131 protein-coding genes and 2 pseudogenes are annotated in these 164,851 nt (G+C 62.1%); 71 read left to right on the forward strand and 62 right to left on the reverse strand.

The annotated features are described in order from the left end of the window. The first annotated feature begins 538 nt into the window (after positions 1-538). The 13 genes from M5C01_RS25450 to M5C01_RS25510 all read left to right on the forward strand — a co-directional run bounded on the left by M5C01_RS25450 (position 539) and on the right by M5C01_RS25510 (position 19,676). Positions 539-2,533 carry a methyl-accepting chemotaxis protein gene (locus M5C01_RS25450; protein ID WP_152741358.1) on the forward strand — a complete coding sequence of 665 codons (1,995 nt, stop codon included), beginning with the start codon at positions 539-541 and terminating at the stop codon, positions 2,531-2,533. Between the two features lie 138 nt (positions 2,534-2,671). Next, positions 2,672-3,136, forward strand: a complete 465-nt coding sequence (locus M5C01_RS25455) for an SRPBCC family protein (protein ID WP_152741359.1) — start codon at positions 2,672-2,674, stop codon at positions 3,134-3,136. A gap of 199 nt (positions 3,137-3,335) precedes the next feature. Beyond that, positions 3,336-4,355, forward strand: coding sequence for an alpha/beta hydrolase (locus M5C01_RS25460; protein ID WP_152741360.1), 1,020 nt, complete (start codon positions 3,336-3,338; stop codon positions 4,353-4,355). A gap of 14 nt (positions 4,356-4,369) precedes the next feature. Then, positions 4,370-5,323, forward strand: coding sequence for a D-2-hydroxyacid dehydrogenase family protein (locus M5C01_RS25465; RefSeq protein WP_152741361.1), 954 nt, complete (start codon positions 4,370-4,372; stop codon positions 5,321-5,323). 114 nt (positions 5,324-5,437) lie between these two features. Next, positions 5,438-6,253: a hypothetical protein gene (locus M5C01_RS25470; protein ID WP_218227414.1), complete on the forward strand. Its 816-nt coding sequence runs from the start codon at positions 5,438-5,440 to the stop codon at positions 6,251-6,253. A 326-nt stretch (positions 6,254-6,579) separates the two neighbouring features. Further along, positions 6,580-8,145 carry a glycogen synthase GlgA gene (glgA, locus tag M5C01_RS25475; protein ID WP_152741362.1) on the forward strand — a complete coding sequence of 522 codons (1,566 nt, stop codon included), beginning with the start codon at positions 6,580-6,582 and terminating at the stop codon, positions 8,143-8,145. 14 nt (positions 8,146-8,159) lie between these two features. Continuing rightward, positions 8,160-9,968: a malto-oligosyltrehalose trehalohydrolase gene (gene treZ, locus M5C01_RS25480; protein WP_152741363.1), complete on the forward strand. Its 1,809-nt coding sequence runs from the start codon at positions 8,160-8,162 to the stop codon at positions 9,966-9,968. Continuing rightward, positions 9,965-12,046 (forward strand): 4-alpha-glucanotransferase, encoded by a 2,082-nt coding sequence (gene malQ, locus M5C01_RS25485; RefSeq protein WP_152741364.1) that lies wholly within the window; start codon positions 9,965-9,967, stop codon positions 12,044-12,046. Before treZ ends, malQ begins: the two co-directional genes overlap by 4 nt. Then, on the forward strand, positions 12,043-14,784 hold the full coding sequence (locus tag M5C01_RS25490; protein ID WP_152741365.1) for a malto-oligosyltrehalose synthase: 2,742 nt from the start codon (positions 12,043-12,045) through the stop codon (positions 14,782-14,784). The genes malQ and M5C01_RS25490 overlap by 4 nt, the downstream gene beginning before the upstream one ends. A gap of 16 nt (positions 14,785-14,800) precedes the next feature. Further along, positions 14,801-15,082, forward strand: a complete 282-nt coding sequence (locus M5C01_RS25495) for a DUF2934 domain-containing protein (protein WP_152741366.1) — start codon at positions 14,801-14,803, stop codon at positions 15,080-15,082. A gap of 190 nt (positions 15,083-15,272) precedes the next feature. Next, complete coding sequence (gene glgX, locus M5C01_RS25500) at positions 15,273-17,432, forward strand: glycogen debranching protein GlgX (protein ID WP_152741367.1); 2,160 nt, start codon at positions 15,273-15,275, stop codon at positions 17,430-17,432. A gap of 140 nt (positions 17,433-17,572) precedes the next feature. Then, a complete protein-coding gene (locus tag M5C01_RS25505) occupies positions 17,573-18,325 on the forward strand; it encodes a PIG-L family deacetylase (protein ID WP_103495078.1) in 753 nt (250 codons plus the stop codon). A gap of 307 nt (positions 18,326-18,632) precedes the next feature. Then, a complete protein-coding gene (locus M5C01_RS25510; protein WP_152741368.1) occupies positions 18,633-19,676 on the forward strand; it encodes an autotransporter outer membrane beta-barrel domain-containing protein in 1,044 nt (347 codons plus the stop codon). A 3-nt stretch (positions 19,677-19,679) separates the two neighbouring features. Here M5C01_RS25510 and glgB read toward each other — a convergent pair whose 3' ends face one another. From glgB to M5C01_RS25525, 3 genes are all read right to left on the reverse strand, one after another. Continuing rightward, positions 19,680-21,908, reverse strand: coding sequence for a 1,4-alpha-glucan branching protein GlgB (glgB, locus tag M5C01_RS25515; RefSeq protein ID WP_152741369.1), 2,229 nt, complete (start codon positions 21,906-21,908; stop codon positions 19,680-19,682). Beyond that, the gene (gene treS / locus M5C01_RS25520; protein WP_152741370.1) at positions 21,908-25,243 is read right to left on the reverse strand and encodes a maltose alpha-D-glucosyltransferase; all 3,336 of its coding nucleotides are present in this window, start codon (positions 25,241-25,243) and stop codon (positions 21,908-21,910) included. Before treS ends, glgB begins: the two co-directional genes overlap by 1 nt. Before the next feature lie 206 nt (positions 25,244-25,449). After that, positions 25,450-27,447 (reverse strand): alpha-1,4-glucan--maltose-1-phosphate maltosyltransferase, encoded by a 1,998-nt coding sequence (locus tag M5C01_RS25525; protein WP_152741371.1) that lies wholly within the window; start codon positions 27,445-27,447, stop codon positions 25,450-25,452. Between the two features lie 251 nt (positions 27,448-27,698). Between M5C01_RS25525 and M5C01_RS25530 the strand changes: the two genes are divergently transcribed. The 4 genes from M5C01_RS25530 (at position 27,699) to mapR (ending at position 31,258) form a co-directional block, all read left to right on the forward strand. Further along, entirely contained in the window at positions 27,699-27,857 is a 159-nt protein-coding gene (locus M5C01_RS25530; protein ID WP_177101859.1) for a hypothetical protein, read from the forward strand. 71 nt (positions 27,858-27,928) lie between these two features. Further along, on the forward strand, positions 27,929-28,168 hold the full coding sequence (locus M5C01_RS25535) for a DUF3203 family protein (RefSeq protein WP_103495083.1): 240 nt from the start codon (positions 27,929-27,931) through the stop codon (positions 28,166-28,168). A gap of 206 nt (positions 28,169-28,374) precedes the next feature. Continuing rightward, the gene (gene ccoG / locus M5C01_RS25540; protein ID WP_152741372.1) at positions 28,375-29,787 is read left to right on the forward strand and encodes a cytochrome c oxidase accessory protein CcoG; all 1,413 of its coding nucleotides are present in this window, start codon (positions 28,375-28,377) and stop codon (positions 29,785-29,787) included. Positions 29,788-29,839: 52 nt separating this feature from the next. Further along, a complete protein-coding gene (gene mapR / locus M5C01_RS25545) occupies positions 29,840-31,258 on the forward strand; it encodes a GntR family transcriptional regulator MpaR (protein ID WP_152741373.1) in 1,419 nt (472 codons plus the stop codon). Positions 31,259-31,264: 6 nt separating this feature from the next. Here mapR and M5C01_RS25550 read toward each other — a convergent pair whose 3' ends face one another. The 7 genes from M5C01_RS25550 to M5C01_RS25580 form a co-directional block, all read right to left on the reverse strand. Next, positions 31,265-31,840 carry a GNAT family N-acetyltransferase gene (locus tag M5C01_RS25550; RefSeq protein WP_152741374.1) on the reverse strand — a complete coding sequence of 192 codons (576 nt, stop codon included), beginning with the start codon at positions 31,838-31,840 and terminating at the stop codon, positions 31,265-31,267. A 111-nt stretch (positions 31,841-31,951) separates the two neighbouring features. Beyond that, positions 31,952-32,698: an SDR family oxidoreductase gene (locus M5C01_RS25555; RefSeq protein WP_103495087.1), complete on the reverse strand. Its 747-nt coding sequence runs from the start codon at positions 32,696-32,698 to the stop codon at positions 31,952-31,954. Between the two features lie 93 nt (positions 32,699-32,791). Next, the gene (locus M5C01_RS25560) at positions 32,792-33,142 is read right to left on the reverse strand and encodes a gamma-glutamylcyclotransferase family protein (RefSeq protein ID WP_152741375.1); all 351 of its coding nucleotides are present in this window, start codon (positions 33,140-33,142) and stop codon (positions 32,792-32,794) included. Positions 33,143-33,348: 206 nt separating this feature from the next. Further along, a complete protein-coding gene (locus M5C01_RS25565) occupies positions 33,349-36,258 on the reverse strand; it encodes a bpX6 domain-containing protein (RefSeq protein WP_152741376.1) in 2,910 nt (969 codons plus the stop codon). Next, complete coding sequence (locus M5C01_RS25570; protein WP_152741377.1) at positions 36,251-38,071, reverse strand: hypothetical protein; 1,821 nt, start codon at positions 38,069-38,071, stop codon at positions 36,251-36,253. Before M5C01_RS25570 ends, M5C01_RS25565 begins: the two co-directional genes overlap by 8 nt. A gap of 62 nt (positions 38,072-38,133) precedes the next feature. Next, the gene (locus M5C01_RS25575) at positions 38,134-38,565 is read right to left on the reverse strand and encodes a hypothetical protein (protein ID WP_152741378.1); all 432 of its coding nucleotides are present in this window, start codon (positions 38,563-38,565) and stop codon (positions 38,134-38,136) included. Continuing rightward, positions 38,562-39,692 carry an AAA family ATPase gene (locus M5C01_RS25580; protein ID WP_152741379.1) on the reverse strand — a complete coding sequence of 377 codons (1,131 nt, stop codon included), beginning with the start codon at positions 39,690-39,692 and terminating at the stop codon, positions 38,562-38,564. Before M5C01_RS25580 ends, M5C01_RS25575 begins: the two co-directional genes overlap by 4 nt. Before the next feature lie 215 nt (positions 39,693-39,907). On the opposite strand from M5C01_RS25580, the gene M5C01_RS25585 reads away from it, so the two are divergent. Continuing rightward, positions 39,908-40,873 carry an aliphatic sulfonate ABC transporter substrate-binding protein gene (locus tag M5C01_RS25585; protein ID WP_152741380.1) on the forward strand — a complete coding sequence of 322 codons (966 nt, stop codon included), beginning with the start codon at positions 39,908-39,910 and terminating at the stop codon, positions 40,871-40,873. Between the two features lie 49 nt (positions 40,874-40,922). Here M5C01_RS25585 and M5C01_RS25590 read toward each other — a convergent pair whose 3' ends face one another. Next, positions 40,923-41,306 carry a nuclear transport factor 2 family protein gene (locus M5C01_RS25590; RefSeq protein ID WP_152741381.1) on the reverse strand — a complete coding sequence of 128 codons (384 nt, stop codon included), beginning with the start codon at positions 41,304-41,306 and terminating at the stop codon, positions 40,923-40,925. A 107-nt stretch (positions 41,307-41,413) separates the two neighbouring features. Continuing rightward, a complete protein-coding gene (locus M5C01_RS25595; RefSeq protein WP_152741382.1) occupies positions 41,414-42,538 on the reverse strand; it encodes an MFS transporter in 1,125 nt (374 codons plus the stop codon). Between the two features lie 375 nt (positions 42,539-42,913). On the opposite strand from M5C01_RS25595, the gene M5C01_RS25600 reads away from it, so the two are divergent. The 5 genes from M5C01_RS25600 to mrdA all read left to right on the forward strand — a co-directional run bounded on the left by M5C01_RS25600 (position 42,914) and on the right by mrdA (position 48,442). Then, positions 42,914-43,906, forward strand: a complete 993-nt coding sequence (locus tag M5C01_RS25600; protein ID WP_152741383.1) for an aliphatic sulfonate ABC transporter substrate-binding protein — start codon at positions 42,914-42,916, stop codon at positions 43,904-43,906. A 34-nt stretch (positions 43,907-43,940) separates the two neighbouring features. Further along, the gene (locus M5C01_RS25605; RefSeq protein WP_152741384.1) at positions 43,941-44,786 is read left to right on the forward strand and encodes an ABC transporter permease; all 846 of its coding nucleotides are present in this window, start codon (positions 43,941-43,943) and stop codon (positions 44,784-44,786) included. Then, positions 44,783-45,496 (forward strand): ABC transporter ATP-binding protein, encoded by a 714-nt coding sequence (locus tag M5C01_RS25610; RefSeq protein ID WP_152741385.1) that lies wholly within the window; start codon positions 44,783-44,785, stop codon positions 45,494-45,496. Before M5C01_RS25605 ends, M5C01_RS25610 begins: the two co-directional genes overlap by 4 nt. A 210-nt stretch (positions 45,497-45,706) precedes the next feature. Further along, positions 45,707-46,186: a hypothetical protein gene (locus M5C01_RS25615; protein WP_152741386.1), complete on the forward strand. Its 480-nt coding sequence runs from the start codon at positions 45,707-45,709 to the stop codon at positions 46,184-46,186. A 363-nt stretch (positions 46,187-46,549) separates the two neighbouring features. Next, positions 46,550-48,442 carry a penicillin-binding protein 2 gene (gene mrdA, locus M5C01_RS25620; protein ID WP_152741387.1) on the forward strand — a complete coding sequence of 631 codons (1,893 nt, stop codon included), beginning with the start codon at positions 46,550-46,552 and terminating at the stop codon, positions 48,440-48,442. 149 nt (positions 48,443-48,591) lie between these two features. On the opposite strand, the gene M5C01_RS25625 is transcribed toward mrdA, so the two are convergent. Beyond that, a complete protein-coding gene (locus M5C01_RS25625; protein ID WP_103495097.1) occupies positions 48,592-49,221 on the reverse strand; it encodes a LysE family translocator in 630 nt (209 codons plus the stop codon). Positions 49,222-49,398: 177 nt separating this feature from the next. On the opposite strand from M5C01_RS25625, the gene M5C01_RS25630 reads away from it, so the two are divergent. From M5C01_RS25630 to M5C01_RS25640, 3 genes are all read left to right on the forward strand, one after another. Beyond that, positions 49,399-51,024, forward strand: a complete 1,626-nt coding sequence (locus M5C01_RS25630; protein WP_152741388.1) for an NADP-dependent glyceraldehyde-3-phosphate dehydrogenase — start codon at positions 49,399-49,401, stop codon at positions 51,022-51,024. Positions 51,025-51,198: 174 nt separating this feature from the next. Then, complete coding sequence (locus tag M5C01_RS25635; protein ID WP_152741389.1) at positions 51,199-52,779, forward strand: sensor domain-containing diguanylate cyclase; 1,581 nt, start codon at positions 51,199-51,201, stop codon at positions 52,777-52,779. 92 nt (positions 52,780-52,871) lie between these two features. Then, on the forward strand, positions 52,872-54,020 hold the full coding sequence (locus M5C01_RS25640) for a PatB family C-S lyase (protein ID WP_152741390.1): 1,149 nt from the start codon (positions 52,872-52,874) through the stop codon (positions 54,018-54,020). A gap of 172 nt (positions 54,021-54,192) precedes the next feature. Here M5C01_RS25640 and M5C01_RS25645 read toward each other — a convergent pair whose 3' ends face one another. The 5 genes from M5C01_RS25645 to M5C01_RS25665 all read right to left on the reverse strand — a co-directional run bounded on the left by M5C01_RS25645 (position 54,193) and on the right by M5C01_RS25665 (position 61,282). After that, entirely contained in the window at positions 54,193-54,402 is a 210-nt protein-coding gene (locus tag M5C01_RS25645) for a hypothetical protein (RefSeq protein ID WP_103495101.1), read from the reverse strand. 170 nt (positions 54,403-54,572) lie between these two features. Further along, entirely contained in the window at positions 54,573-57,692 is a 3,120-nt protein-coding gene (locus M5C01_RS25650) for an efflux RND transporter permease subunit (protein WP_152741391.1), read from the reverse strand. After that, positions 57,689-58,894, reverse strand: a complete 1,206-nt coding sequence (locus tag M5C01_RS25655) for an efflux RND transporter periplasmic adaptor subunit (protein ID WP_103495103.1) — start codon at positions 58,892-58,894, stop codon at positions 57,689-57,691. The genes M5C01_RS25650 and M5C01_RS25655 overlap by 4 nt, the downstream gene beginning before the upstream one ends. Next, complete coding sequence (locus M5C01_RS25660; RefSeq protein ID WP_152741392.1) at positions 58,891-60,333, reverse strand: efflux transporter outer membrane subunit; 1,443 nt, start codon at positions 60,331-60,333, stop codon at positions 58,891-58,893. Before M5C01_RS25660 ends, M5C01_RS25655 begins: the two co-directional genes overlap by 4 nt. 226 nt (positions 60,334-60,559) lie before the next feature. Beyond that, a complete protein-coding gene (locus M5C01_RS25665) occupies positions 60,560-61,282 on the reverse strand; it encodes a response regulator transcription factor (protein WP_152741393.1) in 723 nt (240 codons plus the stop codon). Between the two features lie 172 nt (positions 61,283-61,454). Here M5C01_RS25665 and M5C01_RS25670 point away from each other — a divergent pair, with 172 nt between their 5' ends. Both M5C01_RS25670 and M5C01_RS25675 read left to right on the forward strand, forming a co-directional pair. Continuing rightward, entirely contained in the window at positions 61,455-62,144 is a 690-nt protein-coding gene (locus M5C01_RS25670; RefSeq protein WP_103495106.1) for a response regulator transcription factor, read from the forward strand. Further along, complete coding sequence (locus tag M5C01_RS25675; RefSeq protein ID WP_248764409.1) at positions 62,122-63,480, forward strand: HAMP domain-containing sensor histidine kinase; 1,359 nt, start codon at positions 62,122-62,124, stop codon at positions 63,478-63,480. The genes M5C01_RS25670 and M5C01_RS25675 overlap by 23 nt, the downstream gene beginning before the upstream one ends. A gap of 115 nt (positions 63,481-63,595) precedes the next feature. Here the strand turns inward: M5C01_RS25675 and M5C01_RS25680 are convergent, their stop codons facing one another. The 5 genes from M5C01_RS25680 to M5C01_RS25700 are packed head-to-tail and all read right to left on the reverse strand — an operon-like array spanning position 63,596 to position 69,560. Beyond that, positions 63,596-64,438 (reverse strand): alpha/beta hydrolase, encoded by an 843-nt coding sequence (locus tag M5C01_RS25680; RefSeq protein ID WP_152741394.1) that lies wholly within the window; start codon positions 64,436-64,438, stop codon positions 63,596-63,598. 37 nt (positions 64,439-64,475) lie between these two features. Beyond that, entirely contained in the window at positions 64,476-66,119 is a 1,644-nt protein-coding gene (locus M5C01_RS25685) for an ABC transporter ATP-binding protein (RefSeq protein WP_152741395.1), read from the reverse strand. Next, a complete protein-coding gene (locus tag M5C01_RS25690) occupies positions 66,116-66,964 on the reverse strand; it encodes an ABC transporter permease (protein WP_152741396.1) in 849 nt (282 codons plus the stop codon). The genes M5C01_RS25685 and M5C01_RS25690 overlap by 4 nt, the downstream gene beginning before the upstream one ends. Beyond that, on the reverse strand, positions 66,964-67,953 hold the full coding sequence (locus M5C01_RS25695) for an ABC transporter permease (protein ID WP_152741397.1): 990 nt from the start codon (positions 67,951-67,953) through the stop codon (positions 66,964-66,966). Before M5C01_RS25695 ends, M5C01_RS25690 begins: the two co-directional genes overlap by 1 nt. Beyond that, a complete protein-coding gene (locus M5C01_RS25700; protein ID WP_152741398.1) occupies positions 67,950-69,560 on the reverse strand; it encodes an ABC transporter substrate-binding protein in 1,611 nt (536 codons plus the stop codon). Before M5C01_RS25700 ends, M5C01_RS25695 begins: the two co-directional genes overlap by 4 nt. Positions 69,561-69,887: 327 nt before the next feature. Between M5C01_RS25700 and M5C01_RS25705 the strand changes: the two genes are divergently transcribed. Next, positions 69,888-71,267 (forward strand): tetratricopeptide repeat protein, encoded by a 1,380-nt coding sequence (locus tag M5C01_RS25705; RefSeq protein ID WP_152741399.1) that lies wholly within the window; start codon positions 69,888-69,890, stop codon positions 71,265-71,267. 68 nt (positions 71,268-71,335) lie between these two features. Here M5C01_RS25705 and M5C01_RS25710 read toward each other — a convergent pair whose 3' ends face one another. After that, positions 71,336-72,346 carry a P1 family peptidase gene (locus M5C01_RS25710; protein WP_152741400.1) on the reverse strand — a complete coding sequence of 337 codons (1,011 nt, stop codon included), beginning with the start codon at positions 72,344-72,346 and terminating at the stop codon, positions 71,336-71,338. Between the two features lie 473 nt (positions 72,347-72,819). On the opposite strand from M5C01_RS25710, the gene M5C01_RS25715 reads away from it, so the two are divergent. The 4 genes and pseudogenes from M5C01_RS25715 to M5C01_RS25730 all read left to right on the forward strand — a co-directional run bounded on the left by M5C01_RS25715 (position 72,820) and on the right by M5C01_RS25730 (position 78,177). Next, entirely contained in the window at positions 72,820-75,255 is a 2,436-nt protein-coding gene (locus M5C01_RS25715) for a TonB-dependent receptor (RefSeq protein WP_152741401.1), read from the forward strand. A gap of 64 nt (positions 75,256-75,319) precedes the next feature. Continuing rightward, positions 75,320-76,030: pseudogene (locus M5C01_RS25720) on the forward strand (LLM class flavin-dependent oxidoreductase); the annotation flags it as partial. 1 nt (position 76,031) lies between these two features. After that, positions 76,032-77,048, forward strand: a complete 1,017-nt coding sequence (locus M5C01_RS25725) for an LLM class flavin-dependent oxidoreductase (RefSeq protein WP_152741402.1) — start codon at positions 76,032-76,034, stop codon at positions 77,046-77,048. After that, positions 77,038-78,177, forward strand: a complete 1,140-nt coding sequence (locus tag M5C01_RS25730) for an LLM class flavin-dependent oxidoreductase (protein ID WP_152741403.1) — start codon at positions 77,038-77,040, stop codon at positions 78,175-78,177. Before M5C01_RS25725 ends, M5C01_RS25730 begins: the two co-directional genes overlap by 11 nt. Positions 78,178-78,329: 152 nt before the next feature. Here the strand turns inward: M5C01_RS25730 and M5C01_RS25735 are convergent, their stop codons facing one another. Further along, complete coding sequence (locus M5C01_RS25735; RefSeq protein ID WP_152741404.1) at positions 78,330-79,409, reverse strand: sigma-54 dependent transcriptional regulator; 1,080 nt, start codon at positions 79,407-79,409, stop codon at positions 78,330-78,332. 17 nt (positions 79,410-79,426) lie between these two features. Beyond that, on the reverse strand, positions 79,427-79,642 hold the full coding sequence (locus tag M5C01_RS25740; RefSeq protein WP_100941607.1) for a TOBE domain-containing protein: 216 nt from the start codon (positions 79,640-79,642) through the stop codon (positions 79,427-79,429). Between the two features lie 229 nt (positions 79,643-79,871). Between M5C01_RS25740 and M5C01_RS25745 the strand changes: the two genes are divergently transcribed. After that, positions 79,872-80,681, forward strand: coding sequence for a DUF1460 domain-containing protein (locus M5C01_RS25745; protein WP_103495107.1), 810 nt, complete (start codon positions 79,872-79,874; stop codon positions 80,679-80,681). A 5-nt stretch (positions 80,682-80,686) separates the two neighbouring features. On the opposite strand, the gene M5C01_RS25750 is transcribed toward M5C01_RS25745, so the two are convergent. Next, positions 80,687-81,580 carry a LysR family transcriptional regulator gene (locus M5C01_RS25750; protein ID WP_103495108.1) on the reverse strand — a complete coding sequence of 298 codons (894 nt, stop codon included), beginning with the start codon at positions 81,578-81,580 and terminating at the stop codon, positions 80,687-80,689. A 125-nt stretch (positions 81,581-81,705) separates the two neighbouring features. Here M5C01_RS25750 and M5C01_RS25755 point away from each other — a divergent pair. Next, positions 81,706-82,896 (forward strand): annotated as a pseudogene (locus tag M5C01_RS25755) (serine hydrolase domain-containing protein). 61 nt (positions 82,897-82,957) lie between these two features. Continuing rightward, entirely contained in the window at positions 82,958-84,145 is a 1,188-nt protein-coding gene (locus M5C01_RS25760) for an MFS transporter (RefSeq protein ID WP_152741405.1), read from the forward strand. 127 nt (positions 84,146-84,272) lie between these two features. Here the strand turns inward: M5C01_RS25760 and M5C01_RS25765 are convergent, their stop codons facing one another. Next, positions 84,273-85,895: a methyl-accepting chemotaxis protein gene (locus M5C01_RS25765; protein ID WP_152741406.1), complete on the reverse strand. Its 1,623-nt coding sequence runs from the start codon at positions 85,893-85,895 to the stop codon at positions 84,273-84,275. Positions 85,896-86,120: 225 nt separating this feature from the next. Here M5C01_RS25765 and M5C01_RS25770 point away from each other — a divergent pair, with 225 nt between their 5' ends. Next, the gene (locus M5C01_RS25770; protein WP_152741407.1) at positions 86,121-87,143 is read left to right on the forward strand and encodes a glycosyltransferase family 9 protein; all 1,023 of its coding nucleotides are present in this window, start codon (positions 86,121-86,123) and stop codon (positions 87,141-87,143) included. A gap of 57 nt (positions 87,144-87,200) precedes the next feature. On the opposite strand, the gene M5C01_RS25775 is transcribed toward M5C01_RS25770, so the two are convergent. From M5C01_RS25775 to iolC, 11 genes are all read right to left on the reverse strand, one after another. Then, positions 87,201-88,223, reverse strand: coding sequence for an ABC transporter permease (locus M5C01_RS25775; protein WP_100941611.1), 1,023 nt, complete (start codon positions 88,221-88,223; stop codon positions 87,201-87,203). Positions 88,224-88,289: 66 nt separating this feature from the next. Then, entirely contained in the window at positions 88,290-89,858 is a 1,569-nt protein-coding gene (locus M5C01_RS25780; RefSeq protein WP_103498325.1) for a sugar ABC transporter ATP-binding protein, read from the reverse strand. A 70-nt stretch (positions 89,859-89,928) separates the two neighbouring features. Then, complete coding sequence (locus M5C01_RS25785; RefSeq protein ID WP_152741408.1) at positions 89,929-90,855, reverse strand: sugar ABC transporter substrate-binding protein; 927 nt, start codon at positions 90,853-90,855, stop codon at positions 89,929-89,931. Between the two features lie 169 nt (positions 90,856-91,024). Then, the gene (locus M5C01_RS25790) at positions 91,025-91,885 is read right to left on the reverse strand and encodes a sugar phosphate isomerase/epimerase (RefSeq protein ID WP_178129967.1); all 861 of its coding nucleotides are present in this window, start codon (positions 91,883-91,885) and stop codon (positions 91,025-91,027) included. 55 nt (positions 91,886-91,940) lie between these two features. Beyond that, positions 91,941-92,951, reverse strand: a complete 1,011-nt coding sequence (locus M5C01_RS25795) for a Gfo/Idh/MocA family oxidoreductase (RefSeq protein ID WP_152741409.1) — start codon at positions 92,949-92,951, stop codon at positions 91,941-91,943. A 42-nt stretch (positions 92,952-92,993) separates the two neighbouring features. Then, on the reverse strand, positions 92,994-94,925 hold the full coding sequence (gene iolD, locus M5C01_RS25800) for a 3D-(3,5/4)-trihydroxycyclohexane-1,2-dione acylhydrolase (decyclizing) (protein ID WP_152741410.1): 1,932 nt from the start codon (positions 94,923-94,925) through the stop codon (positions 92,994-92,996). Beyond that, complete coding sequence (locus tag M5C01_RS25805; RefSeq protein ID WP_152741411.1) at positions 94,922-95,752, reverse strand: TIM barrel protein; 831 nt, start codon at positions 95,750-95,752, stop codon at positions 94,922-94,924. Before M5C01_RS25805 ends, iolD begins: the two co-directional genes overlap by 4 nt. A 35-nt stretch (positions 95,753-95,787) precedes the next feature. Further along, complete coding sequence (locus M5C01_RS25810; RefSeq protein ID WP_152741412.1) at positions 95,788-97,290, reverse strand: CoA-acylating methylmalonate-semialdehyde dehydrogenase; 1,503 nt, start codon at positions 97,288-97,290, stop codon at positions 95,788-95,790. Between the two features lie 40 nt (positions 97,291-97,330). Then, complete coding sequence (gene iolB / locus M5C01_RS25815) at positions 97,331-98,140, reverse strand: 5-deoxy-glucuronate isomerase (protein ID WP_152741413.1); 810 nt, start codon at positions 98,138-98,140, stop codon at positions 97,331-97,333. Beyond that, complete coding sequence (gene iolE / locus M5C01_RS25820; protein ID WP_152741414.1) at positions 98,137-99,030, reverse strand: myo-inosose-2 dehydratase; 894 nt, start codon at positions 99,028-99,030, stop codon at positions 98,137-98,139. Before iolE ends, iolB begins: the two co-directional genes overlap by 4 nt. A gap of 67 nt (positions 99,031-99,097) precedes the next feature. Next, positions 99,098-101,041, reverse strand: a complete 1,944-nt coding sequence (gene iolC / locus M5C01_RS25825) for a 5-dehydro-2-deoxygluconokinase (RefSeq protein ID WP_152741415.1) — start codon at positions 101,039-101,041, stop codon at positions 99,098-99,100. Positions 101,042-101,321: 280 nt separating this feature from the next. On the opposite strand from iolC, the gene M5C01_RS25830 reads away from it, so the two are divergent. Further along, positions 101,322-102,242, forward strand: a complete 921-nt coding sequence (locus M5C01_RS25830; RefSeq protein ID WP_100941621.1) for a MurR/RpiR family transcriptional regulator — start codon at positions 101,322-101,324, stop codon at positions 102,240-102,242. 20 nt (positions 102,243-102,262) lie between these two features. Here the strand turns inward: M5C01_RS25830 and M5C01_RS25835 are convergent, their stop codons facing one another. Next, positions 102,263-102,463, reverse strand: coding sequence for a hypothetical protein (locus M5C01_RS25835; RefSeq protein ID WP_152741416.1), 201 nt, complete (start codon positions 102,461-102,463; stop codon positions 102,263-102,265). 154 nt (positions 102,464-102,617) lie between these two features. Between M5C01_RS25835 and M5C01_RS25840 the strand changes: the two genes are divergently transcribed. Continuing rightward, positions 102,618-103,583, forward strand: a complete 966-nt coding sequence (locus tag M5C01_RS25840; protein ID WP_152741417.1) for a Dyp-type peroxidase — start codon at positions 102,618-102,620, stop codon at positions 103,581-103,583. A 132-nt stretch (positions 103,584-103,715) separates the two neighbouring features. Beyond that, positions 103,716-104,111 carry a hypothetical protein gene (locus M5C01_RS25845; RefSeq protein WP_152741418.1) on the forward strand — a complete coding sequence of 132 codons (396 nt, stop codon included), beginning with the start codon at positions 103,716-103,718 and terminating at the stop codon, positions 104,109-104,111. Between the two features lie 153 nt (positions 104,112-104,264). On the opposite strand, the gene M5C01_RS25850 is transcribed toward M5C01_RS25845, so the two are convergent. From M5C01_RS25850 to M5C01_RS25860, 3 genes are all read right to left on the reverse strand, one after another. Next, a complete protein-coding gene (locus M5C01_RS25850; protein WP_152741419.1) occupies positions 104,265-104,681 on the reverse strand; it encodes a VOC family protein in 417 nt (138 codons plus the stop codon). Positions 104,682-104,745: 64 nt separating this feature from the next. Next, positions 104,746-105,291 carry an ester cyclase gene (locus M5C01_RS25855; protein ID WP_152741420.1) on the reverse strand — a complete coding sequence of 182 codons (546 nt, stop codon included), beginning with the start codon at positions 105,289-105,291 and terminating at the stop codon, positions 104,746-104,748. A gap of 94 nt (positions 105,292-105,385) precedes the next feature. Continuing rightward, complete coding sequence (locus M5C01_RS25860; protein ID WP_152741421.1) at positions 105,386-106,507, reverse strand: alkene reductase; 1,122 nt, start codon at positions 106,505-106,507, stop codon at positions 105,386-105,388. Between the two features lie 127 nt (positions 106,508-106,634). Between M5C01_RS25860 and M5C01_RS25865 the strand changes: the two genes are divergently transcribed. Further along, a complete protein-coding gene (locus M5C01_RS25865; protein ID WP_152741422.1) occupies positions 106,635-107,522 on the forward strand; it encodes a LysR family transcriptional regulator in 888 nt (295 codons plus the stop codon). 60 nt (positions 107,523-107,582) lie between these two features. Here M5C01_RS25865 and M5C01_RS25870 read toward each other — a convergent pair whose 3' ends face one another. The 8 genes from M5C01_RS25870 to M5C01_RS25905 all read right to left on the reverse strand — a co-directional run bounded on the left by M5C01_RS25870 (position 107,583) and on the right by M5C01_RS25905 (position 116,853). Next, positions 107,583-108,026 (reverse strand): PaaI family thioesterase, encoded by a 444-nt coding sequence (locus tag M5C01_RS25870; RefSeq protein WP_103498310.1) that lies wholly within the window; start codon positions 108,024-108,026, stop codon positions 107,583-107,585. Positions 108,027-108,589: 563 nt separating this feature from the next. Next, positions 108,590-109,345, reverse strand: coding sequence for a hypothetical protein (locus M5C01_RS25875; protein ID WP_152741423.1), 756 nt, complete (start codon positions 109,343-109,345; stop codon positions 108,590-108,592). Between the two features lie 316 nt (positions 109,346-109,661). Beyond that, positions 109,662-110,312, reverse strand: a complete 651-nt coding sequence (locus tag M5C01_RS25880) for a hypothetical protein (RefSeq protein WP_152741424.1) — start codon at positions 110,310-110,312, stop codon at positions 109,662-109,664. Positions 110,313-110,402: 90 nt separating this feature from the next. Next, complete coding sequence (locus M5C01_RS25885) at positions 110,403-110,624, reverse strand: hypothetical protein (protein WP_152741425.1); 222 nt, start codon at positions 110,622-110,624, stop codon at positions 110,403-110,405. Between the two features lie 874 nt (positions 110,625-111,498). Continuing rightward, positions 111,499-111,930 (reverse strand): lysozyme inhibitor LprI family protein, encoded by a 432-nt coding sequence (locus M5C01_RS25890; protein WP_152741426.1) that lies wholly within the window; start codon positions 111,928-111,930, stop codon positions 111,499-111,501. A 127-nt stretch (positions 111,931-112,057) separates the two neighbouring features. Then, positions 112,058-113,194 carry a hypothetical protein gene (locus M5C01_RS25895; RefSeq protein ID WP_152741427.1) on the reverse strand — a complete coding sequence of 379 codons (1,137 nt, stop codon included), beginning with the start codon at positions 113,192-113,194 and terminating at the stop codon, positions 112,058-112,060. A gap of 73 nt (positions 113,195-113,267) precedes the next feature. Then, positions 113,268-114,689, reverse strand: coding sequence for an HlyD family type I secretion periplasmic adaptor subunit (locus M5C01_RS25900; protein WP_178129968.1), 1,422 nt, complete (start codon positions 114,687-114,689; stop codon positions 113,268-113,270). Then, positions 114,676-116,853, reverse strand: a complete 2,178-nt coding sequence (locus M5C01_RS25905; protein WP_152741429.1) for a type I secretion system permease/ATPase — start codon at positions 116,851-116,853, stop codon at positions 114,676-114,678. Before M5C01_RS25905 ends, M5C01_RS25900 begins: the two co-directional genes overlap by 14 nt. Before the next feature lie 645 nt (positions 116,854-117,498). Between M5C01_RS25905 and M5C01_RS25910 the strand changes: the two genes are divergently transcribed. Further along, entirely contained in the window at positions 117,499-118,308 is an 810-nt protein-coding gene (locus tag M5C01_RS25910) for an isocitrate lyase/phosphoenolpyruvate mutase family protein (RefSeq protein WP_152741430.1), read from the forward strand. 39 nt (positions 118,309-118,347) lie between these two features. Here the strand turns inward: M5C01_RS25910 and M5C01_RS25915 are convergent, their stop codons facing one another. Beyond that, a complete protein-coding gene (locus tag M5C01_RS25915; protein ID WP_152741431.1) occupies positions 118,348-119,370 on the reverse strand; it encodes an AraC family transcriptional regulator in 1,023 nt (340 codons plus the stop codon). A gap of 141 nt (positions 119,371-119,511) precedes the next feature. On the opposite strand from M5C01_RS25915, the gene M5C01_RS25920 reads away from it, so the two are divergent. The 5 genes from M5C01_RS25920 to M5C01_RS25940 all read left to right on the forward strand — a co-directional run bounded on the left by M5C01_RS25920 (position 119,512) and on the right by M5C01_RS25940 (position 125,132). Then, complete coding sequence (locus M5C01_RS25920; protein WP_152741432.1) at positions 119,512-120,252, forward strand: SDR family NAD(P)-dependent oxidoreductase; 741 nt, start codon at positions 119,512-119,514, stop codon at positions 120,250-120,252. A 10-nt stretch (positions 120,253-120,262) separates the two neighbouring features. After that, positions 120,263-121,672, forward strand: coding sequence for a VOC family protein (locus M5C01_RS25925; RefSeq protein ID WP_152741433.1), 1,410 nt, complete (start codon positions 120,263-120,265; stop codon positions 121,670-121,672). After that, positions 121,653-122,507 carry an SDR family NAD(P)-dependent oxidoreductase gene (locus M5C01_RS25930; protein WP_152741434.1) on the forward strand — a complete coding sequence of 285 codons (855 nt, stop codon included), beginning with the start codon at positions 121,653-121,655 and terminating at the stop codon, positions 122,505-122,507. Before M5C01_RS25925 ends, M5C01_RS25930 begins: the two co-directional genes overlap by 20 nt. A 148-nt stretch (positions 122,508-122,655) precedes the next feature. Then, positions 122,656-123,588, forward strand: coding sequence for a DMT family transporter (locus tag M5C01_RS25935; protein ID WP_152741435.1), 933 nt, complete (start codon positions 122,656-122,658; stop codon positions 123,586-123,588). 47 nt (positions 123,589-123,635) lie between these two features. After that, a complete protein-coding gene (locus M5C01_RS25940) occupies positions 123,636-125,132 on the forward strand; it encodes an aldehyde dehydrogenase family protein (RefSeq protein WP_152741436.1) in 1,497 nt (498 codons plus the stop codon). 66 nt (positions 125,133-125,198) lie between these two features. Here M5C01_RS25940 and M5C01_RS25945 read toward each other — a convergent pair whose 3' ends face one another. From M5C01_RS25945 to M5C01_RS25955, 3 genes are all read right to left on the reverse strand, one after another. Next, positions 125,199-127,370: a molybdopterin cofactor-binding domain-containing protein gene (locus M5C01_RS25945; RefSeq protein WP_152741437.1), complete on the reverse strand. Its 2,172-nt coding sequence runs from the start codon at positions 127,368-127,370 to the stop codon at positions 125,199-125,201. After that, complete coding sequence (locus tag M5C01_RS25950) at positions 127,367-127,843, reverse strand: (2Fe-2S)-binding protein (protein ID WP_152741438.1); 477 nt, start codon at positions 127,841-127,843, stop codon at positions 127,367-127,369. Before M5C01_RS25950 ends, M5C01_RS25945 begins: the two co-directional genes overlap by 4 nt. Before the next feature lie 153 nt (positions 127,844-127,996). Further along, the gene (locus tag M5C01_RS25955) at positions 127,997-128,944 is read right to left on the reverse strand and encodes a LysR family transcriptional regulator (RefSeq protein WP_152741439.1); all 948 of its coding nucleotides are present in this window, start codon (positions 128,942-128,944) and stop codon (positions 127,997-127,999) included. A 135-nt stretch (positions 128,945-129,079) separates the two neighbouring features. On the opposite strand from M5C01_RS25955, the gene M5C01_RS25960 reads away from it, so the two are divergent. Then, positions 129,080-129,937: an oxidoreductase gene (locus M5C01_RS25960; RefSeq protein WP_152741440.1), complete on the forward strand. Its 858-nt coding sequence runs from the start codon at positions 129,080-129,082 to the stop codon at positions 129,935-129,937. Between the two features lies 1 nt (position 129,938). Here M5C01_RS25960 and M5C01_RS25965 read toward each other — a convergent pair whose 3' ends face one another. Then, the gene (locus M5C01_RS25965; protein ID WP_152741441.1) at positions 129,939-130,823 is read right to left on the reverse strand and encodes a LysR family transcriptional regulator; all 885 of its coding nucleotides are present in this window, start codon (positions 130,821-130,823) and stop codon (positions 129,939-129,941) included. Between the two features lie 118 nt (positions 130,824-130,941). Between M5C01_RS25965 and M5C01_RS25970 the strand changes: the two genes are divergently transcribed. From M5C01_RS25970 to M5C01_RS26025, 12 genes are all read left to right on the forward strand, one after another. Then, the gene (locus M5C01_RS25970; RefSeq protein ID WP_152741442.1) at positions 130,942-132,141 is read left to right on the forward strand and encodes an MFS transporter; all 1,200 of its coding nucleotides are present in this window, start codon (positions 130,942-130,944) and stop codon (positions 132,139-132,141) included. A 165-nt stretch (positions 132,142-132,306) separates the two neighbouring features. Beyond that, the gene (locus M5C01_RS25975) at positions 132,307-133,662 is read left to right on the forward strand and encodes an MFS transporter (protein ID WP_152741443.1); all 1,356 of its coding nucleotides are present in this window, start codon (positions 132,307-132,309) and stop codon (positions 133,660-133,662) included. Positions 133,663-133,681: 19 nt separating this feature from the next. Further along, a complete protein-coding gene (locus tag M5C01_RS25980) occupies positions 133,682-134,533 on the forward strand; it encodes a fumarylacetoacetate hydrolase family protein (RefSeq protein WP_152741444.1) in 852 nt (283 codons plus the stop codon). Positions 134,534-134,536: 3 nt separating this feature from the next. Next, entirely contained in the window at positions 134,537-135,376 is an 840-nt protein-coding gene (locus M5C01_RS25985) for an IclR family transcriptional regulator (RefSeq protein ID WP_152741445.1), read from the forward strand. A gap of 18 nt (positions 135,377-135,394) precedes the next feature. After that, a complete protein-coding gene (locus M5C01_RS25990; RefSeq protein WP_152741446.1) occupies positions 135,395-137,056 on the forward strand; it encodes a bifunctional 3-(3-hydroxy-phenyl)propionate/3-hydroxycinnamic acid hydroxylase in 1,662 nt (553 codons plus the stop codon). Between the two features lie 10 nt (positions 137,057-137,066). Further along, positions 137,067-137,915 (forward strand): VOC family protein, encoded by an 849-nt coding sequence (locus M5C01_RS25995; RefSeq protein WP_152741447.1) that lies wholly within the window; start codon positions 137,067-137,069, stop codon positions 137,913-137,915. A 48-nt stretch (positions 137,916-137,963) separates the two neighbouring features. After that, positions 137,964-138,893, forward strand: a complete 930-nt coding sequence (locus M5C01_RS26000; protein WP_152741448.1) for an MBL fold metallo-hydrolase — start codon at positions 137,964-137,966, stop codon at positions 138,891-138,893. 14 nt (positions 138,894-138,907) lie between these two features. Next, positions 138,908-139,903 (forward strand): amidohydrolase family protein, encoded by a 996-nt coding sequence (locus tag M5C01_RS26005; RefSeq protein WP_152741449.1) that lies wholly within the window; start codon positions 138,908-138,910, stop codon positions 139,901-139,903. 47 nt (positions 139,904-139,950) lie between these two features. After that, positions 139,951-141,420: an aldehyde dehydrogenase family protein gene (locus M5C01_RS26010; RefSeq protein ID WP_152741450.1), complete on the forward strand. Its 1,470-nt coding sequence runs from the start codon at positions 139,951-139,953 to the stop codon at positions 141,418-141,420. 18 nt (positions 141,421-141,438) lie between these two features. Beyond that, positions 141,439-142,566, forward strand: a complete 1,128-nt coding sequence (locus M5C01_RS26015) for an NAD(P)-dependent alcohol dehydrogenase (RefSeq protein WP_152741451.1) — start codon at positions 141,439-141,441, stop codon at positions 142,564-142,566. Between the two features lie 96 nt (positions 142,567-142,662). Then, on the forward strand, positions 142,663-144,024 hold the full coding sequence (locus M5C01_RS26020; protein ID WP_152741452.1) for an outer membrane beta-barrel protein: 1,362 nt from the start codon (positions 142,663-142,665) through the stop codon (positions 144,022-144,024). Between the two features lie 82 nt (positions 144,025-144,106). Then, on the forward strand, positions 144,107-145,390 hold the full coding sequence (locus M5C01_RS26025) for an MFS transporter (protein ID WP_152741453.1): 1,284 nt from the start codon (positions 144,107-144,109) through the stop codon (positions 145,388-145,390). 17 nt (positions 145,391-145,407) lie between these two features. Here M5C01_RS26025 and M5C01_RS26030 read toward each other — a convergent pair whose 3' ends face one another. Beyond that, the gene (locus M5C01_RS26030) at positions 145,408-146,322 is read right to left on the reverse strand and encodes a LysR family transcriptional regulator (RefSeq protein WP_152741454.1); all 915 of its coding nucleotides are present in this window, start codon (positions 146,320-146,322) and stop codon (positions 145,408-145,410) included. A gap of 281 nt (positions 146,323-146,603) precedes the next feature. On the opposite strand from M5C01_RS26030, the gene M5C01_RS26035 reads away from it, so the two are divergent. From M5C01_RS26035 to M5C01_RS26045, 3 genes are all read left to right on the forward strand, one after another. Beyond that, positions 146,604-147,716 carry a serine hydrolase domain-containing protein gene (locus tag M5C01_RS26035; RefSeq protein ID WP_248764410.1) on the forward strand — a complete coding sequence of 371 codons (1,113 nt, stop codon included), beginning with the start codon at positions 146,604-146,606 and terminating at the stop codon, positions 147,714-147,716. Between the two features lie 73 nt (positions 147,717-147,789). Continuing rightward, a complete protein-coding gene (locus M5C01_RS26040) occupies positions 147,790-148,806 on the forward strand; it encodes an NAD(P)-dependent alcohol dehydrogenase (RefSeq protein WP_152741456.1) in 1,017 nt (338 codons plus the stop codon). 117 nt (positions 148,807-148,923) lie between these two features. After that, entirely contained in the window at positions 148,924-150,372 is a 1,449-nt protein-coding gene (locus M5C01_RS26045; RefSeq protein WP_152741457.1) for an aldehyde dehydrogenase family protein, read from the forward strand. A 73-nt stretch (positions 150,373-150,445) separates the two neighbouring features. On the opposite strand, the gene M5C01_RS26050 is transcribed toward M5C01_RS26045, so the two are convergent. Together M5C01_RS26050 and M5C01_RS26055 are read right to left on the reverse strand one after the other, a co-directional pair. Continuing rightward, positions 150,446-152,074 carry an NAD(P)/FAD-dependent oxidoreductase gene (locus tag M5C01_RS26050; RefSeq protein WP_248764411.1) on the reverse strand — a complete coding sequence of 543 codons (1,629 nt, stop codon included), beginning with the start codon at positions 152,072-152,074 and terminating at the stop codon, positions 150,446-150,448. A 188-nt stretch (positions 152,075-152,262) separates the two neighbouring features. Further along, positions 152,263-154,155: a sigma 54-interacting transcriptional regulator gene (locus M5C01_RS26055; RefSeq protein ID WP_152741459.1), complete on the reverse strand. Its 1,893-nt coding sequence runs from the start codon at positions 154,153-154,155 to the stop codon at positions 152,263-152,265. Between the two features lie 405 nt (positions 154,156-154,560). Here M5C01_RS26055 and M5C01_RS26060 point away from each other — a divergent pair, with 405 nt between their 5' ends. From M5C01_RS26060 to M5C01_RS26095, 8 genes are all read left to right on the forward strand, one after another. After that, positions 154,561-155,010, forward strand: coding sequence for a hypothetical protein (locus tag M5C01_RS26060; protein ID WP_152741460.1), 450 nt, complete (start codon positions 154,561-154,563; stop codon positions 155,008-155,010). Between the two features lie 259 nt (positions 155,011-155,269). Beyond that, positions 155,270-155,752 carry an MSMEG_0572/Sll0783 family nitrogen starvation response protein gene (locus M5C01_RS26065; protein ID WP_152741461.1) on the forward strand — a complete coding sequence of 161 codons (483 nt, stop codon included), beginning with the start codon at positions 155,270-155,272 and terminating at the stop codon, positions 155,750-155,752. 112 nt (positions 155,753-155,864) lie between these two features. Further along, positions 155,865-156,821, forward strand: a complete 957-nt coding sequence (locus M5C01_RS26070) for a Nit6803 family nitrilase (RefSeq protein ID WP_152741462.1) — start codon at positions 155,865-155,867, stop codon at positions 156,819-156,821. Then, positions 156,814-157,914 carry an MSMEG_0568 family radical SAM protein gene (locus tag M5C01_RS26075; RefSeq protein WP_152741463.1) on the forward strand — a complete coding sequence of 367 codons (1,101 nt, stop codon included), beginning with the start codon at positions 156,814-156,816 and terminating at the stop codon, positions 157,912-157,914. The genes M5C01_RS26070 and M5C01_RS26075 overlap by 8 nt, the downstream gene beginning before the upstream one ends. 14 nt (positions 157,915-157,928) lie before the next feature. Continuing rightward, positions 157,929-158,489: an MSMEG_0567/Sll0786 family nitrogen starvation N-acetyltransferase gene (locus M5C01_RS26080; RefSeq protein ID WP_152741464.1), complete on the forward strand. Its 561-nt coding sequence runs from the start codon at positions 157,929-157,931 to the stop codon at positions 158,487-158,489. After that, positions 158,482-159,510, forward strand: a complete 1,029-nt coding sequence (locus M5C01_RS26085; RefSeq protein ID WP_152741465.1) for a sll0787 family AIR synthase-like protein — start codon at positions 158,482-158,484, stop codon at positions 159,508-159,510. The genes M5C01_RS26080 and M5C01_RS26085 overlap by 8 nt, the downstream gene beginning before the upstream one ends. A 1-nt stretch (position 159,511) precedes the next feature. After that, entirely contained in the window at positions 159,512-159,838 is a 327-nt protein-coding gene (locus M5C01_RS26090) for an MSMEG_0570 family nitrogen starvation response protein (RefSeq protein ID WP_152741466.1), read from the forward strand. A gap of 32 nt (positions 159,839-159,870) precedes the next feature. Then, positions 159,871-161,097, forward strand: coding sequence for an MSMEG_0569 family flavin-dependent oxidoreductase (locus M5C01_RS26095; RefSeq protein ID WP_152741467.1), 1,227 nt, complete (start codon positions 159,871-159,873; stop codon positions 161,095-161,097). A 21-nt stretch (positions 161,098-161,118) separates the two neighbouring features. On the opposite strand, the gene M5C01_RS26100 is transcribed toward M5C01_RS26095, so the two are convergent. From M5C01_RS26100 to M5C01_RS26110, 3 genes are all read right to left on the reverse strand, one after another. Continuing rightward, positions 161,119-162,747, reverse strand: coding sequence for a methyl-accepting chemotaxis protein (locus M5C01_RS26100; protein ID WP_152741468.1), 1,629 nt, complete (start codon positions 162,745-162,747; stop codon positions 161,119-161,121). 92 nt (positions 162,748-162,839) lie between these two features. Beyond that, the gene (gene pgi, locus M5C01_RS26105; protein WP_152741469.1) at positions 162,840-164,552 is read right to left on the reverse strand and encodes a glucose-6-phosphate isomerase; all 1,713 of its coding nucleotides are present in this window, start codon (positions 164,550-164,552) and stop codon (positions 162,840-162,842) included. After that, positions 164,549-164,851: transketolase C-terminal domain-containing protein (locus M5C01_RS26110; protein ID WP_283094130.1), on the reverse strand; the 303-nt coding region annotated here is incomplete at its 5' end. The genes M5C01_RS26110 and pgi, both read right to left, overlap by 4 nt.

Below are 164,851 nucleotides of genomic sequence, written 5' to 3' on the forward strand. Positions count from 1 at the left end.
AGTTCGCGCCTTTCAGCGCGCCTTTGTACACGACCAAACCAAGCTTGAATCGTGCCCCCTTATTTACCGCTGGCCTCAGTCCGTACCGTACTTCGGCGAATTGAGTTAAAAAAGTTCGGCACCTCACGCCCGAGCGCACCGCTCATTAAGCAGCACCAGGTCAGGGCATGGATCGATACGGGGCTTGAGCAGGCGCTCGCAAATGCGAGTCAGCACCTTGCAGGTCGATGGTCTTGATGGAGAAACGGCGCCGTGCCTGCCTCCATATCGCAAATCCTTTTGGATAGCCTTATGCCATCAACGGGGCGAAATCATAGAGTGGCCATTTAATGGCGTCAATGAAATGTACCAATTTATTTCAATGTAGATACATAGCTTCTGAAGGGGGAATGTCCCCCTCCATCCGTTACACCGGAATTTTTAGCGCCTTCTTGTACGATCGTACCTAAAGCTCGCTCAACCCAAGCCGATAACCGAACGAAGCCCTGACTCGATCAGGTGACCGAATAATAAAAGCCGCTTTGCAAGGACAGGTCCTATGCCTATGTTCCGCACGATCCAAGCCCGCTACACGCTGTTTCTGATCCTGTTCGTCCTGCTGCTGTTCGTCCTGACCGTGGTCGGGATCAGCCAGTTGGTCGCGCCCACGTTGCGCAAGACCGAGGAACAGGTCGTACTCAACCGCGTGGCCGAAGTGGCCGAGCAGATCAAGAACGAGTTGAACAAGGTCCAGGCCCAGCAGCGCAGCATCACCCAGACCATTCCCCTGCTCGACAGCGACACCATCGACAAGGTCCTGCCTGGCCTGGTGGATCAGTACGGCGAGCTGAAGGTCTTCGGCGGCGGCATCTGGCCCCTGCCCGGCCAGCGCACACCGGGGCGGAACAAGCACAGCACCTTCTGGCACCGCGATGCCAACGGCCAGTTGAAGGTCAATACCTTCTGGAACAGCGCCGAAGCGCCCAACTATTACGAGCAGCCCTGGTACAAGGGCGGCATGGCCACCCCGCGCGGCCAATGCGCCTGGGCGGCCGCCTACAAGGATGACGCCAGCCAGGAGCCACGCACCAACTGCGCCATGGCCATCCAGCGCGACGGCGTGCCCTACGGCGTCTCGACCATCGACGTGACCCTGGGCTTTTTCAACGACCTGGTGGCGCGCAAGGAAAAAGACATCGGCGGTGAAATGCTGATCGTCGAAGCCGACGGCAAGATCATCAGCAACAGCACCCATATCAACAGCCCGGTGGTGCTCAAGAACATCAGCGACCTGGCCGGCAGCTCGGCCTTCGCCGCGCAGGTCAAGACTGCCCTGCAGAACCGTGACGCCGCGTCCCTGCGCGTGGAATTCAACAACGACGGCGTGGCCAGCACCTTCTTCATGCGCCCCATCGAAGGCACCCCCTGGTTCCTCGCCACCGCCCTGCCGACCCAGTTGATCACCGCCCAGCGCGATGACGTGCTCAATACCCTGGCCCTGCTGCAGATCCCGATGATCGTGCTGCTGGTACTGTTGCAGGTGTATGCCATCCGCCAGTTGATCAACCGGATGCGCGCGCTCAAGACCAATATCGACGCATTGTCCGCCGGCGATGCCGACCTGACCCGACGCATCACCATCCGCGCCGAGGATGAGCTGGGGGCCATCGGTCACTCGGTGAACCGCTTTATCGTCTACCTGCAGAACATGATCGGCGAAGTCACCCAGGCCACCGGCGACATGGCCTCCAGCCTGGACAAGCTGCAACAGACCTCGGCCCATACCAACCAGATCCTCACCCGTCACGCCTCGGAAACCGAGCAGACGGTCACCGCCATCACCGAGATGAGCGCCACCGCCGACACCGTGGCCGAGAATGCCGCCGAAACCGCGGCCTTCACCCAGCGCGCCAACGAACACGCCGACCGTTCGCGGGTGGTGGTAGGCGAGGCTTCCAGCAGCGTGGTCGCGCTGATCGACGAAGTGTCCAGCGCCACCCACAAGGTCGAGAGCATGCAGCAGGACGCCCAGCGCATCACCGAGATTCTCGGGGTGATCGGCGCCATTGCCGGGCAGACCAACCTGCTGGCCCTGAACGCCGCCATCGAAGCCGCCCGCGCCGGCGAGCAGGGTCGCGGTTTCGCGGTGGTGGCCGACGAGGTTCGCGCCCTTGCCGCCCGGACCCAGGCCAGCACCTCGGAAATCAACGAGATGCTGACCCGCCTGACCCAGGGCGTCAGTTCGTCGGTAGCGGCCATGGAAAATACCCAGGCCAGCTGTCAGTCCGCGGCCGACGCCACGGCGCGGGTCAACGCCGGGCTCGATGAGATGGCCGGCTCCGTCAGCCATATCAACAGCCTCAGCACCCAGATCGCCACGGCCGCCGAACAGCAGAGTTCGGTGACCGAAGAGATCAACCGCAGCATGGTGCAGATCCGTCATATGGTCGAAGAACTGGTCCAGAGCGGCCATGCCACCGATGACAACACCCGCAGCCTGCTGGACGCCAACAACCGTGTCAGCGCGTTGATGGGCCGTTTCAAGGTCAAGTAAACCCCTGCCGGTCGTGCCTGCCTCTGGCGGGCACGACCGCCGGTCTTGTACTGATTTCGTACATTACGAAATATTTTGTATCACCTATGCTCATCATTGTTTCCGCCCTTTAACAAGGAACGCAGTCGGAGCAGAGCCATGGGACAACCTTCTTTCCAGCCTTATGCCAAGACGCTCAGCAACGAAATCCATATAGAAGCCGATATCGAGACGGTCTACGCCTACGTGACCCAGCCCGATCACTGGCATGAATGGCACCCCACCTCCGTCAGCGCCGATAACAGCATTCATGGCCCCTTGCCCAAGGATCATCGCTTCACCGAAATCATCGACCTGCTGGGTCTGCGCATCGAGATGAACTATCGGGTGGTCATCGCCGATGCTCCGGTTGAGTTCAAGATGGCTTTCACCTCCCCGGTGGTCGATGGCTGCATTTATTACAGCCTGCACCGTGACGGTTATGGCACGCAGTTCACCCGTACCCTGCAATACATCACCGAACTGAACCTGAGCGGTTTGCATGCGCGCATGGTCGAGCTCTCGACCCGGGCGATGGGCAACCTCAAACACTTGCTGGAAACCCCGCGGCGTTCCACCGCCTGACACCTCACAACCCTGTGCACAGCGATTTTGTGGGAGCTGGCTTGCCAGCGATGAGGCCCCCAAGTCTTGCACTGCATCCACCGATGCCATCGCCGGCAAGCCGGGCCCCTACAGATTCTGCGGTGGTTTTCGGTAAATACGTTAATCCAGGGTTAATCGCCGATCACCAGCATCGGTCCGATTCTTATGGAGATCCTGTATGTCCAATGCCCGCGCGCTCATGCTCGGCGGCCTGTTCCTGGCCGCGTCCCTGCCTGTCCTGTCCCATGCCGCCGAAGGCCCGGCCTATGGCCCGGAACTGCAAGGTTTCGAATACCCTTACCCGGTTCAGCATTTCGCCTTCCAATCCCAAGGCAAGTCCCTGCAGATGGGCTACATGGATGTCCCGCCCAGCGGCAAAGCCAATGGCCAGAACATCGTTCTGATGCACGGCAAGAACTTCTGCGGGGCCACCTGGGACTCGTCGATCAAGGCCCTGAGTGCCGCCGGCTACCGGGTGATCGCCCCGGACCAGATCGGTTTCTGCACCTCCAGCAAACCTGACAGCTACCAGTACAGCTTCCAGCAGCTGGCCAATAACACCCATGCCCTGCTGGAAAAACTCGGTATCGAGAAAACCCTGATCCTGGGTCACTCCACCGGCGGCATGCTCGCTACTCGCTATGCCCTGCTCTACCCGCAGCAGGTCGAACGCCTGGCGCTGGTCAACCCCATCGGCCTGGAAGACTGGAAAGCCCTCGGCGTACCCTATCGCAGCGTCGACCAATGGAACGAACGCGAGCTGAAGCTCAACGCCGAGGGCATCCGCAATTACGAACGCAACACCTACTACACCGGGCACTGGAAACCCGAGTTCGACCGCTGGGTCGATATGCTCGCCGGCCTGAACAAAGGCCCCGGTCACGTCGCGGTCGCCTGGAACTCGGCGCTGATCTACGACATGATCTTCACCCAGCCGGTCTACTACGAGTTCAAGGACCTGAAGATGCCCACCCTGTTGCTGATCGGCACCGCCGACACCACGGCCATCGGCAGCGATATCGCACCACCCGAGGTCAAGGCCCGGATCGGGCACTACGACGTACTCGGCAAACAGGTGGCGAAACTGATCCCGCGCTCGACCCTGGTGGAATTCCCGGGCCTGGGTCACGCCCCGCAGATGGAAGAACCGGCGCGTTTCCACAAGGCCCTGCTCGAGTGGCTGGCCAGCCAACAATAATGAGGAAAGAGTGAATGACCCTACAGATCGCGGTAATCGATGACTGGCAAGGCGTGGCCGCCGAGGCGGTGGACTGGAGTGCCTTGAGCGCCGTGGGCCAGGTCAGCTTTCTCCACGACTACCCGGCCGATACCGCGACCATGGCCGAGCGCCTGGGCGGTTTCGAGGTGATCTGCGTGATGCGCGAACGCAGCCCGTTCAACGAGGCCCTGCTGCGCCAACTGCCGCGCCTGAAGCTGCTGGTGACCGGCGGCATGCGCAACGCCGCCCTCGATATCAAGGCCGCCAACGCCCTGGGCATCCAGGTCTGCGGCACCGACAGCTACAAGCAGGCCGCTCCGGAGCTGACCTGGGCCCTGATCATGGCCGCCAACCGCAACCTGCTCAAGGAGGCCAACTCCTTGCGCGCCGGGCACTGGCAGCAAGGCCTGGGCGGCGACCTGTATGGCAAGACCCTGGGCATTCTCGGCCTGGGCAGCATCGGCCAGCGGATTGCCGGTTACGGCAAGGCCTTCGGCATGCGGGTCATCGCCTGGAGCGAGAATCTCACCGCCGAACGCGCCGCCGAATCCGGCGTGGAGTACGTCAGCAAGGCCGAGCTGTTCAAGCAGGCCGACCTGCTCTCCGTGCACCTGGTGCTGAGCGAGCGTTCCCGTGGCCTGGTGGACGCCGAGGCCCTGGGCTGGATGAAACCGTCGGCCTACCTGATCAACACCGCGCGCGGGCCGATCGTCGACGAACAGGCACTGATCGCGGCCCTTGAGCACGGCCGGCTGGCCGGTGCCGCCCTGGACGTCTTCGAACAGGAACCTTTGCCCGCCGACCATCCGTTCCGCACCCTGGACAATGTCCTGGCTACGCCCCATGTCGGCTATGTCAGCCAGAACAACTACCGACTGTTCTACAGCCAGATGATCGAGGACATCCAGGCCTGGGCCGCCGGACAGCCAATCCGCCTGCTAAGTTAATCACGCACTGGCCTAGGTGGCGCAATAGATAAGTACCTCCACGCCGGCCACGCGACTTCGTTTACTCACTCCTGAAGTGCCGTCACCTTCGACGGCACGGCCAGGAGAACATCCATGACCCGACCCACTTTCATAATCGGCGGCTGGAGCCAGACCCTCAGCCGCGACCCCATGCCCTATTTCACCCGGATGATGTACGGCATGGTCACCAACCTCGACGGCCTGACCACCGGCACCAGCAGTGCACCCGGCTGGAGCCCCACGACGTCAAAAGCTCCGCGCCCGACCGACTACAGCGGCCAGGTGCTCTGGACCTACGGTGGCGACCTGTGCTCGCCGAAGGCCAAACCGGCCCAGGACGAGATCGACACCATCGTCAAGGCAACCCTCGACAATGGCTGGGACGGCGTCGACTTCAAAGATGACTGCCAGATGAACATTCCCAACGTCATCGAAACCATGAGAGTCCTCAAGAAACACGGCAAGCAGACCCACTTCGGGTTTATCCCGGGCGATAGCTACAACACGCCCAGCAGTTGCGTCGGCAAGGAACTCAACGACAAGCTGCGGCAGATGATTCAATCACGGTACTGCGACCAACTCGTGCACCATTGCTATGCCAGTCGGATGTGGACCGACACCGAGATCGAACGTTATGTGGGGCGTTCCCTGGAACGCACCCTCGCCCATGGCGCGAGCGCCGACCAAGTGATCCTGGCCCTGAGCACCCGAGGACTGACCGATCACAATCTGAACGCATTCCTCGATCAAGTGACCCGTCTGAAGATCGGCGGGCTCTACATCTGGGCTTGTCATAAACTCTTGGCGAGCCATCAGCGCACCATAGCGGAACGCCTGGAGTTAAAACCTGCACTGCCCCGGTGCGAACTCTCATGGGAGACTTTCCCGGGAAGAACCATCATCGTTTAGCCCCCGGCTGTTTTTGATCCCGCTGATCTCAACAAGACCCAGCCAACTGGCGACATCTCTCCTACACTGATTTTTGGGCCTGCTGACCGCTCAGTCATTTCGTCGCAAAAAAGTCGAAACTTCTGATGCTGCGGTCGGTCAGGTTAAAGGTAGGGCCTCTATTCCGGGTGTATTACGGACAGAGGCTTCCCCACTCTTTCTTGCCTCCGTGCGACGAGCATTCTTTGCCCAGTCGCCCGGAACCGGTGTGTCCGACCAAAGGAAGCGGTTTGGGCACGCTGTATGAAAGAAAGGAAGAACCAGATCAAATAAGACGGGAGAGACACATGATCAGCGCTGCGTTGGAAACTCAGGGAGAGCATTTGAATCAGGCCAGCGAAGCGGTCCCCGTGTCAGCCCCCTTGGCGGGAGGAAAGCCTGTGTTGACGGCCCCCGCTGTCAATCCCAACAAGAAAAAGGTGCTGTTCGTCACCTCCGAGTTCGCCGACCTGGTCAAGACCGGCGGCCTGGGCGACGTGTCCGCCGCCCTGCCGCGGGCCATGCATCACCTGCACGATGTGCGGGTACTGATCCCCGGTTATCCGCAGGTGATGAACAGCGATAACCCGATTCATATCATCGGCGAACTGGGGGGCCACGCCGCGCTGCCGCCGTGCAAGATCGGCCGCATGGACCTGCCCGACGGCCTGGTGATCTACGTGCTGATCTGCCCCGAGCTGTTTGAGCGGGAAGGCACGCCCTATGGCGCCAATAACGGGCGCGACTGGCCGGACAACCATATCCGCTTCGCCCGCCTAGGCCTGGCCGCCGCCGATATCGCCGCCAACCTGGCACAGATCCACTGGACCCCGGACCTGGTCCATGCCCACGACTGGCCCGCCGGCCTGGCCCCGGCCTATATGCACTGGCGCGGCCAGCGTACCCCGACCCTGTTCACCATTCACAACCTCGCCTATCAGGGCGTGGTCAGCCTCGCCTGCTGCCCGGAACTGGGGATCCCGCCCCATGCCCTGCAACAGGAAGGCATGGAGTTCTACGGCAAGCTGTCGTTCCTCAAGGCCGGCATGGCCTACTCCAGCCATATCACCACGGTGAGCGCCACCTACGCCCAGGAAATCACCACGCCGCAATTCGGCTGTGGCCTGGACGGTTTCCTGGCCAGCAAGACCCACCAGGGCCTGCTCAGCGGCATTCCCAACGGCATCGACGAAAGCTGGGATGCCGCCACCGACAGCCATCTGGTCCACCCCTTCAGTCCGGGCGACTGGGAAGGCAAGGCGGTCAACGCCGCCCATGTGCGCAACCTGTTCGGCCTTGACCCGTCGACCGGGCCACTGTTTGCCGTGGTCTCGCGGCTGGTCTACCAGAAAGGCCTGGACCTGACCGAAGCGGTCAGCGAAATGATCGTCGCCGAAGGCGGCCAGATCGCAATCATCGGCCGTGGCGAACCGGAAGAAGAACAGGCCATGCGCCAACTGGCCCTGCGTTTTCCAGGCCGGATCGGGGTACGCATCGGCTTCAACGAAACCGATGCCCGACGCATGTTCGCCGGCAGCGATTTCCTGCTGATGCCCTCGCGTTATGAACCCTGTGGCCTGAGCCAGATGTACGCCCAGCGCTTCGGCTCGCTGCCGGTGGCGCGTAACACCGGCGGGCTGGCCGACACCATCGAGAACGGTGTCACCGGCTTCCTGTTCGACGAGTCCACCGTGGAAAGCTATGCCCAGGCGCTGCGCCGGGCGTTCAAGGTGTTCTCCTATCCGCCATTGCTCAACGCCATGCGCTGCCGGGCCATGGCCGCGCCGTTCAACTGGTGCAAGGCGGTGGAACCCTACGCCGAGCTGTACCAGAACCTGGTGAGCAAGTCCCGGAGCAGGTCGGGCCAGCACTGAGGAGGTCTTCATAGATGCCGTTACGGACTCTGGAAACCTGGCCTCATGGTGCGACCCTGTTGGACGCCGAGCACACCCGCTTCGCGCTGTGGGCACCGGACGCTTACTACGTCAGCGTCGAACTGGACGATGGCCGCTCACTGGCCATGCTGCCGCAGCACGACGGCTGGTTTGTCCTCGAGGCCCGCTGCCCGGCCGGCAGCCAATACCACTTCCATATCGACGGTGAGCGGCGGGTGCCCGACCCGGCCTCGCGGCGCCAGGTCGGCGATGTGCACGGGCCGAGCCAGGTGGTCGATTCCCTGGCCTACCACTGGCAGCACAAGGACTGGCAGGGGCGGCCCTGGCACGAGGCGGTGATCTACGAGCTGCACGTCGGCGTCCTCGGCGGCTATCGCCAGGTCGAAAACCAACTGGCACGCCTGGCCGAACTGGGGGTGACCGCCATTGAACTGATGCCCCTGGGTCAGTTCCCCGGCGAGCGCAACTGGGGCTACGACGGCGTGCTGCCCTATGCGCCGCATGCCGCCTATGGTTCGCCCGAAGACCTCAAGCACCTGATCGACACGGCCCACGGGCACGGCCTGATGGTGCTGCTGGACGTGGTCTACAACCACTTCGGGCCGGACGGCAATTACCTCGGCCAATACGCCAAGGACTTCTTTCGCGACGACCAGCAGACCCCCTGGGGCGCGGCGATCGATTTTCGCCGCCGCGAAGTCCGCGATTTTTTTATCGACAACGCCTTGATGTGGCTGCTGGAGTACCGTTTCGACGGCTTGCGCCTGGATGCCGTACACGCCATCAACGACAGCACCCTGCTCCACGAACTGGCACAGGCGGTTCGCCGCCAGGTGGACCCGACACGACACGTGTGGCTGACCCTGGAAAACGAACGCAACCAGGCCAGCCTGCTGGAGGAATCCTTTGACGCCCAGTGGAACGATGATGGCCATAACGCCCTGCACGTCCTGCTGACCGGCGAGACCGACGCCTATTACGCCGACTACGCCCGGGAAACCACCACCAAGCTGGCCCGCTGCCTGAGCCAGGGCTTCGTCTTCCAGGGCCATCCCGACCGCCACGGCCATAGTCGTGGCGAACCCAGCGCGCACCTGCCACCCAGTGCCTTCGTGCTGTTCCTGCAGAACCACGACCAGATCGGCAACCGGGCCCTGGGCGAGCGGCTCAACCAGCTCTGCCCGGCCCCGGCCCTGCGGGCGGCCACGGTGCTGCTGCTGTTGTCGCCGATGATCCCGTTGCTGTTCATGGGTGAGGAAACCGCTGCCCGTGAACCCTTCCTGTTTTTTACCGATCACCACGGTGAACTGGCCGACGCGGTGCGCGAAGGCCGTCGCGCGGAGTTCGCCGATTTCCCGGCCTTTGCCGACCCCGCGCGCCGGGCGCATATTCCCGACCCGAACGCCGCCGTCAGCTTCAACGACTCGCGCCCCGACCTGAACGACGCCAGCGACGACTTCAACCGCCAGGCCACCGTACACCTCTACCGCCAGCTACTGGAGCTGCGCCACCGCGAAATCATCCCCCGGCTCCCCGGTGCCCATGCCCTGGGCAGCGATGTCCTGGCCGACGGCGCCCTCAGCGCGCGCTGGCGGATGGGTGACGGCAGCCTGCTGCGCATCGACCTCAACCTCAGTGCCGAGTCCGTCGGCCATCACCCACCCAGCCAAGCCCGTTTAGTGTTCGAAAGCACCGCCGGCGCCAGTCGCCAATTGGATGAAGGTCATCTGGCCCCCTACTGCGCGCTGGTTACCCTGACCCCCGGGGACGTCCTGCAGTCACCCACCGGAGAGCACCCATGAACGACGCGCAACTGGAAATACTCGCCAGCCGGGCCGGCCTGGCCGTCGATTGGATCGACGCCAATGGCCGACCACAGAAAGTCCGGCCCGAGGTCTTGCGCAAGGTCCTGGCTGGGCTTGGCCATCCCGCCGACACGGAACAGGCCATCGAGAACAGCCTGCTGGAACTGCAACTCGTCCAGCAACACAAATACCTGCCGCCGCTGCTGACCGTGGACGTCGGCAAGAGCCTGGACCTGGCCCACTATTTCGCCGCCGACACCGCTTGCGAAGTACATCTGGAAAACGGCACGGTCCTGCACTTGCACCTGGACCAGGACGCGGTGCTGCCGGGCAAGATCCCGGTGGGCTACCAGACGGTGCATATCGCCGGCCAGCACTTCACCCTCGCCGTGGCCCCGGCCCAATGCCACAGCGTGGCGGCGGCCACCGATAGCGCGACACCCCGCGCCTGGGGCCTGACGGTCCAGCTGTATGCCCTGCAACGCGTCGGCGACGGCGGTTTCGGCGACACCCTGGCCCTGGAGAGCCTGGTCCGCGCCGCCGGCGAACGCGGCGCCGACGCCCTGGCAATCAGCCCGATGCACGCCATGTTCAGCTGCGACCCGCAACGCTACAGCCCCTATTCGCCGTCCAGCCGGCTGTTTCTCAACAGCCTTTATGCGGCGCCGGAAGCGATTCTTGGCGAACAGGCCCTGCGCCAGGCCATCGACACCACGGGACTGGCCGATGAACTGCGGCAACTGGAAGCGCTGCCGCTGATCGACTGGCCCCGTGCTGCCCGCGCCAAGCAACGCCTGTTACGCGCGCTATACGACGACTTTCGCCTCGGCCCCCACCCGCTCGCCACGGACTTCGCGCACTTTCGCCAGGCCGGCGGCGAGGCCCTGGAAAATCACTGTCGCTTCGAAGCCCTGCAAGCGGCCTGCACCGCCCGCGGCGAAAGCACCGACTGGCGACACTGGCCCACGGCCTGGCACCATCCCGACAACCCGGCCCTCGCCACCTTCGCCGAGGAGCAGGCCGAGGAGATCGGCTTCTACGCCTTCAGCCAATGGCTGATCGCTCGCAACCTTGAGCGCGCGCAAAACGCCGCCCGGGACAGCGGCATGGGCATCGGCCTGATCGCCGACCTTGCCGTCGGTGCCGACGGCGGTGGCAGCCAGGCCTGGAGCCGGCAGGACGAACTACTCGCCGAACTCACCGTCGGCGCACCGCCGGATATCCTCAACCGCGCCGGGCAAAGCTGGGGCATCTCGGCTTTCGCCCCGGAGGGCTTGAAGCGCCATGGTTTCCGTGCCTTTATCGAAATGCTGCGGGCCAACTTCGCCCATGCCGGCGGCCTGCGCATCGACCATGTGATGGGCCTGCAACGGCTCTGGGTGATCCCCCTCGGTTCACCACCGAGCGACGGTGCCTACCTGTATTACCCGGTGGACGACCTGCTGCGCCTGCTGACCCTGGAGTCCGCGCGCCACCAGGCGGTGGTGCTTGGCGAAGACCTCGGCACGGTGCCCGAGGGCCTGCGGGAAAAACTCGGTGCCCGGGCAATCCTCGGCATGCGCGTGCTGCTGTTCGAGCAGGACTACGACCATCGTTTCCGCCCCATACTCGACTGGCCGGACGACGCCCTGGCCATCACCAGCACCCACGACCTGCCGACCCTCAACGGCTGGTGGCATGCCCGGGATATCGACTGGAATATCCAGCTCGGGCTGATCGATGATGCCACCGCCGATCACTGGCGCGAAACCCGCGCACGCGAACGCGAGGGGTTGCGTCGCGCCTTGAGCAACGACCCACAGAATTTCCGCGACGAATCCCACGAGACCGACCAGGTCCTCGACGCCAGCGTGCGTTTCCTCGGTCATACCCGCGCGCCCCTGGTGCTGCTGCCGCTGGAGGACGCCCTGGGTGTCGAGGAACAGGCCAACCTGCCCGGCACCCTCGACAGCCACCCCAACTGGCGTCGGCGCCTGCCGGGCGACAGCGGCCAGTTGCTCGATGATGTGGATGCTGCCCGACGTCTCGAACTGCTGGCCTGCGCCCGTCTCCAGGCCGCCGAGCGTGATCGATGAAGCCAGCCTTGCGTGCAACGGTACGTCTGCAGTTTCACAAAGGCTTCAGCCTGGATGCCGCCGTAGCGCTGGTGCCCTACTTCGCCCGACTGGGCATCAGCCATGTCTATGCCTCGCCGCTGCTCACCGCGCGCGACGACTCCCTGCACGGCTACGACGTGGTCGACCCGACCCGGGTCAACCCACAGTTGGGTGGCGAAGCAGCGTTGCGGCGCCTGGTACACGCCCTGCGCCAGCACGATATGGGCCTGATCCTCGATATTGTCTCCAACCATATGGCCGTCGGTGGCGCGGACAATCCCTGGTGGCTGGACCTGCTGGAATGGGGCCGGCTGAGCCCCTACAGCGAGTTCTTCGATATCCAGTGGCACTCGCCCGATCCGTTGCTCGAAGGGCAATTGCTCATGCCGTTCCTCGGCAGCGACTACGGCGTGGCCTTGCAGGAAGGCAGCATCCCCCTGTGCTTCGATGCCGAGCATGGCGGTTTTCATATCGAGCATTACCAGCATCGTTTTCCCATCTGTCCCCGGGACTACGCGCAGATACTGGCCAACCTGCCCGAACTGGAAACCCTGGCCGGGCACTTCAAGGCCCTGAACAACCTGCCCGACGCCTATGCCCAGGCGCAGCTCCTGCGCGCCGAACTGGCGCAACGCCGCGACCTGCATGACGCCATCGAGCAGAACCTCGCCCGCTATGATTCACGCCAACCCGAAGGTTTCCAGCGCCTGCACCGGCTGCTGGAGCGCCAGCACTATCGCCTCGCCAGTTGGCGCACCGCCGCCGACGATATCAATTGGCGGCGCTTCTTCGATGTCAACGAACTGGGCGGCCTGCGGGTCGAGCGCCCGGCGGTGTTCGAGGCCACCCACCAGAAAATCTTCCAGCTGATCGAGGACGGCCTGGTGGACGGCCTGCGCATCGACCATATCGACGGGCTCGCCGACCCACGTGGCTATTGCCGCAAACTGCGCCGACGGGTCGACCGTCTGGTCCCCGGGGAACACCTGCCAATCTATGTGGAGAAAATCCTCGGCCAGGGCGAAAGCCTGCACCGCGACTGGCAGGTGGACGGCACCACCGGTTACGAATTCATGGACCAGTTGTCGCTGCTGCAACACGATAGCCGTGGCGAACAACGCTTGCCCGAACTCTGGAGTCGCCTCAGCGAACGCCCCGGCGAGTTTGCCGAGGAGGCCAAGCTGGCCCGTCAGCAGATCCTCGCAGGCTCTCTGGCCGGGGATTTCGAAAGCGTGGCCCAGGCCCTGCTGCAAGTGGCCCGGGACGACCTGATGAGCCGCGACCTGACCCTCGGCGCGATTCGCCGGGCCTTGCAGGCACTGATCGTGCACTACCCGGTGTACCGCACCTATATCAATGCCCAGGGTCGCCCGGCCGAGGACGAGGTGTTTTTCCAGCAAGCCCTGGCCGGAGCCCGCACCACCCTCGGCGAGGCCGACTGGCCGGTGCTCGACTACCTGCAACAGTGGCTCGGCGGACAACCCTGGCGCCAGCGCCCACCGGGCCGTCAGCGCAAATTGCTCAAGCATGCCTGCGTACGCTTCCAGCAACTGACCTCGCCGACGGCGGCCAAGGCCGTGGAAGACACCGCGTTCTATCGCTCGGCGGTGTTGCTCTCGCGCAACGACGTGGGTTTCTCCACCGAACGCTTCAGCGCGCCCGTGGAAGACTTTCACACGGCCAACCGAACGCGCCTGAAACACTTCCCGGACAACCTGTTGACCAGCGCCACCCATGACCACAAGCGCGGTGAAGACAGCCGCGCGCGCCTGGCGGTGCTCAGTGAAGTCGGCCCGTGGTACGTTGAACAGGTGCAAGGCTATCGCGAGTTGGCCCAAGTGCTGCGTAGCGATCCCCAGGCCCCGTCGGCGGCGGACGAGCTGATCCTCTATCAGGCATTGCTGGGCAGTTGGCCGCTGACCTTGTCGAGCGACGATTCGGCCGGCCTGCACGATTACGCCGAACGTCTCTGGCAATGGCAGAACAAGGCGCTGCGCGAAGCCAAGCTGCACAGCAGCTGGAGCGCACCGAACGAAGCCTACGAGCAGGCCTGCCGCGACTTTCTCGAAGCGCTGCTGACCCGCCCCGTCGGCCTGCCGCTGCGCCGGGCCCTGGTCGCCACGCTGGAAAAAATCGCGCCGGCCGGCGCGCTCAACAGTCTGGCCCAGTGTTTGCTGCGCATGACCGTACCGGGTGTGCCGGACCTGTACCAGGGCAACGAGTTCTGGGACTTCAGCCTGGTGGACCCGGACAATCGCCGGCCGGTGGATTTCACCGCCCGGCAACAGGCGCTGCAACACTCGACATCGCCCAAGGCGCTGTTGACGGACTGGCGCAGCGGTCGGCTCAAACAGGCCTTGATCGCCCGTACGCTGGCGGTTCGGGCCGAACACGGGAGGGTCTTCAGTCGCGGCGATTACCAGCCGTTGGACGTGATCGGCGAGCAGGCCGAATACCTAGTGGCCTTTATGCGCAGTACACCGACGCAGCGGGCCATTGTGATCGTACCCAGGCTGGCGGCCGGACTGCTGGCCAGCGATCAACTGCCGTGGGTACCGGCACCGGTTTGGGGCGATACGCGGGTCAAACTGCCGTTCGCCGCACCGGGCTGCAAATTAAAGGGACTTTTTTCGATGTGCGCAGTCACACCCCATAACGAGCTGATGGTCGGTGAGGCACTCGGAGATTTCCCGGTCAATCTCTTTACCCAAACTTGAGTTCAGGAGCATGGCGATGAGTACCGACGAAAAACGCATCCGTGAGTTTGCTTATCAGATCTGGGAATCGGAGGGCCGCCCCGAGGGTCAGGAGGCCCGGCATTGGGAGATGGCGCGCAAGCTGGCGGAAGCCGAGGCACTGGCGCCGAAAAAACCGACAGCGGCCAAACCCACCGCCAAGCCCAAAGTCGCCAGCAAGCCGGCGGCGGCCCCGAAAGCAGCGCCCAAGCCCGCGACCGACGCCAAACCCGCCGCCGAAAAGAAACCGCGAGCACCGCGCAAGCCCTCAGCCAGTTGAGCCGTGTACGGTATTGAAGACACCAAAAACCTGTAGGAACAGGGCTTGCCCGCGAAGCTTTTAGCGATCTCAAGGGCCTCTTCGCGGGCAAGCCCTGCTCCTACAGGTACGTGGTGTTTGCTGGATCGTATTGCCAGCATGCCCCTTCGATCCGTACACCGCCCCACCGAACACACCCGCAGGAGCGCCCATGACCAAGCCGAAAAAGCCCGACCCCACGCCCGAAGCCCAACCCTCGCGAATCCGCGAGGGCCTGCCCTTCCCGCTGGGCGCCACCTGGGATGGCCTGGGGGTCAACTTCGCACTGTTTTCCGCCAACGCCACCAAGGTCGAACTGTGTCTGTTCGACGACAGTGGTGAAGTCGAACTGGAACGCATCGAACTGCCCGAGTACACCGACGAAATCTTCCACGGCTACCTGCCCGACGCCCATCCCGGACTGATCTACGGCTACCGGGTATACGGCCCCTACGACCCGCAGAACGGCCACCGCTTCAACCCCAACAAACTGCTGATCGACCCTTATGCCAAGCAGTTGGTCGGCCAGTTGAAATGGTCCGAGGCACTGTTCGGCTATACCATCGGCCACCCCGACGCCGACCTCAGCTTCGACGAACGCGACAGCGCGCCCTTCGTGCCCAAGAGCAAGGTCATCGACCCGGCCCACACCTGGGGCCACGACCAGCGGGTCAATGTGCCCTGGGAACGCACCCTGCTCTATGAAACCCATGTGCGCGGCATCAGCATGCGCCACCCGGCGGTGCCGGAGGCGGTGCGCGGCACCTTCGCCGGGCTGATGGTCGACGAGGTGCTGGAGCATATCCGAAAGCTCGGGGTGTCCTCGGTGGAGCTGCTGCCGATCCACGCCTTCGTCAACGACCAGCACCTGCTGCAAAAAGGCATGACCAACTACTGGGGCTACAACAGCATCGCCTTCTTCGCCCCCGACCCGCGCTACCTGGCCAGCGGCAAGATCGCCGAATTCAAGGAAATGGTCGCGCACCTGCACGAAGCCGGCCTGGAAGTGATCCTCGACGTGGTCTACAACCACACCGCCGAAGGCAACGAGCAAGGTCCGACCCTGTCCATGCGCGGCATCGACAACGCCTCCTACTACCGCCTGATGCCGGACGACAAGCGCTTCTACATCAACGACTCGGGTACCGGCAACACCCTGGACCTGAGCCATCCCTGCGTGTTGCAGATGGTCACCGACTCGCTGCGCTACTGGGCCACGGAAATGCACGTGGACGGTTTCCGCTTCGACCTGGCAACCATCCTCGGGCGCTATCACGATGGTTTCAACGAACGCCACAGTTTCCTCGTCGCCTGTCGCCAGGACCCGGTGCTGAGCCAGCTCAAGCTTATTGCCGAACCCTGGGACTGCGGCCCCGGCGGCTATCAGGTCGGCGGCTTCCCGCCGGGCTGGGCCGAGTGGAACGACCGTTTCCGCGACACCGTGCGCGCATTCTGGAAAGGCGACGACGGCCAGCTCGCCGACTTCGCCAAACGCATGACTGCCTCCGGCGACCTGTTCGACCAGCGCGGTCGACGCCCCTACACCTCGATCAACTTCGTCACCGCCCATGACGGCTTCACCTTGCACGACCTGGTGTCGTACAACGACAAGCACAACGAAGCCAACGACGAAAACAACCAGGACGGCACCAGCAACAACCTGTCCTGGAACCACGGCGTCGAAGGGCCCACCGATGATCCGGCGATCAATGCCTTGCGCCTGCGGCAGATGCGCAACTTCTTCGCCACCCTGCTGCTGGCCCAGGGCACGCCGATGATCGTCGCCGGCGACGAGTTCGCCCGCACCCAGCACGGCAACAACAACGCCTATTGCCAGGACAGCGAAATCGGCTGGGTCAACTGGACCCTGGACGACGACGGCAAATCGCTGCTCAAGTTCGTCAAGCGCCTGGTCAAGCTGCGCCTGGCCTATCCCATCCTGCGCCGCGGACGCTTCCTGGTCGGCGACTACAACGAACAACTGGGGATCAAGGACGTCACCTGGCTGACTCCGGACGGCCAGGAAATGACCACCGAGCACTGGCACGACGGCAACGGCCGCAGCCTGGGCATATTGCTCGACGGCCGCGCCCAGGTTTCCGGCGTTTCCCGTACCGGCGCCGATGCGACCTTGCTGATTGCCGTCAATGCCCACCACGACGGCGTCAATTTCCGCCTGCCGGAAGTGCCGCAAGGTCTGGACTGGACGTGCGTAATCGACACCAACGACCCGCAGGTCAAGGGTCAGGAGCGTTTCGCCTTCAACAGCGAATACACCCTCACCGGGCGTTCGCTGGTGATGTTCGAGTTACAACGTGACGAAGAAAACTGACGTTTTTTCAGCAATAAAAGTCGCATTCCGGTCTGTATCGGCGATACTCACCCACGCATTACCGGGTCGCCAGGCGACACCGAACGCATCAGGGCTGATGGAGGATGCGTGCAAGTCCACACAAGGAAGTGATAAATATCATGAGAATCCAAGCTGCACGCAACGAAGTTGCACCGCTGATCTGGAATTCGCGGCAGTTGGCCCGTGTCCCGACCATTGGCCTGCACCGCCTGATCCGACCCGGCGCCCGGGTGGTCGTGATCGCCCCTCATCCCGGTGACGAAGTGCATTGTTGCGGCGGCCTGCTGCAACTGCTCGCCACCCTCGAACATCCGCTGCTGTTGATCTCGATTACCGACGGCAGCGCCCTCTACCCTGGCTCCACCCTGTGGCCTTCGAGCCGCCTGAGCGTGGTCTGTCCCCAGGAAAGTGCCGAAGCCCTGCGCCGCCTGGGCCTGGAACTGCACCGGCTGAAATGGATTCGCGGCGGCTTTCGCCATGGCGCACTGGAGCAACAGGAACAGCCGCTGAGTCAATTCCTGCGGCGCTACCTGCGCTCGGGCGATGTGGTGCTGACCACCTGGCGTGAAGACGGTATTGCCGATCATGACAGCGTTGGCCGGGCCGCCGCCCAGGCCTGCGCCGCCAGCGGCGCCACACTGTTGGAGATACCCGTGCATGCCTGGTTCCGGCCCTTGCGCGACGAAGGCCTGCTCCCCTGGCATCGGGCGCGCAAGATTCGCCTCGACACCTGGGGCATCGCCCGCAAGCTGCATGCCGCGCACGCCTACCACAGCCACCTGCAAGGCGATCCGGAACTGGGGCTGCCACCGGTCCTGGTACCGGCCCTGCTCGAACGGGCACGGCAACCGTTCGAGATAGTGTTTATCTGAAAAACACGGGAAAAGCGCCTCTTCCGGGGCTTGCTCAGATCCAGCCTGAATAGACTAAATAGCCGATTGATCAATGACTTGAAAAACCTGATCAAACCAATCTATTTATTCGCTACTTTCTTGACGTCGACCTGCACCTCTCCTTAGCTACAAGTGACTACCCCCGGTTTTAAAACCCAAGGGGCAAGCCTTCGGCCCCCCGCCAAAGCGGGTCGCCGAGGGTTTGCCTCGATGATTTCGGCCGTCCCTCGTTCGGGGGCAGGAGAGACGCTAATGCAGGTATTTATGCGACAGCAAGGAACACCCGATGAAAACGTTCATGGCCCACCCCAACCCGAGGATGACGGTTTATACGGTTTCGACCGCCCTTTTGCTGTGCTCCGCCCTGGAGCTGCAAGCGGCGCCTTTCGAAGAGGACTTCCAACCTTCATACCAGGGCGACACCCCCTCGCCCTTGCCACTGGGCCAATTACCCATACTGAGCAACAGCGGCCCATTACCGGGTTGGCGGTTCGCCGGCATCGTCCCGAACATCGGTGATCCCGATCCGACGGTTCACTTCCTCGACCGTACCCTGGGCCAGGGTGAGATAGGTAACCTCGATCCACTGTTTTCCGGCGCTTTTGGCGACCTGCTGATTGTTCCCGGCCTCTACAGCAATCACAGCGACGGCCAGACACTGACGGCCGGGGTCTTTACCGGGAACAGCGGCCCACTGGATCGGGTTGACGCTTTTGTCACGGCACCTCGTGATCCGCGCATGGATGGCTTGAGCCCCCAAGGGAACAATCTCGGGGCCTTCTGGAGCCTGACCGGACAACAGGGCTGGCACGTCAACCTGACGGCCATGAACAATCAGACCACGGTTTATACCCGCTCCGACCAGGGCACCTTGCAAGGCCAGGCATCGCGGCAAATGACGTTTTCGCTGGAGGGAGGGTTCCCGATCGGACTGGGCCAGCACTGGATCATCGAACCCCAGGCCCAGGTGGTCAACCAGCAAGGTAGCGTGGACATGCTCGGACAGGCGACTACCTCCGACCCTTCGCTCTGGAGCGGTCGGATCGGCGCCCGTCTCAATGGCAGCTATGAAGTGAACGGCCTGCCGCTGGAACCCTACCTGCGCACCAACTTCTGGCATACGTTCGGCAGCGGCAGCCCGGTGAGCCTGGAGCCGGTCGACAAGATCGCCATGAGTCGCAACAGCTCCACCGTGGAACTGGGACTGGGCCTGGTGGCCAAGGTGTCGCCGACGGTCAGCCTGTATGTCAGCGCGGACTACAGCGGCACCTCCGATGACACCGGTTTGAACGGCATCATCGGCAACGTCGGGGTGCGAATGCGCTGGTAGGCGCTAGCCCTCCGGCCGCAACATCAGCACCGCCAGTGGCGGCAGGTTCAGCACCAGCGACACGGCCTGGCCATGGCTGGCGTGGTCTTCGGTGAAGGCCCCGCCGCCATTGCCATAGTTGGAGCCGGCATACATCGCCGCATCGCTGTTGATCACTTCCTTCCACTGCCCGGCAAAGGGCACGCCGACCCGATAGGCCTCGCGCGGCACCGGGGTGAAGTTGGCGACCACCAGCAACGGCCGCCCTTCCCGACTCCAGCGCAGCCAGGCATAGACGCTGTTGGTCGCATCGTCGCCAATCAACCACTGGAAGCCCTGGGGCACATCGTCCTGGTCATACAGCGCCGGCTCCTCGCGGTACAGGCGGTTCAGGTCGCTCACCAGCTTCTGCACCCCGAGGTGCTCGGAATACTGCAGCAGATACCAGTCCAGCTGCTGATCGTGATTCCACTCGCGCCACTGACCGAACTCGCAGCCCATGAACAGCAGCTTCTTGCCCGGATGCCCCCACATGAAACTCAGGTAGGCCCGCAGGTTGGCGAACTTCTGCCAGCGATCGCCGGGCATCTTGTCGATCAGCGAATGCTTGCCGTGCACCACCTCGTCATGGGAAATCGGCAGGATAAAACGCTCGGACCAGGCATACACCAGGCCGAAGCTCAGTTCGTTGTGATGGTGGGCGCGGTACACCGGGTCCTGCTGGATGTAGTGCAGCGAATCGTGCATCCAGCCCATGTTCCATTTGTAAGCGAACCCGAGCCCGCCCTGCTGGGTGCCCTGGCTCACCCCCGGCCAGGCCGTGGACTCCTCGGCGATCACCAGGGCGCCGGGGGCTTCCAGGGCCACCACATCATTGAGATGACGCACGAACTCGATGGCCTCGAGGTTTTCCCGGCCACCGTGACGGTTCGGTACCCACTCGCCGGCCTTGCGCGAATAGTCGCGGTAGAGCATCGACGCCACCGCATCCACCCGCAGGCCGTCGACATGGAAATGCTTGAGCCAGTGCAGCGCCGAAGCCAGCATAAAGCCGTGGACCTCGGTGCGCCCGAGGTTGTAGATCAGGGTGTCCCAGTCCTGGTGAAAACCTTCCAGCGGGTTGCCGTACTCATACAAGGCGGTGCCGTCGAACTGCGCCAGGCCGTGGGTATCGGTAGGAAAATGCGCCGGTACCCAGTCGAGGATCACGCCGATTTCAGCCCGGTGGCAGGCATCGACAAAGGCGGCGAAATCGTCCGGGCTGCCATAACGCGCACTCGGCGCGAACTGCGATAGCGGCTGATAACCCCAGGAGCCGCCGAACGGATGCTCCATGATCGGCATCAGTTCGATATGGGTGAAGCCCAGTTGCAGGACATAGGGAATCAGCCGCTCGGCCAGCTCGCCCCAGCTGTACTGGCGGGACACTTCGCCGACTTCGTCGATCTCGCACTGCCAGGAGCCGGCATGCAGCTCATAGATCGACAGCGGTGCGTCATGTCGATGCCGGGCGCCGCGCGATTCCATCCAGGCCTGGTCCTGCCAGTCGATGCGCAAGGGCGAAGCGACGCGCGAAGCGGTGTCCGGCGGTAGCTGGGTGGCCAGGGCCACGGGGTCGGCCTTGAGCGGCAGGATCGCGTCCTTGCCAAGAATCTCGTACTTGTAGGCCTCGCCCGGATGCAGGCGCGGCACAAAGATTTCCCAGACGCCGCTGGGGTGGCGCAGGCGCATCGGATGCCGACGCCCATCCCAGATATTGAAGTCGCCGACCACCGAAACCCGCCGGGCATTCGGCGCCCAGACCGCGAAACGCACGCCATCGACGCCGTCGACCCGGGTCACCTGGGCGCCGAGACAGCTGCTCAGGTCACGGTGGTTGCCTTCGGCGAACAGGTAGAGGTCCATCTCCCCGAGCAACGGTCCGAAGCTGTAGGGGTCCTCGCAGATCTGCTCCCCCGCTGCCCACTGGATGCGCAACAGATAGGGCTGGCGCTGGGCGAAGTGACCGACAAACAAGCCCGGCACCTCGGTGCTGTCGAGACTGCCCAGGACCTCTTCGCTGTCGCGGGCCAAGGCCTGGACGCCCAGGGCACCGGGCAGGAAGGCGCGGATATACTGCCCTCCGACATCGTCGTCATGGGGGCCGAGGATGGCAAACGGGTCCTGGTGTTCGGCCCGTACCAGGGCCTCGATATCCTTCTTCGCGGGCAATGCACGGTTCACCGGTTTACCTTGTTCCTTGCTCAAACTCATCACTGCTCTCCACCGGACAAGGTTTTCACTTCACTCAACAACCCGCTCAAACCATGCAACGGCACGCTGAGCCAGGCAGGGCGGTTTTCCGCCTCATAGACAATTTCATACGCGGCCTTCTCCAGGCTGAACAGGGTCAGGGCCGCTTCTTCGCCGGCCGGATCCTGCCATGCCTGAACAAGATTAGCCGTCGCCCGCCGATATGCCTGGATAAAGGCCTTGCGGGCGTCTATCAGATAACGCTGGGTGACGCGTCGACTGGCCGGCCCGACAGCCCCCGACGATTCAAGGACCGTGGCGCTGTTGTAGGCCATGGCCGCAGCGTAGTCGAACGAACGCAACACACCACTGACATCTTTGTAAGGGCTGTGTTTGCCGCGACGCTCCTGCAACGAACGGGCCGGCTCCCCTTCGAAGTCGATCAGGTAGGCATCGCCCTGTACCACCAGCACCTGGCCCAGATGCAGGTCGCCATGGACCCGCAGGCGCAGACCGCCCACCACCTGGCCGGCCAATTTCTGAATATAGTCAAGAACGGCTTTTTTCTGCTCCAGCAGACGGCCCACCAGCGCCCGCTCATTCTCCGGCAACCCGTGCTGGTGCTGCTTGAGCAAACGCAAGGCATGCTCCATCTGACTGCAGATCGTCTTGCTCCAATGCTGCGCATCCTTGGCCGTACTCGCCTGGGCACTGAAGGCCGGGTCGACGGTGGGCGCCGCGAGCACCAGGTGCATCTCGCCCAGGCGCTGGCCGAGCAAGCCGGCGAAATCCGCCAGTTCACCGAGGGCGTTGAAATGTTGCTCATGGTCCGAAACGGCGTCGGCCAATTCATCGCGGATCGCCCGCTCCAGATTATTCTGGGTCCAGCTCCAGGCATCGCCCTGGTTGTTGAGCATCCCTTGGGCAATCATCAGCAGGCTGTCTTCGCCCTTGGCATCACGACGCACCACCGACCCCAGCAACGGCGAAATATGCTGGAAACCGGCAGCGGTAAGGTAGGCGCTCATTTCCAGTTCCGGGTGCACACCGGCACTGACCTTGCGGATCAGCTTGAGCATGATCCGCTCGGCCACCACCACCGAACTGTTGGACTGCTCGGACGACAGGTAACGCACCGCCATGTCGGCGGACAGCTCCAGGGCCTTGAGTTCGGGTTCGGCCTGGAAGTGCAGCTCGCCATCGCTGCCGACCAATACCGTGTCGCCGCGCATGCCTTCGATGACCGCGCGGATAAAAGGCTCAAGATTGAATGCATCAGTGATCAGGCCCACTTGCCGCCCCCGGCGGACCCGGGCCATGGCCAACTGTTGCGGTAATGCGGCACTGGTCTGGTCCTCGGCCAGAAACCCGAACGGCAACTGGTAACGACTGCTCTGGCCATCCGCCGTGACTTCGACTTCAGCGAGCAGCACGGGGTGCTGCGGGTCACCGAAACGCACGCCATAGACCAGGCGCACCTGTTCGAGCGCCGTATCCTTGCCGGCGAACCAGCGCCGCTTGGGCAGCCATTCCGGCAGGATCGTCTGCTCCAGGGCCTTGCGCGAAGGGCTTTCCAGCAGTTCTTCCATGCGGTGTTTCAGCACCAGGGTGGTGAAGTCCGGCAGGCTCTGCACCGGCTCCACGTGCCAGCTGGGCATTTGCGTTTCCGTGGCGAGCAGGAACCAGTAGAAACCATAGGGTGGCAGGGTCAGCAGGAAATTGAGCTGGCCGATGGGCGGGAACGCATTGCCGCCGAGCATCTCCACCGGCACCCGGCCGGCGAACGCGGACAGCTCCAGCTCTGCCGCCTGGGCGGTGCGGGACACGTTGGCGACACAGAGAATGATCTCGGTCTTGCCGTCAGGCCCGGTGTATTCGCGGGTATAGGCGAGGATGCGACGGTTGTTCGGCGAGAGCATTTTCAGGCTGCCGCGGCCGAAGGCTTTCTGTTGCTTGCGCACCGCCAGCAAGCGACGGGTCCAGTTCAACAACGAATGAGGGTCGCCTGCCTGGGTCTCGACGTTCACCGTCTGATAGCCGTAGAGCGGGTCCATGATCGGCGGCAGCACCAGGCTGGCCGGGTCGGCGCGGGAGAAACCGCCGTTGCGGTCGATGGACCATTGCATCGGCGTGCGCACGCCATCGCGGTCGCCCAGGTAGATATTGTCGCCCATGCCGATTTCATCGCCGTAGTACAGGGTCGGCGTGCCCGGCATCGACAGCAGCAGGCTGTTGAGCAGTTCGATGCGGCGGCGGTCGCGCTCCATCAGCGGTGCCAGGCGTCGGCGGATACCGAGGTTGATCCGCGCCCGGCGGTCGGCGGCGTAGTAGTTCCAGAGATAGTCGCGCTCACGGTCGGTGACCATTTCCAGGGTCAGCTCATCGTGGTTGCGCAAGAAGATCGCCCACTGGCAATTGGCGGGGATTTCCGGGGTCTGGCGCAAGATATCGGTGATCGGGAAGCGATCCTCCTGGGCCAACGCCATGTACATGCGTGGCATCAGCGGAAAATGGAAGGCCATATGGCATTCGTCGCCGTCGTCGCCTCTTTTGTCACCGAAGTACAGCTGGGTGTCTTCCGGCCACTGGTTGGCTTCGGCCAGCAGCATGCGATCGGGATAATGCGCATCGATTTCGGCACGGATCTTCTTGAGCACCTGGTGGGTCTCGGGCAGGTTCTCGTTGTGGGTGCCGTCACGCTCGATCAGGTAGGGAATGGCGTCCAGGCGCAGACCGTCGATGCCCAGGTCGAGCCAGTAGCGCATCACTGCCAGCACCGCTTGCAGCACCGGCGGATGGTCGAAGTTCAGGTCCGGCTGGTGGGAATAGAAGCGGTGCCAGAAGTACTGGCCGGCCACCGGATCCCAGGTCCAGTTGGACTTCTCGGTGTCGAGGAAGATGATCCGGGTGTCGGTGTATTTGTCGTCGGTGTCGGACCAGACGTAGAAGTTGCGGGCGCTGGAACCGGGCTTGGCCAGGCGCGCGCGCTGGAACCAGGCGTGCTGGTCGGAGGTGTGGTTGATCACCAGTTCGGCGATGACCCGCAGGCCGCGCTTGTGGGCTTCGGCGATAAAGCGCTTGGCATCGGCCATCGTCCCGTAGTCGCTGTGCACACCACGGTATTCGGCGATGTCGTAGCCGTCGTCGCGGCGTGGCGAGGGGTAGAACGGCAGCAGCCAGATGGTGTTCACGCCGAGGTCGGCGATGTAGTCGAGCTTGGCGATCAGGCCGGGAAAGTCGCCGATGCCATCGTTGTTCGAGTCGAAGAAAGATTTGACGTGTACCTGGTAGATCACCGCGTCCTTGTACCAGAGCGGGTCGTCGATAAAGCTGGCTGGGCGGGTTTTCTTCGCCATGGGTAACTCCTGTCGAATCAGTCGGACCGCAGGCAACAGCAGTCTGTTTTTTATGCAGGGATTGGCTGACAGCAGCGTCACTGTGGTGGCGGAGCTTGTGTGGGAGCGGAGCTTGCCCGCGAAGAGGCCCTCAAGACCGCTAAAAGCTTCGCGGGCAAGCTCCGCTCCCACAAGTCAAGCCTTCCCACAGAACCGAGCCCTGCCTGTCAAAGGGGCTGAATCCGCCAGATCCCGAACGGCTGGTGCCAGGGCTCGATACGCATCCACTGGGTCTTGCCGTACCAGGTCCAGGTGTGGCCGTTCATCAGGTCTTCGCCACGGGTGGCGGCATCATCCGCCAGGCCGAATTCCCACAAGGGCAATTCGAAGTGCGCTTCCTGGGCGTTGTGCGGATCGAGACTGACCGCCACCAGGATGAAACTCTCCAGGTCCGCCGTGCGCTTGCCGAAATACAGGATGTTGTCGTTCCAGGCGTTGTAGACCTGCAACCCCAGGTGCGTCTGCAGGGCCGGGTGCTGGCGACGGATACGATTGAGCTGGGCGATCTCGGCGATGATGTTGCCTGGCGCGCTGAAGTCCCGTGGGCGGATCTCGTATTTCTCCGAATCCAGGTACTCCTCCCTGCCCGGCAAGGCCGCCGACTCGCACAGCTCGAACCCCGAGTACATGCCCCAGAGCCCCGAGCCCATGGTGGCCAGCGCCGCGCGGATAAGGAATCCCGCGCGCCCGGAATGGTGGAGAAAGGCCGGGTTGATATCCGGCGTGTTGACGAAGAAATTCGGCCGGAAGCAATCACGCCAGGGCGACTGGTTCAGCTCGGTGAAATAGGTGGTCAGTTCAGCCTTGGTGTTGCGCCAGGTGAAATAGGTGTAGCTCTGGGAATAGCCGACCTTGCCCAGGCGCGCCATCATTGCCGGCGTGGTGAACGCCTCGGCGAGAAACATCACCTCGGGATGAGCTCCGCGCACATCGGCGATCAGCCATTGCCAGAACGGCAGCGGCTTGGTGTGGGGGTTGTCGACACGAAAGATCTTCACCCCCTCCGCGACCCAGCCCAGGACGATATCCCGCAGCTCGACCCAGAGGCTGGGAATCGCCTCGGCGGCATAAAAATCGACGTTGACGATATCCTGGTATTTTTTCGGTGGGTTCTCCGCATACTTGATGCTGCCGTCCGGCCGCCAGTTGAACCAGCCCGGATGCTCCTGCAACCAGGGATGGTCCTGGGAGCATTGGATGGCGAAATCCAGGGCGATTTCCAGGCCGTGCTCGGCCGCGGCGCTGACCAGCCGGCGAAAATCCTCGCGACTGCCCAGTTGTGAATGAATCGCCTCGTGCCCACCCTCCTCGCTGCCAATGGCATAAGGGCTGCCCGGATCGTCGGGGCCGGCAACCAGGGCATTGTTCGGGCCCTTGCGGTAGCTGCGACCGATGGGATGGATCGGCGGGAAATACAGTACGTCGAAGCCCATGTCACGAATCATCGGCAGGCGACTGTGCACATCATTGAAGGTGCCGTGACGGGACGCCCGGTCGGTGACCGAACGGGGAAACAGTTCGTACCAGCTGGCGAACTGAGCCAGGCTGCGCTCCACCTCCAGCGGATAGTCGTAGCTGCGGCTGAGGTAGGCATGGTGATCGGCCTTGCGCATCAACCGCGCCGTGGTGGCCTTGAGAAAGCGCTCGACCTGGCCATCGTTCGACAGATACAGCAATTCCTCATGCAAGGCCGTCAGGCCCATGGCCACCTCTTCATGACTGCGTTCGATGGCGTGCAGCACTTGCGCCCGCCCTTCCTGCAATTCGAGATCGATGGGCACACCGGCGACGAATTTCTTCTCCAGTTCGTAGCAGAAGCTGGCGAACTGATCGATCCAGGCCTCGATCCGATAGACATAGCGCCCCTGGTCGCCGACCCGCAAGCGGCCCTGCCAGGCATTGTTGCCTTTATCGGTCATCGCGGTGCGTTGCCAGTCGGCGTCGCCCAGGTTTTTCCAGGCCAACAGCACGGCCAGCTTGTCGTGGCCGTCGGCAAATACCTTGGCGCTCACCACCAGTTCCTGCCCCGCCACCGCCTTGACCGCGAACTGCCCGCCATCGACGGTAGGCACCACGTCTTCGATGGCGATGCGCGGCAGCAGCAAGGCCTGGGACAAGGGCAGGACTTCGGTGCCCTCCTCGTCCAACGGTTTATCAGCTGACATCGAGCATCACTCCTTACGCCCCATGGACGCTCTACTCTGCGTAATCTGCATGGCAACCGGCTTCATCCTGAAACAAGGTCACTTCAGTTCGGAGCCTACTGCCGGAATAAAAGTTCAGACCGATTTATCGGGAAACTCCACTCGTCATAAAGCGGGAGTCAAAAGCACTCGGGCAGGGTCCACCGTTATACGGAGTGCCCTGATACATAACAGGGCGCCTATCTGAAGCACGCATAAAGGAGGCCAGCTTCATGAATATTCCGATTCCGGCAGAAACGCCCGATCCCAATATCGACAAACCGACCCTGCCACCAACGGAGCCACAGCCGATCCCCGAGCAGGAACCGCCGGGCAGCACGCCGCCGCCCAGGATCGATCCACCGACGACCATGCCCCCGGTGATCGCCTGACGCGGCGCGCCTGAAGCATAGACGGGAATGTCGCCCCAGCCGCGCCTTCCCCTGAACACAAGGAGAGCACCATGCCCGTGCATATCGAACCCTCGAACCAGACCTGTGCCCTGGAGCAAGGCGATGTCCGCCTCCACGGGCCGGCCAGCGCCGTGCGCATCAGTACCGACGACGATAAAAGCATGTCCCGCGCCGAACTGGACGGTCGGTTCATCTGGATTACCGAAGCGCAAGCCGACGCCCTGACCGTCGCCGGTGCCTTCGACGGCCGCCATCATGTGAAGGCCAGTGACGGTGATTCGGTGATTTGATTGACCTGTGTCAGCACCGGCGCCCGGCATTTACGCCCGGCGCCACAGGGCACGATGGCAGGGAGCGGCACGGGGTAGGACAAGCTGTCGCAGGCCCTCACCCACGCCTATCTGATCCGCTTTTTATTCAAATACCTGAGTCTGTTATGCAAACAGTTCGCTCGGCATAGTGCCCAGGCCTGATGGAGGCTGACGAGCGAAAGACCATGAGCGAGAGAATCCCCGTCCAGAGTGTTGAAACCTTTGAGCCTTTGCGTCCAAAGATGAAGGCCAAATCTACCGACCAACTGATCCATACCCGCAGCTTCAGCGGACTGTTTCGTAACCTGCGCCTGGGTGGCGCGGGTTTTCTGTTCCTGCTGTTTTTCGGCACCGTGTGGCTGAACTGGGGCGGCCGCCAGGCGGTGCTCTGGGACCTCGCCGAAAGCCGCTTCCATATCTTCGGCGCGACCTTCTGGCCCCAGGACTTTATCCTGCTCTCGGCCCTGCTGATCATCTGCGCCTTCGGCCTGTTCGCCATCACCGTGTTCGCCGGGCGGGTCTGGTGCGGTTATACCTGCCCGCAAAGCTCCTGGACCTGGCTGTTCATGTGGTGCGAGAAAGTCACCGAAGGCGAGCGCAACCAGCGCATCAAACTGCAAGCCGCGCCCTGGGGTCCGAACAAACTGGCCCGGCGCGCGGCCAAACACACCCTGTGGCTGGGTATCAGCCTGCTGACCGGGCTGACCTTTGTCGGTTACTTCACGCCGATCCGGCCACTGGCCCAGGAACTGATGACCCTGCAGATCGGTGGCGTCAGCCTGTTCTGGGTGGTGTTCTTCACCGCGGCCACCTACATCAATGCCGGCTGGCTGCGGGAAGCGGTGTGCATGCATATGTGCCCCTATGCGCGGTTCCAGAGCGTGATGTTCGACAAGGACACCCTGACCATCTCCTACGACCCCGCCCGAGGTGAAAACCGGGGGCCGCGCAAACGTGATGTGGCGCCGGCCAGTGTCGGCCTGGGGGACTGCATCGACTGCCAGATGTGCGTGCAGGTCTGCCCCACCGGCATCGATATCCGCGACGGCTTGCAGATGGAATGCATCGGCTGTGCGGCGTGCATCGACGCCTGTGATTCGATCATGGACAAGATGGGCTACGCCCGTGGCCTGGTGAGCTACACCTCCGAGCATCAGTTGCAGGGTGGCAAGACCCATCTGCTGCGCCCACGGCTGATCGGCTACAGCGCCGTGCTGCTGATCATGATCGGTGCGCTGGCCCTGGCCCTGGTGGAACGGCCCATGGTCTCGCTGGACGTAAGCAAGGACCGTGGGCTGTTCCGGGAAAACAGCCAGGGGCAGATCGAGAATATCTACAGCCTCAAGGTCATCAACAAGACCCAGCAGCCCCAGCGCTATCGCCTGGAGCTACTGGACAGCGAGGGCTTCCAGTTGCAGGGCAAGACCGAACTGAACCTGGCGGCGGGCGAAATCGCCGACCTGCCGGTGTCGGTGGCGATGCTCGGCGACAGGCCGAAAAGCAGCTCGCAGGAGCTGAGTTTCAAGGTGGTCGACAGCGACGAGCCCGAGGTCTACAGCGTGGCGAAGAGCCGCTTTGTCGCCCCGCTGAACCGTTGATGCCTTAGAATCCCGAACGCCGATGCCGATCAACCCGAACGCCAGAGTTGCCATGAAACGCTACGAAAAATTCGCCGATGACATCGCTGAACTGATCCGCACCGGCGTCCTCGGCCCCGGCCAGCGCGTGCCGTCGGTGCGTTATGCCAGCCAGACCTACGGGGTCAGCCCGTCCACCGTGTTCCAGGCCTACTACCTGCTGGAACGCCGCGGCCTGATCCGTGCCCGACCGCGCTCCGGCTACTTCGTCAACGCCCACACGCCGAGCCCGTTCTCGGAGCCGGCGATCAGCAGCCAGGTCAGCGAGTCCACCGAGGTCGATGTCAGCGAACTGGTGTTCTCGGTGCTGGACTCCATCAAGGACCCCGCCACCGTGCCCTTCGGCTCGGCCTTCCCGAGCCCGACGCTGTTTCCCCTGCAACGCCTGTCCCGTTCCCTGGCCAGCTCCAGCCGCGAGATGGACCCGCGCATGGTGGTCACCGACCTGTCGCCGGGCAACCCGCAACTGCGTCGGCAGATCGCCCTGCGTTATATGGTCGGCGGGCTGATGCTGCCCATGGAAGAACTGCTGATCACCAACGGTGCCCTGGAAGCGCTGAACCTGTGCCTGCAAGCCGTCACCGAGCCCGGCGACCTGGTGGCCATCGAGGCTCCGGCCTTCTATGCCTGTCTGCAGGTGCTGGAACGACTCAAGCTCAAGGCGGTGGAGATCCCGGTGCATCCGCGCGACGGCATCGACCTCGGAGTGCTGGCCCAGACCCTGGAACGCCATCCGATCAAGGCCTGCTGGTGCATGACCAGCTTCCAGAACCCCCTGGGCGCGACCTTGCCCGAGACGAAGAAGCAGGAGTTGGTGGAACTGCTGCGTCTGCATCAGGTGCCGCTGATCGAGGACGATGTCTACGCCGAGCTCTATTACGGCCAGCAGGCGCCGAAACCGGCCAAGGCCTTCGACACCGAAGGCCTGGTGATGCACTGCGGCTCCTTTTCCAAGAGCCTGGCGCCGGGTTATCGCATTGGCTGGGTGGCGGCGGGACGTTATGCGCAGAAGGTCGAACGGCTCAAGCTGATGACCTCGCTGTGCGCCTCGATGCCGGCCCAGGCGGCCCTGGCCGACTATCTGCAAAACGGCGGCTACGACCGGCACCTGCGCAAACTGCGTTATGCCCTGGAAGAACAGCAGAGCGCCATGCTGGCGGCGATTGCCCGCTATTTTCCGGCGCAGACCCGGGTCAGCCAGCCGAGCGGCGGTTACTTCCTGTGGCTGGAACTGCCGGAACAGATGGATTCGCTGAAACTGTTCCAGATCGCCCTGGCCCAGGGCATCAGCATCGCCCCGGGGCCGATCTTTTCGCCGACCCGGCGCTTTCGCAACTGCATCCGTTTGAATTACGGCAGCCCGTGGAACGAGGTGTCGGAGCAGGCGATGGAGACCCTGGGACGGATTGTGCGGTCGTTGCTGGAGCAGTGAGCCGTATTATTGCGCCAAGGGCCAGTGCATCAGATACGCCGCGCCGGTCACCCGAATCATTGGATGCGGCACGATCTGACATTCGCCAACGATCGTAAAACCATGACGCTGATAGAAACGGCAGGCACCTGTATTCATTGCATAGTCGATCAGGCTCAGGCCCTTGAGCTCAAGCGCCCGGCAGCGCTGGCGGGCATATTCAAGAAAGCGCGCGCCCAGGCCCTGGTTACGCCAGCCCTCGTGCAGGGCCAGGCTGGAAATATACAAGGTGTCAGGAATTTCCAGATCGGCATACGGCGCCAGCACCGGATCGGTACTCGGCGTTGCCTGCGGATCTTCAAACATCGGATAGCTGTGCAACATGCCGATAACCTGGCCATTCGCCTCGGCCATCCAGCAGTTCTCATAGGAAAAATCCACGCCTTCGCGGGCATAACGCCGCTCGCCGACGTCCAGCAGGGACTCATCGCCCTCAGTCAACTGGCTCCAGATATAGTCGCAGGCCCCTTCCGAGGAAATCTGGAACAGGCGGGCAATCTCGCGGGCGTCCGCGCGCAGCGCCGGACGAAAGATAACGGTCATTCGGGGGTCCCTGTAACGGGCCAGGTAAAGCCCTGGCAGCAGCGTTACAGTGTGCGGTGTCTACTCGACAGGGCGTTGTGCCCGAGCGACATGCCTGGCGCAAAAACCGACTTAGCGTCCACCTGCCAGATCGATAAAGGTCCCGGTGGCATAGGAGGCCTTGTCCGAGAGCAACCAGATAATCGCCTCGGCCACCTCTTCGGCGCGACCGCCACGACCCATGGGAATCGCCGACTCCAGCTTGCTGACCCGGTCGGCATCGCCGCTCAGGGCGTGGAACTCGGTATAGATATAACCAGGACGCACGCCATTGACGCGAATGCCCTCGCCCGCCAGCTCCTTGGACAAACCCAGGGTGAAGGTGTCTACCGCGCCCTTGGAGGCGGCGTAATCCACGTATTCGTTGGGCGAGCCGAGACGCGCCGCCGCCGAGGATACATTGACGATATTGCCGCCCTGGCCACCATGGCGTGGCGACATGCGCCGCACCGCATGCTTGGCGCAGAGGATCGGCCCGAGGGTGTTGACCTTCAGGGTCTGCAGGATACGGAATTCGGACATTTCATCGACCCGGGACTTGTGCCCGACGGTCCCGGCATTGTTGACCAGGGCGGTGACCGGCCCCAGCTCGGCGTCCACCCGGTTGAACAGGCGGATCACCTCGTCCTCGGTACTGACATCGGCGCGCACGGCAATGGCCACAGCACCCAGCCCGCGCACCTGCTCCAGCACCCGCAGGGCCGACTCCTCGTCCGCCAGGTAGTTGATGCAGATACGATAACCCTGTTGCGCGGCGAGCAGCGCAGTGGCGGCGCCGATACCACGACTGCCGCCGGTGATGACGATGACTTTGTCCATGAACCCGTTCCCTCGATCAACCTGTAACTTGCCGCAAAAGCATACCTGTCGGCGGCCTTATTTGTGTAGTCGCCAAAGGTCGCAAGCGCGGTACTAAACGCTTACATAGACCCAGGCATCCAGACCGGAGGCCAGACGGACCAAGACGCGTTTGTAGTCGGAGACTTCATAGGCATCCGCCGCCGCCAGCTCTTCGGTGCTGATCTGGAAAACCATGCCGCTCACGCTGTCCTCGGGGCTGCCGGGACAGACGATGGGATGGTGGGTCTTGCCGCTGGTGGCGAGGACCTGGGGGTCGGTGATCTCGACCCAGGATTGAGCATAGCCGAGCATGCGGTCGGCGCTGCCCGCCAGTTCGCGCCCGAAATTGGACAGTTGCACAGCCTTGTCCTGCAAGGTGCCGTAGGAAAACAGCAGTACCGGTGTTGCCGTAAAATCGGTCATGAAGGCCTCGTCTGTCAAAGAGGTGAGACAGTCTAAACGCTCCGCGCCCGGATGCCGAGTCGATCAACCCAACGCCCGCAAATACGCCCAGGGATAGATGCCCTGCTGGTGCCCGTCATGACGCTATGGGGCAGATAGGTGATTTCAGCGAGACCGGCTCATAATTGATCAACCGCACGTGTTTGATTTCAGACACCAGGCTGCCCTCAATGAATGCTCAGGCTTCGGACCCGACTGGTGGTCACATTTACATGGAAAAGCCGGCCGTGGGGATCAGTGAAGATCCAGTCCGGCCCGTGGCGGCGTAGGACCACGTCCTGGTCCTGGCCCCAGTCGAGAATGGCACACAACTGTGACGAGAGACGGCTCATGAAATGCCAGCGCATTCGCTGAGACGAAACGCGAAACCCGACCAGCAGCCATTGTCCGTCAGACAATATCTGAGGCTGGAGATCCTCCGTGATCTCGGGAAAACGAAAACGCCGCAAACGTTTCTCATCGTTGACCAGCAGCTCCTGCTGATCTTCCGCCGGTGTTTCGAACCAGCATTCGAGGTATTCACCAAAGCTGTAGAACTGCCATGAAATATCCCCGCGGATCGGCTTGGGCGCAGCACCGCGACTCAGCAGGCGACGCTCGGGCAGGCAGTAGCTCCAACGCTCGAAAGTGCCATCCGCCAGTTGGATCAACCACTGTTCCTTAATATCCGTGGAATCGAAATGTACCAGAGGGCCGGGCAAGTCACTGACGTGCCAGAGCGTAGCAAGCTCCTTGCTGATATCCACCACCCGCACCTGCTTGCGGGTGGCGATGGTCCAGGCCACGCCGTCGAAGGTATCGGCGAAGAAGTCCATGGCCAGAACCCCCAGGTCCGTGGCGCTGCCGGTCACCAGGTCCAGCTTGCTGACACGCCACAACTCATCGCGCCGAACCAGGGCCAGGGCAACCCGGCGATTCTTGCTGATCACCAGGCGTTGCGCGGGTACGGCGAAGCGCTGGCACAGGCGACCGAGGCGGTCGACCATAGCCGCACCCGACTCACCCAGTGCCACCAGATATCCCTCATCGTTCAGTGTTACGGCGTCATACAGCGCGTAGCTGCCCGCCGGCGGTGCCGACCAGTGGGGGACGGGAGTAACCCTATTCAGGTTCGACAATCCCTGCTGGGTAATCAGGCCACTGGGCATGTCGAGCCTCAACAGCTCATCGCCACTCAATTTCACCAAGTTCGCGAGCTCCTTGTGAATGAGCCCCGGATGGCCACCGGAGTGGTCCGCCAACACCCCATGGACAATCGCAGCAGCCATCGACTGCACCTTACCCGTTGCGGGAGAAACCTTGAGCAGTGCCAGGGCCAGGTCCGCCCGCTCGCTGCCGCGCTGCGGATCGTCACGCAACGCACGCAGGTAAGGTTCATGGACCTCCAGGGTGTCGGGCAGCAGTACCGCTCGCTTGACCAGGGCCGCAGCCGCCAGCCCGCCACCGGCCGCCTCTGCACTGAGCAGCCATTGCCGTGCTCGCTCGCGGGACTTTGGCAACGGCCAGATCACTTCCACCGCCTCCAACCAATCCCCCTGGCCGACCAGCATCTCTGCCCACTCGATGCGCAATCGCTCGCTGGCTTGCGGCCAGCGTTCCTGCAAGCTCAGCACCGCATCAGCAAACGCCCGGTCACGACGGGCAACCTGCACGGCGCGCTGCCAGTCGTCTGCCAGACACAGCAGCCGGACAATGATTGCCGGCATCAAGCCCCAGGTCAGCGCCAGCTCCGCCGCCTGTTGATAGCGTTGATGTTTTTCCAGATAGTCCAGCGCTTCCCGGTGCACATGCAGCAACTCCGCCAGCACGTAAACCGCTTCTTCGATTCGCCCCTGGCGATCCAGGCGTTCGAATGTCCGGCGGTAGGTCTGGCGCAGATGTTCCCTGAGCCCGTCCGCCAGCTTCAGGCTGGCCGCAGGGCCTCGTGCCTGGCCCACGGTCAGCTGGTCACGGCGCTTTGGCGTGCCTAAGGCCCGCCCATTCCAGGTCTGGTCACTGCCCAGTGGAATCGCGTGGCGCAGCGCCTCGGCAATATCGCCGCTCTCGAACATTTCAAGCATGCGCTTCATATAGGCAGCCTGGCGCCGCTCCAGTAAACGGTTGAACTGCGAGGCCACGGCCATACGCTCCAACCACTGACGCCAAAGTGACGGCCTGACCTGGCCTTGTCGCTTGCGCTCAGGTACCGGGGCAACGGCTGCGGCACCACCTTGTCGGGTCTGTGCACGCGTGCGCTGGCGTCGCCACCGGGTGGGCAAATGCACCAACCACATAACCAGGGCGATAAACAGCAAACAGCCCAGGAACAAGGCAGGGTTGAAGCCGGCCCCCGCCGAAGGCTCGCTCAGAAGCGGCGATCGGCGGGTAGCAGTCGATGCCGGGCCAGCCGCATCCTGCCAATAGAAAATCAACATCACCAGCATGACCAGTCCCGACAACAACCAGGTCTGAACCGAGACTGTCAGCCTCTCGTGCGCTCGTACTACCTTCGGAGCCAGCACCGTCACGACGGATGCCTGACGGCTGGTGGTACCGGCAGTTTTAAACGCTTTGGCGACAGCCTCCCGCTCGGCGCTGGGCGCTGGAATCACCGCCCCCAGTACTTGGCGAATGTCTTGCAATTCCCAGGCATCCAGTACAGGTTCGGGCAGGGCTTCCCGGCAGTCGTAGGTTTCCAGCAGAGCATAACGCTCTATATCGAACCACTGTCCCGGTTGTAGCTCGATGCCATCGGCCAGGTTCAACGCCTGCACCCGGGCACCACGAATCAACCAGAGATCCGCCAGCGGCAGCGCACTGATTTCATCCGCCTCAAGCAACGCCGAACTCCAGGTCTGCCCCTGACGAATCAACGGCCAGGGTTTGAGGCGGTCGCAGGACATTGATTCGGCAACCTTGAAACACAAGGCATCACCATCGGCAAAACGATAGGCGCGAGCGCCTGGGCGCCAATACCGGACAATCTCTACCTCGCCGGTCGCCTCGTCGAACCGGTCGCGGGGAAACCACAGCGCTCCGACCGACTGCCAGCCAACCAAACCGGGACGCTTGACGGACAACTCAAGGATGTCACTCATCGACCTGCTCCTTGCGATTGCACTGCACCTGCAGTCGTACCTGCCGCTCGCTGACAACGTAAACCACCAACTCACTGGCCTCGGTGATCAACACCAATACAGTGGAATCAGGGCAGAAGCTGACCTGCAGAATTTTCGTCGTCGCGGTGAAGATCTCCTGGGTCTGCCCACTCTTGACCAGAAGCACACGTCTCCGGTCAATGCCAAGCACCACCAGCGCAAGCTGCTCGCCCTCCATTTCATGCAACAAGCCGATAGCCTTGCAGCCCGGTGCCAGTACGAGGCGGGATAGCGGCTGGGGATGACTCTCGTGGTTGAACAGCGTCCAGCTTTCCCCCGGGCCATGACCATATTGCACGGCACAAGAGCCGAAACGCCGGCGCCAGAATCGCAGGCTGGAAAACAGTACCTGTGTCGCCTCGCTACCATCGCCCAGGGAGTAAGAGTCATACCGTGTCGCATTGAGGGTCGCGTGGCGAACAAACAAGCGACCGGCACCGCGATTGGCATAGACCAGAACCTCATCATTGATCCGCGCCATGCTGAGCACATCTCGATCCTGATAGTAAGTGCGACCGGGAGCAGTCGCGCTCAAGCGTTCACCACTGGTATTCATCCAGTACGCCAGGGTTCGATCACTCGTCAGCATGAACAGCCGGCCATGACTGGAGGTTCTCAGGTAGATGGCCGGGAGCAGCGTTGCCGTATCGACCGGCGCCAGCAGCTCTTCCTGGGGGGGGCGGGTGGCCGTGCCTATGTGCGGCAACTGCCAGAAGCGCAACTGTTCGTCAGCACTCAGGACGGCACCGGCCTGACGATTCTGCAGGACCATAGCCAGGGGCGTCGACTCGCGAGGCCAGAGCTGGCGCTTGAACTTGGCGCTCTTCTTCTGCCCCGGCCGGGGAATTGAGAAAACCAGCAAGCCAGGCTCATCGAGCAGGCGAACCGCAACATGGGTAGCGGCACTGCCAATCAGCGGCGACGAGGTCAGCGAGATTCGCGCCGCCGTGGTCATATGCGCATCGACCGGCACTTCATTGACGAACTGGCCCTTGAGCAAGCGTTGCGCCGCCTCTTTGTCCGGGAGTGGCAGGACCATTGGCGCGGCGTCCGCAGGCTGTGCCTGCAATTCCAATGCATCCCCGAACAGCCCCCGCTGGATCTGTAAAACGCGTATGCCCTGACCCGTGGGGCCTTTGACCGAAGGCAGGCGCTGACCAACCAACCAGCACTCGCTCGCAGCCTCCGGGCATTCGGCCAATGTGGCTTGCCATCGCTGCCAGTGAGCTTCGGTGACCACCCTATAGGTCCGCGCATCGAGCAGTCCGCGCAACTGCAAAGATGAATGAAACTCGAACAACTCAGGCTCCTGCTGCAAGACGCCCCAGCGAAACTGCGCACCGTGCTCGGCTGCTCGTCGGGCCAGCAGGATCATCAGCGCCAGATGAACCAGTCGGGCACCACCCAGCTGCAGCGGGCCGGCATCGAATAACACCACGATCATTCGTGAGGCCTGACGCGCACGAAGCTCGGGCGCAAGAAACAGATGCTCGCCACTGGAAGCACGCCGCAGGAACTCGTCGGCAAACTCATCGACCAGCAACCATTCGCTGCTCAGCAGCCGCTCGTAGCTGCCGCGCCGACGCAAGTCACCCAGGCCATCCGGCTCCGGGACACCGCCTTGCTGTGCGCCCCTGAAAGGCCCCAGCAACGGGCTGATGCAGCCCAGCAGCGCCCCAAGGGTTGGCACCAGCTCAGGGGCAAACCACTCCAGCCATTGACGCCAGGGTTGCAAGGATTCGGGTAACTGCATGACAGACCTATGAAGCCGAACGCCAAAACGTCCATGGAAGAATAAAAAGGGTAGGCATTCCGCTAGTTCCAATACCCATCGATACGCGCCAGCCATTCGGCGCTGACCGGCAGCAATCGATCCAGTGGCACACAGATTGCCGGACGATGCCAGAGCAACAGTGGCTCACGCTTGAATTTCGCCATAAGCGCCTGAGCCAGCAGATCAATCGCACAGTCCGGCTGCCAGAGACTCGGTCGCCACAACTGCGGGGCGTGCTCACAGACGCAGGCATATTCGACGCCCGCGACCCAGGGCAGGCGTGAGGCTTCGCCGCTGACAATCAGCACATCGCGGCTGGCAGTCGCTTGCAGGCCCCAACGTTGCGGGGCACTCATCACCGACAGGCGAGCGTGCAGATCCCTGGCGACAGCGCCCCAGGCCACCGCCGCCACAGGCCGCCCAGGCTCGGGTTGTGGCACCCAGCCCCAGCTCAATGGCAGAGCCCCACTCATGTCGCGGGCGTCAGTTGCCTGACCAGCAGCCCCCTCAAGCCCAGCAATTCGGGCGGCATACTGTCTGCCGAGAAGTTCGCATCGATCTCGCGCAACACCGCCTCGGACTCGGCGGGGTCCAGCGCCTGTCCGGAAGACGCCCGCAGCAGGCATTGTTGCGCGGCCTCCATCAGACGACTGACACGGGACAAGGGTTGCAGGGTCGCCTCCTCCACCGCGCTGAACAGGTTGCTGTTGCTCGACAACAGCAGCACTTCGCGCAACACTTCGCGACCATGCTGTTGCGCTTCCTTGGTCGCCAGTGCGTACAACAGTGGCCATAGGTCCGCCTCGGTGGCCTGCAGGCGACCGCCGAGCAAGGCGGCCGCGGCAATCAGCCGCTGGGACTTGACGATGCGCCGATCGGACAACTGGATACCCGCCGCCCGAAGTCGCCGAATGGCGTTTGCCAGGGCAGGCCGGACCGACTGCACATCGACGTCTTTCATCGCCTGGCTCAAGGTGTCCAGTTCACTCAGATTCATCAACTGCTGAACGGGCAACTGATCGGACTGCCAGCCACCGCTGAGCATCGCTTCAAGCTGGTTGTCCGGCACCGCGTCGACAAACAAGTGCAGCAGGAAGCGATCACCGAACGCCGCCAGCGCCTCATCGTCCGGCAAACCGTTGGCAGCCCCCACACAGATCCGCAACGGGCATTTGATCCGGGTATGCCCGCGCCGGAACTGACGTTCGTTGAGTACCCCGAGCAGGGTGTTGAGAATCGCGGTCGACCCCAGGAAGACCTCATCAAGGAACACAATATCCGCCTCGGGCAGCATGCCGCTGACATCGGTCTCAACCGTGCCTTCCCGGAGTTTCTTCAGATCCACCGGGCCGAACAGCTCAGATGGCTCGGTGAAGCGCCCCAGCAGATACTCGAAATAGCGCCCGCCCATGGCCTGGGCCACGCGCCGTACCACAGCGCTCTTGGCCGTCCCCGGCGGACCGACCACCAGCAAATGCTCCTGGGCCACGGCGGCCAGTACGATCATCTCCGCCAGCTGTTCGCGCCCGACCAGTCCTTCGGTTGCCGCCCTGACGCCCTGGCGGATATGTTGTGCGGCTAGCTGTATGGCGGACGACATACGACGGATCCTTCCTGAAACAAAAGTGCGGATCTTGCCTCAAACACGCCTGATCGCAAAGGGCCAGCTTGTTTCTCCTTTCTTTCGCAGTCATTCGTCCAGTCGCCTCTATGGTTATGCAAAGAGGTTATTTAACCAAACCGCTCGCCTCTCATAAGCTCCACCCACCGGACCACCGGCCCCGCCCTTCTCACTGCTGTCTCTGCGAGGTGTCCATGGTCGCCCTGGTTCCCGGCACTACCCGTTCCCGTTTATTGCTTTCAGCACTGGCCGTCGCCTTGTCCCTGGCCGCCTCCACCGTCGACGCCAACGAAACCCTGCGCATCGGCTACCAGAAATCCTCGACCCTGATCACCTTGCTCAAGAGCCAGGGCACCCTGGAGAAAGCCCTGGCCAAGGAGCATATTGACGTCAGCTGGCACGAGTTCCCCAGCGGCCTGCCCCTGCTCGAATCGTTGAACGTGGGCAATGTCGATATCAGTGCCGACGTCGCCGATACGGTGCCGGTGTTTGCCCAGGCGGCCAAGGCCCGACTGACCTACTTCGCCCAGGAGGCCGCGTCCCCCGAAGCCCAGGCGATCGTGGTCAAGAGCGACTCGCCGATCAAGACCCTGACCGATCTCAAGGGCAAGAAAATCGCGGTGACCAAGGCCGCCGGCAGCCACTACCTGCTGATCGCGGCACTGACCAAGGCCGGGTTGAAGTTCAGCGATATCACGCCCGCCTACCTGACCCCCGCCGACGGGCGCGCCGCGTTCGAGAACGCCAAGGTCGACGCCTGGGTCGCCTGGGAACCCTTCCTCAGCGGCGTCCAACGGCAACTGCCGACCCGCACCCTGGCCGACGGCCAGGGCCTGGCGAACTACAAACGTTATTACCTGGCGAGCACGCCTTACGCCCAGTCCCATCCGCAAGTCCTGAAGCAGGTGTTTGCCGAACTGCAAAAGTCCGGGGCCTGGATCAAGACCCATCCCAAAGACGCCGCCGAGATCCTCGGCCCGCTGTGGGGCAACCTGGATGCGCCGACGGTCGAGGCCGCCAACCGCCATCGCAGCTATGACGTGCAGGCGGTCACGGCCGACCAATTGAGCGAACAGCAGCAGATCGCCGATGCGTTCTTCGCGGCCGGTCTGCTACCGCAGAAGATCAACACCCGGGACGTCGGTATCTGGCAACCCTGATCAGGCGAACACACGACCTCGCACCAGGACAGCAGACTGATTACGACACTCAATCGAGTGATCGGGGGACAGGAGTGCGTTGCTGCGGATCATAGAAAAACTGCTCCTCGGCAATACGCTCACCCTCCCAACGCTGGTGGGCGATTTCCTCCATGCGGGTCACGCTGCCGTCGGCCCACTCGAAGCGGAAAATCCAGCGAATGGCTACATGATCGCCATTGAGAAAGGCCGGGCGTACGCAAGTCGAGCTCATGGAGCGCACCCTGGACATCATCGCCCGCTCCTTGGCGACATGAAAGTCACGCCCGACTCGCGGCGGCTCCTGGTTCTCTTGCAGGGAAGCATCGGCGGTGTAGAAGGCTTCGACCGCTTCGGCGTGGGCATTGGCCTCGACCTGGGCGATAAAGCGTTCGAGGGTTTCAAGGCTCGGCATGGTCAGCTCCTGGCTGGGGTGATCGGCATTCATCACCCCAGCGAGGCTAAGGTCGGCGACCGGCGATGGAAAGGTCCATTCCGACCGATCTGTGCGGTACCAATCAGCTAACGCCGCCAGACCACACAGCCCAGTGCACTCAGGGCTATCGCCAGGCCGGCCAGGGAATACACCCAACTGGCCGAGGCCACCGGCAACAGCACCCCTGCCAGCAACGGTCCGACACCGGCACCGATATCGCGCCACACCGCATTCGACGCCAGGGCCTGGACCCGTCCGCCCCCCGGATTGCGCTCGGCCACCAGGGTCACCACCAGCGGCAGTTGCAACGCCCGCAGAATCAGCACGGCGCCGGCACCAAGGATCAGCCAGTGGCTGCCGAAAGCGGCCAGGGCCAGGCCGCTGAGGATCGAGAACAGCAGCAACATGCGCACCACGCCATAACTGTCGGCCAGGCGACCGCCCACAGGACTGAGGAACATTTCCGAGGCATAACGCAAGGCCATCAATAGCCCGGCAATGATCACCGCATTGCCACCCAATACCGCGGAGGCCTGCAAAGACAAACCGAAGATAAACAGCCCATCCAGCGCCACGCCCTCGACAAAGGACCATATCGCCACGCTGTCCGGCCGCTTGAAGCGCCGCCCGGAAGGTGCTGCCAGTTCATGCCCCACCGTCGGCAGCCCACGCGCCACCAACAGCCCGATCAGCGATGCGCCGGATAGCAGCAGGAAAATCAGCCGCGGCCCGAAGTGCAGGCTCAACCAGCCACCCACGGCCAGCGCGAGCATCGGGCCGATGGCGATCACTCCCCGTGAACGCCCCGCCCGGCGCGCGGCACCACTGGGTTCCAGGGTCGCCAGCACCTGGGTGGACAGGTTCATCGCGGCAAAGGCCAGGCCCCAGACCAGGCGCAGCAGCAATAACCAGCCGAAGCCGGAAATCAGCGAGTTGCCCACGGCACAGAACGCACTGCCCCCGGCTGCCAGCATCAGGGTCGAGCGGTCGCCGTGGCGGGCGTAATAACGCAGCACATAGCTGTAGCCGAAGATCCGCACCAGTCGGTTGGCCGCCAGCAACACCCCGGCCTGGGCCAGGGTCACGCCAAAGGCCTGGGTGTTCATCGGCAGCAACAGGTAAAGCAGTACGTCGCTGGGCAGGCACAGGGCCAGGACGGTGGCGGAACGGCGGGAGGCGGAATCGGTCGGGTGAGCAGCCACGGCAGGCATCTGGGACGGGTCTCCGCAGGGGGAAGAAGCCCAGCAGCATGCCGGGTTGAAACAATCGCTGACAATATTTTTGTGCAATCTGTTTGCGGTGTTGCTGGAGCAACAGCGCTTCAACAGAGTGTTCACAAGACAACACCCATCCGTACTGCCCCTCCCAACGGTCTGAACGCTCGACTGCAGGAGCTGGCTTGCTGGCGATAGCGACCGATCAGACGCCGCAAGCCTCGCTAGCCCCATCGCCGGCAAGCCAGCGCCTGCAAGTCCGCATTCCAGGCAACTGGCACAGAGCCTGCATTATTCCTTTTAAGCAGTTCATCGGAGTCATGACTGCTTATTCCGAAATAAGCACCGCAGTCCCTCTCCCTGGAGCACCCGATGAAATCCCTCAATCCGATCACCCAGGTCGCCCGCCTGCTGGCCGCCGCCGCGGCGCTGGCGCTGGGCCTGCAACCCCTGGCCCAGGCCGCCGAAACCGTCCCGGCCGAAGTCCACCTGGACTATGCCTACTACTCCCCCGTCAGCCTGGTGCTCAAGCATTTCGGCTGGCTGGAAAAAGCCCTGCCCCAGACCAAGGTCACCTGGGTCTTCAGCCAGGGCAGCAACCGTTCCCTGGAATACCTGAACAGCGGCGGCGTCGACTTTGCCTCCTCGGCCAGTCTGGCGGCGGTGCTCAGCCGCGCCAACGGCAGTCCGATCAAATCGGTCTATGTCTACAGCCGCGCCGAATGGACCGCGCTGCTGGTGCGCAAGGACTCGCCCTACAAGACCCTCGCCGACCTCAAGGGCAAGAAGATCGCCGCCACCAAGGGCACCGACCCGTATCTCTTCACCTTGCGCAGCCTGCAACAGGCCGGCCTGAGCAAGGACGACGTGGAACTGGTCCACCTGCAACACCCGGACGGTCGCACCGCCCTGGAAAAAGGTGATGTCGACGCCTGGGCCGGGCTCGACCCGCACATGGCCGCCAGCCAGATCCAGGCCGGCTCCCGCCTGCTCTATCGCAATCCCGCCTTCAACAGCTACGGCGTGATCAGCGTCACCGAGACCTACGCCAAGGAACATCCGAAAGCCATTGAAACGGTGTTAGCCGCCTATGAAAAAGCCCGTGACTGGGCACTGCACAATCCCCAGGAACTGGCCCAATTGCTGGCGACCGAATCCGGCCTGCCGCTGGACGTCGCCCAATTGCAACTGTCACGTACCGACCTGAGCAATGCCCGCCTCGGCCCGCCAGACCTGGTGTCGTCAAAAGCGGCGGCGCCGATCCTGGTCTCCGAGGAACTGGTGCGCCGTGGCGTCAACGTCGATCAAGTGATCGACCAGTTGATCGACACCCGCTTCAACAACGCCGCTGTCGCCCAGCAGTGAATCGCCTCGCCCAGGGTCCGCGTCAGGAGTGCCCATGACCAGCAAGAGCAAATCCCTCCCCGCGCTCCTCCCGATATCCGCGCGCGGCCCCCTGCGCGCGCGCCGCTGGAAACGCAATCTCAAGGGCCTGGCCGTGCCGGTGGCGATTATTGTCGTGCTGGAAGTGGTGGTACGGGTCGGCTGGATACCGTCCTACCAGATGCCGGCGCCTAGCGAAATCGTCCTGACCCTGCGGGACCTGGCCGAAGGCGCCTTGTGGAAACATATCAGCGCCAGCCTGCTGCGGGTATTGCTCGGCTTTGCCATCGGCACCAGCCTGGCCCTGGTGTTTGCCGCCTGGGTCGGCTTGAGCCGGGAAGCCGAAGCCTACCTGGAGCCCACCTTCGCCGGCTTGCGCTCGATCCCGAGCCTGGCCTGGGTGCCGCTGCTGTTGTTGTGGCTGGGCATCGACGAAACCTCGAAAATCGTGCTGATTGCCATCGGTGCGTTTTTCCCGGTGTACCTCAATGGCGTGGCGGCCATTCGCGACATCGACCGCAAGCTGGTGGAAGTCGGGCAAATGCTCGGATTCAGTCGTTATCGCCTGGTCCGTCGCATCCTCCTGCCCGCCGCCCTGCCCGGCCTGTTCACCGGTCTGCGCAGCGGCATGAGCCTGGCCTGGATGTTTCTGGTGGCGGCCGAGCTGATCGCCGCGACCAAGGGCCTGGGCTATCTGCTCAGTGATGGTCGGGAAACCTCACGGCCGGATATCGTGCTGGCGGCCATCATCGTCCTGGCGGTGCTGGGCAAATTGAGCGACGGCGTACTGGCGGGCCTGGAAAGACGCTTCCTGGCCTGGCGCGATACCTTCACAGGCGAAGACGCGGAGCGACGGACATGAGCGAGACCTTGTTGCACATTCATGTGGAACGCAAGACGTTCGCCCGGCACAGGGTGCTGGAACACCTGAGCCTTGAGCTGGCGGCCGGGGAAACCGTGAGCCTGCTGGGCCCCAGCGGCTGCGGCAAAAGCACCTTGTTGCGGATCGTCGCCGGGCTGGAGAAGGACTTTCAAGGCACGCTGCAACAACACACCGCGGAGATCGCCTTCGTGTTCCAGGAACCCCGGCTGATGCCCTGGCTGACGGTGGAACAGAACATCGGTTTCAGCGAAGACGACCACTACGACCGGGCCTGGGTCGCGCAACTGATCGAGGAAGTCGGACTCGGCGGTTTCGCCCAGGCGCTGCCCAAGGCCCTCTCCGGCGGCATGGCCCAGCGCGTGGCGATTGCCCGGGGATTGTATTCCAAACCACGGATCCTGCTGCTCGACGAACCCTTCAGCGCGGTGGATGCCTTCACCCGGATGAAACTGCAGGATCTGTTGTTGCAACTGGCCGACCGCCACGCCATCGCCCTGTTGCTGGTGACCCACGATATCGACGAGGCGCTGTACCTGAGTGACCGGGTATTGGTCATGGGCAACCGTCCCGGCTCGATTCGTCAGGAACTGTCGGTGAAGCTGGCCCACCCCCGTGATCGACGGACGCCATTGCTGGCAGAGCTCAAGGCCCGTGCCCTGACCGAGCTGCAGCAGGCCCATGTGATCTAGCCCAATGGGCTATCAATGATAGGGCCTCGGGTGCCAGAGAACAGCAAGTTACTGCCCTTACTGTCCGGCCTTAATATCCAACGGATATAAACTTCGCTCTTTTTAAACCTGTCACTTTTGACAGTAGACGGCCAACCTCTATCGGCACTAACTTGCTCAGGGTCGGATAACCGACCCTACTTCTTATTATGCCTATAAAAGGACATTGCCATGGAACCCTCCATTCTCTATCTTCCCAAAAAAGGACATTCCCCCCAGCACGCTGGCAGATTCGTCTGGCGCATTGATAACGGGCCAGAGACTTACGCAGAAAGAACGAGTTTCGGCTTGGGCGAGTTCCCCCCTGGTTCGGGTCAGAGGTACTGGGCGCTTTCCGGCTCGACGGGAACACCCGAACAAGAAAACTACTTCTACTTCCAAATCATCATCGACTACCAACGAGGCCCTTTCGAGAATATAACGCTCAAGTTGGGTGATCATAAGTTGCTATCGATGGGCCATACCTATTCGATTCCTGCGCCGGAAGGTTTTTATGGCGTCCAGACGGTTGCAGCCGACGCCGGAGAAACGACACTGTCTCTCGATCTGGAAACAGGGACGATCGACGGTCGATTTGAAAGTGTCTATCGAGCGTTGCGCCTGGCTCCAAAAGGGCACTTCAGGATGACAAGAGATAATCTGCAAGTATGAACGAGCACATCAGCAAGCACCGTTGATCAAGAGCTCCCCGGCCAAAAAAAGCGGGCTCGACTTACTCCCGGAACGGAGTGCCCGCCCTTTCGTTTCGCTCATTTGTATCGACCTACTTACAATCACCCTACCCCCCACGGGCTAAACAAGCACCTCCTCTGGCACTTTCCGACAAATCGACGGAAGATCGACTTCACCGATCCAGTCCCGTCGTCCAAACCTTTTGGCGGATCAACCGTCAATAAAGCCCCGAAAGCGGGCGCTTCTTGGTATCGTGTGCGCCGATTTAAATAGCCACCTATACATTTTCTCTCTTAGCAGCTCCGTTCATATTCAATTTTCTTTGCACAACACAGGTTCCTCATGACCGATCCCATTCATATCAAGGATCACGAGAACGAAAAGCGCCTGGTCAACAAGCGCTTGCTGGCCTGCGGCATCCTGGTCCTGGGGCTGGCCGGCAGCCTGGTCGCCCGCCTGTATTTCCTCCAGGTGACCGAGTTTTCCTATAACTCCACCGTCTCGGAAAACAACCGCGTCCACGTCCTGCCGATCCCGCCGGAACGCGGGTTCATCCTCGATCGCAACGGCCAGGTGCTTGCCGACAACCAGCCCAGCTTCAACATGACCCTGACCCGCGAACGCGCCGGTGATGTCGGCCAAGTGCTGGACACGGTGATGAACGTGCTCAACCTGCCGGAAGAAGACCGGTCGATGTTCACCAAGGTCCTCAAGCAGTCGCGCCACCCGTTCGAGCCGGTGACCCTGCTCTATGAACTGACCGAACAGCAGATCGCCCTGCTGGCGGTAAACGAGTTCAAGCTGCCGGGCATCGAGGTCGAGCCGCAGTTTGTCCGTCATTACCCGTTGGGCGATCACTTCGCCCATTCGGTGGGTTACGTCGGGCGGATCAACGAAAAGGAAAGCAAGCAACTGGACCCGGTGGAATACCGGGGCACCCAGTCCATCGGCAAGACCGGCATCGAGCGGTTCTACGAAAACGAACTTCACGGCCATGTCGGCTACGAGGAAGTCGAGACCAACGCCCAGGGCCGGGTGATGCGGGTGCTCAAGCACACCGATCCGATTCCCGGCAAGAACATCGTCCTGAGCCTCGATATCAATCTGCAGGAAGCCGCCGAGAAGGCCCTCGGAGACCGTCGTGGCGCAGTGGTCGCCATCGATCCGAAGACCGGCGAAGTGCTGGCGATGGTCAGCAAACCGAGCTTCGATCCGAACCTGTTCGTCACCGGAATCCGCGCCAAGGACTATTCGGCCCTGCGCGATTCCCTCGACCGTCCGCTGTTCAACCGCGCCCTGCGCGGGCTCTACGCGCCGGGCTCGACCATCAAGCCGGAAGTGGCCATCGCCGGCCTGGACAGCGGGGTTATCTCCCCCAGCACCCGGGTGTTCGACCCCGGTTACTTCCAGTTGCCCAATGTCGAGCACAAATACCGCAACTGGAACCACAGCGGCGACGGTTGGGTCGACCTGAACGCGGCGATCATGCGTTCCAACGACACCTACTTCTATGACCTGGCGAGCAAGCTGGGCATCGACCGCCTGCACGATTACCTGAACAAGTTCGGCGTCGGCCAGAAGGTCTCCCTGGACATGTTCGAGGAATCGCCAGGGCTGATGCCGTCACGCGAGTGGAAACGCACGACCCGGCGCCAGGCCTGGTTCCCCGGCGAGACGGTGATCCTCGGCATCGGCCAGGGCTATATGCAGGTCACGCCGCTGCAACTGGCCCAGGCCACGACCCTGATCGCCAACAAGGGCGTGTGGAATCGTCCGCACCTGGCCCGGAGCATCGGCCAGGTGCCGCCGGTGGACCAGAATCCGATTCCCAATATCGTGCTGCATGACCCCCGGCAGTGGGAACAGGTCAACTACGCCATGCAGTTGGTGATGCACGATCCGCGCGGTATCGCCCGGGCGGCGGCGGTGGGTGCGCAGTATCGCATTGCCGGCAAGAGCGGCACGGCGCAGGTGGTGGCGATCAAGCAGGGGGAGCGTTATGACCGCTTGAAGACCTCGGAGCGTAATCGCGACAACGCCTTGTTCGTCGGTTTTGCCCCGGCGGAAGATCCGCAGATCGTGATTTCGGTGATGATCGAGAACGGCGAGGCCGGTGGCCGGGTCGCCGGGCCCGTGGTACGGGAGATTCTTGATGCCTGGCTGCTGGACAAGGATGGCAAGCTCAAGCCGGAGTATGCGCGGCCGCTCAAGCCCCATGAGGATCCCAAGGTTTAGTTGAGACTACTGGCCTCTTCGCGGGCAAGCTCCGCTCCCACACTGTTCGAGTCGAACTCAAATAATGCGTACGACACAGAACCTGTGGGAGCGGAGCTTGTCGGGACGCCGCACCGCCGCGAAGAGGCCCTTGAGAACACCTCTACTCATCAGGCCGCAGCCCCCCGCCGATAAAACGCCAACACCCCACCCAAGGTCATCAACAACCCACCCGTCACCCGGTTGAATGCCCGCAGATGCCCGCCCTGCAAGCGACTCAACAAGCGCGCCCCGCACAACGCGTAAAACAACATGATGCTGACATTGAGCAAGGTCAGCACCATGGCCAGCAGCGCATATTGCGGCAACTGCGGCTGTGTACTGTCGATAAATTGCGGCAGGAACGCCGACATGAACAGCAGCGCCTTGGGATTGGTCAGCGCCACCACGAAACAGCGCATGAACAAGCCGACGGAGCGCTTCGAACCCTGCTCAACCGGCAGTTCGGCCAGGGTCCCGGTCGAACGAAACATCTTCCAGCCCAGCCAGACCAGATATGCCGCCCCCAGCCACTTCACTGCCTGGAACAACGTCTCGCTGGCCTGCAGCAAAATCCCCAGGCCACAGGCCACCGCCGTCACCAGCAGCGCATCGGCCAACACCGCCCCGCCCATGCCCCAGGCCGCCGCCCGCACACCGTGGTTGGAACCGTTGTGCAAAGCCAGCAGCACCGTCGGGCCGGGCATGGCGATGATCGCCGCCGAGCTGATCAGGAACAGGAGCAACGTTGCCAGCGTCATGAAGGTCGCCTTGAAAATGAAAAATAAGCGTCATTCTGCGGCCAGCCCCGCCGCGCTTCAACCGCCGATACGCCAGCCCGTCGTTTGCGCTGGACGCGACTAAGCTGTTTCGTGATAAAACAGGCTCAAGCACTGAAGCGTTTCAGCGTCCTTTCCATCAGACAGGGTGATCGCCCCATGACCGACCAGAAGCTGCTCGACTCACTGTTTCCCGCCGCCGCGGACATCCCGGAAAAGTACCGATTCGAAGGCCAGCTGGAGCAACGCGAATACCTGGTCGACGGCACCTTGCGCACGTGGGACGGCCCGCTGGCCCAGGTGCGTAGCCCGGTGTACCTCGCCACCGCCCACGGTGATGAGCAGGTGATCCTCGGCAGCACGCCGCTGCTGGATGCCGAGACCGCCCTCACCGCCCTCGACGCCGCGGTTCACGCCTATGACCGCGGCCAGGGCGAATGGCCGACAATGCGCGTGGCCGAGCGCATCCAGCATGTCGAAACCTTTCTGCGGCGCATGCGCGTACAGCGCGAAGCAGTGGTCAAGCTGCTGATGTGGGAGATCGGCAAGAACCTCAAGGATTCCGAGAAGGAATTCGACCGCACCTGCGACTACATCGTCGACACCATCAATGCGCTGAAAGAACTCGACCGCCGTTCCAGCCGCTTCGAGCTGGAGCAGGACACCCTCGGTCAGATCCGCCGCGTGCCCATGGGCGTGGCCCTGTGCATGGGCCCCTACAACTACCCACTGAACGAAACCTTCACCACCCTGATCCCGGCACTGATCATGGGCAACACCGTGGTGTTCAAGCCGGCCAAGCTCGGCGTGCTGCTGATTCGCCCGCTGCTGGAGGCCTTCCGCGACAGCTTCCCGGCCGGGGTGATCAACGTGATCTATGGCAGCGGCCGGGAAACCGTCAGTGCGCTGATGGCCAGCGGCAAGATCGATATCTTCGCCTTTATCGGCACCAACAAGGCCGCCAGCGACCTGAAGAAACTCCATCCCAAGCCCCACCGCCTGCGTGCGGCCCTGGGCCTGGATGCGAAAAACCCGGCCATCGTGCTGCCCGAGGTCGACCTGGACAACGCGGTCAACGAATGCGTCACCGGCTCATTGTCGTTCAACGGCCAACGCTGCACCGCGCTGAAGATCCTGTTCGTGCACGAGGACGTGGTCGAAGGTTTTATCGAGAAATTCAACCGCAAGGTGCAAAGCCTGGTGCCGGGCATGCCCTGGGACAATGGCGTGGCGCTGACGCCCCTGCCGGAAGCCGGCAAGATCGAGTACCTCAAGGCCCTGGTCGCCGACGCCCAGGACAAGGGCGCCAGGGTGATCAATCCCAATGGCGGCCAGACCCGCGCCTCGTTCTTCTATCCGGCGGTGCTCTACCCGGTGAACGCGGGAATGCGCGTGTATCAGGAAGAACAGTTCGGCCCGGTGGTGCCCATCGTGCCCTACCGGGACCTGGAAACCGTGATCGACTATGTGCTGGAGTCGGATTTCGGCCAGCAGTTGAGCATTTTCGGCACCGATCCCGCCCAGGTCGGTCGGCTGGTGGACACCTTCGCCAACCAGGTCGGACGGATCAATATCAATGCCCAGTGCCAACGCGGCCCGGACACCTACCCGTTCAACGGACGCAAGAACTCGGCCGAAGGAACGCTCTCGGTGCACGATGCCTTGCGGGTGTTTTCGATCCGCACCCTGGTGGCCACCAAATTCCAGGACAGCAACAAGGCGCTGATCAGCGATATCATCCATAACCGCGAGTCGACCTTCCTGACCACCGATTACATCTTCTGACGCCACCCGGGCGGCGCGGCCTGGAAACCGGTCCCCCCGTAGGAACCGGCTTGCTGGCTCCTACAGGGGCGCAATGGCACGGGATTTTCATGCCTGGGCTAGGGCTGCCGAGCGCTCTGATCTATCATTGCTCCTCAGGCTGCCCGGGCCCGCCATTATTTTCATAAGAAATCCATGCCACGCATCGACCTCCGCCGATTGATCCTGTTGCTGTCGCTTTCCGCCGTCACCCTGACGGCCGGCAATCTTTTCTTCGCCAGCTACCAGACCCAGCGCAACTTCCTGATGGAACAGACCCTGGAAGCCAATCGGATCTATGCCCTGAAGCTGGCCAACACCACCAACAACTTCCTCAAGTCGACCCAGCAGCAACTGGCCTTCAGCAGCGAACTGCTCCCCGCGATCTGGGACCAGCCGGACCAACTGTGGCAGGAAGCGCACCGACTGCGCCGCCAGACCGGCAGCTTCAACTCGGTGATCGTCATCCGCGCGGACGGCAAGATCATCGCCTCCTCGCCCACCTCGATGAACCTGACCGGCACCTTTTCCGCAAGCGAAGGCTTTCGCCAGGCCAGCCTGGCGCGCCAACCCTATATTTCCAGCCCCTATGTCGGGGCCAACAATCACCTGATGATCCAGATCTCGCATCCGATCTTCGACGCTGATGGCAACTACCTCGGCTACCTGGGCGCCGGTATCTACCTCAACGAACCGAACATCCTCCACTCACTGCTGGGCGAACAATACTACCGTGACGGCTCCTACCTCTATGTGGTCGACCCCCAGGGCCAGTTGATCTATCACCAGGACCCGGCGCGGGTCGGCGACGTGATCAAGGGCAACCCGGCCATCGACGCGGTGATCGCCGGCGAAACCGGCAGCCTGAGATTGAAAAACTCCAAGGGCGTCGACATGCTCACCGGCTATGCCCCGGTGCCGCGGATCGGCTGGGGCGTGATCAGCCAGCGGCCTACCGCCATCACTCTGGAAGGCCTGCAGCGGTTGATGCTGGAAGTCGCCGGTTACGCCGTGCCGCTGTTGCTCCTGTCGTTGCTGGGTATCTGGTGGATTTCGACACTGATCAGCAAACCGCTCTGGCAACTGGCCAATACCACGCAGTATTGGGGTTCATCTACCGCCGCCCAGTCGGTGAGCAAGGTGCGGGCCTGGTACTACGAAGCCGCCCAGCTGAAGAACACCATGCAGAAAGCGTTGATGTCACTGCACCAGCAGTTGGGCAAGCTCAACCAGGAAAGCGTCACCGACCCTCTGACCAGCCTGACCAACCGCCGTGGCCTGCAATTGATCCTCGACGACTGGGAAAGCCGCCGCCAGCCGTTCTCTCTGATCGCCCTGGATATCGACCACTTCAAGCAGGTCAACGACAGCTATGGGCACAGCGCCGGCGACCTGGTGCTGCAACACCTGGCCCAGCAGATCCGCCGCCACTCCCGGGAAAGCGACGTGCTCTGCCGCCAGGGTGGCGAGGAGTTCCTTATGCTGCTGCCCTCCACGCCACTGGCCCAGGCGGCCCTGGTGGCCGAGCGTTTGCGGGCGACGATGGCCTATACCGAAAGCCCGAACGGCATCCCGGTGACCATCTCCCTGGGCGTGGCCGGCTGGCCCCAGGGCGGGCAGACCGTGAGCCAGGTGCTCCAGGCGGCGGACCAGGCCCTCTATCGGGCCAAGGATAGCGGGCGCAACCGAGTGGTGCGCAGCGATGACGAGATCCCACCGGATATGCCGAACAGTTAGACTGACGCCCCCTGGCGACACGCATCGGACCGCCGTCCCAGGCCACGAACACCCGACGCTTTCGGGGATTTCTTTCGAGTTTGACCACCAGCATGACCTTCAACTTCGACACGCTGATCGACCGCCGCGACACTGGCAGCACCAAGTGGAGCCGCTACCCGGCCGACGTCCTGCCCATGTGGGTGGCCGATATGGACCTGCCAGTGGCGGACGCGATCACCGCAGCCCTGCACAAACGCCTGGAACACCCGCAACTGGGTTACAGCGTGGCCCAGGACGCCCTGCGCCTGGCCATCGTCGCCGACCTCCGGGCCAAGTACGCCTGGTACGTGGAGCCCCAGGAGCTGATTTTCCTCCCAGGGGTCGAACCGGGTTTCAACATGGCGCTGCGCGCGTTTGTGCAACCGGGCCAGAACGTCGTGGTGCAGACGCCCAACTACCGCCCGCTGCGCCTGGCGCCGGGTCACTGGAACCTGCCGAAAGTCGAGCTGGCGTTCGAGCGCGATGTCCAGGGTGACTATGTCACGCCCTTCGGTGCCCTGCGTACCGCCTTGCAAGGCGGCGGCGCGCTGCTGCTGAGCAACCCGCACAACCCGCTGGGCAAGGTCTTCCCCCGGGAAGAACTGCAACAGGTGGCGGATATCTGCCTGGAACAGGGCGCGCTGATTATCAGCGACGAGATCCATGCCGACCTCTGCTTCGATGGCCGTCGTCATGTACCGATCGCCTCCCTGAGCCCGGAGATCGCCAGGCGCACCATCACCCTGATGTCGGCGAGCAAGGCCTATAACATCGCCGGGCTGAAGACGGCTTACGCCATTGTCCAGGATCCGGCGGTACGCGAGCGCTTCAACGCGGCACGCGGGGGGATGGTCGACAGCGTCAATGCCCTGGGGCTGGAAGCCACCTGCACGGCCTACACCGAGTGCGGGCCGTGGCTCGCTGGCCTGGTGCAATACCTGCAGGCCAACCGCGACTACCTGCAACACGCGGTGGAAACCCGGTTGCCGGGTGTGGTCCTGCACCCGGCTCAAGGGACTTACCTGGCCTGGCTCGATTGCAGCGCGTTGGGGCTTGCGGACCCATACCGGTTTTTCCTCGAAGAGGCCAAGGTGGGGTTGAGCGCGGGGATCGAGTTTGGCGACAACGCGCAGCAGTTCGTGCGCTTGAACTTCGGTTGCCCGAGGGCCTTGCTGGAGGAAGGCATCAGCCGGATGGAGCAGAGTTTGCGTCGGCGCTGAAAGCGCGATGCCGGCCAACTACGGAAATGGGCTCTTGAAGACACCACACAACCTGTAGGAGCCGGCTTGCTGGCGATGCGATCCGATGGTCGACATCGCCGTCGCCTGGAATACCGCCATCGCCAGCAAGCCGGCTCCTACAGGGACCGTGTTCAGACCTGGCTGAACGGGGTCAGGCGTGTTTTTTCAGGCGCGGTTTGGCCGCCTTGGGAAAATACGGTGGCTTGACCAGCAGCGTCGGCGCGGGCCTCACGGACTTGACCTCAGCCGCCTCGACCGGCACCTCCCCACCAAACTCCGCCACATAGGCCGTCTGGCCGCAACGCAGCCGATTGTTGATCGGAAACTCATCCCCGTTGTCGTAAATGTACGCATCCTTCATAGCCATCTCCTCATCAACATAATTGATCCCCACCGGCAAATCCCCGGCGGCTTCAAAAATATTGAGCGTAGTCGACCGGCAGCGACACGCAGCCCCTGGGGCAAGGTTCCGACGAATGACCACCCGGTCACGAAACTTTCATTTTCCTGGCCGGGCCTTTCACGCCGATTTCACTTCTGCCCCTCTAGGATGGATTCACTCCTCGTTTCAACTTGATTCAGCTCGCCTTCGTTGCGGGCTTTTTTTTGCCCGCGCAACCGGTCGAACCACAGGTAGACCACCGGCGTGGTGTAGAGCGTCAGCAGTTGCGACACCGCCAACCCGCCGACAATGGCGATCCCCAGGGGCTGACGCAATTCCGAACCCGCGCCGTGCCCGAAGGCCAGGGGCACGGCACCGAGCAGCGCCGCCAGCGAAGTCATCAGGATCGGCCGCAGGCGCAGCAGGCAGGCCTCATGCACCGCCTCTCGCGGCGCCATGCCACCACGCTCGGCCTCCAGGGTGAAGTCGACGATCATGATCGCGTTCTTCTTGACGATGCCGATCAGCAGGATGATCCCGATCATGCCCAGCACCGACAGGTCCTGCCCGCAGATGATCAACGCCAACAAGGCGCCGAAGCCGGCCGAGGGCAAGGTGGAAATGATCGTCAGCGGATGGATGGCGTTTTCATAGAGCACCCCGAGAACGATATAGACCGTCAGGATCGCCGCCAGGATCAGCCAGGGTTGCGACTTGAGCGAGTCCTTGAAGGCCTGGGCGGTGCCCTGGAAACTCCCCGACACCGTGTCCGGCAGGCCCACCGCCAGCGAAGCCTTCTCGATGGCGTTGACCGCATCGCTCAAGGCCTGCCCCGGGGCCAGGTCGAACGACAGGGTAATGGCCGGGAACACACCCTGGTGGTTGATGATGATCGGCGCCAGCTCGTTGCGGATACTCGCCAGCATATCCAGCGGCACCATGCCCCCGGTGGTCGAACGCACATACAGGTGCTTGAGGGTGTCGATGGACATCTGCCAGCGCGGATCGAGTTCGAGAATGACGTGGTTCTGGTCCAGCTGGGTGAACATGGTCGCGATCTGCCGTTGGCCGAAGGCGTCATAGAGCACGTCGTCGATCGCCTGCACATTGACCCCCAACCGCGCCGCCGAGGGCCGGTCGATCACCAGGGTCGCCTGGGGGGCGGCGCGCTGTTGGTCGGAGGTGACATTGCGTAGTTGCGGCAACTGTTTGAGACGGTCCAGCAGCAACCCGCTCCAATGGTCCAGCTCCTGGCTGTCCGGGTCCTGCAAGGTGTACTGGTACTGGGTCTTGCTGGCCCGGCCGCCGATCTGGATATCCTGGTTGGCTTGCAGGAACAGTTTGATGCCCTGGACCTTGTCGAGGGCCGGCTGCAAGCGCGCGATCACCTGCTGGGCGCTGGCCGTGCGCTGGTCGAACGGCTTGAGGTTGACCATCACCCGGCCCTGGCTGACCGTCGGGTTGGGGCCGATCCAGTAATAGGCCTTGGCCACCGCCGGGTCGGCGCTGACGATATCGGCCAGCAGCGCAACGCGCTGGCGCATGGCCTCCGGCGAGATATCCGAGGCGGCTTCGGCGACGCCCTGGATCAGGCCGGTGTCCTGCTGCGGGAAAAAGCCCTTGGGGATATACAGGTAGAGCATGGCCGTGGCGACGAAGGTGGCGACCGCCACGGCCAGGGTCAGGCGCTGGTGATCGAGCACCCACTCCAGGCTGCGTCGGTAGCCCTCGTGAATCCGGTTGTAGACCGCCTCGCAGGCATCGCCGAAACGGCTCGGGCGCGACTCGTGTTCCGGCTTGAGCAACCAGGCGCAGAGCATCGGTGTCACGGTCAGGGAGACCACGCCGGACATCAGGATCGCCACGCTGACCGTCACCGCGAACTCACGCATCAGCCGCCCGACGATGCCGCCCATCAACAGGATCGGCAGGAACACCGCGATCAGCGACACGGTCATCGAGACAATGGTGAAACCCACCTCGCGCAAACCGTCCACCGCCGCCTGGATCCGCGACTTGCCCATTTCCAGGTGGCGGACGATGTTTTCCATGACCACGATGGCGTCGTCCACCACGAAGCCGACGGCAATCGCCAGGCCCATGATCGACAGGTTGTCCAGGCTGTAGCCCAGCAGGTACATCACGGCAAAGGTCGCCACCAGCGACAGCGGGATGGTCAGGGTCGGGATCAGGGTCGCCGTGGCCTTGCGCAGGAACACGAAGATCACCACGACCACCAGGGCGATGGACAGCAGCAAGGTGAACTGCACGTCGTTGACCGAGGCATTGATGGTCTGGGTGCGGTCGCCGACCACCTGGACCTGCACATCCCGGGGCAAGGACGCGGTCAGGGCCGGCAGGCTGGCCTTGATATTGGCGATGGTCGACAGCACGTTGAAGCCCGGCTGCTTGTGGATGTCGACGATCACCGTCGGCTGGCCGTCGATACCGGCGGCCTGCTGGGTGTCCTCGGCACCATCGATGACCCGGCCCAGGTCGCCGAGCTTGATCGGAACCCCGGCCTTGTAGGCCACCACCAGTTCGCGATAACCCTTGGGGTCGAGCAGTTGGTCGGTGGCATCGAGGGTCACCGAGCGATACTGGCCGTTGAGGTTGCCCTTGGGTTGATCGAGGGTGCTGAGGCCGACGATGCTGCGCACTTCCTCCAGGGTCAGGCCACGGGCCGCCAGGGCATCCGGGTCGATCTGGATGCGCACCGCCGGCTTCTGCTCGCCATGGAAATCCACCAGGCCGACGCCGGGCATCTGCGACAGGCGCTGGGCCAGGTAGTTGTCGGCGTAGCGATCCAGCTCCGGCAAGGTCCGCGTCGGCGAGGTCAGGGCCAGGGACAGCACGGTGAACTCCGCCGGGTTGACCTTGTTGAAGGTCGGCGTGCTGGTCATGGTTTTCGGCAAGGTCGCGCTGGCGGTGTTGATCGCCGTCTGCACGTCCTGGGCCGCGCCGTCGATATTACGCGACAGGTCGAACTGCAGGACGATCTGGGTCTTGCCCGAGGAACTCGAGGAGGTCATCGAGGTGACCTGGGGCACGGCGGCGAAGGCCCGTTCCAGCGGCGTCGCCACCGAGGTCGCCATGGTTTCGGCGCTGGCCCCGGAGAGCTTGGCGGTGACCTGGATGGTGGGAAAGTCCACCGTCGGCAACGGCGCCACCGGCAGTTGAAAATAGGCAAAAGTGCCCAGCAGCATCACCCCCAGGGCCAGCAGGCACAGGCCCGTGCGGCGCTGGATCAGACCGGCGAGCAGGTTCATGGCTTGCCTCCGGCGCTGCCGCTCAACGCCACCTCAGGTGCCGCTGGGCCCGTGTCCAGGCTGACCGGCTTGACCTTGAGCCCGGGGGCGATCCGCGACTGGCCCTGGACCACCACCACTTCACCCGGCGCCAGGCCGTCCTTGATCCACTGCTGGCCGTCGACCACCGTCGCCGCCGTCACCTGCCGTGGCTCGACCCGCTGGTCGGCATTGACCACATAGACGAAGTCGCCCTTCTGCCCTTGCTGCACCGCATTGGCCGGCACCACGGTGACGGCCTTCTGGGTATTCACCAGCAGACGCGCGCCCACCAGTTGGCCGGGCCAGAGCTGCTGGCCGGCATTGTGAAATTGCGCCTTGAGCTGGATCTGCCCGCTGGCGGCGATCACCTGGCTGTCGATAAAGCTCAGGGAGCCGCTCGCCAGTTGCTGATGGCCGTCGCGGCTCATGGCGAGCACCTGCAAGGGGGCCACGGCGTTTTCCTTGAGGATCCGCGCCAGGTCGTCCTGGGACACCGCGAAGGCCACCGAGATCGGGTCCATCTGCGTCAGGGTCACCAGGCCCGTGGCATCGGTGCCGTGGACAATCGAACCGACGTCCAGCAGGCGTTGCCCGGTCCGGCCGGTGAACGGCGCGTCGATCCGGGTGAAAGCCAGTTGCAGGCGGGCATTCTCCAGGGCCGCCTGGTCGGCCTGGACCGTGGCCTGCTGGGCCGCCAACTGGGCCCGGTAGGTGTCGACATCCTGGGTCGGGCCGGCCTTGGCCGCTGCCAGCTTGCTGGCCCGGTCGAGGTTGACCTTGAGGTTGGCCAACTGCGCCTGGTCCTTGCTGACCAGCGCCTGGGCCTGGGCCACCTGTGCCTGGTAGACCCGTGGATCGATCTGCGCCAACTGACTGCCGGCGTTGACCATCTGGCCTTCGGTAAACAGGACTTTCTGCAGCTCGCCGTCGACCCGCACCCGCACATTGACGGTGTTGAGGGGCTGGACGTTGCCGATGGCGTCGATCCAGATCGGCAGATCCTTTTGCCCCGCCGCCTGCATCACCACCGGGATAGCGCTATCAACAGGAGCTGTCGGTGCCGCCTGGACGCGGTCGATCCATTGGGTCTTGATCAACAGCGAAGCGCCGAGCATGGCGACGACCAGCAGGCCGAGGCGCAGACGACGAGGTTGGGATGGCGCCTGGGGTGAGTGCTTCATGGCTGAACGACCTGAAAGGGAGAAGAAGGAGTGGCGGCGGCCAGGGTCGGCGCGCTGAAATCGCCGCCGATGGCGCGAAACAGGCCGACGGCGGCCTGCAGATGCTGGAGGCGCACCTGCAACAGGCTGTCTTCGGCCTGGTACTGGGTGCGCTCGACCACCAGCAGCGTCTGGAAATCGGTGGAGCCGAGGCGGTAACGAACCTGGGCCAGGCGCGCGGCTTCGCGGGCGGAGCCGACGGCGGCCTGGTTCAGGCTGTAGGCCTGGTCCAGTTGCCGCGCTGCGCTGAGCTGGGTTTCCACATCACGCAGGGCTTCGATGATCGAGGCGCGATAGCTGGCGGTCAGTTCCCGCACATGGGCCTGGTCGGCGTGCAGTTGTCCGGTCAGTTGGCCGCCGCTGAACACCGGCTGGGTCAGGTTGCCGACGATGCTCCAGATATGCCCGCCGGCCAGGGTGTCGATACCACCGAGCAGGTCCAGGGAAAGGTTGGGCAGGAACGCCGCCCGGGCCACGCCGACGTCGTAGTTGGCTGAAACCAGGCGCGCTTCTGCGGCCTGGATATCCGGGCGTTGGCGCACCAGGCCGACGGGCAGGCCGACCTTGGGTTGTGGCACCTGGAGGGCATCGAGCCCGGTTTGCTGGACCTCGAAGCCTTCAGGCGGCACGCCCACCAGCGTCGCCAGTTGATACTTGGCCGCGTCGAGCTGCTGTTGCAACAGCGGCACGGCGGCCTGGAAGGTTTGCTGGGCATTGCGCTGCTGTTCGACTTCCAGTCTCGACACCGCGCCCTGGCTGGCCTGCACCTGCACCAGATCGAGGACCTGGCTGGCATCGGCGGCGATGGACTGGGCCAGGCGCACGCGGTCTTGCAGCGAGAGGACCTGGAAATAGCTGTCGGCGATGCTCGCGCCGAGGGTCATGCGCAGGGTCTGGGCGTCGAACTGGCTGGCGTTGGCCAGGGCCTGGGAGGAATCGGCGGTGGCCCGTTGTTTGCCCCAGAAGTCCACTTCATAAGTGGCCTCGGCAAAGACGCTGGATTTTTTCGTGCTGCCGTAGTTGTTCTGGCGCTGGTAGTTGCCGCCCAGGGACAGGTTGGGGTATTGCCCGGCGCCGGCCACCTGGGCGATGGCCCGGGCCTGGTCGACCCGGCTCACAGCGGCCTTGAGGCTGTAGTTGTCGTTCAGGCCACGGGCAATCAGGCCATCGAGCTCGGCACTGTGGAACTCACGCCACCAGGGCCCGCCCACGGCGTCGGCCGCAGTGGTGGACGGGTCCTTGGCCGACCATTGCGGGGCCAGGGGCAAGGCCGGCTGCTGGTAGCCCGGCACCAGCGAGCAGCCACTCAACAGCGTCAGGCCGGCCAAGGCCAGGGCGCGGAACAGTCGGCTTGGGGCCTGAGGTGGATGAAAAGCCTCGAATCTCGGCGTGAGAAGCATCTACGGGATATCTCCAGAACCTGTGTGGCAGAGCCATCGATCAGATTCCGAAGCTATCAGGCGCAGGCCCGCGTCCCGTTCCTCCAAAGCTAAATTTTAGTTTAGGTAAATATCATGTGAACGCGGTTCCTTGTAGGAGCCAGCTTGCTGGCGATGGACGTCAACGATAACGCGGGGCATCTGATACCCAGCGGAGCCTGGACGACCATCGCGAGCAAGCTCGCTCCTACAGAGGCGGCGTTGACCGCGGTGGCGCATCAAGGGGGTCTTCGCCGTCCTGCAGCAAGCGATAGCCCACCCCCGGCACGGTCTGGATCAGCGAATGGCTGAAGCCGGCATCCAGTTTGCGGCGCAACCGATAGATGTGTTTGTCGATCACGTTGTCGATGGGGTCGAAGTCATAGTCCCAGGCGCTTTCCAGCAGCATGCTGCGGGTCACCACTTCATCGCAGTGGCGCATCAGCTTTTCCAGGATCAGCGACTCGCGCTGCTGCAGGACAATGACCTGCCCTTCACGGGTGGCGGTGCGCGCGGCGCAATCCAGTTGCAGGCGGCCGACCCGCAAGGTCCGCGACAATCCCACCACCGGATCACGGCCACGCTGCAAGGCTTCGAGCCGGGCAAGCACCTCGACAAAGGCATAGGGCTTGGCCAGGTAATCATCACACCCGGCGCGCAAGCCTTCGACCCGCTGGGCGGTGGAATCCAGGGCGCTGAGCATCAGCACCGGCGTGCGCAAGCCCTGGCGCCGCAGTTCCTGGACCAACGCAAGACCGTCCAGCCCCGGCAGTTTGCGGTCGACGATCAAGGCGTCGTAGATCCTTTCCAGGGCCATGTCCAGGCCACTGCGGCCATCGTCGACGGTATCGGTGACGTGCCCGCTTTCATTGAGACCACGCACCAGGTAGCTGGCTGCCTTGGCGTCATCCTCGATGACCAGGATTCTCAAGACCGGCTCCGTGCTGGTTCAGCTAAACTTTTTTTCATATTGACGCGACCTTTCAGATAAACCCGGTTTGGCACACTATGCCGGTCGACCAACCAACCACGATTCACTGGCCAGCCAGATTCCTCCGGGGTCCGTGCAAGACTACCACCCTCTCTCATTCTGTGAAGTGCCCATGACCCATGTTCTGGTCGTCGAGGACGACCCCGCCACTGCCCGGGAGATCGAAGCCGCCCTGCAAGACCACGGCTTCGATGTCACCCACGTCGATAACGGTCGAGAAGGCCTGGTTCGCGCCATCAGCGACAGCTACGACGTTATCGTTCTCGACCGCATGCTCCCCGGTGCCCTCGATGGCCTGGGCATGCTCACCGCCTTGCGCGCTTCGGGTATCGCCACGCCGGTGCTGATCCTCAGCGCCCTCAGCGCGCTCGACGAACGGGTGCGTGGCCTGCGGGCCGGCGGTGACGACTACCTGACCAAGCCCTTCGAGTTCATCGAGCTGACCGCCCGCCTCGATGCCTTGAGCCGCCGCCGGGTCGCTCCCAGCGAGGAACGGGTCAACCGCCTGCGGGTCGGCAACCTGGAGCTGGATCTGCTCAAGCGCAGTGTCAAGCGCGGCGAACGGATGGTCGAGCTGTTGCCCCGGGAATACGCCCTGCTCGAATACCTGGTGCAACACGCCGAACAGGTGGTGACACGGACCATGCTGTTCGAGGCCGTGTGGAACTACGCCTATGACGAACGCACCAATGTCATTGAAGTGCATATGGGCCGTTTGCGCCGCAAGGTCGATGGCGACGGCGAGGAACCGATGATCCATACCATTCGCGGGGCAGGCTATGTTCTACGCTCACCTGCGTGAAATCCCCCGCACCATCAGTTTCCGCACGGCGCTGATGTCCCTGGCGCTGTTCAGTTGCTCGTTCCTCGCGCTGTTCGGTTATATCTATTGGCAAACCGCCGGCTACCTGATGGCCGAGGTCGATACCGCCCTTTATCGGCAGATCGACAACCGTAGCGCGCAGCCCGAAGACCTGCGCCTGGCGGAAATCCGCAAGCACTCCGAACAGGATATCGACGGTCGCCTGCCCCACGGCCTCTATGATGCCCAAGGCCAGCTGATTGCCGGACCGGTCATTGAAATGCCGGCCTTCAAGGGCTACGACAAACCCGCCGAATTCAACTGGAAGCAGCCGCAAAAAAAGAGCCGGCCGATCCGCTTCGTCATGCATCGCCTGGACAATGGCCAGACCCTGATGGTGGCCCAGGATATCCATGACCTCAGCGAGTTCGACGAGTTGCTGGTCAACGCGATGGTCTCCGGCGGCTCGCTGCTGCTGGTGGTGGGCCTGCTCGGGGCGGTCGGGCTGGGCTACGCGGCGCGCCGACGGCTGGATGTGCTGACCCGTTCCATCGAACGCATCGTCAAGGGCCACCTCAACGAGCGCCTGCCGACCCGTGGCAACCGTGACGATATCGACCGTATCGCCACGGTGGTCAACCAGATGCTCGACGAGCTGGAGCGCCTGATGAGCGAGGTCAAGGGTGTCTGCGACGATATCGCCCACGACTTGCGCACGCCCCTCACCCGCTTGCTCGCGGGCCTGGAACGGGCCCAGCGCCGGCACCTGCGCGAGGAGGAATACCAGGCGGCCATCGACAACGCCATCGAGGATGCCCAGGGTTTGCTGTCGACCTTCCGAGCGCTGTTGCGGATTTCCGAGATCGAAGCCAGCGCCCGGCGCAGCAGCTTTGCCGAGATCGACCTGAACCGTATCGCCGCCGATGCCGTCGAGTTTTTCGAGCCCTTGGCCGAAGAGCGTGGTATCGAACTGACCTTGAATTGCGCGCCCGCGCCCTGCCTGATTTTCGGCGATGCGCAGTTGCTGTTCGATGCAACCTGCAACCTGCTGGACAACGCCATCAAGTTTTCGCCTGACCATAGCCGGGTGCAGGTGGCGGTGATGGATACCCCGGACAGACGTGGACTGTGCGTGGTGGACAATGGTCCGGGGATTCCCGAAGCCGAGCGCGAAGCGGTGTTCCGGCGGTTGTACCGTTCCGAGTCCAGTCGGCATACGGCGGGCAACGGGCTGGGATTGAGCATGGTGGCGGCGGTGGCACGGCTGCATGATATGCGCCTTGAGGTGCGGGATGCCCAGCCGGGTTGCCGAATCGAGTTGATGGTCAGCGCCTGAAGGCACCTCTAACCTGTAGGAGCAGGGCTTGCCCGCGAAGCTTTTGGCGGTCTTGAAGGCCTATTCGCTGCGATGCGGCGCCCCGATAAGCCAGGCTCCTACAAGAGACCGTGTTTCAGCCTTGAGGAAGGCGCTGCAGCAGTTGCTCGAACGCCGCCAGCACCTGCTGCGGCCTCTCCAACATCAACTGGTGCCCACACGCCTCCAGCACCTGGAACTGTGCATCCGGCAACTGCCGCGCCAGCGCCTCACCACCGCTGGCCGGGGTCAGGCCGTCGCTGTCGCCGGCCAGGATCTGGACCGGCAACCTCAGTTGCGCCACCCGCTCGGCCTCGGGCCACTGCACACCCTGCACCAGCCCCTTGAACACATACAGCCGATTACGCTCGGTCAACTTCTCCTCATACGCCAGCAAGCGCGGGTCGACGGACGGATGCCAGGCCCGCTCGCGAAATCCCTTGGCCAACACCGGCCGGATCAGCTCCAGTATCCAGGCCGGCAACGCCAGCAAGCCGCCGCGACTCAAGGGCCGATGCAGTTGCGTGCCGAGCAGCAAGGCGCCACTGACCGAATTCACCTGCAACAACGCGCTGAGGGTCAACCCGGTGCCAAAGGAGTGGGCCACGATCAGGTTGCGCTCACCTCCGAAGCGCCGCAGCAGCTCCACGACATCCGCCACCAATTCCTTCCAGGCATAGGCCGCCGCCCGCCGCGGCTTGTCGCTCTCGCCATGACCCAGCAGATCCCAGGCCACCAGGCTATAGCCCTGCTCGCCGAGGGCTTGCCATTGCTCGCGCCACTGATCCTTGTTGCCCCCCGCGCCATGGCAGAAAAACACCACGGTCGCGGCTTTCTCCGTTCCCGGACGATGGGCCACGCTGAGGCGTCGCCCGGGACGGACTTCCAGCCGTTCACCCCGCACCAGGGGCAGATGACTAAAGGATCGAAACTCGGTCATGGGTGTGACAGTCCTGTGCAAGAGAAAAAGGGTGCACTCACAGTGCGCCAACCACCGCCGGTTCGGTGGAAGTATCGGGCAGCGCCAACGCGGCGGCCCCGAGCAAGGTCCGGGTGTAAGGATGTTGCGGTTCGGCAAACAAGCGGGCCGTATCGCCCTGCTCGACAATCCGTCCGCCTTGCATCACCGCGATGCGGTCGCACAGGCGGGCCGCGACCCGCAGGTCATGGGTGATAAACACCAGGCTCAGGCGGAACTGCCGTTGCAGGGCCTCCAGCAGTTCAAGAATCTGGACCTGGACCAGGGCATCCAGGGCCGAGACGCACTCGTCGGCAATCAGGATCTTCGGCCGTACGGCCAGGGCTCGGGCTATACCGATGCGTTGCCGCTGACCGCCGGAAAACTCATGGGGAAAACGCTCGAACGCTACGGCGGGCAAACCGACCTGCTCCAGCAACTCGCGGGCACGCCGAGCCGACTCCGCCCGGGAAACGCCCTGGGCCAAGGGGCCGGTCATAACGATCTGCCCCACTGTCTGGCGTGGGTTGAGCGAGGCAAAGGGGTCCTGGAAAATCATCTGGATCTCACCGCGCATCGGCCGCAGCCGGCGCTGGGACAGGTTCGCCACCTCATGCCCCTGCCACTTCAGGCTGCCGCTGTCCGGCTGTAGCAAGCGTACCAGGCAGCGACCCAGGGTCGACTTGCCGGAGCCCGACTCGCCGACGATGCCCAGGGTCTCGCCTTCACGCAGGTGCAGGTCGAGCCCGGCCAAGGCCTGGGTCTGGCGGCGACTCCACCAACCGCCACGACCGACGAAGTGCTTTTCCAACTGTCGCGCGCCCAGGACCTCGGGCGCCTCGGCCAATAACGGGCGCGGCGCCAGCGGCTGCGCCGTGACCGCCGCCAATAGACGCTGGGTATACGCTTCGCGGGGCGCCTCGAGCACCTGTCGGGCCGACCCCTGCTCGATCACATGGCCGCGTTCCAGCACCAGCACGCGGTCGGCAATCGCCCGCACCACGGCAAAATCGTGGGTGATAAACACTATCGCCATGCCCTTGTCACGCTGGATACGGCGCAACAGGTCGAGGATCTGCGCCTGGGTGGTCACATCCAGCGCCGAGGTCGGTTCGTCGGCGATCAGCAGGTCCGGATCGAAGGCCAGGACCATGGCGATCACCACCCGCTGGCGCTGACCGCCGGACAGTTCGAAGGGATAGGCCCGCCGTAGCCGGATCGGATCAGGCAGGCCGACATAACCGAGCAGGTCGAGCACCCGCCGCTCGCGCACCCGGGCCGAACGCTCGCCATGGGCACGCAGGGTTTCATCGATCTGTCGGCCGATGCTCAACAAGGGATTGAGCGCACTCATCGGCTCCTGGAACACCATACTGAGGGTCCGGCCGCGCAACTGACGCATCCCCTCCTCGTCACGGCCGGCCAGGTCCTCGCCGCGAAAACGCAAGGTTCCGCTCTCGACACGCAAGGGGGCTGGCAGCAGGCGCAACAACGCCTTGGCCAGCATGGATTTTCCGGAACCCGACTCCCCCACCAGGCACAGGCACTCCCCCGCCACCAGCGACAACGACAGGTCATACAGCGCATGGCTGCGATCGGCGTCCGCGGGCAAGGCGATACGCAGCCGCTCGATGCTCAACAACGGTGTGCGGTCCTGGCTCATGGGTTGACTCCCTGCCGACGGGTCGGCTCAAAGGCCACCCGCAGTCCTTCGCCCACGCGATTGACCGCCAGCACGCAGAGCAGGATTGCCAGCCCCGGCAGCAAGCTCATCCACCAGGCTTCGCGCAGCAGCCCGCGCGAGGCATTGATCATGTAGCCCCAACTCATGGCATCGGGATCGCCGAGGCCGAGAAACGCCAACGCGGCCTCGGTGAGAATCGCCGTCGCCATCACAAAGGTCAGGGTCACCAGCAAAGGCGCCAGGGCATTGGGCAGGATCTGCCGGGTGATGATCGCCAGCGGCGACTGCCCCAGAACCTGGGCCGCCTGGACAAACTCGCGCTGGCGCAGGCTGAGGAATTCGCCACGTACCAGGCGCGCGACTCCTGGCCAGGCCACCAGGGTGATCGCCAGCACAATGGAGCCCAGCGAGGGTTCCAGTACCGCCACCAGGATCACCGCCAGCACCAGTTGCGGAATGATCTGGAAGAACTCCGCGATACGCATCAGCACACCATCGAGCCAACCACCGAAATAGCCGGCGACCGCGCCCACCAGGGCGCCCACCAGCAAGGTCGCCAGGCTCGAAAGGACGGCCACCGCCAGGGACACCCGGGCGCCGTACAACAAGCCGCTGCCGAGATCGCGCCCAAGCATATCGCTGCCCAGCCAATGGGCCGGGTCCTGGAACGGTGCCAACAGCGGCGTGGTGCTCATCTCCCAGGGCGTACTGTCGGTCAGCCAGGGCGCGGCCAGCGCCAGCAGGCTCAGCAACAGCAGGAAACCGGCGCCGATCAGCGCCGAAGGTTGTGCGAGAAAACGTCGAATCACTGAAACCTCATTCATCAGGACTGACCCTGGGCGCCGATACGCGGGTCCAGCAGCCGGCAGGCCAGATCGGTCAACAGGTTGAAACCGACCACCAGCGTCGAGATCACCAGGAAGCCGCCCATCAACACGCCGTAGTCACGTTGCGCGAGGGCGTCGTACATCAGCCGACCGATGCCCGGCCAGGAATAGACCACCTCCACCAGCAAGGCGCCGCTGGCCAGTTGTCCCAGTTGCAGGCCGGCAAAGGTCACCACCGGCAGCAGCGCATTACGCAGGACATGGGCCCAGAGAATGCGCCGTGGGGTCAGGCCCTTGGCCCGGGCGGTGTAGACATATTCCTGGCCCAGCGCTTCAAGGGTCGCGGCGCGGGTCAGATGGATATACAGGGCCAGGAACAGAAAACTCAGGGACAGGCACGGCAGCAGCAGATGACGCAGCCGGTCCGCCAGCCAGGCCCAGCCGTGGAAGTCCGCGGCCACGGTCTCCAGGCCAAAGGCCGGCAACCAGTCAAGGTGTACGGAAAACAACAGGATCAGCAGCATCGCCAGCCAGAAGGTCGGCACGGCGTAGAGCAGCAAAGCGCCTTGGGAAAGCAGCCCGTCCAACCAGGGCCGGCGCTCCCGGCTACGGGCCGCGAGCACGCCGAGGGCGATCCCCGCCAGGGACGAGAGCAGGAACGCCGAGCCCATCAGCGCCAGGGTGGCGGGCAGGCGCTCGGCGATCAGCGACCAGACCGAGGTCTGGTTGCGGTAGGAATACCCCAGGTCCAGGTGCGCGACCTGCCCCAGGTAGATCAACAGTTGCCGGGCCAGCGGCTGGTCCAGGCCCATGTCATGCCGCAGGTTGTCGATGTAGTGCACATCGTCGACGCCGGCCTCGCCGGCCATCAGCAAGGCCGGATCGCCAGGGGTCAGGCGGATCAGCAGGAAGCTCAGCACCAGCACCCCGAGGATCATCAGCAGCGCCCGACTCAAGCGGGCGCCGAGGAAGTGCAACAGGTTCATGGCGCCGGGCCGTCGAGGTAGACGCTTTCATCGTCCTCGTTGAGGCTGGTGGCGGTTTGCAGCAGGTTCTTGACCTGGCTGTGGAACAGCGTCGGGTAGCGCATTTCGAAGATCGGCGCGATGGGCAGGTCGCTGTTCAGCTGGTTTTCCAGGCGGCTGTAGACCTGGCGACGCTGCTCGCCTTCCGGGGTGTCGGCGACCTGATTCCACAAGGCATCGGCCTGCGGGCTGTTGTAACCGCTGACATTGGCAAACGGTGAGGTCTTGAGGATGTAGTCCGAGCGATAGAGGTAGGCGGTGGTCAGGTAGGGGTCGCCGATCTGGAAGATGAAGTTGTAGGTCAGGTCGAAGTCCCAGTCGCTGACCCGCTGGAACCAGGTGGCGGCATCCGAGGTGACTACCTGGACTTTGAAGCCCAGGGGCTGCAGGGCCTGCTTGGTGTATTCGGCCAGGCGCTCCCAGGCGCCGCCCTTCTCACCGTTGAGCAGGCGGATACGCACCGCGCCGACATCCACGCCGGACTCGGCGATCAGCGCCTTGGCCTTCTTCAGGTCATAGCTGTACTGCGGCAGGTTCGGGTCGTGATACGGCGTGGTGGAAACAAACGGCCCCTGGGCGACCTTGCCGGAACCGAAGAAAATATTGTCGACGATAAACTGCCGGTTCAGCGCATAGAGGATCGCCTGGCGCACCTTGGGATTGTTCAGCGGTGGCTTGCGGGTGTTGATCTGCAGAAAGGCCAGGCCGGCATACAGCTCCCAGCCTTTCTCCGAAGACTGCACGCCGGGCAAGGCGGTCAGGCGCTTGAGATCGGAGTAGTCGGCGTCGCCGCTGCGCAGTGCCTGGATATCCCCGCGTTCGAACGCGGCGGCCCGGGACGAGGCATCGGGAATCACGTGGAAGACGATGCCGTCGAGGTGCGGCAGGCCTTTTTTCCAGTAGTCCTTGTTCTTCCCCAGCTTGATATAGGCGCCGCGTTTCCATTCTTCGAAGACAAACGGCCCGGTGCCCACGGGCTTGAGGTTGTAGGGGTTGTTGCGAAAATCCGAGCCCTCGTAGAGGTGCCGGGGCACCACGGGGCGCAGGCCGCTGCCCAGGGAAGAGAGCAAGGGGGCGAAGGGTTTCTTCAGGTGGAAGACCACCTGCAACGGCCCCGTGGCCTCGATGGAGGTCACATAGTCGGTAAAGATCCCGCCCAGACGTTTGTCCACCTCCGGGTAGAAGGTCTGGAAGCTGAACACCACGTCGGCCGAGGTGAAGGGCTGGCCGTCATGCCAATGCACGCCGTCCTGCAGGTCGAAGGTGTAGGTCAGGCCGTCGGGGGCAATCGTCCAGCTTTTTGCCAGCACCGGCTCGGGCTGGAGCGCGGTGTCGTAGGTGAGCAGACTCTGGAGGATCTTGCCGCTGACGTACTGGGTCGAGACGTGGCTGACCACCCCATGCATCAACGACGGCGGCTCCGGCTGGGCCACCAGGTTCAGTACGCCGCCCTCCCGGGGCTCGGCCTGGACGCTGCCGGCCAGGATCAACGCACCAGCCGCAAGGCCGAGCAACACCCGGCGCAGGGGCCGGGTGTGAGACGAATGGGTCGGGGTGAGATCAGGCATGGCGGGCTCCGCAGAAAAGATTCATCAGGCAGGCAACCACGGACAGGCGCCCGGCCCTTTGAAGCGGTTTAGCAAGGCCTGTGCCAGGGCCTGGAAGGCGGTCTTTTGCGGGCTTTGAGCGGTTTTCGAGGGCGCTGGCGCTGATGAAAAAACCACAGCCACTGGCCCGACTGTGGAAAAAGCAGCAGCCGTCCGATCCTGTAGGAACCGTCTTGCCCGCGAAGACGTCAGTCCTGACGATGCATGACTTGAGGGATACGCCTCCTGTGCAGGACTGGCACAAGCCTTGCGAGACCCGCTGCCTTCGAACCACCGAGTCTCAAGAGCATGTCACTGGATTACCTGGGCAACCCCCTCGACACCGAGCACACCGCGACCCGCGAAGGCATCGACGCGTTCATCGGCGGTTTTCTCGGCTACCACCCTCGCGCCGAGTCGATCCTCGCCACCGCCGACGCCGATCCGCAGTCACGCCTGGCCAATGCCTTCGCCGGCATCCTGCTGATGTTCAGCGAATCCCCCGAAGGCCCGGTCCTGGCCGAACGCTACCGGCAGCGGGCAAGCGCCACCCCCGCCGGACATGCCCGGGCCGACCTGTACCTGGCCCTGCTGCGCGCCTGGATCGTCGACGACCTGGGGCAAGTGCTGGGCCTCGGCGAACAACTGCTGGAACGTTTTCCCCGGGACTTGCTCGCCGCCAAGCTCACCCAATACGTGGAGTTCAATCGCGGCAACTGGCCGGGGTTGTTGCGCATCGCCCTCAAGGCCCGCGACGCGGCGCCGGATATCGCCCATAGCCACGGCCTGCTGGCCTTCGCCTATGAACAATGCCACCTGCTGGACGACGCCGAAGCCGCCGCCCGCCAGGCCCTTGCCCTGCAAGCCGACGAGCCCTGGGCCCAACACGCCCTGGCCCATGTGCTGCTGACCCGGGGCCGGATCGAGGAAGGCATCGACTTCATGGAAAACGTGAAGGACCATTGGCAGGGCCTCAACTCCTTCATGTACACCCACAACTGGTGGCATCTGGCGCTGTTCTACCTGGCCCGCGGCCATGAGCAACGCGCCCTGGAGATTTATGACCGACATGTCTGGGGCATCCTGCCGGAGTACTCCCAGGATCAGGTCGGCGCGGTATCGCTGCTGACCCGCCTGGAGCTGACCGGCATCGATATCGGTGAACGCTGGCAGGCGCTGGCACCCTATCTGCAGAAACGCACGGAGGATACGGTGCAACCCTTCCTCAGCGTGCAGTATCTGTACGGCCTGGCCAGAGCCGGAAAACCTGAAGCCGATCATCTGCTTGAGTCACTGCTGGCCCACGCCTCCAGGGCGCCGGCGTTCAGCCGCACGACCTGGGCCGAGGTGACGGTGCCATTGGCGCAAGGCTTGCTGGCCCAGGCCCGGGGTGATTGGGAACTGGCTATGCAGCGGCTGAGTGGTGTGCTGCCACGGCTCAACGATATCGGCGGCAGTCACGCACAGCGGGATCTGTTCGCGCAAATCGAACTCGACGCCCGCCTGCGCGGCGGGGACTGGCGGGCGGCACAGCAGACGTTGGAACTGCGCCGTGGCTACGACCCGCTGGATGTCCCGACCAACCGCCATCTGGAACAGGTTTACACCGAACTCGGGCTGCCTGTGCAAGCCAGCCAGGCCCGAGAGCGAATCAAGCAGGTAATGGCAACACAAGTAATTCCTGGCTGAACGCGATCCACTGTGGGAGCTGGCTTGCCAGCTCCCACAAGGTTCGTGACATGCTCAAGATCCCAGACCTACAGGCCATTCGGCGCCTCGCGCCGGGCTTCGAAAACACCCCGGGCAATCGCCCGCGCCACGCAATCGGCGGCGGCGCTGCCGAGGCAGCCGATCTGCACCTGGCGACGCGGCCCGTCCACCAGCTCGACCGCGCCGGAAGCCATGGCAAACACCGTGTCGCCATCAAACGGCAGATGCGCCGGGCGCACCGCGCGGGCAATGCCGTCCTGGGCCATGATCGCCACGCGCTTGCACTCGGCGGTGGTCAACCGGGCATTGCAGGCCACCGCCACCAAGGTGGTATTGGCCCCGGCCTGCAACCGCCCCATGGAATCCAGCCGGGACAGTTCCGGCATCGGATCGCTGGCGTCCATCGGTGCCCCCGGACGCACACCACCAAACTCCCCGGCGATCTCCCAGGGCCAGGCCCAGAACGTCTCGCCATCCGGCATATAGACGGAGCCGATCGGATTGGCGACCACCAGCGCCGCCACCACCCAACCATCACCCAGCACCAGCGATGCCGAACCCAGTCCGCCCTTGAGCACCCCGGCCATAGCCCCCCGCCCCGCTCCCACCGAGCCCTGGGCAAAGTCTTGCGAGGCGTTTTGCAGCGCCTCGAAACCCAGCCGGCGATAAGGCGGCTCCAATCCCCAGTCCTTGTCCCCGCCGTTGGCCAGATCGTGCAGCACCGCCGCAGGAACAATGGGAATCGCTGGCGCACCAGGCTTGAGATGCAAACCCACTGCCTGCTGCGACAACGCCGCCGCCACCGCATCCGCCGCCCCCAGGCCGAACACCGAGCCGCCGGCAAACACCAGCGCATGCAGTTGCCCGACCATGTTTTCCGGCTCCAGGGCCGCCGACTCGCGACCGCCCGGACCACCGCCGCGAATATCGATGCTCGCCGTCCAGGCGCCGTCGGTACGAATCACCGTCACACCAGTGTCGACATGCTCATCGGTGGCATGCCCGACAGACACGCCCGGCACATCGGTGAGCAGATTGCGGGAACCCGGTTGTGGCATAAAAAACTTCCTGACAAGTGGTTGGCTTCCATAGTGGAGCGTGATCGCAACGGTCCAGCAAAGCCTGTGCCACCACTCCCGCACCCGACTTCATTAGCGCCCCCTCCCGTACCACTGTTGCTAACCCACCAGCACCCCCGGGCGACTGCTGGAAAACCAACAACCCACACCCCCGAACCTCCGGCCACGGGCGCGCTGTAGAAAAACCAACAGCCTGAATCGCCGCTGCTAGAAAAACACCAGCCATTGCCCGACAAACGAGCTAACTACTTGTTTAAAAAGGCTTTTAAAGAATGGCACAGGCTTTGCTCTACAGCCCTGACCAGAGCTTGAGACCGCAGGCCGCCCCCCCCGGCCCGGCAACAAGCCGCCACTGACCTCACTGGCGACGCCCCACACACCCGTCGCCTCACCCGCCACGATCGCCCCCCACCAGGGCGCAGAGCGGGGACCACACTGGAGCGATTCACATCATGAGTTCAACACGTGCCGCCAACCGGCGCCCCACCCGCAACACCTTCACCCACAGCCTGCTGTTCCTGGCCGTGTGCGAGGCACTGAGCTACAGCAGCCTGACCCTGGCCGCCGACACCACCAGCGATAACCCCCTGGACACCGTGGTGGTCATCGGCAACCGTGGCCAGGCCCGCACCCTGGCCGACAGCCCGGCGCCGGTGGACGTGATTTCCTCCAAGCAGTTGCTCGCCACCGGCCAGGGCGATCTCACCGCCGCCCTGAACAAGGTGCTGCCCTCGCTGAACCAGCCGACCTCCTCCGGCTTCGGCTCGACCTCGGTGGTGCGCCCCATCAGCCTGCGCGGCCTCAACGGCGACCAGGTGCTGGTGCTGGTCAACGGCAAGCGCCGCCACAACAGCGCACTGCTGAACAACGGCACCTACCTCAACTCCGGCTCGCAACCGGTGGACCTGGACATGATCCCCACCGCCCTGGTGGACCATGTCGAAGTGCTGCGCGACGGCGCCTCCGCGCAATACGGCTCGGACGCCATCGGCGGCGTGATCAATATCGTGCTCAAGCAGACCGACCATGGCGGCAGCCTCAGCACCCGCTACGGCCAGAACTTTGAAAACGGCGACGGCGCCACCACCCGGCAAACCGGCGACCTGGGGCTGTCACTGCCCAACGACGGCTTTATCAACCTGGCCCTGGACGTGAAGAAACAGAACACCTCCGACCGCTCCGACGACGCGCCCTACACCGACAGCGCCGGCAACACCAGCGAGCGCCATACCTACTACGGCACCGGCCTGCCCCAGGCGCGCAACTTCAGCTTCGGCTACAACGCCGAACTGCCGGTGGACGATGCCCTGACCCTCTACTCGTTCTCCACCTACACCCGGCGCAACTCGGAAAAACCCCTGGCCTTCCACCAGCCGGCGAGCTTCGACGGGATCGCCACGCCGTTCCCGGAGGGCATCGAAGACACCCTGCGGTTTATCGAAAACGACTTCCAGGTGGCCTTCGGCGGCAAGGGCAAGGCCGCCGGCTGGGACTACGACCTGTCCAGCACCTACGGCCAGGATCATGCCGAGGCCACCCTGCGCCACACCTATAACCTGAGCTTCGGCCCGGACTCGCCGACCTCGGTGGACACCGGGGCCAAGACCTTCAGCCAATGGACCAACAACCTCGACCTGACCCGCGCCTTCGACCTCGGCCTGGCCAAGCCGACGCAGATTTCCTGGGGCCTGGAACAACGCTTCGAGAGCTACAAGATCGGCAAGGGCGACTATGACTCCTATGCCCTCGGCGACTTCAGCACCGGTGCCAGCGGCGCGCCGATTGCGCCGGGAACCATTTCCGGTGCCGGCACCACTCCGGCCGACGCCGCGGAGAAAAGCCGCACCAGCGTGGCCGGCTATGGCGAGATCGGCCAGGACCTGACCGACAAGTGGCACGTCGACCTCGCCGGGCGCTACGAGCACTACAACGACGGTTCGGGCACCACCACCAACGGCAAGTTCTCCACCCGTTACCAGTTGACCCCGATCCTCGCCGTGCGCGGCACCTTCAGCACCGGCTTCCGCGCGCCGTCGCTGTCGCAGCAGATCTACAGCTCGACCTCGCAGACCAGCGTCAACGGCAACCTGTTCGACTACCGCAATGTCGCGGTGGATTCGACGGTGGCCAAGGCCCTCGGCGCCACCACCCTGAAACCGGAGAAGTCGACCAACATCGGCTTCGGCCTGACCCTGCAACCGATCGACAACGCCAGCGTCACCCTGGATGCCTACCAGATCAAGATCAAGGACCGCATCGCCCAGACCGGCTACCTGGGCGGCACCCCGCAGATCGAGGCGATCCTCGCGGCGGCCGGGCTGCCGACCAACCAGGCGGTGACCTACTTCACCAACGCCCTCGACACCACCACCCGCGGCGTCGACCTGGTCGGCGACTACCGGCAGGACATCGGTGCCTACGGCAACCTGCGCTACACCCTGGGCTTCAACTGGAACACCACCGCAATCGACGCCATCCACGCCTCCGACGCCGCCCAGCAGGCCTTGGGCCCGGACGGCGGTTACGACCGCCAGCGCCAGGGCAACCTCAAGCACGGCCTGCCGGATTCCAAGCTGTTGCTGGGCACCGTCTGGAGCATCGACAAGTTCGAGATCGGCCTGAACCTGACCCGCTATGGCGAGTACACCCAGTACGGCACCGCGGCGATCTACGACCGCAGTTTCTCGGCGGCCTGGATCACCGACCTGAACGTCGATTACCACCTGACCAAGAGCCTGACCCTCAATGCCGGGGCCAACAACGTCTTCAACCTGTACCCGGAACGCACCAACCTGCCCAGTGCCTCGGGGGCCTACCCCTACGGCAACTTCTCGCCCTACGGCACCACGGGCGGCTACTGGTACACCGGCCTGACCTACAACTTCTGACCGTCCTGGCGGCACGCGCGGCCCGATGGCCCGGCGCTGCCGCCTTGTTTACCGGGAGCCTGCAATGACCCGTCGTACCGATCAACTCAAGCTCGGCGCCTTTCTCGCCAACAGCGGCCATCATCTCGCCGCCTGGCGTCATCCCCTGGGCCAGGCCGATGCCAGCCTGGATTTCGAGCACTTCAAGACGATTGCCGAAACCGCCGAACGCGGCAAGTTCGACGCGCTGTTCGTCGCCGATGTGGTTGCGCTCTGGGGTCATCATCACGATGCCCTGAGCCGCTGCGCCCGGGCCGAACACTTCGAACCGCTGACCCTGATGTCCGCCCTCGCGGCCGTCACCCGCCATATCGGCCTGATCGCCACCGCGACCACCAGCTACAACGAGCCCTACCATATCGCCCGCAAGTTCGCCTCCCTCGACCACCTGTCCAAGGGCCGCGCGGCCTGGAACCTGGTGACTTCGGTGGTCTCCGACGAAGCCTGGAATTTCGGCCGGGAAAGCCATATCGACCACGGCGACCGCTATCAGCGCGCCGAGGAATTCCACGATGTGGTCAAGGGCCTGTGGGACAGTTGGGACGATGACGCGTTCGTCCGCGATGCAGGAACGCTGGCTGTTCCGCCGCGAATACGAAGGCCGCACCCTGCGGGAAAACCTCGGGCTGCCGCGTCCGGCCAACCGGTTCAGCCGATCATGGGCGGCGAGCGCCCCATCGAGGGTAGGATGAGTGAATTCGGGCGGCGGGTCTGCGCCCCTTTGACGGAGCCCGTGCATGGCCCTTGAGTTCAGCTGGCAGTTGCCCTTGTGCGACACCGACGGTACCACCTCCTGGGCGCGCCATCCCGCGCAGTGGATTCAACTGGCCCAGGCCGTGGAATACGCCGGCCTTGATGGGCTCTGGGTGCCCGGTGGCGCGCAGTGCGCCGACAGCCTCGGCGTGGCGGCGACCTTGTGCGCCCACACCCGTCGGGTCCACCTGACGGTCAGCGTACCGCCCGAAGTCATGTTGCCGGCGGCCCTCGCCGCCACCGTACAAAGCCTGCAATCGATCAGCGCCAATCGCGTGCGCCTGCACCTGCCCGACGGCGAACAAGGCAGCCTGCGCCAGGTGTTCGGTGAATGGCTCAACCGTGACCAGCGCCATGAACGTATCGGCGAGTACCTGGACATCCTCACGCAGCTGCTGGCCCCCGCCGGCAGCGAGTTCCACTACAACGGACGCTACTTCCAGCTGGAGAGCGCCGGCGTCGCGCGGCGCCAGCTCCCGGCCCCCCCGATCATCCTCGACGACTCTCAGGACAGCGCGCTGATCGCCGGCCACGCCCGAACCTGCCTGCTGCGCAGCCGGGCGCCGAACCCACTGCAACAGGAGATCCAGCGCTTGCGCGCCGATGCCCCGGGCCTTGGCTTCGTCTGCTCCTTCGGCCTGCTGTTCAGGGACACCGAGGAGGAAGCCTGGGAAGCGGCGGCGGCCCACCTGGAAACCCTGGGGATCAAGCCCCCGGACAGCGCCCCGTCGTTGCTCCGGCTCACCCGCGAGCACCAGCCGGTGCGGCACTTCGAGCTGCACCCCAATCTCTGGCAACCACGTGCCGATCAGCCGGTGTTTATCGTCGGCACGCCGCATCAGGTCGCTACCCGGCTACAGGAGCTGCACGGCCTGGGCATCGAACAGATCATCCTGGTCGGTCAGCCGGCAGTGCATGAAGTCCTGCGCTTCGGCGAACAGATCCTGCCGTTGCTTACCGCCCAAGGCCTGCGCAAGGAGCGCACCCAGCATGCCGAATGATCCACGCCAGAACATCGAGATCGACTGGTTCCTGCCCACCAACGGCGACGGTCGCCACCTGACCAGCAGCGGCCTGCCCAAAGTCGGGTTGTTCCAGCAGGGCGAACGAGCGCCGACCCTCGACTACCTGCGCCAGATCGTCCGCGCCGCCGAATACGGCGGCTTCGACGCGATCATGGTGCCCACCGCCAGCGGCTTCGAAGATCCCTGGCTGATCACTGCGGTGCTGGCCCAGGAAGTGCGGCGGCTGAAATTCCTGCTGACCTTGCGCCCGGGCCTGGAGCTGCCCGCCTACACCGCCCATCGCGCCGCGACCCTGCAGTTGCTCAGCGATAACCGCCTGGCTCTGCATGTGGTCAGCGGCTCCAGCCGTTTCGAGCAGCGTTCGCTGGGGGATTTTCTGGAGCACGATGAACGTTATGCGCGGACCGCCGAGTTTCTCGAAGTGTTCCAGGCAGTCTGGGCGGGCAACGGCCAGCCCCATCACGGACGCTACTACCGCAGCGTCAACGCCTCGCCGATTGCCCCTGCGGCGCCCGCCCCGGCGATCTATTTCGGCGGCGCGTCCGAGGCCGCGGAACGGGTCGGCGCGGCCCATGCACAGACCCACCTGATGTGGTGCGAGCCGCCCTTGCTGATTGCCGAGCGTATCCGCCGGATGCGCGAACTGGCGGCGGCCCAGGGGCGGACCTTGCGCTTTGGTTTGCGCCTGCATATTTTCGCCGCGCCCACCGACGATGCGGCCTGGGCCCATGTCGAACGGTTGCTGGCGGAGATTCCCAAGGACGCCATCGACCGCGCCCAAGTACAGATGGCCGCGTATGAGTCCGTCGGGCAGACGCGCCAGACGCGCTTGGCCGAAGGTCGCGGGCGCGGCGCCCGGGAGCTGGAGGTGTCGGCCAATCTGTGGGCTGGTGTGGGTCTGGTGCGTGGCGGTGCCGGAACGGCCCTGGTGGGGAGCTATGAACAGGTGGCGGAACGGATCGAGGAGTATCACCAGTTGGGCGTCGACAGTTTTATCCTGTCGGGCTTTCCGCATCTGGAAGAGGTGATTCATCTGGGGGCTGAGTTGTTGCCGCTATTGCGGCGTATCTCAAGCAGGAGCGTCGAGCAGCGCACGGTCCTGTAGGCGCCCTGATTGGATCTTCGGTCGTATGCAAACTCTCGGTTCGACACCGTCCTGTAGGAGCCGGGCTTGCCAGCGAAGAGGGCCTTGAAATCGCCACAAGCTTCGCGGGCAAGCCCGGCTCCTACAGGTTTGTGGTGTTTTCAAAAAGGGGATCAGGGCTTGGCGCGGCCCTTGAGCATGCCGTGATTGACCAGCAAGGTGCGCATGGCATTACGGGTAATGCCCAGCAGTTCGGCGGTGCGCAGCTGGTTGAAGCCGCAAAAGGCAAACGCCTCGCGCACCAGCAGGTCCTCGATATCATGCAACAGGGTTTCCCCCGGCACTTCGAACAGGCGCAGCAACTGCTCGCGAATCACTTCCTGGGGGACCCGCGACACGCCTGTACTGCTCGCCACATGCCGACCACTCAAACCTGCGGAAAACTTCAGGTGTTCAGGCCGGATCGGCTTGTCGCCGGCCACCAGCAAGGCCAGGTGCACGACGTTTTCCAGCTCGCGGATATTCCCCGGCCAGGGATACTCGAGCAGCGCCTGGGTGGCCGCCTCGGAGAGCATCGGCTCGGCAATCTTCAGCCGTTGGCTGTAGAGTTTTCGAAAATGTTCAACCAGCGGCAGGATATCCAGCGGGCGCTCGCGCAAGGGCAGGACCTGCACCTGGGCCACGTTGATCCGATAAAACAGGTCGAGACGGAAATTACCCGCCTCCACCGCCTGCTCCAGGTCGATATTGGTCGCCGTCACCAGGCGGATATTGATCTTGATCGGCTTGCGCGAACCGACGCGCACGATCTCCTGCTCCTGCAGGGCACGCAGCAGCTTGACCTGCAACGGCAATGGCAGATCGCCGATCTCGTCGAGAAACAAGGTGCCGCCATCGGCCTCTTCAAACCAGCCGACCCGACGCCCCACCGCACCGGAAAACGCCCCGGCTTCATGGCCGAAGAATTCGCTTTCGGCGAGGGTTTCGCTGATGGCGCCGCAGTTCACCGCGACAAAAGCCCCGGTCCGCCCGCTGGAGGAATGGATATAGCGCGCCACCAGTTCCTTGCCGGTGCCGGTTTCGCCATTGATCAGCACCGGTGCGTCACTGGGACCGACGCGCTGCAGATAGTCGAGCAACTGCCGCGAGCGCGGATCGGCGAAGACCAGCGCCTTGGCCCGTATCGACAGGGAATCCTTGTCGCCCCGGGGCAAGGTCAGGATCGGACTGGGCAGCCCTTCAAGCGTGCTCATGAAAATGCACCGCGACGTCAGAGCTTGGCGATCGAGACTTCGGTGGATTTGACGAAGGCGATTACTTCACTGCCTACCGCCAATTCGAGGTCGCGTACCGAACGCGTGGTGATCACCGAGGTGACAATCCCCGACGCGGTCTGCACGTCGATCTCGGACAGCACCTCGCCAATGAGGATTTCCTTGATGACGCCGCGGAACTGGTTACGAACGTTGATCGCTTTGATCGTCATGGGGCTGTTTCCTTTTCGTGGTGGGCGGTGCACCTGGGCTTCAGGTGCTGGAGGCTAAAATGCGCCAGCCCTGCAACTTATAAAAGGAATTAATAATAATGATTTTATTCGATTAAGATATAAGAAAGGGAAAGCTGGCAGGTTTCATTGAGTCGTCACCCCAGAGGTGTAAAATCGATATCCCAGCGCGGCGGCCCATTAAAGTCCCCTGCGCCCCTGCGGAGAGCGCATGAAGAAGGTTATCGCGTTGGTATCGGGCTTGCCCCTGATGCTGGCGCTGAGTGGTTTTACCACCCGGCAACACCCAGGCGACCAGGTCACGCTGGACGACTACACACGCCACAAGATCGAGTTCATCGAAACCCGGATCCTCAAGCACGCCGGCCATGAGCAGGGCGAACGGATCAAGAATATCTCCGCCAACTTCCTCGGCACGCCTTATGTGGCGCATATGCTGGTCGGCTCCGCGACCGCGCCGGAACAACTGGTGATCGACTTCCGCGGCCTGGATTGCTTCACCTATCTGGATTACGTCGAGGCCCTGCGCAAATCCGACAGCCTGCCGCGCTTCGTCGAAAACCTGGTGCGCACCCGTTACGCCGAGGGCAAGGTCAGCTACACCGAGCGCAGGCACTTCTTCACCGACTGGGCCCACACCCAGCCCCTCAATGCCCGGGATGTGACGACCCAGGCGAGCCCCAGGGCGACCACCGTCACCAAGATCCTCAATGCGCAAGGGGACGGCAGCGGCGGCACGCTGATCCCGTCGGTGGGCACGGTCAAGCGCGCCATCACCTACATCCCCAGCGAGTGGATCGACGACGCCGTGGTCAGCCGCCTGAAAACCGGTGACTACATCGGCATCTACACCCCGGCCGAAGGGCTCGACGTCACCCACACCGGCATCTTCATCATGACCGACAAAGGCCCGGTGCTGCGCAATGCCTCCGCCCGCGAAGCCAACCACAAGGTGGTGGATTCGCCGTTCATGGATTACGTCAAGAAAACCCCGGGCATCGTGGTCCTCAGAGCGATCTGACCACCTCAGCCCGACGACGTCAGGCCACTGGCGCAGATAAAATCGATGAACGCGCGCAACTTGGGTGTCAGGTAGCGACTCGACGGCCAGACCACCTGCATCTGTAGCGTACGCAGGATCCGTCCCGGCAGTATCGACTCCAGCTCTCCGGCCGCCAGGGCCTCGCGCACGGCGAACTCGGGCACGCAGGCAATGCCCAGGCCCTGCCGGGCGCTATGGATCAGCATGTCCAGGTTGTTGCAGACCATGGTCTCCGGCACCTTCAGCTCGGCCCCCGCGACCAGTCCCTCCAACGGCCACTTCTCCAGCTTGCCGGTGGAGGGCATCCGATAATGCAGGCACTGGTGCTCCAGCAGTTGCTCCACCGCCTGCGGGTAGCCCCTGGCGGCGAAATACCCCGGTGCGCCGACCAGATGAAACGCGAAACTGCCCAGCTTCCGCGCCATTAACCGCGAATCGTGCAGTTGCCCGGTACGCACCACGGCGTCAAAGCTCTCCTCGACCACGTCCACCAGGCGATCGGTGAAGTCCAGCTCCAGGCGGATTTCCGGGTACTCGCGCATGAACGACGACAACTGCATAAACAGCACATTGCCCTGCAACGGCAGGCTGATGCGCAACTTGCCCCGTGGCGCATCGCTGGAGCTGGACAGTTCCTGCTCGGCCGCCTCCAGTTCGTTGAGCACCCGCCGGCAGCGCTCCAGAAACAGCGCGCCTTCAGCGGTCAAGTTGAGGCTGCGGGTATTGCGATGGAACAACCGCGCACTGAGCTTGTGTTCCAGGCGGGCAATGCTTTTGCCCACGGCCGAGGCGGACACCCCGAGCAAGCGGCCGGCGGCGACAAAGCTGCGACTTTCGGCGACCTGCACGAACACGGTGATGCCATTGAGCTTATCCATCACTCATTCCCTTGATTAAGGACAAAAAGGTCCGTGTAGCCCGGAATTGTAACTTCTTTTTCCCTGATCGGCCCCGCCCTACCATCGATTCATCAGCTTGACCCATCCACCATCCGGGGCCCGATATGACCGTCAACGAACCGCTACGCTCACTGCAATCCCTTCGTCCTGTCGAGACAACCCGCCTGGCGTCGCGCATCGACGCCGTGCTCGAACAGACCCTGCATGACCGGCGCCTGGTCGGTGCCGTAGTCCTGGTCGCCCATCGCGGACAACTGGTCTATCAGCGCGCGGCCGGCCTGGCCGACCGTGAGGCCAGGCTGCCAATGCACCTGGACGCCCTGTTTCGCCTGTCCTCGGTCTCCAAGCCGATCACCTCGGTGGCGGCCCTGGCGTTGATCGCCCAGGGCCGTATCAACCTGGACGACAACATCACCCACTGGCTGCCGCACTTCAAGCCGACCCTGGCCGACGGCACCCCGGCGTTGATCACCGTACGCCAATTGCTGACCCACACCGCCGGTTTCACCTACGGTTTCCTGGAGAGCGATCAAGGCGGCCCTTATCTCGAGGCCGGCGTCTCCGACGGCATGGACCGTACCGAACTCTCGCTGGAAGAAAACCTGCATCGCCTGGGCCAGGCCCCGCTGCTCTACAAACCGGGGAGTCAGTGGGGCTACTCGATTGCCACCGATGTGCTGGGCGGGGTAATCGCCGCCGCCCACGGCACCTCGCTGGCCGAGGCGGTGGAGCAGTTGGTCGCCCGCCCGCTGGGCTGGCGCGATAGCGGGTTCCGGGTGACCGACGTCGACCGCCTGAGCCCGGCCTATCTCAATGACCAGCCACAGCCACGGCGCATGCAGGGGCTGGAAGTGGTCCCGGTGTTTGAAGGCACCGCCGGCATCCGGCTGGACCCGGACCGCGCCCTGGACACCCAGGCCTATGACTCCGGCGGTTCGGGCATGGTCGGCAGCGCCGGGGAGTTTCTCCAGCTTCTGTAAACCCTGCGCAAAGGCGGCGCGCCGCTGCTGCCCAAGCACCTGGTGGCGGAAATGGGCAGCAGCCAGACCGGCGACCTGGAACTGGCCAACTGGCCGGGACGCGGCTTCGGCCTCGGCTTCACGGTACTCAAGGATCCGGCCGCCGCGCAGACCGTCGAATCCGTCGGCACCTGGCGCCTGGGCGGTGCCTACGGACACTCCTGGTTCGTCGACCCGGCCCAGGAGTTGACGGTGGTGGCGTTTACCAACACCGCCTTCGAAGGCATGTTCGGGCAATTCACCGTCGACCTCTGCAACGCGGTCTACGGCCTATAACAACGGGCCGGGGCTGGTGCCACGAGCAGTACCCCGCGCATCAAAACCTGGAATCACTCTGATGAAAATCCTCCACCCGATCTACTTCCTCGCCCTGGGCCTGTTCGGCGTCTACACCCTTGAGTTCGGCGTGGTCGGTATCCTGCCGATGATCATCGAACGTTTTACCATCAGCGCTTCCCAAGCAGGCCTGCTGGTGGGACTGTTCGCCTTGATCATCGCGGTGTTCGGCCCGGTCATGGTGTTGCTGCTCTCGCGCTTCAACCGCAAACACATGCTCAGTCTGGCGCTGTTCGTGTTCGCCGGTACCAGCGTGCTATCAGCCTACGCCCCGAACGTCGAATCGCTGATGCTGCTGCGTATCATCCCGGCGTTGTTCCACCCCGTGTACTTCTCGCTGGCATTCGTCGCCGCCACCGCGCTGTACCCGCCCGAGGAGTCGACACGGGCCGCGGCCAAAGCGTTTGTCGGCACCAGCATGGGCATGGTTTTGGGAGTGCCGCTGACCACCCTGATCGCCGCGCAGTTTTCCTATGAGACTTCGTTCCTGTTTTGCGCGGCAGTCAACTGCATCGCCGGCCTGGGGATCATTGCGCAATTGCCGGATGCCCCGGGCAAGGCGAACGCGTCCTACAAGGAACAACTGGCGATCCTGCGCAAGTTCCCGCTGTGGCTGAATATCACCGCCTCGACCCTGATCTTTGCCGCGATGTTTTCCGTGTACAGCTACTCGGCCGAGTACCTGGCCAAGGAAGCGGGCATGAGCGCACAGTGGATCAGTATCCTGCTGGTGGTATTCGGCATCGGTGGAGTCGCCGGCAACTTGTATGCCGGCAAGCTGATCGGCCAGAACATGGTGCGTACCACCCTGCTCCATCCGATCCTGCTGGCCGGCGCCTATGGCCTGCTGTACCTGTTCGCCAGTCCATCCCTGCCGGCCATGCTGCTGATCGTGCTGATCTGGGGCGCAACCCATACCAGCGGGCTGATCGTCACGCAGATCTGGCTCACGTCCGAGGCACCGGAGGCACCTGAGTTCGCCACCGGTCTCTACATTTCCTTCATCAATCTGGGCGTGAGTCTCGGTTCCACGACCGGCGGCTGGTTCCTGGCTCGCCTGGGCTTGCGGGGAACCCTGTACAGCGGTTGCCTGTTTGCCGGGCTGGCCGTGCTGATCATCGCGATAAAAGTGCTGTTCTTCAGCGGTGCTGCCAAAAGGGGGGCGCATCCGTCGCAGCAGACTGAGTGACGCATCGCTGCGTGGCCATTGACTGATGGGACTTTCGGACAGCGAGCCACCCACCGGGAGGTGGGCTGGCCTGTTACAGGGCATTGATGGAACTCGGACCAAGGGGGAATCGGTCTGCTTGGGGCGCCTAGATCTGGAAATGCTTGACCAGGGTATTGAGTTCGGTGGCCAGGTGGGCCAGGGACTGCGACGCGGCGGTGGTCTGGTTCGAACCTTCGGAAGACTGGATCGATAACTCGCGGATATTCAGCAGGTTGCGATCCACCGAGCGGGCGACATGGGCCTGTTCGTCGGCGGCGGTGGTGATAACCAGGTTGCGGTTATTGATCTCGTCATTCGCCTCGACGATTTCCGCCAGCGCGGTCTTGGCCGCTTCGGCGAGCTCCAGGGTCTGCCGGGTCATGTTGCTGCTGTTGTGCATGCCACTCACGGCAGTGGCGGTACCGGTCTGGATGCTGCCGATCATCTCTTCGATTTCCCGGGTCGACTGCGCGGTCCGATGGGCCAGGGCCCGTACTTCATCCGCCACCACCGCAAAGCCACGACCGGCCTCACCGGCGCGCGCCGCTTCAATGGCGGCATTGAGCGCCAGCAGGTTGGTCTGCTCGGCGATGGTACGAATCACATCGAGGACCTTGCCGATGCCTTGGGCCTGCGCCGCCAGTCCGCCGATCTGCTCGGAGCTGACCTCGACGCCACGGGTCAGCGCGACAATCGCCGTCACCGCCTCGACCATCCGCTGCTGCCCCTTCAGTGCAATGGTCCGGGACTCCTGGGACAGGTCCGAGGTGGACGAGGCGTTCCTGGCCACCTCTTCAATGGCGCTGGTCATCTCGGTCACCGCGGTGGCGGCCTGTTCGATTTCCCCATGCTGCTGTTGCAGGTCACGACTGCCCTCGGCCGTCACCGCGTTCAACTCTTCGGCCGCCGAGGCCAGTTGGGTCGACGAATGGGTGATCTGCTTGAGGGTGGTGAGCAGGCTGCCCTGCATCACCGCCAGGGCCGCGAGCAAGCGACTGGCTTCGTCGTTGCCGGCCGGATTGATCGGTTGCGTCAGGTCACCCTTGGCGATGGTTTCCGCAACCTGCACCGCCTCGATGATCGGGACGGTAATGCTGCGGGTGAGCAGCCAGGCCACCAGCACGGTGCCGATACCCACCAGCAGAATCACCAGGCCGATGCCCGCCACCGCGCTGTCATAGGTGCTGGCCGACTGTTTGCCGGCCAGCTCCGCGCCCTGGTTGGCATGCTCGATCAGGTCATCGAGGTTCTTGGTCATCTGTTCATAGGATTCACGGATGGTCGAGAGGTAGGTGTTGGCACCGGCCTTGTCCCCCAGCCGCGACAGCCTGAGCAATTCGAGGTGATTCTTGGCATAGGCTTCCAGGCTGCGGTTGAAGGCGTCCAGCCGCCCTTTGTCGTCTCCGCTGGTCAACAAGCCCGCGTAGATCGACATCTGCTCATGCACGCTTTGCAAGCGCCCGGCCGATTTGTCCTCGTAGACTTTCATGTCCGCGGCACTGGAAGACAGGATATGGGCCATGGAGCCCAGGCGGTAACGGTCCAGCGACGCATTCGCCGATGCCAGCACCCGCACCCGCTGCAGCCAGTTGTTCTGGATATCGGCGGCCTGGGCCTGCACGTCGCGAATCTGCTTCAACGCGAACAGCCCCAGGAACACACTGAGCAAGGCGATTGCGGCAAAACCGATGAACGCTCGGGGTGCAATCCGGATATTTCTCAACAACATGGGCGGGATCTCGCATTGAACGGGGACGGAAGACAGCAGGCCGCGGCAGGATAGCAGGCGATCCCGGCCATAAGGCTATCGGCTTGGTTGCGATTTTCTGTAGGTAGGCCTACCAACGGGCACAAAGTAGGAAAAAAACCACAGAATTGATAAGATCGCTCCTTTTCGGTTGCCAGTCATTCCTGCGAGCCGTCGCCCTCTCCAAACCCGAACCGGATCCATTGCATGACAACCAGCCCGCTACAGGCCGCAGAAAAAATTCTCCTGGTGGCTCCGCACCGTCTGGGCGATAGCCTGTTCGCAACACCCGGAATCCGCGTGCTGCGCCTTGCAAAACTGCATGCCCGAATAGACGTTGTCACGTTATCAGCCCTGTCCCATGAGCTGCTGTCGCAAAATACCTGCATCGATACACTCTACCGTGCGGAAGAACAGCCTATCGAGCAACTGGCCGCCGGATACGATGTCATCTTGCCCCTGCAAAATATCAACCACGTCGTCGAATACCTGGGAGACATTCCGCGCGTCCTGATACCCCCGCGTTATGCCGGTGCGTTTCATTATTCGGAAAATTTCTATCGATTCCTGATTCAGCAGATGCCGAACGTGGCGCAATTTCCATTGGGGCCTTATGAGCTCAATACGAATGCCCAGGACGAATCGCAGGCCGATTTACTGTTGAGCCCCATTCCAGCTGCCCCACAGCCGTTTATCCTGGCCTTGCACATGGGCTGCCATCAGATTTCGAAAAAAGGTCAGCGGATCCTGTACAAGCTGTTTCCTTTCCTGATGGCAAAAGATACTCGCAGCTGGTCCTTCAAGCGCTTTGATCAACTGATCCAACGCCTGATAAAAGAACACCCTGCTGTGCATATCGTACTCACCGGCTCCCCCAGCGAAGCCTTCGCGGCCGACGCGCTGACCGCCAACCCGAACATCCTGAATCTCATCGGCAAAACCAATGTCGGCCAACTCGCGGCGGTGTTCAAGCGCTGTGACTTGCTCCTGACCGGAGATACCGGCCCGATGCATGTGGCCTGTGCAATGGAACGACCGATGGTCCTGCTCTGCGGAAAAACCGATCCGGCGCACACCGGTCCTTATCCCGCAAACACCCATCACAGCATTATTCAAAAAGACGGGATGGACAATATTTCGGTGGACGAGGTCTATCAGGCTGTTGTGCGCTATTTACCGGAGACACCGACGCAACAGGATTCAGCGCCCATCACCTCGGCAGTGGCCTGAGGTTCTGATCGATAACGCAACAAGGGCCTGAAAAGGCCCTTGTCGTTTATATCTCGCTCAGCGCTTGAGCTTGCGCTTGTTGCGATACTGGTCGATGACCACCGCCACCACGATGATCAGCCCCTTGATGATGTCCTGGATATAGGCGTCGACCCCGACAAAGGTGAAGCCGCTGGCCATGACCCCGAGGATCAGCGCGCCGATCACCGTGCCGGTAATGCGCCCCACCCCACCCGCCAGGCTGGTACCGCCAATCACCGCCGCCGCAATCGCGTCCAGTTCGTAGGACATGCCCATACCCGCCTGCCCGGTGGCGGCACGTGCCGAAGCGACCACCCCGGCCAGTCCCGACAAGAGCCCGGCGATGCTGTAGACAATCACCAGATGGCGCTTGACGTTGATCCCGGAAGTGCGCGCCGCCTGCATGTTGCCGCCGATGGCGTAGGTGTACTTGCCGTACTTGGTGTAGCGCAGGGCGATGTGGAAGATCAGCGCCACCACCAGGAAAATGATCACCGGCATCGCGCCGTGGCCGATGGCCGTATAGGAATCCGAGAGCATGCTCACCGGCTGGCCTTCGGTGTAGTAACGCGCCAGGCCACGGGCCGAGACCATCATGCCGAGGGTGGCAATAAAGGGCGGAATCCCGGTCAGGGCAATGATGCTGCCGTTGATCGCCCCCGCCAGCAGCCCTACCCCGAGTCCGACAATGACCGGGATCCACACCGGCAGGTCGGTCAGCGACGGAAACACCGCCCGGGCGAAGTCCGAGGTCTGCGCCAGGCTCGCGGCGATCATCGCCGAGAGTGCCAGCACCGAGCCCGACGACAGGTCGATGCCGGTGGTGATAATGACCTGGGTGACCCCGATCGCCAGCAGGCCGATGATCGAGACCTGCAAGATCATCAGCACCAGCCGCTGGGAGTTCATCAGGAAACTCTGGTCGCGGACGATCCAGCCGAACAGTTCGAAGACCAGGCCGATGCCGATCAGTACCAGGAAGATGCTCAGTTCGGTGGGAAGGCGCCGGCGACTCTTGACCGGCACCGTTGCAGGCTTGTTTTCCAGTATCACGTTCATAACCACTCACCCTTCTATCGCGTTACCGGCGCGGAGCACCGCCGCCGGCCTCTGTACGTTGAACAACTAGTGAACCGCGGTCATCCCGGAGGCCAGTTGCATGACCCGCTCCTGGGTCGCCTCGCCACGGTCGAGGGTGCCCATCAGGTCGCCCTCGTGCATGACCATCACCCGGTCGCTCATGCCGAGCACTTCCGGCAGCTCCGAGGAAATCATGATCACCGCCATGCCTTCGCTGGCGAGGTAGGCGATCAACCGGTAGATCTCGGCCTTGGCGCCGACATCGATGCCCCGGGTCGGCTCGTCGAGAATCAGGATCCGCGGGTTGGTCATCAGCCAACGGGCGAGCAAGGCCTTTTGCTGGTTGCCTCCGGACAAGGTGTCGATGCACTGCTCCAGGGACGGGGTTTTCACCCGCAGCTTCTTGCACATTTCCTCGCACAGGGCGCGCAAGGCTTTCTGCTGGATAAAGCCGTTACCGCTGACGTAATGCGGCAGCACGGCCATTTCCATGTTTTCCATGACCGAGAGGCACGGGAACAGGCCACTGAGCTTGCGGTCCTCGGTGAGCAGGGCAAAACCCTTCTCGATCGCCAGGTGCGGGTCGCTGATCCGTACCGGCAGGCCGTCGAGGCGGATTTCCCCGCCATCGCTGGGGGTGATGCCGAACAACGCTTCGGCGACATTGGTCCTGCCCGAGCCCATCAACCCGGCGATGCCGAGGATCTCACCGGCATGCAGGTCGAACGACACCCCTTTGAAGATGCCATCCAGACGCAGGTCGCGCACCGACAGCAGCAGATCGCCGATGGGCTTTTCGCGCACCGGGAACAACTGGCTCAGTTCACGCCCGACCATCATCGAGATCAGGCTGTCGCCGTCCATGCTGTCGGCCCGCTGCAGGCCGATATAGGCACCGTCGCGGAATACCGCCACTTCATCGGCGATGGCGAACACTTCGTTCATTTTGTGGGTGATGTAGATGATGCCCTTACCCTGGGACTTGAGGTCGGCAATGATCGAGAACAGGTGGGCGACTTCCTTGTCGGTGATGGCCGAGGTCGGTTCGTCCATGATCAGGATGTCGGAGTCGTAGGACACCGCTTTGGCGATCTCGACCATCTGCCGTTCGGCGATGCTCAGGTTGCCGACATGTTCTTCCGGGTCGAGGTTGATGCGCAGCCGTTCCAGCAGTTTCGCCGTGCAGCGGTGCATTTCCCGGTGGTCGATCATATGGAAGCCGTTGAGCTGCTCGCGACCGATCCAGATGTTCTCGGCGACGCTCATGTGCGGCATCAGGTTGAGCTCCTGGTGGATCATCGCGATCCCGGACTGCAAGGCCGCCAGCGGCGTGTCGAAGACCACCGGCTTGCCGCGCAGGCGCAGCTCACCGGCGTCCGGCTGGTAGATGCCGGCGATGATTTTCATCAGGGTGGATTTGCCGGCACCGTTCTCGCCCATCAGGGCCAGCACCGACCCCGGGCGGACCCGCAGTTGTACATCGGACAGCGCCACTACCCCGGGAAAACCCTTGCTGACGTTGACAATCTCCAGCAGGTACGGCTCATCGACAGGTAGGGCGGTTGGCTGGATACCCACCAGCGGGTTGCTCGAAGCAGTCGCTGAAGCGAACATGATCAGGTACTCCATCAGCAAGGCGAGCAGTGCGACCTTGCTTGTTTATTGTTGTTATTGAACGGACTGACTATTTGAACTGAGCAACGTTTTGCGGAGTGATCAGGCGATACGGCACCCACACCGCCTGTTCGACCGGCTCATGCTTGGCCATCTTCACCGCGGCGTCGAGGGAACCGACCGCCTGGCCCTTGGCATCCTGGAACACCGAGACCGTCATATCGCCTTTTGTCACCGCACGCAGGCCATCGGGGGTACCATCGACACCGGCAATCAGCACACTACCCTTTTTCACCCCGGCCTGCTCCAGCGCCATGGACGCGCCGATGGCCATCTCGTCGTTGTTGGCGACCACGGCATCGAATTTGCGGCCCTGGGTCAGCCAGTCGTTGACCAGGGTCATGCCTTTGTCCCGCGACCAGGTACCGGTCTGCTCCTGCTCGATCTTGATGTTCGGGTACTTGGCCAGGACGTCCTTGACGCCCTTGGTGCGGTTGGTGGTGGAGTTGTTGGCGAGGTCACCGAGGAGGATCACGATGTCGCCCTTGCCGTTCATTTTCTCGGCGAGGTACTGCATCTGCATCTGCCCGGCTTCGAGGTCGTTGGAGGCGACGGTGGTCACGCCCTTGGGCAGATTCAGATCATCCGGCCGGCGGTTGACGTAGACCAGGGGAATCCCCGCCTTGACCGCCGCGTCAGTGATTTTCTTGGTGGCGGCAGTGTCCACCGGGTTGACGATGATGGCGTCGACCTTCTGGCTGACGAAGCTTTCCACCTGGCTCAGTTGCTTGACCACATCGCCACGGGCGTCTTCGAACTGCAGTTTCACACCGTCGGGCATGGACTTGGCTTTCTGGTCCATGGATTCACGCAGGTAGGTCAGCCAGGTGTCATCGAACTGCGACATGCTCACGCCGATCTTCATGTCGGCGAAGGCGGCACCGCTGGCGAGCATCAGGGACAGGGCAAGGGAAGTGAAACGGATCTTGGTTTTCATGAAAAGTCTTTCTCCACATTCTTGTTGGTTTTATGGATCAAACGTGACTCTTTCAGTGACCGGCAAGCGAATGATCGTCAGCAGTCGACAACCTGAAATTGACTTTATTGGAAAATAATTTCCATATCAATCTGTTTTAGAAATTTATTTTCTTTTTCATCTTTGGGCCTTACTGGCAAAGCTCGCGGGTGACGCGTTCGAGCATCATCCGGTTCGATTCGTCCGGACGATCTTCCCAGGCGAACACCGATACCGTGGCGATGCCATCGAACTTGATCTCGCGCAGGGTGCCGAAAAACGCCTCCCAGTCGACCTCGCCCTGGCCGATATCCAGGTGCTGGTGCACGGTGGCCGTGACCCCCGGTGGATTGACGATATAACGCAGGCTCGACGAGGCCTTGTGGTTGTAGGTGTCGGCGATGATCAGGTGACTGAGCTTGGAGCCGGCGTACTTGAGCATCGAGGCGATGTCACCTTTGCCGTCGTCATAGAAAAAGGTGTGCGGCGCCGCATAGAGGTAGTTGATCCAGTCGCGGTCGAGGCCACGAATGATGTCGACCGACTCGTTGTTGCGCTCGCAGAAGTCATAGGGGTGCGCCTGGATATCCAGCTTGATGCCTTCGCGTTCGAACTCCGGCATCAACTCGTCCATCGAGCGCATGAACTGGTTTTCACAGACCAGCGGGTTGTCCGACTGTCCGGTGAACTCCGTATTGACCAGCTCGCAGTCCATGTCCACGGCGATCTGGATCACCCGCTTCCAGTTGCGCACCGCCGCCACCCGCAGGCCTTCGTCGGCGGCGGCCCAGTGATACATCGGCAGCAGCGACGAGAGTTGAACCCCGGTGTCGCTCAGGGCTTTGCGAAACGCCTTGATGCGCGCCCGGTCAACCCGTGGCGCCTTGTAGAACGGCAGGAAATCTTCCCGGGGCGACAGCTCAATATATTGGTAACCGAGCTCGGCGACCTTGTCGACCATCTTGCCCAGGGGCAAGTTGCGGTACATATAGGGGTCGAGGGCAATACGCACGATGGGTTCTCCTTGCGTTCCCACCTGCGGGGTGGGAACGCTCAATGGCAAGGCCTTAGCCGTAGAAGTGTGGGCGCTCCGGCAGCCCGATGCGGACAATCGCCCCGCTGCCCTGGGCTTCGATGCAGGCATCCGCCGCCACCGCCGCCGCCAGGCCATCCCACGCCGACGGGCCGCCGACCTGGCCGGCGCGCACACCGTCGATAAACGCCTGCAACTCGACGTCATAGGCGGCAATAAAGCGGTCTTTCCAATCCATCAGGATTGCATTGGACAGCTTGGCGCCGCTGCGCAGTTGCACTTGCGAGGGCTCCGGCAACCTGGCAATGCCGGTTTCGCCGACCACTTCGCACTGGATGTCATAACCGTACTGGCAGTTGACGAAGACCTCGACGTCGATCCGCGTGCCCCGGGCGGTTTCCAGCAGGACGATTTGCGGGTCCTTCAGGTGGGCATGGGCCTTGCTGGTCTTGCGCGGGAACACCACCTGCACCGACACGTAGTCATCGGCCAGCAGCCAGCGCAGCACGTCCAGCTCATGGATCAGGGTGTCGGTGATGGCCATGTCGGTCTTGTAGTTCTCACCCACGGTCGGGTTGCGGTGGGCGCAATGCAGCATCAACGGCTCGCCGATCTGGCCGCTGTCGATCACCGCCTTGAGGGCCCGGTAACCTTCATCGTAGGGACGCATGAAGCCGACCTGCACCAGGCGCTTGCCATGGGCCACTTCGGCGGCGACGATCTTGCGACAGCCTTCGGCGGTGACCGCCAGCGGCTTCTCGCAGAACACCGGCTTGCCGGCCGCAATCGCCGCCAGCACGAACTCCTCGTGGCTCGGGCCCCAGGACGTGACCAGGATCGCTTCGACTTCCGGCGCCTTGATCAGCGCATGACCGTCCGGGTAGACCTCGGCGGTCAGTTGCAGGTCGGCGACCACCTTGGCCGCCTGTTGCAGGTTGATGTCGGTGACCGCCACCACCTGGCTGTTGAGCAGGGTCTTGCTGCAACGACGAATGTGATCCTGACCGATGGCACCGGTGCCGATGACACCTAGCTTTAAAGACATGGGAAAACTCCTGTTGGCGTATTTTTTGTTCGGTGCAAGGGCTCAGTACTGACGCGCCTTGGCCAGTTGCTCGTTAAGGTTTTTGGCCACGGCATCGGTGCGCGCGCTGGTGGAGACTTGCGCCACGCCGACCCGCCACCAGGACAGGTATTTGTGAATCATGGTCTTGGGCAGGACCTTGATATCGATCAGCGTCGACACCGTCTGCAACCGCGCATCGGCCAGGGCCGCCTGCAACTGCTCGACCGTGTTGATCTTGTAGGTCTTGCAACCGTAGGCCGCCGCGCTCATGGCGAAGTCCACCGGGACAAAGTCGCCGTCGAGCTTGCCGGTGGCCGGATCGCGGAAACGGAACTCGGTGCAGAAGCTGTCCATGCCGTGTTCCATCTGCAGGTTGTTGATGCAGCCGAAGGTCATGTTGTCGAGCAGGATCACGTTGATCTTGCGCCGCTCCTGGATCGAGGTGACCAGCTCCGAATGCAGCATCATGTAGGAGCCGTCGCCGACCAGGGCATAGACCTCCCGCGCCGGTTCCGCGAGTTTCACCCCGAGGGCGGCATTGACCTCGTAGCCCATGCAGGAATAGCCGTACTCGACGTGATAGGTGTTCACGCCCTTGCTGCGCCAGCTGCGTTGCAGGTCGCCGGGCAAGCTGCCGGCCGCCGCGACGATCACCGCGTCATCGGCCAGGGTTTCGTTCAACACGCCGAGCACCCGGCTCTGGGTCAGGCAGGAACCAGTCAGCTCGATAAATTCGCGCAGCACCGCCGGGTCCATGTGGTCGTTGATTTCCGGGACGAAATCCTTGGCCTGGTACTCGACCTGATAGACCCGGTCGACCTCCTCGTCCAACCGGGCCTTGGCCTGGCGTGTTTGCTCACCCCAGCTGGCGCGGTAATCACCCAGCGCCTCGCCCAACGCCTGCAACGCTGAGCGGGCATCGGCCAGCACCTGCGCGCCATCGAGTTTCAGGGCGTCACAGGGGCTGATATTGAGGTTGAGGAACTGCACCTCGGGATGCTGGAACAGCCACTTCGACGCGGTGGTGAAGTCCGAGTAGCGGGTGCCGATGCCGATGATCAGGTCGGCTTCCTTGGCCAGCAGGTTGGCCGCCAGGCAGCCAGTTTCACCGATGCCGCCGACGTTCAGCGGATGGCTGGAGACCACCGCGCTCTTGCCGGCCTGGGTCTCGGCGAAAGGAATGTCGAAGCGTTCGGCAAAGGCCTGCAACGCCGCATTCGCCCCGGAATACCGAACCCCGCCGCCACAGATGATCAGCGGTTTGCGCTTGCCCTTGAGCAGCGCCACGGCGTCGCCGAGCATGGCCTCGGTGGCCGGACGGCGGTCGATGCGGTGCACGCGCTTTTGCAGGAAATAATCGGGGTAGTCATAGGCTTCGGCCTGGACGTCCTGGGGCAAGGCCAGGGTTACCGCGCCGGTTTCCGCAGGATCCGTGAGTACCCGCATGGCGTGGATCGCCGCGCTCATCAACTGTTCCGGACGATTGATGCGGTCCCAGTACTTGCTGACGGCCTTGAACGCATCGTTGGTGCTGATGCTCAGGTCATGGAACTGCTCGATCTGTTGCAGCACCGGGTCCGGCTGGCGACTGGCGTAGACATCGCCGGGCAGCAGCAGCAGGGGAATACGGTTGGCGGTCGCCGTCGCGGCGGCGGTGAGCATATTCGCCGCGCCGGGGCCGACCGACGAGGTGCAGGCGTAGATTTTCCGCCGCAGGTGCTGCTTGGCAAAGCCGATGGCCGCATGGGCCATGCCCTGCTCGTTGCGGCCCTGGTGGACCACCAGGTCGCCGCTGTCCTGCTCCAGTGCCTGGCCAAGGCCCAGCACATTGCCGTGGCCGAAGATGGTGAAGACCCCGGCGACAAACTTGCTTTGCACCCCATCGACCTCGACGTACTGGTTGTCGAGGAACTTCACCAGCGCCTGGGCCATGGTCAGTCGGGTCGTGGTCATGCTTGCACCGCCAATGCCTGTTGAAGATGGACCATGCTCGCGCCCAGGGCCTGCTGGATATCCGCCCGCCCATGCACGCTTTCGGCAAAGGGTTCGAACGACAGGTAGCCGTTGTAACCGCTGCTGCGCAAGGCTTCGATCTGCGCCGCGTTGCCGAGGATATCGGCCTCGCCCACCAGCACCCGATGGCCGTCGCGGATGTTCGCCAGCGGCACTTGCGCGTCCTCGACCCCGGAGATATGCACCAGGCCGGTCAGCTCGGGGAAGTATTCCTGTTCGCCGGCCAGGTGATGATGAAAGGTGTCATGCACCAGGCGGAACACATCCAGCCCGCCAATCGCCTTGATCGCCTCCACCGCCGTGCGCTTGCGCCGCAATGCGCACTCTTCGAAACCCAGGGGCTCGATAAAACCGAGAATCCCGTACTCACGCAGAATCGGCGCCAGTTCGCTCAAGGCCGTACGCAACCCGGCGTTGCGTTGTGCTTCCGAGCGTGGATCGTCGCGATCATTGAACGGGCACATCACCAGGCCCTCGGCCCCGCAATCACGGGCATAGGCCGCCAGCGCCAGGGTCTGCGCGCGGCGCTCGGCATTCCAGACATCAAAGGGGTACAGGGCGTTGATCGACAGCACCTTGATGCCGTGGGCCGCGCACAACTCGCGGACCCGCACGGCCGGTGTGCCATCTTCGATCTCGACACCCATGAGATCGTTGCGGATCTCGATGGCATCGGCCTTCAGGGCCACCGCCAGTTCAATGAATTGCGGCAGTGACAAACGTGGGGCAACCATACGGTTCAGGGCGAAACGCAGGGGCTGGTTCATTATTCTTGTTCTCCGCGGACAAAGATGAAGATCGCCTACTTGGCGGTGGGCATGCTGAATTCAGGGCCTTTGGCAATGCTGTCCGGCCAGCGCTGCATCACGCTCTTGTACCGGCTGTAGAAACGCAGGCCTTCATCGCCGTAGGCATGGTGGTCGCCGAACAACGAGCGCTTCCAGCCACCGAACGAGTGCCAGGCCATGGGCACGGGGATCGGTACGTTGATGCCGACCATGCCGACCTTGATGCTGCGGGCAAAGGAGCGGGCAATCCCGCCGTCGCTGGTGAAACAGGACACGCCATTGCCGAACTCGTGGGCATTGATCAACGCCACGGCGCTGGCAAAATCCGGAACCCGCACGATCCCCAGCACCGGGCCGAAGATTTCCTGCTGGTAGATGCTCATTTCGGTGGTGACGTTGTCGAACAGCGTGGCGCCGACGAAGAAGCCGTTTTCCGCACCCGGCACCTTGAAGCCGCGACCGTCGACAATCAGCCGCGCGCCCTGGGCCACGCCCTCGCCGATAAAGCCTTCGACCTTGGCCTTGTGTTCGGCGGTCACCAGCGGCCCCATGTCGCTGTCGCCCTGCATGCCGTTGCCGATCTTCAGTTGATCGATACGCGGCAGCAGTCGGGCAATCAGCTCATCGCCGACCTCGCCCACCGCCACGGCAATCGAGATCGCCATGCAGCGCTCGCCGGCCGAACCGTAGGCGGCGCCGATCAAGGCATCGGCGGCCTGGTCGAGGTCGGCGTCGGGCATCACGATCATATGGTTCTTCGCCCCGCCCAGGGCCTGGACCCGCTTGCCCCGCGCCGTGGCCTGCTGGTGGATGTACTCGGCAATCGGCGTCGAGCCGACAAAGGAAATGGCCTCGATATCCGGGTGCTGGAGCAAGGCGTCGACCGCCAGTTTGTCGCCCTGCACCACATTGAATACGCCGTCCGGCAGGCCGGCTTCGGTCAACAGACGGGCCATCAACAGACTGGCCGACGGGTCGCGCTCGGAGGGTTTGAGGATAAAGCAGTTACCGGTGACCAGTGCCAGCGGGATCATCCACAACGGCACCATCACCGGAAAGTTGAACGGCGTGACCCCGGCGCAAACGCCCAGGGGCTGGCGCAGGTTCCAGTTGTCGATGCCACCGCCGATATTGTCGCTGAAATCGGTTTTCAGCAGGTTCGGCGCGCCGCAGGCGTATTCGACGATCTCGATACCCCGGGTGACTTCACCCTTGGCGTCGGAAAACACCTTGCCATGTTCCCGGCAGATGATTTCGGCGAGTTCATCGTGGTGTTTATCCAGCAGTTCCTTGAACTTGAACATCACCCGCGAGCGGCGCAGGGATGACTGCTCGGACCAGGCCGGGAAAGCCTTCAAGGCACTGGCGACGGCGTCATCGATGGTCTGCTGGCTGGCCAGCCCGACCCGCGCCTGCACGCTGCCGGTGGCCGGATTGAAGACATTGCTGAAACGCTCGCTACCGCTGTCGCGCACCTGGCCGTTGATGTAATGGCCTAAAACCGGAGCCTCACTCATTATTTTTATTCTCCATCCGAAAGTTGAAATGCCGCCGGACCTACAGGTCCAGCAACCAGCTGTGCCGTGGGTCGTTATGGAACTGCCAGACGCGCTTGGGGCCGGCCATCACATTCAGGTAATACGACTCGTAGCCGTAGGGCACGCTGACCGGGTGATACCCCTTGGGCACCACCACCAGGTCGCTGTTTTCCACGGCCATGGCCTGGTCGATGGAACGGTCATCGGTGTAGACACGCTGAAAGACGAAGCCCTGGGGCGGATTGACCTGGTGGTAATAGGTCTCTTCGAGAAAGCTCTGGTGCGGCAGGTCGTCGGTGTCGTGCTTGTGCGGCGGGTAGCTCGACGAGTGCCCGGACGGCGTGCGCACTTCCACCACCAGCAGCGAGTGCGCAGGCTCGGTGTCCGGCAGGATGTCGCAGACATAACGGGTGTTGGCGCCTTTGCCGCGCACGCTGCGCTTCATGCTTTGCGGGGTGATCAGCCGTGGGCCATGACCCGCCGCTGTTGAGCCGGGCGCGGCACAGACGGCAATCTGCACATCGCTCAAGGCCACCACCTGGGCCTGGCTGCCGGGCGGCAGGTAGACCGCATAGGGGGACTTATCTTCGAACACCGACTGGCGATCGCCGATATTGTCCCAGTCAAAGGCGCCCTGCCCCGGCGCTTCGCCCTTGATGCTGACCCGACCGCCGAGCAGCACCAGGCACAGCTCCTTATCACCGGCGCTGACTGGCAGGTTTTCCCCCAGGCTCAGGCGATAGGCGGCGAAGCCGACATACTCCAGGGTACCGGCCGGCAACTCGACCAGGGTCCGGCCCTTGGCGTGGCTCTTGACCAGCAGGCTCATTGTCCGGTCCTCCGGTCGAGCAAGCCACGCAAGGTGTCGAAGCCTTTCTTGGCGTAGATATAACTCGGCGCGACAGCCGGATCCTGTTCGGCCTCGACCACCAGCCAACCGTGATAATCGGCGGCCAGCAACACATCCAGCAGCGCGGCAAAGTCGATATCGCCATCGCCGGGCACGGTGAAGGTGCCGTTGACGATGCAGTCCGGGAAACTCCAGAGGTTGTTGCGCGCCAGTTGCACCACCGGTTTGCGCACGTCCTTGAAATGCACGTGGCAGATCCGCCCGATATGTCTGCGCAACACCTCCAGCGGCTCGCCTCCGCCCATGTAGCAATGGCCCGAATCGAACAGCAGGCCGACTTCGTTGCCGGTCAGCGCCATCAACTTGTCGATGTCAGCGGGCGATTCGACGTAGGCGCCCATGTGGTGGTGATAGGCCAGGCGCACACCCCGGGACAGGGTGAAGCGCGCAAGCTCAGTCAGTTTGTCAGCGTATTCCTGCCAGGCCTGTTCGCTGTGAAAACGCGGGCGTTCCACCAGCGCAATGCGCTGGCCTTGAATGGAGTCGGCGACTTCGCCGTAGACCAGCACCTTGGCGCCGTTCTGGGCGAGCAACTCGACATGACTGGCGATGGCGTCGATTTCCTCGGCCGCCGAACGCCGGGCCAGGCGGCTGGAATACCAGCCGGAGACCAGTGCCAGGTCGTACGGCCGCAGTACATCGCCGACGCCCTTGGCGTCCTTGGGAAATTTGCCGTTGAGCTCGAACCCTTCGTAGCCGATGTCCTTGCCTTCGCTCAGGGCGGTGCTCAGCGGTGTCTCGCCGCCGAGGGAAGGCAGGTCGTCGTTACTCCAGGAGATCGGGTTGATGCCAATTCGGATAGCGGGCATGGCTGCACCTTTTATTGTTTTCTATATACCGTTGAAAATCGCACCCGTTGTCGTCAAAGCCTGGTGCCTACAAACCTTTACGCGCCGAACGCCAAGCGTCGATCAGACCGACAAACGTCGCCTGCACCTGCTGGATCAAGGCTTCATCATCGATTTCACCGGCCATCCAGGCCCGGCTGGGCTCCTGGAAAATCGTCCGGCCGACGGCAAAGCCGCGGCAAGTCCGGCTCCGGCTGGCCTGCTGGAAACCTTGCGCCAGGGTCGCGGCCGGCGCGTTCAGGCCCAGCAGGACCACGCCTCGGCAATAGGGATCGCGCTCCTGGATCAGGGCATCGAGTTGTTCCCATTCGGCGGCGCTTTGCGCTTCGATCTTCCACCAGGCCGGGTAGATATCCAGGTTGTACAGGCGCTTGAGGGCGCGATACAGCACATCGGGGTAGGTCGATGGATGATCCTTGGGCGGGATGATCTCCAGCAGCAACTCATGGCCACTGACCTGCGACGCCTGGTACAGCGCCTTGATCTGCGCTTCCTGCTCCAGACGCAGCATCGGCTCGTCATCCGGATGGAATTGCACCAGGCACTTGATGATCTGCTCCTGGGGCCAGGCAATCAGGTTGCTGCCGATGGAGCGGCCCTGCTCGAAGGCCAGCGGCCGGGAACCCTGGACTTCCACCGGACGCGCAACCCACCAGCCACGACCGGTGGCGGCGTTCAACGAGTCCTGGCCAAAGCGCTGATCGGCCAGCAGACCGACGTCCGCCTCGATCCCCTGTTGACGCAGCTCGGCCTCGACCCGCTCCACGGCCTTGATAAACAGCAGCTTGAGCTCACCGATGCTATTGAGGTCACGGCCACCCTTATGGGCCAGTTCCACCAATTGCCCGCGATGGTCAAAGGCAAAGATAAACAGTTGCCGCCAGGCTTTGCGCGGCACACTGACCTGATGCAGGCGTTGCAGGGTCATGTCCTGGTCGGGCCGGGTGATCGGCACCGGGCTGTTGAACAGGTAATCGAGTTCGGCGCGGGTCGGCATCGCCGGGGCGCAGGCATGCCGTGACACCACCAGACCGCCACAGGCATTGGCCAGTTGGCAGCAGCGTTCATCGCTGGCCTCCTCCAGCCAACCGCAGAGGAAGCCCGACATAAAGGCATCGCCGGCGCCCAGCACGTTGAGCACCTCGACCCGTACGCCCGGATAAATGGCACCGTCTTCGAGCCGCGCCGGAATCGGCCCGTGAATCACCGTGCAGCCTTGCGCGCCGAGCTTGACCACCAGGGTCGCGGCGGTCAGCCCGCGCACGGTGCGCAGTGCGGTGAGCAAGTCCTGGCTGCCACCGGCGATCAGGAACTCCTCTTCCGTGCCCACGATCAGGTCGAAGCGTGGAAGGATGGCCTGCACATGTTGGCTGACCTGCTGGTCGGCGACAAAACGGGTTTCGCCGTCGGCCTTGCCGGTCAGCCCCCAGAGCACCGGGCGGTAATCGATATCGAGCACGCGCCGGACGTTGTGTTTTTCCGCGTAGTCCAGGGCCTGGATACTGGCCTTGTAGACCCCGGCGGTGGAGAAGTGAGTGCCGGTGATCAGCAAGGCCTTGCTGGAGGCAACGAAGTCCTCGCGGATGTCTTCGGCGCGCAGGGCCATGTCGGCGCAGTTCTCGCGGTAGAACACCAGCGGGAAGGTTTCGCGGTCCTTGAGACCGAGCAGCACCATGGCGGTCAGACGTTCCGGGTCGACCTTGATACCGCGGGTGTCGCAACCTTCACGGGTCAGGGATTCGACCAGGAAGCGCCCCATATGGTCGTCCCCCACCCGACTCAACATCGCCGACTTCACCCCCAGGCGGGCGGTGCCGAAAGCGATGTTGGCGGAGGACCCGCCGAGGTATTTGGCAAAGCTCGAGACATCCTCCAGTCGCGCCCCGACTTGCTGCGCATAGAGGTCGACGCCAAGGCGCCCGAGGCAGATCAGATCCAATTGACGCCCACTGGCAAAACGAGTCTGGCCCATGCTGGCTCCTGTTATTTTTATCAGCCTGCGTTCGCCGCGATGAAGGCACGAACACTTTTGGTGTGAGGCCAGACTAGAACGTCTCAGGGCGAGATTCAATATATTTTCTATTATTTTTTATATGGAATATATTTTCCATTACACTCGAATGGGACGGAGCCTACAAGGTGGATCGTTTCAGCATCGCTCTACCTGACTCCGCACTCAAGATTTTATTGGCGTCGCCCCTGTAGACTAGGCGCAGCTACCCAGCCACAAGCACACACCAGAAGGATTTTCTATGTCCCGCACCGATCAGCCGGCCATGACCGACAGCGCACCCGAGGGCGATATCGCCAGCCCTCCGATCAATGCCGAACGCCTGCTGCAGCTGATCACCGAGGAATACGAAAGCCTGCCACGCCAGCTCAAGCGCATCGCCACCTATATGAGCCAGCAGAGCGACCGGATCATGGTCGACCGCATCAGCGATATCGCCCAGGAATGCGAAGTGCATCCCTCGGCCATCGTGCGTTTTTCCCAGCGTTTCGGTTTCAGCGGTTTCAGTGAAATGCAGGCGTTGTTTCGCCAGGCCTATACCCACAAGACCACACCGGCACAGAACTACCAGCAGCGGATTCGCAGCCTGATCGACAACAAGTCGCAGAAAGCCAGCGCCGCCGACCTGGCGCGCGAATGCATCAATGCCACGCTGTCGGGTATCGAACGCCTGGGCCTGGAACTGGACGACCAGGCATTCGACGCCGCCGTGGACCTGGTGGTGAATGCCGACAACATCTATGTGGTGGGGGTACGTCGCTCATTCGCGGTGGCCGATTACCTGGTCTACAACCTGCAGCACACCAACAAGCGTATTCACCTGGTTTCGGGTCTGGGCGGCAGTTATCGTGAACAGATGCGCAGCGTGCGCGCCAACGACCTGGTGATTGCCATCAGCTTCTCGCCGTACGCCAAGGAAACCCAGCAGTGCCTGCGGATCGCGCAATTGCACCAGGCGAAGACCCTGACCATTACCGACAGCAACCTGTCGCCGCTGGTCAAGCGCGCCAGCACGGCGCTGCTGGTCAATGAGGGCAGCTCGTTCGCCTTCCGTTCCTTGAGCGCGAGCCTGTGCCTGTGCCAGGCGCTGTTTATCGCCGTGGCCTATCGACTGGAATTGAAGGTGGACGGGATTCACGAGCAGGTCGGCTTCGACGACTAGCCCGGCAGCGACCAGGTTGCCTAGTCGTCCAGCTGCAGGTTCTCGGTCATCAACGCCACCATCTCCATCGGGCTGCGGCTGTTGATCACGTTGTAGATCAACTCGCGCTTGCCACGGGGCAGTTTCTTTACACAGCTCTTGGCCGATGCCCGCACGGCTTCATCCGTACCATGGATACGGGCCGCCAGCAGGAGGATGAGGACAGCGTCGGTGAGGGTCATCGAAACGCACTCGAGAAATCAGGACAGCAGTGTATCGGCTGCGCCTGGGTTTTCTCCACTGCGTTTGCGCGCTCTTCACTCGATTGTAGCCTCAGAACCGCAATCTGCTATTTTCCACTCTTTCAAACCTGTCCCGCAGCCTGTGGAGCCTTCAATGACAATCCTTTCGCCATCGGCCGAGCGCAAGCCTGACCCGCAAGCGGTCTATAGCCCCATCACCAGCAGCGCGATATTCATCGTCGCCACCTTGGCCCCCGGTAGCGAGGCGGCCGAGAAGGTGCGCGGCTGGTGCGAAGATGTCGCAGCCCTGACGCGGTCCGTCGGCAAGCGTGTGCCCGCCGGCAATCTGTCCTGTGTCTGCGGTTTTGGCTCCAGCGCCTGGGACCGTTTGTTCGGCGGCCCACGCCCGGCCTCGCTGCACGCCTTTCGCGAGATGGGCGTCGAGGGCCGGCGAGCGGTGGCGACACCCGGCGATATCCTGCTGCATATCCGCGCCGATCAGATGGACCTGTGTTTCGAGTTGGCGACACAATTGCTCACCCGTCTTGGTGATGCGATCACGGTGGTCGATGAAGTCCAGGGCTTTCGTTATTTCGATATGCGCAGCATGGTCGGCTTTGTCGACGGCACGGAAAACCCGGCCGGTCACGAGGCGGTCGACTTCACCATGGTCGGCGATGAAGACCCGGCGTTTACCAACGGCAGTTATGTGCTGGTGCAAAAGTACCTGCACAATATGACGGCGTGGAACGGACTGACCGTCGAGGCGCAGGAACGTATTATCGGCCGCACCAAACTGTCCGATATCGAACTCGACGAGTCGGTCAAGCCGAGCTGCTCCCACAGTTCACTGACCACCCTCGACGAAGGCGGCCAGGAAGTGAAGATCCTGCGCGACAATATGCCCTTCGGCCGGCCCGGCGCGGGCGAATTCGGCACCTATTTCATCGGCTACGCACGCTCCCCCGCCCCCGTGGAGCAGATGCTCGAGAACATGTTCGTCGGCAGGCCCGCGGGCAACTATGATCGCCTGCTGGATTTCAGCACTGCGGTCACCGGCTGCCTGTTCTTCGTGCCTTCCGCTGATCTGCTGGAGGAGCTGGCTGAGCGCAAGCCGTAGGCCATCCCCACAGCGTTCTATAAGCAAGCGCCATCATCCGCCTCCGACTGAAAAATTCTCTGCTATGGTTTGAAAAGCGTTACAACAATCACGACGCAAGGCATCTCAAGCCAAGCAGTTCACGGAGAGATCATGAAAGGAAAACTACGCGCTTCCCCCAAGAAACTACTATCCCTCGCAGCCTTGATGGTTTTTTCCATAAGTGCTGAAGCACACGACGTGGGTTTCGGTATTGGGGTCAGTTATATATTCGGTGAGGGGCCGGCTGTTGGAATCAAGGCATTTTCGGATAATCAAGAGAACAGGGGGGTAGGAGCCGTGGGTGTGGATTACGTATTCTCCAATCACTCCATTCGACCTAATATCGGCGTGGCCTACCAGGGCGACGGCTACTTTGGCGATGCGAATATCGGCTATTCGTTCAGCGAACAGAAAATCGACTTCGGCACAGGCTTAGGCTGGTCCAATGCCGATGATCACCATAAAAAATCGGTGCCACCGCCACCCGCTCCGGCGCCCCTGACTTAAACCGTCGATTTTATTCCGTTAAAACACCCGCTGCTGGCATTCGACCAGCGGCGCACTTACCTTCTACACTCTTCGGAGCTTGACGTGTCGGGGCTGCGCGCATGCCTCAACAAGCACCAGCAGACATGATTCAGCGAGACTGAAGACACCCGATTACCGTGTTTCCAGCGAGTCCGCAAAAATCAGCTCTACCGTTATCCCATTCGGGTCCTCAACGAACACTTGATGCTCCAACAGCTCGGGTACCACGCGTTCGCTGAAGTGCAAACCCAGGCTGAGCAGACGCTGCCGATGCCCCTGCAAATCACTGCAGCGGAACGCGACGTGATCAAGCGCACCCGAGCCCGCTGCAACGGCGCGGGTTCCAAGATAGGCGTCAAGCTCCGCGCCACGGCTTTCCAGGTTGGCGATATGCAACAGTGGGCGGCCCGCCGAGTAGAGCCAACTGCCCGGGAATGGGAATGCAGGACGCCAGCCCTCCTCGAGCCCAATGGCATCGCGAAAGAACGCCACCGTTTCCTCGACCTTGGCGGTACGCAGCGTGAAGTGATCGAGATGTTGAATCGTCATGCTCGGCACCCTCTTGATCGTTTGATAGCGACTTCGTTCATGGATGTTCTCATCACTGCGCCCTTCATAACGCCCCCAGTTGCTTCATCAACGTCAGGTTGTCTTCGATATGCCAGTTCGCGGCGATCTTGCCGTTTTCAATCTGGTAGATATCGGTGGCAATGAAGTCCACGGTTTGACCGCGGCCTTTGGTCTCGCCAAAGGTGCCGGTGAAGTGTCCGCGAAAATGCAGGTGAGCCACCACCCGGTCGCCGGCGATGATCATTTGCTCGACCTCGCAACGGAGGTCAGGCACCGCGCCACGAAACGCCCGGGAGGCCAGCAAGGGCCCCTCCGGCCCCTGCTTGCGGCCGGCAGGCGGGGTCTTGTCGATAAAACTGCTCGCCAGCGCTTCACGGGCGAAGGTTTCGTCGCCGCTATTCCAGAACGTGTCATAACGGCGGGCGGCGGTTTCCATGATCTTCAGTTGCGCAGGCGCAAGACTCTTGTCTACGACCAGGACGCCGGGCTTCACCAACTCCACGGGCGCGGCAGATACGGCACCCGACAGTGCCAGGGCGAAGAACACGGCCGCGACGCGGAAACGAAACAGGTTGGAACGTTGTTGCATGATCAGGATTCCTTGATAAAGGGTAAACACGCGAGACCGTGACGATTCAGTCCCTCACGCGCTCGCCAACGGGAGGCGTTTTTTTGTGCCTGTATCAGGCAATAGCGTCGTTGTACGCCGGCCACGCGGGATAGTCCGAGTAACCGCGCTCGTCACCGCCGAACAGCGTGTCGCCGGCAAACTCGGCCAGGGGGAGATTTTCCAGCAGGCGTCTTGGCAGGTCAGGGTTGGCAACAAAAGGACGGCCAAAGGCGACCAGATCGGCGTACCCCTTGTCGATGACCCAATTGGCCCGTTTCAGATCGTACTTGCCGGCAACGATGATGGGCCGTTGGAAACGCGCCCGGATATCGGCCCGGAACGCTTCGGTGAACTGCGGCGCGTCTTCCCAATCGGCTTCGACCAGATGCAGGTAGGCAATGCCCAGCGTTTGCAGGAACGCAGTGGCCTCAAGGATCGTCGGCAGAATATCGGGGCAGTCCATACCGCGTGCGGTCAGGAAGGGAGCCAGGCGAATGGCTGTGCGTTCAGCCCCCACTTCCTCTGCAACGGCACTGACCACTTCCTTGAGGAAACGCAGCCTGTTCTCCCGCGAGCCGCCGTATTCATCGGTTCGGGTATTGGCGGTAGTGCGCAGAAACTGGTCGACGAGGTAGCCGTTCGCACCGTGAATCTCGACACCGTCGAAGCCCGCGTCCATGGCGTTGCGCGCGGCGATGCGGAAGTCGTTGACGATGCCGTGGATTTCTTCTTTGGCCAACGCACGCGGTGTCGGGCAATCCACCATCTCGCCCAGACCAGTCGCAGGATTCACCTTCCAGATCTTGGCTTCGAAGGGAACCGCCGAAGGCGCCACCGGCAACTCGCCGTTGTGGAAATCGGGATGGGATATCCGGCCGACATGCCAAAGCTGCAGAAAGATGCGCCCACCCGCGGCATGTACGGCATCGGTGATCAAGCGCCATCCGGCCACCTGCTCCTGGCTATGAATCCCCGGAGTAAAGGAGTAGCCCTTGCCTTGCGGCGAGATCTGCGCCGCCTCCGAGACGATCAGGGCCGCCGACGCCCGCTGTGCATAGTAACGGGCGTTCAGCGCATTGGGGATGTCACCCGGCTGGGTGCTGCGGGCGCGTGTCATCGGCGCCATCACGACGCGGTGAAGGACGGATTGTTCGCCTACAAGTGTCGGTGTGAACAGGGCTGAGTCAGCAGTCATGGCAAGGCTCCAAACAAGGGATGGGATGAACAGAGGTTTTCTGATCCGGTGTGTGAAGTGTTGCCTCTTGCCTTTAGGATTAGAATACGGCTATTGGTAGATAGATTATTGAACAAGGGTTGATAGTATGTTGGACGACCTCAACGAGCTGCGTACCTTCCAACGGATCCTGGTCTGCGGCAGCCTGTCAGCGGCGGCGCGTGATCTGGGTGTAGGGCTGGCGGTGGTCAGCAAACGGCTTATGGCACTGGAACGACGAGCAGGACAACGGCTGATCAACCGGACCACACGAACACTGTCGGCGACCAATGAGGGCTTGGCCCTGATGGTTCACGTTGATCGGATACTCGAGGAATTGGAGGCGGCGGAGTCCCGCATGACGATGGGCGGTGAAGAGCCGTTCGGCATGCTCCGGGTCAGTTCACCCATTTCTTTCGGGCGTATTCACCTGGTGCCCTTGGTCGCCGAGCTGGTCGAGCGCCATCCCAAGCTGGATATCGAACTCAGGCTCGACGACCGCCTGATCGATCTGACGTACGAACGGATCGATGTCGCGGTGCGTATCGGCCAACCTCGGGATAGCACTGCGATCCTGCGCAAGCTGGCTGAGAATCGGCGGATTCTGGTGGCTGCGCCCGCCTATCTCGAACGTCATGGGGAGCCTGAGCGTATTCGGGATCTGGAGCGTCATGGGTGTCTGCGCTACGACGACCCGTCCCTGCCCTGGCGCCTGGAAGGTCCGGGAAACGAAGTGATTGAGCTGCAGCCGCGCTCACGGCTGCACGCCAACAGCGGGGATGCCGTGCGCGACTGGGCGATTGATGGCCACGGGATCATGCTCAAATCCAGTGTCGATGTGGCAGACGACCTGGCGGCAGGTCGCCTGGTGCATATCCTGCGTGACTGGCACAGCGCTTCTGCGCCGATCTACGCCCTGCTGCCTTCCCGGCACTTTACGCCGAGCAAGACGAAGGTGTTCCTTGATGCGCTTGGTGCTCGGCTTGCCGCTCTCTGAGGCCAGCAAACCCGTAGGGGTGTTGCCGATCTCAAAGGCTTTAATCAGCCAGCAAACGCTTCAGCCCTTGAGGGGAATATTGCGCATCGTCACCAGTGCGGTGGCACATAGTGTTTCCGTGCCTTGTTTGACGGCAAACAAGTCGGCAGCGGCAATCGTCGTATTGTTCGAGGCGTTGATGACACGCCCCCTGGCCAGCAGCTTTTCACCGTCTGCCGGAGCGATCAGCTTGACCGTGAAGTCTGTCGTCATATTGATCCAGCCCGGCGGCAACAGGGTGCCAGCGGCCGAGCCACCGGCAAAATCGGCCAGCGCACCGATGATGCCGCCTTGAAAGAATCCGTTGTGCTGGGTGAGTTCCTTGCGGGTGGGCTGCTCGATTTCGCAATAGCCCGGCTTCAGGTAGTTGTAGTGAAATCCCAGCAGTTTGGCCGCAGGCATACTGAGCACGGCGCCTTGGACATGTTTGTCAAAATCTGGATTGGTGGCGTGGAAATCTTCCATGTGTCTGGATCCTTTCCTGAATAGCGATTAGTTTGCTTCAGCACTCAGAAGCGAGAACAGCTTACACAGCGAACGCTCAAGGCTTTCATGGGCAGTGAAGACTGCGTATCCACTATCATGCGGATAATAATTTCTACCTTGGACAACAGTCAGCACCTTCATACGAGCTGTTACATATAGCGCTTCTTGATGAGCAAAACCAAGGGATCCAGAGCGAAAATAGGGGGTTTGAATGTCACCCTATAACTGCTCCCACAAAGTGCCGAGTAGACACTTCAACCGCCGACTATCGCGACCGGGCGGGGTATCAAAGCAGCGATGACTCGGCCCACAAGCTAATTCCAACTGTATCAACTTTTGGCATTTCGGACCTTGTCACGCCTCTTTGAATCAAAACACCTTAATTGATTAGCATAAAAAACGCCCCCCATAGAACGAGAGATATAAAGAAAAGCACTTTCCTACAAAAAAGGTAATTTCCGGCATTGCCTGCTGCTTTAGCATCTTGACTTAACGCCGCTATTTCTCCTAAAAACGCACCTTTGATTATGATTGCGTCCATATTACCGATTAGTTTGCTTTTCTTTAAAAATGTAAGAAACATCAAACACTACAAACCTTAAAACCACAGAGAACAGATAAACTGGCATCATGCCCGAGAAACAAAAATATACTGATACTAAGCATGCCGTTAGTATTCCGTTGCTAGCTATCGTAAAAACTTGCCAATGGAATATGCTATCCAGAAAGCACAATACAATAAATACTACGATAGCGTTTACGCCAATATATATGTTTAAATGCAGCATTATCCACGCTTTTTTTGCCTCCCATTGCTTTCGCTTCATTAGCAATGCATGGGTTTCAATACAACTTAGCCCGGCAAATCTTTTATTTTTTATTATATATATAATTGAGGCGAGGTTATATGTGGCGGCACCTAGAAAAGATAATCCGCTAAGGTTTGTTAAAAAGATTTCGTCAAACGGTCCTACCAAGATGGGGGCGATCTTTATTCCAATGAAGCTAAGCCCATTAACTAGGGGAGTAAGGAACTCGTTCATAACTCCATTTAATCGATGAAAATAAAATCCTGAAAACGCATAAAATACTATAAGTACAGGAAAAACCACATATATTGGAGTGGCGTCAAACCACTGTTCACGAAGTTCTCCTGCGGATGAGCCAGGCACAATTTGCGTCATAGCGGGTTTGCCAAAAATTTTTTTAGCCGCGTACGAATTTTCATGCTGAAATTTCCTTCTTGGTCGATAATGATTCCGGCTTGCAAAGCAGTTATTGCAAGAAAAAGGCAACACATCAGAGACTTCCTTTGGGATTTAACAAAAAATAAAAGCGCTTTTCTTGCGAAATCTCGGCACAGCCCCAATCCAACTTAACATTTCATCACCCGTCTAGAAAAAATAAGAAAAGCGCTCATGGGAAACCCAAATATCGAATTTACCTTTCTCTCAACGCCTCACGCTGATACTTCAACAACGGCGTCAACAAATATTCAATAATCCGTCGTTGCTCGGTCTTGATCTCCACCGAACTCGACATCCCCGGTTCCAGGTGCTGTGAACCTCCCCCAAAAAGTATCGAAAGCTGTTTTTTCCGCCATGACCAAACTCCCTATTTTTTTACAATAAATTCAAAAATTTTCCGAAAATCAAAAAAAACAAGCTGCCCAACAATCGACCACATCGCCACACAGAAACTTGACGGCAAAATCAATGCCAAACAGACGATCAACGTAAATAGCATGTCATACCTTGAAGGCAAAAATTCGAACCAGCCAAACATACAATTCAAAAAAATAAATGTGGTAAAAGCTGCAATTCCACCTACAATAAAATACACACCAAGATGCAATAACACCCACCCTTTTTTGACACCAACCCCTTGCATAATCATTATATTTTTATGCGCATCTTCGCAACTGGCAGCCGCTATTTTCTTAACCTTAACCATATACAAAGCAGATGCAATGTTATACAAAGCGCTAAAGAGCACACACAACCCCATCAAATTACGATAGTAAATAGGGTCAAGCTCCCCACTCATAGGCGAGGTTCGAATATTCAGAAAAGCCCACCCCAGACTATCAATTATCGGACTTATAAAAACATCCACAACAGCTCTATAATACGGAGAAAAATTACCCAACAATGCATAAACAGTAATCGTAGCTGAACTAATCAGCACAAAGGGCCCGGTTCGAAACCAAGGAATAGGCTTTATCGGACGCCCCGCTTCGGGGGCTGGAGTAATAGGCAAATCCATTATCTTGGTTCCTTTTTAATAAAGTACTGCCATAAAATATGGCCGCAGCGGGCTCAACCGGCCAACGCAATGCACACTGCTTTTTCTCAATTAGCACTCCCCTAGTGCCTCACGCTGACACTTCAACAACGGTGTCAACAAATACTCAATAATCCCTCTCTGCTCGGTCTTGATCTCCACCGAACTCGACATACCCGATTCCAACGAAACATCCTTGCCATCCGCCACAATAACATGCGCACCGAATTGAATCCGAGCCGGATAAATCAATCCCAACTTGTCATCCTTCACCGCATCCTGCGAAATCGACATGACACAGCGCTCCTGCGCCGATCTACACCCTGCTGCCGTCCAGATGCTTTACGCCGAGCAAGACGAAGGTGTTTCTTGATACGCTCGATGCTCGGCTTGCCGCTCTCTGAGGCTGGCAAACCCGTGCCCCTTCAGTATTTTCTGCTAACAATAAATCGTTGATAAGTGCAACCGACAGACCACCCTAAGGCAAATGGGATTATCGCTGTCGTGCCCCAAGCCAATAATCGCAGGGGTAAAAAACGACTCATTTGATTCATCAGAGGATTGGGGAAATTCCCAATAAACGGAAGAAAAAACGGGATCATAAAGACGATGAGAAAAAACAAAAACCCAATAATGTATCCTAGCGGCTTATTAAGCTTGATTTTCCCATAGCTTTCCTTAGTAAAAAGGAAATGCGGTGCCTTGCAAAAACCTCTAAAGCATCTTTAAAAGCCGACTCAACCAAAGCGCGCTCCGGTTCAAGCAACGCTGGAAGATCTACACGTATGACACCCCAAAAAATATCGCATAGCTTCCCGTCTGTATCTGGGGTTACCTCTAGTGTCTCAATTGCTTCAACCCTAACACCTCCATCTCCCTTCCAGCACATTCCGAAAACCTGATTGGGCCATCCAGGCATGCACCCTTTAATACGCCAGATAAAGGCATCAAGCTCACGATCTATCACCCAGGCATCCGGATGATGCCTTCCATGAGTTTTGATATTCAGGGTATGTTTCCCAGTGGACTATATCCGCCACATCCGCACCAATGCGCTCATAAACAAATGACATCCCGCCTCTCCTTCACATACAAAGTTAGTCCTTCATAAAAAACTAGAAACACGGCTTACTCTAGTTACTATGGCAAGCCTGTCATGCCTCCCCCTTTAGTAAACTTTGTGCACTCCATCAACCGCTTCCAGATAGAGGTTCAAAAAATCAATTCGCCTCTCAGTCTCCTCTATGGCGCAGTCATCGGCAAAAGTTGTCACCCACCTGCTGCTACCTCCCTGCAGCCCGCCTACATAGCCACAATTTTCATCTCGGTAGACTCTCCACGCACGCTGCGCTCTTTCAAGTTGCCCTTTGGTTTCCCGAGTGTCCCATTTACTCGAGCTTGGCAACTTTTCCAACGCTTCTTGATAACCCGCATCCAGCTCCTTCTCCAAGGTTTTCAGCTTCTCTTCTTTGCATTGCGTGCTACTTAAAGAACCATTTGGCATCGTGCATGGGCTATCATCTGCAAACGCGCTCATACAACCGCCTAGGCCAAGCAAAACGAACACCAACACTTTCTTACAAATAGTAGAAACAACCATATCTACGCACCTTACCCTTTAAATTTGCGCACTCCAACCACAACAAAATCCATTCAATTCGACAACATAGACACCCCATATAAATAACTGAACAGGCTTATGGCATACTCCTTAAATTCTTGATCAGTCACTGAAGACTGAAAATCTGAACCGAATGAATGTTGCCAATAGCCAATTGCTTACCATTTGGATTGACCGCAATGCCTCTATCGCCACCGCCAAACTGAGCAACCTGTTTTCCGGTGCGCGCATCAATAATTGAATTCACAACCGGTTTTCGTCCATCAAACCAAGCTCCAGCCTTTACAAATAAATATTCTCCGTTCGGGCTGAACGCCAATCCCCCCACGCCTGGTGAAACCTTGTCACTCACAATGTCATCCATGGAATAGTAGGTCAGGATATCCATCGTCTCGCCACTAATTATTCGACCTATTCCGAGTGCAATCTGGTTAGCCGCAAAAGTGCCGACTGATAAATCCACGTCAACAGCTTGCTTCCATGGATAGTACCCTGGCCGATTATCGGCTACTGCGGGATACCAAACAGCCTTTGTTGGCGATTTCCCCGAAGGGTCAAGTAATCTCAACCCCACATCGAACGGGGCGAGCAATCTTCCATCCATAGTCTTGTTAACAGTTTTTTTGGTGCCATTGACACCCACCATGATTTTGTCTTCGGCAGTCCATGCTGCCCGTTGAACCGCCAGCCCATCAACATAGAGCTTTTGCAGAGTCCAATTTTTCGTGTCGTAGATGTAAATGTAAGAGGGCTCACCAATCGCCCCGACAATGGTCAGCATCTTGCTGCCATCCTTATTCAACCGGGACGCGCGTCCAATAGCTGGATTGTCTGGTAAGGAATCCCCCGTCATGGGATCCCACTGTCGCTTTGCACCGAACGAAATAATTTTACCGTCACGGCTCCACAGCAGGTCGTGATCAGACATATCGCCATAATCATACGGACAATGAATGTGTGATTGTTTCTTATCATGCTGCATATCCCAGACGACAATATCTGTCGACGAAAAATCCAGGTTATACACTATTGCCAGATAACGTCCTTCAGGACTGAAGGTCAGTTTTTTTACGATTGGCTTGCTTAGAAAATCGCTAAAATCAATGGTTTTTTGCAATTTGGGCAACGGCACCGCGAGATTAACCTTCATCGCTGCGCTCTCACCAGACGCAGCGTCTACTTGGTTAGTCATAACGATTACGCCCAAAACAGTCAGCGCAATTAATGTTGAATATAATTTCACTGAAACCCACCTTGAATTTTCGCATCTTGATTCAGTGCAGCTTCGGCCGAAGAACGCACCACCTCTTATAGACTCACCGCTCCCGCAACGCCTCACTCTGATACTTCAACAACGGCGTCAACAAATACTCAATAATCCGCCGCTGCTCGGTCTTGATCTCCACCGAACTCGACATGCCCGGCTCCAACTGCACATCCTTGCCATCCGCCACAATCACATGCGCACCGAGCTGGATCCTTGCCGGATAAACCAACCCCAACTTGTCATCCTTCACCGCATCCTGTGAAATCGACATGACCTTGCCCGGGATCGTGCCGTAGTGGGTATACGGAAAGGCATCCAGCTTGATTTCAGCCTCCTGTCCCGGGCGAACAAAGCCGATATCCCGGTTGAGAATCTGCGCTTCAATTTCCAACCCCGCATCGTCCGGCACAATCACCAACAAGGCCTGAGCCGGAGTGACCACACCACCAATCGTATGCACAGCCAACTCCTGCACAGTGCCACCCACCGGCGCCGTCAAGTGGGTTTGCCACTGCCGTTGCTGAAACTTGGTTTCATCCCCCTGATCCTGGGCCAACTGCTGCTGCGCCTGATTGAGCGCATCGAGTTGTTCACGGCGAAACTGCGCAATGGCGGTATCGATATCGTCACGCTGCTCCTGAATCGTCGCCTGCAATTCCTTCGCGTAACTCTGCTGCCCGGCCAACTCCTGCTCTTGCTGAATCCGCGCCTGCTCCTTTTCCAGATAGGCATGGCGCGGCACATAACTTTGCTGGAGCAAGGTCTGGTAGTCCTCCTCTTCGGCGCGAGTCATCGGCAAGGTTTGCTGCAGGCTGCTGATTTTGTGCTGGGTGGTTTGCAGTTCCTGGACACGCTTCTGCAACTCCGAACACAAGCTGGTGACTTTGCTGCGGTGCTCGTAGAAGGCGCTTTCAGCGAAACGTTGGGTATCCCGCTGCCGATCCTCCGTGGCGTCCGCAACCGCCTTGACCGTTGGTGCCCGGTTAGCAGTTTGCGCATCCAGCAGGGCCTGGGCACGGTTGATCGTCAGCATTGCGTCGACCCGCGCCATCCTCGACTTGCCGACATCGGCCGTCACCTCGGTCGGGTCCAGCTCGATCAAGGCCTGGCCTTGCGTCACATGCTGGCCGTTGTCCACCAGGATCGCCTTGACGATGCCCGCCTCCAGCGGCTGGATGGTTTTGCTTTTGCCGTTGGGGACGACCTTGCCTTCCGCCACCGCGACCACGTCAAGTTTGCCGATGGTCGACCAGACCAGGGCAATCGTGAACAGCAGCATCAACGCCCACATCAAGCCACGTCCCACTGGGGACGCAGGGGTTTCCAGCACTTCCAGCGCCGCTGGCAAAAATTCGACCTCGTCGCGCTGCCGTTGCAACGGATTACCCCGGGCTTTTTCAGCGTCGAGTGCGGCGCGGGCAATGTCGCGGTAATGCCGCAGTCGGGGGAACCAGCGATCAAGCAGCGACATGTAGATGCCCCGTCTGATGGCGCCACAGAGAGGCATAACGCCCGTCTTGCTGCAGCAGTTCGTCGTGGCTGCCTTCTTCGACGATGGTGCCTTTCTCGACCGTGATAATTCGCTGGGCGATTCTGACTGCGGACAAGCGGTGGGCAATGATGAACACCGTGCGGTCCTTGCAGATCTTGTGCATGTTGCCGTGAATAATGGATTCCGACTCGGCATCCAACGCCGAGGTGGCTTCGTCGAAAATCAGGATTTTCGGATTGGTCACCAGGGCCCGCGCAATGGCAATACGCTGCCGCTGACCGCCAGACAAACCATTGCCGCGCTCCCCCAGTTCAGTGTCATAGCCCTGCGGCAGTTCCAAGATGAACTCATGGGCACCGGCCAGCTCCGCGGCTTCGACCACCTGGTCGAAGTGCATGCCAGGTGAGGCAAAGGCGATGTTGTCGCGCACCGTGCCTTTGAACAGCATGTTCTCTTGCAGGACCACGCCGATTTGCCGCCGCAGTGAAGCGGGATCGAGGACAGACAAATCCATGCCGTCGATCAGGACCCGCCCGCGCTCGGGCGAGTAGAGGCGCTGGATCAGTTTGGTCAGGGTGCTTTTGCCGGATCCGGAAGGGCCGACGATGCCGATAACGCTACCCGCTTCGGCCGTCAACGACAGCCCGCGCAGAATCTCGGGACCGTCGGCGCGGTAGCGGAATACCACCCGGTCGAACACCACCTCACCCTTGACCGGCGGCATCGAAGCTTGCCCGGCAGAGACGCCGGACTCGGCCCGGTTATCGAGGATGTCGCCCAGGCGGTCCATCGACAGCCGCACTTGCTGAAAGTCTTGCCACAGTTGCGCCAGACGCAGGACCGGGCCACTGACGCGCCCGGACAGCATATTGAAGGCAATCAGCTCACCGACCGAGAGATCGCCACCAATCACCAACCGGGCGCCAAACCACAGCAAAGCCGCGGTGGTGAGCTTGCTGATCAGGGAGGCCACCTGATTGGCCGAACTGGAAAGATTGGAGGCCTTGAAGGCGCTGGAAACATAGGCCGCCAACTGCTCTTCCCAGCGCCGCTGCATCAAGGGCTCGACCGCCATCGACTTGATGGTTTCGATACCGGTCACGGACTCCACCAGGAACGACTGGTTTTCCGAGCTACGGCGGAATCTTTCATCGAGCCGGGCTTTGAGCACCGGCGTGACGAGGACCGACAAGACGATATAGCAAGGCAGCGAGATGAAGACGATCAAGGTCAACAAGGGCGAATAGGTCAACATCACCGCGAAGAACACCAGGGTGAAGAACATATCCATGGCCACGGTCAATGCGTTGCCGGTGAGGAAGTTGCGGATATTCTCCAGCTCACGGACCCGCGCCACACTGTCACCCACTCGCCGTGCCTGGAAATACGCCAGCGGCAACCCCAGCAGGTGATTGAACAGCCGCGCGCCCAGTTCGACATCGACCCGGTTGGTGGTGTGACTGAACACATAGGTGCGCAGCCCAACCAGCAAGGCCTCGAACACCGAAATGGTAATCAGGCCGAACGCCAGCACGTCCAAGGTCGACATTGATTTGTGCACCAGCACCTTATCAATCACGACCTGCATGAATAAGGGCGAGACCAGGCCAAACAATTGCAGGAAGAACGAACCGGCCAGCACTTCCATAAATTGCTTGCGGTATTTGACAATCGAAGGAATAAACCACGACATATCAAACTTGCCACCGCCCTGGGCGAGAACGGCACGCGAAGTCACCAGGATTAAACGACCGGACCAGACCGGTTCAAATTCAGCCAAGGTGATTTGAAAAGTACGCTGTTGTACTTCGTCATGTAGCAAGACGTTGTCGTTCGCGCACTTGGCCAGGACCAGAAAACGTCCATCGCGAAGTTCGACGATAGCGGGGAGCGGTGTCTGGGCGAGGCGGTTGACCTGGCTCGTGGTAGAGCGGGCCTTGAGCGTGACCTGCCGCGCCAGACGTACCAGCGTCAGGGCATCGATAGGCCGGGACAGTCCTGACAGGTGCCTGAGGCGTTCCGCGCTGACAGCGACACCTGAAAGTTGGGCGATGACGACGAGTGAGGCGATGCCACTGTCTTCACTTCCTGTGGACTCTAGCGCTTCAGGCGAAACGCTGCTCCCTGCGTTACGATCAGACATGTCAACTCAATGGCATTAACGAAAGATGGAAGTAGACCGTGCAATAACAGGCACGTCAAACCAACCTAGAGCAGGCCAATACATTAAAAAGCGCTATAGCTAAAAATCGGTTTCACCAAAAACCCAACTTGACATCAACTAAAGTCAGACATCAAAAAGCCATCAGAGGCTAGCACCTCTCATTGCCAAGAAGAAGCATTGTTTTCGCCCAGAAAACTTCGCGAGCGGTGAAAAATTTCAGATTTCATATTTGTATCAAAAACAAAACATAAAAATACCAATCGACACATTGAGTGCGCTCTGCAGACTAAAAAACCATACGATTCAGCTGCTGTAGGTATCATCTCGATTAAGTCGACTGGTAACAGCCATCATACAATTGACTCAGGCACCTGTGCCCTGCATGCCAATAAAGCGCTCCCGTAAACAAGAAACGCCCCTTGCTTTCTCCCCTCCAGGTTCGGCAACTTCAAACCCGTTCAGCATTGGTTCAGCATCGCCGGCAACATCGCTTGCGTCCCGCTCAGCCATCCCGCAAAAAACGGTATTGCTGTCCTCGGAAAGTCAGTAATAACAGCTCGGTTCCCTCCGAACTGAGTAAGCCGGTATGCTGCCCAATACATTTTTCAAAGGAATTGAATCCTCATGACCGCACTGGATAACGCTTTTCACAGCCTGCATCAGAATGGACTGCTGGTCCTGGCCAACGTGGCCGATGCGGGCGGTGCGCGCATCGTCGAACGCCTCGGCGGCAAGGCCGTGGCTACCAGCAGCGCCGCCATGGCCTGGTCCCATGGCTACCAGGATGGCAACCAGTTGCCTCTCGACCTGCTGAGCACCACCGTCAAGTCCATGGCACGGGTGCTCGGCGTCCCGCTCACGGTGGATATCGAAGCCGGCTACTCGGATGACCTGGAGCAGGTCGGCCGGGTGATCAACGCCGTGATCGCCGCCGGGGCGGTAGGGATCAATATCGAAGACGGCCTCGGCTCGCCAGAGTTGCTGGTGCGCAAGATCGATGTGGCGAGAAAGGTAGCGAACCAGGCGGGTATCAAGCTGTTCATCAACGTACGCACCGACGTCTACCTGAAAAACCTGTTCCCCGCCGAACAGCGTCTTGAAGAGCTGCTCAAACGCGCCGCACTCTATGCCGGCGCCGGAGCTGATGGGCTGTTTGCCGCGGGCGTGGTCGACTCGAACGAAATTGCCGCGATCTGCCGGGCCACCCCACTGCCGGTCAACCTGCTGTCCCGGGACGGGCTGGCCTCCCCCGATGAGTTGCAGCGCCTGGGCGTCAGACGCCTCAGCGCGGGCTCGAGCATCGCCGAGTTCCTGCATGGCGCCATGGGCACATTGGTCCGCAGCTTCCTGGACAACGGCCAGCTCGATACCCACGCCTTGAAAGCCCATACCTACGGCGAACTGAACGCCTTGATGGCGGCGAAAACCGAGTAATCCCTGCTCCTGGACGGGGTCAAGTGCCCCGTCTGATACCTATGTCCCCATCCCACCCCTGAACTCCCCCGGCGTCGTTCCACTCCAGCGTGAAAACGCCCGGACGAACGCCGGCGGCTCACTGTAGAAGAGCTTGAAGCTGATGGTTTTAATGGAGTCTTCGGAGTGACGCAGCAGGTAGATCGCCCGTTCGAAGCGTATCTTGTCCACCAACTCCGAGTACTGCACCCCCTCCTCCCCCAGGTGCCGCCGCAAACTCCGTTCCGAGCAGTTGAGCTTCTTGGCCATGGCGGCCGCGTTCGGATAGAAATCGATGCACGCCAGAAGGCTGTCCACCCGGCTTTGCCAGGACAACGCTGCACGTTCGGCCTGGGCTTCGCGGCACAGCTTTAGATACAGGTGATAAGCGTGCGGGTTTCGTCGTGCATTGCGCGGGTGGCCCCGTTCATTGTCGTAGGTGACATAGGTGTAGTCATGACCGAAGCTCACGGGGCAATCGAACTCGACCGGATAGCGTTCGGCGTCTTCGGGCTCGGGATAACCGAATGCCACTGCCCGCACATAACCCTCTGCATCCGCACCGAAAATGTCACGTAACAGCTGGCGCGTGCCGAGAATGTCGCGGTCGATAAGAAACCGGTACAACGCGGGCAATCCGCCGACCTGACGGTATCGGACGACCGATTGACCTACCGCGAGACTGCCGATCAGTTCGGGCACGATCCAGGGATTGGACAGCGGATGGAAACGCCTCGACAGATAACCGGCATGGCCCAGGTCGATCGCGTTGGCCAACAGTCCGCCCAGCACACCCACGCTATTCACGTTGGTCAGCCGACCGAGGTCGAGCCCGGCCGCGGTGCCTCGATAAAGACGCTGGATATTTTCGTAGACCGTCTGTTCCTGACGGCTGTTGGGAACCGATTCCGGTAGCGCAAAACTGTCGACATCCAGACCACTCCCCGCCAGCACCTCATGCAGCGAATACCCCCAAGCCTCCATCTGTGCGATGCAGAAGCACAGCGGTGCCTGGCTGGCGCGGGGAAACAGGGAAAGGCTCATGGCAGCTCACGCTTCGCAGAAAGGGCTATTTAATGCCTTTTTGGCCGTGATTATCAATCATCTGACACGTTCGAACATCGCCTCAAAGGGGTCGGTATTGGCTTAATGCCCCTGGAGAAAAACAATAGTGAGGCAGCGTTAATGAGCAAATCGGTCTTCATCACCGGTGCATCTTCAGGCTTGGGGCGCCAGTTGGCAGGCGAATTCGCCAAACGTGGCTATGACCTGGCGTTGGCTGCCCGTCAACTCGACGTCCTGCAAATCATCAAGTCCGAACTGGAGGAGCACCATGGCGTGCGGGTGCGGGTCTATCCGCTGGATGTCAGCGATACCGAACAGGTACGCGGCACCCTGAATACCGCCTGCGCCGAACTGGGCCAGCTCGATATCGTCGTGGCCAACGCCGGGTTGGGCAGCGACGGGCGCATAGGGCGCATCGATTTCGCCAATTCCCGTCAGATGTTCGAGGTCAACGTTATCGGTGCCTGCGCAACCATCGACGCCGCCATCACCCTGTTCAAGAACCAGGGGCATGGGCAGATTGTTGCGATGAGCTCGGTCGCCAGCTGGCGCGGCCTGCCCGGCAGCGGCGCCTACAGCGCCAGCAAGGCCGCCGTCAGCGTCTACATGGAAGCCCTGCGCTCCGAATCGCTGGGCAAGAACCTGACCGTGACCGTTATCTATCCGGGCTTTATCGATACACCGATGAACAACAAGCTCAAGCACCGGCCCTTCCTGCTGTCGCTGGAGGACGGCGGCAAACGGATCGCCGATGCCATTGTGCAACGTCGCAAGCGTGCGGTGATTCCCGGCTATCCCTGGCGGCTGCTGCGCCCCCTGCTGAAACTGCTGCCGACCGCGCTGATCGGCAAACTCTTCTGAGCACACGACCATGACCGCCACCATCTGCCAGATCGCGCTGAGCGTGCGCGACACCACCGCGTCCCTGCATTTCTACCAGAAACTGTTCGGCCTCAAGCATGTCTTCGGCACCCTGTCCTTTCGCGGCAAGCAGGCCGAGCGGATACAAGGCCTGGCCGGCGTGGCATCGCGGGTCAGTTGGCTGATCGACGACCGCGCGTTCTTCCAGTTGGAACTGTTCGAATTCGAGTCGCCGGTCGCGGCCCCCCTCGCCCCCGAGGACGACGAGCGCGTCGGTTATCGGCGAATCCTTGCGCGGGTCGACTCGCTGGAGCGTTTCGAGGCGCTCGCCCAATCCCTAGGCCTGCCCCTGGAGACCCGCCCGGCTGCCAATCGTCGTTTCATCCGGGATCCGGACGGCATTCTCATCGAGCTGATAGAAGACCGCTCACTGCAAGGCTCGCCCTACCCGTGCAAGCTGACAGGCCTGGGCCTGGTTGTCGCCGATTGCGCACGCAGCGCGGCGGCCTTTGTCGACGGGTTGGGTTTCCGGCGTAGCGACGCTACGTTCGAGGCGGCTGACGATACTGTCGCCCATGCCCGTCTGAGCAAAGGCGACATGTGGCTGGACATCCGCCAGACGGCGGCCCCCAAACCCTGGCCGTCGCGTTACCGGCTGAGCGATATCGGCATCCTGAACCTGGCCGTCGGCTTCGACAGCCAGGAGGGGTTCACCGCACAGTTCGAACAGGCGCTGGTGGCCGGCTTCGTGCCCAACTACCAACCGATGGGCCAGGCGGGACTGGTGCAGTGCGTCTACGTCAACGACCCCCACGGTTTTTCCGTGGAGATGCTCTACTGCTCGCCGCAACTGTACCCCCTGGTGGGCTTCAGCAAGCCAGACTTGAAGGCCCGGTTGTTCAACCGCCAACGCGAGAAGCTGGCCTACAAAGCGCTGGGCACCCGCCGCGACAGTTTCTTCTCGCGGCAGATCAGGACCGAAATCGAGATCGATGCGGCGCCCAGTGCGGTGTGGAACTGCCTCGTCGACTTCGAGCGCTACGGGCAGTGGAACCCCATGCTGGAGATCCAGCGGATCGATCACCGTCCGGGCGGCCAGATGCACTTCGCGGTCAAGCTGGGCGAGGAGCGCAAGGCGTCCTTTCAGGCCCGCATCAGCAGCGACGAAGCGCCACGCCGTTTCGCCTGGCGTGGCGGAAACCCGTTCACGGTGGCCGGCGAACATTTCTTCCAGTTGGTGGAGAACGCCGATGGCTCGACCCGTTTCATCCATGGCGAGCGTTTTTCCGGCCTCTTGCTGCCGGCACTCTGGCAGCGCCTGAGCCAGTCGAAACGACTCTATCAACGTATGAACGAAGCGCTGAAACAGCGTGTCGACAGCGCCCATCAGGAGGCAACAGATGAAAGACTTGAACGGTAAGGTCAGCGTGATCACCGGCGCTGGCGCAGGCCTGGGTCGTGAACTGGCAATGGCCTGTGCACGCCGGCGGATGAAGCTGGTACTGGCCGATGTTGAAGCCGGTAACCTGGAGGCCACCCGCACCTTGATCCAGCAGGAGCTTCCCGACACCGACATCGCCACCCTGCCAGTAGACGTCTCCAAATTCGAGCAAGTCGCCGCGCTGGCGCAACTGGCCATGCAGCGTTTCGGTGGCGTCCATCTACTGTTCAACAACGCCGGCGTGGGCGTCACTGCCCCTCTCTGGGAAAACACCGTCTCCGATTGGCAATGGGTCACCCAGGTCAATCTTTATGGTGTCGCCTGGGGCGTGAAAGCCTTCACGCCCATCATGCTCGAGCAGGGCGAAGGACACATCGTCAATATCGCTTCGGCGGCCGGCTGGATGTACTCGGCCGGCAGCGGCATTTACAACGCCACCAAAGCAGCGGTGGTGGCGCTTTCGGAGAGCCTGGCCAATGACCTGAAAATGGCCAACAGCGTGATCGGTGTCAGCGTGCTCTCGCCTGCTTTTTTCCCCACCGGCATCATCGACGCCGAGCGCAATCGCCCGGTGGAGTTCGCCGACGCTGCCGTCGACAGCGAGATGAAGCGCCAGTACGAGGAGCGGGTGCGACGAGCCGTGGAAGCCGGCAGGATTTCCGCCCGGGAAATCGCCGAAATCACCCTGACGGGCGTGGAGGAAAACCGCTTCTACCTCTTTCCCCATGCCTGGGTGCCGGGTGTGATAGCCCTGCGCAGTAAGCAGGCACAAGCGGGCATGACCGCGTTCGACCCCCACGGTGGATCGGCCTGAACGCCGGCCCCGGACGACAGGCCATGAAGTTCGTCTTCAAAGGGCATAGTCATTCAGAGGGGTTATCCGTTGCACGTCACGCTCCTACCATGAAGCGTCCCTTATCAAACGATGACGCTTGAGGGCTAAAAGGAGCGATGAACAAACAATGTCAGGCCAAACCGCACTTATCTCGGACTTGCCGCTACCGCGCCGTAATACTCGTTATGGTATTGCCTTCGGCTCGATAGCGGCGGTTATCTGGGGCACCTTCCTGGCGGCTTCACGCCATGGAATAGGAGCTGGACTGCATGCCAGCGACCTCGCGTTCATTCGCTTCGCCGTCGCCGGTGCCCTCCTGCTGCCCTGGGTGCTGACGCATTCACCGCGCACACTGGCCGGTATCGGCTGGCGCCGAGGAGTGCTCTTGTCGCTGCTGGCTGGCCCCCTGTTCATCCTGATTGGCGCGAGCGGCTACCGGTTCGCGCCCCTGGCCCATGGTGCGGTGATCCAGCTCGGCGTATTGACGCTCATGAGCATCAGTCTTGCCGCCCTGCTGCTGGGCGAGCGACTGAAAACATCACGGCTCATCGGGCTCGGTGTACTCATCGCCGGGCTGATAACCATTGCCGGCCCGAGTCTTCTGGACGGTCAATCGCAGGCCTGGATCGGCGATCTGCTGTTTGCCACGGCCGGATCGATGTTCGCTGCTTTCACGATCCTGATGCGCCGCTGGAAACTCAATGCCTTCGCTGCCACGGCGGTGGTGTCGGTGCTCAGTGCCGTCGTCTACTCCCCTCTCTATATGGCCTGGGTCGGCACTCAACGCCTGTCGGCAACACCGATTGCCCTGCTCATTGAGCAAGGCGTTGTCCAGGGCCTGCTATCGGGCATCGTCGCGCTCTTCGCGTTCGCCCGGACCGTGCATTACCTCGGTGCCGGTCGAGCCGCACTCTTTCCCGCACTGGCCCCCGCCGTCGCGATACTGCTCGGCGTGCCGCTGGTCGGCGAGCTGCCCACGACGGGCCAGTGGTACGGCCTGGCCATCTGCACCAGCGGCCTGCTGATCGCCTTGCGCGGTGGCCCCCCCCGCACTCGCTGAACCAGCGCTCTACCCCTCCTGACTTATCTGAAAACCAAGGAACCCCCATGACTCAATCAATGATTGCGGGCCGCGACACGCCCCCTGTTCCCTACACATTCGACGGACTGTTGATCAACGGAAAATGGTGCACGGGCAATGCCGGCAGCGTACTTGAAGTCAACAACCCCTATTCCCATGAGCGCCTTGCCGAGATCCACGAGGCCAATCTGGGCGACGTCGACCGCGCTTACCAGGCGGCCCGAGCGGCGCAGGTGCAGTGGCAACAGAGCTTGCCGGGAGAACGCGCAGCCGTGTTGCGCAAGGCTGTCGAGGTCCTTGATGCGCGCCATGGAGAAGTGGTCGACTGGCTGATTCGCGAATCCGGCAGTACCCGCATGAAGGCTGAAATGGAGTGGGGAGCCGCCCGCGCCATTATTCTTGATGCCTCCACGCTCCCGAGCCAGGCCCAGGGCCGGATCATCGCCGGCGACATCCCCGGTAAAGAGAACCGTATCTATCGCAACCCGGTGGGCGTAGTCGCGGTCATCAGTCCGTGGAACTGGCCGCTGCACCTGACCTGTCGCACACTCGCCCCGGCGCTGGCCCTGGGCAATGCCGTGGTGGTCAAGCCGGCCAGTGAAACGCCGATCACCGGCGGCCTGCTGATCGCCCGGATCCTTGAGGAAGCCGGCCTGCCTGCCGGTGTACTCAATGTGTTGGTCGGCGATCCGGCGGTAATCGGCGATGGCTTTGTCCAACATCCCGTGCCCCGGGTCGTCTCGTTTACCGGTTCTCTGGCCGTGGGGCGGCGTATCGCCGGCCAGATCGCCAACAGCCCGCGGCTCAAGAAAATGATGCTGGAACTCGGCGGCAATGCACCGCTGGTAGTGCTCGAAGACGCCGATCTCGAGTTGGCGGTACATGCCGCGGTCGTCAGCAAGTTCCTGCACCAGGGACAGATCTGTGTCATTGCCAACCGGATCCTGGTCCATGAAAAGCTCCATGACGCATTCGTCGAACAGTATGTCGAGCGGGTCCGTGAGTTGAAAGTCGGCAACCCCAATGACCCGGATACCGTGATCGGCCCCTTGATCAGCCAGAAACAACTGCACCACGTGCAACGTTCGATCGCGGCGGCCAATGCCGAAGGGGCCCGACAACGGCTGGGAGGTGCGGCGCAAGGCCTGGTGGTGCCGCCACACGTGTTTGACCGGATCACCCCGCAAATGGGGCTTGGGCGCAGCGAACTGTTTGGTCCCGTCGCACCGGTCCTGGCTTTTGCCAGCGACGCCCAGGCGCTGCACATGGCCAACGACACCGAGTTCGGGCTTTCCAGCGCGGTCTTCTCGCGCGATGTATCAAGGGCCGAGCGCTTTGCCGCCGGCCTGCAAACCGGCATGACGCATATCAACGACATCACCGCCGTTGACCTGCCCAACATGCCGTTCGGCGGGGAAAAGAACTCCGGCCTGGGCCGCTTCGGCAGCGAAGGCCTGATTCATGAGCTGACGACTGAACATTGGATGTCGGTGCAGCATACGTCTCGCCAATATCCGTTCTGATCACACAACCCCTGTTCGGAGTGTTCCCGCCCATGAAGCTGACCGGGCGGGAACAGCCGATCCGACTCAGGTTGCCAACTGACGGTTATCGACAGGCAACCGCCGCAGACGCTTGCCTGTCGCGGCAAACAGCGCATTGACCAGTGCCGGCGCAATCATCACCGTGGACACCTCACCGATCCCCCCGGGGCTTTCCTCACTGTCGAGCAGATGGGTCTCGATGGCGGGCGTCTCATTCATCCGCAAGACCCGATAGCTGTCGAAATTGCCCTGTTCGACCCGCCCGTCCTTGAAGGTGATGTTGCCGAACAACGCGGCACTCAGACCAAACACCGCCCCGCCCTGCATCTGCGCCACGACACTGTCGGGAACAATGGCGCGACCGCAATCCACCACGCAGGTCAGCTTGTGTACCCGGACCTGTCCGGCAGGATCGACACTCACTTGCGCCACCTGGGCGGCATAGGTGCCGAAGCAGAAGGTCAGCGCGACGCCACGCCCCTGTCCCGGCTCCGGGGGCGTTCCCCAGCCGGACTTTAGCGCGACAGTCTCCAGGACCTTGCGCGCCCGCGGATGCTTGCCCAGCAGCGCCAGGCGATAGGCCAGCGGATCCTGCCCGGCACTGGCCGCCAGCTCATCGATGAAACCTTCGACCATGAACACGTTCTGTGTATGCCCGACTCCCCGCCAGAAACCGGTGGTAATCCCCTCGGGCGGCTCGTGCCGGATATAGCTGACGCCGATATTGGGGAAATCGTAGGGACCGCTCGGGTCGCGGATGGCATCGCCATCGATACCGTTGGTAAAACGCGCCGGCAACCAGCGGGCGAGGATCGACGATCCGGTCACCTTGTGGGTCCAGGCCGTTGGCAGCCCCCGGGCATCCAGCCCGGCACTCAGGTGATTGAAATGATAGGGCCGCAAGGTGCTGTGGCGGGTGTCCTCCTCCCGCGACCAGATGACCTTGAGCGGGAACGCGACCTGTTTGGCGAAAGCCACCGCCTGGGCAACGAAATCCACATCCAGGCGACGGCCAAAGCCGCCCCCCAACAGATGATTGTGCACCTGGACCTGAGCCTCGGCCAGCCCGGTCAATTGCGCGGCAACCGCTTGCGCGCGCGCCGGCACCTGGGTCCCCAGCCACAGGTCGCAACCCTGGGCACGAACATGCACAGTGCAGTTCATCGGCTCCATGCAGGCATGGGCCAGAAAGGGCACCTGATAGACCACTTCGAATTTTTTCTCGGCCTGCGCCAGCGCCTGCTCGACATTCCCCACGTTACGCACCGGCGTGCCGGCCGCTTGGGCAGCCTGCTCGATCGCCTGCAACATGTCAGCCGTGGAGAATTGTGCATTGACGCCTTCGTTCCATTGGATCTCGAGCAAGCCCAGCGCCTTGCGCGCCGCGCCCATATGCTCGGCCACCACCGCCACGGCATTGTCGATATGCAGTACCTGCAGCACGCCCTTGACCGCCAGCGCGGCACGCGCATCGACACTGGCGAGACGGCCACCGATCACCGGGCAAGCCATCACGGCGGCCACCCTGACCCCTTCCGGACGGGCGTCGATGCCATACAATGCCGTGCCATTGACCTTGGCCGGCGAGTCGGTGCGCTGGTGGGTGAGTCCGATCAGCTGGAAATGCTCCGGGGTCTTCAACTCGACCTTTTCCGGTACCGGCAACGTCGCGGCCCTTTCCACCAACTCACCGTAGGCGAGGGAGCGCTGGCTGGCCTCATGCAGGACAACCCCCTCGCGGGCCATGCAACTGCTGGGGGCAACTCCCCATTGCAGGGCGGCGGCCTGGATCAATAGCGTGCGCGCACTGGCGCCGGCCTGGCGCAACGGTTCCCAGGTGCTGCGGATCGATGTCGAGCCACCGGTGACCTGGAAACCCAGCAGCGGATTCACATAGCGCCGGTTATCCGCCGGAGCATGCTCGATCACCACTTGATCGAGCCGCACCGCCAGTTCTTCGGCAATCAAAACCGGGATCGAGGTGTAGGTCCCCTGCCCCATCTCGACCTGGGCGATGGTGAACGTCACCTTGCCCCGCCGATCGACCCGGATAAACGCATTGGGCTCGAACAGCGTGGCGCCGTCGGCCTGGCTTACACTGATCGCCCCAGGCAACGCGAGGCTCAGCAACAGCCCGCCGCCACTGGCCGCACCGACCTTCAGGAAACCGCGCCGGGACCACGCTCCGGTGCCCGGTGTATCGCGCTGGGTGCTCATGCGCCCACCTTGACGAAGGTCGCCCCGGCCGCCTGCCTGATCGCCGCGTGAATACGCACATAGGTGCCGCAGCGACAGATATTCCCGGACATGGCGTTATCAATATCACTGTCACTGGGGTTGGGATTGCTCGCCAAGAGCGCCGTCGCCGACATGATCTGCCCGGACTGGCAGTAACCGCATTGCACCACCTCAAGTGCCTGCCAGGCGGCCTGGATCTTCTGCCCGGCGGCGGTCTCGCCGATCGCTTCGATGGTGGTGATTTCGGCCTGGGCCAGGGCACTCACCGGCATCACGCACGAGCGAATCGCCACGCCGTTCATATGCACAGTGCAGGCACCACACAACGCCATGCCGCAACCGAACTTGGTGCCGGTCATGCCAAGCACATCCCGCAGGACCCAGAGCAACGGCGTATCGTCATCGACATCGAGCCTGTGCACGGTTCCATTTATCTTCAACGTCTGGGCCATATCCACCTCTTGCCGGCCATGGGGTAGCGGCTTGACTGGCTCCGCCACTGAATAAAATGCTACCGGTCATCCTAGGGGCAACTCGCGCCGCGGAGAATTTACCTGACCTTCAGAGGCTTTGAAGCCCAGCTAACAAGGGGGGGGGGGGGACGGCTAAAGAATCCGTAGTGACGTCGATGTCCCCAATGGCGGAGCATTGGAAAAATGCCCTCCCGAGGGGTCACGCAGGAAGTCGATAAGCGCCCTGAGCTTACGGGTCACCCGCCGGCGATCGGGGTAATACAGGCTAAAGCCGGGGAGCTCCGGCCCCCAATCCTCGAACAGGCTGACCAACTCGCCACGCTCGATAAACCGATCGATGTAGCCGCTGATCATGTAACCGATACCGTTGCCATCCAGCGCGCTTTGCACCAGGGCCGCCGAATCATTGACGATCAGCCGGCCGCGCACGGGCAGTTGCAGGACTTCTTCGCCCTTGGCCAGATCCCAGCGCTCGACCACGCCCCCGGAGGAACGAAAGCAGATGCAGTTGTGGTCGAGCAGATCGCTGGGATGCTCGGGCGTACCGTGCCGTGCCAGATAGGCGGGAGAGGCGATAACGCGCATGCGCACGCTGGGCCCGACTTTGATCGCCACCATGTCGCGTTCGACAAAATCGCCGAAACGAATACCCGCATCAAAGCCCAGCCGGACAATGTCGACAAAGGCATTCTCCATGCTGATTTCCAGGTCGATTCGCGGATACGCCTCCAGAAAGGCGGACAGCCTGGGCTGCAGGATCGACATGTACGCCGAGCGAGGCACATTCAAACGCAGCAGCCCGGAGGGCGAGCCCGTCGTATCGCCCAGCTCCAGTGCCGCCGAGGTCAACATATTCACCGCCGGCTTTACCTTCTCCAGAAAGCCGACGCCGGCCTCGGTCAGGCTCACACTGCGGGTCGTACGGTTGAACAAGGCGGCCCCCAGGCGCCGCTCCAGATTGCGGATGACCTGGCTGACCGCCGAAGGCGATACCCCCAACCTGACCGCTGCCGCGGAAAAACTGGAATGCTCGGCGACACAGACAAAGGTCACGAGCCCGTCGAGTTGGTCCTGGCGCATGATCGTCCTCCGCAAAAAGTCATTTTTTATACCACAGGCATTATGAAGATTGACTTCAAAGCCTGAGTCAAGAGCACCGGCTTGTTCGCCCCGTCGCAAGCCCGAACAATCCTCCAACCCACCGGAGGAATCACCATGTCTACCGAACACCTGGCTCACCCCGCACAGAAAACCTGGCTGATCACCGGCGTCAGCTCCGGCTTTGGCAAGGCCCTGGCCACGACCCTGCTGTCCGCCGGCCAGCGCGTCGTCGGCACGTTGCGCAACGAGCAATCGCGCCAAGACTTCGAGCAACTGAAACCGGGTTACTCGTTTGGATGCCTGCTGGATGTCACCGACAACGCCGGGATCCCAGGCGCGATCGCCGAGATCGAAAGCCGCATTGGCGCCATCGATGTACTGGTCAATAACGCCGGCTACGGTCATGAAGGATTGATCGAAGAATCATCGCTGGAAGACTTTCGCCAGCAATTCGAGGTCAACGTGTTCGGCGCGGTGGCCATGATCAAGGCCGTGCTGCCGTTCATGCGTGAGCGCCGCCGTGGTCATATCCTGAACATCACCTCCATGGGCGGGCTGACCACCTTCCCCGGCCTCGGGGCCTATCACGGCAGCAAATTCGCCCTGGAAGGCATTTCCGAAACCCTGGGCAAAGAGGTCAGGCCTTTCGGCATCGCGGTCACCGCCATTGAACCGGGCGCCTTTCGCACCGATTGGGCCGGTCGGTCCATGGTCAGGGCCGAACGCAGCATCGGCGACTACGACGCGAGCTTTGACGGCCAACGCAAGGCACGCCTGGAGCGCAGCGGCCAGCAAGCCGGCGATCCGCTCAAGGCGGCCCTGGCAATCATGCAGGTCGTGGCCTCGCCAATGCCGCCCACCCACTTGTTGCTGGGGCGCGATGCGGTGCAATTGGTGAAGGAAAAACTCACGATGCTGCAAGCTGAAATACAGCAATGGGAAACGCTTTCGCAGAGTACCGACTACAGCTGATTTACGACACCAGCTCCGAGCTGATGCTGTCAATCAATGCCCGGACACGGCGCGGCAAGACGTTAACCGGCGGATACACGATCTGCAGCGCCGTTTTCCCGGGCGAATAGTCGGGGAGCACCTCCACCAGTCGCCCGGCGGCGATATCGGCCTGGACATCCCAGATGGACTTGTTGCAGATGCCGTGCCCGTCCAGGCACCACTGCCTGATCTGCCCACCGTTGTTCGCCACCCGGCGCCCCCGGACCACAACACGGTAGGCCTCGTCCACCACCCGGAACGTCCAGACCCGATCGATGTTGCTGCCAAAACGCATGACCAGGCAATCGTGCCGCGAGAGATCGTCCGGATGCCCGGGGATGCCATGGCGTTCAAGGTAACAAGGTGCGGCACAGACAACCCGGCGGTTCTCGCCAATCGGCTTGGAGCGTAACGTACTGTCGGCGAGGATCCCGTAGCGGATGGCGAAGTCGATCCCCTGGCTGACCAGGTCGACAAAGCCATCGGTGAGATTGAGATCGACGGTCACGGCGGGATGCTCGGCCAGGAAACGGTCAAGAATCGGCACTATCCGCGCTTGCCCGAGATCGACCGGGGCACTGAGACGGATCAGCCCCGAGATCTTCTGCGTCCCCAGCCGGATACTGCTTTCCAGCTCATCGGCTTCCGCCAGCAGACGACGGGCACCCTCGGCCAGCAAGCGGCCCTCGTCGGTCAGGCTGATCGAACGGGTGGTGCGAGTCAGCAGGCTCGCGCCGTAATAGCCCTCCAGCAGCGCCAGGCGCTCGGACATCGACGCCGGGGACAACCCCAACTCCCGCCCGGCGGCGGACAGGCCGCCCTTCTCGACGATCATCAGGAACAGCGCCAGGTTATCCAGGGTCATTATTCGGAATCTCCGAAATATAATTTCGAATCCTAAGCAATTATCAAATGAATCCGCAATGTCTATCTTCGCCACATCAACCGACTGATCCACTGATTTTTGCGCAAGGAGAACTCCCATGACACTGACCTCAAGAATGCCGATCCAGATCTGGATCCTGACCCTTTCCGCCTTTGCCATCGGCACCGCCGAATTTCTGATCGCCGGCATCCTGCCCCAGGTCGCCGACAGCCTGAAGATCAGCACCGGCCAAGCCGGTAACCTGATTACCGCCTATGCCCTCGCCATCGTGATCGGCGGCCCCCTTCTGACGTTGTGGCTGGCGCGCTTCGAAAAACGCAACGTACTGATTGCCCTGATGGGACTGTTCGTCGCCGGCAACCTGATTGCCGCCTTCAGCAGCGACTACACCACACTGCTGATCAGCCGCGTGGTCGCCGGTCTCACCCAGGGTCCGTTCTACGGCATCGGCGCGGTGGTGGCGACACGCATGGTGGCCGATAACATGGCCGGACGGGCGGTCGGCCAGATGTTTGGTGGCCTGACACTCGCCAATGTACTGGGCGTACCGGCCGGCGCCTGGATCGGCAATACCTTCGACTGGCACAGCACCTTTCTCGTCGTGGCGGTGATGGGGGTCGTCGCCCTGCTGATGATCGCCGTCACCATTGCCCGCAGCCCCGAAAACAAACCGGCTTCGATGCTGGCCCAGCTTTCGGTGTTCCGTGACCGCAATCTCCTGGCCAGCCTGGCCTTCACCACCCTCGGCTGGGTCGGTTTCATGACGCTGTACGGGTATATCGCTCCGGTTGCCGAACAGGTCGCCGGGTTCGACCGCAGTGCGATCACCTGGGTATTGGTTGTGGTGGGCGCAGGCCTGGTGGTCGGCAACAGCATCGGTGGCCGTACCGCGGATGCCAACCTGCGTCGCTCGCTGAGTGTCTGGCCGCTGGCCATGATCGCCGCGCTGATCCTGGTCGGCTTCCTCGCCCCCTACAAATGGCTGTTCCTGGGAGCGGCCTTCTTTTATGGCGTGACCACGTTTGCCAATCTGCCCTCCATGCAAATGCGCGTCATGAAGTACGGCGCCAAGGCTCCTGAACTGGCGGCGACCGCAAACATCTCAGCCTTCAACATCGCCAACGCCCTGGGTGGACTCATCGGTGGCGCAGTGATCGACAGCCACCTCGGTGCCTCCGCGATCCCGTTCGCCGCAGCCATTGTCCCGGTGTTCGGCCTGCTCTTGATCTTGTCGCAGGAAGCCCGGCTGTCGCTACAACCGAAGGTGGCCAGGGCGGGCTTGGCGCTGGGGGACTGAGGCCTTTGTCTGCATCGGTACGCCGAACAACAAAATAACCAAAATCTCATAATGTGGAATATTTTATAAATCCCTATTTACAGAATTTTTGAATGAGCATAAATTGGACTCCATGGCCCATCTGCCGAAACACGGGCCGCAAAAACAAAAAAAAGAGTCCATGCCATGCAAACCGTGCCTGCAACAGAAAACGTCCTGAGCGACGTGATCGACCAACGCCCCATGGGGCGTCTACAGTTCGAGTTGATCGGCCTGTGCGTGATCCTGGCCGCTATCGACGGCTTCGACACCCAAGTCATGGGTTTCCTGGTCGGCCCGATGGCTGAAACCCTGGGTTTGCCGGCGGCCAGCTTCGGCCCGGTGTTCGCCAGTACCCTGCTCGGGCTGATGATCGGCGCGTTGAGCCTGGCGCCCCTGGCCGATCGCATCGGTCGCAAGAAAGTCCTGCTCGGCTGCGTCGCCACCTTCAGTCTGTTTTCACTCTGCACCGCCTTGAGCCACAACTACGAACAACTGCTGCTGGCCCGCTTTCTCACCGGCCTGGGGCTGGGCGGCGCGGTTCCCAACCTGATTGCCCTGGTCTGCGAGTACACCCCCAGACGCCATGCCCGCAGCGCGGTCACCCTGGTATTTTGCGGCATGCCATTGGGGGCCATGGTGGCGGGCCTGGTTGCAGAGCAAGTGTTGCCGGCCCTGGGTTGGCGCGCGGTGTTCATCTGCGGTGCGGTACTGCCGTTGATCTTTGCCGACCTGTTGTGGCGCAGCCTGCCGGAGTCCATCGAATTTCTCTCGCGAACAGCGGCCAACCGCGAGCAGGTGCTGAGGATCGTTTCACGGCTGATGCCGAACCTGAAAACCCTGCCGGACTCGCTGTTCAACCGCCCCCTGGCGAACCTTCCACGCATTTCCCCGCGCCGCCTGTTCGAGCACGGCATGTGGCGCCGCACGCTGCTGCTGTGGCTGCCCTATGCCATGAACCTGCTGATCCTGTACTCGATCATGAGCTGGGTGCCGACGGTGTTGAGCAGCGCCCGGCTACCCGCCCATACCGGCGTCGAGGCGATCGTATTGTTCAGCCTGGGTGGCGTCGTCGGCTCGCTGGTACAGGGCCGGTTGATGGATGCCCTGGGCGCCCATCGGGTGTTGATCGCGCAGTTCCTGGCCTATCAGTTGCTGGTTCTGCTGCTGGTGATGCTGCCGCTCGCGGCGACAAGCTTCCTGACCCTGTTGTTATTGATGGGCCTGCTGATTCAAGGCGCCCAAGCCGGGCTGAACGCCCTGGCCGCCGAACTCTATCCCCAGGAAATCCGCTCCACTGGCATTGGCTGGGCGCTGGGCATCGGTCGGATTGGCTCGATCCTCGGGCCCTTGCTCGGCGGCCTGATGGTCGGCCTTGGCTGGCAGGTCCAGCACGTGTTCATGGCGGCCCTGATTCCCAGCCTGATTGCCCTGGGTGCGCTGCTGGCGATTCATTTCAGCCAGCGCCGCGACCACGCTTCCCATCCTACCCCGACTTATTGATCCTTCCAGGAGACACACAATGAAAATTGCCAGCTTCCTCAACCAGGGCATCCCGAGCTACGGCATCGTCGACGGCGATCAGTTGCTCGACCTGCAACCGTTGAAAGCCGAACTGGGCTATGACCTGAAAGCCGCGATCACCCATGGCCTGTTCAGCAGCCTGACCCCGGAGCACCTCGCCGCGCTGCCACGCCTGGCACTCGGCGAAGTCACCTTCCTGCCCGTGATCCCCAACCCCGGCAAGGTCCTGTGCATCGGCATCAACTACGCCACCCATGTCCGCGAAACCGGCCGGGACATGCCGACCTACCCGATGATCTTCACCCGCTTCGCCGACAGCCAGGCCGCCCACCTGCAAGCCATCCTGCGCCCCAAGGCCTCGCACAAGCTGGACTTCGAAGGTGAGCTGGCCATCGTCATCGGCAAGAAAGCGCGCCATGTCAAAGCCGAGAATGCCCTCGACCACGTGGCCGGTTATGCCTGCTACAACGATGGCAGCGTGCGCGACTGGCAAAAGCATACGATCCAGTTCGTGCCCGGCAAGAACTTTCCGCAGACCGGTGGCTTCGGCCCCTGGCTGGTGACCGCCGATGAAATCCCTGATCCGCAGGCGCTGGAACTGACCACCCGGCTCAACGGCGAAGTCATGCAGCACACCTCCACCAGCGACATGATTTTCGACGTGCGCAAACTGATCGAGTACTGCAGCACCTTCACCGAACTGGCGCCCGGCGATGTGATTGTCAGCGGTACCACCGGTGGCGTCGGTGCGTTCCGTGAACCGCCCGTGTGGATGAAGCCGGGCGACGTGGTCGAAGTGGAAATCTCCGGCCTGGGCACTCTGCGCAACACCATCGCGGACGAGATCTGAATCATGACTGACGCAAACAAACCCGCTACCTCCCAGGCGGTGTCCAATGCCGCGGACAGCGCTGCCGACGCCAAGGGCTCGAGCCTGGAGCGCATGCTCAAGGTCCTCGACCTGTTTACCGAACGCCAGCCGGTATGGACCGTCGACGACCTGGGTCATGCCATGGGCTTCACCCGCTCGACGATCTACCGCTATGTGCGTGAACTGGCCGAAGTGGATCTATTGTTCCAGGTCGAAGCCGGCCGTTATGCGCTCGGCGCCCGGATCATTACCTGGGACCGGCAACTGCGGGTCAGCGACCCGCTGGTACGCGCGGCCAACCAACTGGCGAGCGAATTCCCACAGTGGGGCCCCTCACAGGTCTGGCTGACCTGCCGCTTGTTCAAGGACCAGGTGGTCTGCGTACACCAGAGCGGTACCATCGCCAGTGAGGTCAGCTATACCCGTGGCACACCACGTCCGCTGTTCCTCGGCGCGACGTCCAAGGCCATTCTCGCCAACCTGGGTTCACGCCAGCACAACCGCCTGTACCTGGAAAAACACGAAGAAATCCGGCTCAGCTGCCTGGGGCAGAACTGGGAAGAGTTTCGCCGCGCGATGCAGCGCCTGCGCAAGAAAGGCTATGTCGTCTCGCGAGCCGAAGTCGACAGCGGCATCTGCGGGGTCGCGGCACCGATCTTCGACAGCGACGGCAAGGTCATCGGCAGCATCAGTTGCGTGCGTCCGGACAGCGAATGCGATGCCGAGCGCGATGACGAGTACGGGCAGCAAGTCGTGCAATTGGCACAGCGGCTTTCGCAACTCATGCAGGCGTTTTCCGGGCGTCCCCGGCCGCTGGACTGAACAACCTCGGTATCGAACATGACCACTTCCAACATCATCAAGACCGGCGTGCTGATCAGCGGCGCCGGTCCCACGGGCCTGACCTTGGCCAATTATCTGGGTCAGGCCGGCGTGGACACGTTCATCATCGATCGCAAGCAGAGCACGGTTGGCGAACCGCGGGCGGTCTCGATCGATGATGAATCCCTGCGCACCATGCAAGCCGTGGGCATGGATCAAGCCGTGCTCAAGGATGTGGTGCCCGGCTATGGCGTGCACTACTACACCCGTCCGGGCGGCCGCTGCTTCGGCAAGGTCGAACCGACCTCGACCCTGTATGGCTTTCCCAAGCGCAACGCATTCCGCCAACCGCTGTTCGAAGCGACCTTGCATGAAGGCATGCGCCGCTTCGAAAACCTGCGGGTCGGCTTCGCCCATGAGTTGCTGAATGTCGAGCAGGACGCCCACGGGGTGACCGCCAGCGTGCGTAACGCCGCCGGCGAAATCCTCACTGTCCACGCCCGCTACCTGGTGGCCTGTGACGGCGGCCGCAGCCCGGTGCGCAAACAGCTGGGTATCGACCTGGTGGGTTCAAGTTTCCAGTCACGCTGGCTGGTGGTGGACACCGAGCAGGATGACGATCCGTTCTGGCAATGCCGGATGTACTGCGACGCCCGACGTCCGACAGTGGATGTGCCCGGGCCCCATCGTACCCGGCGCTTCGAGTTCATGCTCAAGGCCGATGAAAGCGACGAGCAGATGCTCGGCGAAGAACAGCTCAAGGCGCTGCTCAAACCGTTTCGCGGCGACAAGCCGACCTCGATTGTGCGCAAGACCGTTTACACCTTCCACGCCCGGGTGGCCGAACGTTGGCGCGAAGGCCGGATCTTCCTCGCCGGCGATGCCGCGCACCTGACCCCGCCCTATGCCGGGCAAGGCATGAACAGCGGTGTTCGCGATGCCCACAACCTGGGCTGGAAGTTGGCCGGGGTGTTCAAGGGACAGCTCGGCAGCGATGCGCTGGACAGCTATGAAACCGAGCGCCGCGATCACGCCTGGGCCCTGATCAAACTGGCCCTGGGCCTCGGGGTGGTCATGGCGCCGTCCAGTGTCTGGCGGGCCAACCTGATCAGTGGCGCGTTCCGCGTCATCGGCCTGCTGCCGCCGCTGCGCGACTACTTCCTGCAGATGCGTTTCAAGCCCAAGCCGCGCTTCACCCAGGGCCTGGTGATCGGCAGCGGTAGCAGCGGGCAGTTGAGTTGCGGGCAGATGTTCCCGCAACCCAAGGTCGAGGATGCGGCGGGCAACAGCGTGTTGCTGGATAAAGTCCTCGGCACCGGCTTTGCCCTGCTGCAATACGCCAGCCTGGCCGACAGCCGATTGGGCGCGTTGCAACAGCCCTTGTGGGATCGCCTGGAAGCCCGGCGCATCCTGATCCTGCCCAAGGGCAGCCCGATCGATCCGGCGCGCACGGACGTATGGGTCGACAGCGACGGTGCCCTGGCCACGCTGCTCGGTGAACCCTGCGGCCAACTGCTGCTGTTGCGACCCGACCGCTATGTCGCGGCGATCTTCCCACTCGCCGAGGAGCAGGCCATCGCCGAGGGTTTCACCGCCCTGCTGGGCGTTCGGCCGCCCCCGGCCAGTGCCGCAAGCGATCCGCTCCCGCTCGACGAACCGTTACTGCGAAATTCACGCTAAGGAGACCGTCATGCATACCTTGCAGACCCAGACCCCTGCGCACCTGTTGTACCTGCACCTCTCCAGCAAGGAGCCGCAGCGCCAGGTCGACTTTTATCAACGCATGCTTGATCTACAGGGCTATCGGCAGGCCGATGGCACCTGGGTGCTGACCGGGCCGCAACGCGCCGTGCTGATCAGCCCGGCCGACAGCAACGGTTTTCTCGCCGCCGCCTATGGCGTCGCCGACCAGGCCAGCCTCAGCCAGCTGCGGGTGAACCTGCAGGCCCGCGACTGCCAGATCGAAAACGCCCGCTCGCCCCTGCTGGAAGACAATGCCTTCAGCATTCGTGATCCCCAGGGCCGGCAATTACTGTTCGGCGTCGGCCGCGATATCCCCGATGCCAGTCACCCCGGCATGCCGGGCCGCCTGCAGCATGTGGTGTTCCAGACCACCGAGCTGGAAGCGGTATTGGACTTCTACATCAACAAGGTCGGCTTCACCGTGTCCGACGATGTAGTCGATGAGGCCAACGGCGCACTGATGACCCGCTTTATGCGCTCGGACAACGAACACCATTCCCTGGCGTTCTTCCGTGGTTCAAGAAACGAACTGGATCACCACTGCTACGAAACCAACGAATGGAACGACATTCGCGACTGGGGTGATCGCTTCGCCGCCGAACACATCAGCATCTTCTTCGGCCCCGGCCGCCACGGCCCCGGCAACAACCTGTTCTTCATGGTGGTGGATGCGGACCGCAACCGCCTGGAGATTTCCTGCGAACTGGAGATCACCGGTCCGCAACGCCAGGCCGGGGTCTGGCCGCACTGCGAATACTCGCTCAACTCCTGGGGCAAAGCCTGGATCAGGAGCTGAGGCGCAACACTCTCGATCAATACGACAAAAACAACCGACAGGTGATCTATGAGCGCTTCATTCACTCAGCAACTGCAAGGTGGCTGGACTCGTTTCATGCATGGCGAATTCGAGTGCACGGTCATTACCGACGGCCCCCTGCATATGGGCGCGCCGCATCCGACCTTTATCGGGGCAGATCCGAAGGAGATCGACCAACTGCTGGAAGACAACTTCCTGCCCAAGGACCGGATGTCGCTGAACCAGAACATCCTGATCGTCAACACCGGCAGCCAACTGGTGCTGTTCGATACCGGTGCCGGGGTCAACGCCGAATTCGGCGTCAAGACCTTCGGGGCGCAAACCGGCCAGGCCCTGATCAACCTCCGTGCGGCGGGCATTGATCCAGCGGACATCGATATCGTCGCCCTCACCCATGCCCACCCCGATCATTGCTGGGGCCTGGTGGACGATGACGATCAATTGCTCTACCCCAATGCGCGGATAGCCATCGACCCACGGGAGCTGGACTACTGGACCGACCTGAGCATCCTCTCGACGCCCAAGGGCGAAGCGATGAACCCGCACATGCGCGACCATTTCCTCGGCGCGCACAAGAACCTCACCCCCTATGTCGAACAAGAACGCATCATCCTGATCGGTGATGGTTTCGAACTGCTGCCCGGTATCACCGCGGTCAGCACCCCCGGCCACAGCCCGGGCCACACCCTGTACATGATCGAAAGCCAGGACCGGACGCTGGTGCTCTGGGGCGACCTGTGTCACCACCAGGTGCTGCTGTTGCAGCGTCCGGAGTGGGGTTTCCTGTTCGACTTCGACAATGCGGCCGCCGCCCACACCCGCGTGCGGGTCCTCGAAGAAGTCGCGCGCAAGCGCTACGCCGTCCTGTCCTATCACTTCCCGTTTCCCGGGCATGGCCATCTGGTCGCCCGCGATGGCGGCTACCGCTGGTTGCCGATCGAATTGCAACTGTACTGAGTCGAGGAGTCCCCATGTCCCTGCCAACCGATTCGACAGCCCGCTGCCACTGCGGCCTGATCGATGTTCATGCCCATTGCCTGTCGCCCACCTACAAGGCCGCGCTGACCGACGCCGGCCTGCTGACCCTGGACGGCGGTTATCCGGTGCCGGAATGGTCGCCGGAAAAAGCACTCGCGGTGATGGACGCCGGCAATATCGACACCATGATCCTGTCGGTGTCTTCGCCCAGCGTCGGCTTTCTCAAGGAAAAGCACGAGCGCGTGGCCCTGGCCCGTGCGATCAACGAAGACACCGCCGCCGTGATCGGGCAACACCCCGGCCGTTTCGGCGGCTTCGCCACCTTGCCGCTGCCCCACGTCGCGGAGTCCCTGGCAGAAATCGCCTACGCCTTCGACACCTTGAAATTCGACGGGGTGGTGATCGAAACCAACGCCGACGGCAAGTACCTGGGCAGCGAGGACCTGGCGCCGATTTTCGATGAGCTGAACCGCCGCCAGGCCACGGTGTTCCTGCACCCGACCTCGCCGCAATGCTTCGATGCGGTCGGCCTGGGCCGTCCGGCGCCGTTGTTCGAGTTCCCGGTGGACACCGCCCGCACGGTGATCGACCTGGTGTTTTCCAACACTTTCAAACGCTGCCCGGAGCTGAACCTGATCCTGCCCCACGCCGGTGGCGTATTACCGTCGATTGCCCGGCGCATCGCGCTGCTCTCCGGCATGCCGGCGATGAAGCCGACGCCCAAGCCGGGAACCGAAGTGATCGAGGAACTGCAACGGCTGTACTACGACGTGGCGATGTCGGCCAACCAGCCGACCTTCGATGGCCTGCGCACGCTGGCACCGCTGTCGCAGATCCTGTTCGGCACGGACTTTCCGTTCCAGCCGGCCGCCAACGTCCAGGCCAACGTAAACCACTTCCGCGCCCTCGAAGGCTTGAGCGCCGACGAGCACGAAGCCATTGCCCGGGGCAATGCGCTGCGCCTGTTCCCGCGCTTGCAACGCCGCTGAGAACGCCAATGAGCGCCCCGCGCTCACCCCTCAAGAGAGCGAAGATCATGAGTAGCAGTCATTACAACGGCTTTGCCGGTCAATTCATCGACGGCCGGCAACTCCCCGGCGGCAGCGCCCACCGGTTGCTGGACAGCAACCCGTACAACGGCGAAGTGCTCGCCGAACTGCAACTGGCCGACCTCGCGGACCTCGAGCACGCCTGCCAGGTGGCTCAAGCCGCGCAACTGGACTGGGCGCGGGCACTGCCAGCCGAGCGTAGCGCCGTGTTCCACCGGGCCGTGCAGATCATGCAGGCACGCCGCGAGGAAATAGTCAGCTGGCTGATCCGCGAAAGCGGCAGTACGCGCACCAAGGCCAACATGGAGTGGGCCGCCGTACACGACGGCATGCTCGAAGCCGCGACCTTCCCCAACCGCGTGCTGGGACGGATCCTGCCGATCGATATCGCCGACAAGGAAAGCCGCGTCTACCGCAAGCCGCTCGGGGTGATCGGGGTCATCAGTCCCTGGAACTGGCCCATGCACCTGTCGCACCGCTCGATCGCCCCGGCGCTGGCCCTCGGCAACGCCGTGGTGGTGAAGCCGTCGCAGGAAACCCCGATCACCGGTGGTCTGCTGTTGGCGCGCATCTATGAAGAAGCCGGGCTGCCGGCCGGGCTGTTGAACGTGGTGGTCGGCCAGAACAGCGAGATCGGCGATGCCTTCGTCCAGCACCCGACATTGCGCTTCATCTCCTTTACCGGCTCGAACAACGTCGGGCGCCATATCAATGCGCAGATCGCCGCCGCCAGTACCCTCAAGCATGTCGCACTGGAACTGGGCGGCAACGCGCCGCTGGTGGTCCTCGACGATGCCGACCTGGAGCATGCGGTGCATGCCGCGGTTGTCGGGCGTTTCCTGCACCAGGGCCAGATCTGCATGAGCACCAACCGGATCATCGTCGATCACTCGCTCTACGGCGATTTTGTCGCGCTGTTCGTCGAACGGGTCGCACGCTTGAAGTTTGGCGATCCGGACGCCACCGACACGGTGATCGGCCCACTGATCAATCGACGTCAACTGGACGGCGCCCTGGGGCACATCGCCCGGGCCCGGGCCGATGGCCTGCCGCAACTGCTGGGCGGCGAGCCGCAGGGGCTGGTGTTGCCGCCCCATGTGTTCGGCCCGGTCGACAATCACTCGGCACTGGCCCAGGCCGAGCTGTTCAGCCCGATTGCGCAGCTCATCCGCGCCGACAGCGAAGCCCATGCCTTGAGCATGGCCAACGACACCGAATATGGCTTGAGCAGCGCGGTCTTTACTCGCGACGAAGGCCGCGGCCTGCGCTTTGCCCAGCAGCTTCAGGCCGGGATGGCGCATATCAATGACATCCCGGCCAACGACAGCCCCAACAGCATGTTCGGCGGGGTGAAAAACAGCGGGCTGGGACGCTTCAACGGTGACTGGATCATCGACGCCTTCACCACCGACCACTGGATCAGCGTGCAACACGCACCACGTCCCTATCCGTTCTGAGCCGAGGAGTGCCTGCTCATGCAACAACCACAGTCAAACCCGCACCGTGCCAAAGCGGCGGTGATCCGGGAAAAAGGCGGTCGCTTCCTGATGGAAGAGATTCAACTGCAAGCCCCCCGCGCCGATGAGGTGCTGGTGCGGGTGGTCGCCTGCGGGGTGTGCCATACCGACCTGATCGTGCGTGACCAGTATTTTCCCTGCCCCCTGCCAATGGTCCTCGGTCACGAAGGCTCGGGGGTGATCGAGGCGCTCGGAGCCGATGTGAAGGACTTCAGCGTCGGCGACCACGTGGTGATGAGCTACCTCTCCTGCGGCCACTGCGAACCTTGCAGTACCGGCGAGGCGACCTATTGCACCCATACCTTCGCGTTGAACTTCGGTGGCAGCCGACTCGACGGCAGCGGCTCGACCCGGGATAGCCACGGGCATGCAATCCACGACCACTTCTTTGGGCAGTCATCGTTTGCCACCTACTCGATTGCCAACCGCCGCAACCTGGTCAAGGTCGACAAGAGCCTGCCGCTGGAGTTGCTGGGGCCCTTGGGGTGTGGCGTGCAAACCGGTGCCGGCGCGGTGCTCAATGTGCTGCAACCGAAGGCCGGTACCTCCTTTGCGGTCTTCGGTGCCGGTGCCGTTGGCTTGAGCGCGTTGATGGCGGCTCGCATTGCCGGGGCGACCACGCTGATTGCCGTGGATATCACCCCCGGCCGGCTGGAACTGGCCCGATCGCTGGGGGCCACCCATGTGGTCAATAGCCTGGAGGTCGACCCCGTGGAAGAGGTTCGCCGCATCACCGCTGGCGGTGCCCATTGCACCCTGGAAACCAGCGGGCGCCCCGCGGTATTGCGCCAGGCCATCGATGCACTACGGGCGCGCGGCACCTGTGCCATTGTCGGCGCGCCGCCGGCCGGCACCGAAGCCAGTTTCGACGTCAACGAGGTGATGACCCAGGGCCGGACCATTCGCGGGGTCATCGAGGGCGAAAGCATTCCCTCGGTGTTCATTCCGCGCCTGCTCGAGTTGTACCGCCAGGGTCGATTCCCCTTCGACAAGCTGGTGCGCTTCTACGACTTCGATGACATCAACCAGGCCGTTGCCGACGCCCAGAGTGGCCTGACCGTCAAACCGATTTTGCGTATGGGTTGAACCCCGCGCAGACAACACCCTGCCCGCCGGCTCCCGGCAGACGCCTGATGCGGGCGGGCAGCGGATTCGCCTACCTATAAAAACAAGAGAAAGGCAATGCATACCATCAAGATCTCACGGCTTGGTGCGGTTCTGGCCGCCTGCGTAACGCTCACCGCCCATGCCGCGCCATCCGAAGACCGCGGCGAAGGCGCCCTGTTTACCTCACTTTTCGGTGACAGCCTGGAAAAGGAAACCGGGATCATCGTTTCGGGGCTTTCGGAAACCACCTACTCCAGGAACAATCGCTCCACCGCGAACGAGCGCCAGGGCGGAATGAGCAACTTCCCGGTGATCGGCGCCGGCGACGAAGGCCTGGAGTTCGGCTCGTTGCACTTGTTCGTCGACAAACCGCTGGACTCGAACATGATCCCTCGGGTCACCCCGCTGCCCGGTCCGACACCCGACAAGTTCTCGTTCGGATTTACCTTCGAAGGCAACTACGGGCGCAACGCGCAGTTCGCCCGGACCTTCGGCTGGGACATGCATTGGGCGGCGAACGCCCCAGGCGACAATGACGCGGCCAAGGCCCAACGCGACAAGCAACGGTTTCTGGCGGTGCCCAACCTGGCCGCCACCGCCTACCTGCCGATCGGCACCGGCCTGACCGTCATGGCCGGGATCTTCGGCCCGGGTATCGGCTACGAAATCCCACCGGATATCCGTGAGGCGCGCAATGCCTTCGCGACCAAGACCTACGCCCTGGTCTCGGAGCCGGGGACCTTTTCCGGCGTGCTGATGGGCACCCGCCTGATGAGCAACGATAGCGGCGTGCTGGGGGTCGAGCTGGGCGTGGTGCAAGGCTGGAACAACTTGCGTGACAACAACGACAGCAAAACCCTGACCGGTGCCGTGCGCTGGCGCACTCCGGACATGAAAACCTGGGTCGACTATGAGTTCGTCGTCGGTAACGAGGAGAACTCCAGCACCGACGATGTCCAGGCTCCGATCGAGCGGCTGATCTCACCCAACGGCCAACTCAAGCAGCAGCATTCGTTGAACGGTTGGCATGGGTTCGACGAACACTGGTCGATGGGCGCCGAGGTGCTCTACGGCCATCAGGCCGGCGACGGCAAGCCGAGCACCATCGATATCGTCAACGGCCCGGGTTTCGACGGGGCCCGGTGGTGGGGGGCGAACGCGGTGCTGACGTATCGCTATCGCAAGGACCTGGCGTTCTCGGTGCGTGGCGAGCATTTCAGCGACCCGGACGGCTTCGCCCTGTTCCCGGTCAGCAGCGCCCGTGGCGACTTCAACGCCGTCACCGCCGGCTTTCGTTATGACCTCAACCGCTACCTCTCGCTACGCCCGGAACTGCGTTACGACTGGTTCGACGGCAACAGCCAGGACCACCCCTTTGGCAACGGCCGCGACCGAGATCAACTGACCGCCAGCATGGACGCGTTGTTCTACTTCTAAACCGCTGTTCCCTAGCCGCACCTGGCCCCGGGAACCCCCGGGCCATGGGCACGCCTCATCCTCAAATCTGGAAACCCGAACCATGAATGACAACAAGACTGCATGGGACTCGCGTTACGAATGGAAAGCCGTCCTGCTCCTGGCTTTCGGTTTCGGCCTGGTCGGACTGGACCGTTTCATCATCCTGCCGCTGTTCCCCGCGATCATGAAGGACCTGGCCCTGGACTATCAGGACCTGGGCAATATTTCGGCGGTACTGGCCATGGCCTGGGCGCTGTCCTCCATCCTGATCGGGCGCATCTCGGACACCTTCGGCCGACGCAAGGTGCTGATCCCCTCGCTGATCGTCTTTTCACTCCTGGCCGGCGTGTCGGGCTTGGCAACGGGCATCGCCTCGCTGCTGATGATCCGGGCAATCATGGGGATCGCCGAAGGGGCGTTTACCACCACCTCGATCGCCACCAATGCCGAAGTCTCCCATCCGCTGCGCCGGGGTCGAAACATGGGTATCCAGTTGAGCTTCTTTCCCCTGCTCGGCCTGGGGCTGGCGCCGATCATCGCGACCCAGTTGCTCGCCGTGGTGCCGTCCTGGCGCTGGGTCTTCGCGCTGGTGGCGCTGCCGGGCTTCGTGCTGGCCTGGTTGATCTACCGCCACCTGAAGGAAACCCGGCCCCAGGTTGCCAAGGCGGCGACAGTCGCCGCTGAGCCGGTCGAGAAGCACAGCTGGCTGACCGTCCTGCGCCATCGCAACATGCCGCTGAACATCATCGCCATGTGCTGCGCGTTGACCTGCCTGTTTGTCGTCAGTGTGATGACGGCCAATTACCTGACCGATTACCTGCACCTGAGCATCGCGCAGATGGGCTTCGTCATGTCGGCCATCGGCTTCGGTGGCTTCGCCGGGGACATGATCATGCCCACTCTGTCGGATCGACTTGGACGCAAACCGGTACTGCTGCTGTCATTCGTGGCCACCGCGCTGTTCTTGTGGCTGCTGATCAACACCGGCGCCGAACCGCTGAAACTGTTCGGCCTCCTGTTCATGACGACCTTCTTCAACTTCAGCATGATTTGCGTGATCAACGGGCCGCTGACCAGCGAGTCGGTATCGCCGGCTCAGATCGCCACCGCGACCGGACTGGTGGTCGGTGCCGCGGAATTGTTCGGCGGGGCTGTCGCGCCGGCACTGGCGGGTTTTATCGCGCAGCATTACGGCATTGAGAAAACCCTGTTACTGGCGCTGGGCAGCCTGGGGATCGGCCTGGTGGTCAGCCTGTTCTTGAAAGAAACCCTGCCGGGCAAGCGCAAAGCCATAGCCGCCCAGGCATTCCCGGCCCCCGGGCTGGCCGACAGCAAACCCGACTGAAGCCAGGGTGATGGACTTCAAGGCAGCGACCACGGCGCAAGCGGATTGAACGCATTGACAAGGAAGTCGACCATAACCCGGACCTTCGCCGGCGGCGTTCGGTCGGACGAACGCACCAGGTGAATCCCGCCCATGTCGGCCGACGGCGCGTCCAGGGCGACAGGCTCCAGCTCCCCCCGGCGGATGGCGTCCGTGACGATGAACTCCGGTTCGTAAAGCACCCCCAGCCCGGCGACGGCGGCGGCGACCAGGGCGTCGCCGTTGTTGGTGCGCAGGCTGCCCTTGATCGCCACACGCTTGTCAGCCTCCTTGCCGAAGCGCCATTCGTCAGGACGCGACAGGTTCGACAAGGTAAAGCTCAGGCAATTATATGTATGCAAATCGGCCCAGCGCCCGGGACGTCCATGTCGGTTCCAGTAATCGGGAGCGGCACAGACGACCATGGCGCTGTCGGCCAGCTTGCGCGACACCAGACGACTGTCCTTCAAGGCCCCCACCCGGATCGTCAGGTCCCAGCCCTCTTCCATCAGGTCCACCACGCGATCATTGAGCCCCAGGTCAACCGTGACGCCCGGGTGCTGGCGGTTGAACTCCGGCAACAACGGCGCGACGAAGCGCACCCCGAAAGACAACGGCACATTGAGCCGCAGCAACCCGCTCGCCTCCACACGCTGCGAGGCGATCATGGCTTCTACATCTTCAAGGTCAGGCAGGATCCGGCTGCACGCCTCCAGATATTGCTGACCCGCTTCCGTCAGGGTGAGTTTGCGCGTACTGCGATGGAACAGCCGCACGCCCAGGCGCAGTTCCAGCGCATCCACATGCTTGGTCGCCATCGCTGGCGATACGCCCATCTGTCGGGCGCCGGCCGACAGGCTGCCAAGATGGGCGGCATGGGAAAAAATCTGCATGCCGGTAATCCGATCAAGCATTCCAATTCCTCACTCCGATTAAAAACTGAATCGCCAGATCGGCACATTATCACCCTACCAGTGAATAGATAAAGTGTGGAGCAATAACCTCATCATGCTGGAGACAGGAATCGGTCATGAAGCCCACAACACGTCAAAACGCGGCAGACACTAAAAAACTATCCCGGCGCCAGTTACTCGTGACGGCCTCCATCGGTGGTCTGGGCGCGGCACTTGCCAGCCCCCTCTCCAAAGCCCTGGCGGCGGCCACAGGGCAATCGGCGTGGAATCGAGCCGAGGCCATGGACGAGGTTATCTTCAACGCCGTGAGCCGTGGCCAGATTGTCGGAGCAACGGTCATTGCCGCGAAAGACGGCGAAGTCGTCTACCGGCGCGCGGCCGGTTTCGCCGACCGGGAAACCCGGCGCCCGATGAAAGAAGACGAAGTCTGTCGTTTGGCCTCGATGACCAAGCCCATCGTCTGCGTGACGGCTCTGGCCCTTATCGACCAGGGCAAACTCACCCTGGATGATCCGCTGACCCGCTGGCTCCCCGACTTTCGGCCGAAGCTCGCGGACGGACGCGAACCGGTCATCACCGTGCGCCATTTGCTGACCCATACGGCGGGCCTGTCCTATGGTTTTCTTGAAACGCCGGACGGGGCCTACCATCGGCTCGGCGTTTCCGACGGGCTGGATGCATCCGGCCTGACCCTCGAAGAGAATCTTCGACGCATCGCCTCGGCGCCCTTGCTTTTCGAGCCGGGAACCGGCTGGCACTACTCGGTTGCCATCGATGTGCTCGGCGCAGTCATCGAGCAGGTGACCGGCATGACCTTACCCGAAGCGGTAGGCAAGATCGTTACCACCCCCTTGGGTGCTTCCAGCCTCAAATTCGTGGCCTCCCCCGGCACCGTGCTGGCCACCCCCTACGGTGATGCATCGCCTCGGCCCAAGCGCATGAGCGACCCATTTTCGCTTCGGTTCGGCCCCGGTGCGATTGCCTATGCACCCGCCCGGGCCTTCGACAGTGACGCCTTTCCTTCGGGCGGCGTCGGCATGGTCGGTACCGCCAGGGATTATCTGCGCTTCGTCGAAGCGATCCGTACCGGCGGCGCGGGGATCATCCGCCCGGACACGATGGCGGTCATGACGCGCAATGCCATTGGCGATCTGCCGGTCGCGGCGGCCGGTCCGGGGTTTGGCTGGGGCCTCGGCGTGGCCGTGCTGAAAGATCCGCTGGCGGCGAAATTGCCCCTGCGGGCCGGCAGTTGGAACTGGGCCGGCGTCTACGGCACGAACTTCTGGGTCGACCCCGTGCAGCGCCTGAGTGTCGTCACCTTGACCAATACCGCGGTCGCCGGCATGAGCGGGGACTTCCCCAGCGCACTGCGTCATGCCGCCTACTCGGCCTGACTCGCCGCCACGGCTCGCACGGTCAATGCCGTGGCCTTCGAATCCATCACCTGATCGACATCAAGGACACCCAATGAAGGCTTATCAAATCCTCGCCGGTAGCGGCATTGTCGGGCTCGAACCCGTCGAGCGTAGCGCCCGCACGCCCGACGCTCACGAAATCAAAGTGCGAATCGAGGCGACCTCACTCAATCACCGCGACCTCAGTTTCGCCCGGGGTCAGTTCTATAACCCGCCGAGCGAGCCGATCATCCCGATGGTGGATGGTTGCGGGGAAATCATCGCAATGGGCGAGTCGGTCACTCGCTTCAAGGTCGGTGATCGCGTCATCACCAGTTATTACCCACGCTGGATTGACGGTGCACTGTCACTGGACAAGACCGCTGTTTCGTTCGGTGCTCAATTCGACGGCACCCTCGCCGAGGAAATCGTCGCCAGCGAGACGTTTTTTGCGCGAGCCCCCGCCAGCCTGAGCGCGGCGCAGGCTGCGACCTTGTCCTGCGCGGGCGTGACCGCCTGGAACGCATTGTTTGTTGCCGGAGCCGCCAAGCCGGGCGCAAGCGTGCTGATCCTCGGCACCGGCGGTGTATCGCTGTGGGCGCTGCAACTGGCCAAGGCCGCGGGTCTATTCACCCTCGTGACCTCGTCTTCGGACGAAAAACTCGAACGGGTCAAAGCCCTCGGTGCCGACGCCACGATCAACTATCGCACAACACCGCAATGGCAGGACGAAGTCCTGCGGCTGACCGCCGGCAGCGGCGTCGACCTGGTGGTCGAAGTCGGTGGCGAAGACACCTTGGCCCGCTCGCTCAAAGCCGCCGGTCCTGGCGCAACCGTCGTCGTCATTGGTCGAGTCAGTGGTGGCGGTGGTGTATCGATCGAACCCGGCATGCTGATCGGCGGCGCCAAACGGCTGGTGGGGGTCACGGCGGGCAGCCGAGCCATGCTCGAAGACCTGGTGCGCTTCGTCGACATCAACCGGATCGTGCCGACCATCGACAAGGTCTTCCCGTTCGATGAAGCCGTTGCCGCCTACGAATACCTGCAATCAGGCCAGCACTTCGGAAAGGTCGCGATCAAGGTTCGATGATCGGTTGGCGATTTATATCGGCGATAATTTAACTAAATCCTACAATGTCAGATTTTTGTTGAATTAAAACACCAATATCAGCACTCTCTACCTCTTTACCCTTGCAAAGGTTTTCACATGGAACAGCTAGCAAAGCACTGGATCAATGGCGAGTGGATGGACAGCGGGCAACTGCGCGACAGCCTCAACCCGGCCACTGGAGAAGCCTTCGCCACGTTCTATGACGGTGGCCTGGCCGAAGCGAAAAAGGCCGTGGCGGCCGCCAGGCAGATCTTTCTCGAAAGCGACTGGAAAGTCGACGCGATGCTGCGTTCCACCGCCCTCAGTCACTTGGCCGATGCCTACGAGCGTCGTTCGCAAGAGGTGATCGACTGCCTGACCACCGAGAACGGCAAGCTGAAAACCGAGGCCGGTTTCGAAGCCATGCAGATCGTCCGCGCCCTGCGTTTTGCCGCCGGCCTGGCGCTGCACACCTTTGGTCGAGTGGCCGAACCGCGCCCAGGTACCCAATCCATGGTGCTGCGCCAGGCAGTGGGCGTGGCAGGCCTGATCGTGCCGTGGAACTCTCCGGCGTTTCTGCTGATCCGCGCCCTCGCCCCCGCCCTGGCCGCCGGGTGTACCGCCGTGGTCAAGCTGCCGGCCCAAGCGGCGCAGACCGCCTGGCTGTCCGCGCAGATACTGGCCAGCGTTCCAGAGATTCCCCGGGGCGCGGTCAATATTTTTGTCGAGAGCGGCGCGCAAGGCGCGAAGTTTCTGGTGGATTCCCCTGACGTTCCGGTGATCAGCTTCACCGGCAGCACCTCGACCGGGCGCCAGATCGCCATTGCCGGCGCCGCGCAGTTCAAGCGCATCGGCCTGGAACTGGGCGGCAAGACCCCACACCTGGTGTTTGACGATGCTGACCTTGAAGCCGCCGTGCCCGCCATCGTTGCGTCCTCGACGGTGTTTGCCGGTCAGTTCTGTGTGACCGGCAGCCGAATCTTGGTGCAGCGCGGCATCGCGGAAAAACTGAAAGAGCGGCTCGCGGAAAAACTGGCGGCCGTGCAACCGGGGCCGGCCGCGGACCCTTCCAGCCAGATGGGCCCCTTGATCGACCGCCAGGCGGCCGAACGGGTGGATCAGATGGTCAAGGTCGCGCTCGACGACGGCGCCACAGCCATCGTTCGTGGTGGCTTGATCAGCGAAGGCCTGCTGGCCGGTGGCGCGTTCTACCGTCCGACACTGCTGGAAGTGCCGGCTGCTGGAATGGCGATTTCCCGGGACGAGGTGTTTGGCCCGGTGCAGACGCTGCAAGTGTTCGACACCGAAGCTGAAGCCATCGCCATGGCCAACGACAGCGAATACGGGCTGAGCGCCTGCATCTGGAGCCGCGACGTCAACCAGCCGATTCGCGTGGCACGTCAGCTCGATGCCGGTCACATCTGCATCAACGATTGGGCCGGCATGCAAGTCGAGTTCGAAGAAGGCGGTTTCAAGAACAGCGGACAAGGCCGCCTCGGTGGCCTGGCTAGCCTGGATGACTTCATGGAGTACAAACAGATTCTGCAGGTTTTCGGCCAACGCTAAACAGGCCAGATAATGGGCGGCGCCCACATGGAACGCCGTCCGCACAGCAAACGCCGAACCGCCGGACGCCCGACTAAGTCGAAGCCTGGCGGTTCGGCGTTTGCCTGCCGACCACTTCTTTTAGATCAAGCCCCTGGTCCTGCAACACGACCTGCGCCGTATTGCGTCCCGGCAAACCGCTGATTGAGCCGCCGGGAGCCGTGCAGGCACCTGTTTGATAAAGCCCGAGGATGCCCATGCGACAAGGGGCGAAGTTCCCGCCGCGATTGTCGAAATGATGCGCGCTGCCGCGCCACATCGAAGGGTTCATCCGTTCAATATCCAAAGGACTCAGCAGGTATTGGGCGAGCAACTTATCCTTGGTCAGGTTCGTCGTGTAACCCATGTAGCGGGTCAAAACGGTATCGGCGATTTGGTCCTTGATCCTATCCCAGTGCTCCGGCCCGGCCTTGAGGTTGTAGGGCATGCAGCCTTCGATTTTCAACAACCCCTGCCCGGCCGGCACCCGCGTCTTGTCGAAAACGGATGGATGACACACCTGAAGCGGGTAGTCGGCAATGTTCAGCTCGCCATGGGCGTCGTCCGGGCTGAGGGTGAAGATGCTCGCGGGGTCTTCCATCAACGACGCCTCAACGCTGGCAATGGTTCCTCCTGAGGCCAGCGCATATTCAGGCTGCTGCGAAAAAGCAAAATGAAACTGGAACATGGCCATTTCCGGTTGCATGAGATCGACGCCATCGAGCACCGGGCTACCAAACAGTTCACGCGGAGCCATATCGATCAGGTGCTTGACATGGATGCTGGAAACCACCCCCTTGCTAGCCCGGTATTGCGTGCCATCGGCGCACTCGACGCCTTTGCATGCAGCGTTTTCTATCACCAGTTGGACAATCGGTTTGCCAGTGAGAATGACCCCGTCGTGCGCCTCGATAAAACGCCCAAGCGCCACGCTCAACATCCCGGAGCCGCCTTTGGGAATGGGCCGCCCCTTGAGGTGATCGAGCATCGAGAACGCCTGCTTGCCGGTGCCGTAATCACTGCCGTTCGGCCCGAAAAACCGCCCGCCCGACAGCGCCGCCGCACGCATCTGAGGACTTTCCCATACCGCCTTGGCGGCGGTGAAGCCGCTCATCTCGCCGAGTCGACGCAGGTAGATCCCGTCACGCGAACGGGCCGCCGCTTCGGCAGTAATTGCGGACAGACCGGCACGGGCCGTGGCTGCACGCCTGAAGGTCTGGGCATCCTTTTTTGATACCTGCTCAATGGTAGCGGCCGTACGCTCTACATCATTGCGGAACACCGTGAAGGACGCGCCATCCAGGAACGGATAGTGCAACACGACGTCCGGGTACAGGAGTTCGTAGCCGTATTGCGCCAGGTCCAGTTCATGGTCACGGATCAGGGGATTGTTGAGAATAACGCCGTGGACGCTGGAACACAGGTCTTCCTTGAAACCGGGCAGCAGCGGCTCGGTGGTCTTGCAGCCACCGCCGATCACCGAATCGCCTTCGAGGACCAATACCCGGTAGCCCGCCTTGGCCAGATAAGCGGCGCAGACCAGGCCGTTATGGCCGGCACCGGCAATCACATAGTCGAACTGCCCGGAGGGTAGTGGCGTTCGCTTTACCGCTGCCTGCGGGGTATCGCTGGCGTTGACCAGGGCGGGATCCGCAAGACCGGCGAACGCCGCCGGAATGGCCACTGCGGCCTTGAGGAAGTCTCGACGATCGATCGGCGGCATTTTCTACTCCAGGGGGCGCGATTTTGCAGTGACACTAGCGCCAATCCCCAGGAGGGATTAGGGGTCGGGTATGAAATTCACTTCCTATCGATAGCCAGGAATACAGCATGTTCAAGGCGGGCAATCCGGCCGACAAACCAGGCCGCCCTCTAGGCAATGCCCAGTTTTTTCAAGCGCGACGCCAGGGTCGTCGGCTTGATCCCCAGCAGCTCGGCGGCTCCGTCCTTGCCGAACAACTTGCCGCTGCAGGCCGCCATCGCCGCGCGCAGATTGTCGCGCTCCAGCGCCCGTAGTTCCTGCTCGGTCATGATCCGCGAATTGAGCTCGGCCAGCGGCGCCTTGCCGGGCACCACGGCATTGGGCAGATCGATATTCAGCTCCGCTCCGGGTGCCGTGATCAGCGCACGCTCGATCACATTCTGCAGTTCACGGATATTGCCCGGCCAGTCGTAGGCCTGCAGGCGGGCCATGTCGCCCTTGTTCAGACGGTGCCCGGGCATGTTCAAGCGCGCCCCGATCAGTTGGAGGAAGTGCGAGGCCAGCAAGGGAATATCGGAGCGCCGCTCGCGCAAGCTCGGCGAATGGACGGGAAACACATTCAGGCGGAAAAACAAGTCTTCGCGAAAACGCCGGGCTTGCACTTCAGCCCGCAAATCGCGATTGGTGGCGGCAATGATGCGCACATCCACGCTGCGGGTACGCTCCTCCCCTACCCGTTCGAACTGCCCCTCCTGCAGCACGCGCAACAGCTTGCTCTGCAGCTCCAGGGGAATTTCGCCAATCTCGTCGAGAAACAAGGTACCCCCATCGGCCAGCTCGAAGCGCCCGATCCGGTCGCGCACCGCCCCGGTGAAGGCCCCGCGCAGATGACCAAAAAATTCGCTCTCGAACAACTCCGCCGGAATGGCCGCGCAATTGACCCGGATCAGCGGCTGGTCACGGCGCTTGCTGGCCTGGTGAATGGCCCGGGCAATCAGCTCCTTGCCGGTGCCGGACTCACCATGGATCAGCACGTTGGCGTCGGTGGGGCCGACCACATCGATCTGTCGGACGATCTTCAGGATCGGCTCGCTCTGGCCGACGATATCGCGGTAGTTGTGCTCGATATGGATTTCTTCCTGCAGGTAGGCGTTCTGCTCTTCGAGGCGCTGCTTGAGGGCCTGCAATTCGGCCAGGGCGTTCTGCAGTTGCAGCTCCGTGGTGCGCCGCTCGGTGATATCGCGAAACACCACCACCGCCCCGACAATCCGACTGTCGCTGATCACCGGCGTGCTGGTGAACTCGACGGCAAAGGAACTGCCATCCCGACGCCAGAACACCTCCTGGCGCCCCTCATGCACCAGGCCGTCATGCACCGCCTTGTAGATCGGACACTCTTCGACCGGATAGTGGCTGCCATCGGCGTGGGAATGGTGGTGGATGCGATGGATGTTCTTGCCGATCATCTCCTCGGGAGCCCAACCCAGCATGCGCGCGCCGGCCGGGTTGACGAAGGTGGCCAGCCCTTCGCTGTCGATGCTGTAGATGCCATCCCCCACCGAACTGAGCAGTAACTGCTTGTCACGCTCGGTTTCCTGGAACAGGTTCATGATGTTGCGCCACTCGAGGAGGCCGCCACGCATGGTGCGTTCGGTTTCGGCCTGGTCGCGATGGTAGCGCTGCCGGCTTTGCTCATGCAGCACCAGGATCAGCTGCGGTTGGCCTTTGACCAGGAGTTGCGTGGCGGATATTTCGAGCTCGATGCGTTCTCCGCTCTTGCAGTTGCAACTGAGCCCGTCGGTCCAACCACGGCCCTTGTCCATCACCGCCTGGGTAAAGACGATCAGGTCCGCCAGTTGATGACCGAACAGCTTGCTGACCGGCAGTTCCAGCAACTCCTGGCGGGGGTAACCCAGCAACTGGCAGGTGGCGATGTTCAAATCGCCGAAACGGTCGCCATAGGGATTGAGCAAGGCGATGGCTTCGGCGCAATGCTCGAACACCATATGGCGGGAGGAATAGGCCAGGTCGGCCCAGCCGTTGAGGAAGTCAGTGTCGCTCATGCCTACGAAATCCCGTAACCGTCTGATGTCGAAGAAGCCTATTTATACGGAAATTCGTAACCTCCCGATAGGATCAGATTGATCTGAAAAAAGCCCATCAGAGGCGGGAATCGAACCCGTATCAAGCGACACCCGATAGTTGAGAAAAATGGAATGATGTTGTCCGTTTCAACCTCATTATTTTTTTGAAAATACGGTTCACCATGGCGCCCGCTCGCCCACCCTCCTCCGGAAACACGACATGCCCATTCGATCGCCAGCCAAACCGCAATGACGCTCACCCCACACCCAGGCAGGGCGGCGATACGTCGGTGCCTGCTGATTGCAACCCTTGGACTGCTCACAGCGATAACGCTTGTAGCATGCAGTGCAACACGACGCCCCGATGCCACACAGGAGATGACCATGAAACCCTCCATTACGTATCTGCATCTGCTGCGGCACACGCCGTTTTTCACGGCGCTGTCGACTGAGCAATTGCAGTGGGTGATCGATCATTCGCAGGAATGGGAAACCGAGGAGGCAACGGTCGTCGCCAAGAGCGATCGGACTGGCACCTCGGCCACGGACTACTGGATCCTGCTCGACGGCGAATGGCGAGTGGACTACCACGGCCGTTGGTTTCCCAGCGGACACGCCGATCCTGGCAAGTGGTTCAATATCCGCGAAGCCCAGGGGGCGAACTGCGCATTGATCACCACCGAACGCAGTTACGTGATGCGTATCACCGAGGCCGACATGAACACGATGCTGGAGAAAGGCTTTGCCTTCGGCCCGCACCTTTATAGTGGTCGCGCCTACTATGGCCCGCTATTTCATCCCAACGCCCAAGCGTTGCAGCCGTCGGCCCCTTAAGGAACCGAGTCACTCGCCCCACGATACGAACTCTCGTCGAACCCACTACGAAAAATCGTATTACTACGTAATTACGTAGCCGATCCATGGCTCAAAATCCTTTCGAAGTCGTCCTGAAATTAAAAAATATCTATATCTTTCAAACAGATAAAAACAGCCTTCAGGCGCCCTAAAAAACTGGCACGTCCTTCGCTCTAGCCCTTGCAACGATCCGCCACTCCCGGCCATCGATAACAGCAACCCTAACGGAGACGACAACATGCCAAACGTGGACATTGCCCATTACCAGGACGGCGATTTTCTCGTCAACTACGAAGAGAAAGTCTTCGAAGACGTCAAAGCCGAACCGGGCGCCAAGGCCCTGATGACCTTCCACACCATCGCCTTCGAAGGGTCCATCGGCCTGGTCAACCTGCTGCAAGCCAAACGCCTGCTGCGCAAAGGCTTCGAAACCAAGATCCTGCTCTACGGACCTGGCGTGCAACTGGGCGTACAGCGCGGCTTTCCGACCCTCGGCGCCGAAGCCTTCCCCGGCCATCTGGCCGTGAACAACCAGATCAAGGCCTTCATGGCCGAAGGCGGTGAGGTCTACGCCTGTCGCTTCGCCCTGCAAGCCCTTTACGGCCAGACCGAAAAAGCCCTGATCGAAGGCATCCGCCCCATCAACCCGCTGGACGTGATGGATCTGCGCCTGCTGATGCGGCGTGACGGCGCCATGATCATCGATACCTGGACCGCGTAAGGCAGCCCCCGGACTCGTAAAAGGAACCGGGTTTGCGTGCGATGGCGCGTTCGAACGCCATCGCCACGTCCAACGCCATTCAACAGCCGATCTCCCGACAGGAATCTCTGACATGCCCACTATCCGCGCCGCCGCCGTCCAGTTCAGCCCCGTGCTGTATTCCCGTGAAGCCACGGTGGCGAAGCTCTGCAGCACGCTCCTGGACCTGGGCCGCGAGGGCGTTCAGTTCGCGGTGTTCCCGGAAACCGTGGTGCCTTACTACCCCTATTTCTCCTTTGTCCAACCGCCCTTCGCGATGGGCAGGGAACATCTGCAACTGCTGGGACAATCGGTCAGCGTGCCGTCCGATGTGACCCGACAACTGGGCGAGGCCTGCCGGGAAGCCTGGATCGTCGCCTGCATCGGCGTCAACGAACGGGACGGCGGCACGCTCTACAACGCCCAGTTGCTGTTCGATGCCGACGGCACGCTGATTCAACACCGCCGCAAAATCACCCCCACCTACCACGAGCGCATGGTCTGGGGCCAAGGCGATGGCGCCGGCCTGCGCGCCACCGACAGTGCCGTAGGGCGCATCGGTGCGCTGGCCTGCTGGGAGCATTACAACCCGTTGGCACGCTATGCGTTGATGGCCGACGGCGAGCAAATCCACGCGGCGATGTTCCCCGGTTCCCTGGTCGGACAGATCTTCGCCGAGCAGATTGAAGTCACCATCCGCCACCATGCCCTGGAATCCGGCTGTTTCGTGGTCAATGCCACGGCGTGGCTGGACCCCGGACAACAGGCCCGGATCATGGCCGACACCGGCTGTGCCCTGGAGCCGATTTCCGGTGGCTGCTTCACCGCCATTGTCTCGCCGGAAGGCAAGCTGCTGGGTGAGCCATTGCGCAGTGGTGAAGGCGTGGTGATTGCCGACCTCGACTTCAACCTGATCAATAAACGCAAGCGGATGATGGACTCGGTCGGGCATTACAGCCGCCCGGAATTGCTCAGCCTACTGATTGATCGGCGCCCGACCGCACACCTGCATGAGCGGCGCGAAAGCTTCGAGGGGCAGGCCCATGAATAACCTGATCGCGTCCTCTGCCCGCAGTGACCTGCTGGCCGAACTGCAATGCCACGGCGTGCGCTGGCAAGGCGCCGACGGCCTGTCGCGCAAAGGTGGCGCCGGGCCTTCGGACCATAAGGCGCTGAGCCTGGGCGAACACACCGCCATGGTGCCGATGCTCAACCGCGCCTCCCTGGACTCGCCCTACTCCGCCATTCCCGATGCGGCCGGGAGCCAGGCGTTGATCTTTCGCGAAGGCCTGCAGGTGGGCCAGGTGCAATTGCCCGGGGTGCCGAACTTTTATGCCCTGAGCACCGCGGACGGCACGCCCTACTGGAAAGTCGCCACCCTGCACAGCAAGGACGTGCTGGCGACCACGATCCTGCAGCACTGCATCCGCATGAACGACGCCGCCACTTCATGCCAGTTCTGCGCCATCGGCCAGTCTCTCGCCGCGGGCAAGACCATTGCCCGCAAGCGCCCGACACAGCTGGCTGAAGTCGCCAAGGCCGCCGTCGAACTGGATGGCGTCAAGCACATGGTCATGACCACTGGTACCCCACAGACCTCCGACCGGGGCGCGGCCATCCTCTGCGAGTCGGCGGCGGCCGTGACCGCCGTCGTCGACCTGCCGATTCAGGCCCAATGTGAGCCGCCGGACGACGATGTCTGGTTCCAGCGCCTCAAGGACAGCGGCGTGGTCTCGCTGGGCATGCACCTGGAGGCGGTCAGCGACGCCGTGCGCCAACGCATCATGCCGGGCAAGGCCGAGGTGCCGCTGGCACGTTACTTCAGCGCGTTCGAGGCCGCCGTCCAGGTCTTTGGCCGCGGCCAGGTCAGCACCTACATCCTCGCCGGCCTGGGCGATAGCGAAGACGCCATCGCGCAGATGAGCGAACGCCTGGCCAGTCTCGGGGTGTACCCCTTCGTCGTGCCGTTCGTGCCCATCGATGGCACGCCCCTGGCCCATCACCCCAAGCCCGACAGCGCCTTCATGCAACGGCTCTATCCGCGCATCGGCGCCAGCCTGCGCAAGCACGGCCTGCACTCGGATCAGATCAACGCCGGCTGCGCCAAATGCGGCGCCTGCTCGGCCCTGAAACACCACGAGTAACCGGAGTAGCCGCCATGGCCGAACATGCCTTTGCCTTGATCGACAGCACCTTCAGTGACTTTCTCGCCGACGACCTGCTGGTCAAGCCCGCCGCCGAAGCCTGGGAGCGCCAGGACTATTACGCGTTGCGCCGAGCCGTATTCAGCACCGAGCAACAACTGCTGGCCCAGGACAAGGACGAAAAGGACTTCCAGGCCATCCCCATCGTTGCCGTGGCCCATCACTGCGGCATGCCCGAGCAGGTGGTCGGCGCCGTTCGTATCTATGAGAGCGCCCCCGGCGTCTGGTATGGCGGGCGCCTGTGTGTCGAGCAGGCCTACCGGCGTCACGGCATGATCGGCAAGGCGCTGGTCAACGAAGCCGTATCGCGGGCCATCGACCTCGGCTGCCAGACCTTCCTGGCCACCGTGCAGCACGCCAACGAAAGCTACTTCCACAGCCTGCACTGGCGGACCCTGCAACCCATGGATTTGCTCGGCCAGCCGCACTGTCTGATGCAGGCACGGCTGGAGTGCTATCCCTTCATGCCACGGCAAGTCGCGCTGTTGCCCCGCAAGGTCCGCCAGCATGGCTAATCCGACACTCGCCGAAACGCCCCTGCAAGACCTGCTGGCAACTCTGCGCGACACCCCGGCGATGCGTGCCAAGCAAGCCATCCAGCACCCGGCGCGGGCACTGCCGAGCACGGCGGCCAGCCGCGACGATCTCTACGCCTTGCCAGGCGACGACACCGCGGCGATTCGCTGCGGCGACCAGTACCAACTGCTCGCCATCGAGGGCATGATCCCGGCCTTTGTCGAACAGGCGCCCTGGTTCGCCGGCTGGTCGGCGGTCATGGCCAATGTCAGCGACATCACTGCCATGGGCGGTCGCGCCAACGCCGTGGTCAACGCCTATTGGCACCATGACAGCCTGGCCGCCGACAGCGTGCTGGCCGGTATCCGTGATGCCTGTCAGGCCTACGGCCTGATCCTCGCCGGCGGCCACACCAGCCAGGCCGCGGGCAACCCGGCGGCACTGGCGGTGGCGATCAGCGGCTGGGCCCGCAGTCTGTTGTCGACCCTGCACGTCGCACCAGGCCAGATCATCGCCATGGCCGTGGACCTTGACGGCCAGTGGCACGGTCAAGCGCCCTACTGGAAAGCCTTCGAAAACGTGCCCGCCGAGCACCTGCGGGAAAAACTCGAAGTCATCCCGCGCCTGGCCGAAGCCGGTCTCCTGCTGGCCGCCAAGGACATCAGCAACGCCGGGATTCTCGGCACCTTGCTGATGCTGCTGGAGCCTCGCCACTGCGGTGCGCAAATCGACCTCGGCGCCCTGCCCATGCCCGCCGGTGCGCCCCTGGAACGTTGGCTGCAAGCCTTCCCCAGCTACGGTTTCCTGCTCACCCTGGCGCGCAAGGACCTGGCCACCGTCGAGGCCGCCTTTGCCTTCGAAGGCATTCACTGCGCCGCCATCGGCACGGTCGATGACAGCGCCCGACTGCGGGTCAGCCAGGGCAAGGAACAGCATGAGTTCTGGGACCTGGCCAGCCAGCCTTTCACCGGATTCAGCTACCCCGAATTCCAACATTCAGCCGTCTCAAAGGAACACTGACATGCCCGCCGTCAACATTCGCCTGCGCTGGCCCGATGGCCAGGAAAGCAACGCCTACTCCCCCTCGACCATCATCTACGAGCACCTCGAAGCAGGCCGTTCCTACGTCATGGGCGAGTTTCTGCACCGGGCGGAAACCGGCCTGAACGCGGCTTCGGAACGGGTCAGACTGGTCAAGGGGTTCTATTGCAGTTCGGCCATGGACAGCCTGGGCGGCCTGCGCTTGAGGGCCCGGGCCTTTGCCGATCCGGACGCGCAAGTGCAGGTACTGGACATCAGCAACCAGGGCGCTGGCAAGGTTCACTACTCAGGCTTTGGCGATCTCTGACCGCTCCGCTCATCCCTCAGGAGGATTTCAACATGACACACTACAAAACCATCGTCGTCGGCGGCGGCCAGGCCGGACTTTGCGCCAGCTATTACCTGCAGGAACGGGACATCGACCATCTGGTCCTGGAAAAACACAGCCTGACGCACACCTGGCGCAACCAGCGCTGGGATGCCTTTTGCCTGGTGACGCCGAACTGGCAGTGCGCCCTGCCCGGCCATCCTTATGCGGGTGACGATCCCCATGGCTTCATGAAAAAAGCCCAGATCATCGACTACCTCGACGGTTTTATCGCCAAGGTCAAGGCTCCGGCCAAGGAAGGGGTGGCGGTGCTGCGCATGAGCGCACGCGCCGAGGGTGGCTACCTGCTCAACACCTCGGTGGGGGACTTCACGGCCGACCAGGTGATTGTGGCCAGCGGCGGCTACCACACGCCAATCATCCCGCGACTGGCCGAACGCCTGCCTGCCGCGATCAGCCAGATTCACTCCGAGCAGTACCGCAGCCCCCAGGCCTTGCCCGAAGGCGCGGTGCTGGTGGTCGGTTCCGGGCAATCCGGGGCGCAGATCGCCGAGGACCTGCACCTGGCCGGGCGCAAGGTGTTCCTGGCGGTCGGCGAAGCGCCGCGTTGCGCCCGCTTCTATCGCGGCCAGGATGTGGTCGACTGGCTGGCGCAGATGGGCTACTACGATATCGGCGTCGACACCCATCCACTGCGCGAGGGCGTACGCGATAACACCAACCATTACGTCACCGGGCGTGACGGCGGGCGCGATATCGACTTGCGACGCTTCGCCAGCGAAGGCATGGAACTGTTCGGCCGGCTGGACCGCCTGGACGGCAGCACACTGAAATTCGCCGGCGACCTGGAAGCCAACCTGGATGCCGCCGACGCGGTGTACAACCGCATCAACCGCAGTATCGACAAATACATTGCCGATAACGCCATCGATGCACCGCCCGGCACGCCTTACATCCCGCTCTGGGCCCCCCAGGCCGAAAGACGCGAACTGGACCTGGCGGACAGCGGCATCACCAGCATCATCTGGTGTATCGGCTTCCAACCGGACTTCAGTTGGGTCGATGTACCGGTGTTCAACGGCCGCAGCTATCCCGGCCACCGCCGTGGGGTTACCGCGCAACCGGGTTTGTATTTCCTCGGCCTGCCCTGGCTGCACACCTGGGGCTCCGGCAGGTTCTCGGGTATTGCCCGGGACGCGCAATACCTGGTGGAGCACCTGGCGGCGCGACAAGGCTGATGGATCGGCCCACCCCTTTCTTTACAGTCTGAAATCCTCGACCAGCCCCTGAAGGCCGACGGCCAGCCGGGAAAGCTCGCCACTGACAATGGACGTCTGGTGCGAGCCGGTCGCCGTTTGCGCCGACAGGTCACGAATGCTGACCAGGCTTCGATCCACTTCCCGGGCGACCTGCGCCTGCTCCTCGGCCGCCGTCGAGATCAGCAGGTTGCGCTCGTTGATCTGCTGGATCGACTCGGTGATCTCGCTCAAGGCCTGGCCCGCGGCCTCGGCCAGGCGCAAGGTTTTTTCCGCCTGCACGGTGGTCTGGTCCATGGACGCCACGGCATTGCCGGTCCCGGACTGGATGTCGCCGATCATCGTCTCGATTTCCTCGGTAGAGACCTGGGTACGATGGGCCAGCGCCCGTACCTCGTCCGCCACCACCGCAAAACCGCGCCCGGCCTCGCCGGCACGGGCGGCCTCGATCGCCGCGTTCAGGGCCAGCAGATTGGTCTGCTCGGCGATGGCGCGGATCACATCCATCACCTTGCTGATATCCACGGCCATCACCGACAGCCTTTTCACATCACTGGACGTGGATTGCACGCTCGACACCATCAGGCCAATGGCGCCGAGGGTGTCATCAACGCGACTGCGACCGCTCGAAGCCGTCACGCTTGAGGTGGTCGCCGCAGCCGAGGCCTGCGCCGCGTTGCTGGCCACTTCATCGACCGCGGCGCTCATCTCGGTGACCGCCGTGGCGGCCATGGCGATTTCATTGTCCTGGCGAACCATCCCCCTGGCGGCCTCCTCCGTCACCGCCTGCAGCTGCTCGGCGGTCGCGGCCAACTGGGTCGACGACCCGCCAATCCGGGTGATGGTCTCGCGGAGGTTGGCCTGCATGGTGGCCAGCGCCAGCAACAGTTGCGCCAGTTCATCCGAGCCTTTCACCACAATGGGCTGGCTGAGATCGTTACGGGCAATACGCCGGGCGATCTCCAGGGACTGGTTCAGAGGCGCCATGACACTACGGGTGTACAGCCAGGCCAACAGCAGCGTGGCAATCAATGACACCAGGATCAGCGCACTGACCATGATCCGTGTTTGCCGATAGACAGCGTTTGCCGCCTCGCCGGCATCCCTGGCCTTGAGTTGACCCTGCTCGATCAGGGCCCGGATACCGGAGGACACCTTGTCGATCCTGGGGCGCACCTGCGCCTGGGTAAAGCGATTGGCGCCGATCAAATCGTTGGCCGTCATAAAGGCCAGGTACTGGTCTTCGATGACATTGAAGGCCCGTATGCTGGCTTCCAACTCGTCGAACAACGCTCGATCCTTCGACGTCACAATCAGCGCTGACAGGCGCTTCATCTTCTCCCCGGTACTAACACGTAGCACCGCTATCTCCTCCAGGCTATGGGCATTGACTTCTTCGGTTTCGAGCGGGTTACGCAAGTGGGCATTGTCAGTGCGGACCAGGACAACATTTTTATCGAGTTCTCCCAGGACCTGGACAGTCGGCAGGACACTGCCCTCGACGAGGCCTTCAGCATCATTCAGTGCAGAGGCCTGTCTCAAGGCGAATAAGCCCATGCCAATGATCAACAGGCAAAAAAGTCCAAAACAAACAACCGAACGCGGCGCGAGATTCAGCTTTCTGAGAAGCATATATCACTCCAGGCAAATAAATTGGGCACGAGCGCCGGCCCTCGCGGACGAACAACCTGAACCTGTTGCTCGCCCGCGGAGGACTGTCTGGCTCAACCGCGATGACGTCGGCGGAAGTAGTCGACCAGGCCCTGGGTCGAGCCATCGTCGGCGGGAGAAATATCGAAGCCGGTCAGGCGGGTGTAGACGTTCGTGCCCAAGTCCTTGCCCAACTCCACGCCCCACTGATCGAAAGAGTTGATGCCCCACACCACGCCTTGCACAAAAACCTTGTGCTCATACAACGCGATCAACGCGCCAAGACGTCGGGGATCCAGAGTCTCCATCACCAGGGTGTTACTGGGACGGTTGCCCGGGATCACCTTGTGCGGTGCCAGGCGCTGCACATTGGCTTTCGACAGGCCCTTGGCGCGCAACTCGACCTCGACCTCCTTCAGGCTCTTGCCGCACATCAGCGCCTGGCTCTGCGACAGGCAGTTGGCGTACAGCCAGTGATGATGGTCGGCGACCGGCTTGTGACTGACCACCGGAACGATAAAGTCCGCAGGGATCAACGCCGTGCCTTGATGCAGCAATTGGTGATAGGCATGCTGGCCATTGCAGCCGACACCGCCCCAGATCACCGGCCCGGTAGCGCAGGACAGCGGCGAGCCATCCTGGCGCACGCTCTTGCCACTGGACTCCATATCCATCTGCTGCAGGTGTTTGACAAAGTTGCGCAGGTAATGGTCGTAGGGCAGGAAGGCATGGGCCTGGGCCTCCCAGAAATTGCGATACCAAATGCCCAGTATCGCCAGCAGCACCGGCATATTGCTTTCGAACGGCTGATGGAGGAAGTGCAGGTCCATGGCATGGGCACCGGAGAGCAACTCCTTGAAATTCGTCATGCCGATGGCCAGGGCAATCGGCAAACCGATCGCCGACCATAACGAATAACGGCCACCGACCCAGTCCCACATGGGGAAGATGTTCTTCTCACGGATGCCGAAATCGAGCGCCGCCTGGCGGTTGCTGGTGACGGCAATAAAGTGCCGGTAGAGCTTATGCTCGTTACCGCCGCTGCTCAGGAACCAGGCGCGCGCAGCCTGGGCGTTCTTCAAGGTCTCCAGGGTGGCGAAGGACTTGCTGGAGACGATGAACAGCGTGGTTTCGGCATCCAGCCGCGCCGTCAGCTCATGGAACTCGCTGCCGTCGATATTCGCCAGGTAATGGCAGCGCACCCCGGACTGCTGGCTGTAGGGCAAGAGCGCCTCGGACACCAGCTCCGGCCCCAGGAAAGAGCCGCCGATGCCGATATTGACCACATCGCTGATCGCCTTGTCGCTGTAGCCACGCCATAACCGGCTGTGAATGCGGCCGACAATATCGGTCATTTTTGCCAGGGTGTCGTGGACATCGCGCATCAGGTTATGTCCGTCGACCATCACCCGATCCCCCACCGGTCGGCGCAAGGCGGTATGCAGTGCCGGGCGGCGCTCCGACGCGTTGACCGGCTCACCGTCGAACATCGCCTGGACCGCTTGCGCCACCCCGGCCTCCCGCGCCAGGCGGACCAACAACCCGCGGGTTTCCCGGGTAATCAGGTTCTTCGAGTAATCCAGGAACAGCCCACAAGCGGAAACGGAAAACTCGTTGAAACGCCCGGCGTCAGCCTGGAACGCCTCGCGCATGTTGAAGTGCTGCATGGTCAGCCGATGCGCCTCAAGCGCCTGCCAGGAGGCCAGGCCGGTCGCATCGAGGGGGTGCAGATAGTGTTTGGCCGGGTAGTGTCCGTCAGGCGCCAGTTGCGGCGCCTGTACGGTCATTCCCCCACCCGCGGCTTGACCAGCAGGGCTTGCGCTGTTTCAAGCAGGTTGTGCAGGGTAATGCCGAAGTGTTCGAACAAGGCTGGCGCAGGCGCCGACTCGCCGTAGGTGGTCATGCCGATCACACGACCTTCCAGGCCCACGTACTTGTACCAGTAGTCGGCATGGGCGGCTTCGATGGCAATGCGCGCTCCGATCTGCAGCGGCAACACCGCCTGCTTGTAGCTCGCATCCTGGGCATCGAAAATGCTGGTGCACGGCATCGACACCACACGAACCTTGCGGCCCTGCTCGGTCAG

This window comes from Pseudomonas sp. MWU12-2319 (genome assembly GCF_023242525.1).
GTDB classification, from domain to species: Bacteria; Pseudomonadota; Gammaproteobacteria; order Pseudomonadales; family Pseudomonadaceae; genus Aquipseudomonas; species Aquipseudomonas gingeri_D.

Excerpts from the sequence above, each read along its gene's own strand:
- glgB (WP_152741369.1), bottom strand. The coding sequence starts at position 21,908 with ATGAGTTTGAGCAAGGAACAAGGTAAACCGGTGAACCGTGCATTGCCC.
- M5C01_RS25585 (WP_152741380.1), top strand. The coding sequence starts at position 39,908 with ATGGTCGCCCTGGTTCCCGGCACTACCCGTTCCCGTTTATTGCTTTCA.
- M5C01_RS25950 (WP_152741438.1), bottom strand. The coding sequence starts at position 127,843 with ATGGCCCAGACGTTGAAGATAAATGGAACCGTGCACAGGCTCGATGTC.
- M5C01_RS25580 (WP_152741379.1), bottom strand. The coding sequence starts at position 39,692 with ATGTCGTCCGCCATACAGCTAGCCGCACAACATATCCGCCAGGGCGTC.
- M5C01_RS25775 (WP_100941611.1), bottom strand. The coding sequence starts at position 88,223 with ATGAACGTGATACTGGAAAACAAGCCTGCAACGGTGCCGGTCAAGAGT.
- M5C01_RS25785 (WP_152741408.1), bottom strand. The coding sequence starts at position 90,855 with ATGAAAACCAAGATCCGTTTCACTTCCCTTGCCCTGTCCCTGATGCTC.
- glgA (WP_152741362.1), top strand. The coding sequence starts at position 6,580 with ATGATCAGCGCTGCGTTGGAAACTCAGGGAGAGCATTTGAATCAGGCC.
- M5C01_RS25575 (WP_152741378.1), bottom strand. The coding sequence starts at position 38,565 with ATGAGTGGGGCTCTGCCATTGAGCTGGGGCTGGGTGCCACAACCCGAG.
- M5C01_RS26030 (WP_152741454.1), bottom strand. The coding sequence starts at position 146,322 with ATGCTTGATCGGATTACCGGCATGCAGATTTTTTCCCATGCCGCCCAT.
- M5C01_RS25595 (WP_152741382.1), bottom strand. The coding sequence starts at position 42,538 with ATGCCTGCCGTGGCTGCTCACCCGACCGATTCCGCCTCCCGCCGTTCC.
- M5C01_RS25975 (WP_152741443.1), top strand. The coding sequence starts at position 132,307 with ATGCAAACCGTGCCTGCAACAGAAAACGTCCTGAGCGACGTGATCGAC.
- M5C01_RS25865 (WP_152741422.1), top strand. The coding sequence starts at position 106,635 with ATGTTGGACGACCTCAACGAGCTGCGTACCTTCCAACGGATCCTGGTC.
- M5C01_RS25655 (WP_103495103.1), bottom strand. The coding sequence starts at position 58,894 with ATGAAGCACTCACCCCAGGCGCCATCCCAACCTCGTCGTCTGCGCCTC.
- M5C01_RS25650 (WP_152741391.1), bottom strand. The coding sequence starts at position 57,692 with ATGAACCTGCTCGCCGGTCTGATCCAGCGCCGCACGGGCCTGTGCCTG.
- M5C01_RS25920 (WP_152741432.1), top strand. The coding sequence starts at position 119,512 with ATGAGCAAATCGGTCTTCATCACCGGTGCATCTTCAGGCTTGGGGCGC.
- M5C01_RS25725 (WP_152741402.1), top strand. The coding sequence starts at position 76,032 with ATGGCCCTTGAGTTCAGCTGGCAGTTGCCCTTGTGCGACACCGACGGT.
- M5C01_RS26085 (WP_152741465.1), top strand. The coding sequence starts at position 158,482 with ATGGCTAATCCGACACTCGCCGAAACGCCCCTGCAAGACCTGCTGGCA.
- M5C01_RS25535 (WP_103495083.1), top strand. The coding sequence starts at position 27,929 with ATGCCCGTGCATATCGAACCCTCGAACCAGACCTGTGCCCTGGAGCAA.
- M5C01_RS25660 (WP_152741392.1), bottom strand. The coding sequence starts at position 60,333 with ATGCTTCTCACGCCGAGATTCGAGGCTTTTCATCCACCTCAGGCCCCA.
- M5C01_RS25970 (WP_152741442.1), top strand. The coding sequence starts at position 130,942 with ATGACACTGACCTCAAGAATGCCGATCCAGATCTGGATCCTGACCCTT.
- M5C01_RS26095 (WP_152741467.1), top strand. The coding sequence starts at position 159,871 with ATGACACACTACAAAACCATCGTCGTCGGCGGCGGCCAGGCCGGACTT.
- M5C01_RS25740 (WP_100941607.1), bottom strand. The coding sequence starts at position 79,642 with ATGACGATCAAAGCGATCAACGTTCGTAACCAGTTCCGCGGCGTCATC.
- M5C01_RS25610 (WP_152741385.1), top strand. The coding sequence starts at position 44,783 with ATGAGCGAGACCTTGTTGCACATTCATGTGGAACGCAAGACGTTCGCC.
- M5C01_RS25735 (WP_152741404.1), bottom strand. The coding sequence starts at position 79,409 with ATGAGCACGCTTGAAGGGCTGCCCAGTCCGATCCTGACCTTGCCCCGG.
- M5C01_RS25715 (WP_152741401.1), top strand. The coding sequence starts at position 72,820 with ATGAGTTCAACACGTGCCGCCAACCGGCGCCCCACCCGCAACACCTTC.
- M5C01_RS26065 (WP_152741461.1), top strand. The coding sequence starts at position 155,270 with ATGCCAAACGTGGACATTGCCCATTACCAGGACGGCGATTTTCTCGTC.
- M5C01_RS25590 (WP_152741381.1), bottom strand. The coding sequence starts at position 41,306 with ATGCCGAGCCTTGAAACCCTCGAACGCTTTATCGCCCAGGTCGAGGCC.
- M5C01_RS26070 (WP_152741462.1), top strand. The coding sequence starts at position 155,865 with ATGCCCACTATCCGCGCCGCCGCCGTCCAGTTCAGCCCCGTGCTGTAT.
- M5C01_RS25675 (WP_248764409.1), top strand. The coding sequence starts at position 62,122 with ATGTTCTACGCTCACCTGCGTGAAATCCCCCGCACCATCAGTTTCCGC.
- M5C01_RS25885 (WP_152741425.1), bottom strand. The coding sequence starts at position 110,624 with ATGTCGATTTCGCAGGATGCGGTGAAGGATGACAAGTTGGGATTGATT.
- iolB (WP_152741413.1), bottom strand. The coding sequence starts at position 98,140 with ATGAGCCTGCTGGTCAAGAGCCACGCCAAGGGCCGGACCCTGGTCGAG.
- M5C01_RS25760 (WP_152741405.1), top strand. The coding sequence starts at position 82,958 with ATGAAAATCCTCCACCCGATCTACTTCCTCGCCCTGGGCCTGTTCGGC.
- M5C01_RS25925 (WP_152741433.1), top strand. The coding sequence starts at position 120,263 with ATGACCGCCACCATCTGCCAGATCGCGCTGAGCGTGCGCGACACCACC.
- M5C01_RS26080 (WP_152741464.1), top strand. The coding sequence starts at position 157,929 with ATGGCCGAACATGCCTTTGCCTTGATCGACAGCACCTTCAGTGACTTT.
- M5C01_RS25745 (WP_103495107.1), top strand. The coding sequence starts at position 79,872 with ATGAAGAAGGTTATCGCGTTGGTATCGGGCTTGCCCCTGATGCTGGCG.
- M5C01_RS25510 (WP_152741368.1), top strand. The coding sequence starts at position 18,633 with ATGAAAACGTTCATGGCCCACCCCAACCCGAGGATGACGGTTTATACG.
- M5C01_RS25810 (WP_152741412.1), bottom strand. The coding sequence starts at position 97,290 with ATGAGTGAGGCTCCGGTTTTAGGCCATTACATCAACGGCCAGGTGCGC.
- M5C01_RS25600 (WP_152741383.1), top strand. The coding sequence starts at position 42,914 with ATGAAATCCCTCAATCCGATCACCCAGGTCGCCCGCCTGCTGGCCGCC.
- M5C01_RS26000 (WP_152741448.1), top strand. The coding sequence starts at position 137,964 with ATGAGCGCTTCATTCACTCAGCAACTGCAAGGTGGCTGGACTCGTTTC.
- M5C01_RS25935 (WP_152741435.1), top strand. The coding sequence starts at position 122,656 with ATGTCAGGCCAAACCGCACTTATCTCGGACTTGCCGCTACCGCGCCGT.
- M5C01_RS25550 (WP_152741374.1), bottom strand. The coding sequence starts at position 31,840 with ATGACCGTTATCTTTCGTCCGGCGCTGCGCGCGGACGCCCGCGAGATT.
- M5C01_RS25495 (WP_152741366.1), top strand. The coding sequence starts at position 14,801 with ATGAGTACCGACGAAAAACGCATCCGTGAGTTTGCTTATCAGATCTGG.
- M5C01_RS25845 (WP_152741418.1), top strand. The coding sequence starts at position 103,716 with ATGAAAGGAAAACTACGCGCTTCCCCCAAGAAACTACTATCCCTCGCA.
- M5C01_RS25805 (WP_152741411.1), bottom strand. The coding sequence starts at position 95,752 with ATGAACCAGCCCCTGCGTTTCGCCCTGAACCGTATGGTTGCCCCACGT.
- M5C01_RS25680 (WP_152741394.1), bottom strand. The coding sequence starts at position 64,438 with ATGACCGAGTTTCGATCCTTTAGTCATCTGCCCCTGGTGCGGGGTGAA.
- M5C01_RS25750 (WP_103495108.1), bottom strand. The coding sequence starts at position 81,580 with ATGGATAAGCTCAATGGCATCACCGTGTTCGTGCAGGTCGCCGAAAGT.
- M5C01_RS25465 (WP_152741361.1), top strand. The coding sequence starts at position 4,370 with ATGACCCTACAGATCGCGGTAATCGATGACTGGCAAGGCGTGGCCGCC.
- treS (WP_152741370.1), bottom strand. The coding sequence starts at position 25,243 with ATGGCGAAGAAAACCCGCCCAGCCAGCTTTATCGACGACCCGCTCTGG.
- M5C01_RS25570 (WP_152741377.1), bottom strand. The coding sequence starts at position 38,071 with ATGCAGTTACCCGAATCCTTGCAACCCTGGCGTCAATGGCTGGAGTGG.
- M5C01_RS25870 (WP_103498310.1), bottom strand. The coding sequence starts at position 108,026 with ATGGAAGATTTCCACGCCACCAATCCAGATTTTGACAAACATGTCCAA.
- M5C01_RS25940 (WP_152741436.1), top strand. The coding sequence starts at position 123,636 with ATGACTCAATCAATGATTGCGGGCCGCGACACGCCCCCTGTTCCCTAC.
- malQ (WP_152741364.1), top strand. The coding sequence starts at position 9,965 with ATGAACGACGCGCAACTGGAAATACTCGCCAGCCGGGCCGGCCTGGCC.
- M5C01_RS25460 (WP_152741360.1), top strand. The coding sequence starts at position 3,336 with ATGTCCAATGCCCGCGCGCTCATGCTCGGCGGCCTGTTCCTGGCCGCG.
- M5C01_RS25565 (WP_152741376.1), bottom strand. The coding sequence starts at position 36,258 with ATGAGTGACATCCTTGAGTTGTCCGTCAAGCGTCCCGGTTTGGTTGGC.
- M5C01_RS25710 (WP_152741400.1), bottom strand. The coding sequence starts at position 72,346 with ATGCCACAACCGGGTTCCCGCAATCTGCTCACCGATGTGCCGGGCGTG.
- M5C01_RS25915 (WP_152741431.1), bottom strand. The coding sequence starts at position 119,370 with ATGAGCCTTTCCCTGTTTCCCCGCGCCAGCCAGGCACCGCTGTGCTTC.
- M5C01_RS25980 (WP_152741444.1), top strand. The coding sequence starts at position 133,682 with ATGAAAATTGCCAGCTTCCTCAACCAGGGCATCCCGAGCTACGGCATC.
- M5C01_RS26075 (WP_152741463.1), top strand. The coding sequence starts at position 156,814 with ATGAATAACCTGATCGCGTCCTCTGCCCGCAGTGACCTGCTGGCCGAA.
- mrdA (WP_152741387.1), top strand. The coding sequence starts at position 46,550 with ATGACCGATCCCATTCATATCAAGGATCACGAGAACGAAAAGCGCCTG.
- M5C01_RS25700 (WP_152741398.1), bottom strand. The coding sequence starts at position 69,560 with ATGCCTGATCTCACCCCGACCCATTCGTCTCACACCCGGCCCCTGCGC.
- M5C01_RS25985 (WP_152741445.1), top strand. The coding sequence starts at position 134,537 with ATGACTGACGCAAACAAACCCGCTACCTCCCAGGCGGTGTCCAATGCC.
- M5C01_RS25765 (WP_152741406.1), bottom strand. The coding sequence starts at position 85,895 with ATGTTGTTGAGAAATATCCGGATTGCACCCCGAGCGTTCATCGGTTTT.
- M5C01_RS25470 (WP_218227414.1), top strand. The coding sequence starts at position 5,438 with ATGACCCGACCCACTTTCATAATCGGCGGCTGGAGCCAGACCCTCAGC.
- M5C01_RS25930 (WP_152741434.1), top strand. The coding sequence starts at position 121,653 with ATGAAAGACTTGAACGGTAAGGTCAGCGTGATCACCGGCGCTGGCGCA.
- M5C01_RS25900 (WP_178129968.1), bottom strand. The coding sequence starts at position 114,689 with ATGTCGCTGCTTGATCGCTGGTTCCCCCGACTGCGGCATTACCGCGAC.
- M5C01_RS25955 (WP_152741439.1), bottom strand. The coding sequence starts at position 128,944 with ATGCGCCAGGACCAACTCGACGGGCTCGTGACCTTTGTCTGTGTCGCC.
- M5C01_RS25615 (WP_152741386.1), top strand. The coding sequence starts at position 45,707 with ATGGAACCCTCCATTCTCTATCTTCCCAAAAAAGGACATTCCCCCCAG.
- M5C01_RS25555 (WP_103495087.1), bottom strand. The coding sequence starts at position 32,698 with ATGGACAAAGTCATCGTCATCACCGGCGGCAGTCGTGGTATCGGCGCC.
- M5C01_RS25525 (WP_152741371.1), bottom strand. The coding sequence starts at position 27,447 with ATGTCAGCTGATAAACCGTTGGACGAGGAGGGCACCGAAGTCCTGCCC.
- M5C01_RS25990 (WP_152741446.1), top strand. The coding sequence starts at position 135,395 with ATGACCACTTCCAACATCATCAAGACCGGCGTGCTGATCAGCGGCGCC.
- glgX (WP_152741367.1), top strand. The coding sequence starts at position 15,273 with ATGACCAAGCCGAAAAAGCCCGACCCCACGCCCGAAGCCCAACCCTCG.
- M5C01_RS26015 (WP_152741451.1), top strand. The coding sequence starts at position 141,439 with ATGCAACAACCACAGTCAAACCCGCACCGTGCCAAAGCGGCGGTGATC.
- M5C01_RS25690 (WP_152741396.1), bottom strand. The coding sequence starts at position 66,964 with ATGAATGAGGTTTCAGTGATTCGACGTTTTCTCGCACAACCTTCGGCG.
- M5C01_RS25490 (WP_152741365.1), top strand. The coding sequence starts at position 12,043 with ATGAAGCCAGCCTTGCGTGCAACGGTACGTCTGCAGTTTCACAAAGGC.
- M5C01_RS25890 (WP_152741426.1), bottom strand. The coding sequence starts at position 111,930 with ATGGTTGTTTCTACTATTTGTAAGAAAGTGTTGGTGTTCGTTTTGCTT.
- M5C01_RS25635 (WP_152741389.1), top strand. The coding sequence starts at position 51,199 with ATGCCACGCATCGACCTCCGCCGATTGATCCTGTTGCTGTCGCTTTCC.
- M5C01_RS25630 (WP_152741388.1), top strand. The coding sequence starts at position 49,399 with ATGACCGACCAGAAGCTGCTCGACTCACTGTTTCCCGCCGCCGCGGAC.
- M5C01_RS25945 (WP_152741437.1), bottom strand. The coding sequence starts at position 127,370 with ATGAGCACCCAGCGCGATACACCGGGCACCGGAGCGTGGTCCCGGCGC.
- M5C01_RS25965 (WP_152741441.1), bottom strand. The coding sequence starts at position 130,823 with ATGACCCTGGATAACCTGGCGCTGTTCCTGATGATCGTCGAGAAGGGC.
- M5C01_RS25780 (WP_103498325.1), bottom strand. The coding sequence starts at position 89,858 with ATGTTCGCTTCAGCGACTGCTTCGAGCAACCCGCTGGTGGGTATCCAG.
- M5C01_RS25705 (WP_152741399.1), top strand. The coding sequence starts at position 69,888 with ATGTCACTGGATTACCTGGGCAACCCCCTCGACACCGAGCACACCGCG.
- M5C01_RS26005 (WP_152741449.1), top strand. The coding sequence starts at position 138,908 with ATGTCCCTGCCAACCGATTCGACAGCCCGCTGCCACTGCGGCCTGATC.
- M5C01_RS26060 (WP_152741460.1), top strand. The coding sequence starts at position 154,561 with ATGAAACCCTCCATTACGTATCTGCATCTGCTGCGGCACACGCCGTTT.
- treZ (WP_152741363.1), top strand. The coding sequence starts at position 8,160 with ATGCCGTTACGGACTCTGGAAACCTGGCCTCATGGTGCGACCCTGTTG.
- M5C01_RS25640 (WP_152741390.1), top strand. The coding sequence starts at position 52,872 with ATGACCTTCAACTTCGACACGCTGATCGACCGCCGCGACACTGGCAGC.
- ccoG (WP_152741372.1), top strand. The coding sequence starts at position 28,375 with ATGAGCGAGAGAATCCCCGTCCAGAGTGTTGAAACCTTTGAGCCTTTG.
- M5C01_RS25455 (WP_152741359.1), top strand. The coding sequence starts at position 2,672 with ATGGGACAACCTTCTTTCCAGCCTTATGCCAAGACGCTCAGCAACGAA.
- M5C01_RS26040 (WP_152741456.1), top strand. The coding sequence starts at position 147,790 with ATGAAGGCTTATCAAATCCTCGCCGGTAGCGGCATTGTCGGGCTCGAA.
- M5C01_RS25770 (WP_152741407.1), top strand. The coding sequence starts at position 86,121 with ATGACAACCAGCCCGCTACAGGCCGCAGAAAAAATTCTCCTGGTGGCT.
- M5C01_RS25560 (WP_152741375.1), bottom strand. The coding sequence starts at position 33,142 with ATGACCGATTTTACGGCAACACCGGTACTGCTGTTTTCCTACGGCACC.
- M5C01_RS25645 (WP_103495101.1), bottom strand. The coding sequence starts at position 54,402 with ATGAAGGATGCGTACATTTACGACAACGGGGATGAGTTTCCGATCAAC.
- M5C01_RS26020 (WP_152741452.1), top strand. The coding sequence starts at position 142,663 with ATGCATACCATCAAGATCTCACGGCTTGGTGCGGTTCTGGCCGCCTGC.
- iolE (WP_152741414.1), bottom strand. The coding sequence starts at position 99,030 with ATGCCCGCTATCCGAATTGGCATCAACCCGATCTCCTGGAGTAACGAC.
- iolD (WP_152741410.1), bottom strand. The coding sequence starts at position 94,925 with ATGACCACGACCCGACTGACCATGGCCCAGGCGCTGGTGAAGTTCCTC.
- iolC (WP_152741415.1), bottom strand. The coding sequence starts at position 101,041 with ATGGGCCAGACTCGTTTTGCCAGTGGGCGTCAATTGGATCTGATCTGC.
- M5C01_RS26025 (WP_152741453.1), top strand. The coding sequence starts at position 144,107 with ATGAATGACAACAAGACTGCATGGGACTCGCGTTACGAATGGAAAGCC.
- M5C01_RS25880 (WP_152741424.1), bottom strand. The coding sequence starts at position 110,312 with ATGGATTTGCCTATTACTCCAGCCCCCGAAGCGGGGCGTCCGATAAAG.
- M5C01_RS25450 (WP_152741358.1), top strand. The coding sequence starts at position 539 with ATGCCTATGTTCCGCACGATCCAAGCCCGCTACACGCTGTTTCTGATC.
- M5C01_RS25695 (WP_152741397.1), bottom strand. The coding sequence starts at position 67,953 with ATGAACCTGTTGCACTTCCTCGGCGCCCGCTTGAGTCGGGCGCTGCTG.
- M5C01_RS26010 (WP_152741450.1), top strand. The coding sequence starts at position 139,951 with ATGAGTAGCAGTCATTACAACGGCTTTGCCGGTCAATTCATCGACGGC.
- M5C01_RS25730 (WP_152741403.1), top strand. The coding sequence starts at position 77,038 with ATGCCGAATGATCCACGCCAGAACATCGAGATCGACTGGTTCCTGCCC.
- mapR (WP_152741373.1), top strand. The coding sequence starts at position 29,840 with ATGAAACGCTACGAAAAATTCGCCGATGACATCGCTGAACTGATCCGC.
- M5C01_RS26090 (WP_152741466.1), top strand. The coding sequence starts at position 159,512 with ATGCCCGCCGTCAACATTCGCCTGCGCTGGCCCGATGGCCAGGAAAGC.
- M5C01_RS25910 (WP_152741430.1), top strand. The coding sequence starts at position 117,499 with ATGACCGCACTGGATAACGCTTTTCACAGCCTGCATCAGAATGGACTG.
- M5C01_RS25960 (WP_152741440.1), top strand. The coding sequence starts at position 129,080 with ATGTCTACCGAACACCTGGCTCACCCCGCACAGAAAACCTGGCTGATC.
- M5C01_RS25625 (WP_103495097.1), bottom strand. The coding sequence starts at position 49,221 with ATGACGCTGGCAACGTTGCTCCTGTTCCTGATCAGCTCGGCGGCGATC.
- M5C01_RS26100 (WP_152741468.1), bottom strand. The coding sequence starts at position 162,747 with ATGCTTCTCAGAAAGCTGAATCTCGCGCCGCGTTCGGTTGTTTGTTTT.
- M5C01_RS25840 (WP_152741417.1), top strand. The coding sequence starts at position 102,618 with ATGACAATCCTTTCGCCATCGGCCGAGCGCAAGCCTGACCCGCAAGCG.
- M5C01_RS25905 (WP_152741429.1), bottom strand. The coding sequence starts at position 116,853 with ATGTCTGATCGTAACGCAGGGAGCAGCGTTTCGCCTGAAGCGCTAGAG.
- M5C01_RS25530 (WP_177101859.1), top strand. The coding sequence starts at position 27,699 with ATGAATATTCCGATTCCGGCAGAAACGCCCGATCCCAATATCGACAAA.
- M5C01_RS25835 (WP_152741416.1), bottom strand. The coding sequence starts at position 102,463 with ATGACCCTCACCGACGCTGTCCTCATCCTCCTGCTGGCGGCCCGTATC.
- M5C01_RS25685 (WP_152741395.1), bottom strand. The coding sequence starts at position 66,119 with ATGAGCCAGGACCGCACACCGTTGTTGAGCATCGAGCGGCTGCGTATC.
- M5C01_RS26055 (WP_152741459.1), bottom strand. The coding sequence starts at position 154,155 with ATGAGCGACACTGACTTCCTCAACGGCTGGGCCGACCTGGCCTATTCC.
- pgi (WP_152741469.1), bottom strand. The coding sequence starts at position 164,552 with ATGACCGTACAGGCGCCGCAACTGGCGCCTGACGGACACTACCCGGCC.
- M5C01_RS25830 (WP_100941621.1), top strand. The coding sequence starts at position 101,322 with ATGTCCCGCACCGATCAGCCGGCCATGACCGACAGCGCACCCGAGGGC.
- M5C01_RS25850 (WP_152741419.1), bottom strand. The coding sequence starts at position 104,681 with ATGACGATTCAACATCTCGATCACTTCACGCTGCGTACCGCCAAGGTC.
- M5C01_RS25995 (WP_152741447.1), top strand. The coding sequence starts at position 137,067 with ATGCATACCTTGCAGACCCAGACCCCTGCGCACCTGTTGTACCTGCAC.
- M5C01_RS25860 (WP_152741421.1), bottom strand. The coding sequence starts at position 106,507 with ATGACTGCTGACTCAGCCCTGTTCACACCGACACTTGTAGGCGAACAA.
- M5C01_RS26045 (WP_152741457.1), top strand. The coding sequence starts at position 148,924 with ATGGAACAGCTAGCAAAGCACTGGATCAATGGCGAGTGGATGGACAGC.
- M5C01_RS26035 (WP_248764410.1), top strand. The coding sequence starts at position 146,604 with ATGGACGAGGTTATCTTCAACGCCGTGAGCCGTGGCCAGATTGTCGGA.
- M5C01_RS25505 (WP_103495078.1), top strand. The coding sequence starts at position 17,573 with ATGAGAATCCAAGCTGCACGCAACGAAGTTGCACCGCTGATCTGGAAT.
- M5C01_RS25855 (WP_152741420.1), bottom strand. The coding sequence starts at position 105,291 with ATGCAACAACGTTCCAACCTGTTTCGTTTCCGCGTCGCGGCCGTGTTC.
- M5C01_RS25670 (WP_103495106.1), top strand. The coding sequence starts at position 61,455 with ATGACCCATGTTCTGGTCGTCGAGGACGACCCCGCCACTGCCCGGGAG.
- M5C01_RS25795 (WP_152741409.1), bottom strand. The coding sequence starts at position 92,951 with ATGTCTTTAAAGCTAGGTGTCATCGGCACCGGTGCCATCGGTCAGGAT.
- M5C01_RS25605 (WP_152741384.1), top strand. The coding sequence starts at position 43,941 with ATGACCAGCAAGAGCAAATCCCTCCCCGCGCTCCTCCCGATATCCGCG.